At 65.8% G+C, this 172166-nt stretch carries 155 protein-coding genes and 3 pseudogenes; 71 read left to right on the forward strand and 87 right to left on the reverse strand.

Translation table 11 applies throughout. The annotated features are described in order from the left end of the window. Positions 1-84: 84 nt before the first annotated feature. Positions 85-495, forward strand: a pseudogene (locus ACTJLD_RS35530) (response regulator); the annotation flags it as partial. 48 nt (positions 496-543) lie between these two features. On the opposite strand, the gene ACTJLD_RS35535 reads toward ACTJLD_RS35530, so the two are convergent. Beyond that, positions 544-1182: a MarC family protein gene (locus tag ACTJLD_RS35535; protein WP_440661082.1), complete on the reverse strand. Its 639-nt coding sequence runs from the start codon at positions 1180-1182 to the stop codon at positions 544-546. Between the two features lie 131 nt (positions 1183-1313). Here ACTJLD_RS35535 and ACTJLD_RS35540 point away from each other — a divergent pair, with 131 nt between their 5' ends. Then, positions 1314-1532, forward strand: coding sequence for a DUF6566 family protein (locus tag ACTJLD_RS35540; RefSeq protein WP_034189953.1), 219 nt, complete (start codon positions 1314-1316; stop codon positions 1530-1532). 49 nt (positions 1533-1581) lie between these two features. On the opposite strand, the gene ACTJLD_RS35545 is transcribed toward ACTJLD_RS35540, so the two are convergent. Further along, on the reverse strand, positions 1582-1959 hold the full coding sequence (locus ACTJLD_RS35545; RefSeq protein WP_060173604.1) for a DUF5594 family protein: 378 nt from the start codon (positions 1957-1959) through the stop codon (positions 1582-1584). A 37-nt stretch (positions 1960-1996) separates the two neighbouring features. Next, positions 1997-3529 (reverse strand): FAD-dependent oxidoreductase, encoded by a 1533-nt coding sequence (locus ACTJLD_RS35550; RefSeq protein WP_440661084.1) that lies wholly within the window; start codon positions 3527-3529, stop codon positions 1997-1999. Between the two features lie 236 nt (positions 3530-3765). On the opposite strand from ACTJLD_RS35550, the gene ACTJLD_RS35555 reads away from it, so the two are divergent. After that, the gene (locus ACTJLD_RS35555) at positions 3766-4926 is read left to right on the forward strand and encodes an NAD-dependent formate dehydrogenase (RefSeq protein WP_119337953.1); all 1161 of its coding nucleotides are present in this window, start codon (positions 3766-3768) and stop codon (positions 4924-4926) included. A 34-nt stretch (positions 4927-4960) separates the two neighbouring features. On the opposite strand, the gene ACTJLD_RS35560 is transcribed toward ACTJLD_RS35555, so the two are convergent. The 5 genes from ACTJLD_RS35560 to ACTJLD_RS35580 form a co-directional block, all read right to left on the reverse strand. Continuing rightward, complete coding sequence (locus tag ACTJLD_RS35560) at positions 4961-6385, reverse strand: aminotransferase-like domain-containing protein (RefSeq protein WP_134319364.1); 1425 nt, start codon at positions 6383-6385, stop codon at positions 4961-4963. 381 nt (positions 6386-6766) lie between these two features. Next, entirely contained in the window at positions 6767-7021 is a 255-nt protein-coding gene (locus ACTJLD_RS35565; RefSeq protein WP_124673895.1) for a hypothetical protein, read from the reverse strand. Positions 7022-7055: 34 nt separating this feature from the next. Then, a complete protein-coding gene (locus ACTJLD_RS35570) occupies positions 7056-7511 on the reverse strand; it encodes a DUF1269 domain-containing protein (RefSeq protein WP_027792499.1) in 456 nt (151 codons plus the stop codon). A 94-nt stretch (positions 7512-7605) separates the two neighbouring features. Then, positions 7606-8055 (reverse strand): phosphate-starvation-inducible protein PsiE, encoded by a 450-nt coding sequence (locus ACTJLD_RS35575; protein WP_059682421.1) that lies wholly within the window; start codon positions 8053-8055, stop codon positions 7606-7608. Continuing rightward, positions 8052-8444 carry a LysR family transcriptional regulator gene (locus tag ACTJLD_RS35580; RefSeq protein ID WP_440661085.1) on the reverse strand — a complete coding sequence of 131 codons (393 nt, stop codon included), beginning with the start codon at positions 8442-8444 and terminating at the stop codon, positions 8052-8054. The genes ACTJLD_RS35575 and ACTJLD_RS35580 overlap by 4 nt, the downstream gene beginning before the upstream one ends. A gap of 368 nt (positions 8445-8812) precedes the next feature. Between ACTJLD_RS35580 and ACTJLD_RS35585 the strand changes: the two genes are divergently transcribed. Continuing rightward, positions 8813-9874, forward strand: a complete 1062-nt coding sequence (locus ACTJLD_RS35585; protein ID WP_440661086.1) for a Dyp-type peroxidase — start codon at positions 8813-8815, stop codon at positions 9872-9874. A gap of 174 nt (positions 9875-10048) precedes the next feature. On the opposite strand, the gene ACTJLD_RS35590 is transcribed toward ACTJLD_RS35585, so the two are convergent. Further along, positions 10049-10438 carry a GIY-YIG nuclease family protein gene (locus tag ACTJLD_RS35590; protein WP_021157953.1) on the reverse strand — a complete coding sequence of 130 codons (390 nt, stop codon included), beginning with the start codon at positions 10436-10438 and terminating at the stop codon, positions 10049-10051. Positions 10439-10877: 439 nt separating this feature from the next. Between ACTJLD_RS35590 and ACTJLD_RS35595 the strand changes: the two genes are divergently transcribed. The 4 genes from ACTJLD_RS35595 to ACTJLD_RS35610 all read left to right on the forward strand — a co-directional run bounded on the left by ACTJLD_RS35595 (position 10878) and on the right by ACTJLD_RS35610 (position 17923). Further along, entirely contained in the window at positions 10878-11693 is an 816-nt protein-coding gene (locus ACTJLD_RS35595; protein WP_021157952.1) for a family 1 encapsulin nanocompartment shell protein, read from the forward strand. A gap of 102 nt (positions 11694-11795) precedes the next feature. Then, positions 11796-12065: a hypothetical protein gene (locus ACTJLD_RS35600; protein WP_027792496.1), complete on the forward strand. Its 270-nt coding sequence runs from the start codon at positions 11796-11798 to the stop codon at positions 12063-12065. A gap of 628 nt (positions 12066-12693) precedes the next feature. Further along, entirely contained in the window at positions 12694-15519 is a 2826-nt protein-coding gene (locus tag ACTJLD_RS35605; RefSeq protein ID WP_440661087.1) for an ATP-dependent Clp protease ATP-binding subunit, read from the forward strand. Positions 15520-15643: 124 nt separating this feature from the next. Further along, positions 15644-17923 (forward strand): FdhF/YdeP family oxidoreductase, encoded by a 2280-nt coding sequence (locus ACTJLD_RS35610; protein WP_440661088.1) that lies wholly within the window; start codon positions 15644-15646, stop codon positions 17921-17923. A gap of 137 nt (positions 17924-18060) precedes the next feature. On the opposite strand, the gene ACTJLD_RS35615 is transcribed toward ACTJLD_RS35610, so the two are convergent. Next, the gene (locus ACTJLD_RS35615; protein WP_174393106.1) at positions 18061-19482 is read right to left on the reverse strand and encodes a purine-cytosine permease family protein; all 1422 of its coding nucleotides are present in this window, start codon (positions 19480-19482) and stop codon (positions 18061-18063) included. A 403-nt stretch (positions 19483-19885) separates the two neighbouring features. Between ACTJLD_RS35615 and ACTJLD_RS35620 the strand changes: the two genes are divergently transcribed. Continuing rightward, positions 19886-20809 (forward strand): LysR substrate-binding domain-containing protein, encoded by a 924-nt coding sequence (locus ACTJLD_RS35620; RefSeq protein WP_042973786.1) that lies wholly within the window; start codon positions 19886-19888, stop codon positions 20807-20809. 58 nt (positions 20810-20867) lie between these two features. Here ACTJLD_RS35620 and argE read toward each other — a convergent pair whose 3' ends face one another. From argE to ACTJLD_RS35660, 8 genes are all read right to left on the reverse strand, one after another. Then, positions 20868-22031, reverse strand: coding sequence for an acetylornithine deacetylase (gene argE, locus ACTJLD_RS35625; RefSeq protein ID WP_440661089.1), 1164 nt, complete (start codon positions 22029-22031; stop codon positions 20868-20870). Then, entirely contained in the window at positions 22024-22701 is a 678-nt protein-coding gene (locus ACTJLD_RS35630) for a DUF1028 domain-containing protein (protein ID WP_440661090.1), read from the reverse strand. The genes argE and ACTJLD_RS35630 overlap by 8 nt, the downstream gene beginning before the upstream one ends. Further along, a complete protein-coding gene (locus ACTJLD_RS35635; RefSeq protein ID WP_059682437.1) occupies positions 22698-23147 on the reverse strand; it encodes a RidA family protein in 450 nt (149 codons plus the stop codon). Before ACTJLD_RS35635 ends, ACTJLD_RS35630 begins: the two co-directional genes overlap by 4 nt. An 84-nt stretch (positions 23148-23231) precedes the next feature. Beyond that, positions 23232-24572, reverse strand: coding sequence for a flavin-containing monooxygenase (locus ACTJLD_RS35640; protein WP_440661091.1), 1341 nt, complete (start codon positions 24570-24572; stop codon positions 23232-23234). Positions 24573-24799: 227 nt separating this feature from the next. Continuing rightward, positions 24800-25246: a hypothetical protein gene (locus tag ACTJLD_RS35645; RefSeq protein WP_124536543.1), complete on the reverse strand. Its 447-nt coding sequence runs from the start codon at positions 25244-25246 to the stop codon at positions 24800-24802. 157 nt (positions 25247-25403) lie between these two features. Next, positions 25404-26009 (reverse strand): hypothetical protein, encoded by a 606-nt coding sequence (locus ACTJLD_RS35650; RefSeq protein WP_440661092.1) that lies wholly within the window; start codon positions 26007-26009, stop codon positions 25404-25406. Between the two features lie 29 nt (positions 26010-26038). Next, positions 26039-26332: a RebB family R body protein gene (locus ACTJLD_RS35655; protein WP_027792485.1), complete on the reverse strand. Its 294-nt coding sequence runs from the start codon at positions 26330-26332 to the stop codon at positions 26039-26041. Positions 26333-26437: 105 nt separating this feature from the next. Beyond that, on the reverse strand, positions 26438-26995 hold the full coding sequence (locus ACTJLD_RS35660) for an RNA polymerase sigma factor (RefSeq protein WP_048028512.1): 558 nt from the start codon (positions 26993-26995) through the stop codon (positions 26438-26440). 249 nt (positions 26996-27244) lie between these two features. On the opposite strand from ACTJLD_RS35660, the gene ACTJLD_RS35665 reads away from it, so the two are divergent. Then, a complete protein-coding gene (locus ACTJLD_RS35665; protein ID WP_226181997.1) occupies positions 27245-28075 on the forward strand; it encodes a Crp/Fnr family transcriptional regulator in 831 nt (276 codons plus the stop codon). A 76-nt stretch (positions 28076-28151) separates the two neighbouring features. Here the strand turns inward: ACTJLD_RS35665 and ACTJLD_RS35670 are convergent, their stop codons facing one another. From ACTJLD_RS35670 to ACTJLD_RS35700, 7 genes are all read right to left on the reverse strand, one after another. Beyond that, positions 28152-28475 carry a RebB family R body protein gene (locus ACTJLD_RS35670; RefSeq protein ID WP_027792482.1) on the reverse strand — a complete coding sequence of 108 codons (324 nt, stop codon included), beginning with the start codon at positions 28473-28475 and terminating at the stop codon, positions 28152-28154. Positions 28476-28670: 195 nt separating this feature from the next. Continuing rightward, positions 28671-29045 carry a RebB family R body protein gene (locus tag ACTJLD_RS35675; protein ID WP_021157935.1) on the reverse strand — a complete coding sequence of 125 codons (375 nt, stop codon included), beginning with the start codon at positions 29043-29045 and terminating at the stop codon, positions 28671-28673. Between the two features lie 198 nt (positions 29046-29243). Then, positions 29244-29576 (reverse strand): RebB family R body protein, encoded by a 333-nt coding sequence (locus ACTJLD_RS35680; RefSeq protein ID WP_021157934.1) that lies wholly within the window; start codon positions 29574-29576, stop codon positions 29244-29246. Between the two features lie 108 nt (positions 29577-29684). After that, positions 29685-30341, reverse strand: a complete 657-nt coding sequence (locus ACTJLD_RS35685) for a hypothetical protein (protein WP_440661093.1) — start codon at positions 30339-30341, stop codon at positions 29685-29687. Between the two features lie 385 nt (positions 30342-30726). Beyond that, positions 30727-31389 carry a hypothetical protein gene (locus ACTJLD_RS35690; RefSeq protein WP_440661094.1) on the reverse strand — a complete coding sequence of 221 codons (663 nt, stop codon included), beginning with the start codon at positions 31387-31389 and terminating at the stop codon, positions 30727-30729. 108 nt (positions 31390-31497) lie between these two features. Next, positions 31498-31929, reverse strand: a complete 432-nt coding sequence (locus tag ACTJLD_RS35695; protein ID WP_027792478.1) for a hypothetical protein — start codon at positions 31927-31929, stop codon at positions 31498-31500. A gap of 87 nt (positions 31930-32016) precedes the next feature. Further along, a complete protein-coding gene (locus ACTJLD_RS35700; RefSeq protein ID WP_027792477.1) occupies positions 32017-33645 on the reverse strand; it encodes a tyrosinase family protein in 1629 nt (542 codons plus the stop codon). Positions 33646-34574: 929 nt separating this feature from the next. Here ACTJLD_RS35700 and ACTJLD_RS35705 point away from each other — a divergent pair. Next, positions 34575-34730 carry a hypothetical protein gene (locus tag ACTJLD_RS35705; RefSeq protein ID WP_021157927.1) on the forward strand — a complete coding sequence of 52 codons (156 nt, stop codon included), beginning with the start codon at positions 34575-34577 and terminating at the stop codon, positions 34728-34730. 209 nt (positions 34731-34939) lie between these two features. Beyond that, positions 34940-35953, forward strand: coding sequence for a tryptophan--tRNA ligase (trpS, locus tag ACTJLD_RS35710; RefSeq protein WP_027792476.1), 1014 nt, complete (start codon positions 34940-34942; stop codon positions 35951-35953). A 120-nt stretch (positions 35954-36073) separates the two neighbouring features. On the opposite strand, the gene ACTJLD_RS35715 is transcribed toward trpS, so the two are convergent. Then, the gene (locus ACTJLD_RS35715; protein WP_059555818.1) at positions 36074-36484 is read right to left on the reverse strand and encodes a VOC family protein; all 411 of its coding nucleotides are present in this window, start codon (positions 36482-36484) and stop codon (positions 36074-36076) included. Positions 36485-36577: 93 nt separating this feature from the next. On the opposite strand from ACTJLD_RS35715, the pseudogene ACTJLD_RS35720 reads away from it, so the two are divergent. Together ACTJLD_RS35720 and ACTJLD_RS35725 are read left to right on the forward strand one after the other, a co-directional pair. After that, positions 36578-36756 (forward strand): annotated as a pseudogene (locus tag ACTJLD_RS35720) (STM2901 family protein); the annotation flags it as partial. After that, a complete protein-coding gene (locus tag ACTJLD_RS35725) occupies positions 36756-37106 on the forward strand; it encodes a DUF1493 family protein (RefSeq protein WP_440661095.1) in 351 nt (116 codons plus the stop codon). The pseudogene ACTJLD_RS35720 and the gene ACTJLD_RS35725, both read left to right, overlap by 1 nt. A 207-nt stretch (positions 37107-37313) precedes the next feature. Here ACTJLD_RS35725 and ACTJLD_RS35730 read toward each other — a convergent pair whose 3' ends face one another. The 5 genes from ACTJLD_RS35730 to ACTJLD_RS35750 all read right to left on the reverse strand — a co-directional run bounded on the left by ACTJLD_RS35730 (position 37314) and on the right by ACTJLD_RS35750 (position 41905). Then, positions 37314-37700 carry a VOC family protein gene (locus ACTJLD_RS35730; protein WP_136470614.1) on the reverse strand — a complete coding sequence of 129 codons (387 nt, stop codon included), beginning with the start codon at positions 37698-37700 and terminating at the stop codon, positions 37314-37316. Between the two features lie 35 nt (positions 37701-37735). Beyond that, entirely contained in the window at positions 37736-38329 is a 594-nt protein-coding gene (locus ACTJLD_RS35735) for an SMI1/KNR4 family protein (RefSeq protein WP_027792474.1), read from the reverse strand. Between the two features lie 80 nt (positions 38330-38409). Then, complete coding sequence (locus ACTJLD_RS35740; RefSeq protein ID WP_059682459.1) at positions 38410-39330, reverse strand: bestrophin family protein; 921 nt, start codon at positions 39328-39330, stop codon at positions 38410-38412. A 163-nt stretch (positions 39331-39493) separates the two neighbouring features. Then, on the reverse strand, positions 39494-40501 hold the full coding sequence (gene cydB, locus ACTJLD_RS35745) for a cytochrome d ubiquinol oxidase subunit II (RefSeq protein ID WP_136470612.1): 1008 nt from the start codon (positions 40499-40501) through the stop codon (positions 39494-39496). A gap of 3 nt (positions 40502-40504) precedes the next feature. After that, the gene (locus ACTJLD_RS35750) at positions 40505-41905 is read right to left on the reverse strand and encodes a cytochrome ubiquinol oxidase subunit I (RefSeq protein WP_059695798.1); all 1401 of its coding nucleotides are present in this window, start codon (positions 41903-41905) and stop codon (positions 40505-40507) included. Positions 41906-42330: 425 nt separating this feature from the next. Here ACTJLD_RS35750 and fdhD point away from each other — a divergent pair, with 425 nt between their 5' ends. The 5 genes from fdhD to moaD all read left to right on the forward strand — a co-directional run bounded on the left by fdhD (position 42331) and on the right by moaD (position 46667). Further along, positions 42331-43200 carry a formate dehydrogenase accessory sulfurtransferase FdhD gene (gene fdhD / locus ACTJLD_RS35755; protein WP_440661096.1) on the forward strand — a complete coding sequence of 290 codons (870 nt, stop codon included), beginning with the start codon at positions 42331-42333 and terminating at the stop codon, positions 43198-43200. Next, positions 43200-44414 (forward strand): molybdopterin molybdotransferase MoeA, encoded by a 1215-nt coding sequence (locus tag ACTJLD_RS35760; RefSeq protein ID WP_440661098.1) that lies wholly within the window; start codon positions 43200-43202, stop codon positions 44412-44414. The genes fdhD and ACTJLD_RS35760 overlap by 1 nt, the downstream gene beginning before the upstream one ends. A gap of 199 nt (positions 44415-44613) precedes the next feature. After that, the gene (moaA, locus tag ACTJLD_RS35765; RefSeq protein WP_226151335.1) at positions 44614-45738 is read left to right on the forward strand and encodes a GTP 3',8-cyclase MoaA; all 1125 of its coding nucleotides are present in this window, start codon (positions 44614-44616) and stop codon (positions 45736-45738) included. Between the two features lie 46 nt (positions 45739-45784). Further along, positions 45785-46357 (forward strand): molybdenum cofactor biosynthesis protein MoaE, encoded by a 573-nt coding sequence (locus ACTJLD_RS35770; protein ID WP_021157914.1) that lies wholly within the window; start codon positions 45785-45787, stop codon positions 46355-46357. Positions 46358-46409: 52 nt separating this feature from the next. Beyond that, the gene (gene moaD / locus ACTJLD_RS35775; RefSeq protein ID WP_059695806.1) at positions 46410-46667 is read left to right on the forward strand and encodes a molybdopterin converting factor subunit 1; all 258 of its coding nucleotides are present in this window, start codon (positions 46410-46412) and stop codon (positions 46665-46667) included. A 186-nt stretch (positions 46668-46853) separates the two neighbouring features. On the opposite strand, the gene ACTJLD_RS35780 is transcribed toward moaD, so the two are convergent. Continuing rightward, positions 46854-47252 (reverse strand): helix-turn-helix transcriptional regulator, encoded by a 399-nt coding sequence (locus tag ACTJLD_RS35780; protein WP_240440027.1) that lies wholly within the window; start codon positions 47250-47252, stop codon positions 46854-46856. Positions 47253-47256: 4 nt separating this feature from the next. Between ACTJLD_RS35780 and ACTJLD_RS35785 the strand changes: the two genes are divergently transcribed. After that, a complete protein-coding gene (locus tag ACTJLD_RS35785) occupies positions 47257-47610 on the forward strand; it encodes a fatty acid desaturase (protein WP_240440026.1) in 354 nt (117 codons plus the stop codon). A 469-nt stretch (positions 47611-48079) separates the two neighbouring features. Here ACTJLD_RS35785 and ACTJLD_RS35790 read toward each other — a convergent pair whose 3' ends face one another. The 5 genes from ACTJLD_RS35790 to ACTJLD_RS35810 all read right to left on the reverse strand — a co-directional run bounded on the left by ACTJLD_RS35790 (position 48080) and on the right by ACTJLD_RS35810 (position 52138). Beyond that, positions 48080-48589 carry a hypothetical protein gene (locus tag ACTJLD_RS35790; protein WP_124536744.1) on the reverse strand — a complete coding sequence of 170 codons (510 nt, stop codon included), beginning with the start codon at positions 48587-48589 and terminating at the stop codon, positions 48080-48082. A gap of 95 nt (positions 48590-48684) precedes the next feature. Continuing rightward, on the reverse strand, positions 48685-49035 hold the full coding sequence (locus tag ACTJLD_RS35795; RefSeq protein ID WP_049097964.1) for an H-NS histone family protein: 351 nt from the start codon (positions 49033-49035) through the stop codon (positions 48685-48687). A 367-nt stretch (positions 49036-49402) separates the two neighbouring features. Continuing rightward, on the reverse strand, positions 49403-50434 hold the full coding sequence (locus tag ACTJLD_RS35800) for an extracellular solute-binding protein (RefSeq protein ID WP_059695812.1): 1032 nt from the start codon (positions 50432-50434) through the stop codon (positions 49403-49405). Next, on the reverse strand, positions 50431-51282 hold the full coding sequence (locus ACTJLD_RS35805) for an ABC transporter permease (protein WP_027792462.1): 852 nt from the start codon (positions 51280-51282) through the stop codon (positions 50431-50433). The genes ACTJLD_RS35800 and ACTJLD_RS35805 overlap by 4 nt, the downstream gene beginning before the upstream one ends. Next, on the reverse strand, positions 51269-52138 hold the full coding sequence (locus ACTJLD_RS35810) for an ABC transporter permease (protein WP_124536740.1): 870 nt from the start codon (positions 52136-52138) through the stop codon (positions 51269-51271). The genes ACTJLD_RS35805 and ACTJLD_RS35810 overlap by 14 nt, the downstream gene beginning before the upstream one ends. Before the next feature lie 638 nt (positions 52139-52776). Between ACTJLD_RS35810 and ACTJLD_RS35815 the strand changes: the two genes are divergently transcribed. Both ACTJLD_RS35815 and ACTJLD_RS35820 read left to right on the forward strand, forming a co-directional pair. After that, positions 52777-53229, forward strand: coding sequence for a GNAT family N-acetyltransferase (locus ACTJLD_RS35815; RefSeq protein ID WP_059695816.1), 453 nt, complete (start codon positions 52777-52779; stop codon positions 53227-53229). Positions 53230-53244: 15 nt separating this feature from the next. Further along, positions 53245-54264 (forward strand): AraC family transcriptional regulator, encoded by a 1020-nt coding sequence (locus ACTJLD_RS35820; RefSeq protein ID WP_059695818.1) that lies wholly within the window; start codon positions 53245-53247, stop codon positions 54262-54264. A gap of 308 nt (positions 54265-54572) precedes the next feature. On the opposite strand, the gene ACTJLD_RS35825 is transcribed toward ACTJLD_RS35820, so the two are convergent. From ACTJLD_RS35825 to ACTJLD_RS35835, 3 genes are all read right to left on the reverse strand, one after another. Then, the gene (locus ACTJLD_RS35825; RefSeq protein WP_440661101.1) at positions 54573-55589 is read right to left on the reverse strand and encodes an AraC family transcriptional regulator; all 1017 of its coding nucleotides are present in this window, start codon (positions 55587-55589) and stop codon (positions 54573-54575) included. Positions 55590-55668: 79 nt separating this feature from the next. After that, positions 55669-56499 carry an oxidoreductase gene (locus ACTJLD_RS35830; protein ID WP_440661103.1) on the reverse strand — a complete coding sequence of 277 codons (831 nt, stop codon included), beginning with the start codon at positions 56497-56499 and terminating at the stop codon, positions 55669-55671. A 474-nt stretch (positions 56500-56973) separates the two neighbouring features. Further along, positions 56974-57375, reverse strand: a complete 402-nt coding sequence (locus ACTJLD_RS35835; protein ID WP_021157904.1) for a hypothetical protein — start codon at positions 57373-57375, stop codon at positions 56974-56976. Positions 57376-57750: 375 nt separating this feature from the next. Here ACTJLD_RS35835 and ACTJLD_RS35840 point away from each other — a divergent pair, with 375 nt between their 5' ends. After that, positions 57751-58674, forward strand: a complete 924-nt coding sequence (locus ACTJLD_RS35840; RefSeq protein ID WP_440661105.1) for a recombination-associated protein RdgC — start codon at positions 57751-57753, stop codon at positions 58672-58674. Between the two features lie 105 nt (positions 58675-58779). Here the strand turns inward: ACTJLD_RS35840 and ACTJLD_RS35845 are convergent, their stop codons facing one another. From ACTJLD_RS35845 to ACTJLD_RS35890, 10 genes are all read right to left on the reverse strand, one after another. After that, positions 58780-60450: an ABC transporter ATP-binding protein gene (locus ACTJLD_RS35845; RefSeq protein WP_440661106.1), complete on the reverse strand. Its 1671-nt coding sequence runs from the start codon at positions 60448-60450 to the stop codon at positions 58780-58782. Beyond that, positions 60450-61559, reverse strand: a complete 1110-nt coding sequence (locus ACTJLD_RS35850) for an ABC transporter permease (RefSeq protein WP_440661107.1) — start codon at positions 61557-61559, stop codon at positions 60450-60452. The genes ACTJLD_RS35845 and ACTJLD_RS35850 overlap by 1 nt, the downstream gene beginning before the upstream one ends. Beyond that, a complete protein-coding gene (locus ACTJLD_RS35855) occupies positions 61513-62565 on the reverse strand; it encodes a microcin C ABC transporter permease YejB (RefSeq protein WP_321883121.1) in 1053 nt (350 codons plus the stop codon). The genes ACTJLD_RS35850 and ACTJLD_RS35855 overlap by 47 nt, the downstream gene beginning before the upstream one ends. Positions 62566-62584: 19 nt before the next feature. Further along, positions 62585-64471 carry an extracellular solute-binding protein gene (locus ACTJLD_RS35860; protein ID WP_440661153.1) on the reverse strand — a complete coding sequence of 629 codons (1887 nt, stop codon included), beginning with the start codon at positions 64469-64471 and terminating at the stop codon, positions 62585-62587. A 114-nt stretch (positions 64472-64585) separates the two neighbouring features. After that, positions 64586-67360 (reverse strand): TonB-dependent receptor, encoded by a 2775-nt coding sequence (locus tag ACTJLD_RS35865; RefSeq protein ID WP_272544078.1) that lies wholly within the window; start codon positions 67358-67360, stop codon positions 64586-64588. 283 nt (positions 67361-67643) lie between these two features. Continuing rightward, on the reverse strand, positions 67644-68219 hold the full coding sequence (locus ACTJLD_RS35870; RefSeq protein ID WP_440661109.1) for a helix-turn-helix domain-containing protein: 576 nt from the start codon (positions 68217-68219) through the stop codon (positions 67644-67646). A gap of 270 nt (positions 68220-68489) precedes the next feature. Next, entirely contained in the window at positions 68490-68915 is a 426-nt protein-coding gene (locus ACTJLD_RS35875) for an ExbD/TolR family protein (RefSeq protein ID WP_027792450.1), read from the reverse strand. A 9-nt stretch (positions 68916-68924) separates the two neighbouring features. Then, a complete protein-coding gene (locus ACTJLD_RS35880) occupies positions 68925-69347 on the reverse strand; it encodes an ExbD/TolR family protein (protein ID WP_027792449.1) in 423 nt (140 codons plus the stop codon). Between the two features lie 18 nt (positions 69348-69365). Beyond that, complete coding sequence (locus tag ACTJLD_RS35885; RefSeq protein WP_059696035.1) at positions 69366-70259, reverse strand: MotA/TolQ/ExbB proton channel family protein; 894 nt, start codon at positions 70257-70259, stop codon at positions 69366-69368. Positions 70260-70330: 71 nt separating this feature from the next. Next, entirely contained in the window at positions 70331-71035 is a 705-nt protein-coding gene (locus ACTJLD_RS35890) for an energy transducer TonB (RefSeq protein WP_440661155.1), read from the reverse strand. 1123 nt (positions 71036-72158) lie between these two features. Between ACTJLD_RS35890 and ACTJLD_RS35895 the strand changes: the two genes are divergently transcribed. From ACTJLD_RS35895 to ACTJLD_RS35925, 7 genes are all read left to right on the forward strand, one after another. Then, positions 72159-74963, forward strand: a complete 2805-nt coding sequence (locus ACTJLD_RS35895) for a TonB-dependent receptor domain-containing protein (RefSeq protein ID WP_440661110.1) — start codon at positions 72159-72161, stop codon at positions 74961-74963. A gap of 325 nt (positions 74964-75288) precedes the next feature. Beyond that, on the forward strand, positions 75289-75801 hold the full coding sequence (locus ACTJLD_RS35900; protein WP_333997548.1) for a GlcG/HbpS family heme-binding protein: 513 nt from the start codon (positions 75289-75291) through the stop codon (positions 75799-75801). A 309-nt stretch (positions 75802-76110) separates the two neighbouring features. Further along, positions 76111-76872 carry a sugar dehydrogenase complex small subunit gene (locus tag ACTJLD_RS35905; protein WP_440661112.1) on the forward strand — a complete coding sequence of 254 codons (762 nt, stop codon included), beginning with the start codon at positions 76111-76113 and terminating at the stop codon, positions 76870-76872. Between the two features lie 5 nt (positions 76873-76877). Continuing rightward, on the forward strand, positions 76878-78530 hold the full coding sequence (locus ACTJLD_RS35910; RefSeq protein ID WP_060085601.1) for a GMC family oxidoreductase: 1653 nt from the start codon (positions 76878-76880) through the stop codon (positions 78528-78530). Positions 78531-78534: 4 nt separating this feature from the next. Beyond that, positions 78535-80040, forward strand: coding sequence for a c-type cytochrome (locus ACTJLD_RS35915; protein ID WP_440661113.1), 1506 nt, complete (start codon positions 78535-78537; stop codon positions 80038-80040). Positions 80041-80575: 535 nt separating this feature from the next. Then, positions 80576-81142 (forward strand): TetR/AcrR family transcriptional regulator, encoded by a 567-nt coding sequence (locus ACTJLD_RS35920; RefSeq protein ID WP_027792443.1) that lies wholly within the window; start codon positions 80576-80578, stop codon positions 81140-81142. 49 nt (positions 81143-81191) lie between these two features. Further along, on the forward strand, positions 81192-82160 hold the full coding sequence (locus ACTJLD_RS35925) for a quinone oxidoreductase family protein (RefSeq protein WP_060193689.1): 969 nt from the start codon (positions 81192-81194) through the stop codon (positions 82158-82160). A gap of 289 nt (positions 82161-82449) precedes the next feature. Here ACTJLD_RS35925 and ACTJLD_RS35930 read toward each other — a convergent pair whose 3' ends face one another. After that, positions 82450-83874, reverse strand: coding sequence for an aminotransferase-like domain-containing protein (locus ACTJLD_RS35930; RefSeq protein ID WP_027792441.1), 1425 nt, complete (start codon positions 83872-83874; stop codon positions 82450-82452). Between the two features lie 553 nt (positions 83875-84427). Here ACTJLD_RS35930 and ACTJLD_RS35935 point away from each other — a divergent pair. Beyond that, positions 84428-86605: a DUF4132 domain-containing protein gene (locus tag ACTJLD_RS35935; protein ID WP_440661114.1), complete on the forward strand. Its 2178-nt coding sequence runs from the start codon at positions 84428-84430 to the stop codon at positions 86603-86605. Between the two features lie 10 nt (positions 86606-86615). Here the strand turns inward: ACTJLD_RS35935 and ACTJLD_RS35940 are convergent, their stop codons facing one another. Beyond that, the gene (locus ACTJLD_RS35940; RefSeq protein ID WP_440661115.1) at positions 86616-88028 is read right to left on the reverse strand and encodes a PLP-dependent aminotransferase family protein; all 1413 of its coding nucleotides are present in this window, start codon (positions 88026-88028) and stop codon (positions 86616-86618) included. 231 nt (positions 88029-88259) lie between these two features. Between ACTJLD_RS35940 and ACTJLD_RS35945 the strand changes: the two genes are divergently transcribed. Further along, the gene (locus ACTJLD_RS35945; RefSeq protein ID WP_440661117.1) at positions 88260-89489 is read left to right on the forward strand and encodes an NAD(P)/FAD-dependent oxidoreductase; all 1230 of its coding nucleotides are present in this window, start codon (positions 88260-88262) and stop codon (positions 89487-89489) included. Between the two features lie 40 nt (positions 89490-89529). Further along, a complete protein-coding gene (locus tag ACTJLD_RS35950; RefSeq protein ID WP_440661118.1) occupies positions 89530-90681 on the forward strand; it encodes a branched-chain amino acid ABC transporter substrate-binding protein in 1152 nt (383 codons plus the stop codon). Between the two features lie 30 nt (positions 90682-90711). Here ACTJLD_RS35950 and ACTJLD_RS35955 read toward each other — a convergent pair whose 3' ends face one another. The 3 genes from ACTJLD_RS35955 to ACTJLD_RS35965 form a co-directional block, all read right to left on the reverse strand. Beyond that, a complete protein-coding gene (locus ACTJLD_RS35955) occupies positions 90712-91620 on the reverse strand; it encodes a hypothetical protein (protein WP_440661119.1) in 909 nt (302 codons plus the stop codon). A gap of 89 nt (positions 91621-91709) precedes the next feature. Next, the gene (locus tag ACTJLD_RS35960) at positions 91710-92033 is read right to left on the reverse strand and encodes a TfoX/Sxy family protein (RefSeq protein WP_021157895.1); all 324 of its coding nucleotides are present in this window, start codon (positions 92031-92033) and stop codon (positions 91710-91712) included. Positions 92034-92271: 238 nt separating this feature from the next. Beyond that, a complete protein-coding gene (locus ACTJLD_RS35965; protein WP_124818813.1) occupies positions 92272-93204 on the reverse strand; it encodes a GlxA family transcriptional regulator in 933 nt (310 codons plus the stop codon). Positions 93205-93287: 83 nt separating this feature from the next. Here ACTJLD_RS35965 and ACTJLD_RS35970 point away from each other — a divergent pair, with 83 nt between their 5' ends. Next, positions 93288-94004 (forward strand): DJ-1/PfpI family protein, encoded by a 717-nt coding sequence (locus tag ACTJLD_RS35970; protein ID WP_124818811.1) that lies wholly within the window; start codon positions 93288-93290, stop codon positions 94002-94004. Positions 94005-94040: 36 nt separating this feature from the next. On the opposite strand, the gene ACTJLD_RS35975 is transcribed toward ACTJLD_RS35970, so the two are convergent. The 3 genes from ACTJLD_RS35975 to ACTJLD_RS35985 form a co-directional block, all read right to left on the reverse strand. Next, positions 94041-95777, reverse strand: coding sequence for a site-specific integrase (locus ACTJLD_RS35975; RefSeq protein ID WP_334052382.1), 1737 nt, complete (start codon positions 95775-95777; stop codon positions 94041-94043). A 397-nt stretch (positions 95778-96174) separates the two neighbouring features. Continuing rightward, entirely contained in the window at positions 96175-96366 is a 192-nt protein-coding gene (locus ACTJLD_RS35980; RefSeq protein ID WP_021157890.1) for a DUF2964 family protein, read from the reverse strand. A gap of 15 nt (positions 96367-96381) precedes the next feature. After that, a complete protein-coding gene (locus ACTJLD_RS35985; RefSeq protein ID WP_060317380.1) occupies positions 96382-96855 on the reverse strand; it encodes a universal stress protein in 474 nt (157 codons plus the stop codon). Positions 96856-97219: 364 nt separating this feature from the next. On the opposite strand from ACTJLD_RS35985, the gene ACTJLD_RS35990 reads away from it, so the two are divergent. Further along, positions 97220-97981: a 2-keto-4-pentenoate hydratase gene (locus ACTJLD_RS35990; protein ID WP_060125431.1), complete on the forward strand. Its 762-nt coding sequence runs from the start codon at positions 97220-97222 to the stop codon at positions 97979-97981. A 106-nt stretch (positions 97982-98087) separates the two neighbouring features. Here the strand turns inward: ACTJLD_RS35990 and ACTJLD_RS35995 are convergent, their stop codons facing one another. Continuing rightward, positions 98088-98330: a hypothetical protein gene (locus ACTJLD_RS35995; RefSeq protein WP_440661121.1), complete on the reverse strand. Its 243-nt coding sequence runs from the start codon at positions 98328-98330 to the stop codon at positions 98088-98090. A gap of 222 nt (positions 98331-98552) precedes the next feature. Between ACTJLD_RS35995 and ACTJLD_RS36000 the strand changes: the two genes are divergently transcribed. Continuing rightward, positions 98553-99965, forward strand: a complete 1413-nt coding sequence (locus ACTJLD_RS36000; RefSeq protein ID WP_440661122.1) for a 3-deoxy-D-arabino-heptulosonate 7-phosphate synthase — start codon at positions 98553-98555, stop codon at positions 99963-99965. Between the two features lie 45 nt (positions 99966-100010). On the opposite strand, the gene ACTJLD_RS36005 is transcribed toward ACTJLD_RS36000, so the two are convergent. The 3 genes from ACTJLD_RS36005 to ACTJLD_RS36015 all read right to left on the reverse strand — a co-directional run bounded on the left by ACTJLD_RS36005 (position 100011) and on the right by ACTJLD_RS36015 (position 103118). Further along, on the reverse strand, positions 100011-101063 hold the full coding sequence (locus tag ACTJLD_RS36005; RefSeq protein ID WP_440661123.1) for an AraC family transcriptional regulator: 1053 nt from the start codon (positions 101061-101063) through the stop codon (positions 100011-100013). A gap of 148 nt (positions 101064-101211) precedes the next feature. Further along, positions 101212-101544, reverse strand: coding sequence for a hypothetical protein (locus ACTJLD_RS36010; protein ID WP_034196211.1), 333 nt, complete (start codon positions 101542-101544; stop codon positions 101212-101214). Positions 101545-101576: 32 nt separating this feature from the next. Continuing rightward, the gene (locus ACTJLD_RS36015; protein ID WP_440661125.1) at positions 101577-103118 is read right to left on the reverse strand and encodes a hypothetical protein; all 1542 of its coding nucleotides are present in this window, start codon (positions 103116-103118) and stop codon (positions 101577-101579) included. Positions 103119-103548: 430 nt separating this feature from the next. Between ACTJLD_RS36015 and ACTJLD_RS36020 the strand changes: the two genes are divergently transcribed. Beyond that, complete coding sequence (locus ACTJLD_RS36020) at positions 103549-105729, forward strand: hypothetical protein (protein WP_440661126.1); 2181 nt, start codon at positions 103549-103551, stop codon at positions 105727-105729. Positions 105730-105772: 43 nt separating this feature from the next. Beyond that, positions 105773-106462: a DUF3142 domain-containing protein gene (locus tag ACTJLD_RS36025; protein WP_060174754.1), complete on the forward strand. Its 690-nt coding sequence runs from the start codon at positions 105773-105775 to the stop codon at positions 106460-106462. A 42-nt stretch (positions 106463-106504) separates the two neighbouring features. Here ACTJLD_RS36025 and ACTJLD_RS36030 read toward each other — a convergent pair whose 3' ends face one another. Then, positions 106505-106879, reverse strand: a complete 375-nt coding sequence (locus tag ACTJLD_RS36030) for a gamma-glutamylcyclotransferase family protein (RefSeq protein ID WP_059697202.1) — start codon at positions 106877-106879, stop codon at positions 106505-106507. 56 nt (positions 106880-106935) lie between these two features. Then, on the reverse strand, positions 106936-107586 hold the full coding sequence (locus tag ACTJLD_RS36035; RefSeq protein WP_060084123.1) for a LysE family translocator: 651 nt from the start codon (positions 107584-107586) through the stop codon (positions 106936-106938). Positions 107587-107784: 198 nt separating this feature from the next. Here ACTJLD_RS36035 and ACTJLD_RS36040 point away from each other — a divergent pair, with 198 nt between their 5' ends. After that, positions 107785-108672, forward strand: a complete 888-nt coding sequence (locus tag ACTJLD_RS36040) for a LysR substrate-binding domain-containing protein (RefSeq protein ID WP_264164939.1) — start codon at positions 107785-107787, stop codon at positions 108670-108672. A 138-nt stretch (positions 108673-108810) separates the two neighbouring features. Here ACTJLD_RS36040 and ACTJLD_RS36045 read toward each other — a convergent pair whose 3' ends face one another. From ACTJLD_RS36045 to ACTJLD_RS36055, 3 genes are all read right to left on the reverse strand, one after another. Further along, positions 108811-109647 (reverse strand): alpha/beta fold hydrolase, encoded by an 837-nt coding sequence (locus tag ACTJLD_RS36045; protein WP_021157880.1) that lies wholly within the window; start codon positions 109645-109647, stop codon positions 108811-108813. Between the two features lie 351 nt (positions 109648-109998). After that, positions 109999-110706 (reverse strand): pirin family protein, encoded by a 708-nt coding sequence (locus ACTJLD_RS36050; protein WP_440661129.1) that lies wholly within the window; start codon positions 110704-110706, stop codon positions 109999-110001. Between the two features lie 83 nt (positions 110707-110789). Then, on the reverse strand, positions 110790-111554 hold the full coding sequence (locus ACTJLD_RS36055) for an SDR family NAD(P)-dependent oxidoreductase (RefSeq protein ID WP_059492642.1): 765 nt from the start codon (positions 111552-111554) through the stop codon (positions 110790-110792). A gap of 141 nt (positions 111555-111695) precedes the next feature. Between ACTJLD_RS36055 and ACTJLD_RS36060 the strand changes: the two genes are divergently transcribed. From ACTJLD_RS36060 to ACTJLD_RS36070, 3 genes and pseudogenes are all read left to right on the forward strand, one after another. Beyond that, positions 111696-112613 carry a LysR family transcriptional regulator gene (locus ACTJLD_RS36060; RefSeq protein WP_113046046.1) on the forward strand — a complete coding sequence of 306 codons (918 nt, stop codon included), beginning with the start codon at positions 111696-111698 and terminating at the stop codon, positions 112611-112613. A gap of 194 nt (positions 112614-112807) precedes the next feature. Next, positions 112808-113272 (forward strand): annotated as a pseudogene (locus ACTJLD_RS36065) (alpha/beta hydrolase fold domain-containing protein); the annotation flags it as partial. A gap of 33 nt (positions 113273-113305) precedes the next feature. Continuing rightward, positions 113306-113710 carry a nuclear transport factor 2 family protein gene (locus tag ACTJLD_RS36070; protein ID WP_440661130.1) on the forward strand — a complete coding sequence of 135 codons (405 nt, stop codon included), beginning with the start codon at positions 113306-113308 and terminating at the stop codon, positions 113708-113710. Between the two features lie 381 nt (positions 113711-114091). Here ACTJLD_RS36070 and ACTJLD_RS36075 read toward each other — a convergent pair whose 3' ends face one another. Further along, complete coding sequence (locus tag ACTJLD_RS36075) at positions 114092-115147, reverse strand: helix-turn-helix transcriptional regulator (RefSeq protein ID WP_226151387.1); 1056 nt, start codon at positions 115145-115147, stop codon at positions 114092-114094. Between the two features lie 206 nt (positions 115148-115353). Here ACTJLD_RS36075 and ACTJLD_RS36080 point away from each other — a divergent pair, with 206 nt between their 5' ends. The 3 genes from ACTJLD_RS36080 to ACTJLD_RS36090 all read left to right on the forward strand — a co-directional run bounded on the left by ACTJLD_RS36080 (position 115354) and on the right by ACTJLD_RS36090 (position 120366). Next, positions 115354-116769 (forward strand): hypothetical protein, encoded by a 1416-nt coding sequence (locus ACTJLD_RS36080; RefSeq protein ID WP_226151388.1) that lies wholly within the window; start codon positions 115354-115356, stop codon positions 116767-116769. A 9-nt stretch (positions 116770-116778) separates the two neighbouring features. Further along, on the forward strand, positions 116779-120045 hold the full coding sequence (locus ACTJLD_RS36085; RefSeq protein ID WP_440661132.1) for a hypothetical protein: 3267 nt from the start codon (positions 116779-116781) through the stop codon (positions 120043-120045). A gap of 177 nt (positions 120046-120222) precedes the next feature. Beyond that, positions 120223-120366, forward strand: a complete 144-nt coding sequence (locus ACTJLD_RS36090; protein WP_175925440.1) for a hypothetical protein — start codon at positions 120223-120225, stop codon at positions 120364-120366. Between the two features lie 408 nt (positions 120367-120774). On the opposite strand, the gene ACTJLD_RS36095 is transcribed toward ACTJLD_RS36090, so the two are convergent. Together ACTJLD_RS36095 and ACTJLD_RS36100 are read right to left on the reverse strand one after the other, a co-directional pair. Continuing rightward, a complete protein-coding gene (locus tag ACTJLD_RS36095; RefSeq protein WP_060194202.1) occupies positions 120775-121575 on the reverse strand; it encodes a phosphodiesterase in 801 nt (266 codons plus the stop codon). 282 nt (positions 121576-121857) lie between these two features. Then, on the reverse strand, positions 121858-122688 hold the full coding sequence (locus ACTJLD_RS36100) for an oxidoreductase (protein WP_060317329.1): 831 nt from the start codon (positions 122686-122688) through the stop codon (positions 121858-121860). 94 nt (positions 122689-122782) lie between these two features. On the opposite strand from ACTJLD_RS36100, the gene ACTJLD_RS36105 reads away from it, so the two are divergent. Then, a complete protein-coding gene (locus tag ACTJLD_RS36105; protein WP_124536185.1) occupies positions 122783-123754 on the forward strand; it encodes an AraC family transcriptional regulator in 972 nt (323 codons plus the stop codon). Positions 123755-123800: 46 nt separating this feature from the next. On the opposite strand, the gene ACTJLD_RS36110 is transcribed toward ACTJLD_RS36105, so the two are convergent. From ACTJLD_RS36110 to ACTJLD_RS36125, 4 genes are all read right to left on the reverse strand, one after another. Continuing rightward, entirely contained in the window at positions 123801-125192 is a 1392-nt protein-coding gene (locus ACTJLD_RS36110; protein ID WP_440661133.1) for an MFS transporter, read from the reverse strand. 36 nt (positions 125193-125228) lie between these two features. Beyond that, positions 125229-125918 (reverse strand): NUDIX hydrolase, encoded by a 690-nt coding sequence (locus tag ACTJLD_RS36115; protein WP_440661134.1) that lies wholly within the window; start codon positions 125916-125918, stop codon positions 125229-125231. Positions 125919-126199: 281 nt separating this feature from the next. Beyond that, positions 126200-127405 (reverse strand): MFS transporter, encoded by a 1206-nt coding sequence (locus tag ACTJLD_RS36120; protein WP_440661135.1) that lies wholly within the window; start codon positions 127403-127405, stop codon positions 126200-126202. Beyond that, positions 127402-127767, reverse strand: coding sequence for a RidA family protein (locus tag ACTJLD_RS36125; protein WP_027792402.1), 366 nt, complete (start codon positions 127765-127767; stop codon positions 127402-127404). Before ACTJLD_RS36125 ends, ACTJLD_RS36120 begins: the two co-directional genes overlap by 4 nt. Before the next feature lie 139 nt (positions 127768-127906). Here ACTJLD_RS36125 and ACTJLD_RS36130 point away from each other — a divergent pair, with 139 nt between their 5' ends. From ACTJLD_RS36130 to ACTJLD_RS36155, 6 genes are all read left to right on the forward strand, one after another. After that, complete coding sequence (locus ACTJLD_RS36130) at positions 127907-128725, forward strand: TrmB family transcriptional regulator (RefSeq protein ID WP_027792401.1); 819 nt, start codon at positions 127907-127909, stop codon at positions 128723-128725. Positions 128726-128812: 87 nt separating this feature from the next. Beyond that, on the forward strand, positions 128813-129670 hold the full coding sequence (locus tag ACTJLD_RS36135) for a PhzF family phenazine biosynthesis protein (protein WP_440661136.1): 858 nt from the start codon (positions 128813-128815) through the stop codon (positions 129668-129670). 253 nt (positions 129671-129923) lie between these two features. Further along, complete coding sequence (locus ACTJLD_RS36140; RefSeq protein ID WP_059697220.1) at positions 129924-130601, forward strand: hypothetical protein; 678 nt, start codon at positions 129924-129926, stop codon at positions 130599-130601. A 340-nt stretch (positions 130602-130941) separates the two neighbouring features. Continuing rightward, entirely contained in the window at positions 130942-131868 is a 927-nt protein-coding gene (gene rbsK / locus ACTJLD_RS36145) for a ribokinase (protein WP_440661138.1), read from the forward strand. 41 nt (positions 131869-131909) lie between these two features. Continuing rightward, the gene (gene fucP, locus ACTJLD_RS36150; protein ID WP_060194210.1) at positions 131910-133283 is read left to right on the forward strand and encodes an L-fucose:H+ symporter permease; all 1374 of its coding nucleotides are present in this window, start codon (positions 131910-131912) and stop codon (positions 133281-133283) included. A 2-nt stretch (positions 133284-133285) separates the two neighbouring features. Next, positions 133286-134338: an aldose 1-epimerase family protein gene (locus tag ACTJLD_RS36155; protein ID WP_091921580.1), complete on the forward strand. Its 1053-nt coding sequence runs from the start codon at positions 133286-133288 to the stop codon at positions 134336-134338. 34 nt (positions 134339-134372) lie between these two features. Here the strand turns inward: ACTJLD_RS36155 and deoR are convergent, their stop codons facing one another. Beyond that, positions 134373-135143: a DNA-binding transcriptional repressor DeoR gene (gene deoR, locus ACTJLD_RS36160; protein ID WP_060061397.1), complete on the reverse strand. Its 771-nt coding sequence runs from the start codon at positions 135141-135143 to the stop codon at positions 134373-134375. A gap of 146 nt (positions 135144-135289) precedes the next feature. Between deoR and deoC the strand changes: the two genes are divergently transcribed. The 4 genes from deoC to ACTJLD_RS36180 all read left to right on the forward strand — a co-directional run bounded on the left by deoC (position 135290) and on the right by ACTJLD_RS36180 (position 139564). Continuing rightward, positions 135290-135970 (forward strand): deoxyribose-phosphate aldolase, encoded by a 681-nt coding sequence (deoC, locus tag ACTJLD_RS36165; RefSeq protein ID WP_124918740.1) that lies wholly within the window; start codon positions 135290-135292, stop codon positions 135968-135970. A gap of 380 nt (positions 135971-136350) precedes the next feature. Continuing rightward, the gene (locus ACTJLD_RS36170; RefSeq protein ID WP_440661157.1) at positions 136351-137853 is read left to right on the forward strand and encodes a catalase; all 1503 of its coding nucleotides are present in this window, start codon (positions 136351-136353) and stop codon (positions 137851-137853) included. Between the two features lie 93 nt (positions 137854-137946). Then, positions 137947-138588, forward strand: a complete 642-nt coding sequence (locus ACTJLD_RS36175) for an ankyrin repeat domain-containing protein (RefSeq protein ID WP_440661139.1) — start codon at positions 137947-137949, stop codon at positions 138586-138588. Between the two features lie 109 nt (positions 138589-138697). Next, on the forward strand, positions 138698-139564 hold the full coding sequence (locus tag ACTJLD_RS36180; RefSeq protein WP_440661140.1) for a DUF2071 domain-containing protein: 867 nt from the start codon (positions 138698-138700) through the stop codon (positions 139562-139564). 8 nt (positions 139565-139572) lie between these two features. Here the strand turns inward: ACTJLD_RS36180 and ACTJLD_RS36185 are convergent, their stop codons facing one another. Both ACTJLD_RS36185 and ACTJLD_RS36190 read right to left on the reverse strand, forming a co-directional pair. Continuing rightward, on the reverse strand, positions 139573-140520 hold the full coding sequence (locus ACTJLD_RS36185; protein ID WP_060194224.1) for an ATP-binding protein: 948 nt from the start codon (positions 140518-140520) through the stop codon (positions 139573-139575). A 26-nt stretch (positions 140521-140546) separates the two neighbouring features. Beyond that, the gene (locus tag ACTJLD_RS36190) at positions 140547-141455 is read right to left on the reverse strand and encodes a DMT family transporter (RefSeq protein WP_440661141.1); all 909 of its coding nucleotides are present in this window, start codon (positions 141453-141455) and stop codon (positions 140547-140549) included. 90 nt (positions 141456-141545) lie between these two features. On the opposite strand from ACTJLD_RS36190, the gene ACTJLD_RS36195 reads away from it, so the two are divergent. Further along, the gene (locus ACTJLD_RS36195; RefSeq protein WP_060358671.1) at positions 141546-142346 is read left to right on the forward strand and encodes an AraC family transcriptional regulator; all 801 of its coding nucleotides are present in this window, start codon (positions 141546-141548) and stop codon (positions 142344-142346) included. Between the two features lie 33 nt (positions 142347-142379). Here ACTJLD_RS36195 and ACTJLD_RS36200 read toward each other — a convergent pair whose 3' ends face one another. Both ACTJLD_RS36200 and ACTJLD_RS36205 read right to left on the reverse strand, forming a co-directional pair. After that, the gene (locus ACTJLD_RS36200; protein ID WP_440661143.1) at positions 142380-142865 is read right to left on the reverse strand and encodes an anthrone oxygenase family protein; all 486 of its coding nucleotides are present in this window, start codon (positions 142863-142865) and stop codon (positions 142380-142382) included. Beyond that, positions 142862-143692, reverse strand: coding sequence for an NmrA family transcriptional regulator (locus ACTJLD_RS36205; protein ID WP_440661144.1), 831 nt, complete (start codon positions 143690-143692; stop codon positions 142862-142864). The genes ACTJLD_RS36200 and ACTJLD_RS36205 overlap by 4 nt, the downstream gene beginning before the upstream one ends. Positions 143693-143786: 94 nt before the next feature. On the opposite strand from ACTJLD_RS36205, the gene ACTJLD_RS36210 reads away from it, so the two are divergent. The 8 genes from ACTJLD_RS36210 (at position 143787) to ACTJLD_RS36245 (ending at position 156802) form a co-directional block, all read left to right on the forward strand. Further along, complete coding sequence (locus ACTJLD_RS36210) at positions 143787-144452, forward strand: TetR family transcriptional regulator (RefSeq protein ID WP_440661145.1); 666 nt, start codon at positions 143787-143789, stop codon at positions 144450-144452. Between the two features lie 725 nt (positions 144453-145177). Beyond that, the gene (locus ACTJLD_RS36215) at positions 145178-146842 is read left to right on the forward strand and encodes an AMP-binding protein (protein WP_440661146.1); all 1665 of its coding nucleotides are present in this window, start codon (positions 145178-145180) and stop codon (positions 146840-146842) included. After that, positions 146839-147726, forward strand: a complete 888-nt coding sequence (locus ACTJLD_RS36220) for a hypothetical protein (protein WP_440661147.1) — start codon at positions 146839-146841, stop codon at positions 147724-147726. Before ACTJLD_RS36215 ends, ACTJLD_RS36220 begins: the two co-directional genes overlap by 4 nt. After that, positions 147705-148835 (forward strand): 3-oxoacyl-ACP synthase III family protein, encoded by a 1131-nt coding sequence (locus ACTJLD_RS36225; RefSeq protein WP_185734089.1) that lies wholly within the window; start codon positions 147705-147707, stop codon positions 148833-148835. Before ACTJLD_RS36220 ends, ACTJLD_RS36225 begins: the two co-directional genes overlap by 22 nt. Further along, entirely contained in the window at positions 148832-149830 is a 999-nt protein-coding gene (locus ACTJLD_RS36230) for a ketoacyl-ACP synthase III (RefSeq protein WP_440661148.1), read from the forward strand. The genes ACTJLD_RS36225 and ACTJLD_RS36230 overlap by 4 nt, the downstream gene beginning before the upstream one ends. A 5-nt stretch (positions 149831-149835) precedes the next feature. Beyond that, entirely contained in the window at positions 149836-150732 is an 897-nt protein-coding gene (locus ACTJLD_RS36235) for an MBL fold metallo-hydrolase (protein WP_027792380.1), read from the forward strand. A gap of 89 nt (positions 150733-150821) precedes the next feature. Continuing rightward, complete coding sequence (locus ACTJLD_RS36240) at positions 150822-154658, forward strand: AMP-binding protein (protein WP_440661149.1); 3837 nt, start codon at positions 150822-150824, stop codon at positions 154656-154658. Positions 154659-154669: 11 nt separating this feature from the next. Next, positions 154670-156802 (forward strand): AprA-related methyltransferase, encoded by a 2133-nt coding sequence (locus tag ACTJLD_RS36245; protein WP_060084156.1) that lies wholly within the window; start codon positions 154670-154672, stop codon positions 156800-156802. Positions 156803-156982: 180 nt separating this feature from the next. Here ACTJLD_RS36245 and ACTJLD_RS36250 read toward each other — a convergent pair whose 3' ends face one another. The 6 genes from ACTJLD_RS36250 to ACTJLD_RS36275 form a co-directional block, all read right to left on the reverse strand. Beyond that, positions 156983-157837 (reverse strand): 3-hydroxybutyryl-CoA dehydrogenase, encoded by an 855-nt coding sequence (locus ACTJLD_RS36250; RefSeq protein ID WP_124840775.1) that lies wholly within the window; start codon positions 157835-157837, stop codon positions 156983-156985. Positions 157838-157875: 38 nt separating this feature from the next. Then, positions 157876-159069, reverse strand: coding sequence for a beta-ketothiolase BktB (bktB, locus tag ACTJLD_RS36255; RefSeq protein WP_042973147.1), 1194 nt, complete (start codon positions 159067-159069; stop codon positions 157876-157878). Between the two features lie 48 nt (positions 159070-159117). After that, entirely contained in the window at positions 159118-160746 is a 1629-nt protein-coding gene (locus ACTJLD_RS36260; protein WP_091921537.1) for an electron transfer flavoprotein-ubiquinone oxidoreductase, read from the reverse strand. An 81-nt stretch (positions 160747-160827) separates the two neighbouring features. Further along, the gene (locus ACTJLD_RS36265; protein ID WP_234743429.1) at positions 160828-162618 is read right to left on the reverse strand and encodes an acyl-CoA dehydrogenase; all 1791 of its coding nucleotides are present in this window, start codon (positions 162616-162618) and stop codon (positions 160828-160830) included. A gap of 427 nt (positions 162619-163045) precedes the next feature. After that, the gene (locus tag ACTJLD_RS36270; protein ID WP_196488338.1) at positions 163046-163687 is read right to left on the reverse strand and encodes an HAD family hydrolase; all 642 of its coding nucleotides are present in this window, start codon (positions 163685-163687) and stop codon (positions 163046-163048) included. Positions 163688-164300: 613 nt separating this feature from the next. Continuing rightward, the gene (locus ACTJLD_RS36275) at positions 164301-164474 is read right to left on the reverse strand and encodes a hypothetical protein (protein ID WP_155633618.1); all 174 of its coding nucleotides are present in this window, start codon (positions 164472-164474) and stop codon (positions 164301-164303) included. Positions 164475-164787: 313 nt separating this feature from the next. Here ACTJLD_RS36275 and ACTJLD_RS36280 point away from each other — a divergent pair, with 313 nt between their 5' ends. The 3 genes from ACTJLD_RS36280 (at position 164788) to ACTJLD_RS36290 (ending at position 167453) form a co-directional block, all read left to right on the forward strand. Continuing rightward, a complete protein-coding gene (locus ACTJLD_RS36280; RefSeq protein WP_027792371.1) occupies positions 164788-165174 on the forward strand; it encodes a hypothetical protein in 387 nt (128 codons plus the stop codon). A gap of 584 nt (positions 165175-165758) precedes the next feature. Then, a complete protein-coding gene (locus ACTJLD_RS36285; protein WP_027792370.1) occupies positions 165759-166691 on the forward strand; it encodes an MBL fold metallo-hydrolase in 933 nt (310 codons plus the stop codon). 189 nt (positions 166692-166880) lie between these two features. Beyond that, entirely contained in the window at positions 166881-167453 is a 573-nt protein-coding gene (locus ACTJLD_RS36290) for a YbhB/YbcL family Raf kinase inhibitor-like protein (protein ID WP_081066173.1), read from the forward strand. A gap of 18 nt (positions 167454-167471) precedes the next feature. Here the strand turns inward: ACTJLD_RS36290 and ACTJLD_RS36295 are convergent, their stop codons facing one another. Continuing rightward, complete coding sequence (locus tag ACTJLD_RS36295) at positions 167472-168221, reverse strand: SDR family NAD(P)-dependent oxidoreductase (protein ID WP_059696701.1); 750 nt, start codon at positions 168219-168221, stop codon at positions 167472-167474. Positions 168222-168329: 108 nt separating this feature from the next. On the opposite strand from ACTJLD_RS36295, the gene ACTJLD_RS36300 reads away from it, so the two are divergent. Further along, entirely contained in the window at positions 168330-169208 is an 879-nt protein-coding gene (locus ACTJLD_RS36300; RefSeq protein ID WP_060082613.1) for a LysR family transcriptional regulator, read from the forward strand. Between the two features lie 56 nt (positions 169209-169264). On the opposite strand, the gene ACTJLD_RS36305 is transcribed toward ACTJLD_RS36300, so the two are convergent. Then, positions 169265-169891: a hypothetical protein gene (locus tag ACTJLD_RS36305; RefSeq protein WP_155633619.1), complete on the reverse strand. Its 627-nt coding sequence runs from the start codon at positions 169889-169891 to the stop codon at positions 169265-169267. A gap of 839 nt (positions 169892-170730) precedes the next feature. On the opposite strand from ACTJLD_RS36305, the gene ACTJLD_RS36310 reads away from it, so the two are divergent. Next, complete coding sequence (locus tag ACTJLD_RS36310) at positions 170731-171468, forward strand: transporter substrate-binding domain-containing protein (RefSeq protein WP_027792366.1); 738 nt, start codon at positions 170731-170733, stop codon at positions 171466-171468. A 219-nt stretch (positions 171469-171687) separates the two neighbouring features. Then, positions 171688-171978 (forward strand): hypothetical protein, encoded by a 291-nt coding sequence (locus ACTJLD_RS36315; RefSeq protein WP_440661152.1) that lies wholly within the window; start codon positions 171688-171690, stop codon positions 171976-171978. Positions 171979-172166: the final 188 nt, after the last annotated feature.

The raw sequence follows: 172166 nt of genomic DNA on the forward strand, positions 1-172166 counted from the left end.
AGGCGATCGACACGGGCGGCGGCACGGAGCCGAGCTGCCACTTGATCGCGATCCAGGTGGTGCCCCAGATCAGCACGGTGACCGCCGGCGGCGCACGCGCCATCGGACACCACGCCGCTGCGCATCGTGATCGTCGACGACAACCGCGACTCGGCCGACACGCTCGCCGTGCTGCTCAAGGTGAAGGGGCATGCGCCGCGCGTCGCGTACAACGCAGGCGATGCGCTGGCGCTCGCCCGCGACTACGCGCCGCAACTGATGATCCTCGACCTGACGATGCCCGACGTCGACGGCTTCACGCTGCTGCACGAACTGCGCGCGATCGACGCGCTGCGCGACACGACCTGCGTCGCGCTGTCCGGCCACGCGCGCGCGTCCGACCTCGCACGCACCGAACGCGAGGGCTTCGACGCGCACCTCGTGAAACCCGTCGAGATCAACGTGCTCGACGCACTGCTGCAGCGTGTCGCACGCGGGATTCGGCGTCCGTCGTAACGCCCGTGCTCGAACTGCCGCACGGCTCGCCGTGGCGCGGCATTGCATTCAATGCGGCAACCCGAACGCGGCCTTCAGGCTCGCGACGATCATCTGCATCGCGATCGCCGCGAGGATCATCCCCATCAGGCGCTGGGTCACCGCCGTCACGCGCGGCGACAGGTAATGCCCGATCAGCGGCGCGGACAGCAACGAAACGGCCAGCAGCACGAGAAACGCGGCGAGCCCGAGCGCGAACGCGAGTTCCTGTCCGGTCGAGAACGCGCTGTGCCCGAGCACGATCATCGTCGCGATCGTGCCGGGGCCGACGAGCAGCGGGATCGTCAGCGGATAGATCGCGACGCTCTCGGCCGCCGCCGGGTCGGCGCCTTCGTCCTCGCCCGGCGAATGCTGGCGGCTCGGCGCGCCGTGCAGCATCGACAGCGCGATCAGCAGCACCAGCAACCCGCCCGCGAGGCGGAAATCGTCGATCGTCAGGCCGAATACGTGCAGGATCGCGCCGCCCGCGACGGCCGACACGATGCAGCCGACCGTCACGCCGATCGCGGCCGTCAGCGCGACCTTGCAGCGCACGCCGTCCGCCGCGCCTTCGGTCAGCGACAGGAACACCGGGATGTTCGCGATCGGGTTCATGATCGCGAACAGCGCCGCGAACACCTTGATCGAAAAGGTCAGGTCGAAGGCCACAGGTTCGCTCCCGTCTCACGCGTCGGTTCGCATGCCCAATCGCACGCAGGTTCCACTTCGTTTCCGGTGCACGGCGCGCGCCATGCTGCTACGATCGACGCACCGCGTTCACGCACGGAGGGCCCCGACCGATGCAAGCCACCGACACCTTCATGGATCACGAGATTCGCGTCGAGGCGACGCGCAACGCGAACGGCGCGTGGGTCGCGCAGGTGCGGATCTTCCGCGACGGCGCGCCGGTCGACCTGCCCGCGCCCGAACTCGTCACGCCCGAATGGCTCACGTGCGACGAAGCGCTGCGCGGCGGCATCGACCAGGGCCGCGTGATCGTCAAGACACGCGACCGCTAACGTCGCGCGGTTCGTCGCCGCATCGTCGGCGGGCAGCGCGCCGCGCGTTTCACGCATCGAAATCGAGATCGCCGATCAGGATTTCGCGGTCGCGCTGGGTCCGTGAGCTGAAGTCGACCGGCAATTCCATCTGCCAGCGTTCGATCGTGACCGGCAGCGCCGCGAGATAGCGGTCGAAGCGGCTGCGGTCGGGCTCGGCCAGCAACGCAGCGATCGCGTCGTCGTGCCACGCGAGCCGCGCGTTCAACCGGTTCGGCAGCCCGACCGTCGACGTGAGGCCGATCACGTCCACGCAGGTCGGACTCCCCTGCCCGTCGTGCGGCACGACTTCCACGCGCACTTCACCAGGCTGATACAGGCCGAGCACGCGCGCCGCGATGCGCGGCGCAAACTCGGTTTCGAAACGTGCACGGATTTCAGGACTCATCTTGCCTCCGGGTTCGAATCATGTCGTCACGCGGCTGTCATGCGGCTGCAATCTGCCGCTCGAATGCCGCTTCTGCCTTCAGGCTGTCGAGATCGCGGCCGATCGTCGCGACCGCGAGCCGCGTGTCGCCGCGCCAGTACGCGATCGCGCAGTCGTGTGCGCCGAGGTCGCCGTCGATCTCGACGCGATCCCATTGCTCCGCATGCCCGACGTAGTTGATCGTCAGGTCGTAATGCTGGCTCCAGAAGAACGGCACCGCGTCGAACGGGCGCTGCTGGCCAAGCATGTTGCGCGCCGCGACGATGCCCTGCCGCTCGGCGACGACCCAGTGCTCGACGCGAATGCGCTCGCCCGTCAGCGGATCGGGCCAGCGCGCGATGTCGCCGGCCGCGTAGATGCCGGGCACACTCGTCTGAAGGAAGCGGTCGACCGTCACGCCGCGCTCGACGGCCAGCCCCGCTTCCTGCGCGAGCGCGACGTTCGGGTGCACGCCGATGCCGACCACCACGACGTCGGCCGGCAGCACGTCGCCGGTCGACAGCGTCACGCTGTCCGGCGTGATCCGCGCCGGCGTCGCGCCGAGATGGAACACGACGCCGTGCGATTCGTGCAGGGCCTTGATCGTGTCGCCGAGCGCTTCGCCGAGCACGCGTGCCATCGGATGCGCATCGGGCGCGACGACCTGCACGTCGAGCCCGCGCGTGCGCAACGCGGCGGCCGCTTCGAGCCCGATGAAGCTCGCGCCGACCACCACGCAGCGGCGGGCCGTTTTCAGCTTGTCGATCAGCGCGTCGCAATCGGCACGCGAGCGCAGCACGCACACGTGCGGCAGATCCGCGCCCGGCACGCTCAGCCGGTTCGGCTCGGCGCCCGTTGCCAGCAGCAGCGCGCCGTACCCGACACGGCTGCCGTCGGCCAGTTCGACCGCCTGCCGCGCAGGGTCGATCCGCGCGACACGCGTGCCGCACCGCACGTCGATCCGGTGGTCGGTATAGAACGACGGCGCACGCAGCGGCAGCCAGTCGGCGTCGGCCGTGCCGGCGAGATAGTCTTTCGACAGGTTCGGCCGGTCGTACGGCGGATCGGCATCGGCGGTGAGCATCGTGACGGGATGCGGATAACCCGCCTGCCGCAGCGTCACGGCGGCCGCGATCGCAGCGGCGCCTCCGCCGACGATCACCACCGACGCAGGCAGCCCGGCCGCATTCAGCGTGGGAGGCGCGGCGGCCGGCCGCGCATCGAGCACGACGGCACGGCCGTCGCGGCGTTCGACGCGCCAGCACGGGAGCCCGTCGAGCGCCGGTGCGCGCAGCAGTGCGCCCGTGCGCAGGCAGAACGCCGCGTGATGCCATGGGCAGTGGATCGTGTCGCCCTCCAGCAGGCCGTCGGCCAATGGCGCGCCGTAGTGCGGGCACTGCGCGCCCACGGCAAACAGTTCGTCGGCGCGGCGCACGAGCAGCACCGCGGTATCGCCGACATGGCCCTCGATCATCGCGCCGTCGGCGAGATCGTCGAGCGCGATGCCCTGCGTGAGGTCGGGGCGTGACGACGAAGCGTCGCTTCCAGTCATGACGTGGCTCCCGGAAAGTCAGGTAACGATCCCATTATCGACATCCCATTTGAAAAGAACAGGTACAGACGCCTCCGCAGCGCACGCAAACACCGACTGTAGCTTGTACGCGAGCCATGACGGGCGTAGAACGTCATCAACGTTGCGGCGCAACACACCCGTTGCCTGTGAGGGCACGTCGCGCGTCCTGCGCAATCCGCGTGCCACATTCCCCCCTTCACCAGGAGTGCTACCCGATGGCCACCGTCCTGTGCGTGCTCTACCCCGATCCGGTCGACGGCTACCCGCCGCGCTACGTGCGCGATGCGATTCCGGTCATCACGCACTACGCGGACGGGCAAACCGCGCCGACGCCCGCCGGCCCGCTCGGCTTCCGGCCCGGCGAACTCGTCGGCTCGGTGTCCGGCGCGCTCGGGTTACGCGGCTATCTGGAGGCGCACGGCCACACGCTGATCGTCACGAGCGACAAGGACGGCCCCGATTCCGAATTCGAGCGCCGGCTGCCCGAAGCAGACGTGGTGATCTCGCAGCCGTTCTGGCCCGCGTACCTGACGGCCGAACGGATCGCCCGCGCGCCGAAGCTGAAGCTCGCGTTGACGGCCGGCATCGGCTCCGATCACGTCGATCTCGACGCCGCCGCGCGCGCGCATGTCACCGTCGCCGAAGTCACCGGCTCGAACAGCATCAGCGTGGCCGAGCACGTGGTGATGACGACGCTCGCGCTGGTGCGCAACTACTTGCCGTCGCATGCGATCGCGCAGCAAGGCGGCTGGAACATCGCCGATTGCGTGTCGCGCAGCTACGACGTCGAGGGCATGCATTTCGGCACGGTCGGCGCGGGGCGCATCGGGCTCGCCGTGCTGCGCCGGCTGAAGCCGTTCGGCCTGCAGCTGCACTACACGCAGCGCCACCGGCTCGACGCGTCGGTCGAGCAGGAACTCGCGCTCACGTATCACGCCGATGCCGCGTCGCTCGCGAGCGCCGTCGACATCGTCAACCTGCAGATTCCGCTTTACCCGTCGACGGAGCACCTGTTCGACGCGGCGATGATCGCGCGCATGAAGCGCGGCGCGTACCTGATCAACACCGCCCGCGCGAAGCTGGTCGACCGCGACGCGGTCGTGAATGCGGTCACGTCCGGGCATCTCGCGGGCTACGGCGGCGACGTGTGGTTTCCCCAGCCGGCGCCGGCCGATCACCCGTGGCGCGCGATGCCGTTCAACGGGATGACTCCGCACATCTCCGGCACGTCGCTGTCCGCGCAAGCACGCTATGCGGCCGGCACGCTGGAGATCCTGCAGTGCTGGTTCGACGGCAAGCCGATCCGCAACGAATACCTGATCGTCGACGGCGGCACGCTCGCGGGAACGGGCGCGCAGTCGTACCGGCTGACGTGACGCCACGCGCCGCGCCCGACGCGCGGCGGTACGGTCAGTCGACGCAGTAGGCGGCGAGCTTGCCGACGGTCACGACCGCCTGCTCGATCTCCGGCGACCACGGGCTGCTGTAGTTGAGGCGGATGAAATTCCGGTAGCTGTCCGCGATCGAGAACATGTAGCCGGGCCCGATCGTGATGCCCTGCTCCAGCGCGAGCTGGTACAGCCGCATCGCATCGACCTGCACGGGCAACTCGACCCACAGCACGTAACCACCCGCCGGGCTCGAGATGCGCGTGCCTTCCGGGAAGAACCGCGACACCATCGTGCGCATCAGGTTCGCCTGCTGCGCATACGCCTTGCGAATCCGCCGCAGGTGATGCTCGTAGCCGTCGCGTTCGAGAAACTCCGCGATCGCGAGCTGCGGCAGCGACGGCGTCGCGAGCGTGTTCAGAAATTTCAGCTTCTCGACCTGCTCGCGATAGCGGCCCGGCAGCGCCCAGCCGATCCGGTACGCGGCCGTCAGGCTCTTCGAGAACGACGAGCAATGCAGCACGATGTCGTGGCGGTCGAACGACTTCAGCGTGCTCGGATGCATGTTGCCGAAGTACAGTTCGTTGTACACGCCATTCTCGATGACAGGCAGGTCGGCTTTCGCGGCGAACTCGACCAGTTCGCGCTTGCGCTCGTCGGGCATCTGGAAGCCGAGCGGGTTCTGGAAGTTCGGCATCACCATGCACGCGGCAATCGGCTGCGACTTCGCGATCGCGGCCAGCGCCGCGATGTCGATTCCGTATTCCGGATGCGTCGCCACCTCGATCGCCTTCATCCCCATCCGCTCGATCGCGTGCAGCATCGCGTAGAACGTCGGTGACTCCACCGCGATCGTGTCGCCCGGCTTCGCCACCGCCTGCAGGCACAGGTTGATCGCCTCCGTCGCACCGACCGTCACGATGATCTCGTTCGGGTCCACCGACATCCCGTTTTCCAGGTAGCGCCGTGCGATCTGACGGATCAGCCGCGGATGCCCGGGCGGCAATCCGTCCGTCACGCCCCACAGCGACTTGTCGCGGCCGGCCGCATACGCATAGCGGTTCAGCTTCTCGAACGGGAACAGGCTCGGATCCGGGTACGGCGAGCCGAGCGGCACTGCGTCGTCGGTGCCGATCGAGCGCAGCGTCGACAGCACGAGCCGGCTCACGTCGACCGACGACGAGATCGCGATCGGCTTCGACGGCCGCAGCTCGCGCACCGGCGCATGGCCGTCGTCGCGCCGCAGGTTCACGAAATAGCCGGACTGCGGGCGGCTTTCGAGCAGCCCGCGGCTTTCCAGCAGCAGATACGCGTGCAGCACGGTCGTGATGCTGATCCGGTGCTGCTGGCTTGCCTGCCGCACCGACGGCACACGATCGCCGTGTCGATATACGCCTTGCCGGATGAGTCTCTCTACGTCGTTTGCAAACTTCTCGTAGAGCTTCATCCGCCTCGCCCCGCCAGCGATGAACCGGCCTGCGCTGCACGGGCGGCATGGCCGCGCCGGTGCACGAAGCCGGATAGCCGTGCCCGGGCGCGGGGGTCCCGGTTCGAACCTCGTCCGTTATCGAAATTGAAGGCGGATAGCAACGCGAATCTCATCTAGACAAGGTTCGGCATCCTACTGCGTCATTTCGACGAATGTAAGTGACAGTTTGGCGAGGAAACGCCAAATCCGGCCGGCGTGGTGAACAGATTCGAACGCGACGGCACGGCCCGGCGCGGGGCCATTCACCGGGCTCCATGCAGGAGCACGTGCTCGCGTATTGCCGCCGGCCGACGGGCGGCCATCACGCGAAGCCCGGTCATGCGCGGGCCTCGCGTGTGATCAAGCGTCGTCGACGTTGTCCGCGTAGTGGTCGATCGCGACCTTGCACTCGTCGAACACCACCGTCAGCCACGCGACGTCGTTCGACTCGACCCACTTGCGGATCTGCAGGAATTGCCCGGTGCCGAGATCGGCGACGCGGGCCGGATCGGCGGTCGTCACGTCGACGGTCGCGATCGCGCGCTTGCCGCTGCCGGGCAGCGGCGTCAACGTCGCCGCGATGTCGAAGCGCCGGTACGATTGATCGATGCGCATGCGGTTCTCCCGAAGCAGGCCGAAAGGAAGTGTCTCAATCGAGCGTCTGGCGGAACACCTTGCCGCCGAATCCCGTCACGACGTTGTCGACCGAGAACGGCGTGTCCTCCTTCGCTTCGAGGATGACCGCGACGCTGCCGGGCACGAGCCGCGCCGCAATCGTCTCGACGAACGTGCCGTCGAGCAGCGCGTTGCCGGCCGCTTCCGCGAGAATGCCGGCCCCCGCGCCGGCCGCCATGCCGGTGACCACGCCGAGCGGCCCGGCGAGCAGACCGAGCAACCCGCCTGCGATCGCGCCGATCACGCCACCCTTGAACGGACGCGATTCGGCATCGAGCACCGCGAGCTTGCCGGTCGCGTCCTTCTCGACGACGACACCGTTCTCGATGTGGAATCCCTCATGCTTGTCCGACAGCGCCTCGAAATCGCTCGCGGCCCGACGGGCCGTGTCGACGCTGCCGAACACGGCGACGATCAGTTGCCTGGTCATTCGATACCTCGCCCGGTTGGTTGGTTGGTTTGATCAGTTTGCCCGCTTTGGCCGGTTACAGCCGCCGCACCGCACGCGGCACGCCGCCCGCTCCTCACCTGCGCGCATGCACATCGTCCTCGACATCGTCGACGTCCGCCGGAAAGCGATGCTGGCCGAAACTCAGGATCAGCACGCCCACCGCGAGCAGCACGATTCCGAACGTCGTCATCAGCATCCGCTCGGGGCTGTCGGTCGCCCCGCGCAGGATCAGGTCGCGCGCGAGTGACGTCATCGCAATGAACAGCGGAAACCGCACGGGCAGCCGGCCGAGCCGCAGGTAGCGCACGTCCATCGCGAGCACTTCCAGGTACAGGAACATCAGCAGCAGGTCGGTCAGCGACACTTCGCCCGCCAGCACGACCTTCCACGCTTCCTGCGCCATCGCGAACGCGGTCGCGAGCCCGATCACGATCAGCCCGGCCAGCTCGGCCGCGTGAAGGAAATGGCCGAAGCGGCGGCGAATGCGCTCGGCCGGCGAGCTGGGAACAGTGGTCGTATTCAAGGTGACAGTCGCGTTGAGGAAACTTGAACGGCGCCGGGTGGCGGGAACGCCGCGTCGCGCGCGGCAGCATGCACGGCCCCGCTATCGGCCGCGTCGGGCGCGTCGGGCGCATCCGGCACCGCCGGCGCGTGCGGGCCGGCCGCGCCGATCGCCTGCTCGACCGCGGACAGCGTCCGGCGGCAGCACACGTGGAACGCGACGCCCGCATCGGAGCAGGCCACGTCGTCGTGCTCGCGGCACAGCAGCAGGCGACAGCCGAGATACCGTTCGAGGCAGTCGATCCGTTCGCTCACCTGCGCTTCGTCGAGCCGCAGTTCGGACGCCGCGCCGGACAGGCCGCCACGCTCGACCACCGCGACATACACACGCATCGCTTCCAGCAGGTTCATGATGACGCTCCTCGTCGGCGGGCGCAGCGGAACCTAATCTACTGCACGCGCCGCGCACGCTCAAGAGCACAGCGCCGCGCACGCCAGGAGTACAGCTGCGCGCGCGCCGCCCGAAAACCGGCCCTGTTTGACGCATTCGCATGACAGTTCGGCGATACGGGTTCCAAAGCCCCGCCGAAGCTGCTAGATTGCTTGCTCGACGACGTTACGCGGTGCGGGCCGGTCACGCGCCGCGCGGCCGGCCGCCACCGCCGCGGCCCGTTGCGCGAGGCACGCGCGACGTCCTTCATCCGCATGACACCAAGAGAACAGTCGCATGACACAGTTCAACCGTTCGCCTTCGCGCGCCACGGCCCGCCCGTCCCGACATGACTGACCGGCAGCCCACGATGCAGACACCTCCCCCGCTCTCCCAGGCCGTTCACAGCCCGATCACGCGCAGCGCGATCTTCCTCGTGGCGACGATCAATCCCGGCGCCGATCACGCCGACACGATCCGTTCGTGGTGCGGCGACATCGCCGCGCTCGTGCGCTCGGTCGGCAAGCGCGTGCCGGGCGGCAACCTCACCTGCGTGTGCGGCTTCGGCGCCGACGCATGGGACGCGCTGTTCGGCGACCCGCGCCCCGCCGCGCTGCATCCGTTCCGCGAGTTCGGCGCGGGGCAGCGCGCCGCGGTCGCGACGCCGGGCGACATCCTGCTGCACATCCGCGCGGAAGCGATGGACCTGTGCTTCGAACTCGCGACGCAGCTGCTCGGCGCGCTGGGCGATGCCGTCACGGTGGTCGACGAGGTGCACGGCTTCCGCAATTTCGACCAGCGCGCGATGATCGGCTTCGTCGACGGCACCGAGAACCCGGAAGGCCGCGAGGCGGTCGACTTCACGGTGATCGGCGACGAAGACGCGGAATTCGCTGGCGGCAGCTACGTGATCGTGCAGAAGTACCTGCACGACATGGCCGGCTGGAACGCGCTCGCGGTCGAGACGCAGGAGCGCATCATCGGCCGCACCAAATTGTCGGACATCGAACTCGCGCCGGACGTGAAGCCGTCCTGCTCGCACAGCTCGCTGACCACACTCGACGAGAACGGCCAGGAAGTGAAGATCCTGCGCGACAACATGCCGTTCGGGCGCCCGGGCGCGGGCGAATTCGGCACCTATTTCATCGGCTACGCGCGCTCGCCGGCGCCGATCGAGCAGATGCTCGAGAACATGTTCGTCGGCCGCCCGCCCGGCAACTACGACCGCCTGCTCGACTACAGCCGCGCGGTCACCGGCTCGCTGTTCTTCGTGCCGTCCGCCGACCTGCTCGAAGCGCTCGCCGATCGCGCGGCGCCGGCCGCCGACGCCGCGCAGCCGGAAGCGTCGCCGTCCGCGCCGCATCGCGACGGTTCGCTGAAAATCGGCTCGCTGAAAGGCATCCCGTCGTAACGCAGGGTACCGATGGCCGTCCGGCGCGCGACCGCGCGCCGGGCGTGTCGGGAACCGCCTCTGTTCAGTCGGCCGGAGCGCGCGTACAGCGCTGCGCAACAGCCCCCCACCGCGCCACCGCTTATGGGCAGTGACGCGCGCAGGCTTGCATTCCCGGCACGCCGGCCACGCGACTCAACCCACCAGAATATAGAGCCAGTTCTTCGGCAACGCCCCGCCCGGGCCGTTGCTGCATGCCAGCAGCCGTTCGCCGGATTGGGGGTGCGTGATGCCGGTACGGAACGTCTCGATGGCCTTGCGCTCCAGACGGTCGAACGCGTTCCCGACCAGGTTGTGCGCTTCGAGATAGATCGGGGCCATCAGCTTGAAGTCAGGCTTGGTGGCGCGATGTTTCGCCAGCCGGGTGTACAGGTCGCTGGTGATGCCGATATAGAACTTGCTGTACTCCGGCTTCGCGGCAAACGCGTTCAATACCTGCCGCAAATGCCCGATCACATCCTCGTGATTGATGACGCCCGTCTTCAGCATGTATTTGTCTTCGGGCGAGACGAGTTGCAATGCCATGAACGACCTCCACTTGTTGTGAAGCATCAATAGGCTGCGTCTATGATTCATCCGGGCCCGGCTCCGACGACCGCCCAACCCCTGCTGGCAGAAACCCGGCTGGATGAATGTTCGTAAGAATGCACGACTCGCGACAGGACGTCGACGGGAATTGATTCCGCACAGCGTCGAACGCGGCCCGGGCGACGGTGCCGCCGGCACGCCCCGGGTATCGCGGCAATCCAGTCGCGGCATTCCGTGTTCGCCCACACCCGCACCGCACGAATTGCATCACAGTTGCGCGACCGCACGGTGTCGTTTCGATTTGTGCTGCAGCGGTGTCGATCGAGCCTGCTAATATTCATTTTCGTCCGCGATCGGCAGGCTGGCATCACGCACAGCCCGTCAGCCGATCGGCCCGCCATCAAGTGTTTCCGCTGACGTGAGGCAATCCAAATCCATGAATAACCTGCACCGCGAACTCGCCCCGATCTCGTCTTCCGCCTGGGAACAAATCGAGGAGGAAGTGGCACGCACGTTCAAACGATCGGTGGCCGGCCGCCGCGTCGTCGATGTCGACGGCCCCGAAGGCCCCGAGCTGTCGGCCGTCGGCACCGGGCACCTGGTCGCCGTCGACGCGCCCCGCGAGCACGTGAACGCGCGGCTGCGCGAAGTCCGCACGATCGTCGAGCTGACGGTGCCGTTCGAGTTGAGCCGCGATGCGATCGACAGCGTCGAGCGCGGCGCGCGCGATGCCGACTGGCAACCGGCGAAGGACGCCGCGCAGCGGCTCGCGTTCGCCGAAGACAACGCGATCTTCGACGGCTACCGGGCCGCCGGCATCGTCGGCATCCGCGAAGGCACGTCGAACCGCAAGCTCACGCTGCCGGCGGACGTCAGCGCGTATCCCGACGCGATCAGCGATGCGCTCGAGGCGCTCCGCCTGGCCGGCGTCGACGGCCCGTATTCGGTGGTGCTCGGCTCGGATGCGTACACGGCGCTCAGCGAGGCGCGCGACCAGGGTTATCCGGTCCTCGGCCATATCAAACGGATCGTCAGCGGCGAGATCATCTGGGCGCCGGCGATCAGCGGCGGCTGCGTGCTGTCCACGCGCGGCGGCGATTACGAGCTGCATCTCGGGGAAGACGTATCGATCGGCTACACGAGCCATACCGACAAGGTCGTCCGCCTGTACCTGCGCGAAACGTTCACGTTCCTGATGCTGACGAGCGAAGCATCGGTGGCCGTCGCACCGCAGGGCAACCCAACGGCCTGACCTCGGCTGTCCGCGCGATGCCCGCCGGGCGTCGCGCGCGGCCGGCCGCACCGCCGGCCGCATGTTCGTCGCCGATCGAACCCACTTTGCATGGAGTGTGTGATGAGCGAGTCGAATGAGGCATTACAGGCGCTGCAGGCGTCGGTCGACCAGTTGAAGAAGGCGGTCGACGCGAACGCGAGCCGCCAGGCCGGCGACACCGCCGTGCTGTTCACCGTCCTGTCGCTGGTCCTGGCCGAGTTGCCGCCCGACACGCGCAACCTGATCGAGGATTCGTTCTCCGTCTGGGCCAATGGCCTGCCGGATGCAGCACTGTCAACGGACGTGAAGCAGATCGCCCGACAACGGCTCGCGATGACCCTCCCGGACTGACCGCGGCACGCCGCGGTTGCGCCCTGTCCGGTCCGGACCGTGCAACCCGCCTGCTCCTTCGGCCGCCACGCACGCATCGTCCGCGGTGCGCGCATGGTTGCATCCGGCCGCTCGCCGCACGTCCCCCGTGCGGCGCTTCCGTCGCGCCCGACCACCCGCGGCGCCCTCCATCCACCTGCCACCGGCGCCCTGCGCGCCCATGTCGCACCGCGCCCCGTTCGCGTGGCGCCCGCCCCGCTTTCCGGTCACCGCGCGTTACGCGTGCCGCGCACGCCCGCGCCGCCGTGCATCCGCCCGTCTGTGCTCCTCTTCGCCCGTGCGCGCCCGCATCCGAGGGTGCAATTCGCAGCCGGGCCGGCGCGGAACTGTGTCTTGGATGGCCTCCGCCGATTCGCTATTTTGAACGCAGTCGAAGCGATGCCGTGGGCTCCTCCCGGCACGCACGCCTGCCGTCCTGACCGCGACCGCGCACGACGCCGGCGCGCACTGCGCGACAGCCCGGGCACGGCCCGCGCGCCGCCGTGCCGCCCTGCTTCATGTCGTGCGTTCGCGGTCGGGCCGCGCAAGCGCCGCACCGCATCGGGACTTCACCCTTCGACCCACTTTCACCGACAGGAGCCAGACCACCATGCCCGCACTTTGCGATATCTGCCACGCCCGGCCGGCCGTCGCGCGCGCAACCGTGATGCAGGACGGCGAGCGCAAGACCATCTCGATCTGCGACTACCACTTCCGTCAGCTGATGCGGCATCAAAGCATGCTGAACCCGTTCGATTCGCTGCTGGGCGGCGGCTCGTCGTCGCTGTTCGGCGGGCTCGGTGACGAATCGCCGCTTGCCGCCGAAGTCCCGCGCGAATCGGTCGACCCGACCGACGCGTTCAGCGAGCAGACGCTGGAACTGCTGCAGCGCGCGGCCGAGAAGGCGCACGAGCTGCGCCGCAGCGAGCTCGATTCCGAACACCTGCTTTACGCGCTCGCGGACACCGATGTGTGCGCCGCGCTGCTGAAGGAACTGAAGCTGTCGCCGCAGGACATCCGGTCGTACATCGACGAGCACGCGCACACCGGCACGGCCGACCCCGATGCGCCGCTCGACAAGCTGTCGATCTCGCCGCGCGTGAAGAAGGCCGTGCAGTACGCGTTCCAGGCGTCGCGCGATCTCGGCCATTCGTACATCGGCCCCGAGCACCTGCTGATCGGGCTCGCGTCGGTGCCGGACAGCGTCGCCGGCACGCTGCTGAAGAAATACGGCGTGACGCCCGAGGCGTTGCGCCAGAAAGTCGTGAAGGTCGTCGGCAAGGGGGCCGAGGACGGCCGCGTCGATGCGCCGACCGGCACGCCGAACCTCGACAAGTTCGGCCGCGACCTCACCGCGATCGCGCGCCAGGGCAAGCTCGACCCGGTGCTCGGCCGCGCGCAGGAAATCGAGAGCACGATCGAGGTGCTCGCGCGCCGCAAGAAGAACAACCCGGTGCTGATCGGCGAGCCGGGCGTCGGCAAGACGGCGATCGTCGAAGGGCTCGCGCAGCGGATCGTCAACGGCGACGTGCCCGAGGTGCTGCGCGACAAGCGGCTCGTCGAAGTCAACATCAACTCGATGGTGGCAGGCGCCAAGTATCGCGGCGAGTTCGAGGAGCGCGCGAAGCAGTTGATCGACGAAGTCACGGCGAAGCAGGACGAACTGATCCTGTTCATCGACGAGCTGCATACGATCGTCGGCGCGGGCCAGGGCGGCGGCGAAGGCGGCCTCGACATCGCGAACGTGCTGAAGCCCGCGCTCGCGCGCGGCGAGCTGAGCCTGATCGGCGCGACGACGCTCAACGAATACCAGAAGTACATCGAGAAGGACGCCGCGCTCGAGCGGCGCTTCCAGCCGGTGTTCGTGCCGGAGCCGAGCGTCGAGCAGACGATCGTGATCCTGCGCGGGCTGCGCGACAGCCTCGAGGCGCATCACCAGGTGACGTTCGCCGACGACGCGTTCGTCGCGGCCGCGGAATTCGCCGACCGCTACATCACGTCGCGCTTCCTCCCCGACAAGGCGATCGACCTGATCGACCAGGCCGCCGCACGCGTGCGGATCGGCGCGACGTCGCGCCCGGTCGACATTCAGGAAGGCGAAGCGCAGATCGCGCAACTGAAGCGCGAGCAGGACTACGCAACCTCGCGCAAGCGCTTCGACGAAGCGAAGCAGTTCGAGGAGCAGATCAACGCGAAGCAGAAGGCCGTCGACGAGAAGATGGAGGCGTGGCAGCGCAAGACGGGCTCCGAGACGCTCGAGGTGACGGTCGAATCCGTGGCCGAGGTCGTGTCGCGCCTGACCGGCATCCCCGTGTCCGAACTCACGCAGGAAGAACGCCAGAAGCTGCTGAAGATGGAAGAGCAGCTGCGCGAGCGCGTGGTCGGCCAGAGCGACGCGGTAGTGGCCGTCAGCGATGCCGTGCGGCTGTCGCGCGCGGGGCTCGGCCAGACGCACCGGCCGATCGCGACGTTCCTGTTCCTCGGGCCGACGGGCGTCGGCAAGACCGAGCTCGCGAAGGCGCTCGCCGAGACCGTGTTCGGCGACGAGCAGGCGATCATCCGCATCGACATGTCCGAGTACATGGAGCGGCACGCGGTCGCGCGGCTGATCGGCGCGCCGCCCGGCTACGTCGGCTACGACGAAGGCGGCCAGCTCACCGAGCGCGTGCGGCGCCGCCCGTACAGCGTGATCCTGCTCGACGAGATCGAGAAGGCGCACCCGGACGTGTACAACGTGCTGCTGCAGGTGTTCGACGACGGCCGCCTGACCGACGGCAAGGGCCGCGTGGTCGACTTCAGCAACACGATCATCATCGCGACGAGCAACCTCGGCGCCGCGATCATCATGGACAACCTCACGCAGCCGGAAGCCGCGCGCAAGACCGACAAGGCGGTCCGCGAGGAACTGATGCAGGTGCTGAAGAGCCATTTCCGCCCCGAGTTCCTGAACCGCATCGACGAGGTGATCGTCTTCCACGCGCTGTCGAAGGAGAACATCCGCTCGATCGTGCAGATCCAGCTCGACCGCGTGATCCGCACGGCCGCCGCGCAGGACATCACGCTCGTGATGGGCGATTCGCTCGTCGAGCACCTGACCGAAGCCGGCTACCAGCCGGAGTTCGGCGCGCGCGAGCTGAAGCGCCAGATCCGCCAGACCATCGAGACGCGGCTCGCCAAGGAGATCCTCGCCGACCGGCTGAAGTCGGGCGACAAGTGCGAGGTCGACTACGACAAGGACAGCGACGAAGTGAAGTTCAACAAGCTCGCCGCACCTGAAGCGAAGGAAGCGAAGGACGCCGACGGCAAGGCCAAGCCCAACGGCCGGGCCGCCAAGGCGGCAACAGACGCGAAACCGGACGACACGCCCGCCGACGCCCCGCCGCCCGCGGCGAAACCCGGCAAGAAGTCGTCCGGCGCGAAGAAGGACGCACACTAAAACAACGCATGCCCTGCAACCCGGGGCACGCATGACCGGCTCCGTCCGCCGGACGGAGCCGCCCCACGCCGCGACACGGCGCAACCGAGCCACCCGCACCGGGCCCGGCTATTGGAGATTCACCATGACAAATCGACGCGAAGTGCCAGGCATCAGGAAGTACGACGGGCCCGCCGGCGGTTGGGGCGCGCTTCGCGCGACAGCCGACGCGGTGCGCACCCAGATGGAGACCATCGAGGCGCCGATCGTGCTGATGCGGACCAACCAACCCGACGGCTTCGACTGCCCCGGCTGTGCGTGGCCCGACAAGGAACACAAGTCGACGTTCCAGTTCTGCGAGAACGGCGCGAAGGCCGTCACGTGGGAAGCGACGACCAAGCGCGTGACGCCCGAGTTCTTCGCGGCGAACACCGTGTCGTCGCTGCTGCGCATGTCGGACTACGAACTGGAGAACATGGGCCGGCTCACGCATCCGCTCGTCTACGATCGCGCGACCGACACGTTCCGCGAGATCGCATGGGACGATGCGTTCGCCCGCATCGGCGAAGTGCTGCGCGCGCTGCCGCCGGAGCAGGTCGAGTTCTACACGTCGGGCCGCGCATCGAACGAAGCCGCGTACCTGTACCAGCTGTTCGCGCGCGAGCTCGGCACCAACAACTTCCCCGACTGCTCGAACATGTGCCACGAGCCGACCAGCGTCGGCCTGCCGCAGTCGATCGGCATCGGCAAGGGCACCGTGTCGCTGGAGGATTTCGACCACTGCGAGCTGATCATCTCGATCGGCCACAACCCCGGCACGAACCACCCGCGGATGATGGGCACGCTGCACGAGTGCTCGCGGCGCAACGTGCCGATCATCGTGTTCAACCCGCTGCGCGAGCGCGCGCTCGAACGCTTCGCGGACCCGCAGGACATGATCGAGATGGCGTCGTTCGGCTCGACGCGGATCGCGTCGACGTACTACCAGGTCGACGCCGGCGGCGACGCGGCCGCGCTGAAGGGCATCATGAAGGCGCTGCTGAAGCTCGAAGCCGAGCAAGGCAACGTGCTCGACCGCGATTTCATCGCGCAGCACACCGACGGCTTCGACGCGTTCTCGGCCGACCTCGAGGCCACGTCGTGGGACGACATCGAACGCGCGAGCGGCCTCAGCCAGGCGCAGCTCGAACAGGTCGCGCTCGCGTACGCGAAGTCGAACGCGACGATCGTCACGTACGGGATGGGCGTCACGCAGCACAACAAGGGCACCGCAACCGTGCGCCTGATCGCCGACCTGCTGCTGATGCGCGGCAACATCGGCAAGCCCGGCGCCGGCGTGTGCCCGCTGCGCGGCCATTCGAACGTGCAGGGCAACCGCACGGTCGGCATCACCGAGAAGCCGTCGGCCGAGTTCCTGAAGAAGATCGAGGACGCGTGCGGCTTCACGCCGCCCGCGCATCACGGGCACGACGCGGTGCAGGCGATGCAGGCGATGATCGACGGCACCGCGAAGGCGCTGCTGTGCCTCGGCGGCAACTTCGCGGTCGCGCTGCCCGATCCGGAACAGTCGTTCCCGGCGATGGCGAAGCTCGACCTGAGCGTGCATCTCGGCACGAAGCTGAACCGCTCGCACCTGCTGGTCGCGAAGGAAACCTTCATCCTGCCGGTGCTCGGCCGCACCGAACTCGACATGCAGGCCACCGGCCGCCAGTCGATCACCGTCGAGGATTCGATGTCGATGGTCCACGCGTCGGCCGGCAAGCTCAAGCCGGCGTCCGACCAGCTGCGCTCGGAGCCCGCGATCGTCGCGGGGATCGCGCATGCGACGCTGCCGAACAGCAAGGTCGCATGGCTCGACCTGATCGCCGACTACGACCGCATCCGCGACCTGATCGACCGCACCGTGGACGGCTTCGAGGCGTTCAACGAGCGCATCCGCACGCCGGGCGGCTTCCGGCTGCCGCTGCCGCCCACCGAGCGCGTGTGGCCGACGCCGACCGGCAAGGCGATGTTCTCGGTCTACAAGGGCGTGAAGGAGGATGCCGACGTGCTCGGCGGCGAGCAGGTGCTGCGGCTCATCACGCTGCGCAGCCACGACCAGTACAACACGACGATCTACGGGCTCGACGACCGTTATCGCGGCGTGTTCGGGCGTCGCGACGTGCTGTTCATGAACCCGGCCGATCTTGCGAAGTACGGGCTCGAACACGGCGACGTGGTCGACATCGAGACGATCACCGCATCGGGCCGCACGCTGCGTCTCGAGAAGATCACCGCGATCGAGTACGACATCGCGCCGGGCTCGGTCGGCGCGTACTACCCGGAAGCGAACGTGCTCGTGCCGCTCGACTACATCGACAAGGAAAGCGGCACGCCGTCGTACAAGTCGGTGCCGGTGCACGTCGTGCGCTCGGCGGTGGTCTGATTCGCGGGCAGGCGGGTTCGCGTCGCGGCACGCCGCGCGCCTGAACCCGCCTGCCGCCCCGCGCCCGCCTTTCCCGGCCGCCGCATCGCAACCGATGCGGCGGCCGTTTCATTTCATCGCGCCGAACGACGCCCGGTTTACCGCACCGCCGTCGGCGGCATCGTCGCGCCCGTCTGCCGGCGCCGATACGCGCTGTCGCGCGTCGCGAGCCAGTAGTACAGCGGCGACGTCAGCGCGAGCCCCACGAGCCACGACAGGTCCGCGCCGCCGAGATGCGCGGGAATCGGGCCCGCGTACATCGGCGTGTTCATGAACGGGATCTGCACGAGGATGCCGATCGCATACGCGAGCAGCGCCTGCGGGTTGAAGCGGCCGTAGATCCCGCCGTCGGCCATGAAGATCGACTGGATGTCGTACTTGCCCTTGTGGATCACGTAGAAGTCGATCAGGTTGATCGCCGTCCACGGCACCAGCACGACGAGCAGCGCGAGCACGAGATCGACGAGGTTGCCGACGAAGTTCGTCGACGCGCCGATCGCCGCGTAGCAGCACGCGACGAAGATCACGACCGACACCACCGCACGCGCCTTCGCGGTCGGAATCCATTTATACGCGAACGTCTGCACCGACGTGATGACCGCGAGCACCGCGCCGTACAGGTTCAGCGCGTTGTGGCTGATCACGCTCAGCAGGAACAGCACGAGCATCAGCGGGCCGAGCGGGCCGGTCGCCTGCTTGACCGCATCCATCGTGTCCGCGCCGGCCGGCACCGCGAGCACCGCGACCGCGCCGAAGATGAACGCGAGCGTCGAGCCGATCGTGCAGCCGAGGTAGGTCGCCCAGAACGTCGACGCCACGCCGACGTTTTCCGGCAGATAGCGCGAATAGTCCGACACGTACGGCGCGAACGCGATCTGCCACAACGCCGACAGCGATACCGTCGCGAGCCAGCCCGCGAAGTCGAAGCCGCCGCGCGTCAGGAAATCGTCGGTCGTCACGTGCGAGAGGATCATCCAGAAGCCGACGACGATGCCGATGCCGAGCACCCACGTACCGATCCGGTTCAGGATGTGGATGAACCGGTATCCGACGATCCCGATCAGCCCCGAACCCACCGCGCCGATCACGATGCCGACGGGCACCGGCACCGACGCAGCGATGCCGTGCACCGACTTGCCGGCGAGCACGATGTTCGACGCGAAGAAACCGACGTACATCACGGCCGCGATCACGGTGACGAGCAACGCGCCCCACGAGCCGAACTGCGCGCGGCTCTGGATCATCTGCGGGATGCCCATCTGCGGCCCCTGCGCCGAATGCAGCGCCATCAGCACGCCGCCCACCGCCTGGCCGACGACGATCGCGACGATGCCCCATAGCAGGTTCAGGTGGAACATCTGCACGCCGAGCGCGCCGGTCACGATCGGCAGCGGCGCGATGTTGCCGCCGAACCAGAGCGTGAACAGGTCGCGCACCTTGCCGTGGCGCTCGGCGGGCGGCACGTAGCCGATCGTGTGCTTCTCTATCATCGGGGACGCATTGCGTTCCGCGTTCGTCATGGTGAAGTCTCCTTTCCTGCGCGGCGATGCGCGCGTGCCGTGTCAGCCGGCGCGCGTCGGGGTGCGCGCCTGCAATCGGGTCCGGATACGCGAACGACGACGCACCGCGTGCACGCGCGGCGGAGTCGAACGCAGCGAACGAACCGCTCGCGGGGACGGATGACATGCTCCGCCGGCGCGTGCGCGGCCGCTTCGTGATCGTGGTGATCTTCGCGATCCAGGTTGGAGACGATGGTGCGCCACGGGTATCGCGACCGGAAAATACTAAAAATATTTCCGGGACATACGAAAAAGCTCTGCAGCGGAAATTCCGGCGCCTGGGCCTTTCAGGTAAGGTGCTACGCACAACCATGGACAGATTGCGCCCGCGGCGGCACGCCGGGGCCGTGCATCAGAGGTGCGTGTGGCTCACTACACTTTGCGGCAACTGAAATATTTCGTGACGACGGTGGAATCCGGCAGCGTGGCCGAGGCCTCGCGCCAGCTCTTCATCGCGCAGCCGTCGATCTCCAGCGCGATCAAGGGGCTGGAAGAGAGCTTCGGCGTGAAGCTGTTCATTCGTCATCATGCGCAGGGCGTATCGCTGACGCCGGGCGGCACGCGCTTCTACCGGAAAGCGCAGGAGCTGCTGCGCATCGCGCACGAATTCGAACAGAACGCGCTCGCCGACAACGACGTGATCACCGGGCAGATCGACATCGGCTGCTTCGAGACGGTCGCGCCGCTCTACCTGCCGCAACTGATCGCGGGCTTTCGCGAGCGCTACCCGGGCGTGAACATCCGGCTGCGCGACGGCGACCAGCAGGAACTCGTGCAGGGCCTGACGTCCGGCACGTTCGATCTCGCGCTCATGTACGACCACGATCTCGACGGCACGATCGAGACCGAACCGCTGATGCCGCCGCAGCAGCCGTACGTGCTGCTGCCGGAGAACCACCGGTTCGCGGGCCAGACGCACGTGTCGTTGCGCGACCTCTGCGTCGAGCCGATGATCCTGCTCGACGTGCAGCCGAGCCGCACCTATTTCGTCAGCCTCTTTCACGAACTCGGGCTGACGCCGAACATCGTGTTCGGGTCGCCGTCGATCGAGATGGTGCGCGGGATGGTCGGCCAGGGGTTCGGCTTCTCGCTGCTCGTCACGCGCCCGCATTCCGAATACACATATGACGGCCAGCGGGTCGTGACGATCGGCCTCAGCGAAACGGTGAGCCCGTCGGGGCTCGTGAGCGCGCGGCTGAAGCGCGGCCAGCTCACGAAGCAGGCGCAGTCGTTCGTCGACTTCTGCCGCGAGCGGCTCGCGCAGATCGTCGCGGAAACGGCGAGATAAGACGCGCAAACGCGCACGCACCGCGCGAGGCGGTGCGGGCGTGTTTGCAGTGACGATTTCAGGCGGCCGACGACAGATAGGCGGCCAGACGACTCAGCATCGCGTCGCATCCATGCAGCTGGTCGAGCGTGACGAACTCGTCGGGCTTGTGCCCCTGGTCCATGCTGCCGGGCCCGCATACGACGGCCGGAATCCCGGCCTGCCCGAACAGCCCGCCCTCGGTGCCGAATGCGACCGTGCCGAACGCATCGGAACCGCTCAGCATCGCGAGCAGGCGCGCGGGCTCGCTGTCCGGCGCCGTGGCCAGCCCCGGATACGCGCCCAGCGGCTGCAATCGAATGTCGGTATCGGGCTGCACCGCACGCATTCGCGGCAACAGTTCGGATTCCGCATAGTCCTGCAGCTTCCGCGGCACGTCGTGCGCATCGAAATCCGGCAGCGCACGCACCTCGAAGTCGAACTCGCATTCGGCCGGCACGATGTTCAGCGCGCGGCCGCCCTTGATCAGCCCCGTCTGCACGGTCGAGAACGGCGGATCGAAGCGGCCGTCGTGCCGTTCGGGCCGCGCGAGCGCCGCGCCGATCTCGCCGAGCCGGCCGATCAGCTTCGCCGCATAGTCGATCGCGTTGACGCCCGACGGCGCGTACGCCGAATGGCACGCGGCCCCCTTCACGTGGCAGCGCATCGCGAGCTTGCCCTTGTGGCCGAGCACCGGCTTCAGCTCGGTCGGCTCGCCGATCAGGCACAGGCGCGGCCGGTGCGCTCGCGCGGCCAGTGCGTCGAGCATCGGCCGCACGCCGAGGCAGCCGACTTCCTCGTCGTACGAGAACGCGAGATGCACGGGCACGCGCAGCGGCCGTGCGACGAACGCCGGCACGGCCGCGAGCGCCGACGCGATGAAGCCCTTCATGTCGGCCGTGCCGCGCCCGTACAGGCGGCCGTCGCGCTCGGTCAGCCGGAACGGCTCGACCGTCCACGCCTGCCCGTCGACCGGCACCACGTCGGTATGGCCCGACAGCGCGATGCCGCCGCGATCGCGCGGCCCGATCGTCGCGTACAGGCTCGCCTTCGTCCGTTCCGCGTTGTAGAACAGTTCGCTCTCGACGCCGAAGCCCGCGAGATAGTCGCGGATGAAACCGATCATCTCGAGATTCGAATCGCGGCTGACCGTCGCGAAACCGATCAGCCGCTCGAGCAACGCGCGGCTCGACGTGTCATTCATCGCCCGGCACTCCGTAGCTCGGCGCGGCGGTCGGGTTCAGCGCGCGCGTCTGGTAGTCCTGCATCTGCGGCCGATACGCCCGCCACAGCGCATCGAGCTGCCCGACCGGATCGGCATCGGCCCAGTCGACGCGCAGGTCGACGATCGGCCAGGTCACGTCGCCGGCCACCTTCAGCGCGGCCGAGTGCACCGGCCCCGCCTCGCCGCCGGCTGCCATCGCCGCGTGCATCGCGGCGAGCAGGCGATCGGCGAGCAGGCCGGGCGCCTGCTCGAAGGCGCGCGCCATCGCGTCGATCACGTCCTGCGAAGCCAGCAGGTTGCCGGCCGCCACGCACTGTTCGCCGCGCACCGCGTGATGCGTGCCGAGCGCTTCCTTGCCGGTGAAACACGCCGCCTGCCCCTGCCCGTCGATCACCGTGACCTGCCGGTACTGGCTCCAGCCGTTCGCGCTGAGCGCGCGGTCGAGCGCCGCGGCGGGCGTGAGCTGTTCGTGCTCGATCAGGTCGAGGATCTGCGGGCCGAGCGCCGGCAGCGTGATGTTCTGCGTCGCGACGGCGCCGACGCCCGCGCGCACCCACGGGCAGCGCGCGCCCACCGCGATGCTCGACGAGCTGATCGCGATGCCGAGCTGGCCCGTCTCCGGGCAGCGCCCGACGATGGAGAAAGTCATGTCGCCTCCCGGGCGCGGTTCGGCTGCCAGTTGTCCGGAATCACGGCGATCACGTCGATTTCCATCAGCCACTGCGGCTGGCCGAGCGCGGACACGACGAGCCCCGTCGAGATCGGATACACGCCCTTCAGCCACTTGCCGACTTCCTGGTACACCGGCTCGCGATAACGTGGGTCGATCAGGTAGGTCGTCGTCTTCACGATGTGCGTGAGGTCGCTGCCGGCTTCCTCCAGCAACTGCCTGACGTTCTTCATCGCCTGCTCGGCCTGCGCGCGCGGGTCGCCGAGGCCGACCAGGTTGCCGTCGAAGTCGGTGCCGACCTGGCCGCGCACGTAGACGGTGTTGCCGGCCCGCACGGCCTGGCACAGGTCGTTGTCGAGCGTCTGGTTCGGGTAGGTATCCTTCGTGTTGAACATGCGGATACGGGTATGGGTCGGTTGGCTCATCGAAATCCTTCAGTCGTCAGGGGCACGCCGCCGCACTGGGCGCGAACACGATCGCGGTGCGGCAGGCGGGCGGCATGGGTTCGGTCAGTTGACCGCGTCGGCGAGCGGCCGCGCGTCGGCGTGCGACGCGGCGCCGCCCGGCTCCGGGCGCGATGCCGAGCGGCGCTGCGATGCGTCGTGGTATTCGAGGTAGGTGCGCTGCGTCGCGATGTGATCGGCGATGTGCCGCGCGTCGTGCCACACGCCCCAGATGAAGCTGGAGCCGCGCCGCGACAGCCACGGCAGCCCGAGGAAATAGATGCCCGGCTCCTTCGACACGCCGCGCTGGTGCTGCGGCTTGCCGTTCGCGTCGAACGCATCGACCTTCAGCCAGCCGTAGTCGACCGCATACCCCGTCGCCCAGACGATCGACGTGACGCCCGCGCCGGCGAGATCGAGCGCGAGGATCGGGTGCGCGACGCAGTCGGGGTTCGGCAGGATGTGACGGGCGTCGGGTTCGGCCGGCAGGTCGAGGCCGTTGCGGGCCGCATAGGCGTCGGCCGCGTCGAGCAGCGACAGGTAGTTCTCGTCGCCGCGCGCGAGATTGATCGCGAGATCGCGCTCGAACGTGGCCACGCCGCCGTTGAACGACTTCGTCAGCCCGACGAGCGTCACGCCCTGGTTCGCGAGCTTGCGGAAATCGACCGTATGGCCGCCGCGCGCGCCGCTCACCGCGATCGTCACGTGTTCGCGGCCGGGCGTCGCGACTTCCTTGTCCCATTCGCCGAGCACGCCGAGCCACCAGCAGAAGTCGCGGCCGCGATACGCGCGCGGCGGGCGGTCGTGCGGGCCCACCGACAGGTAGACCCGGCGGCCCGCGCGCTGCAGCTCGTCGGCGATCTGCACACCCGACGAACCCGCGCCGACCACCAGCACCGCGCCGTCCGGGAGCTGGCCAGGGTTGCGGTAGTCGGCGGAATGGAGCTGCACGAGGCGCGCGTCGTCCGGCGCGATGGGCGGAATCACCGGACGCTGGAACGGCCCCGTCGCGACGACCACGCGGTTCGCCTCGATCGTGCCGTCGGACGTCTCGACGACGAAACCCGGCTTGCCCGTATTGCGCACGACCCGCTTCACCTCGACGCCGGTGCGGATCGGCGCGTCGAACTTGCGCGCGTACGCTTCGAAGTAGTCCGCGACCTGGTCTTTCGACGCGAACGCGTCGGGGTCGAGGCCGTCGAATTCGAGCCCCGGGAAGCGGTCGTGCCACGCGGGGCCGTTCGCGACCAGCGAATCCCAGCGCCCCGTGCGCCAGCGTTCGGCGATGCGGCTGCGCTCCAGCACGAGATGCGGCACGCCCAGCTTGCCCAGGTGCTCGCTCATGGCCACGCCGGCCTGACCGGCGCCGACGACGAGCGTATCGATTGAGGTTGTTTCGACTGCCACGGCTGTCTCCTTCTGAAGTGCGGCTCGGCGCGACGCGCGTGCTGTCGCTCGAGCTGGAATGGAGACATTCTGCTGACACGCCGCTTGCGGCGAAATGATGATTTTTGTTGGTGTTGATGAGCAAAAAGCTGGGGGGCGCGCGGGCGTCGAGCGGCACGGGACGACGCGTCCGTGTTGCACCGGCGCCCGCCCGGACGGCGGGCGCCGGCTTCAACCGGTCGCGCCGGCTACGCGTTCGTCCATGGGCCGGCGCCCTGCCGATACTGGATCACGCCGCCGTTGATCCGCACCCGCAGGTTGCCGTCCGGCAACTGCACCCAGTTCTGCATGTCGAGGCTCAGCATCAGCGCGGCGAAGAAATCCCGCAGTTGTTGCGACTCGCTGGCCTGCCAGAGATCGATGCGCCCGAGGCAGGTACGCAGGTCGCCGCTCTGCTGCATGATCGTCTCGACCTGCCCGGCCACGTTCGCCGACGGGTCGTACACCTTCGTACCGTCGTCGCTGACGATCGACAGATGGATCGCGCGCACCGACGCCGGCTGGCCCGGCGTCTGCTCGACGAGCGCGATGCAGCTCGTCATCGCGCCGAAATCGATTTCCGACGCATCTCCCCAGATGCGCTCGCCAACCACCAGCGGCGCGGGACCTTGTACGTTCTGAATGTCGTAGGGCATGGGTTCCTCACTTGACTCGATGGGACTGCCGGTGGCGGGAACGACGCGTGTCCGGGAAAGCGGACACGCGTCGTTCCCGCCGCTCACATCCCGCGGCGGGCCTGGCGGCCCGGCGGGTCGTGTCGATTGATTCCTGGTCGCCGCGCGCGGTCGCGCGCTACGCACCCTTCTTGTCCAGCAGCGCCTGATACCGCTGCAGGCTCTCGTCGATCTTGTCGAGCGCGACGCTCGCGGCCTCGCCTTCGATCGCCTCCGCGGCTCCCGCGACGACCGCCGCCGTCGCGACGAACAGGTCGGTCAACAGCAGGCCCACCGCATCCATCGCCATCCCGCGTACGTTCTCGTCGATGGTCTTCTGCGCCAGGTCCTTCATCAGCACGCTCTTGCCCGCGATCGCCAGCGACGTCGACGCCTCGAAGTAGTTGGCCGCCGCCTGCGCGACCATCCCGCCCGCCTGCGTGATCATCATGTTCGGGCCGACGGCGATCTGCGTCGTCGCGTAGGACGCCGCCTCCGCGTTGATCGCCTGCACGGTCTGCAGCGCCGAACCGCCGCCCCCGGCCGGATCGGCGACCTGGTTCGGCGCCTTCAGCGCATCGGTGAGCCTGCGCAGCCGGTTGACCGGCCATGCGCGCGCGCCTGCTTTCGGCGCCGCGACGGGCGGCGCGACATCGGCAGGCGTCGTTGCACCTGCTGCCGCGGACGCGCCATCGTGCGGCGCCTGCGGCGCACCGTCGCCGCGTCCGCCCAAAAGGCCTTTCATGTTCATGGTTCAGGTATCCCGAGAGTCGACTAATGCGTGGAACCCGTCTGCGGCCCGGCCGCCGGCGCTTGCGCCGCGCCGCCCGCTGCCGGCTTCGGCGACGCTTCGACGGACAGGATCATGGCCACCGCCTTCGACACGACGGCGTTCGAAATCTGGTTCAGCGCCGCCTGCTGCTGCGTCATGTTCTGCGCCGAGATGCCGACGGCCTGGCTGAACATCTGGTAAAGCATGCCCAGCGCCTGGGCCGGGGATCCCGCGACGACGTTGACATTGGTCTGCGTCAGCGCGTCGGTAACCTGCTCATTGACTTTGTCTGCCACGAGGCCTCCTCGGATCTCGGCTCCGGCATGCGATTGAAGGAACGGCAAGCCATCGACGCCGCGCATGCCGTTAGGAACGCTGCATGCCCGCGTTCGTGAACGCGCTCACGCGAGTTCCTCGCGCAATTTCCGGCGCAGCAGCTCGACACGCTTTCTGGCCAGCGGCTCGTTGATCCCGAGCGTCGCCGCGATGTGCAGATAGGGCCGGTCCTCCTCGAACTTCAGCGTGAACAGCATCTGCTGCTGCGACGGGAGCGTGGACAGCACCTGCTCGAGACGCAGCAGCTGTTGCCGGAGCAGCAGCTGCTGCTCCACCGACGGCGCGTGGCCGGCCAGCTCGACGGTGTGATCGTCGTCCCAGCCCGGGTCGAATTCGAGCATGCCGCTTTCGCGCACACGGCGGCGCGCGCCGTCGAGGAACGCGTGGTTCAGCGCCAGAAAGAGAAAGCCGGCCAGGTTCCGGACGCGCTCGGGCGAACGTTGCAGGTAGATGTGGACCTTGAGCGCGGTATCGGAGAGCAGTTCGTCGGCACGGTGGATATCGCCCTTGCACAACAGGCGCGCGCGGCGCCGCAATTTCCCCTGCATTTCCCGCCACGTGTGATCGAGCTGCTGCGCCGGTGACTCAGGCGTCGAAACAGCGTGCTGGTTCGAGGTTGTCATCCCGTGCCTTCCTTTTTTATGGAAAACACAGAATCGATTCGATGCCGGGAATGGCGCTGTTACCCGCGTAACACCGTTTTAAAGATAATCGCTTCGTGTAAATTTTCTTGATTATTGTGAACGGAAACTTTAATTCCCCGGCATCTCCTCATCCGTCGTTTCGGGCGCGCCGTCGAGCGTGAACAATGGCATTTCGATGAAAAATGGCGACTGCCGCCGCGACGTGATTACGCCGGCACGCTGCTGTCGATGTCGGTCGACCAAAGGTCCCTGGCGCCGAAGCAAAACCATATCGGGATCGCTTTCCCATTATCTGGTTATTTTCATCATTCATTTTTCACGCAATGCCAAAGGCAGCGTTTTTCGCTAGGTGGCCGCATCGTCAAACAACCTTGCACGGAAAACATGCCTGCCCTCGTCAACGGTCGAACGCTGTGCAATATCCCGATACTCGCCGATCTTCCGGAAAGCCTGCTCGCTCACATCGAGCGGCATCTCGCGCCCTGGCCCGAACACGGCAATCGCCTGTTGTTCTTCAAGGGCGATCCGGGCGATTTCGTCGCCTTCGTGCACTGCGGCCGCGTGTACAAGACGCTGCACGAACCCGGCGGACGCGAACTCATTCTCGGCCACTCGTTGCCGGGCGAACTCATCGGCGAAAACACGCTGGTTCGCGCCCACCGGCGCAGCTTCACCGCGCAGTTGAGCCCCGACTGCCGCGTGTCGCTGCTGCATCGCCAGTACTTCGCGCCGCTGCTGGCCAACGCGGATTTCATGGCGCGCATCCACGAGCAGCTGTGCCGGCACGTCCACCAGCTGAGCGACTTCGTCGAATCGACATGCCTGTACCGGCTCGAAGCCAGGCTCGCGCGCCATCTGCTGAACCGCATGCAAGGGAACGATCTCGAGGTGAGGCTGCCGGAGAGCCAGAGCATCCTCGCCGCGATGCTCAACGTCAGCCGGCCGCGACTGAACAGCAGCCTGCAGAAGATGCAGCGCGACGGCCTGATCCGGCTTCACGCGAACGGCGTGACGATCGAAAAACCGGAGCAGTTGCGGACCATCGTCAACGCCAATTGACGCGCCGGGCGCATGCGCCGCGACGCCGCGGCGGCAGGAAGTCGCGCGCGCCGGGTTGCGCGGCGCGCGGTGAAGATCAGCCGCGCCAGTGGCCGATGGCGTTCATCAACTGCGCGACGGCGGTCAGTTGCGACGCAAAGTTGTCGTTCGCGGAGCGCGCCGCGGCGGCCACCGCCACCGGCGAGCCGGCGTAGAGCTGCATGACACCGACGGTCGTGGCGGCGAGGTTGGACATCGCCTGGTTCGCCTGCATCTGCACCGCGTTGTGAAGCAGGATCGCGGACGCATGGCTGTTCGACTGCATGAGCGTGCCCAAGGCCACGGCGGGCGCTTCGCCCACCACCTTGACGTTGGCTTGCGTGACCGCATCGGTCACCGCGGCGGAAACCTGTTCCGGCATGTCGTTGCTCCTGGTTTGCCCGCCGCTGCGATGCAATCGCGGCGAACGCATGAATGGGTCGGTCGGCGACGTGCGCCGATCGATTGCATCGGTACGCGCGAACGCTCGCCGTCGCGAGCGTCGGGATGACGACAGGCGCCGGGCGGCAGCCGCGAAAATCGGGGCCGCCGCCCGGCGTCGACGCCGGGTTACGCGTCAGGCCAGCGCCTTGCCGAGCGCGAGCACATCGGCCAGCACGGACAGCACGCCGTTCGAGCCGATTTCCGTCGCGGCGGCGCCGGCGCTCGCCGGCCCGAGCGTGTAGAGCTGCATCGTGCCCACGTTCGTCGAGGTCGGCAGCTGTACCGCGGCCTGCGACTGCTGCTGCACGGCGTTCTCGAACAGCACGCTGAGCGAATGGCTCTGGGCCTGGTACAGCGAGCCCGTTGCCATCGCCGGCGCTTCACCCACCACCTTGACGTTGGTCTGCGTGACGGCGTCGGTGATCGCGGCATTGACCGCGCACGTCTTGCAGTTGCAGGGGTCTTTCGGATCCTTCGGATCCGTCGGGGCGCTTGTATCATTTGCCATCGAATTTCTCCTGGTTTGCGAACGGGCGCCGCATCGAATCGGCTCTACCCGTCCTGTCGTTTGCTCCGGAACACCGCGCGGCACCGCTGTTCAGGCGCCGGCGGACGTGCTGCGGTTCGGCGGTGCGGCGGTGCTGCGGCGGTATCGGCGGCCCGAGCCGCTTGCGCCGCCGCTCGCCCGCGGCGTGACGACCGCGCGTTACGGGCGCATCGCCTTCCCGATCGCGATCACGTCGGCCAGAATGGAAATGATCCCGTTCGCGCCGATTTCCGTGGCGGCCGCCCCCGCGCTTTCCGGCCCGATCGTGTAGAGCTGCATCGTCCCCACGTTCGTCGACGTCTGCGACTGGATCGCGGCCTGCGACTGCTGCTGCACCGCGTTCTCGAACAGGATGCTGAGCGAATGGCTCTGGGCCTGGTACAGCGAGCCCATCGCCATCGCCGGCGCCTCGGCGACCACCTTGACGTTGACCTGCGTGACGGCATCGGTAATCGCGGGATTGACCTGGCACACCTGACACGTATCACCCATTTTTTGCTCCTTGATTCACGTAGTTGAGAGGTCGCACATCGGGGCCGGCCGGTCTCGCGTCCAGCCGCCGGACTTCAGCCGCTCGACTTCAACCGCATGCCCGGTGTGCTACTCCATGGACGCTGGCCCGGGGGTATCGTGAACAGAAGCGGGGGCGGTGGCGGCAGCGGCCGGTTCGTGCAGGTCGGCCGGACGGGCGCCGATGCGTTGCAGCCGCTCGTCGATCGCGTCGAGCCGCACGACGAGCCGTTCGGCAAGCGAATCGACGTAGTGCCGGAAGCAGGCGTCGATTTCCTGCCGGATGAGGCCGGTCAGCTGTTCGCCGATCACCGCCAGCGCCTCGCGGGTGCTGTCCTGGATGTCGGCCGCGCCGGATGCCGGTGCGTCGTCCGGCGGCTCGTGCGCGTCGAGTACGCCGGACACCTTCTGCTGTTCCGACGCCAGCATGCCGAGGGTCGTCTCGTTCTGCGCGTCGATCGTCTGCAGGATGCCGCGCATCTTCTCGTACGCCTTCTGCTGGTTGAGCTGCAGGAAATGCTTGACCTGCTCGCGCGCCTCCTGCCGGGTTTTCAAGCGCGGCAATGGCGGGGGCGCGGCGCTCGCCTGCGTGGCCGCGCCGGCCGCGCCGGCCGCCGAGGCCGGCTGGGCCGCGTGACGACCCGGCAGCCGCTCGAGCAGCGCCCGTTCTTCAGCCGGCTCGAGGGGCCGTCCCAATCGTTTCTCCGCGAACTGCCGCAGCAACGGGTCGAGTGCGTCGTCGCTCATGGCTCACACCTCCTCGAGGTCGGCCCGCGCCGCCGGTGCGTGCGGTTCGGGGGCGGATGGACGCGGCGCAGGGGCGCCAGCGCCGGCGTACTGCAATGGATATCGCATGGTGTTCTCCGGGAAATGGACAGGCGGCAGCCCCGCCGGAAATTTCGGCAGGACCGCTGCAGGGACGAACCGTGCGACGGGTCTGTGAAATTGGTTGTCGCCGTGCGTCGCGCCTACGCCGGCGGGCCATGCGCAGGCAAGCAGCGCCGCCGCGCATGCCGGCCGATACCGTTGCGCCCCGTTCGCCCGCCGCCCGGTGCGTGGTCTCTTTTATTGAAATCGACCTACGCCGCGATCATGTTCCGCCGAATTCGATCTCCAGCCTGTTTTTGCGATCCTAAGTAATCTGACCGTTCTTGTTTCGCAAGCGGCCTATCAACGATTCCTCTGCGAGGGCGGCTCGATCGCTCAGGGCGTAGAACGCCAGCATGCTGACGAGCATCGCAAAGGCCACGCCGCTCGTATCCCAGCGCAGCCCCACGCTGAACGCCATTGCCCTGATCGCGGTCATGCCGAGCGCCATGACGAGCAACATCCCCGCGAATTCGAGCGCGACCCGCACCGGCGCCCGGACGAGCACGCGTACCGGGCCGCGTCGATGCCCGTCCTTGCGGTCGGCCTCGCGCCGAATCAACAGCGCCAGCATGGCCAGCATCGACATCGGGAACCACTGGAGATGGAGCACGAGCATGTTCCACATGGCACCGGTATCGAGCGTGCCGCCGCAGATGTCGAGAATGGCCTCGAGGGGCGCCCGCATCGCATCGAGCGTCAATCCCGCGCAGATGGCGGCCATGCACCAGAGCATCGACCGGCGCGCGCACCTGCCCGGCGATCCGCCTCTCGTCGAGTACCCCGCCAAGCCGCAGGCAAACGCACCGATGCCGTTCCATATCCAGCTGGAAGGGGCACCATGCAGCCGCGTCGGCAGGTCGCACGCCAGGTAGCCGAGGATCGCGAACGCCAGCGCGCCGCGCACGCGTTCGGGCATCGGGAGCATGGCCGTTCGTGCAGACCCGGCCGCCACGCATGCGCGGATCGCGCCCGTCACCGTCGCCGGACGCCTGGCCGGGCCGGCCGGCGGAGCACTCGGGGCAGTCATGGCCGTTCAGGCAGGATCTCGCATGACCGCGTACCACGAGCACACCACCCCGGCCGGCGCGACGCCGCCGTTGCCGCTCGCATGCGGAACCGTCCGGACGATCGAACCGGTCAGCGCCGGACGCTGGTTGATGCCGTTGGGCCAGGGCGCGCTCACGTACCCGACATAGTCGTAGACCCACTCCTCGCCGCTGACCACGCCGCGCCCCTGGAAGCGGACGGTGCCGGGATTCCCGTAGCTGATCCAGCCGTTGAGCTGCAGCTCCCATCCCGGGCCGAAAATGCGCCCCTTGAAGATGCCCGCCGGTGCCTGCGCGATCTCGATCGTGCCGAGGCCGAATTCCAGGTCGTTGAATGCGGTGGCCGGGTCGGGATCGTTCAGGAAACTGCGATAGGTCCACTGGCCCACCAGGCTGCCGGTTTCGGGTGTGTAGCTCATGCGCGCGTCTCCCCTTCATGTCCATGTCGTCGAAATACCGAAGTGAACCGGCGCCACGCGATGGCGCCGGTTCGTCACGCGCCGTCGTTACCGGACCTCGAGCCGGAACAGTTTCGGCGCGGCTTGCGGAGCCGCACCGGCGACGGCTTGCGAAACGGGCGGCGAAGCCGGTTGTGTCTGCAGGCGTACGCCTTCGCGCGTATGGATCTCGACGTCGTACTGGGCCCCCTCCACCGCACTCACCGAGAACTGGTCCAGCGGAAAGAACGCCTTCACTTCGAGGTGCGTCTGGCAGTTCGCGCAGTACTGCACGCTCCAGCGGCTCAGCACGGCCTCCGTGCCGAGCAGGTGCCGCTCGCCGTCCACGTTGACGTACGCGGAGACCAGGAACGACCCCGCGATCGGCGCGCGATTCAGCCCGGACACGCGCACGACCTTGCTGCTGTTGCCGGCCGGCACGGTCGTCGCCGCCAGCGAGAGCTTCGGCAGGTCTTCCAGCGAACCGGGGCCGTACGTGTAGCCGAGCTGCTCCTCGATGTTGATGCAGTCGAGCGACGTATAAGCGCGCTCCTTGCCGTTCTCGCTCTTCTTGAACGGATCGAGCGGCGACGAGAGCGTGAGCCACGAGTTGGGCACCGTGCCCGGCGTCGGCCCCTGCGCGTCGACCGAGTTGGTGCCCGGATACTCGGCGATGACGTCGAGATGCTGCGTGAAGCCATGCCGCTTCTGCCACAGCCAGAACACGCGATCGATGAAGCAGTGATGGAAATAGAAGATCGGGTCGAGGCCCGCCGTGTCGTTTTCGCCCATGTCGCCGTTGGCGCCCGGAATCGGCGAGAGGTCACCCTTGTTCGGGCCGTGCGGCACGTCGAACCCGCCGACCGCCAGGTGAATCTTGTTGTGCGGCGACTCGAGCGGGACGACGGGAATCGCGCCTTCCGGCAGATTCTCGTTCCACTGGGCCGCGGACGTCGTGTTGGAAAACACCGTGTAGTTCGGCGCGTCCAGGCACTGCTCGAACTTGCGCTTCACGTTGGTCGGCACCACCTTGCCCTTCACGACGATGTAGGACGTGAGCCAGTCCACGATGTTCCGGTTCAGCAACACCACGTTCTCCTTGGCATCCTTGAACTTGGCGTTGTGCTTCTCGGTCGCGGCCCGGTCCTTGTCGGTACCCACGAGCCCCGACAGCGGGTAGCGAACCGTGACGTAAGGCAGCGGCTTGCTGTAGTTCGGATCGTCGCCGTTGATGTTGTCGGTGATCGCCCGGTTGAACGTGAAGGAGGCCAGCGGATTCGGAATCTTTTCGCCGTCGAGCTCGAAATCCGGGTCGGTCAGGGCCCACGGGATGCCTTTCGTCAGCGACTCTTCGCTGGTTTCGTCCCAGAACGGCAGCATCACCTGCTCGCAACCGGGGATGCTCTGCAGCGCCTGTTCCAGCCGCAGCAGGTACGCACGGTGCCAGGTGGGGAACAGCACGTTTCCGTGGTTGCAATAGCCGCCCCAGTAAGACGCCGAGCCCCAGCCGGCGCCGCGGAACGGCTCGCCGTGGAAGCCGCCGATCATGAAGAACGAGTTCGGATCGTCGGGCGGCAATGCCTTGATGCCTTTCCACGCGCGCATCAGGTCTTCCAGCGGCTTTTTGTTGCCTTTCAGATATTCGACTTGCAACGATTCGATCGACGGACGAACTCTGACTCCAGATGCGTTATTCATGATATATCCAGCCTCCTTCGTGGGTAGCATTAGGGCTTGGCCGCCAGGTTTTGAACGTAAGCAGGTAGTTAATAAAACATTTAAACTCGCGCTCAATCGAATTCGTTTTATTCAAATATTGCGTGGCATTTTGAAAGCATTAATCGGCGGGCCATGGGCGGGCCCGCGTGGCCACCTGATCGCCTCCATGGGCGCGGACACGCGCAACAGGCGTAGCACGCCCGCTGGGAAGGGGCTGCGCCTTCAGATCGTAGGGATGCCGTGGTGAGTCGATGCCACTTCGTCAGGCACCAATACCTGACGAAGTGACTGTGATACCCCGATAGCGTTTTATCCTGATTTGGTATGAGTAAATAAAGCAGATGGAATTGGTTTTAGCAAGGACAAGGCGATCGGAATTTTCAAAAAAAAATCCGGAGGTAAAAGTAATGATTGGCCCGTTTAATTTTCTTAAATAATCACCCCCATTTACGACGCGAGAGTAAAAAACAGGCTCGGGATAATCACGGGAGCGCGACGGTGTTGACGAATGCAATCGACTGAAAGAAACCTTACGGTTGTCAGTTGCCACGTATGCGGCTGAAAGCTCGCGGAGAACGGGCAAGGTTGCATCGCGGCATCCGGACGACGCTATCCCGAGCCGGTAGCGTCACGGCCATTCGACGCGCCCCCTGCGGCCCTGTCCCCGACAATTCTTGACTGTGTCCGCGCCGCCGAACTGGTAGGATGCCGGTCGCCTCGGCATGGATGGCCGCCAAAGGGCGTTCAACCGTCCCTTTTTATGCCCGCCAGCGGCCAACCCGCCGTCCCGCCCGGGCGACACGGTGCCCGGCCGCACCCAGCCCCCGTCGAACCCCGCAACACCCCGGCGTCGCCTCACCCGACCCGTTGCAGCAACCGTTGGAGTGGCGCCTCGCGCGCCAGCAAGCATGAAGAACTCGAAGCCGCCCACCCGCCTCCCGCGCGAGAAAGACCGTACGCCGCTGGTACGCGCCGGCGCGCTGCTGCTGATGGCCGGCCTGCTGTACCTGCTGTGGCCGTCGGCCGAAACCGCCTACCTTGCGATGGAGTCCGTCATCCGCTGACGCGGCACGTCCGTCTCCGCTCTACGCTATACTCGCGCAATGGAAACCCAACCCGCCTCGCCGAACGTGCATTGCTGGTGGCGCGCCTGACCCAGGCGGCCCGTTTCCTTTTGCATGTCCCAAACGTGATGCCGCCAGCCATGGCGGCATTTGCGTTTCTGCGCAGACGACATGGCTGGCGGCTTCGATAACCCGGAGCAACGACCAACATGACCCACCCGACCCGACCGACCATCCTCACCGGCGACCGCACGACCGGCCCGCTGCACCTCGGCCACTACATCGGCTCGCTGCGCGCGCGCGTGCAGATGCAGCACGAAGCGAAGCAGTTCCTGCTGCTCGCCGACACGCAGGCGCTGACCGACAACATGGGCCGCCGCCAGCGCGTCACCGAGAACGTGATCGAAGTCGCGCTCGACTATCTCGCCGTCGGCATCGATCCGGCGATCTCGACGATCGTCGTGCAGTCGCAGGTGCCCGAGCTCGCCGAGCTGTCGCAATACCTGCTCAATCTCGTCACGGTCGCGCGCCTCGAACGCAACCCGACCATCAAGGAAGAGATCCGCCTGCGCGGTTTCGAGCGCGACATCCCGGCCGGCTTCCTGACCTACCCGGTGAGCCAGGCGGCCGACATCACCGCGTTCAAGGCGACGCACGTGCCGGTCGGCGACGACCAGTTGCCGATGATCGAGCAGACCAACGAACTCGTGCGCCGCTTCAACGCGACGGTCGACCGGCCCGTGCTGGTCGAATGCGAGGCTGTGCTGTCGGCGGTCACGCGGCTGCCGGGGATCGACGGCAAGGCGAAGATGAGCAAGTCGCTCGGCAACGCGATCACGCTCGGCTCGACGCCGGACGAGATCACACAGGCCGTGAAGGACATGTACACGGACCCGAACCACCTGCGCGTGAGCGATCCCGGCCAGGTCGAGGGCAATGTCGTGTTCACGTTCCTCGATGCGTTCGAGCCCGACGTGCAGAAGGTCGACGAGTTGAAGGCGCACTACCGCCGTGGCGGGCTCGGCGACAGCGTCGTCAAGCGCGTGCTGAACGAGCGGCTGCAGGCGCTGATCGAGCCGATCCGCGCGCGCCGCCGCGAATTCGAGGCCGACAAGGCCGAGGTGATGGCGATCCTGAAGCGCGGCACGATGCACGCGCGGGACGTGGCCGGCGCGACGCTCGCGGAGGTGAAGGGGGCGATGGGGTTGAACTACTTCGATTGAGCGGCGCAGGCCGCGCGTGCGTAAACGCGCGCCGCGCGCCGCGCGCCGGACAGTATCGGGCCGGCGCGCGGCGATCACCGCATCAGGTGCGCGTGCGTGCGCCGCTGCCACCGCCTCTCGTCACGATGCGTGCGCCGGCACGGACGCGTGGCACACCGCCTCTACCCGGTTGCCGGCCGGGTCGACGAGAAACGCCCCGTAGTAGTCGCCGTGATAATGCGGCCGCAAGCCGGGCTCACCGTCGGACTGCCCGCCCGTCGCGAGGCCGGCCTCGAAAAACGCATCCACCTGCGCGCGGCTCGCGGCCTTGAAGCACCAGTGCCGCTTGCTCACGCCGATTTCGGCGGGATCCAGGTAGATCGCGAGAAAGGTCGATGCGGTGTCGTTCGCATTGCAGCGTTCGCCGTAGCCGAGTGCGGTGCCCCGGTCATAGACCCGGGTCGCGCCCAGCGCGGCCATGATGGCATCGTAGAACGGGCGCGCCAGTTCGATATCCGGCACGCTGATTGACACGTGGTCTAGCAGTTGCATAGTGGTGTGCTCCCCGTTGGACGAGCATGAGTCTACACAAACCTGCCGTCCGTCGCTTACGAGCCGTCGTCACCGGGAAGGGTTCGGCTGCCCGTCACACTGCAGAGCATCAAGCGTCTGCGCGTCATCCTCACACATCGGCTTGCCGTGTTTGTCGGCCGAACCGTGCCTGGCATCGGCTGGGTATTGTTCGCAAAGGATGCTTTCCATATTGTCCGAACACCGTTTACCGGTACAACCGGATTGCGAAACCGGAGGACAGAATTCTGTAATGGACGACCGTCACATGTGGAAAACGCTGGAAGCGTTCGTGCGTCATGAAGCGGCGGTATCGAGCAACCGCCCGATTACCGAGGACACCACCCTGTCCGACGATCTCGGACAAACCGGAGACGATGCGGACATCTTCATGGAACGATTTTTCGCACGGTTCAACGTGGATCGCGGCGACTACGATTTCGGGCGCTACTTCCTGATGGAGGGCGAAGGTTTTCTGTATCACGTGATTCGCCGGTTTATCCTCGGGAAACCTCACACATTCAAGCGCGAAGCATTGACCGTCGGCATGCTGTACAAGGCTGTTTCGCTTGGAAAGTGGGACGCCGAGGCACTCAAAAAGTAATCTGCTCGACAAGACGGCGCCGCACAATCGGCGGACCAAGGCACTCTTTCCCCCCTTGGTCCACTCTGCCGATGCCGCGCCCGCCCCGCTATCGTAGCGGATGCGACATAGCCATCACCACGACCGGCACGCATCGAGCGCCGCCTCGCGGTCAATGTGACGCTCGAATACACGGCATTCGACGGGCCGGCCGACAACCGCGCGGCGTCACTTCATCTGCATCAGTTGAATCAGGTTCCCGCAGGTATCGTCGACGACCGCGACGCGCACGGGCCCCGCGTCCATCGGCTCCAGCGTGAAGTGGACGTCGAGATCCCTGAGCCGCGCGAATTCCGCGTCGAGATCGTCGACCTGGAACGATGCCGCCGGAATGCCGTCCTCGTACAGCGCCTGCTTGTAAGGCCCGACCGCGCGATGGTTGCTCGGCTCGAGCAGCAGCTCGGTGCCGTCCGGCTGGTCCTTCGACACCACGGTCAGCCAGCGGTACCCGCCCACGGGCACGTTGTTCTTCAGCTTGAAACCGAGCTTGTCGGTATAGAACGTCAACGCCTTGTCCTGGTCGTCGACAAAAATACTCGTCACGTAGATTCGCATTTCAACCTCTCCTGAAATAGCAGCCGTCGCCGCCGCTATTCTTCGTCGAAATCGATGACAAACGCATAACCGCCGTCGATCAGCTGGCGCAGGTAGCCGTCGAAGTCGTCGGCGATCACCGCGTAGCTGTCGGGATCGTGCAGGAAGCGCACGACCTGCCCGACCTTGCCGCCCGCCGCCGGCTCGAAGTCGATGTAGAGCTGCGACGTGCCACCGTTGTTCATGCAATGCGAGAAGCACAGCCGCCGGCCCATCGGCAGCGCGATGTCGATGCGTGGATCGACGAGTTCGCCGTCGTCGTTCGCGTCGTCGCCGTAGATCTCGGCGATGCTGTCGCGGTACTTCGCCCCTTCCTCGAGCATCTGCGCGGCCGACAGCAGGTAATACGGGTATTCGTAGACGTCGGAGCCCAGCACCAGCACGTTGACCGTCGTGCCGCCATAGTCGCGCCAGTAGGTGCCGTCGAGCGTGCCGAGCAGTTCGAGCAGGCTGGCCGGGCACTGCGGATACGCGGCACGCAGCGCGTCGAGCTGCGCGGGCGTCGCGCCCGTGGCGGCGGCGAGCGCCGCGTTGTCGGTGTCGGGCAGCACGGCACGCAGGCCGGCGAGATAGGTGTCGACGAGGGTCATCGCGTCAGATCCGAAGAACAGGCCAGCGCCATTCTAGCGCCCGACGCGACCCGCCCCTTCAGCTCCTTCCGCGCACCCGCCTACGTGATCTGGTACGTCGACGCCGGCACGAATTCCTCCGGCAGCGGGCGATCGCCCAGTTCGAGCACCGACCGTTCGATCGTGCGCGCCATCGCATCGAGCGCCAGCGCGTTCGGCGCGAGGCCGAACGGCTCGGCCACCTCGTTCGCGATCGCCTCGAGTGCGATCAGCGTGTACGCGATGAACACGCAGATCAGCGGCGTGAAGAACTCCGTCGAATCGACGAGGCCGAACGGCAGCAGCACGCAATACGCATACACGGTGCGATGCAGCAGCACGCTGTACGAGAACGGGATCGGCGTGGACAGGATGCGCTCGCAACCGCCGACCGATTTGCCGAGCTCGTCGAGTTGCGCCTCGAACATCCAGCAGGTCGCGTCGCTGCCCGGCGCGCGGCCCAGTGCGCGGACGATGCTGCCGCGCAGCTCGTCGAGGATCGCCACGGGCTTGAAACACTTGCCCGCGAGCGCGGCGGTACGCTCCGCGCCGAGGATCCGCTGCAGGTCCTGCGTCGGATCGGTATGGCGAAGCTGATGCTTCAGCGCATAGGTGAACGCGATCAGCAGGTCGGCAAGCCGGTTGCGCTCGGCGTCGCCGACGCTGTCGGGCAGGTAGCGATTCAGTTGCGACGTCAGCGCGCGCGCCGCGATCAGCAGGTTGCCCCACAGATGCCGCGCCTCCTTGAACCGCTCGAAGCTCGCGTTGTTGCGAAACGCGAGGAAAATCGCGAGCGCCAGCCCGAACAGCGTGAACGGCGCGGTATTGAGGGGGATCTTCTCGCCGAAGATGCGCCCGTTCGTGAAGACCGCCAGCGTGCTGACGATCGCCATGAACACGAGCTGCGGAATGATCGATTGCAGCACGGAGCCGTTCCAGACGAACAGCATCCTGAGCCAGTTTTGTCGTGGTCGGACGATCATGGTGTTTTCTCGACTGCCAGGGAAATACGCGATACGGCACGCCGGCGCCCGATGCGCAGCGGCCCGCGCGTGGCGGGCCGCTGTCGGGTGGATGCCGGGCCGGGCGCCGTGCTGCGCGAGATGATACGCCCGCGCGCGCCGCGCCCGTCACATCATGCGGCGCTCAGTGATAGCCGACGTCGCCCTCGCGCACCTTGCCGCGGAACACGCGGTACTGCATCGCGTTGTACACGAGGATGATCGGCAGCACGATCACGGTGCCGATCAGCGCGAACTTCTGGCTCGAATGGCTCGACGATGCATCCCAGATCGACAGCGACGGCGGCACGATGTTCGGCCAGATGCTGATCACGAGCCCCGTGTAGCCGAGGAACACGAGCGCGAGCGTCAGCAGGAACGGCGTGGCCTCGTGCGCGCGCTTCACCGAGTGGAAGATGCCCCACACGCACGCGATGACGAGGATCGGCACCGGCAGGAACCAGCCGAGGTTGCCGCTGCCGAACCAGCGGTGCGCGACGGCCGGCAGCCCGATCACGGTCCACAGGCTGACCACGCCCATCACGGCGAGCAGCACACCCGCGAGTGGCTTCATCAGCAGCCGCATCTTGCGCTGCAGCTCGCCGTCGACCTTCAGGATCAGCCAGCCGCAGCCGAGCGTCGCATACGTGACGAGCACGCCGATCCCGCACATCAGGCTGAACGGCGACAGCCAGTCGAACGGCCCGCCCGCGAACTGGTTGTTCACGATCTTGATCCCCTGCAGCAGCGAACCAAGCACGATCCCCTGGCAGAACGCCGCGAGCGCGGAGCCGCCGATGAACGCGAGATCCCACATGTGTTGCGTGCGGGTGGCCTTCGCGCGCAGCTCGAACGCCGCGCCGCGAAAGATCAGCCCGACCAGCATCAGGACCAGCGGCAGGTAGTTCGCGGGCAGCAGCGTCGAATAGACGACCGGGAACGCGCCGTAGAGCCCCGCGCCGCCGAGCACCAGGAACGTCTCGTTGCCGTCCCACACCGGCGCGACGGTGTCGAGCATCACCTGGCGCTCGGCCTTCGCATCGAAGAACGGAAACAGCAGGCCGATGCCGAGATCGAAGCCGTCCAGCATCACGTAGATGAATACACCGAGGCCGATGATCGCGGCCCACACGACAGGAAGATCGATTTGCATGGCTTACTCCGCTTCGGTCACGTTCAGCGGCGTGGACAGCGCGCTCTTGCGCAGCCCCGGATGCCGGTGCAGCTCGATATACCCGGCCTGGGCAGCCGGCCCGCGCTTCATCAGTTTCAGCATGTAGTAGACACCCGTTCCGAACACCAGGAAATACACGACCACGAAGATCAGGAGCGACACGCCGACCTGCTGCGCGCTGAGCGGCGCGACGGAATCGACGGTGCGCAGCACGCCGTACACGGTCCACGGCTGCCGCCCGACCTCGGTCGTGATCCAGCCGGCCAGCAGCGCGACGATGCCCGACGGCCCCATCGCCACCACGAACCACTGGAACCAGCGCGTTTCATAGAGGCGCCCGCCCTTTCTCAGCAGCAGCCCGAGCAGCGCGGTGAGCAGCATCAGCATCCCGAGGCCGGCCATGATCCGGAACGTCCAGAAGATGATCGGCGAATACGGGCGGTCCTGCGGCGGGAATTCCTTCAGCCCGCGAATCTCGCCGTCCCAGCTGTGCGTGAGGATCAGGCTGCCGAGGTGCGGCACCTGGATCGCATAGCGCGTGGTTTCGGCCTGCATGTCGGGCAGCCCGACGAGGTTCAGCGCGGTGCCGCCCTTCTCGGTTTCCCACAGCCCCTCGATCGCCGCGATCTTCGCCGGCTGGTATTCGCGCGTGTTCAGCCCGTGCGCGTCGCCGACGACGATCTGGATCGGCGCGAGCACCAGCAGCATCCACAGCGCCATCGAGAAGCTGCGCTTCACCGGCTCGTCGCGGCGCCCCTTCAGCAGGTGCCACGCGCCGCACGCGGCGACGATGAAGCCCGCGACGATGAACGCCGCGATCGTCATGTGCACGAGACGGTACGGGAACGACGGGTTGAACACGATCTTGAACCAGTCGACCGGCACGACGAGGCCGTTCTCGATCTTGTAGCCCTGCGGCGTCTGCATGAAGCTGTTCGACGCGAGGATCCAGAACGTCGAGATCAGCGTGCCGACCGCGACCATCAGCGTCGCGAAGAAGTGGGCGCGCGGGCTCACGCGCTGCCAGCCGAACAGCATCACGCCGAGGAAGCCGGCTTCGAGGAAGAACGCCGTCAGCACTTCATAGGTGAGCAGCGGGCCCGTGATGTTGCCCGCGACGCGCGAGAAGCCGGCCCAGTTCGTGCCGAATTCGTACGCCATCACGACGCCGGAGACCACGCCCATCCCGAAGCCGATCGCGAAGATCTTCGACCAGAACTGGAACATGGATTTGTAGGCGGCGTCGCCGGTGACGAGATAGCGCCATTCCAGCACCGCCAGGAAGCTCGCCATACCGATGCTGATCGCGGGAAACACGATGTGGAACGACACCGTGAATGCGAATTGCAATCGTGCGAGATGGAACGCATCGAAGATTTCCATGACCGTAATTTGCTCGTGTTTGTGAGGATGTCCGCCCGAAGCAGGAAATCGCGCGACGGCTTGCCGACGACACATGCGAATACAAAACGGTCACTCGCATGGCATCGAAGCGTGAATGACGATATCGCGTTTGCAACGATACTCGCAATCGTTCGAACGTGCGCTGAAACTGTGCTGCTTCCGTTGCAGAAGATGTGTGTACGGAAAACACATTTCGCGCCGGCGGGACGATCAGCTGTACTGCTTTCCGCACTGCAGCGCTGTACATCGGGTGCACTGTTCATCCCCGTTAACATCCGATGCAATGCCTGCCCGCGGCCACGGCGCGCCCCTCGGCCGCGCCCGCCCGGCAGCCCCGATTCCCCTGGTCCGGCGTACGCGCCCGACCCGGCCGGCCCACCGGCCGATCCGCCTGGAGAAACCGCATGGAGTCCTGCATCCGCCGCGACGAGCCGACCGGCAGTACCGCGTGTCATGTGACACGTCATCGTGCCGGCGAAGTGCGCGACACCGTCGACCGCGTCGTCGACGAAACGCCGGTTGCACTCGTGGTCAACGGTATTGCACACACGGTCATGATGGCGACCCCGATCGACCTCGACGCGTTCGGCCTCGGCTTCGTGCTCAGCGAAGGCATCGTCGAGCGTGCGTCGGACGTGTTCGACATCGAGAGCGAATGCCGGCCCGGCAGCGCCGAAGTGCGCCTGACCGTGTCGCAGCAGGCGTTCATGGCGCTGAAGGCGCACCGACGCGCGCTGGCCGGCCGCACGGGCTGCGGTGTCTGCGGGATCGAAAGCATCGCGCAGCTCGACCTGCACCCGCCGCGCATCGCCGCCGCCGGCGCGGCCGCCGGCATCGGCGCCGACGCGATCGCACGCGCCGCGCGCACGCTGCCGGCCCATCAGACGCTGATGCGCGAGACCGGCGGCGTCCACGCGGCCGCCTGGTGCGACCGGGACGGCGCCGTGCTCGACGTGTTCGAGGACGTCGGCCGCCACAACGCGCTCGACAAGCTGATCGGCCGGCTCGCCCGGCGCCGCGCCGACCTGCACGACGGCTTCGTGTTCCTGTCGAGCCGCGCGAGCTACGAACTGGTGCGCAAGGCCGCGCGGGTCGGCATCCCGATGATCGCGACGATCTCGGCGCCGACGTCGCTCGCGATCGACGTCGCCCGCGAAGCCGGCGTGCGGCTGCTCGGCTTCTGCCGCAACGACGGCTTCGTCGAGTACGTGTCACCCGACGCCGTTCACCCCGACCAACCGGCGCTTGCGCAAGCACACCCGGACTTCTCCTGATGAAACCACTGACCGATTTCGATACCGCTCAGCAGCATTTCGCGAGCGCGTTCGCGCCGCTCGGGGCCACCCTGTCCGTCCCGGTCGCCGAAGCGGCAGGCCGCGTGCTGGCCGCGCCGCTCACCGCCGTGCTCGACCAGCCGCCGGCCGACCAGAGTGCGATGGACGGCTACGCCGTGCGTCACGCGGATCTCGCACTCGGTGAGCTGCTGCACGTCGCGCAGCGCTGTTATGCGGGCGACATGCCGGCGCCGCTGGCCCCGCGCACGGCCGCGCGCCTCTTCACCGGCAGCCTGATTCCGCCCGGCGCGGACACCGTCGTGATGCAGGAGCATGCGCACGAGCAGGACGGCCGGGTCGCGTTCGACGCGCCGCAGCGCAGCGGCTCGCACATCCGCCGCCGGGGCGAGGAAGTGCGAGCCGGCGACCTGCTCGTGCCGGCCGGCGTGCGCATGGGCGCGATGCATGTCGGCGTGGCCGCCGCGCAAGGGTTCGCGCGTATCGACGTGCGTCCAGCGCTGCGCGTCGGCATCCTGACGACCGGCGACGAACTCGTCGCGTGCGGCCAGCCGCGCGCACCGCAACAGATTTACAACAGCAATGCACCGATGCTCGGCGCGCTGGTCTCGGGCACCGGCGCCGAGGTCGCGATGAGTCTGCATGCCGCCGACACCGCACCCGCCGTCGATCGCGCGCTGCGCGATCTGCACGCGGGCTGCGACCTGGTGATCTGCGTCGGCGGCGCGTCGGTCGGCGACAAGGATCTGCTGCGCCCCGCGCTGGACGCACTCGGCGCATCGTTCATCGTCGCCGGCGTGCGCATGAAGCCCGGCAAGCCGGTTGCACTCGCGCGGCTCGACACGCGGCCGGTGGTGCTGCTGCCCGGCAACCCCGGCGCGGCGATGACCGCGTTCGCGCTGTTCGTCGCGCCGCTGATCCGCCGCCTGCAGGGGCGCGACGCACGCCTGCCGACCGTGCCGTCGCTGCCGATCGACGGCGACTTCGAACCGGATGCGCAGCGCGAGCGCTTCGTGCGCGTGCACTGCACGGTCGGCCTCGACGGCATGCCCGTCCTCGATACGCTGCGCCAGCAAGGCGCCGGCACGCTGCAGTCGCTCGTGCAGGCGAGCGGGCTGGCCCGGCTGCCGGCCGGGCGACGCATCGCGAACGGCGACGCGGTACCGTATTACGAATTCGCGCCGTGGCTCGCATGAGCGCGACGCCCGACACGCGCCCGCTGCCGCGCATGCGCCGCGCGTCCCGCGCCGCGAACTGTATTCCTGCAATTCGGGCGCGATTGTGTCCCTGCCGGAAAAACCCGGCGGACTATCCTCACGAGGAGGCTCGTCACGCGCCGTGCGCCGCCATTTCGGCATGCGCACGGCCGACCGGCGCCGCCCCTTCGCTTACTTCATGCAGGCCGACGAACCGATCGTGAATGCCATCGTTTCCGCCGCGCCGGCCGCCGCCGCAGCTTCCGGCGGCGCATCGCCCGGCGCCTTCCCCCGCCCGACCGACACGCTCGGCCGCCCGCTGCGCGACCTGCGCCTGTCCGTCATCGACCAGTGCAATTTCCGCTGCGGCTACTGCATGCCGCGCGAAAGCTTCGGCACCGACTATGCGTTCATGCCGTCGTCCGAACGGCTGTCGTTCGCGCAACTGGAAAAGATCGCCCGCGCGTTCACGTCGCTCGGCGTCGAAAAGATCCGCATCACGGGCGGCGAGCCGCTGCTGCGCCGCAACCTCGAAGCGCTGATCGAACACCTCGCCGCGCTGACGACCGTCGACGGCAAGCCCGTCGAAATCGCGCTGACGACCAACGGCTCGCTGCTGGCCGCGAAGGCGCGTTCGCTGCGCGACGCGGGCCTGTCGCGCGTGACCGTCAGCCTCGATGCGCTCGACGACGCGATGTTCCGCCGGATGAGCGACGCCGACGTGCCCGTGTCGCGCGTGCTGGCCGGCATCGAGGCCGCGCAGGCGGCCGGGCTCGCGCCGGTCAAGGTCAACGCGGTGATCGAGCGCGGGGTGAACGACGACCAGATCCTGCCGCTCGTGCGGCACTTCCGGCATACGGGCGTGGCCGTGCGTTTCATCGAATACATGGATGTCGGCGGCGCGAGCTTCTGGTCGGGCGACAAGGTCGTGCCGGCCGCGCAGATGCGCGCGCTGATCGATGCGCACTATCCGCTCGTGCTCGTCGGCGAACCGGCGCACGATGCGACCGCGATCCGTTGCGCGCACATCGACGGTGCAGGCGAGGTCGGCTTCATCGCGAGCGTGTCGCATCCGTTCTGCGGCACCTGTTCGCGCGCCCGCGTGTCGGCCGACGGCACACTCTATACGTGCCTGTTCGCGACGCAAGGCACCGACCTGCGGCCGTGGCTCGACGAAGCAGCGTCGAGCGCCGACCTCGCCGCCGCCGTGCGCGATCGCTGGACGCACCGCGACGACCGCTATTCCGAGCGCCGGGCCGCGCGGCCGGCCCGCGTGCCGGGCAAGACCTATCCGACCGTGCGCATGTCGCTCGTCGGCGGCTGAGCGCCGCCGCGCGACACCGCACGCGCCGCCAAATGGAGAACCAGTCATGACGACCTTCACCGAATCCCCTGCCGGGCTGCCGGACGATCCGTTGCGTGCCGGCGGCCACCCGCCTCCCGTCGATGCGGCCGACCCGCACCACGAACCGCCGCCCGCGATCACCGCCGGCTTCGAAGTGCGCGTGCAGTACGCGCCGATCGACGCAGGCGCAGAGCTTGCGCCGATCGTTCGCAATCCGAATGTCGGCGCGGTCGTGAATTTTCTCGGCGTCGTGCGTAACGAAGGCGATGTCGACGATGTCGTCGCGCTCGAGGTCGAGCACTACCCGACGATGACCGAGCAGGCCCTGTGGAGCATCGTCGAGGAAGCCAGCGCGCGCTGGCAGCTCGAAGCGGTGAAGATCGTGCATCGCGTCGGGCGCATTCCGCTCGGCCAGGCCGTCGTGCTGGTCGTGGTGGCCGCCGCGCATCGCGCGTGTGCGTTCGATGCGTGCGAATTCCTGATGGACTTCCTGAAGACCCACGCGCCGTTCTGGAAGAAGGAGATCCGGCACGACGGCGAATCCGGCTGGGTCGAGGCGAAGGCGCACGACGACCAGGCGATGCGTCGCTGGGGCTGAGCCGGTCCGCCGCGCGCTTTTCGATTCCGCCGACTCCATTCAAGACATCGCAATGAAACTGACGATCAAATACTTCGCAAGCATTCGCGAACAACTCGAGCGCGACGAGGAAACCATCGAGGTCGACGCACGCGAACTCACCGTCGACGCGCTGCGCAGCACGCTGGCCGCGCGCGACGCACGCAGCGCTGACGCGCTGCGGATGGACCGGCCCGTGCGCGCGGCCGTGAACCTCGAGATGGTGACGGGTGAATTCGTCGTGCGGGAGGACAGCGAGGTCGCGTTTTTCCCGCCGGTGACGGGCGGGTGACGTCGCGACGGGTGGGATCCCTCCGGTGCCGGATACGGGCCGGCGCGTGTCGGCTGCTTGCCCTTCGCGATACAGATTCCGGGTGCCGTGAGCCCGATGCGTACGCGCACATGTCATCTGGTTCGGCAGGCAACGCGCACCACCGCGATCGGCCCTCACGAGGACAGGATCGTCGCTGGAGACGCTTCACGATCGGGTTTCGGCCCGACGAAATTCGGACGGCGACATGCCCTCCCAGCGGATGAATGCACGGCGGAAATTCCCGAGACTGTCGTAGCCGAGCAGGAACGCGATTTCCTGCAGGCTGAGCTTGCCCGACTTCACGCTCTCGACCGCCAGCGCGTGGCGCACGTTTTCGAGTATCTCGCGATACGACGTTCCGTCGTCGGCCAATCGCCGGAGCAAGGTGCGAGGCGTCATGTTCAGCAGTTGGGCGGTCGACTGTTGCGACGGGAACGCGCCCACCCGCTCGAGCATCAGCCGCCGGCCCCTGGGCGCAAGCGCATGGGGCATCGGCGGGCCGCGAACGGGCGTGTACTTCCTGCTCTGCGCGTTGTAGGGCAAGGCGCTGCTGGAAATCGTCAACTACATGGAGCACTACTGTATCGTTCGCGATCCAGGCACGCCGGTCCAGCCACGCCATTCATGGAATACCAATCGACGCATCAGTTCGTGGTCGATGTTCAACCTGACGCGCCATTCGCATCATCATGCTCAGGGCGAAGTACCCTATCAGGATCTCAAGCCGTTTGCCGACGCGCCGACGATGATCGGCGGCTACCTGACGACGATCGTCGTCGCGATGATTCCGCCGCTTTCGCACCGGCTGATGACCCCCAAGGTACTTGCATGGAATCGCATCCATGCGACGGAACCGGAACGACGCCTCGCGGCCGACGCCAATGCGCGCAGCGGTATGACGGGGTTCGTGGCCGCGACGTGAAACAAGCCTCGCGCGGGCACGACGCGTAACGTGTCGCTGCGTTTCGCGCGCGTGACGCGACACGTTGAAATTCTCATCGAATCGCGATACGGCTCCGTTGCGAGGCCGACCGCGGCCCGCGGCAGCGTTTCGGCCGGTACGCTGAATGTGCCGGCGTCGAAATCGATTCCGGCACATTCTGTCGTTCAGTGTTTGCGGGAAGCGAAGCGTGTTGTACGCGGGAACGTGCGATCGTCCATCATTCCGGCAATCACGCGTTGCCCATACCGCCCGGCAACGTGGCGCGCATCAATGCAGCCACTTCATCACGATCGTCGCGAACACGACCATCGCGGCGCAGCGGATATTGCCAGCACCGTTGTCGGTCCCGGCCAAGCTCACAGGCATTCCTTCGCGGGGTCGCTTCACGTAACGGAAAAGAACACGCTTACGCGCTTGACTCCGAGAGGCCGGACTTTGAAATGTGTCTTCATCGGCATCGCGGGGAACGAGATTTTTCCCTGCGCTCTAACGTGAGCGAAATTTCCAGGAGATCACTTGCGAGTACTTGCGCCTGTTTCGCTTGCTCCGCGTGGCGCTTGAGGTCTTCCAACGGCGAACCCAAGTGATCCTCCGTTCCGCCCATGAAAATCAAAACCGCAGCGTTGGCGTGGGCGCGGGCGCGCGCGGCGTGGAACTGAGCTTTCCGGACACGTGAGCCGATCAGGTCTACGTGAGCGCGAGTGCTCGGAAAATGCGCGGTCGGCAGCCTCGCGTGCCGAACTTCGAGACTTTCGAGTTCGGAGACACTCGCTTCCGCTCTGACGGCAGAAATGGTAGCGGCGAGGACCACATCGGCCCCGCTCGGATCCTCGACAAGAACGCTCGACGATTGAAGGCCGATTGGCTTGCGATTCGCCGCGGGAATGCAACTCGAAACCCGAGCACGAATGCGTCCCAACGCAACGCGAATTCGGTCGAGCGACATGGATATGGACATGGCAGGGCATAAGCCTATGCATGAACCGGACCGGCACTCAGTGGCCAACGACCGTATTCGGGATGATGCGTGACGACGGACGATGGCATGGCAAGTCAACTCAGTGCATCGGTTGCCGATGATGCCGCCGGCTCCGCGATCCAATTCGACCGGTGGATCAGGAACTGTTCCCTTGCCCGGCCAGCGATCCACCGAGGCTCTCGTCCCCGCCCACTCCATAAGGCGCCAGACTCCGGATCACGATACTTTACAGTGGCCGGGCCGCGACGCTTGCCGCGACGCAGCTTGAGCTTGCGTTCAGAGAACAGGTCCTCTGGCATCAGGTCGAATTCCTCGATCAATTTTTGTATTTCCTTAACCGCACTCGCCAATTCCTGAGTGCGGGCAAGCTCAGCCTGCTTTTGAAGTTCCTGAATCTGCTCTTTCAAATCACGGTAGCTTTGCATATCGTATTCTCGAAGAGAAGAGCGCCAAGCACTCACCTTGGTTCTCGGATGTTGCGATCATTAAATATAGGGATGCGAATTATATGAATCAGACGCACCACACCCGTATGAAAAAAAGCGCGATCGAGAGGGGGATCGCGAACCGCCTGCGCTGAGATCTCGCGAGTCGCCGAACACAGGCAGGGCCGGCGACAGATTACCGGCTCCGTGCCCTGGTGTTCGATCCCCGTTGGGGACGACAACCGCATTGGGTGATTCGGGCAGAGGCAGTGGCTGGCGCGCTTGCGCGGCGCGCCTCGTTCACGATCGACTTCACTTCTGCCAGAGCGGATCGGTCATCCGGGACGCCATCGACGTTCAGCGCGCTTCATTGATTTCCCTTCAGCTTCAGCCAGACCTTGTTACGCAGTTGAATCGCTGCAGGTGAACACATCTTGTAAGGCTTGAGTCGATCCTTATACTGCTCCGGCGTCTTGATTGCAGGATTGTCATGCAGCGCAGGATCAATGTAGCGCTCCGATCCGATAATCTCGTTGCTGTACCGTAGCGCGTTCGTCACCAGCGCGATGTTCTCGGGTCGCATCATCCAGTCGATGAACTTGTAAGCCGAGTCGACATTTCGCGCTTTTGCCGGAACAAGCAGGCTGTCCATGAACAGTCGGACGCCCTCTTTCGGATACACGAACCGGATAGTCGGCAAGCGATCCTGTGCTCGCGCAGCCGCACCGTTCCAGACGTGCTGCACGATGATTTGCCTGGACGCGAGACGATCGACCGTTCCGTCGTTGCTATAGGTCTTCACGAATGGTTTCTGCTTCTGCAGTACGTCGAGGACGCGTTTCGCATCATCGGGGCGCTCGGTGCATTCATCCTGTCCCAGATACCAGCTCGCTGCCATGTACAGTTCCTCCTCGACGTCCAGATCGCCGACCTCGCCGCGAAGTGCAACGGGGGGCTCGAAGAACGACTTCCAGCTATCGTCGAGGCGTCCACCCGGCACACGCGCGCTGTCGTATGCAAACCCGGTCAGGACGACCGTGAAGGGCATCGCGTAGTCCCGCTGGGGATCGAACGACGGATGACGGTACTCAGGCTTGATGTTTGCGACATTCGGCAACTTGCGCTTGTCGAGCTTGAGCAGAAGGCCGGACTTCACGAGCACCGGAACGTAGTAGTCTCCGGCGACCACAACGTCGTACCCCCCTCCTCCTGCCTGCAGTTTCTGGGTCAGCGCTGCATCGCTCGCATAGGTGTCGAGTGTCGTCTCGATGCCGGTATCAGCCTGGAACTTCTTGAGCAAATTGACAGGCAGGATGTTCGGCCAGCTTCCGATATGCAGCTCGGCGGCCTGGGTCGTGACAGCGGCAAGAAGCAACATCGCACCGATTGTTTTTTTCATGCTGTTCCTATTGCGTGGAGATTGGCGTGGTGTATCTCGGACTGCTCGGCCCTGGATCTTCTTTTACCTCGCGCACCGATGATCCAGACTACCGTCAGTTGTATTGTCGACAGGCCGATGACGACGGTTGACACGGCGCTGACCTTGGGTGTGATTCCGATCTTCAATGCACCGAAGATGTACATCGGCAATGTGGTCATGCCGGCGCCGGCGAGAAAGTAGCTGGTGACGTAATCATTCATCGACGCGACGAATGACAGCAAAGCCCCTGCGACGATGCCGGGCAGAGCCAAAGGCGCAGTAATTTGCCGAAATGCAGCCCATGGCGTGGCCGACAGGTCCGCGGCCGCCTCGAGCAGCGTGCGATCGATCGTCTTGAGTCTGGCTTTGATCGGCAGATAGGCCAGCGGCACACTGAACACCACATGAGCAAACAGAACGGCGCCGAATCCAAGCTCTGACTCGAACATCGAGAACAGCATCATGGTCGCGATCGCCAGCACGATTTCAGGTATCGCGAGCGGAAGCGCAATGACAAGTCCGACCGAATCGAAACCACGCCGGTCACTTCTCGACCACCAGGCGACCGCCGCGCTCGTCGCGAGCGTGGTGGAGAGCACCGTCGACGCCAGCGCCAGCAACAGTGAATTCTTCGCGGCGCGGACCAGTGTCGGATCGGACCAAGCCTCGACGTAACCTCGAATGCCAAACCCGTCCCATATGAGGGCCGACGGGCCGACGTTGAAGCTCATCGCCATCACGGTCAGCATCGGCAGATAGAGGAACACCAGCACCGCGCACGCGATCGTTGCGGTCAGCGGAAACCGGCGCAGTTCAGGCGAAATCATGAACGCGCTCCTGCCGTTGGAAGAGCGAACCTAGTCGAGACGCGAGCATCGCCAGAAGCACAGCGGCGAGCAACGCGAACGACATCGCGGCGCCCAAAGGCCAATCCCGTCCGCCGGCAAACTGGAAGTCGATCAGATTGCCGATCATGAAAGCGTGGTTACCGCCGAGCAGCCCCGGGATCGTATAGGAACCCAACGCCGGAACAAAGACGAGCCCGATTCCTGCCATGATGCCCGGACGGCAACACGGTACGACGACATGGACCAGTACCGCCGGCTTGTGTGCCCCCAGATCGTAGGCCGCTTCGGCCAACCGCCAGTCGAAGTCATCAAGCGCAGCGAAGATCGGCAGGACCATGAACGGCGTGAATGCATAGACGAGACCGATCAGCGTCGCAAGATCGGTGTAGAGCAATCCGAGCGGGCCATGCATCAGGCCGGCTCGGGACAACATCTGATTCAAGAGGCCGTCGTCCGCAATGACGATGATCAATCCGTACATCTGGACGACGACGCAGGTCCAAAACGGGATCGTGATCAGGATCAGCAACGTGGCCTTCCACTTCAGGGAGCGCGTCGCCATGAACAGCGCCGTCGGGAACGCGATCAGCAGACATCCCGCGGTGGTCAGTACGGCCATGGTCATCGACCTGATGAAAATGGCGAGATAACCCTGCTGAAGGACGCGTCCCCCATCCCAGTCCCGATCGAAGAGAATCCGCTCGTATGCCCCGGCAGTGAAGTCGCCCCACGAGACGCCACCGAAGTCGCGCGGTGCACTGAGCGAGACCACTGCCAGAACGATCATCGGAAGGACAACGCCCGCGATCATGACGAGCGCCGTCGGGCTGGTCATTGGCCGCCATGATTTCAGCAGATTGAGTATTGGGACTCGGCGCACTGCCAACTACCTCAAATCATTCAGTTCGATTGGCAAGAAGCGTACCAAATCGATGGCATCATTTATAGTCGGCATGTGTGCCGATCACGCCAATGTGTTACCCCTGTGTGCCATTTCCATTATAAATTTGAGGAAATGTATTTTATTGCGGATTATTGCATATTTAGAAATTTCCGCGCTCGAGTCTTACTGAGGGTGCCATCCATAATTTTCGGGGCTAACCGAACATTTCGTCTAAATGTTCGGTCACGGTGCACAGCGTCATGCGCCGACGCCAAACCGATAATTCGCGGGGTGTGCGACGACGTCACCGGCAGAATCGCTTGACTCCAGCCTCCGGAGCGAACACGTGGATACCACGGTTTCCATGCAGCGCCAACTGCGCCATCGCGAACAACAAGCGACACACTTCAAACGGATCAATAACACTCACAATAATTCTGTTGACGAATGTTCGTTATGGTGCTCAGTTGACCACCACGGCTATCTGACACCCGCGATCACGTTCGTTGGAGAATTTGCAAAAATCGTGAGATAGTTATCCGAGTTTCGCCACGTAAATTTCACATAACGAGAAGAGAGACGGTAAAAACATGGCCACTGCTGAGCAGCTAGAATACCGACCGATGACTGAGCGCGACGTCGGCGCTTTTTATGATGTGCGATTCTCCGTGAGCGAGAATAGAATCCATCCCCACCAGGTTCATCTTCTGAACCGCAACCTCCTGATCGAGAAAATCAGGCAGGGAGGCGGCTGGATCTGTGAATGTGGCGACGAGGTCGCCGGGGTCTGTCTGCCAGTCATCACCGAGACGCCGTTCATCTCGGCCTTGTTTGTGGCACCTCAGTTCCATGGTGTCGGCATCGGCCGCGAGCTGCTTGCCCGTGCGCTTACATGGCTGAAAGACAAGGGAGTGAATCATGTCACCCTTGTGACCGATCCAGGCTCGCGGGCCGATGGCTTTTACCAGCGTCTTGGGTGGAAGCGCGGCGAATTGGACGAGTACGGGTGTCAGGTCGTATTTACAAAGTTGCTTGTGGACTAGAACCCAAGGAGTCGAATGAAGCCGGTAGCCGACGCGATTCGCCGCACTGCTGCGCAATGTCCAGCGCCACTGCACACCATCTTCATCACGCTCGATTTGATGAAGCGCATGGGTGTTCCGGTCGACGTCTTGCTGAAAGGCACCGGCATTTCTCCTGCAGACATCGAGCGACCCGGTGCAATGGTGACGCATGCACAGGAAATGGTCCTGTTTGCGAATGCGCTGGAAGCGACCGGCAACAGCGCGATCGGACTGCATATCGGATATGCGATCCCGGTGACGTCGTACGGCCTGCGCGGCCACGCAATGCTGGTGAGCCCGACGTTGGGCGATGCGCTGCGCATGGGCTTCGAGCATCCGTTGCTCGGGATCAGTTATTTCAGAATCCGGATAACCACAATAGGCGAGACCGCGAGAATTATAGTTGGCGGCTATACCTATCGTACCGACCTGCTTGTCGTAAATACCGATATGGTATTTACCGCCTTACGTCGACAGATACGCGATTTGATCGGACACAATCCCGATTTTTCCAGAATAGGGTTTGTTTTTCCCGAGCCGCCACACGCGAGTTCTTACGCCGAATATTTTGACTGTCCCATCGAATTCGAGGCCGACGAAAATTACCTCGAATTCAGCTCATCGGTGCTTGATATTGCCCTTCCGCTCGCCCATCCGATCGAATTCGAAGTAGCAAGGAAAGCATGCGCCAAGCGCGAATTTGAACTGGCGCACTGGGTTCCGTCCGACCTCATCGGGCGGCTGCTCGGTCTTATGTATGATGACCCTACGTGCCAGGATATCGCAGAGCAATCCAGAAAGCTTGGAATGTCAATGCGGAGTTTGCAGCGGAAGCTTCAGGAAATGGGGACATCGTTTAGCGACCTGTATGATATTGTCCGACAAGATCTGACGTCGCGGTATATTGCGGAAAAGGAATATACAATCAAGGAGATAGCCGCCAGATTGGGGTATAAGAATTCCTCCGCATTCAGTCGGGCAATGAAACGATGGTCAAAATTTTCACCTGAATGATCGCGACATTTCATTACCACCCCTGCCTCGATTCCACATGCGAGAAGAAGTTTGACAACTTTTTGACTGTATGGAAAAGGACATGGCAGCGTGCAGGCCGACACGACGCGCAATATGGGTAAATCCTGGCGCTTCCTCGCCAACCCGGCCGATAGTTCCGCCGTTCTGACCTGGTTCGGCGCGCTGAGCAATTTTTCGTCCGGGGCACGTCACCGTCATACAAGGTGACGCGCTTTGGGCGCCTGCTTCTGCGTAGCCGTCGACCAGTCGCGGCTACGGAGGGAAGTTCGGGGCAGTATGTCCGCGCGTCAGACCGGTTCGGTCGCAACGCCCGGCGAATTCAGTTCACGCCACCGGTTCGGGGTGATGCCCTCCCAGTCGCGGAACGCGCGATAGAACGAGCTCGTGTCCTGGTAACCCAGCAGGCAGGACACCTCATCGATTCCCGCGGCCGGGTCCGCAAGCAACCGGCGCCAGAGCTCCTGTCGCGCTTCGGCAAGCAGATCCCGGAATGTCGTGCCTTCGTCCGTGATGCGCCGTTGCAGCGTCCGCTCGCTCATTCCGAGGTCGCGCGCGACGCCCGACAGTTCCGGCCGGCCGCTTGCGAGGCATCGCTTGAGTACGACTTTCACCTGCTCGCGGATCGGGCTGCGCGCGTCGATTTCCCCCAGCGCCGCCGTCAGTGCGGGGGTCAGCATGTCGAGCAATTCAGGATTGTGACCGGGAAACGGACGGCCCAGATCGGTCGGTTTCAGGACGAGCGCATTGCGCGAAGCACCGTAGCGAATCGGACAGCCGAAATACGCGCGGTAGACCTCGTCCCTCGGGCCGGTACGAACGAACTCCACCCGACGCGGCGTCACGTGTTGCCCGGTGCCGCGCCTGCCGAGTTCGAGCAGCATCGCGAACGTGACGTCGGTCGCAACGGCGGGTTCCGGTTCAGTTGCGTACGGCCAGGCCGAGGCAAGGATGCATTCGCCGCCCTCTTCGACGATATGCAACTGCTCCGGCGTGCAGAGCCGCTTGAAGCGGGCAACCCGCTCGAGGCCGTCGCGATAGTCTCGCGCATGGAACGCAGCCACGATGAAAGGGGGATGCGTTGCGGCTTCGCTCCCGGTCACCAGCGCGATGCCCAAACCGGGCTCGGGCGCCAGCTGCCCGATCGCTTTCCATAGCGCGAAGTACTGGTCGGTGCTCACGAGCGCTTGCGGATTCAGGTGCAGCGTGGCGGGTAACCGGGCCTGACGCAGTACCGCGGCCGGCGCCAAGCCGGCGTGCGCCATCGAGCGCCAGAATGCCCGCGGTATCTTGCATCTGTCTGCCATGACTGCGCCCATCGTTACCCCTGCGTGGAAAAGCCCCTGCCGCTCGTGCGCCCGGCTCGTGACGGGCGCGCGGATCATCCTAGCGCATCTGGCTCATGATGATGCGGTCGAACGCGCGGTCGCCCAACCAGGCGCGGATCAGGATCATCGGTTTCGCGTACTTGCCGGCGACGTATCGCGTGCGCGGTTTTCTCGCGCGCACTGCCTGCGATACGACGTTGGCGATGACATCCGGGTCGGTGCCGCGCCCGTTGCCGTAGGCTTGCTGCGTCGCCTTCGCGACAGCCTGGATCAGCTTCGCATAGGCGCCGCTGCCGGAGCGGGTCAGCAGGCTGCGCGAAACCACGTCGCCGAACCCCGTCTCGATCAGGCCCGGCTCCACGATCACGACGCGGATGCCGAACGGCGCGAGTTCGAGCCGCAGGCAATCCGACCAGCCTTCGAGGGCATGCTTCGTCGCGTGATACCACGCACCGAGCAGCGTATAGATCTTGCCGCCCATCGACGTGATGTTGACGATCGTGCCGCTGCCCTTCTCGCGCATGGCGGGCAGGAGCAACTGCGTGAGACGGGCCGTGCCGAACACGTTGACCTCGAACTGGTATCGCGCCTCCTCGATGCCGATGTCCTCCACCGGCCCGTACAGCCCAAACCCGGCGTTGTTCACGAGCACATCCACGCCCCCGGTTTCCTTGAGAATCGTCTCGACGGCCGCCACGATCTCCGCTTCGCGGGAAATGTCCATGCGCAGCAGCCTCGCGCCGAGGCGTTCGAGGTCGATCATCTTGTCCAGGTTCCGTGCAGCCACGTAGACCTGGAAGCCGTCCTGGATCAGTTGCCGGGCGATTTCCTTGCCCATGCCCGAGGAGGCGCCCGTCACGAGGGCCGTCTTCTTGCTTCTATCAAACATCGTGGTCTCTCACCGAGTTCTGACTGGCGTGAACGTTACGCGCCGCACGGCGCCGACGCACTAACGAAAGGCGCCACTCTGGTCGCAATTCGCGCCATGGCGAGCGCGGCGGCCGGGAAGCAATCCGTAGCGCAGCCCCTGTTCCGCGAGGAATGGCGCCGTTCGCAACGGGGAGCGGCGCCATCCGTCGCTGTGCGATCCAGCCTCGGCCCTTACGATCCGGTTGTCTTTCGCAAACGGATTGGCGGCTCCCTCTACGACGGCTCATCCGGACGCACGTCCGCCTGCAAGGCGACCATCAAGGACGGGAAGATGCTTCTACACGGCTACCTCGGCATTTCCGCGCTGGGACAGACCGGGGTGTTCCATCGCGTGAACGGGTAGCGAAATACAGGTTGAATGACACCAAGAACGCCCCGACGCCGTGGGCATTCGTCAGTGGATTTCCTGGAGTGCTCCGATGAAACGGACAAACTATCCGAATACCCGAGCCCATACCGCCCGAAGGCGTCGCGCGCGGTCTTCGAGGAGATAGGAGGCCGCCAGCGTCAGGAGACCTGAAATTGCGCCCGTCACGATGTGCTCGAGATAGGGGATGCGGTAGTGACTCGTGTGCGAGTAGGCGTCACCCAATGTCGTCAGGCAGCCGACGATCAGCGCATTGCCGTATCGATGCGCATAGAGTTTCGCCACGGGCGTGAACGTCAAAAGGACAGCCAGGAGTCCGGTAAGCAGACCTGTATGAAATGCGATAGTCCAGTGGGCAACGCTCATGATGTTGCCCCAGCTCCCCGGCATGCAGGTCATGCACGCACTGGTCGGCTGCCAGAAACGCTGGATAAACAGTCTGACGCGATGTTTCCACTCGGTTGACATGATGCATTCCCGTCGATGCCGTTGTCATGGCCAACGCCGCCACACGTATCGTCGAAGCAGTTTCCACACCCTTCAACGAGCTTGCCGCCCCCGTCATGGACGGGCCGGCCGTAGACCAGAGAGGCAGAACAATAACCCGGACATGGGGGGAATACTACTCCACGATCGGAAAGCCGCTGCTTCGACCGAGACCGACATTCGACGCTCGCGTCTGTCGGCGCGATCCTGTCCATGACTGGCATCGGGCGTTGGGCTTTCGCGCGAAGTCGACGTCCGGCGTCGACGGTAAATTCAGCCGGTGTATCGACGTTCGAGGCCCCGCCTGGCCGGCAAACGTCGCCGTCATATAGAATGATGCGCTTTGCCCGTACGCCCATGTGGTTCAAGAATCTTCAGCTTCATCGTCTTCCGGCCCCCTGGGCCGTTACCCCCGACCAGATGGAAGCCTGGCTGGCGCCCTACGCGTTTCAGCCGTGCAACAGCATCGAGATGCAGCGCTTCGGATGGGCGTCGCCGCGTGACGACGGCGCGCTTGTGTATTCGAACAACCGGCAGATGCTGCTGGTGTTTCGTTCGGAAAAGAAGCTGCTCCCAGCGTCGGTCATCAATCAGGTGACCAAGGCCCGGGCGCTCGAGGTCGAGGAGCAACAGGGCTTCAAGGTCGGACGAAAGCAGCTGCGCGAACTCAAGGAGCAGATCACCGACGAACTGCTGCCGCGCGCGTTCAGCATTCGCCGCGATACTCGCGTGTGGATCGATACGGTGAACGGCTGGCTCATCATCGATGCGGCTTCACAGGCGCTCGCCGACGAGATTCGAGGCCTGCTCGTCAAATCGATCGACCAGTTGCCGCTCGCCGGCGTTCAAGTGACGCATTCGCCGGTTGTCGCGATGACGGACTGGCTGCTGTCCGGCGAGGCGCCGGGCGGATTCACCGTGGACCAGGACGCCGAGTTGCGTTCGAGCGGCGAAGGCGGCGCCACGGTGCGATACGTCGGCCACGCGCTGGAAGCGAACGACATGCGCCGACACATCGAGGCCGGCAAGCAATGCATGCGCCTCGCGATGACCTGGAACGACCGGATCTCGTTCGTGCTGACGCCGTCGCTGACGATCAAGCGCGTGGCGCCGCTCGACGTGATCAAGGAGGCGGCGGATCCCACCGCGCAGAACGACGATGAACGCTTCGATTCGGACGTCACGCTGATGACGGGTGAATTGGCGCGGATGCTCGCCGATCTCGTCGAAAGCCTCGGGGGTGAACAGCAGCACGACTCGATTCAAAAGGCAGCAGCCTGACCGCCGTCGGTTGTCGCGGATCATGGCTGCTTTGCCGCAATCGCTCCGCCACGCATTCGTCTGCCGATTCGCCTGCCGGCCCCATGCGCGCGTCCGGCTGATGGCTCAGGGGATGAGCCGGGCCGAACGGTCCGTCGATCCGGCACACGCTTGCACGATCTGCGCCCCGGCAGCGTCGTCGAGCATCGACGACGCCAGCAGCGCGCGCGTGTAAGGGTGTGACGGCGAATTGAGCACCTGCAGCGTGTCGCCTTCTTCGACGATGCGCCCCGCCTGCATCACGATCACGCGGTGCGCCATCGCGCGCATCACGGCCAGATCGTGCGTGATGAACAGGTAGCTGAGCCGATACCGGGCCTGCAGGCTCGTCAGCAACGCCAGCACCTGCTTCTGGATCGACACGTCGAGCGCGCTGGTCGGCTCGTCGAGCACGAGCAGTTCGGGCTCTACCGCCAGCGCCCGCGCGATTGCGATCCGCTGTCGCTGCCCGCCGGAGAACTCGTGCGGATAGCGCAGCATCGTGTCGGCCGGCAGCCCGACTTCCTCCAGCAACGCCGCGACGCGCGCGCGGCGCGCGGCCCCCGCCAGTTCCGGCCGATGCAGCGCGAGCCCTTCGCCGACGATCTGCTCGATCGTCATGCGCGGCGCCAGCGAACCGAACGGATCCTGAAACACCACCTGCAGCCGCCCGTATAGCGCGCGGCGCTCCGCTTTCGCGCGCAGCGCCGCAAGCGGCAGCCCGTCGATCTCGATCTCGCCCGACGCAGGCCGCTGCAAGCCGAGCACCGCCGACGCGAGCGTCGATTTCCCCGAACCCGACTCGCCGACGATCCCGACCGTCTCGCCACGACGCAAGCTCAGCTGCGCGTCGTGCACCGCACGGAATGCGGTCTGCCCGAATACCGCGCGCCAGCCTTTCGCGGTGGTCCGGTAGTCGACCGCGAGCGCACGCACGTCAAGGATCGTTCGCGCGTCGGCCGCGACCGGCTCGATCGCGCGGCGCGGCGCACTGTCGAGCAGCCGGCGCGTATAGGGATGCCGCGGCGCGTCGAACAGCGCCCCGGTTTCGTTTGCCTCGACGAGCACGCCGTGCTCCATCACCGCCACGCGCTGCGCGAAGCGCCGCACGAGGTTCAGGTCGTGCGTGATCAGCAGCACGGCCATCCCGCGCTCGGCAGCCTCCTGCTCCTGCAGGTCGAGCAACAGTTCGACGATCTGCTGGCGCACGGTCACGTCGAGCGCGGTGGTCGGCTCGTCCGCGAGCAGCAGCCGCGGCCGACACGCGAGTGCCATCGCGATCATCGCGCGCTGCCGCTGGCCGCCCGACAACTGGTGCGGAAAGCTGTCGATACGCCGCTCCGGCTCCGGAATCCCGGTGCGCCGCAGCAGCTCAATACCACGCGTCCGCGCCGCACCCGACCTCAACCCTTCGTGCAGCCGCAGGCTCTCGGCGATCTGCCGGCCGATCGTATACAGCGGATTGAGCGCCGTCATCGGCTCCTGGAACACCATCGCGATGTCCGCGCCGCGGATGCCGCGCATCTGCCGCTCGCTCTTCGTCAGCAGATCTTCACCGTCGAACAGCACGCGCCCCGACAAGCTTGCCTGCCGCACCAACCGCATGATCGACAGCGCGGTCACGCTCTTGCCCGAGCCCGATTCACCGACGAGCGCGACCCGCTCACCGCGTTCGACCGACAGGCTCAGCTCGCGCACGACCGCCCGGTCGCCGAATCGGGCGGAGAAGCCATCCATTTCCAGCAACGGGTTCGTCATCATCGGCCTCCGCCAAATGCCGAGCCACGCGTGCGTGCATCGAGCGCGTTGCGCAGCGCATCGCCGATGAAGGTCAGCAGCAGCAGCGTGACGACCAGCGCCGCGAAAGCCGATACCGAAATCCACCACGCGTCGAGATTGTTCTTGCCTTGCTTGAGCAGCTCGCCGAGGCTCGGCGTTGGCGGCGGCACGCCGAGCCCCAGGAAGTCGAGGCTCGTCAGCGACAGGATCGCCGCGCTCATCCGGAACGGCAGGAACGTGATCACGGGCGTCAGGCTGTTCGGCAGCACGTGCCTCCAGATGATCTGTGCATTCGTCAGTCCCATCGTGCGTGCCGCTTTCACGTAGTCGAGCGCGCGGTTGCGCAGGAATTCGGCGCGGACGTAGTCGGACAGCACGAGCCAGCCGAACATCGATAGCAGCACGAACAGCAGCCACAGCGACGGCGTGAAGATCGACGCGAAGATGATCAGCAGGTACAGGTCGGGGAGCGCGCTCCAGATCTCGATCAGGCGCTGGCCGATCAGGTCGGTGCGCCCGCCGTAGAAGCCCTGCACCGCCCCCGCGAGCACGCCGATCAGCATGCCCGACGCGGTCAGCGCGAACGCCATCAGCACCGACAGCCGGAACCCGTACAGCAGCCGCGCGAGCACGTCGCGCCCGAACTGGTCGGTGCCGAGCCAGTTGCTGGCCGACGGCGGCGCCGGATACGGGCGCGACGCGAAATAGTCGATCGTGTCGTAGCGGTATCGGTTCGGCGGGAAGATCGCGAAGTTGCCGCGCGCGTCGAGGTTCGCGCGAATGGCAGGGTCGAGATAGTTCGTCTTCGCGGGAAAATCGCCGCCAAAGCGCGTTTCCGGATAGTCCTTCACGATCGGGAACGCGTAGTGCCCGTCATACCGCAGCACGAGCGGACGGTCGTTCGACAGCACGTCGGCGAACAGGCTGATCGCGAACAGCGCGACGAAGATCACGAAACTCCAATAGCCGAGCGGCTGCGCGCGAAAACGCAACCACGTGCGCCGCCACGGCGACGGCGATTGGCCGGCGCGGCGGTCGCGCTCAGTGGTCCAGGCTGTTGAACTGGATACGGGGGTCGACGAGGACATAGCAGATATCCGCGATGAGTTTGGTCAGAAGACCGATGAGCGTGAACAGGAACAGCGAGCCGAGCACGACCGGATAGTCGCGGCGGATCACCGAGTCATAAGACAGTTGCCCCATGCCGTCGAGCGAGAACAGTGTCTCGATCAGCAGGTTGCCGTTCAGGAAGGCGCCGACGAACGCGGCCGGCAGCCCGGTCAGCAGCGGGATCGCCGCATTGCGCAGCACGTGCTTCCACAGCACGTCGCGCTCGGGCACGCCTTTCGCGCGGGCGGTCAGCACGTACTGCCGGCCGATTTCATCGAGGAACGTGTTCTTGGTCAGGATCGTGACGATCGCGAAGTTGCCGACGACCGACGCCGTCACCGGCATCACGATGTGCCACAGATAGTCGAGCGCCTTTCCGATCAGCGTCAGATCGTCGAAGTTGTCGGACGTGAGCCCGCGCATCGGGAACACCTGCCAGAACGTGCCGCCGCCGAACAGCATCAACAGCAGCACGCCGAGCACGAAGCCCGGCACCGCGTAGCCGGCCAGCACCAGCACGCTCGTCACGGTGTCGAACCGCGACCCGTTGCGCACCGCCTTCGCGATGCCGAGCGGCACCGACACCAGGTACGTGAGGATCACCGTCCACATCCCGAGCGTGATCGACACCGGCAGCTTCGAGCGGATCACGTCCCACACGCGCGCATGGACGAAGTACGAGTCGCCGAGGTCGAATCGCGCGTATGCCTTCAGCATCATCCAGTAGCGCTCGAGCGGCGGCTTGTCGAAGCCGAACTGCCTGCGGATCTGCTCGACCTGCTGCGGATCGACGCCCTGGCTGCCGTGGTAGCCCCCGCCTCCGCCGCCCGCCTCGCCGCCGTGCGCGCTGCCGTGGCGCAACTGCGTGAGGACCTGTTCGACCGGGCCGCCCGGCACGAACTGCGTGACCGCGAACGTGATCGTCACGACGCCGATCAGCGTCGGGACCATCAGCAGCAGCCGCCGGAATATGTAGCCAATCATCGTGGTGCTCTCCGTTCCGTCATGTACCGGAAACCCGCGCGGCGCCCGCCGGTTTCTTCCGGTACCAGTAGCTGATGATCCAGTCCTCGTACTGGTAGGAATCCGGAACGATGGCCGGATGTCCGTAGCTCGCCTTGTACGCGATCCGTGCGTTCGGCAGGTAGTAATGCGGCACGAGGATGTACAGGTTGATCAGCACGCGGTCGAGCGCGTGCGTGGCCGTCTCGAGATCGTCGAGCGTGTCGGCCGCGAGCGCCGCGCGGATCAGTGCGTCGACCGCCTTCGACTTCACGCCCGGATAGTTCTCGGAGCCGACCTGGGACGCCGCCGCGCTGCCGAAACGGCGTGCGAGCTCCGCCCCCGGGATCGTGACGGGCGAATAGATGAAGGTCGTCATGTCGTACTGGAAGTTGTCCAGGCGCCGCTGGTAAAGCGCGCTGTCGAGCTCGTGCAGCGACGCGCGGATGCCGAGCGTGCCGAGCGCCTGGATGTACGGCAGGATCAACCGGTCCATGCCCGGCTGGTCGTCGATGATCTCGATCGTCATCGGCGTGCCGTTCGCGTCGCGCAGCGCACCGTCCCGGAAATGCCAGCCGGCCTGTGCGAGCAGGTCGCGCGCCTGCTTCAGGTTCGCGCGCAACGAGCCAGGCGGCAGCGTCGACGGCGGCCGGATCATCGGTCCGAACACCTCGGCCGGCAGTTCGGCGCGATACGGTGCGAGCAGCGCCAGCTCGCGCTCGCTCGGCATGCCCTTCGCGCCGAACGGGCTCGCCGCCCAGAAGCTGTCCGTGCGGCGGTACTGCCCGTAGAACATCATCCGGTTCATCCAGTCGTAGTCGAATGCGAGCGTCAATGCATGACGCACGCGTACGTCGGCGAACTGCGGTTTACGCAGGTTGATCAGAAAACCCTGCATCTGTGCGGGACCGTCCGGGAATTCCCCCTGCTTCAGCATCCCGTTGCGGAAATTGCGGCCGACGTAACGACGTGCCCATTGCGTCGCGCTGTATTCCATGCGCGCATCGATGTCGCCGGCCTTGAATGCCTCCAGCATCGTGTACTGGTCGAGATACAGCTTGAACGACACGCGCGCGAAGCGGTACATGCCGCGTCGCGACGGCAGGTTCGCCGCCCAGTAGTGCGGGTTACGCACATAGACGATCTGCTTGTCGTTCTTGCGCTGCTCGATCAGGTAAGGGCCGCTCGCGATCGGCGGCACCGTTGCGATCTGGTCGAACGGCGGCCGCGTGCCGTCGGCCCGCATGCCCCACTTCGGCGAGAACACCGGCAGGTCGCCCGCGATCAGCGCGGCGTCGCGCTCCGCATGCTTGAACTCGAAGCGCACCGTGTGGCCGTCGACGACCACTGCGCGCCGGATCACCGAAAACTGCGCGTTGAAGAGCGGCGACGCCTGCGGGCCCGCCAGCGTGTCGAACGAGTATTTGACGTCGTCCGCCGTGATCGGGTCGCCGTTGGAAAAACGTGCGGCCGGATCGATGTGGAACGTGGCCGAGAGTCCGTCGGGCGCGACCTGAACGTCGTCGGCGATCAATGCATACTCGGATGCAAGCTCGTCCCAGCTGCGCTGCATCAGCGTGTCGAACATCAGGTTCTTGATGTCTGGTGCGGGCGAGCCGCGCACGAGGAACGGGTTCAGCGAATCGTAGCTCTGCGCTTCGTTGTAGTTCTGAAAGGCCAAAGTGCCGTCGTCCGGCGCGTCGGGGTCCGCATACGCGAAATGCGTGAATCCCGCCGGATACTTCGGCGCGCCGAACTGCGCGATCACCGGCGCAGCCACCGCGCCCGCGATCGCGACGCCGTACGCGAGCACGGCTGCGCACACGGCGATCGCGCCCCGGGCCGCGATCGCCTGCGCGCGCCGCGCATGCAACATCGATACTGTCATCATCGGTCTTCGTGTGATCGCACCGGCGCGCGGCCGGTGCCATGTCGATTCGAAATGCGGGAACGCATGCCGCCGGCGACCGCAACGGCCGACCGCATGCGCGGGCACGCGCCGTCAGAACCGGTAGGTCGCACCGGCCTGCGCAAAGCGGCCGACGTACGTGTACAGCGACGTGTCGTAGCCGGTCTGGTAGGCCGCGTTCATGTACACGGGATCGAACGGCGGCTTGCGGTTGAAGATGTTGTTGATGCCCGCGTACAGCGTCCAGTGCTTGAACCCGGTATAGCTGACGGTCATGTTGAACTGGCTGTACGACGCGACGCTGTCCTGCATGTTCGGGTAGTTCCCGGCCGGCAGGATCGCCTGGCTGTACGGGCCCACGTAGATCCACGTCAGCGTCGTGTTCCACTTCCGGTAGTTCCAGTTCAGGTCCGTATTGCCCTTCCAGCGCGGGAAGCTGCCGCCGAACGGCTGGTTCACCGAACCGTTGTTGCCCGCGAAGTCGGTATCGACGCCGCCCACCGGCATCTTGAAGTGCCACACGTACGCCCAGTCGCCCGACAGCGTGAACGTGCCGATCGCCGTCTTCATCGACTGGCGGAACGTCGTCTCGAAGCCGTCCGTGTCGAGATGCGACAGGTTCTTGTACGGCATCACCACGTACGCGATCGAACCGTTCGGGTTGCGTATCACGCGAGACGGATCGTTCGCGTCGACCACGCTCTGCACGTCGTCGGTACCGATCACGTTGTCGACGTGGATCTTGTACCAGTCGAAGCCGATGTCGGTCGTGCGCGTCGGCGACAGCTGGAAGCCGATGTTGTAGTTCTTCGTACGCTCGGGCTGCAGGTTCTGGTTGCCCGCCTGGATTTCTTCCGTCAGGTTGTACGAGCCGGGCGCGTTCCGATCGTGCGCGTCGATCACGCCTTGCGTGGAGAAGGTACGTGACGCCGTATTCTCGATCAGCGTCGGTGCACGGAAGCCGCGCGTGTACGACGCGTAGGTCGTGAACTCGCGCACCGGCTGGAAACGCAGCGCGAAGCGCGGCGAAAACGCCCCGCCGAAATCGCTGTAGTGATCGTAGCGGCCCGACTGGCTGAAGGTGAGGTTTTTCAGGATCGGTACGTCGAGCTGGTAGTAGACCGCCGCGACATTGCGCTGGCCGTTGACCGACTGCATCGCCGGCCGGATGAGCGTGCCGTCCGCCCAGCCCGACCCAGTGCCGATGTACTGGGTTTCATGCAGGAATTGCGTACCCAGGCCGAGGCCGACGTTGCCGGTGGGCAGCGCGAACAGGTTCGGCGTCGCAATCGTTGCATCGACCGAGTCGAGTTTCGTGATCGCCTGCGTGCTGGTGCTGCCATAGGCGCCATCGAGGCCATGCGGCGTCGCGGCCGGATTCGCGAAGTCGAACCCGCCGTTCTGAACGATGTTCTCCAGCGCGGATGCCCGCATCCGGTTCGAGAAGTCGTTCGACACCTCGCTCTGCGAGTGCGAGTACGCCACCGACCAATCCCAGTCGCCCACCTTGGGTGTGGAGAAGGTACCCTTGACGCCCGTCGCCGCCCGCCAGAAATTCGCGCTCGTGCGAACAGACTGCGTGTCTCCGAACGTGTAGCGAAGCTGCGTCGGCGTGCCGAACGGATTGTACGGATTGCTGCCCGGCACGACGTTCGGCACCAGCTTGACGCCCCCCGTCGCGGGATCGTACGTCTGCGTATTCGAACGCAGGCGCTCGACGCCGGTGTTCGTGACCGTCGTATTGTTGCTTTCCCACAGGTCGGCGAATGCCTGCATCGCGTCGTTGATCTTGAAGTCGGCATGCACCTTCGCGCTCAAGCGTTCGGTCCACGGCGAGATCGACGATGCGTATGCGGTATTGTTGCCGCACACGCTGCCGCTTTCGCCGAATGCCTGCGCGGTCGAGCCGGCCGGAATCGCCTTGCCGCCGCGCGGGCATGGCGACAGCGGCACGTCGGTGCCATTGCGCCGCCAGTACGACAGCGATTCGTTGTTCAGGCCGCCGGGGAAATTCGAGAAATTCTGGTTCTGCGACATGTCGCGATCGGACGCCAGAATCCCGTTGGACTTGTAGTAGCTGAGTGCCGCGGTCACGTTGAAGCGATCCGAATTCAGGTCGCCGATGCCGCCCAGGATGCTGAACTGGGTCGTGCCCGCGCCGCCGCCGCCCTGCGTCGCGCCGCCGTAGCTGCCGCCAAGCTCGAGCCCCTGGAAGTTCTTCTTGGTGATGATGTTCACGACGCCCGCGATGGCATCCGAGCCGTACTGCGACACAGCGCCGGTCTTGACGATCTCGATGCGGTCGATGATGTTGATCGGCAGCGTGTTCAGGTCGAAGAACTGGTCGGTGCCGTTCACGGCGAACGCGTAGGGTGCCACGCGCTGCCCGTCCACCAGCACCAGCGTGTACTTTTCGCTGAGGCCGCGCAATGCGATGCCCGCACCGCCCGGCGCGAAACTGCCCTGCGCGCCCGATCCTTCGCCCCAGCTGCTTGACGAGTTCGCCGACACGCCGCGCAGGAAATCCGATACCGTCGTATAGCCGCTGTTCTCGATGTCCTTGGCCGTGACGGTCTGCACCTGGTTGAAGCCGACCTTGTCCGCACTGCGGATCAGCGAGCCCGTCACCTCGAAGCGCTTGATCTGCGCGACCTTGCCCTGCGCCGCCGCGCCACCGGCCGGCACGCCGGCTCCCGGGCCCGGCTCACCGGTCGGCACAGGCGCATCCTGCGCGACCGCCGTCGCAATCTCTGCCCCCCCGGGCGACGGCTGACTCTGCGCGAATGCCGGCGCCGCCAGCGTGGCCGTCAGCGCCATTTCCGCCCAGATCATCCTCTTGATAGCCAACGCCAAAACTTTCTGCTTCATCTTGGTCCACTCGTTCATCAATAAGAACCCACCGGTTTTGCCCGGGATCTTGTGAATCCCCGCCCGCTTCCGGGCCCTGCGCACCGGCCCCGTGATTTCCGACCTGCCACCTGCACTGCCTCGAGCCCGCCGGCAACGCGACCTGCGTGGCACTTGCGCCCCGTGTTGCCGGCTCCTTCGTTCGGCGTGGCCATCCCGACCGCACGCCTCACACGTTCCATCCAAAAACATTCAGTAATACTTATGTAAGCACCCGGTGAAACGGATGCCTTTTCGTGTTCTCTCAGGCTCCGGCCGGCGCCCCGACCCAGACGATCACCGCTTCCTCGTTGGTGGCGTTGCTCCAGACCTGGGTCGGGGTCGACTCGTAGTGCGCGGCATCGCCCGCTTTCAGCACGACGGTGCGGTCGTCCAGCGTCAGCTCGAGCTCGCCGTTCATCACGTAGACGAATGCCTCGCCGGCGTAAGGTGCCGCTTCAGGCGTGGCCCGGCCGCGTGGAATCCGGAACAGCCTCGCATCCAGCTTCGTTCCGCTCGCCAGATGCGAAAGCTGTGCGAACGTACTGGCGAGCGACTCGACGCCGCAGTGCTGCAGCGATTCGCACTGGCACGCCGGCGGCATGTCGCGCGACGCGCCGACGAAATGGTCGATCGTCACGCCCAGCGCCTTCGCGATGCCGACGAGCGTCGCGATCGACGGCATCGCGCGTCCGCGTTCGATCTGCGACAGGAACGGCTTGGAAATGCCGGCCGCAGCGGCGGTCACATCCAGCGTGAGCTTGAGCTGCCGGCGCAGCGTGCGAATCTTGTTTCCCATCGAGGTGGCGACAAGCATCGATTCATCGGAAGACGAAACCATAGTGAGACACGAACCCATAGTCGAAACTGTTTGATGAATACGCTCCCCCGGTCGACGCGATCGCAGTGCGCATTCAGCGCGACTGCGTACCGACGGAAACCGTGATCGCGCGGCGGACATTCGATGTTACGGCTTTCCCGGTTTTCACATCGCATCGCTACATTTGCACTACTGATCGATATGGATTCCCGGTGGTCGTGTCGCATCGTCCGCTCCGTCAAGGGTTCGTCGGGCCTCGCAAGGTGCCGGTCTCCTGCCCTGCCGCCAGCTTCACGGCATGTACTGCTCGTTGCCGATGAGGCCGATCTTCGTCGCGCCGACACGCTGCGCGCTTGCCAGCACGCCGGCGACGGCCCGGTACGGCGCGAGCTTGTCCGGACGCAGGCGGATCTCCGCCTGCACGGGCTCCGCGGCGACGTGCGCGAGCTTCTGCTCGAGTGCCGCGCGATCCGGCACTCGCGCGCCGTTCCAGGTCGTTGCGCCATCGGCGGCGATGTCGATCTGCACGGCCTCCGGCGGCTTCGACGGTGGCGGCGGATTGCCGACCGGCAGGTCCATCCGGACCGAGTGCATCTGAATCGGGATCGTGATGATCAACATGATCAGCAGCACCAGCATCACGTCGATCAGCGGCGTGGTGTTGATGTCGACCATCACGTCCGGCTCGCCGCCGCCCGAAGATACGTTCATGCCCATCGTCGACTCCTACCCGCCGCGCGCCGGCGGCTCGGTGATGAAAGAAACCTTGGCGATGCCCGACCGTTCGCACGCGGTGATCACGCGCCCGATGAATTCGTAGCGCGTGTTCTCGTCGCCGCGTACGTGCACGTCGGGCTGCGGAGACATCTGCGAGATGCCCTTCAGCTTCGCGAGCAGCGTCGGGCCGTCCACGTGCGTTTCGCCCCAGAAGAATTGCCCGTCGCGATTCACCGCGATTTCGACGCTTTTCGGCGTCGTCTCCAATGGCTGCACCGTTTCCTTCGGCAGCTCCAGCGGAATCGTGTGAGTCACGACCGGAATCGTGATCAGGAAAATGATCAGCAACACCAGCATCACGTCGACGAGCGGCGTCGTGTTGATGTTGGCGATCACGTCGTCGTTGTCGTCCTGCCCGACGTTCATGGCCATCGTGCACTCCCGCCTGCGTCAGTGCACGAGCGACGCGGCCGGCGTACCGGCGGCCCGCACCGTACGCTTGCCGCCCGCGAGCAGTACCGTATGCAGCTGTGCGCCGAAGTTGCGCACCCGCTCCATCAGCGACTTGTTGCGACGGACCAGGAAGTTGTAGCCGAGCACGGCCGGCACCGCGACAGCGAGCCCGATCGCCGTCATGATCAGCGCCTCGCCGACCGGGCCCGCGACCTTGTCGATCGACGCCTGCCCGGCGATGCCGATGGCCGTCAGCGCGTGATAGATGCCCCACACCGTGCCGAACAGGCCGACGAACGGCGCGGTCGATCCGACTGTCGCGAGGAATGCGAGACCATCCTGCAGCCGGTTCGACACGTTGGTGATCGCGCGCTCGACCGAGACGTCGATCCACGTGTTGCGATCGACCGCCTCGAGCAACGCCGCGTCGTGATGCTCGCCGGCCTCGATCGCGGTCTCGGCGATGAAACGGAACGGCGACGCCTCGTCGAGCAGGCTCGCGCCGGCCGATAGCGACGGCGCGGACCAGAGCTGCTCGTCCGCGAGCTTCGCACGTCGGTTCGCGCGGAATTGCTCGAGGAACTTCGCGATCATGATGTACCAGCTGCCCATCGACATGATCACGAGCAGAATCAGCACGAATCGTGCGACGAAATCGCCGTTCTTCCACAGCGCGCCGAGCCCGTACGGATTCTCGACGGCCTGCGTCGCCGCCGGTGCAGGCGGCGGCAATGGCTCGTCCGCCGCCGCCTGCGGCGCGGACGCCGTCGCGGCCACGGCCACCGGCGCGCTCGCCTCGGCAAACGCCGGCTGCGGCGCAACCAGCGCCTCGAGCGCGACGGAGGATATCAACATGCAGGCCGCGAGTGCAGCCAGTGAACGCTTTGCCATACCTACTCCACTTATTTCGTTTAACTGATCGATTGAAATTCCCGTCCTGCCGCCCCAAGGCCCCGCACGGGTCAGTTCAGGTTGAACGAGAACGGAACCTGGACGCGCACCGGCTGCCCCTGCGCCATGCACTTGAATCGCTTGACCGTGTTGTAGGCAGCGCGATCCAGGACTGGATCGGCCGACTGCGACACCCGTACGTTGGTGACGTTGCCGTCCGCATCGACGACGAATTCGATCGTGACGTCGCCCGTGATGTTGTTTTCCTGCGCTTCCTTCGGATACTGCATCGATGCACGCATCTGGTCGGAATTCGGGCAGACCACGCCGACTTCATGGCTGACCGGCTTCGCCGCCGGCGCCGGCGGCGCGACGACGGGTGCCTGCACGGCCGGCGCGGACGGCACGGGCGCGGCCTGATGCGTGATCGCTGCCGGCGGAGGCGCCTGCACCGGTACCTCCGCCGGCGGCACGAATGGCGGCGGCGGCAACATCGCCTTCGGCGGCGGCAGCTTGACCACCGGCAAAGGCGGCGGGGGCGGCGGCGGCTTCACCGGTTCGATGATGCGGGTTTCGATCGGATGCTGGATAACCTGCACGACCTTGGTCGCGAGGCCGTTGAGGAGCGCGTAGACCAGCAACACATGCAGCAGCAGAACGGCCGCGATACCGCCGAAGCGGCGCACCGGGTTCCGCTGTTTCCCGCCGAACTGCCGCTGACGTCCGGGCCTCGCCGGTCCGCCTCCGGACGCGAGCACGCCATCCTCGATCTTGATACCCACCTTCAGTCCCCCAACGCGAATGTCGCCGATGCACGATGCCCCACGGCCCGGATAGCGGCAGTGTCTGATTCGAAACCCGGAAAGCCCGATTTACTTATTTTCGAAAATACGATTCCTGCCCGTCGATCGCTCGATACGGGGAAAATACCTGCCCATCGAAATTGATTAGATTCCGGAGAATGAAACGGATGCCCGTCCGCTCGAGCAGAGACCGACGGAGTGCTACCCAGACGCAATCATGCGAATGGAAGGCAAAGATATTCGATAAGGAATTAATCCATCAAAATACGCCACCCGTTGATTACAGAAGATATCAAGAAAAAATTTTGACCGTCAAACTTTTTTTGATGGAAAGGCAAAAGTTTGATCACATCAAACTTTTCGAATTGACGACGACGAATGCGCGAGTTTAATTGCATCAAACATTCCCCATTTCAGTGCGCACGATAATCCGAAAAAGTTTAACCACATCAAACTTCCACATAAATTTACTCGTCGGAAGCGATGCTTCCCGAAGCAGGAGTCGACTCGAACGGGATCGGCATCTGGCGCCGTGCATCGCCGCCGAACTGCCAGTGCACACATCATCCGCTGCCCCCAACACCGCGCACGTCGTACATTCCGGCGGATTGTAGGCCCAGTGGTCGAGGCAAACGCGGCCAATACGAGCGTGGTCGCGCCGGTTCCATGCACGACGATCGACCGTTGCGACACGCAGCCCGGCGGAGTGAACCCGCGGCGAACGAACAGCCGCAACCTCACACACCGCCTTAATCCGGATGTCTTTCCCCGTTTTCAAAAAACAAATCCAATTCCAGCGTGATTTCAATTTACCCCACCCTATCCATATCAATACAAGCATCGATCATTTGCCCGACCAAAAATCGATCGATAAAGTCTCTCGCCACGTGCGCCGACCATTAATCTCGAATTCGGCACCCGATGGAAAAATTGAGCCACCCGTCACATTTCGGATTACATCCGTTATTCCGGGTGCTCGATCCGAATACAGGAATTGCGCGAACGACAGGGGGTTGCGAGTCGACATGCCATCGCAAACGGCATGGATACCCGGCAACTGCTAACCATTGAACTTGCTCGTCAACACAACTTGAAGATGCAAAACACGTCGCTCCATATCAAGAGCGTGGGCGCAATCGCGCTCTGCCTGTCCGGCCTCGCGACACCCTGGATGCCCGTCGCGGCACAGGAAGCCGCGTCGGGAGCCGCCGCCGCCGCGCCGCCGAATGCGGCCAGCCCCTCCGCGCCGGCCCGTGGCGAGGCTGCCACGCAAAAACCGGCCACCGCATCGCTGAAGGCGTTTGTCGTGACGGGATCGCGCATTCCGCGCTCCGAGAAGGAAGGGGCGACGCCCGTCACCGTCATTACCGGTCAGGAGCTCGAATCGAAAGGGTACCGAAACGTCTTCGACGCGCTCCAGTCGCAAACCCAGAATACCGGCTTCACGCAAGGCGCCGACTACGGCAACACGTTCACGCCGGCCGCGAATGCACTCAGCCTGCGCGGCCTCGGCCCGAACCACACGCTCGTGCTCGTCGACGGCCGGCGCGTGGCGGACTACCCGATCGCGTACGACGGCAACGTCAACTTCGTGAACCTGGCCAACATTCCGTCGGCGATGATCGACCGCATCGAAATCCTGAACGGCGCGGCCTCCGCCGTGTACGGCTCGGACGCGATTGCTGGCGTCGTCAACATCATCATGAAGAAGCACATCGACGGCATCGAGATCAACGTCAAGGGCGGCCGCACCTGGGACGGCGGCGGCGGCAACGGGCGGCTGCAGGTGTCGGGCGGCAAGGAATTCGGCGCGCTGAGCACGGTGTTCGGTCTCGAGATCAGCAAGACCAACCCGATCTGGTCGGGGCAGCGCGACTTCATGGCGTCGTCGACGCTCGAAGGCGAACCGCCGACCAAGACCTGGGCGCGCCAGAACCTCGACACGGGCCGCTACGTCGGCGCCGCCGGCGCGTGCGGCCCGCTCGCCGGCATCGGCGCATTCGGCGGCACCTCGACCGTCGGCACCCGCAATGGCGCGTACTGCGGCAGCGGCGGCGCGCAGCCGTCGTACTGGACAACACAAACGAACAATGTCAGCGAGAACCTGTACGGCGGCGTCGAATACCGGCTGAGCGATCTCGTCACGCTGTTCGGCTCCGTATCGACCGCCTGGAACCAGACCGAGAACAACACGCGCGGCCCGAGCTGGACGTCGGCCGCGGCGACGACCGGCTATTTCTTCAACCAGGAAACCGGCGCGAACGAGGCGTGGACCAAGCGCATCTCGCCCCAGGAGATCGGCGGTGCGTCGGTATGGAACAAGCACTGGAACGACGTCGCGGGCAACCTGATCACCGGCCTGCGCGGCAAAGTGCCCGACAGCAGCTGGAACTACGAGTTCACGTACAGCGCGTCCGGCTATCAGAGCCGCGCGACCGTGCCGCGCCTGCTGTCGAACGTCGACGGCTATTACCTCGGCCCGCAGCTCGGTACCGCCGCCGACGGTGCGCCGATCTACGCGCCCAACGCCGCACGCTTCGCGACCCCGCTCACACCGAACCAGTTCGCGTCGATGTACGGTGAATCGACCAGCAGGAACAACACGTGGACGCAGACCTTCAGCCTTGCCGCCAACGGCAACCTGTTCTCGCTGCCGGCCGGCCCCGTGCGCGCGGCCGGCGTGATCGAATACGGCACGCAAGGCTTCAGCAATTCGATCGACCCTGCCCTGAACCAGGGCGTCTACTACAACGCCGCCGGCGCGACCGGTGCGAGCGGCAACCGCAAGCGCTACGCAGCCGCGGTCGAGCTGCGCGTCCCGATCCTGAGCCAGCTGACCGCGAACGTCGCAACGCGCTATGACGACTACTCGTTCGCGGGCACCCGCAACAACAAGCTGACCTACGACCTGGGGCTCGAATACCGGCCGCTGCGCGAGCTGTTGCTGCGCGGCAATTACGGCACGAGCTTTCGCGCGCCGGACATGAATTACATCTTCATGAGCCAGTCGAAGGGCTATTTCGAATCGACCACCGACTACTTCCGCTGCAACCAGTCGGGGAAATCGCTCGCCTCATGCGAATACGCGAACGTGTCGCCGGGCTCGAACTTCATTCAGAAGGGCAATGCGAACCTGAAGCCGGAAAACGGGAAATCATGGGGCGCCGGCTTCGTGCTCGCGCCCACGCCGGACATCGACCTGTCGGCCGACTACTACAACATTCGCATCGACAATCTGGTGACGACCATCGATCCGGACAACCTGCTGAGAACCGAGGCCGCGTGCCGAGCGGGGCAACTGAGCGCCAGCTCGCCCAACTGCGTGGACGCGCTGAGCCGCGTGATCCGCAACCCGCTGACGGCCGTGCTCGACCCCGGCGCGATCAACACGATCCTCGTGAACCCGATCAACGCCGCGATGGAAAAGACGACGGGCTTCGACCTCGGCGGCAAATGGCGTTTTCGCCTCGGCCGCGCCGGCACCTTCCTGCTGAGCGCCAACTTCACCAAGGTCCTGAGCCACAAATACCAGCAGTACACGAACGGCCCGGTACAGGATCTCCTGCATTCGCTCGCCAACCCGACCGGCAACCCCGAATGGCCGGACAAGCTCATGCTGAGCCTGACCTGGTCGATCCCGAAGTGGACGTCGACGGTGCAGCTCGAGCGCTACGGCAAGGTACCGAACGCCGCCCAGACCGCGTATCTGACGCCGACCACACTCGCGAACCTGAGCATCTCGCACCAGTTCTCGCGGGATACGTCACTGACCTTCGTGATGAACAACGTGTTCAATACGATCAAGCACGACGATTCCTCCGGCTGGCCGTACTACACCGTGGGCTACTACATGCCGTACGGCCGCACGCTGTGGCTCGAGTTCAGCCATCACTTCAGTTGATCCGGACGACACATGCCCGCCGCGGTATCGCTGGCCGGACCGGCCAGCGTTCTGCTACCCGCATGTGCGCGCAATGCCCCTGCCGGAGATGATCGATCTCGGGGCGGACCTGTCCGCGCAGGTTCGTCTGCTGGCCGCCGGAACCCTCGTGGCGACACGCACCACCCCGCTTCACTGCACGCTAACCCAGGATGCAATATATTTTCCCCGCGATCGCGACATGCCCCGGCAATCGAGCCGGGAAATGCATCATCGCGGAATCGCATCGTGTTCTTTCTCATTCACCGGCACCTGAAATAATCAGGGGCATCCGTATCGGCACTCCATGTTTTCGAATAAATTCCCGATTCTCATCGCAGCCAGCGCAATATTCGCGGCCCATGCATCAGCACAAACCACCGCGTCCGCGCCCGTCCCCGAACAACTGCCATACGACATCCCTTACGGCCCGCCCATCACGCTGACGCAGGCGCGTACCGCCATGGCCGCCGCCGAAACGGAGGCGCGACGCCGAAACTGGAAATACGCGGTTGCCGTGGTCGACAGCGGCGGGAACCTGGTTTCGTGCGACAAAATGGACGGGACGCAACTCGCATCGGTTGAAATCGCGGAGGCCAAGGCGCGCGCGTCGGCTCGATTCCGCAGACAGACCCGGGATCTGCAAAACGCCATCAACAACGGCGCGACCGCCAATCTCAGCATCCCGGGGATTCTCGCGGGCGAAGGCGGCATCCCGATCGTGATCGACGGGCACCTGATCGGCGCGATCGGGGCCAGCGGTGGCGCAGGTGTGCAGGATAGTGTCATCGCGGCAGCCGGTGCCGCGGCAATCAAGTAAGTCGCACTCCATCGAGCCTGTCGCAAAACCGTATCGTCGACGACGCTCGCGCTGCCGTCGCACTGCTCACTTCGGCAATACAGCAGTCGAATCCCGACGTTTTAATTACTTCAAGCTTTCGATTTTGTTCTAAATCGGTCGCAGCAGGCCGATACCGTGTTGAAAATACGCGATTCGACCGATATCGATACACTCCGCCGTTGAGATGAAATTTGAACGAGACACTGGACGCGCGAATGGAACCGGTTCCATAATCTCGTGCCCGAACGCTGTCTCGCGTGAACAGATAAAAATCTCCGTATGCGGCGCGTGCAATACCTCGTCCAGCCGGCAATGGTCGTTTGCCGATGCGCTCGGACAGGTAACGCAGCGCCGCGGGGGACGTATTCGGGTCGTTTCGGCCCGGTGCGGCTCCCGACGCGGAATATTCGGAAGAAAGAAAACATGCGAGCAACGACTCGCGAAAAAGACGAAAACGACATGGCCCCACACAAAAATGAATCGCGCATTTATGCGCGCGCCGGCATGACCCGTAGAGCGGTGCTGAAAATGATGGCGGCGGCGCTGACGCAAGTCGGATTGCTCACCGCCGCACCCGGACATGCATTCGCGCAGCAGCCGTCGCTCGACACCCGGACCTTTCTCGCGCTGTCGAAAGCGCTCACCGGCCACGCGAATCTCGACCCGACGACGGCTGCTCGCCTCGTCGACGCATTCCGTCGCACGGACCCCGGCTTTGCCACGCGTGCAGCCGCGCTGGCGCAACGCGTCCGCGCCGGCCAGACACCCGCGCAACTGCTGGCCGATGCCGACGGCGCAGGCCTGCACGACACGGCGCTCGCGATCGTCGCCGCGTGGTACACGGGCACCGTCGGCCACGGCCAGAAGGCCGTGATGGTCGCCTATGCCGATGCGCTGATGTACGACACCGTCCACGACGGCATGAGCGCACCGACCTATTGTTCGAACGGCCCGCTATGGTGGACCGCCGAACCGCCACCGGCCGATGTCGCGCCGCCCCGTAAAACGGTTGCGTCAGCAACTACCCAGCACCCGCAAACGCACGCCTGAACCTCATGAGAACTCCTGTATTTGAATCGAACGGCGACGTATCGGCCGATGTCGTGATCGTGGGGTCCGGCGTGGTTGGCGGCCTGATCGCCGACCAGTTGGTCAGCCAGGGGCATTCGGTGCTGGTCATCGAATCCGGCCTGCGCATCGAGCGTGGTCAGGCGGTCGAGAACTGGCGCAACATGCCCTTCGACAATCGCGTGGGCTCCGACTTCCAGGGCCTCTACCCGCAGGCGCCGAATGCGCCCGCCCCGCTGTATTTTCCGAAGAACAACTACGTCGGACTGAGCGGGCGGGATGGCCAGAGTTTCCAGCAGGGCTATCTGCGCACCGTCGGCGGCACGACGTGGCACTGGGCCGCGTCGAGCTGGCGACACCTGCCGGTCGATTTCCGGATGAAGTCGACTTACGGTGTCGGCCGCGACTGGCCGATCTCCTATGACGACCTCGAGCCGTACTATTGCCGCGCGGAAGAGGAAATGGGCGTCGCCGGGCCGAGCGATCCGGCGATGCAGTCGCCGGCGCAGCGCAGCCGCCCGTATCCGATGGACATGGTGCCGTGGGGCCATGGCGACCGGCGCTTCGCCGAAATCGTCAATGCGCATGGCTACCGGTCGATCCCCATTCCGCAGGCGCGCAGCACGCGGCCTTGGCACGGCCGTCCGGTCTGCTGCGGCAACAACAATTGCCAGCCGATCTGCCCGATCGGCGCGATGTACAGCGGTATCCACCACATCGAGCGCGCGGAGCGCAAGGGTGCGAAAGTGCTCGCCGAATCGGTCGTCTACAAGATCGACACCGATGCGAACAATCGCGTGACGGCCGTGCACTGGTACGACGCGTCGCACAAGTCGCACAAGGCCAGCGGCAAGATGTTCGTGCTCGCGTGCAACGGCATCGAGACGCCGCGCCTGCTGCTGCTGGCCGCGAACGAACGCAATCCGCACGGCATCGCGAACGGCTCGGACCAGGTCGGGCGCAACATGATGGATCACTCGGGCTTCCACTGCACGTTCCTCGCGAACGAGCCGATGTGGCTCGGCCGTGGCCCCGCGCAGAGCAGTTGTATCGTCGGCCCGCGCGACGGCGATTTCCGCGGGCAGTATTCGGCGAACAAGATGATCCTGAACAACATCTCGCGCGTCGGGCCGGCCACGCAGCAAGCGCTGAAGCTCGGCCTGGTCGGCAAGGCGCTCGACGAGGAAATCCGGCGCCGCGCGATCTACGGCGTCGACCTGTCGATCAGCCTCGAACCGCTGCCGGATCCGAACAACCGCCTGACGCTCAGCAAGACACGCTTCGATCCGCTCGGCCTCGCGTGCCCCGACATCCACTACGACGTCGGCGACTATGTGCGGCGTGGCTACGACGCGGCATGCAAGCAGCTCACGCATATCGGCAGCCTGTTCGACGCGGTCGAGTTCAACATCACGAAGACGCTGAACGCGAACAATCACATCATGGGCGGCACCATCATGGGCTCCGATCCGAAGAACTCGGTCGTCGACGGCGACTGCCGCACGCACGATCACGCGAACCTGTGGTTGCCGGGCGGCGGCGCGATGCCGTCGGCGTCCGTCGTCAATACGACGCTGTCGATGGCGGCCCTCGGCCTGAAGGCTGCGGATTCGATTTCCGCGAGCCTCGCGAAGGGTTGATTCGATGACACACACGATCCAACGACAACTTCGCACGCTGCGCGGCGCCGGCTACCGCGCGGCCATCGCGCTCGCGCTGCTCGGCAGCGTCGGCAGCACGCCCGCGTTCGCGCAGGAAACAGCGACCGGCGCGGCGTCGACGTCGGCCGACGCCGCGCTGATCGAAAAAGGCCATCAACTCGCGATCGCGGCGGACTGCATGGCGTGCCATACGGCGCTCGACGGCGGCAAGCCGTTCGCGGGCGGATACGGTATCGCGTCGCCGATGGGGCAGATCTATTCGAGCAACATCACGCCGTCGAAAACGGCCGGCATCGGCAACTACACCGAGGTGCAGTTCGCACGCGCGCTGCGCGGAGGCGTGCGCGCGGACGGCGCGCGCCTGTATCCGGCCATGCCGTATACGTCGTACAGCGGCCTCAGCGACAACGACGTGCACGCGCTCTACAGCTACTTCATGCACGCCGTGAAGCCGGTCGACGAGCCCGCACCCGCGACGAACCTGCCGTTCCCGTTCGGCATGCGCGTCGCGATGACGGGCTGGAACATGCTGTTCCTGTCGGACAAGCGTTTCGAAGCCGATCCGGCGCACGACGCACAGTGGAATCGCGGCGCGTATCTGACCAATGTGCTCGCGCACTGCAGTGCGTGCCATACGCCGCGCAATGCGCTGATGGCCGAAGACTTCAGCCGCAACCTGGGCGGTGCACAGCTCGGCGCGTGGTATGCGCCGAACATCACGTCGGATCCGGTAAGCGGCATCGGCGCATGGACCGACGACGAGCTGGTGTCGTACCTGAAGACCGGCCGCGCACCCGGCAAGAACCAGGCGGCCGGACCGATGGCGGAGGCCGTGCAGAACAGCCTGCAGTATCTGTCGGACGCGGACCTGAAATCGATCGTCACGTATCTGCGCAGCACGAAGCCGATCCGCGACGAGCACGAGTCCGAACCGGCATTCGCGCACGGCCGCGCGGTCAGCAGCGAAGCGACGTTGCGCGGCACGACCGCGTTGAATGCGAACGGTACGCTGACGACGGGTGAAGCGCTGTTCAGCGGTTACTGCGCGAGCTGTCACCAGGCCAACGGCAAGGGCAGCCCGAGTCAGGCCTATCCGTCGCTGTCGAACAATACCGCCACGGGCTCGCGCAATCCGTCGAACCTGATTGCGGCGATCCTGTACGGTGTCGATCGCGACGCGGGCGGCCAGCACGTGCTGATGCCGTCGTTCGGTGAGGATTCCTACGTTCAGCCGTTGAAGGACGATCAGGTCGCCGCGATCGCGAACTACGTGCTCGCGCAGTATGGCAACGCGAACGTGACCGTGACGCCCGACGACGTGGCCGTCGCGCGCAGCGGCGGCCCGGTTCCGCTGCTCGTGCGAGCCCGGCCGCTGATGCTCGCGGCGCCGGTGGTTGTCGTGCTGCTCGGTGTCTTCGCATTCGTGCTCCGCCGACGGCGGGCACGTCGTACGGTACGCTCGGCGATGACGTCCGGTGAGGTCGGATGATTGAGGATGTCAGCCATGCCGTTGCCGGACTGGCGGTCTTCTGACTTTCGGAAGAGACGTTGGTCGTTCAGTCAACGGACATGGATGCAGGCGAGGCGCTCGCGCGAAGTACGGCGCTCGCGTTCTCGCCGCCATCCGATACATGCAGGCAGTATCTGCACCGGTCCCCTTCATCGGTTATGAGTCTGGCGGTTCGGCGGTCTGTCCGGTTCGCACTGAGCCTGCACGAGATCGAAGAATTTGTACAAGGATGGACTAGATCAAACAGACGGCGCCAGATCGGCTGACTCAGTTCGGCGAATAGTTGCCATTCACGCAACACAGAAAGACGCCATTCCGATGGTCAGTTTACTTCGGAACCTGCCGGATGCGGGATGGAGGGACGTCGGCCAACGCCAGCATTCGGTGATGTGGGACTGTGGAGCAGATGCACCTCCCATTGCCGACATTCGCGAACCTGCGTAGTTGAATCTATGGCCAGCCCGGAACATCACCTTATTTTGACTGTTTGTTCCAGTATCGATAGAATGGCCTCATGGCTAGAAACAAAGAGTTCGATATTGACCAGGTCCTAGACGCCGCAATCGACGTCTTTCGCTCGCATGGCTATGCAGGCACCTCGGCCGGCATGCTGGTCGAAGCAATGCGGATCGGTCGACAAAGCTTGTACGACACATTTGGCGACAAGTGGGGGCTCTATTGCGCAGCAGTAAAGCGATACGGTGACACCGAACGTCAGGCGCACCTTGACGCGCTGAATCAAGGTCACAAGGCCATCGACGGTTTGCGCGCGATGATGAATCGCGTCGTGCATGAGGCCCGTCGGCCCTGTTTGGGTGTGGGTTCAATCAGCGAGTTCGGAGACTCGGAGCCGGAACTGACGAAATTGCGCGAAGGGATCGGTAAATTCTTGCTCAAGGCGCTGACAAAAAGGGTGCAGGAGGCCCAGGCACAAGGTGACGTTTCACGGGAAGTTGACGCCGAACAGGCTGCAAGCTTTCTGGTTGCAAATATTGCTGCTATTCGGTTGTCGGCACGCGGAGGTGCCAGCGATCCGGAATTGGCATCCCTAGGCCGGTTGGCGATGCGAGTCTTGATGTGAAAATTTTTTGCCTTTTAATGGAACAATCATTCCAGTATTGGAGGGTGTGATGAGAGCAGTGGTGATGAACGGCGTTGGCGATGTAGACATGCTTGAGTATGTCGAGCGAAATGATCCGGTTCCTGGTCCGGATGAAGTGCTGGTCGGCATCGCTGTGGCTGGCGTGAATTTCATGGATATTGGAGTTCGCCAAGGAATGGCCTGGACCAACATGCCCAATCCTAAAATAATTGGCGTGGAGGGTGCGGGACGTGTGCTGGCACTGGGTGAGGGCGTGTCCGATCTTGAGGTCGGTCAGCGTGTGGCTTGGGCATATGCGCCAGGCAGCTATGCGGAAAAGGTCGTGCTGCCGGCGGCTGCGCTAGCGCAGGTGCCAGACGACATTGACGACCGTGTCGCGGCGTCGCTCATGATGAATGGCTTCACTGCCAGTCATTTCGCCACCGACTTCTATCCGATCCAGCAGGGCGATATCGCACTGGTGCATGCCGCCGCCGGGGGCGTAGGTTCGTTGTTGGCTCAAATCATCAAGTTGCGTGGCGGTACAGTCATTGGCCGTGTTTCGTCGGAATCTAAGGCTGCGTTAGCTAAAGCCGCCGGTGTGGATCATGTAATTGTGGATCGCGAGGGCAATTTCGTTGATGCCGTGATGGACATGACGGGAGGAGACGGCGTGCATGTGGTGTACGACGGCTCGGGACCGACGACATTCCAGGCGTCGCTTGATGTGTTGCGTTATTCAGGTACCTTTTGCTGGTACGGACCGGTTCTAGGAGCAGATGCGACGATAGAGCTGTTCCGGCTACCCAGGAGCATCAAGATCGGTTATGCCTCTTTCGCGAACCATATTCGGACCCCGGAGTTGCTGCGCTCGCATGCAGCGCAGCTGTTCAGTTGGGTGCGTGAAGGGGTTCTCAAGGTACACAATGGCGGCGTATACGCGTTGGCAGATGCGGCAAAAGCTCAAGCCGATATGTGGAGCCGTAAGACTTCTGGCAAGTTGCTGCTTATTCCATGATTTGACCGGCAGGAGACACCGAGCAGCGAGCATACTGACCGGGGTCTGAGTTTGCTGTTTCGTTATGCAAAACGTGCAACTCGTTCACTCGCAACGGTGTCTGACACTCGAGGCTTCACCGGTATTACCCCGAATCCGTGCGGCAACGCCTGCATGACAGCTTCAACAATGTGGCGTTGTCCTGCCAACGCCAACGTGGCAAAGCTCATCGCACTCCCCCCGCCGAACCAAAAACAAAGCCGGCCCCAAGCCGGCTTCGTCATGCCCTTCAAGCAACAACACGCCCCCGTCACTTCATGCAAGCCGAGGCGAGCTTCCCCACCGCAATCACCGCCTGCTCGATCTCCGGCGACCAAGGGCTGCTGTAGTTCAGCCGGATGAAGTTCCGGTAGTTGTCCGTGATCGAGAACATGTAGCCGGGCCCGATCGTGATGCCCTGCTCCAGCGCGAGCTGGTACAGCCGCATCGCATCGACCTGCGCGGGCAACTCGACCCACAGCACATACCCCCCCGCCGGGCTCGAGATGCGCGTGCCTTCCGGGAAAAACCGCGACACCATCGCCCGCATCAGGTTCGCCTGCTGCGCATACGCCTTGCGCAAGCGCCGCAGGTGATGCTCGTAACCGTCGCGTTCGAGAAACTCCGCGATTGCAAGCTGCGGCAACGACGGCGTCGCAAGCGTGTTCAGGAATTTCAGCTTCTCGACCTGATCGCGATAACGGCCCGGTAATGCCCAGCCGATCCGGTACGCGGCCGTCAGGCTCTTCGAGAACGACGAGCAATGCAGCACGATCCCGTTGCGGTCATACGACTTCAACGAACTCGGATGTGCATCGCCGAAATACAGTTCGTTATACACACCGTTCTCGATCAGCGGCATTCCGGCCTTCGTCGCGAACTCGACCAGTTCGCGCTTGCGTTCGTCGGGCATCTGGAAGCCGAGCGGGTTCTGGAAGTTCGGCATCACCATGCACGCGGCGATCGGCTGCGACTTCGCGATCGCGGCCAGCGCGGCGATGTCGATCCCGTATTCCGGATGCGTGGCCACCTCGATCGCCTTCATCCCCATCCGCTCGATCGCGTGCAGCATCGCGTAGAACGTCGGCGATTCCACCGCGATCGTGTCGCCCGGCTTCGCCACCGCCTGCAGGCACAGGTTGATCGCCTCCGTCGCACCGACCGTCACGATGATCTCGTTCGGGTCCACCGACATCCCGTTTTCCAGGTAGCGGCGTGCAATCTGACGGATCAGCCGCGGATGCCCGGGCGGCAATCCGTCCGTCACGCCCCACAACGACTTGTCGCGGCCGGCCGCGTACGCATAGCGGTTCAGCTTCTCGAACGGGAACAGGCTCGGGTCCGGGTACGGCGAGCCGAGCGGCACTGCGTCGTCGGTGCCGATCGAGCGCAGCGTCGACAGCACGAGCCGGCTCACGTCGACCGACGACGAGATCGCGATCGGCTTCGACGGCCGCAGCTCGCGCACCGGCGCATGGCCGTCGTCGCGCCGCAGGTTCACGAAATAGCCGGACTGCGGGCGGCTTTCGAGCAGCCCGCGGCTTTCCAGCAGCAGATACGCGTGCAGCACGGTCGTGATGCTGATCCGGTGCTGCTGGCTTGCCTGCCGCACCGACGGAATCCGGTCACCGTGCCGGTACACGCCCTGGCGGATCAGGCGCTCGATGTCGTCCGCGAGCTTTTCATAGAGTTTCATCGCGTGCCTCCCGCCGGCCTGCGCAGCCGCCCCGCCCCGCTGCGCGCATCCGATACGCACGTGTTCCGCCCGTCGACCGGGCCATCGTGGTTCCTGATCTTTCCCTCCGGTTTTGCCTTTTCCATCGCACTGGCTCGCTCTTGAAGATGCGCCAACAGGGTTCCGGTACGACTGGATCTGCGGCACTGTGCCCTTGATGATGGAATCTTAAGAGCAGAACAGTTGGCGACGAGTACACACATCGTCCACGCGAACAAGAGTACAGTTCGGCGCGAATCGCGCATCGCGGGAGAACTGTACGTCTTATGAAATGGCCGGGCCGCCGGAAGCGGCACACAGCGTGGCCGGATCGGCCCGGAACGCCCGCCGCATGGCCTTCCGCCCGACCGCATCAATTGGGGTGCAATACTGTGCGTCCGCTCGGTTTTCATTCCCGGAGTCAGACCATGCAGTACACGATCGAACAGGCATCCGACCTCGGCGGCGTGATCCGCACCGCCCGGAACGTACAGAATTGGCGCAGGAACGACGCGGCCGGCACCGAGGCCCGCGGATGACTGATCGCGCCCTCGTCGACGAGCTCGTCGCGCGGCTGACCGGCCGCACCGACCATCCGCACTTCACCGGCGCGCCGATCGACCTGTCGACGCTCGACGCGCACGCACTCGGCGCGGTCTGGCCGGCCCTGCGCCGTGTCGAGTACGAGATCATGCTGCACGACCAGGCATTCGAGGATCCGCGCGCCGATTTCGCGCGCTGGCTGCACCGGCAGATCGATGCGCTCGGACTCGTGCCGCTCGTCGACGCCGATGCCGCGCTCGAACTGTTCCGCGACATCCCGGCCGGCGGCTGGAAACGTGCACTGGAGGAATTGCCCTGCCTCGACGCGCCGCCGTCGCCCGCGCTGCAGGCCGAACTCGCGCGCATCGCGGGCGAGCCGGAGGAAGGCGACGTGCGCACCGAGTCCAGCACGTATGGCGTGTATACGCTCGACCGGTTCGCCGGCCGCCGCGACTTCTCGGCGCGACGCGACGCGTATGCGCAGGCGCTGGCGGATTCGCCGTTTCGCGTGCGCGAACTCGACGTGCTGCCCGAACTCGGGCTGGCCGGGCTGCTCGCGCTGGCCGCGACGAACAACGGTTATTTCGCGCCGAGGCGGTTGTGGCTCGACTTGAGCGATCCGGCCGTCACGCTCGCGGAAGACGCCGCGTATGTCGCGTTCGCGCGCGATGCGCTGACGGAAGCCGCGCAACACGTGGCGGCGCTCCATGCGGGCGCCGTCCCGTACGAGGCCGATCGTGCATTCACGACCGACGACGCGCAGGTCGTCGCCCGCGCCGCCCGCGTGGCCGCCTATCGCGACGAAGCGTGGCTGCGCCCGCTGATCGGGCCGCTGCTGACCGGCGTGTGCGTCGCGCCGACGGCCGCGAAGACCGCGCCGTCCCAGTCGCTCGCGATCGCGCTCGGCCACGCGGTCGAGACGATCCCGACCCCCGAGGGCGTGCGCGCGTTGCGCGACGCACTCGCCGCCGTGCGTCACGCCGGCGTGCAGAAGAAGCTGGCACGCAACCTGAAGCCGGCCGAACGCGCGCTCGGCGAGCGGCCGCACACCGCGCTGCGCATGACGCTCGACGCAAAGCCCGACAAGAAGCAGCTCGCGATGCTCGCGACCTGCATGGAAGCCGGCTTCTGGCAGTCGATGACGCTCGGCCACGCCGAATGGCGCGAGCGCCTCGTCGATGCGCCGGCCGGCGCCGCGTTCGCGGCACGCACGATCTGGCACGCGCGAGGCCGCGATGGGTCGACGCAGTCGTTCATGCCCGAGATCGCAAAGGGCAAGGTCGTGCTGCGCGACGCGGCCGGGCACGCGATCGACATCGCCGGCGACAGCGACATCCGGTTATGGCATCCGCTGCTGGCCGATGCGGACGAGCGGCTCGCGTGGCAACGCGCGATCGTCGGCCGCACGCTGCGGCAGCCGGTCAGGCAGGCCTTCCGCGAATACTACGTACCGGCCAACGGCGACGCGTCCGCCAGCGATTCCGCGATGTTCGAAGGCCACGTGCTGTCGAGCCGGCAGTTGATCGGCGTCGCGCGTCGCGAAGGTTGGTCGATCCGCGCGTACGACGACGGGCTCGTCCGCGAATTCGGCGACGTGCGCGCGACCTTCTTCGTCGATGCAAGGCTCTATCCGGGCTCGGAAAGCCACGGCACGTCGCGCCGGCTGCACTTCGAACGCCGGCACGACCGGCACTGGATACCGCTGCCGATCGGCGAAATCGATCGTGTGGTGTTCTCGGAAGTGGCGCGCGCGGTCGATCTGCTCGTCAGCGTTGCCGCGTTCGCGCTCGACGACGACACAACACGCGCGGCGACGGCCGCGCTCACGGTCGATCCGGTGCGCCAACGCGAGCTCGAAGCACAACGCTGGCAGCGCCTGAACCGGTTGTCGGACGTGCCGCTGGGCACGATGGCACGGCATCGCCGGCACGTGCTGTCGCTCGTGTTCGCCGGGCCGGTGGCGCAAGGGAAGATGACGATCGATGAACGGCATGTGCGCGTCGGCGCGTGGTCGGTGCATTGCGCGACCGGGCGTGTGATGCGCGACGGCGAACCCGTCGATGCCGCGATCGAGCCGCCGCCGTCGCCGCTGCACGCGGTGCCGTGGCTGCCTTACGACGAAGCGCTGCTGCAGCGGATCGTCGACGTCGTCGCGGGGTTGCTCGATTGAGCGGACGCCGTCAGATCGAACCGAACAGCGCGCGCGGCCGGTCCTTCAGCGTGCCGGCGAGAATCCGCAGCCCGTTGACGAGTTCGTCGCGCGAGGCCGGGCACGCGAGGTTGATGCGCACGCCGTGCTCAATCTCCGCGCGATCGACCGCGAACGTCGACGACGGCATCACGATCACGCCGCGCGCCTTCGCGTTCGCGGCGAAGTCGTCGGCGCGCCACGGCGGCGGCAGGCGCAGCCACACGAACATGCACGCCGGGTCGGATTTCAGCTGCCCGGCCGGCAGCAGCTCCCGCGCGAGATCGACGCGCGCGCGGATCTCCGCGAGTTGCGCGCCCATGATCCGCTCGGCGGTGCCGTCCTCGATCCACACGGTCGCGATCAGCATCGACGCGGGGGCCGGCATCCATGCGGTCGTGCGCACCGCCTCCGCGCACAGTGCGACGCTGTCGCGCGGGCAGCTCAGGTAACCGAGGCGCAGCCCCGGCGCGAGGATCTTCGACGTCGCGCCGATATGAAACGTCAGCTCGGGGCACAGCCCCGCGATCGCCGGCAGCCGGTCGCGCACGAGCGGGCCGTACACGTCGTCCTCGATGATCGTCACGTGATGGCGGCGCGCGATGTCGACGAGCGCCATCCGGCGCGCGAGGCTCATCGTCGTGACGGTCGGGTTCTGCAGGTTCGGCACGACGAAGATCGCCTTGACCGGCATGCGCTGGCAGATCCGCTCGATCTCGTCGGGCAGCAGGCCGTCGTCGTCGGCGGGCGCGCTGACGATCTCGAACTGGAACACCGGCGCGAGCGCCTTGAGCCCGTAATACGTGAGGCGGTCGGCCACGATCACGCCGTCGGTGCCGATCAGGCTGTTCAGCACCGCGTACAGCCCGTGCTGCGCGCCGCTCGTGACGACCACCTGGTCGCGCGACGGCGCGAAGCCCGGCGCGGCGAGCCACTGCGCGCCGGCGGCACGCGCCCAGTCGGGGCCCTGCGGCGGCTGGTATTCCTGGAGGGCGGCGAAACGCGGGTCGTTCGGCAGCGTGCCGAACGTCTGCGCGAGGCTCGCGAGAAACTCGCCGGTGGCCGGGCGGTTCACCGTCAGGTCGATCACGCCGTTGCCCGCCGCGAGCGACGCGCGGGCCGGCTCAATGCTCGGCATCGCACCGCCGGTGACGAGCGAGCCGCGCCGTTTGCTGCCGATCACGAGGCCGCGCAGCTGCAATTCCTTGTACGCCCGGGACACGGTCGACACGTTGATGCCGAGCTCGGTCGCGAGCTGGCGCTGCGGCGGCAGGCGGCTGCCCGGCGGATACATGCCGCTGCGGATTTCCTCCTCGATCGAGCTCGATACCTCGACGTAGGTCGGCCGCTTCGCCTGCGCCGGCGCGCCGCCGTCGCGCTCGCCGGAAAGTTTGTCTGATGCCATTTATCGCCCGTGACCACACAAAAAGCGTTTGTCTGCCATTTTGACCTGCCCAGCGATTGTATCCGACATCCCCCTCCCGTCAAACGTCAGTTGAAAAGTCTGTCGAATCAGCCAGTTGGAATCGGGTAAACACTAGCGCCACACAATCTCATTTTGATTGCACACAAAAAATTACTGTGTGATTCTTGATCGCAACTTTGTGTGAATCATGTGGACCGGAGGGAACGCGTCATGGCGAATGTCGCCATCGTGGGTGCAGGCTTCATCGGGCTCGGCGCGGCGGCATGGCTGCAGCGCGACGGGCATCGCGTGACGCTGTTCGACCCGGCCGGCATCGGCCAGGGCGCGTCGTTCGGCAATGCCGCGACGTTCGCGCCGTACGGCTGCGTGCCGGTGAACGGCCCGTCGGTGTTCCGCGACATGCCGCATTTCCTGTTCGCCGCCGACAGCCCGCTGCGCATCCGCTGGCCGTACCTGCTGCATGGTGCGCCGTGGCTCGCGCGGTTCCTGCTCGCATCGACGCCCGCGCGCCACGCACGCAGCGCCGCCGCGCTGGCCGCGCTGCTGTCGCGCGCCGCCGACGGTTATGCGCCGCTGCTTGCACCGTCGCGGCTCGCCGCGTTCGTGCGGCCGCGCGAATGCCTGTACCTGTATGCGCGGCAGGCGTCGTTCGACGCCGCGCAGCCGTCGCTCGCGCTGCGGCGCCGGCTCGGCGTGCCGTTCGAGACGCTCGACGCGAGCGCGATCCGCCGGCTCGAGCCCGCACTCGCGCCGATCTTCACGCGCGGCGTGCTGTTCGTCGGAAGCTGGCACTTCTCCGATCCATGCGGATTCCTCGGCGCCCTGTTCGCGCACCTCGCCACCGGCGGCGCCGCGCTCGAACGCGCGCGTGTCGAACGGATCGAGCCCGCCGGCGACAGCGTGAACGTGCATGCGGGCGGCGCCATGCGCACGTTCGATCACGTCGTCATTGCCGCCGGCGCCCGCTCGCGCGCACTCGCGGCCGCGTGCGGCGATACGGTGCCGCTCGATACCGAGCGCGGCTATCACGTGCAGTTCGGCGCGCACGAGCCGATCGTCTCGCGGCCGGTCGGCTGGGCCGAGCGCGGCTTCTACATGACGCCGCTCGACGAAGGGCTGCGCGCGGCCGGCACCGTCGAACTCGGCGGCTTCGACGCGCCGATGAATCCGTCGCTCGTCGCGCTGCTCACGCGTTCCGCGCGCGAAGCCGTGCCGTCGCTCGGCGCACCGACGCGCAGCTGGCTCGGCTTCCGGCCGACGCTGCCGGACGGCGTGCCCGTGATCGGCCGCGCGCGGCGCAGCGCGCGCGTGATCCACGCATTCGGCCATCAGCATCTCGGCGTGACGCTCGCCGGCATCACCGGGCAAATCGTCGCCGACCTCGTCGCCCAGCGCGCACCGCCGCTGGACCTCGCACCGTACCGGGCCGCGCGATTCTGACGCGCGCCGCGACTTTCACCACTGCAAGGAGGCATCCATCATGAATCGTCGTAACTGGCTGGCTTGGCTGGCCGTCTGCTCGATCGGCACGGTCGGCGCATCCGCGCAGGCCGCGGACCCGGAGACCGTCAAGATCGGCTTCGCCGGCCCGCTGACGGGGCCCGTCGCGCGCGTCGGCAAGGATCTGCAATACGGCGCGCAACTCGCGCTCGACGAAGAGAACGCGAAACATCCGACCGTGGGCGGCAAGCCCGTGCGCTTCGTGCTCGACGTGCAGGACGACCAGGCCGATCCGCGCATCGCGATCCAGGTCGCGCAGAAGCTCGTCGACGACGGCGTGGTCGGCGTGATCGGCCACTACAACTCGGGCTGCAGCATTCCCGCGTCGGCCGTCTACAAGCAGGCGAACGTCGCGATGATCACGCCCGGCTCGACCAATCCGCAGCTGACGATGCAAGGTTTCAAGAACGTGTTCCGCACGATGGGGCACGACGGCGTCGGCGGCGTGGTGGCCGGCCGTTTCGCGGTCGAGCATCTGAAGGCGAAACGGATCGGCATCATCGACGATCGCACCGCGTTCGGCCAGGGTCTCGCCGACGCGTTCGAGAAGGGCGTGAAGGATGCGCACGGCAGCATCGTGTCGCGCGAATACACGAACGACAAGGCCGTCGATTTCCGCGCGATCCTGACGACGATGAAGAGCAACAACGTCGACCTGCTGTTCTTCGGCGGCCTCGACGAACAGGGCGCGATGCTCGTCAAGCAGATGCGCTCGCTCGGCATCCGCGCGCAGCTGTTCGGCGCCGGCGCATTGAAAAGTAATGCATTCCTGAAGATCGCCGGCACCTCGGGCGAAGGCACGCAGGATCTCGAACCGGGGCCGGCGCTCGACAAGCTGCCGTCCGCCGTCGCGTTCGCGCAGCGGTACAAGGCACGCTTCAACCAGGATGTCGAGCTCTATGCGCCGTTCTCGTACGACGCGGCGCTCGCGATTATCGCGGCGGTACGCAAGGCCGATTCGCTCGATCGCGGCAAGATCGTCGCGAGCCTGCCCGGCGTATCGGTCACCGGCGTGACCGGAAAGATCTCGTTCGACGAGCGCGGCGACCTGATCAAGCCGCCGTACACGCTGTTCCGCGTCGAACAGGGGCAGTGGCACAGCATCCGCACGGTCGGCGGCGCGTCGAACTGACGCGCGGCGGTGCGACCGGGAACCACACCGTCATCGCGCCGCCTGCTGCCGCTGCACCTCCTGCGCTTTCATCTGCAGATACGCGCCACGCTCGACCTCGTGCAGTTGCTGCGGATACTGCTCGGTCGCGTCGAACCAGCGCGCGAGGCGCTGGTCGAGCGGCTTGTCGAGCGTCGCGAGATACGCATCGATCGCGAGGTAGTAGCGCATCGTGTTGCGCTCCAGCAGCCCGCGCACGCCGCCGACGTACTGCGGCTGCGCGGCCGATCCGCCGACGTTCGTGAAGCCGACCTTGTCGCTGCCGACGGTCGCGAGGTAGGTCTTCATCGCCATGCGGCCGACCGTGCCGAAACCATACGAATACGTGAGATGCAGGAACGTGCGCGACGCGCCGACCGGCACGGCCTCCAGCGCGATCCGGTAATCCTTCGTGCCCATCGGGCCGCTGTCGGCGGTCAGGTCGACCTGGAAATAGTCGGGCGATGCGGCCGCCACGTGATAGCGGAACTGCACGCGATAGGTGTCGGACAGCTTCTGCTGGATCTTGCGGCCGAGGTTCACGTCGAGCACCGGGCCGTTGCCACCGCCCGATGCATGACAGTATTTCGTGTTCAGGTGCAGGATCAGCACCGCGCACCAGTTCGCGGGGCCCTGCGCGGGATCGTCGAGCTGCCCGCTCACGACCGCGAACGGATAGTCGACCACCGCGTAGATGTCGCCCTTCAGCGACGACGACGCTTCCGTCGATTCGAGCACCAGCGGCCGGTGAAACGCGTTGTCCTTCAGTTGCGCGCCGAGGCTGCGGTAACGGTCGAGCAGCGCCGCCGCATCGTCCGCGCCGAACGACAGCGCGCTCCAGCCCGTACACAGGGCCGCGACGAGCGCGTACCAGGCGCGGCGGGCGAGCCACGTGCCGCGCGGATGTCCGGATGTCTTCATTCTTGTGCTCCCGCCTGGCGCGCGATGGTCGCGCGCATGTGTCACAGAATACGCCTGGCCGCAGCGCAACATTGCACGCGAAAAGGCCGTTATCGACGCCGCTTCACCGGCACCGGCAACTGCGCGGCGGTGATCCGGATCAGCGCCGACAGCCATTCGCGATCGTCCCAGCGCTCGCCCGAGATGACGAGGTGCGGCTTCGCGCCCGGGTACGGCGAACCTTCCTCGCACGTGCCGAGAAACGCGCGGCCTTCGGGCGTCGGCTTGACGAACAGCCGATCGTCGCAGACGAGCGCCGCCATCTTGCCGTCGCAATAGATACCGTACTCGCCGAACATCTTGCGCGCCGATACCGTGCCGGCCGCCGCCATCTGCTCGACGATGAAATCGACTGTCCCCTGGCTCGATGCCATCCCTGCTCCTTGCAAAAGGTGTATGACCGCTGCGTGTGCCCGACCGTTCCGCCTGATCGGCGGATGCGCTGCGGTGCGTCATCCATTCGTCGGCGGAACGCGCATTCGGACGCATTCGGGCACGTGCAGGCATTCGCGGCCCGCAACACGCTGCGTGTCGTGTCGTGACAGTCACATGACGGCGCTCGGCCGAGCGAGACTATCGCGATCGACGACGTAACAATGCGACAACGCCCGCCTACGAACGCAATACCGACGGCGCGACGCCCAGCCAGCGATGAAAGCTGCGCCGCATGTTTTCGGTATCGCCGAAACCGCACTCGTTCGCCACGCGCTGCAGCGACGCCGCCCCGCTTTCGAGCGCCGCACGAGCGGCTTCCACGCGCAGTTTCTCGACGGCCTTGGCCGGCGTGAGGCCGGTTTCCGTCTGGAACGCACGCGCGAACTGACGCGGGCTCATGCACGCCTGCTCGGCCAGGTCGCTCACGCGCAAGCGTGCGCCGAGATTGCGGCGGATGTGGTCGAGCAACGGCTTGAAGCGCCCTTGCGCGCTGTCGAGTTCGATCAGCGCCGAGAACTGCGACTGTCCGCCGGGGCGCCGGTAGTACACGACCAGACGTTTCGCGACGGCGCGCGCCAGCCGCTCGCCGCGATCCTCGCCGATCAACGCGAGCGTCAGGTCGATGCCGGCCGTGATGCCGGCGCTCGTCCAGAACGGCCCGTCGTTCACATAGATGCGGTCGAGCGCGAGCCGCACCTGCGGAAACGCCCGGGCAAACCGCTCGCCGCAGCCCCAGTGCGTGGTCGCCAGCCGGCCGTCCAGCACACCGGCGGCGGCCAGCAGCAGGCTGCCCGAACAGACACTCGCCACCCGGATGCCGCGCGCCGCGCAGCGCCGCACGAACGCGCACGTCGCTGCGTCGGCCATCGCGGCATCGACGCCGTCGCCGCCCGCGACCAGCAACGTATCGAGGTCCGCCGCATCCGGCAACGGCTCGGCGTGCCAGCTCACGCCCGACGAACTGCGCACCAGCCCCGGCTGCGCCGCGACGATGCGAACCGCGTAATACGGCGCGCGCGCGTAGTCGGCCATCTCGAACGCGGAAACGGGCCCGGCGGCATCCAGCACCTGGAAACCGGGATACACGAGCATGGCGACGCGATGGGTCATGGCAGAAAGTGCGGGAGAAATGACATTGCGACGGACAGCGCGCGGCGCGATGCTACACGCCGCTCATACCTCGGGAGATCGTGATGGCCACCACGCCGTTCATCGTCGTATTCGCATTGTTCGATCATGTCACGCAGCTCGATTTCACCGGGCCGGACGAAGTGTTCTGGCGTCTGCCGGGCGCGCGGATCCGGCGGGCCTCGGTGCGCGGCGGACCGATTCGCGCGGACAGCGGCCTGACCGTTGCCGAGGTCGAGCGGCTCGCCGACATCGCGCACGCCGATCTCGTCTGCGTGCCGGGCGGGCTCGGCGTGATCGACGCGATCGCGGACGATGCATTCGTCCGCGAGGTGCGCCGGCTCGCGCTCGGCGCCCGCTATGTTACCTCCGTGTGCAGCGGGTCGCTGGTGCTCGGCGCGGCCGGGTTGCTGCAAGGCCGGCGGGCCGCCTGCCACTGGGCGTGGCGCGACCTGCTGCCGCCGTTCGGCGCGATCGTCGACGAAGGCCGCGTGGTGCGCGACGGCCCGGTCGTCACGGGCGGCGGCGTCACCGCCGGCATCGACATGGCGCTCTCGGTGATGGCCGACCTGGCCGGCCCGGCCTACGCGCAAGCGGTGCAGCTCGGCATCGAATATGCGCCCGAGCCGCCGTTCGACTGCGGACGTCCCGAGCAGGCCGCGCCGGACATTCTCGCGTCGGTGTCCGCGCTGTTCGAGCGCGTGCGGCCCGATCGTCATGCGGTCGTGGCGCGTGCGGCGCAGCACCTTGCGCTGCCCGACGCGAGCCGACAACCGGCATGACGCGCGCGCGGCCCGTGCCGGATCGACGCGACGCCGTTACTTGTCTGCCGCAAACGCGCTCGACATCTGCCGCGCCCGCTTCACGTCGTCGCCGTGCAGGTAGATCGACGTCGTCGAGATCGACGCATGCCGCAGGTTGTCGCGCACGGTCGTCAGCTCCGCGCCGCGCGCCAACGCATGCGTCGCATGCGTATGACGCATCCAGTGCGGGCTCGCCTGCCGCAGCTTCTGCGCGAGCGCGGGGTTGTCGGCCTCGACCTGATCGGCCGTCTGCGTGAAGAAACGCTGCATCACCTTCCACAGCCGCACGCTCGTGATCGCGGCCGCGCCGTCTTCCGCGAGGCTCGCGATCAGCGGCGTATCGGGCCGCCAGCGCACCGGCGTGACCGGCAGCCGGCGTGCGACCAGGTAACGGTCGAGCGCCGTGCGCGCGAGCGGCGGCAGCGCGACGCGTGCGGCCTTGCCGCCCTTGCCGACCACCTTCAGCCACGTGTCGCCGTGCGCATCCGTCTCGATGCCGCCGAGCGTCGCGCCGACCAGCTCGCTCGCGCGCAGCCCGGTCGCATAGCCGAAATCGAGAATGAAGCGTAGCCGTTGCGCGGCGGCCGGCGTCCAGCCCGACTGCGGCGCACCGGCCGCCGTGCCGGTGCGGAACTCGAGCCCGTCGGCGATCGTGCGCACGAGCAGCCATTCGCCTTCGGTGAACGCGTGCGACGTGTCGAGTGCGTTCGCGCCGCGCGTGTCGCGCACCTTGACGCCCGCGAACGGATTCGCCAGCAGGTAGCGCTGCTCGATCAGCCAGCGAAACAACGCACCGAGCACCGACAGCGTGTACGCCGCCGAACGCGCGGACAGCGCGCCCGAGAACGGCCGCCAGTCGGGCGCACCGCGCGGCCGCACGGGCCCGACCCAGCGTTCGTGCGGGCTCGGGCGCCGCACGAATGCGCGATACGCGACCGCGTCCTCGGTCGTCAGCGACGACAGCGCGCGGCCGCGCTCGACGATCGCCCACAGGATCAACCGCTCCGCCTCCTTCCGGTACGCACGCCGCGTCGCGGCCGATTCGTGCAGTGACAGCCACGCGTGCACGGCCGCGTAATCGTTGTCCGCATCGAGCGTGCTGGTCGCACGCGGCGCGCGGAACGTGCCGGCCGAGCCGTCGACCTCGTGCGGCAGCTTCAACTGCTCCCACGGCACGATGCTGCCGCGCGGCGTCGCCGCGATCAGCGCGCGCGCCCGTTCGGTCAGGTCCGGATGCGCGGCGAAAAACGCCTCGATGTGCCGCGCACCGGCCACGCCGAGGCCCGCGATCGCACGCCACCACTGGCGCCGGCGCGGAATCCGCACCGTGAGATCGGCGAGCGTCGCGATCCCGTGCGCCCGCAGCGCGGCGACTGCACGCGCGGGCAGCCACAGGCCGACGTCGTCGCTGATCTGCGGGACCGGCGCGCGCGCATGACGCAGCAGGCCGATCGCTTCGGCAGCCGCCTTCGCCTCCCGAATACGCTCACCGTCGGGATGACCGAGACGCTCCGCGAGATCTGGCCGGCCGACCTGCCGTGCAACGTGCACGAGGCGGCGGCGAATCCCGCCGATCACGCCGCGCGCCGAGCGCCCTTCGCCGAGACGATCGGGCAGGTAGCGTTCGACGGCCTGGCGCACGGTCATGCCCGCGTACCATGCGCGCAGCGCGGCCAGTTCGTCGGCGTCGGGATAGCCTGCGGGCGCAGGCGCGGAATCGGAGGAAGGCAGTGAGGCGAGGCGCGGTTTCATGGGCGCCAGTTTGACAGAAGCGCGCGCAGCCGGATACGTCGCGCGCGGCGTTCCGGGGGCGGCCGGCACCCCGGCCGGGCACTCCGGGAACAGATCGCGGCCAAGATGATCGCGCTGGCGATTGCCGAGCGGAACGAAGGCCGCATCGACACCGCGCTCGACGCAGGCAATTTCTCGGTCGACCTGTTGAACGGTATCGGTTAAGACCTCGTCAACGCCGGCCTGACGATCGATCGTGCGATGGCGCTGATCGATGCGCGCCTCGCGCAGTCACCCGATGCCCCGTATGCGCTCGACAGCAAGGGCTGAGCGCTCCATCGCCTCGGTCGCGACGACGAAGCGCTGGCGTGGTTCGACCGGTCGATTCAGGATTCAGGGAGCGACGCCGCGTAACGCGTCACTCCTCGCCTTTCGCGCCCGGATTGAGCATCACGACGAAACCGGCCACGCCGACGACCAGCGCGACCGCGCCGCCGCGCAGCGCCATCGCGTTGTCGAACAATAGCCCCGTCACGACGGCCATCATCCCCACGAGCGAGACGAACACGGCGATCGCCGCGACGACGATCCGGGATTGGCGGCGTATCATTGCGCCCCCTCCGGGTTACGCGGCCGCAGCCGCTACGTCGGCATCGTCGCCGCGAATCAGCAGCACCGGGCACTTCGAGCCGCGCACGAAGCGCTCGGCGACGCTGCCGAGCAGCACGCGCCGGATGCCGCGCCGCCCGTGCGTGCCGACCACCGCGAGATCGATCCCGCGTTCCTTCACGTAGCGCTGCAGGCGTTCCGAGATGTCCTCGCCGATGCTCTCCGTCTCGACGAGTTCGGCCTCGCCTTTCGCACCGGCGAGCGCGATGACCTGTTCGGCTTCGCGCAGTACCTTGCGCCCGTCGTCGCGCATTTCCTCGACGAGCGCGTGCGGATCGAAACGGCCCGCGTAAGTGAACAGCACCGACTTGTCGACCACATACACGGCACTGACTTGCGCGTCGCCTGCCAGCGCGACCTTTACGGCCTCGGCAAGCGCCAGTTTCGACGAAGCGCTGCCGTCGACGGCCACCATGATCTTCTTGTACATGCAAACCTCGCTGGGGTAAATTGCCGCGCGGCTGGGTGCGCGCGGCCCTGTCACCATCATCGGCGGACGGCGGGTTCGAATGTTGACGGCGATCAAGCGAGCGACCATGCCGGCTGCGACCGGCCGACGCAGGGCGCGGCACGCGCACCGGAGCCCGCACCCTTGTGCGTCCTCGCGTATGCGGCGCGCGATACGTGTGCTTGTCGAACCCGCCGGCGCGCGACGGAATCCGCCGGGCCCGCGGCGGCCGCGCCCCCCGTGCGCACCGGAATCGGGCGGTCACCATGCCGAAGGCGCTATCATCGGATGTGCGACTTTCGTCCGGCCCTTATTTGCCGGCCCACTTTCAACTCGCTCAACCGACATGACAACGACTACCGAACGCGTGGACGGCGCCGCCCAGCATCTCGTCGCCGCCCGCCATGCCGGCTCGCCCGGCCCGCTGCTGCCCGATGCACTGCGCCCCGACGACATCGACACCGCGCTCGCGATCCAGCAGCGCGTGGCCGACCTGCTCGGCGAATCCGTCGGCGGATGGAAATGCGCGCTGCCGCCGCCCGACCGCGTGATCCTCGCACCGATCTTCGCGTCGACGATCCGCGAGGCCGATGCGCCGTACCGCGTCGTCGGCGGCCCGATCGTGCGGATCGAACCGGAAATCGCGTTCGTGCTCGATCGCGACCTGCCCGCGCGCGAACAGCCGTACGACGAACAGGACGTGCGCGACGCGATCCGCGAGGTGCGCATCGTGCTCGAGGTGCTCGGCTGCCGCTATGCGGAGCCCGCGCGCGCGTCGAAGTTCGAGCTGCTGGCCGACGGACAATTCAACCAGGGGCTATGCGTCGGCCCGGTCGTGCCCGACGGGCTGAACGTGCCGCTCGAGACGCTGGCGCTGTCGTTCGAAGGCGCGCTGAACCGCACGATCGACGGCCGCCATCCGGACGGCGATCCGCTGAAGCCGCTGGTGTGGCTCGTCAACTTCCTCGCCTCGCGCGGCGACCCGGTGCGCGCCGGGCAGATCGTGACGACCGGATCGTATGCGGGCGCGATCGACGTGCCGCTCGGCGATGCGCTGACGGTTCGCTTCGGCGAGCTCGGCAGTTTGTCGGTGACGTTGACGGCCTGATGCACGCGTGCGCGCGGGCACGGCTGACCGGGCTGGTCACTGATCGCTGATCGCTGGCCGCAGCGCGACGGCCGCGATCGTTGCGCGGCCGGGTTCGTGACCAGTGTCAGGCGCGCGGCTGCGCGCACTGTCGTGACGGCAACGTCATCGCGGCCACGCCGGCAACGGCGCACACGAGCCCGAGCCACGCCGATGCCGACAGCAACTCCCCCGAGCAGCACCATGCCGATGCCGAACAGCTTACGCAAACAGGCCTGCGCCCCGTCGTGCCGACCGAACCGAGCGTCTGCACGAGCCGGAAGTAGATGATGAACGCGATCGCCGCCCGTGCCGGCAGCGAGCGCGACAACGGGTGAAGCGTCCACGGACGGTCGGCGGCGAGGCTGGCAGGCAGGCACCAGCACGATCGCCCCGACGATCAGCGAGCCGGCGGGCGACATCCCCTTGAACGACCGCCCGTAGCGCGCTGCGCCCGCCTGCATCTTCCGTACGACGTGATAACGTTGCACATCCCCGCGCGCACCGCGCCCTACCCCTTGGCATGCGCACCGCTTTCACGCCGATATCGAACATGTCGCTGACACCGCTTCCCGCCCTGCTCGACGAAACCCTGCGCACCGTCGTGCGACGCTACCGGCTGCCGCCGCTCGACAGCGCGTCGTCGCCGGCCGACGCCGCGAACCCGGCCGCCGCGCTTGCGATCGTGATCGAGGAAGCGCGCAGGATGCGAAGCGACGGGCACACGCCCAACGCGGCGCTGCGGCAGCGCTTCATCGACGCCCTCGCGCAGATGATCCGCGATGCGATGGATACGCATTCCGGCGATCCCGCGTTTCAGGCCGCGGTGCTGCGGCACGATGCGCCGAGCGTGCGCGAATACGCGTCGTTGTCGGCACACGCGGAGCAGGACCGTCGCGCGCTGCACTCGGCCGTCAACGCGATCGCGCATCCGGCCAAGCTCGAGCGCAGCGCCCGGCCGTGGCAACGCGACGGGCTCGCGCGGCTGCATGCGGCCGCCACCGGCGCGTCGTGGGCCGATCTGCACGACACGCTGCGGCACCTGCTCGCACTGCCCGACATGAAGACCGACCTGGCCTTCGAACAGGACATCGTCAAGCTGAAAGACAGCCCCGCGCTCGAACGCCTGCTGCGCGTCGACGCCCTGGCATCGGACGAGCACGTGCGCCGCTATCGTGCGCTGTGGGTCCGCCAGGGTCCGCTCGAAGGCAGCTCGGTCGCCGTTGCACAGGGCGTCGCATCGCAGCAGCGCGGCGCAGCCGTCGAAGCGCTGGCCGCGCAGGCGCTCGACGCGCTGGCCCGCAGGCTCGACGCCGTCGACGCACGCCGCACGTACCGGGTGGTGACGTCGATGCGCGTGCCGTCGTCGATACCGGGCCGGCACGATCGCGCGAAAACCGAATGGGACGCGATCCTGCTCGAACGCCCTCGCGGCGACGACCCGGCGCCCGCGTGGAACGTGCGCTTCCTCGTCGAAGCGAAAGCGTCCGCGGATGCCGCGACGACCGATCTGCCGCGGCTGCTGCGCGGCCTGACCCTGCTCGCGCAGGCCGACCCGGACACGATCTATTCGTTCGAGACGCACCAGGGCACGGTGCGCGTGCACGGCGCGTCGCTGCGGGCGCTGACGACCGACGACGCCGCGCTGCAACGGGAAGTGCTCTATTGCTGCGATGCGTCCGCCGACGCGACGCCGCGCCTGCTGGGCGCCGCGAGCCGCATGCAGTTGCTGTCGGCGCAAGCCAGCCTCGAGTACGCGAGCGCGCTCGCGCAACAGCCGCACACCGTTCCTGACGGCCTCGGCGTCGTCTGGCACGCGCTGCTGACGATGCCGCAATGGCATGCGGTGCTGCACCAGTACCCGTCGTTGCGGCAGGTGCGCGAGCTGATGGTGGCGATCGACGACTTGCGAGCCGCGATCGACGAGGTCGATGAAGGCGGTGCGGCCAGCAGCGTGTACGCGTGACGCACGAAACGCGCCGCCGCGCGGCGGCCGGAACGCGCGGCCCGCTCAGTTGGTGAGCACGCCGAACGGCAGCGTCCATCCCGCCAGCCGGCCGCCATCCGCCCATCGATCGCCGGCCGCATCGCACGGCAGCAGAATCGGCGCGGCCGCGCATTCGAGCGTTTCCTTCGGCGTATGGCCGAACTCCGCCTTGAACAGCCGGTGGAAATACTTCTCGTCGGGAAAACCGTGCGCCCACGCGATCTCCGCGATGCGCTGATGCCGGCGCTGCGGGTCGCCGAGCACGTGGTACGCGTGACGCAGCCGCCGCCGCGTGATCTGCCGCATCACGCCGCCGTCTTCCTTGAACAGCTGGTAGAGCCGCGCTCTCGACACGCCGATGTCGCGGCAGATCCGGTCGGGATCGAGGTCGGGCTCCAGCAGATGGACGTCGATGTAGCGGCGGACCCGCTCGGCCAGCGCCCCGTCGATCGGGCCGCGTGCGTCGTGCAGCGCCTGCGCGGTCGGGGCAACCGCCGCGGCGAGCAGCAGCAGCATCGACTGGACGATGCTCGGGATCTCGTGCGTGCGCAGATTCGGCAGATTGCGGAACAGCGACAGCATGTGGTCGCCGAGCAGCCGCCCGACGCCGCTCGTCAGCGTCTGGCCGTGCGCCTGCGCCGCATGGCTCGGCAGCAGGTACCTGGGCACGACCAGGCTGATCACGTCGCCGGCCTCGACCCTGCAGTCGTTGATCTGCGCGACGTCGTACACGAACACGTCGCCGGCGCCCTTGACCAGTTCGGGCCCGCCGGTGTGGCTGGCCAGCCGGCCACCGAGCAGCAGCGTGAAGCGGATCGAATCCTGTCCGTCGAGGCGGATCCGCCGCGTGGTCCGATGAACCCGGTAGGCCGGCGCGCGCGATCGCCAGTGGCGGCCCGACAGGATCAGCGGGCCGAGTGCCGCACCGCTCGCTTCCGCGTCGAACACGCCGTGGCCGCCGTCGTCTTCCAGGCGGCAGTCGCACAGCATGTCCTTGACCCAGACGTGGAACCTGTCCCGCTCGGGGTAGTCGATGGTGCGAAACTTGAAAACGGGGACGAATGCCGCTTGATCCATGACAGTGTTTTTATCGAGCCGACACGAGAGGATAGATCGGTTCGCAGATTATCGGACCAAATTGCGCCGGCGCAAGGCCGGCGCGGCACATCGTCCACCCAGGCGGTCGACGGGCGCCCCGTGACGGGTGCCGTCGTCGTCGCGGCCATCAGCGTTGCGGATGGCATTCCCAGTTGTTGTACGTCGGCCGATCGATCGGCGTGAGCCCCGGAATCATGAACACCGTACAGCCGAAGCGCCGCCCCTTGCCGGTCGTCGCGTCGTAACTCACCTTCTGGCCGCCGAGCCCGTCCTTCTTCCCGTACTGCACGTTGGCGATCGTGATCTCGTCCGACGACGCGAGCCCGAGCGTCTTCGCGGTCGACGTCTGCACGTCGACCATGTTCATCTGCGTCGAACCGCACGCGGACAGCACGAGGCCGGCGGCCGCCGCGCCCAGCGCCGTCCGCAAGGTGACGGCGCATTGCAGGATCTGCTTCATGGTTTCTCCTTCGAATTCCCGGTGGGGCACGATTACGAGCCCGGCGTAAAAAAGCTGGACTGGATCTGGCTGCCGACGTTCGCGACGAACGATTGCCAGACGAGCGCCATCGCCCCCGCGGCATTGACGGCCAGCGCCGGCCATGACCCGTCCTGCGGATCCAGCGTCGACGTGCTCCACGCCCCGTTCCGATAGCCGGCCACGAGGAGGAGCGACGCGTTCGGCGTGCCCGTGTCCTGCCAGGCGACGGTCACGTTGCCGGCCGCGTCGATCACCAGCGGCGGGTACTGGAGCGCCGCCCCGTTCAGGTGTTCCGTCAGCCGCTGCAGCGTCCCCCAGTTTCCGCCGGCATCGGACACGCTCGCCTGCAGGACCGCGCCCCCTTCCGCCCACATCGCGGCGGCCACGCCGTTTTCGTTGACGGCGAGCATCGGCGTCGCGATGAAACCCGTCGGCTCGACGATCGCCGGCGCCACCGGCTGCGAGGGCTGCCATCCGGTTCCGGCGACGTAGCGCTGCGACATCGTGGCGGTGTAGATCTTCCCGCCCGTCACGTCGAGTTGCCCCCAGAGCAGCGTGATGTTGCCCTTCGCGTCCATGCCGGCGACCGGCGAGATGATCGTCGTGAACAGGCTCGTATTCGATACGGCCTGGTTGACGTTGGTCCAGCCGTTGGTCGCGTCGTACGTGGCCGTCCACAGCGCCGACTTCGTATGGTTGGTCTGCCGCCATGCAAGCACCGCGCGGCCGGACGACAGGACCGACAGCATCGGCCTCACGTTGTCCGTATCGCCGGTCACCGCGCCCGGCCCGGTCTGCACCGGCATCTGGACCAGCGCCGTCGGCGACCACTGTCCGGCCTGCGTATAGCGCGTCCACGCGATGCGCGTGTCGAGCAGGCTGATCGACTGTGTCCATGTGACGAGCGCGTTGCCCTGGCTGTCCATGCCGGCCGAATAGGACGAACCGGCCATGTCCGGCACCAGTGCGACCGGGGTGCCCCAACCGCCATTCGGGGTGTACGGGCGCGCCCACAGGGCGTACGTGTTGGGGCCCGGCGTCCACTCGGTCCAGAATGCGACCGCCTGCCCGCTCGCGTTGCCGACCAGTTGCGGCTGCACCCCGGTCAGCGAATTCATCGCATGCGAACCGTCGCTCGTGTCGAGCCGCGTCGCGCTTCCCCAACCCGAGCCCGGCACATAGCGCGCGCCCCACATCTCGTTGCCGGTCGTGCCGGCCGTGCCGTTGGTCATCCAGGTGGCGAGCGCGTTGCCGCTCGCGTCGATGGTCACGCTCGGCTCGCCTTCCGGCCCCTTGCCGTCCACCGCGGCGGCCTTCGACCAGCCGGCCTGCGGCTGCGTGGTCCCGCCGCCCGTCGGCCCGCCATTCGAGCCGCCGTTCGAGCCGCCGTTTGAACCGCCGTTCGAACCGCCGCCGGGCGAGGTCGGACCGGACGGTGAACCGGGATTGTTCGGCGACGACAACGATGCGCCGCCGTTCGTGGCAACGTCGTCACCGCCGCATGCGGACAGCGCGAGCGCGGCTGCCATGACCATCCATGCAATGGGTTTCATCGGAATCCTCTTTTTCTCTTTCCGGCGTACTCTCGTCTGCCGTTCGCCGACACGCTGTACCGCACCGATCGGCTTCTTGATAAGCAATGCTATTGAACAGGCACGAAAACCGGCGTCCGTTCGCCCCCGTCATGCTCGGCTCCGTCGTGCGGATCGATGCGAACACCGCCTTCGGCAGACCGCCCCCTTCGGGCAGCGAGGACGACGGCCGACGTCTATCGTCGAAGGTCCGTCGCTGCCGGCTGCATCTTAATTCAGGCGGTCCGGATTCAAGGTGGCGATGCGTCCACACTGAGTGGACTTCCATTTCGCGAGCCCGCCTGCGCGCGCTCGCGGCCGGGGCCGCGGGTGCGGTACGATACGCGCCGGGGCGAAACGCCTCACCTGAGAGACCCGGCCGCTGCGGCCCCACACCCGGCACAAGAAAAAAATGCCCAGAAACCCATTGCTGCACCGACACCTGTTCGCCGCGCTGGCGGCCGGCCTGTTCTGGATTCCGGCTGCCCATGCCAGCGGCGACGATGGCTGCTACGCGCCCACCACGCTCCGGCAGACCGCCTACTCGTGCGCCAACCTGCCGATGCTGAGCCCCGCGAACGACACGCGCATCAACGCGATGCTGATGATGGTCGACAGCGCCAAGGTCGCGCAGGCGTTTCCGGACCCGAAGACGATCCCCGCGAAAGACCGGATCAACCAGATCATCGTGCCGTTTCCGATGGACTTCTCCGGGTGGATCTACATCGGGCAGAAGGAGCCTGACACGACCGCCAAGGCCGACAACGCGGCGGATGGCGACGCGTCGTCGAACCGCTACGCCGACGGCGAAGGCAGCATCTGCCGCAGCATGAACTCGGGCGCCGACGCGTTCAACGACGCACTGGGCGATGCCGGCGGCCTCCCCGCCGACGAAGCCGCACGCCTGCGCGCGGCCCGTGCCGACATCGCGCAGAAGACCTGCGCCGCCGGCACCGCGAGCGCCGCGTGGACGAAACCGCCGGTCAAGTCGCCGCTCGGCCAGCAGTTCGCCGCGTATCTCGACGGCACGAACGCGTTCTACCGCGCCGACTTCCTCACCGCGACCCGGGCCTTCGCGAACGCGTCGCACAGCGCGAACCCGTGGCTGAAGGAAACCGGGCTCTACATGGCCGGGCGCGCGCAGCTGAACGCCGCGCAGGCCAACGTGTTCGACAACGACAACCCGACGCCGTCGCTCGGCCGCGTGACGAAGGTGTCGCTCGACGCCGCGAATACGGTGTTTCGCACCTACCTGAAGATCTATCCGCAGGGACGCTATGCGACCTCCGCGAACGGGCTGTTGCGGCGGGTCGCGTGGCTCGGCGGCAACGTCACGCAGCAGGCCGACCTGTACGGCCACGCGCTCGCGCGCTGGTCGCCGGCGACGTCGAACGTGCCGCTGATCCAGCTGGCGAACGAACTCGACAGCAAGCTGCTGTTCGGCTCGGAATTCGACGCGCGCCAGATCCAGTCGCCGACCGTGCTCGCGACCGTCGACCTGCTGCGCATGCGCACGTCGGACAACAGCGATTCGAGCCGCAGCAAGCCGCTGACCCTGGACGAGCTGCAGGCGCAGAAGCCGCGCTTCGCGAACGCGCCCGCGCTCTACGACTACCTGCTCGCGACCTGGTATGTCCAGATCGGGCACAAGCCGGACGCCGCGCTCGCCTTGCTGCCGCAGGCGCCCGCCGAGCCGCTCGACTACTTCGGCCTGAGCCAGCAGGCGCTGCGCGGGTTCGCGCTGGAGGATAGCGGCCAGGCCGACAAGGCGCGCCAGCTGTGGCGCGACCTGATCCCGCTCGCGAAATTCCGCTTCCAGCGCGAGGCGCTGGAACTCGCGCTCGCGATCAACCTGGAACAGGCCGGGCTCGTCAACGACGCGTTCGCCGACGATTCGCCCGTGCAGAACGCCGCGATCCGCGCCGTGCTGCTGCGGCGCGCCGCCAACGCGGACCTGCTGCGCGCGCAGGCACAAAACCCGGCGGCCGGCGGCGCGCTGCGCGACACCGCGCTGTACACGCTGCTGTACAAGGAACTCACGCGTTCGCACTACGCCGAGTTCATCGCCGATGCCGCGCTGGTGTCCGGCACGCCTGCCGATCCGTTGAAGCCGTTCGTCGCGTCCGGTGCGAAAACCGAAGACGGCTACACGTGCCCGTCCGCGCGCGACATCGCGGCGACGCTCCAGCAGAATCCGGCCGACGCGAAAGGGTTGAACTGCCTCGCCGAGTTCGTGCGCGTCAACCCGCTCACGGCCAACCTCGAAGGCGATGTGGTGCCTCCGTGGATGCGCAACGCGTCGGCGGCGAACGCCGCGCGCGTGCCGCCGACGCTCGGCGCGGCGCCGTCGCAGTTCGCGGGCAAGCCGTACGAGCGGATGTCGAGCTACGTGACGGTGATGGCCGATGCGCAGGCGAACCCGAACGACCGCGCGTATGCGTACTACCGCGCGATCAGGTGCTATGCGCCGGCAGGCTCCAACGAATGCGGCGGCAAGGACGTGCCGAAGAACGTGCGCAAGCGCTGGTTCGATACGCTGAAGGCCAGCTACGCGGGCAGCGTGTGGGCGCAGAAACTCCGCTACTACTGGTAAGCGCCGCGTGAAGCGTGTCGCGTATGTCGCGTTTATCACGTGTATGGCGCTGCTGCTGGCCGGACGCGTCGCACTGGCCGGCACCGTCGATGCCGCGCAGTACGACACGTTCTGGCTGTGGGCGGGCGTGAAGCCGCAGGCGGTCGTGCGCGGCGCCCGCGCCGTCTACGTGCTGCAAGGGCAGATCGAGGCATCGCCGCGGGACGAGTCGCAAGTACGCGTGATCGCGCAGGGCGTCGCGCTGCCACCCGCGCCGCATGCGCGCGTGTGGCTCGTCTATCGTGCGCATACGCTGCGCTGGACGCCGCGCGTCACGCAGATCATGCTCGCGCAACTCGAACGCTGGCGCGCGTCGGGTCGCACGATCACCGGTATCCAGATCGACTTCGATGCACGCACGCGCCACCTGCAGGACTACCTCGAATTCCTGCGGACGCTGCGCGAGACGCTGCCTGCCGATTGCCGGCTGAGCATCACGGGGCTGCTCGACTGGAGCAGCCGCATCGATACCGACCAGGTCAACCAGCTCAGGGGGATCGTCGACGAAGTCGTCGTGCAGACCTACCAGGGCCGCCGCACGATCCCCGACTATGCGGACTACCTGCCGCGCGTCGCGCGGCTGCAGCTGCCGTTTCGCATCGGCATCATCCAGGGCGGCGAATGGGATGCGCCGCCCTACCTCGCGGCAAACCCGTGGTTCCGCGGTTATGTCGTGTTCCTGCGCAACGAGTAGCGGGAAACACGCGACGACGTCGATCGTTCCCGTGCCCCGGATTCATTCCGGGCGCGGCGAACCCGCATCCACGTACACCCACGCGCTGACGCCCGATTCCAGCACCACGCGATCGCGGCGATACGCGTCGACTTCGTAGTCGTCCGCGTGCTGCAGTTCCTCGCGCGTGATCGCGAACACGGTGCCCGTGACGCGGTCGCCCGGTCGGCCGGTATAAGCCACCACCGGATGATGCGTCTTCCCGCTCGTCGCGACCACCTCCGGATCGTCGATCTTCAGCATCGTCATCGCGTAACCGGGCATCGCATCCTCGCGACCGTCGAGCTTGCGGCCGAAGGTGGCGAGCTGCACCGGTTCGAGTTGCAGCGTGCCATAGGAAAAGAGGTGCTCGGAGAAAGTCGGGGCGGTGCCGGACATGATTGAACTCGACAAAAAACAGGACAAACGAAACGTAACGCAGATCGCCCGCAGGCTTACGCGCCACCCGCGATCGCGCCGCCGAGCCCGGCAAGCGCAATCACGAGCAGCGCACCCGCCGACGAGGCCGTGATCCATCGTTGCTTGCGGTGAATCAGCGGATGGTTGATCGCGGCCATGTAGCCGGTCATGATCGTGAAATCGACCGCGATCCACAGCGCGGCCAGGATGGCCAGGCTCACGCGGGAATCCGGCGTGATGCCGACGAACTGCGGAAAGAACGCGACGAAGAACAGCAGGTCCTTCGGGTTCGCGATGCCGACGAGAAAGCCGCGCACCACCCCCGGCAAGCGCCACGCCTGCGACGCCGGTTCGCCTGGTGCGGCACCGTTGCCGTCGCGCGTACGGCCGGCGCGCCATTCGCCGAGCAGCGTCCGGACGGCCAGCACCGCGATGAAGACGCAACCCGCCACGTGCAACCCCGTGAGCAGGCGATCGCTGACGAGCACGACGCCGAACACCATCAGCATCGCCCCCGCGATCATCACGAGGCTCGCGGCATTCGCGCCCACCGCGGTCAGCATGCCCTGGCGGAACCCGCGCCGCGCGACGGTGCCGACCACGAGCATGACGACGGGGCCGGGCGTCGCGATGAGCAACACGATCGCGGCGAGATAGGCGAACAGCAGCGGGTAATGGAGTGCCATGACAAAAAGTTGTTGGATGGATCGACGCGCGTGCGCGCTACGATGGCATCATCTGGATTCAGCGCGGCGGATTGCACGGTTTTTTGCAGTATGGCGCGCCCGGCCTGCTGCTGAAAAACGGAAAATCCTGTCGATTGACATGAGTTTTATTCATATTCAAACCCCGTGAAGGCCAAACCGCTCCCCCCTGTCTACGCCTTGCGCGCATTCGAAAGCGCCGCGCGCACCGGCTCGTTTACGCTTGCCGCCGAGGAACTGAGCCTCACGCAGAGCGCGGTGAGCAAGCACGTCAGGACGCTCGAGGCCTACTTCGGCCGGAAACTGTTCGTCCGGCGCGGGCCCAGGATGACCGTGACGGCGGAAGCGCAGATCTTCGCGTCGGGCCTGCGGCGCGGCTTCCGGCAGATCGAGGAAGCCTGCATGCTGTTCCAGTCGCAACGCGACGTGCTGCGACTCAAGGCGCCGTCCACGCTCACGATGCGCTGGCTGCTCGACGCGCTGGCCGCCTTTCGCGACACGCGGCCCGCATTCGAGGTGCAGATCGCGAGCGTGTGGATGGATGTCGACACCGTCGATTTCTTCAGCGAATCCTACGATTGCGCGATCCTGCTCGGCACGGGCAAGTTCGGCGAGGCCACGCAGTGCGTGAAGCTGTTCGACGAATGGCTGATTCCGGTGTGCTCGCGTGCGACCGCGACGGTCGCACGCACGAATCCGGCGGCGTGCGAGCTGATCCACCCGTCGCCCGACCGGCGCGACTGGCGCCGCTGGCTCAAGGGCAGCGGGCACGACCTGGACGTCGACATCACGCGCGGGCAGGTGTTCGACATGCTCGAACAGGGCATCGCGGCGGCCATCGCCGGCCACGGCATCTCGATCGGCGATCTCGCGCTGTGCGCGACGGCAATCGACGAGAAGCAGCTCGTGCTGCCGTTCAAGACGGCCGTCAATACCGGCGACGCGTACTACCTCGTCTGGCCGGAAGACTCCGGCAAAGCCGCGCAGGTGCGCGAACTCCTCACGTTCCTGGAAGGCCGGATGCCGCGCCTGACGTTTCCGGGCATCCGCTTCAACGGGCCGGGCTGAACCCTGCGGCCGGCGAACCGGCCGCCTGGGCGACGGCGCGACGGGGCTGACGGGCGCTACCGGCCACGGTTACCCGGTGCCGCCAGCCGTCCAAAAACGGCGCAGCCCGCCGAAGCGGGCCTGCGCCGAGCGTCACGGTTACGCCTGCACGAAAGCCAGCAGATCGGCGTTGAGGACGTCCGCGTTGACCGTCAGCATCCCGTGCGAATAGCCCGGATAGGTTTTCAGCGTGCCGTTCTTCAGCAGCTTGATCGACTTCAGCGCGGCATCCGCGATCGGCACGATCTGGTCGTCCTCGCCATGCAGCACGAGCGTCGGGACGGAGATCGACTTCAGGTCTTCGGTCTGGTCCGTTTCCGAAAACGCCTTGATGCCTTCGTAATGCGCCTTGGCGCTACCTTCCATCCCCTGCCGCCACCAGTTCCGGATGACGCCTTGATGCACGGTTGCACCTTCGCGGTTGAACCCGTAGAACGGGCCGCTCGGTACATCGAGGAAGAACTGCGCGCGATTGTCGGCGAGCGCTTTCCGGAAACCGTCGAACACCTCGAGCGGCAAGCCTTCGGGGTTCGAATCGGTTTTCAGCATCAGCGGCGGCACCGCGCTGACCAGGACCGCCTTCGCGACGCGGCCGGCCGGCTCGCCGTGCTTCGCGACGTAGCGTGCCACTTCGCCGCCGCCGGTCGAGTGGCCGATATGCACCGCATTGCGCAGGTCGAGCGCTTCGACGACCGCGAACGCATCGGCCGCGTAGTGATCCATGTCGTGGCCGTCCGACACCTGCGCCGACCGGCCGTGGCCGCGCCGGTCGTGCGCGATCACGCGATAGCCCTTCTGGACGAAGAAGAGCATCTGCGCATCCCAGTCGTCGCTCGACAGCGGCCAGCCATGGTGGAACATGATGGGCTGCGCGTCCTTCGGGCCCCAGTCCTTATAGAAAATCTCGACGTGATCCTTCGTTGTGACGTATGGCATCGCGATGCTCCTGTGACGTGGATGAACATGGCACACTGGCCGGGAGCCATTATCGGACAGTATTGTTAAATGATGACGCCACGATGCAAGCGAGCGTCGGCAATCCGGTCAACGTGGGCGCTGCCACGAAGGGCGAACGATGGGGCTGCGTCAGCTGTATAAGGCTGGAATGGGCCGAACAGACGGCGTCAGGTCGGCTGAGTCAGTTCGACCCATCTCTGCCACTGGCAACGTCAGTATCAACGTCTGCGGTTCACCCCAAAACAGCCACCCAACTCTCACAGGCGCGTTTTCCCGAACGCAGAAACAGCAATGAATGGGGCGGCGGCACGCCCTAATGGCGCCCTTGTCCTAGCGTAAGAGCTCGACAATCACGACATCAGTGTCGTCTCGCGCCCTCAACACGAGCCGCGTTTCATCGCGAACGGCAATGCCATCGCGTTGCGCCAGCCTGATCGGCCCTACGTCCAGTCGCCCATGATCCGTAACCAGGTAAGCAGAACCGGGCGTCGGCAAAACGTGCTGCATTGCCGTGCCTTCGCGCAACGTCGCGATACGCAAACGTGCGTCGGCGTGAATGGGCAACGCGCCGGCGCGGACATCCTCCGGATCGCCGCTCGCCAGCGTAACGAATCGGCCCTCGCGACATCCGGGCGAACAGACGCGCGTCGCGCAGCGCGGCGTACTGGCAGGTGTGTGCGGACGGAGCCAGATCTGGAACTGCCGCGCGGGTATGTTTTCCTCGTTGCGCTCGGCGTGATGGATCGCCGTGCCGGCACTCATCACGTGGACGGAATTGGCAACCAGGCGCGCGCGATTGCCCGCATCGTCTTCGTGGGTGATGGCCCCCGAACGTACCCACGTGACGATCTCGACGTCGCGGTGAGCACGAAGCCCGAGGCCCGCGTGCTGCGCGAATTCGATGTCGTTCCACATATGGAGCGGACCGAGCGGCGCATGGTCGGCGTGCCCGACGTCGCCCGCGCGGAAATGTTGGCGGACATCAACGCCGTCGCGCCAGATTGCGTCAAGCGAAGGAAAAGGCCGATGTTCAATCATGACGATGCTCGATTCGAGTGCGCCGGGCGTAGATCGCGATCGTCGAAGACCGCGACCACCACACCCCGCGTGCTCAACCTGGCTCAGATCTGCTGCTGGCCGCCGTCGACGAACAATTCGATACCGTTCACGAAGCTCGCGTCGTCCGAGGCCAGGAACAGCGCCGCGCCAGCGATCTCTTCCGGTTCACCGAGGCGCCCCATCGGAATCAGGGAAGCCAGGTAATCGGCAAGCCCTTGCCGTTGCGTGGCGTCGTCACCGGCGAGGTCGAGCAGGCCGGGCGTGCGAGTCGCGCCCGGGCTGATCGTGTTCACGCGGACGCGGCGCTCCTTGAGGTCGAGAATCCAGCTGCGTGCAAAGGCACGCACCGCAGCTTTCGAAGCCGAATACACGCTGAACGCCGCGGTGCCTGCGCTACCCGCCGTCGAGCCGGTGAGAATCACCGATGCGCCCTCGGCAAGCAGCGGCAGCGCTTTTTGCACCGTGAACAGCACGCCCTTCACGTTTCGGTCGAAGGTGTCGTCGTAGTGCGCTTCGGTGATGCTGCCGAGCGGCAGCATCGAGCCGCCGCCGGCGTTCACGAACAGCACGTCGAGGTGCCCCTGTTCTTCCTTGATTTGTGCATACAGCGCGTCGAGCTCATCCAGCCTGGTGGAATCCGAACGTACGCCGGTCGCCTTGCCGCCGGCTTCGCGAATGCCCTGCACGGCGGCATCGAGTTCGGCCTGGCGGCGGCCCGTGAGATAGACGTGAGCGCCTTCCGCCGCGAAGCGTTGAGCGGTGGCGAGACCGATACCGCTGGTTGCGCCGGTGACGAGTGCGATCTTGTTGTCGAGTTTGCGTGCCATGGTGATTCTCCTTGCGGTTGGTAAGTGGGTAACTGCGTTCGGTGTTGCGTGCTGCGATGTGAGGAGAATATCGACGGCCTGATCTTTTCGAAATAGAATTAATCGCAATCAAACGTTGCATAAATGAAATGATGAGGGGAAATGGCTCAACTACCTGATTTCGAAGGGCTCGCGATGTTTGCGAAGGTGGCCGAGCATGGGTCGTTTGCGGCTGCGGCGCGTGCGACGGGGGTGTCGGTCGCCACGGTCTCGCGCGGTGTCGCCCGCCTGGAAGAGCGGTTGGGCGCACGGCTTTTCAATCGCACGTCGCGCCAGCTCTCGCTCACCGAGTTCGGCCGGACAATCAGCGAGAAAGCCGGCGAGATCTATCGACAGGCCGAGGAAGCGGAAAGCTCGGCACGCGAAATGTCGGTGCAGCCACGCGGGCTGGTGCGTCTGGCCGTGCCGATGTCGTACGGGCTGCGCTGGGTTGCGCCGCTGCTGCCGGGCTTCTTTCGCGCTTATCCGGAGGTGTCGATCGACCTGCATCTGTCGGATGCGTCGGTCGATCTGGTCGCCGATGGATTCGACGCCGCGCTGCGTATCGCCGCGCTTCCGGATTCATCCCTGGTCGCGCGGCGGTTGTGCGCAGTGACGCAATTCGTGGTGGCGTCGCCGGAATATCTGAGGCGTGAAGGACGGCCTACGCATCCGCGCGAACTGGCGGATCGTCCTTGTCTCTCGTACGCGTACCGCGCGCGTAGCGCTGTATGGCGCTTTACGAACGACCGCGGCGAGGAGGAACCGGTGATGCCGACGGGCCCGCTGCGCGTGACCAATTCCGATGCGCTGCTGCCGACGCTGCTCGATGGCCTGGCGATCGCCGAGCTGCCTGAATTCATCGCGGGCGAATACCTGGCCGATGGCCGCCTCGAGGCGATCCTGACCGACTGGTCGCTGACGAAGGGCGGTCTTTATTTCGTTACGCCATCGGCGCGCGCGCGGCCCGCGAAGGTGGCGGCGCTGTCGGATTATTTTGCCGAGCACCTTACCGAGCCAACATGGCGGTGGCCGAAATGATCCATCGGCGCAGTTGATCAGCCGGCGTCCATCGTTGCATTCATGCAATGATGGATTTCACACGATTCTATTTCGACAATAACGTCCGATCCGTATTCTCCTTTCCACCGGCTGCACGACATCACGTCGCAAGCCACTCAACCAGGCAAAGGAGAATCACGATGAACACGCAAGTCTCACCGAACACGCCCGATACCGCGGCGGTTGCCTTCCTCGACGCGCTGAACAGCGCCACCGGCCCGGCAATCCGCTTCCAGGGCCTCATGTGGCCGGTGGCCGACCACTCGTTCGACAATGCCTCGTACGACGCCTTCGCCAATGGCTACTTCCTGAGCCGCGACTTGATGAAGTGGTTCTGGAATACCTACACGATCGACGAAGCCGAGCGCAACGAACGCTATGCGTCGCCGCTGCGCGCCTCGCTCGACGAATTGAAGGGCTTGCCGCCCGCGCTCATCCAGACGGCGCAGTTCGGCGTGCTGCGCGACGAAGGCGAGGCATATGGATATCGACTCGACCAGGCGGGCAACGACGTGACGACGACCCGGTACAAAGGCACGATCCACGACTTTGGCCTGCTCAACGTGCTTGCTGCCGACGCACCGACGCGCGCTGCCGTGCAGCAGATGGCGACTGCGTGGAAGACGCGTCTGCAATGAATCGCATCCTTTCACGCCTTTATCGAGCCGATCATGAACAACGCCAAACAACTGCTTTTCGCTTACCTCGATTCGATTCGCGACCCACACGCAGCCGGCGCACTGTTTGCCGACGACGGCGTGCTGGAACTCCCTTATCTGAAGTCGCTTGGCATCGACGGGCAAGCACAAGGGCCAAAAGCGATCGAAGGCTTCATCGCCTCGCTTCTCTCGAAAGTGCCGGATTTTGCGTTCCGAAACGTGCGGCTGCTGATCGAAACGCCTGAGCAGGTATTCGCCGAATATGAAGTCGAAGCGCTCGTTCCATCGACGGGGAAAACCTATCGCCAGTTGTACGCAGGGCGGCTGGTGGCACGCGACGGCAAAATCCTGCTGTTGCGCGAAGCACTGGATACGATGGCTGCGGCACACGCATTCTCGACGGCGCAGCCCAATTGAAGAGATGACGATGAAAGGCCGCTCGATCAATCGAAGCGGCCTGCCGATGTTTCATCCCGGCTGGCCGAACGCAGCCGGTCGCCGCACTACAACGCGCGACCGGCGCAGTTCGGCCCACTGCCGCCGGTCGAGTCGTCCGGGCTCAACGGTGGGTATCCGAGTGGCCCGGTCATCCGCACCGACTTCTGCGGGACAACGGTTCGGCCATAGCAGCCATTCCCATTGACTCCGCCGATGGCCGCAATGGACCGCAAAGCGGGTGTCGACCTCGTCATCGTCCACAACGGGAATCGCCTGATCACGAGGATCTGTCTACCGACCTGCCTCTACCTCGCCATGCCGAACGCATCGCCCAACTGAAGCACCGCGCGCCCGGCGGCCTTATTCGGCCGCCTGCGCCGGCATCATGGCCGCGCCTTCGTATCGCCGCGCCGCTGCGCTCAACTCTGCGGCGATCTCCGCGCGCAAATGATCGGGCGCCAGCAGTTCCACCGTCGCGACATGTCCGAGCAGCAAGTTGCGCAGGGCCAGCGAAGGCGTCAGCGTCGCGCTCAGCACGAAGCCGCCGGGCTCTTCTGTAATGCGCTGATCGTCAGCCAGCCGGGCGGCGCGAAACGGGCTGCGCACGCCGTTCGGCTCAGTCACACGCAGGACCACCGACTCGGGCGGCTCCGGAAACCATTCGAAGATTTTTTCGCCGCGAATGAAAGCGGCCAGATCGAAGCCGGCGTCACGCTGCATGATGAACCCGCGCGACTGCACCGTGGAGATGCGGTCCATGCGCAGCAGGAACGGGGCACCCTGCGCGCCGCTCGAACGGCGTAGGCTCACCACCAGATACCAGAACGGCGCTTTTTCCACGATCGCGTAAGGCAGCACCAGGTAGTCGCGCAGCCCGCCCTCCGGCACGTCGGCGGCGCGATAGGCGATGGCCAGCGATTCGTCGCGATACAACGCCGCGCACACCGCATCGAACACCGCGTCGTCGACCTCGGGCGCCAGCATCGGATAGCCGGGCTCGACCCGCGCGGTCTTGCCGATCCAGGCCTGCGCGCTGCGAATGCGCGAATCCGACGGCGACATGCCCAATACGCGATTGGCACCCTCAAGATATTCCTGAAAATCGCCGATAACGCCGGGGGGAACATGGTGTCTTGCCAATTGGCGCAATTTCAGCAGGGCCAGTGAAAGATCGACCGGCGGGCGGATGGAATCACGCGGACCGCGCGCCAACAGCGTCCATTGGGTATTGCGGCCCTCGCCATTGCGTTGAATCAAACGGGCGTCCTGCAATTTCACGAACAGGCGCCGCACGGTTTTTTCACCCAATTGCGGCAAACGCGCCAGCACCGCGCTTTTGAGTTCGCCCGAGGGCCAGGCGCGTTGCGATTGCGACGCCATGACGTCGAGTACGATTTTTTCTTCGAGTGTGAGCATGAGTGGAGCGGATGTCTTGGTTCGAACACGCGTGAATACCGAGCATGCTGCCATATTGGGCCGCGACCCGGACATGCCATGTCCAGATCCCAAATCATAATGACCCGACTCGAACGCGAGACACTCGCCGGCGCGAAACCGCCGCCCTCCTTCGATTATCGCAGCGCCTAATATCGACTCAGCCACGACTTCAGTCAGGATCGGTGATGAATAACGAATACCAGAAAACCCTAGTCAAGTCGGTCAGCGTCTGTCCGATCTGGCCGGCCGAGGCCACCCGGAAAATCGGCCAGATGATCAGCGAGATCAATCAGGCCAACACCATCATGGGCAATATTTCGGCCACCGCGCAAAACGCTGCGATCAAAGGGGGGTTCGCGGCCGAAACCTTTCACGCCGAATCCTTCAATCTCGATGCGATCCTGAAGGACAAGGACGTGCGCGCCTTCACCGACGGCTTCAAGCAAACCCCGCTGACGCGCAACGATCCGACGCACGACATCGTAGTGATGAAGGACGGCGAGCAGGTGCTGGGCGCGCAACTGAAGTATTTCAAGGACGCCGACGCCACTCAGAAGGCCTTCCGTTCGACCCGCGATGGCGTTCACCATTACGAGCGGGCCGACCGTTTCATCGGCCCGTCCGATCAGATTGAGGGCGTCCAGGCGTCCGCGCACAAGACCGTGCTGAAGAATCAGCAGACCCGCCCCGAGGTGGCGCGCGCGGCCGAGAAGGTACGCGACAACACAGCCGGCCAGATCGAGCTGGATGGCGTGCAATCCGCCCCGCTCAGCAAGACCGAGGCCGAGCAGCTCGGCGCCGGCACGCAGCAAGGCAAGGATATGCACCAACGCATGCAGGACGGCTATCTGAACAGAGCCACGGTCCAACAGAGCCTGCGCGCGGCCGGTTCGGCGGCCGTCATCACTGCGGTGACGGCCGGCTGCATCAACACCTTCCAGAGCATCAAACTGTTGCGCGACGGCGAACTGAGCACCGAGCAAGCGGCGCTGCGCATCCTGCGCGACACCGCGATCGCGGCCGGCGACAGCGCCCTGAAGGCCGGCGCGGCCACCGCCAGCGTCAGCCTCGCAGCGCGCTCGCTGCCGTCGCTGTTCTCGGGTTCGGCGTTCCAGACCAGCCTGGCCAGCGGCGCGATTGCCGGCGCGACGGTCTGCGCCGTGGATCTTGTGCAATGTCTGGTGCTGTTCGCGGCTGGCAAGATGACGCGCGACGAGCTGGAAACGCGCACCGGCAAGAACATCTTCCAGACCGGCGCCGCCGTGGTGGGCGCCTCAGTGGGCGGCTCGATCGGCGCGCTGGGCGGCCCGGTGGGCATACTGATCGGCAACCTGGTGGGCGGCATGATCACCTCGCTGGCGATGAATATCGCGCTCGACAATCACATCGAGAAGTCGTTCCAGCTGACCCTGGCGGCCACCGAACAGGTGGTAGCGAACGGTTTGGACGCGCATGGCGCCTTGCAGTACCTGCAACAATCGCAGACGTATTTCGCGGGATTTCATCAGGGGCTCATGTTGTCCGAGCGCCATTTCGATCAGCAAATCAAGACCATGCAGGCGCAGGGAACGCGCCTGAAAAATAAGATCAACAATCTCTGAGATATCACGATGAATCAAGCCAGCCTGAGCGAACCCGCGGAAATTTTCGGGGCACCGCTCGACAGTTCGGAACTCGCGGCAATCACCGCGCTCGTCGAAAAGCACCGAGCCAATGCCACCGTCACGCAGCAATTGGCGATGGACGCATCGAGGCTCGTCACGGCCAGCCAGGAGCGCTTGGCGCGCCAAGCGGAAGCCGGTTTCTTCAAGCGCTTGACCCATGCGGTTAGCGGCAAGACCACCGAAAACCAGGCGCTGAACCAGGCCGACATGCTGCAAATGCAGCGCTTTGCGTGGCATTACCTGCAGCAATTGCAGCAGCAGAACCTGATCACGGCGCAAAGCATCGCGGTCATCCGCAACAACCTCGGGACGATGAACGAAGTGATCATCGAAACCCGGGATTTTCTCGAACAGGCGGTTGACCGGATCGATCAGCGCCTGCGCCATGTCGAGAACAACACGAATTTCAGCAGTTGGGCGCTAAGTATCGAGGCCAACAAGCGGCGCTTCGCGCCGATCCCCAAGAACCTGCTGGTTCTGCGGCTTGCCTACGATTTCCTTCGCCAGCATCCGGGCGCGATGCTGACCGGCCGCGAAGTCGGCAATTACCTCATCACCACGCTGGAAAAGCTCGGCGTGAATTGCGACAAAACCGTGCGCCTGCTCGATTTCATCAATGATTTGATCGATCAGATCGGCGTGGTGGGCCTCGATCAATACCGCGCCACCGTCGCGCTGTCGACCGATGCGCACGACATCGACTCGGCCTATATCCAGAAGTCGATTTCCGGCGTCGGCTTCAACGCGCTGTATTTCCTGGCCGATCACTACGAGAGGGTCGCCGACCTGATTGGCGACCCTGAACTGTGCGCCAGCGACGCGGCGCGCGAGAAAATCATCGCCAAATTCTTCGGCCAGGAGCTGAACGGCCTAGCCGCGACCTACAGCATTCGCGATCTGACCTGCGAAATCATCGGCGGAGGCCAGTTGGCGATCGCTGTGTATCGCGATCAGCACGGACTCGACGTGCCGCCCGAGGAGCCCGCTCTGGACGCGGAAGCCGCGCCGGGGCAGATCGCGCTGGTGTCGTCGCTGCCGGACATCACCGCGCACAGCTTCCTCGACGCCTGCGGCAGCCAACAAGCCAAGCGCGATTACCTGTTGCTGCTGGCCTTGTGCGTGGACAACGCCGCGGCGCTCAACGGCCCGGCGCGCGAATTCATCGCGCTGCTGGCCGACCATGCTGGCGTGCCTGAGTTGCGCCAAGACGTGCTCGCGCTAGCCGACGATCCGCGCAAAGCACTGCGCTGCCAGCCGATCATGCAGGCCCTGCTCGACGACGAGAACAAGAAAGCGACCTGGCTGCTCGACGCCTTCTTCCTGTTGACGCTCGCGCAAAAGCCGATCGAAAGCCCGGCGATCAAGATCGTGCTTGGCCTGCTCAAACCGGCGAACCTGAAGGACAGCCTGCCGAACCTGCTGCTGATGGTGAACGGCGAGGACCCCGCCGCCGTGCTCGACGCGGCCCAGCAGTTGAACGCGAGCACGCAGGGCTGGAAGAACCCGGTGCGCTACCGCGCGCTGCGTTTCGAGGCCTGCTATTCCGAGGTGCTCAAGCAGTTGAGCGTGGCCAACTGGGCCAATCTGCGCATCACGCTGGAAATGGGCAGTGTGTCCATGAAGGCCATGGAATATACGTACTACATGCCGCCGTCCGACGGCGGTTTCCTGGGCGGCCTGGTGGACAAGGCCGGCTCCGCCGCCTACAGCCTCGGGCGGCGTTCGGCGCTGTCGAGCCTCAACGAACTCCGGAAGAAGGCACGCGATTTCTTGTCGGAGCACCGATCGGCGCTGTACGCGGCGAACAGCCGGATTGCGCGCTGGGACCTGCCCGAATTCGAGTTCTCGGACGACATCGTCTATTCCGATTACGTGCTGGACGACTCCACCGACAACGAAGACTGGGGCGACCAGTTCCAGCGCTACTACAACCAGCTCGATCACACGCTCAATGCGTTTTCCAGCGCGTGCACCGAAGCCGCCGAGCAACTCGAGTTTTTCGTCAAGGGCGATTTCGATTCCTCGGTCATCGCGATCAAGGAACGCAAACGCGCGGAATGGCAGCAGAAGCAGGCATTGGAACAGTTGGAGAAGCGGTCGGTGCCGATCGTGAAGGACGGCGAGCGCTACCGGCTCGGTCTCGAATGGCAGCAAGTAACGCAGCCGCCGTGCGAAGCGGAGAAGATCACTCACATCCGCACCGACGGCAAGATCTGGCTGGTAGTGGCCAGCATCGATTCGAAGGACCGCTTCTATCGAAGCGAAGACGGTTTGCAGTGGCAGGAGGTGTGGCTTGATGCGCCCGAATACAAGGTCAGCCTGAACAAGCTCGAGATCGTCAACGGCGTGTGGATCGCATGGAACCGCTCGTGGGCGCGCGGTCCGCGCCCCGAGGGCCTTTATTACTCGCACGATGCATTGAACTGGCAACACAGTGCCGGCCCCGCGCCCGCGAACAACAACAATCTGTCGCTCAATGACGGGCACTTGTCCTATCGGGACATCGTGTATTTCAACGGCATGTGGCTGTGGACCGCGACGAAATACCAGCGTTACAGCTATGTCGAAAAAGGCTTCTTTTCCAACACCACCAAGTCGGGCTCGTATGCGCAAACCCTCGTGTTCCGCGCGACCGATCTCGCCGGCCCTTGGGAGCTCTGGGATCAGACGCCGCGCACCGACGAGGGCGTGGAGATCGAAAGGATCTGCGCGCTGCCCGGCCGCAATGGCTTGCTGGCGTTCTGCAAATACGACTCGTCGTACATACGCGACAAGAAGAAGCCCGAGGAGCCGCCATTCGTCATGTATTACGGCGCGGCCAAAGCGTGGCAAAAATGCGACTGGGACAGCAGCTCGCGCTACACCGTGTCCAGCACGACATCGGTTCACCTCGGCTCGGGCGGCAGCCTGATGTGCGTCGCGTCGGAACTGTTCACCTCCGACAAGGGCTATGCGTGGACGCATCGCAGCACACCGATCCACATCGGCCAATGCTTCGCGCTGCGAGACCTGAGCCTGATTACCTCGAGCAGCGGCGGAGCAATGCTGGTGAGCCAGGACGACGGGCTCAGCTTCGAGGAACTACGCATGGAGGATGGCCACTGGAACCACCTGACCGCCAACGACACGAACCTGCTGGCCGTGTACTACGAGAATCGGCACGAGGAAACCGTGCTGCGCATCGGACACTATCGCTACCTGCCGCAGTCCTGATCCGCGCTGAACCCTGCTGAACCACGCGGCCGCCACGAGCGGCCGCGTTTCATTTCATCGGCGTGATTTCAGCGGATTCGCAGCGCATCCGGACACGGCGCGTCCAGCTGCGCACCTAGCATGAAGTCAGTCACGCACTCTGGCGCTGACGCCATCCCCTCACAGGAGTCGAACACCATGCCTTACAACAACTCGGCACTCGAAACGCTCGCCGCCTTTGCCATCACGTTCGCGGCAGGCCTGCTCTCCAGCATCGCGTTCGGGAAATACGTCGACAAGGTGCGCCGCGATGCGATCGATTCGGTGTCGCGCCCGGCCTGAACGCGGCACGCTCAACGCGATGCAGACGCCATGCGCTGGATCGATCTAGGCTTCCCTCGGGCTCACTCCCGCCGACGTCCGCTTTGCAGTCCATTGCAGCCAACGGCAGAATCGATGGTGAACGTCGGCTAAGGCCGATAAAGGAGCATTCGTCTTTTACAAACGGATGGCCGGTTACGGGGCGGAGCCGACGCCTGGACGTCCTACCGACGACTCATGTGAACGGCCGTTTGTGGCCGGAAGTCGCCGGTTGGCGCTCGGTGCGGCTCGACCGGCGGTAGGCAACCCGTTGCGGAGCTTGACGTCGAAAGTCGAGATGTCTGATCAGTGGTAACAAGCGGTCGCTGCCTGCCTATAGCATGCGAATGCCTCGTACGTCATCGACCGCTGTGTACTCGACGAGGGCGCTTACGCGAAGGGGAACGGGCCTTCGAAATGCCCCACGTAACACAAGTGGGAGACCGCTGACTGACCGCGACCTGTCCAGCGATGGAGCATGTATGCGGGTGGTTCGAGAAAAGAAGCGGGCTGCGCGTCCGCTTCAACGCACAGCGCAATCTGGGTGGTCGTGCTCGGGCAGGTGATTACCGGAACGCTCCCAAGACGCGTCTGCATTGACCGGTGGACGTGCCCGGCAAGAATGCGATCTACATTGCTATGCCGCGCAAGAACCCTGGCAAATGCATCCGCATTTCGCAACCCGTAGATGTCCAGATAAGGAATGCCGGTCATGAACGGTGGATGGTGCATGACGATAACCACGGTTCGACTGCGATGCTCGGTAAGTTCACTGTCGAGCCACGCCAAGGTTTCGGCGTCCAGTTCGCCGTGATGTAGTCCAGGAACGGAGGTGTCCAACGCCACGAGGCGTAGTTCGCCCAAGTCTAGCGCGAACGAGAGTGCACCCTCGTTCGGAAGCCACGCGTGATCCGAGAACGCGGCTCGCAAATTGCCACGGTCGTCATGATTACCCGGCAGAACCACGAACGGTCGCCTCAACTCGACAAGCAATTCGCGAAGTTTTTGATACTCGTCTTCGGTGCCCTCGTCCGTAAGGTCGCCTGAGATGACAATCAGGTCTGGCTCAGGTCGAATGCGGTTCAGCGAATCGACAGCTGCCGAAAACATGACATTTGAGTCCACAGCGTCTTGATATAGGACACCGTGAGGCCGGACATGAATATCCGAAAGTTGTGCGATGACCGTCATTCAGCGCTCCGTTGAATTTGACCTGCCGGTACTTGGATCACAGAGATTCTGGGCCGGACAAAATTCGCCCATCGACAGAGCCTTTCTGTGGCAACGATCTTGCTCCACGCGCTCCCAATTGTGCGTCCGGGTGGCTGATTCGGGATGACAAGCAGGCGCTGGGTGGTGGAGCACGAAAGACCGCTTCTGGCCGATCCCGCCCCCTGACGAAGCAACAACGAAGCAATCCCAGCCCCGACCTGACGCTGACTGCCTGAAAGCTCACATCTCGACTTACGCCCCTCAACCATCCGTCGATACCGTCACCGCCTCCCACGCCCGGATTTCCTCGTCCAGCGCCGCGAGTTTGCCGCGCACGAGCCGCAGCGCATCGCTGCCGAGCAGCAGATGGGCTGGCGGATGTTGTGCCGCAACGACGGCGAGTATCGCCCGCGCCGCTTTCACCGGATCACCCGGTTGCTTGCCGCTCCTCTCCTCGCGCGCCTGGCGAATCGGGTCGAAGATCGCGTCGTAATCGGCGATCGAGCGCGGCGTGCGCATCATCGACCGGCCGGCCCAGTCGGTGCGGAACGAACCCGGCGCCACGGCCGTCACCGCGATGCCGAACGGCTCGAGTTCCTTGCCGGCGGCTTCGGAAATGCCTTCCAGCGCGAACTTGCTGCCGCAGTAGTAAGCGATGCCCGGCATCGTGATGTGGCCGCCCATCGACGTGATGTTGAGGATGCGCCCGCGCCGCCGCTCGCGCATGAACGGGACGACCGCCTTCATCATCGCCACCGCGCCGAATACGTTCACGTCGAACTGCCGGCGCATCTCCGCGAGCGGCGCTTCTTCCATGATCCCTTCGTGCCCGTAGCCGGCGTTGTTCACGAGCACGTCGACGGGCCCGACGTTCGCCTCGATTTCGGCCACGACACCGTCGATGCGATCGAAGTCGGTCACGTCGAGCACGCGCGCGAATGCCCGCGCGGACAGCGCTTCGAAAGCCTGCGCCGCCTGTGCGCTTCTCACGGTGCCGACCACCGTGTGGCCTGCGGCAAGCGCCTCCTGCGCGAGCGCGCGGCCGAAGCCGCTGCTGACGCCGGTAATGAGCATGAGGTTTGCGGATGCCATGTGAGCTTCTCCCGTATGTCGATTGGAGCGTGCATACTAGTCTGACGAACCCCGTCGAATAAGCCCGATTCCGCTGATTTTCTTGCACAAAACTATGAGCCCCGAGCCAGCCTCCACCCGATCCCCATCGCTGCCGCCGCGCGACCGGAAGCGTCTGGTGACGCTGCTGCGCGCGCTGGCACCCGACGAAGGCTACAACCTGACGGCATTGCCGAGCGTGCGCATCCTGCGGTCGAACCGCGCGCTGTCGCGCACGCCGGTGCTGTACGACCCGGGCATCGTGATCGTGTGCCAGGGCTGCAAGCGCGGCTACTTCGGCGGCGAGCGCTATCTGTACGACGAGCATCACTACCTGGCGGTGTCCGTACCCGTGCCGTTCAGCATGGAAACCGACGCCACGCCCGAGCGCCCGCTGCTCGCGCTGTATCTGCACCTCGATTTCACGATGGCCGCCGAACTCGCGGCACAGATCGACCGCGAAGGCATCGCGGAGCCCGTGCAGGCGCCCAGGAGCATGATGTCGACGCCGATGGATGCAACGATGCACGCGTCGGTGCTGCGTTTCGTCGAGGCGATGGGCCGGCCGCTCGATGCCGCGGTGCTGGGCCCGGCGCTGCTGCGCGAGTTGTATTTCCGCGTGCTCACCGGCGCGCAGGGCAGCGCGATGCGCAGCGCGCTGGCGATGCGCGGGCAGTTCGGCCGGATCGGCCGGTCGCTGCGCGTGATTCACGCCGATTACGCGCAACCGCTCGACGTGCCGCAACTGGCCGACGCAGCCGGCATGAGCGTGCCGAGCTTTCACAGCCACTTCAAGGCAATCACGCAGGTATCGCCGATGCAGTACCTGAAGTCGACACGCCTGCATCAGGCGCGGTTGCTGATGGTGCGCGAGGACCTGACGGCGGAGGCGGCCGGCTACGCGGTCGGTTATACGAGCCCGTCGCAGTTCAGCCGCGAATTCAAACGCCTGTTCGGCCTGACACCGGCGAAGGAAACGCAGCGCATGCGCGAGAGCTTCGCCATTCCGGCGGCATTCGACGATGCGGTGTTCGTGTCGTCGCATTGAATCGGGTACCGCGCCAGGCCAGCGCGCCAATTTCCGTCGACCGCGTCTAGCCCCGCTGCCGATAGATGCGCGCGACGCTCGCGAAGAACGACAGCGCGGCGATCGCGCAGGCCAATGCGAACACGTAGACGGGAAATTGCCGCTCGCCCTCGCCTCCGCCCGCGCCGCTGACGAGCGCGATCACCACGGCAACCAGCGCGGCGCCGATGGACTGACCTGTCGTTCTCGCGGTCGACAGCACGCCGGAAGCGGTGGCCGTGCGGTTCTTCGCCGCGTTGGCGAACATCTCCTTGTTGTTCGGCGGCAGGAAGAAGCCGTACCCCACGCCGCACAGTGCGACGCGCCACAGGAAATCCACGACGGATGGTTGCGCGGGCAACAGGATCAGCGAACCGATCCCGAGACAAAACATCAGCACGCCGACACTCGACAGCTGCGTCGCATTGAAACGATTCGCCAGTCGCCCGGCAAACAGCGCGCACAGCGCGACCGCGATCGGCCAGGGCGTAAAGACCAGCGCCGATTTCAGCACGCTGTACGCATACGTGTGCTGCAGCACGAACGGCAACGCGACCAGCGCCATGCCCTGCGACACGAACATCGTCACGGACGTCAGCACCGCGAACGTGTATCGGCGCGACCGGAAAATGTCCAGCGGCAACAGCGGATGCCGCGCCCTGGCCTGCCCGACGCAGAATGCCAGCATCAGCACGGCCGCAGCGCCGGCAAGCACGAGCACGGTACGGTTGCTCCACCGCCCGATCTGGTCGACGGCGAGCGCAAGGAGGCCGAATGCCGCGGCGGAAGTCACCGCGCCCGGCACGTCGAAGCCGCGCTCCCGATGCGTGTCTTTTCCCAGCGCGACGAACGAGAACGCGATCGCGGCGATCCCGAACGGGAGGTTGATGAAGAACAGCCAGGGCCACGATGCCCACGAGACGATCAAGCCGCCCAATGCAGGGCCGACGGCGGTCCCCACCGCAAATACCAGCGCATTGACACCGAAGATCGTCCCGAGCGAGGCGGGCGGGAAAATCACCCGGTAGAGACCGTAGCCGACGCTGATCAGGATCGCGTAGCTGATGCCCTGCAGGACCCGCATCGCCACCAGCGCGCCGAAGGTGGACGCCAGCCCGCAGCCGAGCGACGCGAACGTAAACAACACCAGCCCGATCGTGTAAAAGCGTCGCTCGCCGATTCTCGAGCCGAGCGACGCGCACGTCAGCATCGTCGCCGCACTCGCCACCTGATAGCCATTCGCGACCCAGATGACCGACGCCGCGCTCACGCGCAGGTCGGTCGAGATCGTCGGCAGCGCGATATTGACGATCGCGCTGTCGAGCGCGGACATGAATACGCCGACCAGAATCGCGACGGCCGCAAAATAGCGGCGAGGGATGTCGAATCCTTCGTCGCCGAACGTTTCCGCGATCTCCATGAATCACCCTTGCCGGACGCAGGCCCGGTGCATGAACTAGTCGCCGCGCGCCGGCTCGCCGTGCGCGGCATCGCGTGCCAGGCCCGCGAGCGAATTCAGGATGAAGGCCGTCACGCCCCAGATGTCCTGCGCCTGCTCCGCCCAATACCACGCGCCCATGCGTTCGCCGTCCGTGTACTGACGCGGCAGATCCGGATTCAGCAGCGCGGCGAACGGAAACTCGAAGATTTCCGCGACTTCCGCGGGCGCCGCCTCCCATGTCGCCGTTTCCGGCACGAGGCCGATCACGGGAAAGATCGCGTGGTGACGCTTTCTGGTTTTATGGATCGGCAAGCTGCCGACCACGCGGACCGCGCCGGGCGCGAGGCGGATCTCTTCGAACGCCTCGCGCAACGCGGTCGCGCCGATATCGCGGTCGGCCTCCGCCGGGCGGCCGCCCGGAAAGCTCACGTGCGACGAGTATTCGCTGAGATTCGACGCGCGCCGGGTCAACAGGATCGTCGGTTCGCGCCGCGCGACGATCGCGACCAGCACCGCTGAGAATTTCCACTGTCCGTCGTTGTCCGCGAGGAATTGCTTCGCCGTCGGCCAGTCGGTGCCGGCAGGAATGCCGTGACCTTCGACACCACGGACGATCGCTTCCAACGCGGCCTGCGGCGAGCCGGCTTCCGCGTGCGCGCCTGCCAACCCGGCGCCGGCGTTCACGACGCCTCTGTCTGGTTCCATGTCTGCCTCCTGCGTGCGGCACCTGCACACGCTGCACGACACTGAACCCGACACGGGTTGCATGGGCGCGGCGTCGTTGTGGTCAATCCGATGAACCGGTGTTCGCATGCGATCGCAAATGACACGCGCGGGTGCGCGACTGTCTGCTCCGGCGTAAAAATATCCGCCAGCGTTGCGGATGATTGAATGCCGAAACCCGATCGCCGTCGATCAACGGAGAAACCGATCATGCACGAAAAAGCGAGACTCCGTTCGACCGCGCGCGCACGTCGCGTCCTCGCTCAAGCGACGGATGTCGGCTCGCTCCGCGCATCGATGCGCGCCGATGCGGTACCGATCCACCCGGCCGCCGCGATGGCCGCTGCCGTCACGATCATCATCGCGCCCCACCCGACCCGCGCGTTGAGCAGCCCGGCCGCGACGGCACCGCCGGCACCGGCCGCGTAGTACAGCGTCAGGTACGCTGCGCTCAAGGCCCCGGCGCGGGCCGGCTGAATCGCAACGACGCGCGTCTGGTTCGCGACCTGCGCGGCAAAGCAACCGGCATCGAACAACGCCAGCCCGACAGCCAGCCATCCGGGTCGACCGAGCGTAACGGCAAGGAGCAAGGTCGACACGGCCGCCACGACAAGGCCGCCCCGGATGACCGCGCGATCGCCGAATCGATCGGCGAGTTTTCCGGCAACGCGCGTCACGCCGAGGCCCAGCACGCCCGCGAGACTGTATGCACCGATCGCGGCGGCACCCAGGTTATACGGCGGCCCGGCCAGACGAAGCGCGAGCCCCACCCAGACCAGGTTGAACGCGAAGAACCAGAGCATGCCGGCGCAGGTACGACGCCTCAACGGCGCACTGTCGCGCAGCAACCGCGGAATCGCGGCGATCGGGTTTGCACGGCCGGGCAGCCCCTCCGGCCGGCCGCCCGGCAACAGCACCGCACCGCCGACGGCGGCCAGCGCAACGCATCCGGCCAGCACGAGCAATGCGCCGCGCCATCCGCACCATTGCGACAACACGCCGCCCGCGAAACGGCTCAGCAGGATCCCGGCGGAAATGCCCGCCGACACGGCCCCCATCGCCACGCCGCGCCGTTGCGGATCCGCGTGTTTTCCGGCGACGGCGCTGCATTGCGCCGCGACCGTGGTTGCCGCGCCCACCAGAAAAAACGCGGCATCGAGCACGAGCGGCCCGGGCGACAGCGACGCGCACGCGAGCAACAACGCGAGCGCGCCCATCTGCATCGAGACGAGCACGCGCGGGCTGAAGCGGTCGACCAGCGGCACCAGCACGGCGAGGCCGACCAGATAACCGAGCATCGTCACGGAGGCGAGCGCCGCCATGCGCGACGCCGCCACCCCGAACTCGCTCGCGATCGCCGACAGCGACGGCTGCAACGCATAGCCGTTGGCGATCGCCACGCCGGCCGCCAGCGCAAGCACGGCCGTCGCGGTGCGGGACAGCGGCCCGCGGTTGCCGGCGACGGTCATGCCGCGGGCCTGACCGCGATCGCCTCGACTTCGACCAGGATCTCCGGATCGACGAACGGAAGCGCATGCACCAGCGAAAACGCCGGCCGGATATCGCCGTAGATCTCCCCGTGCGCGCGTGCGGCGGCTTCCCAGTTGTCGAAGTCCGCGACCACCAGGCGGCTCTGGACGACGTCGGACAACGAGAACCCGCTGTCCGCCAGCACCCGGTCGATCGTCGCCAGCGCATCGCGTGTCTGCGCATACACGTCCGCGCCTTTGCCGGCCGTCCCCGAAATGTAGATGGTGTTGTCGACGACCACCGCGCGCGAGTAGCCGACCTTGGGCTCCCACGGGGAGCCGGTGCTGATCCGTTTTCGCATGTTGAAGATCTCTCCAGTCAGGTTGAGAAGCATCGCCTACTACTTGGGTAGTAAGTTCGAGCGATTGTATACTACTCAAGTAGTTAATCAAGCAGGCCCATGCAAGTCGCCGTGGGCGCAAGAGCCGGAGCCGATACACATGAGCGAAAACACGGAGCTGATCACGTCGTTGATCCGGCTTGGATTCACCCAGTACGAAGCGCAGGCCTACGCAGCCCTCGTCGGGCAGGCCGCGCTGACGGGGGCGGAAGTCGGCCGGCGCGCCGGCATGCCGCCTTCGAAGATCTATGAAACGCTGGGGCGTCTGGAGGCGCGCGGTGCGGTGCTCGTCAACCGTTCCGAGCCCGTCCGCTATGCGGCCGTGCCCCACCGATCGTTGCTCGAGGATTTGCGCAAGCGCTTCAATGCGGATCTCGAAACGGCCGCGGGCGCGCTCGACCGGCTGCCGGTTCAACAGGAGCCGGGGCTCGTCTGGTCGCTGAGCGGGCGGGAAGCGATCGCCAGCGCCTTCGCGCGCGTCATCGTCAACGCGAAAACGCAGATCTTCGCGGGCGTCTGGGACGAAGAGATCGACGACCTCGGGCCGCTGCTCGAGGCCGCCGCGGCACGCGGCGTCGACACGCACGTGGCGATTTACGGCAATCGCACGCTCAACGGGCCGCGCCACTACGACATGGCCAAATGCGGCGCCAGCGCGCGGCTCAGGCTGTCCGGCCGCCGGCTCGCCGTCGCCGTGGCGGACAACACCGAGGCCGTGGTGGCGGAATTCGGCGATCATTCACCCGATCACGCCACCTTGACGACCAACCCGGTCATTGCGCTGCTCGCGGTCGAGTACATCAAGGCGGACGTGAGCGGGCGCGTGTTGATCGACGCAATGAGCCCGGCGGAGTACCGGAAAGTCCTGAAGCATCCCGACATGCAGGCGATGCTTGCGCCGCTCGACAAGGCGAGCTGACCCATGCGACCCTGCACGGCTGCCCGCGCATCGCGCCGCGCGCACTCCACCCAGGTACGTGAATCACCACACTGACGCGAGCGTCCAATGACCGCCTATGCCTTCCGCCTGCTGAACGTATTCGCCGAATCGACGTTCGGCGGCAACCCGCTTTGCGTATTCGAGGATGCGCGCGGCATGGACGACGCGACCATGCAGGCGCTCGCCGTGCAGTTCAACCTGTCCGAAACGACCTTCGTGCTGCCGTCGGAGCGCGCGCATGCGCGGGTTCGCATCTTCACGCCGGGCTACGAGATGGCCTTTGCCGGCCATCCGACGCTCGGCACCGCGCATGTCGTGCGCGACCTTCTGGGCGCGGGCAACGAACTCGCGCTCGAGTTCAAGGCCGGCGTGGTCGACGTCGGCGCGCACGACGATGTGTGGACGTTTACCGCGCCGCATGCCGGCATGCCGAAGACGGCGGCTTGCGAGTTGTCCGATGCCCGGACGGCGGCCCTGCTGGGGCTGACGGAAGACGACCTGCTCGCCCCGCCGGTCTGGATCGATACCGGCGCCGACCAGTTGCTCGTCGCGCTGAAGGACCCCGCCACCGTGCGCCGCGCGCAGCCCGACAGCGCGGGCATCGGCATCTGGCCGACCAGCAGCCTCGGCCGCAAGACCGCGTATGTATTCGCGTTCGACGCCGAGCGGCCGGGCACGGTGGTGTCGCGTTACTTCTTCGTGAAACAAGGCAGCGTGTCGGAAGACCCGGGGACGGGATCGGCCTGCGCGAACCTGGGCGGGTGGCTGCTGGCGATGAACCGCGACCTGCCCGCCGCGTTTCATGTCGAGCAGGGGGAAGCCGTCGGTCGGCCTTGCCTGCTGCGATTGTCGGTCAGTGCAAACGGCAAGATCGGTGTCGGCGGGCGCGTGATCGAACTCGGGCGCGGCGTCGTCAACGTGTAGACGCGCCGGGCGGAAATATCGCCGCGATCGTCAGCATCGCGCTGCGCGCGGGCAACCCGTTGCGATGACGAACCGGCCGCCACCGTCCGGCCACCGCCAGATCGGAAATGCGGTGCGGCCGCCCCGCCCGCCACGCCGCGATATGCCGTCGACAAGATCCGCGGCTATCGCCGGATCGAAACGCAGCAAGCACTGCACACGCCGCCGCGTTTGTTATGCTGCGCACATCGCCAGCCCGAGCCGATCGCCGCTCATGAACGCCCTCGCCCCCGACCTCGTCCGCACGCTGCACGCCTCCTGCGATGCCTGCTTCGGCACGGCCGCCGTCTGGCCGCTCGTCGAGCACGCGTATGGCGAGCCGCAACGCCACTACCACACGCTCGCGCACCTGGCCGAGCTGTTCGCGCATCTCGCACCGTATCGCGCGGAACCGCTGTGGCCGGTGATCGAGCTTGCGGTATGGGCGCACGACTTCGTGTATGCGACGACCCTGCCGGATCATGCGGACAACGAAGCACGCAGCGCGCAATGGCTCGTGCAGGTCACGAACGCACACTGCAGCGCATCCTGGTTGCGTGCGCACGCATCGCATGTGTCCGTTGCGCACGATCTCGTACTCGCGACGAAGTCGCACCGGCTGCCCGATGCGTTCGCGTCCGCCCCGGACGTGCAGCGTGCCGGGCGGATTTTTCTCGACGCGGATCTCGCGATCCTCGCGGCCGCGCCCGATCGACTGCGCGAATACGATCGCGCAATCGCATGCGAGTGGGCGCAGGATCCCGATGCGCCGTCGGCTGCATTCCGCGAGGGCCGCAAGCAGGCGCTCGAACATCTGCGCGCGCAGGTTCCGCTGTTTCAATCGGCGGAATTCGCGCCGCTCACACCGCTCGCGCAGCGCAATCTCGATACGCTGATCGCCGAGTACGCGTAAGCGCCGGGCAAGAACACGCGAAAGCGCCCGCCTCGCCGCCGCCGGATCGGTCGAGCCGGCCCGTCACGCCCGGCGACCCTCCCCACACCCGAACGGCATTCCTGCTGCGGTGCTCCGCGGCGCGGGGCCCTGCCGCGTCGAATTCATCCGACATCCGACGGCAAAACCGGCCAACACGTCGATTTCCCCGGGAAGCCACCCCATCCACATCGCGCGTCGGGCGTAACCCTTCGAACATCATGTGATTGCATTTTCACAATCAATGTGATTTTATTATCACATCGTGCATGCCGCCGCCCACCACCCGCGCGGCGCACCCCATACCAAGGAAGAGACGCAGATGGAGACAATCGCCGTTATCGGCAGCAACATGGTCGACCTCGTGACCTACGTCGCACGCATGCCCGCCCGGGGCGAAACGCTCGAGGCGCCGAATTTCGAACTGGGCTGCGGCGGCAAGGGCGCGAACCAGGCGGTCGCGGCCGCCCGCCTCGGCGCGCGCGTCGTGATGGTCACGAAGGTCGGCGACGACGTGTTCGCCGACAACACGATCCGCAACTTCACGCGCGAAGGCATCGACACCACGCACGTGCGCAAGGTCGCCGGCGCGCCGAGCGGCGTCGCGCCGATCTTCGTCGAGCCCGATTCGAGCAACAGCATCCTGATCGTCAAGGGCGCCAACCGCCACCTGACGCCGGCCGACATCGACGCGGCCGCGCCGCAGCTCGCCGAATGCGCACTGATCGTGCTGCAACTCGAGATCGAGCTCGACACCGTCTATCACGCGATCGAATTCGGCGCACGCCACGGCATTCCGGTGCTGCTGAACCCCGCGCCCGCGGTCGCCGATCTCGATTTCGAGCGGATCCGCACCGTCGAATTCTTCGTGCCGAACGAAACCGAGCTCGCGATCGTGTCGGGCATGCCGGTCGATTCGCGCGACACCGCGGCACGCGCCGCCGAAGCGCTGGTCGCGCGCGGGCTGAAGCACGTGCTCGTCACGCTCGGCAGCGACGGTTCGCTGCTGGTCTCGCGCGACGGCGTGCGGCACGTGCCCGGCGTGCCGGTCGACGCGCGCGACACGACGGGCGCCGGCGACGCATACATCGGCTGCTTCGCGCGCTGCTACGCCGCATCGCGCAACGCGCTCGACGCGATGCGTTACGCGTCCGCGTACGCCGCGCATTCGGTCACGGGCCTCGGCACGCAGAAGTCGTACGCCGACACCGCGACGTTCGAACGCTTCCTCCGCGTCGCCGGCATCTGAACGGCGCCTTTATCGACGAGACAACCAGGAAGGAGACACCCATGGGCCGAGCCAGAATCGAACACACACCCGACGGCTATTACCTGAACCGCACGCCGCTCTTCGCCTTCACGCTGCTGTGCTGCCTGTTCGCGCTGTGGGGCACCGCCGCGAACCTGAACGACGTGCTGATCGCGCAGTTCAAGAAGTCGTTCTTCCTGTCCGATTTCGAATCGGCGTTCGTGCAGTCCGCGTTTTATCTCGGCTACTTCTTCCTTGCCATTCCGGCCGCGACCGTCGTGAAGAAGTTCAGCTACAAGACGACGATCCTGGTCGGCCTGCTGCTCTACACGACCGGCTGCCTGCTGTTCTTCCCGGCCGCGTCGATGGCGAAGTACGGGATGTTCCTCGTCGCGCTGTTCGTGATCGCGGCGGGCCTGTCGTTCCTCGAAACCGCGTCGAACTCGTATTCGACGCTGATGGGCCCGCGCGAAACCAGCACGCGGCGGCTGAACATCTCGCAGACGTTCTATCCGTTCGGCGCGATGGCCGGCGTCTACATGGGCAGCTTCCTGATCTTCAAGGAAGGCGATGCGTCGCACGCGCAGCTTGCCGCGATGTCGGCGGCCGAAGCCCACGTGCACCAGCTCGCGATGATCCAGGCCACGCTCGAGCCGTACAAGTGGCTGATCGTCGTGCTCGTCGCCGTGTTCATCGTGTTCGCGCTCACGCCGTACCCGGCCTGCAAGGGCAACGGCCCCGGCGCAGCCACGCACCGGATCGACGCGCGCGGCACGCTCGCACGCCTGTTCGGCAACCGGCGCTTCGTCGCGGGCGTCGTCGCGCAGTTCCTGTACGTCGGCGCGCAGGTGGGCGTGTGGAGCTTCACGATCCGGCTCGCGATGCAGATCGGCGGCCTCACCGAGCGCGGCGCGTCGCACTACCTGCTCGCGACGTTCTTCGCGTTCTTTGTCGGCAAGCTGGTCGCCACGCTCGTGATGAAGCGCGTCGGTCCGGCCAAGGTGCTGATCGTCTACGGCATCCTGTGCATCGCGCTGCTCGCGTATACGATCAGCGTGCACAACATCACGGCCGTCTATGCGGCCGTGGGCGTGAGCGTGTTCCTCGGCCCGTGCTGGCCGACCATCTATGGCCTCACGATCGACGGGCTCGGCAAGGACACCGAATACGGCGGCTCGATCCTCGTGATGAGCATCGTCGGCGGCGCGGTCGTGCCGCTGATCCAGGGGCTGATCTCCGACCACACGGGCGGCAACATGCAGCTCGCGTTCGTCGTGCCGCTCGCCTGCTTCGTCGTGATCGTCTACTACGGCTTCTACTGCCTGCGCCACCTGCCGGCCGCGACGCCCGACGCAACCGCCGACGGCCACGCAGCCGCGCGCTACGCCGCGACGCGCAACACGTCGGGAGCATGAGCATGCGAGGCGAGATCGAACTGCGGCGCGACGACTTCCGCGACACGCCGCGCACGCTGTACCGCACCGACGGCCTGACCGTCACCGCGTTCGCGTATCCGTCCGGCGTCGAGGCGCTGAAGCTCGAGAACCGGCGCGGCCATCTCGTCGTGCTGCCGTATCTCGGCCAGATGATCTGGGCCGCCGCGTTCGACGGCCGCGACCTGACGATGAAGCACATGTTCCGGCAACCGAAACGCGCGGCTTCGATCATCGATACCTACGGCTGCTTCATGTTCCACAGCGGGCTGCTGCGCAACGGCTGCCCGGGGCCGGACGACACGCACGCGCTGCACGGCGAGATGCCGTGCGCGCCGATGGACCGCGCGAGCCTGGTCGTCGGCGCGGACGCGCGCGGTGCGTTCGTCGAAGTGACCGGCGAGTACGAATACGTGCAGGGTTTCGGCAGCCACTACATGGCGCGTCCGTCGGTGCGGCTCATGGAGCACGACGCACAGATGACGATCTCGATGGACGTGACGAATCTCGGCGGCGCGCCGATGGACCTGATGTACATGGCGCACCTGAACTACGCGTACGTGCCCGGCGGCCGTTTCGTGCAGTCGCTGCCGCACAACGGGCTGCGGCTGCGCGACAGCGTGCCCGCGCACGTGAAGCCGACCGCCGCATGGCGCGACTACACGGCCACGCTCGCGCGCGAACCGCAACGGCTTCACACGCTCGATGCGCCCGCGCTGTACGACCCGGAGATCGTGTTCTTCATGAACGAGGCGGAAACGGATGCCGGCGGCGTCGCGCATTTCCGGCTCGCGCATCCGGACGGCGGCGCATTCCACACCGCGTACCGCCCCGAGCAATTCCCGCACGCGACGCGGTGGATCCTGCACAACGCGGACCAGCAGGTCGCCGCATTCGCGCTGCCGTCGACCTGCGAGCCGGAGGGTTATCAGGCCGAACGCCGCAAGGGCCATGTCGCGACACTCGCGCCGGGCGCGACGCGCCGCTTCGAGGTCGTCACCGGCTACCTGAGCGCGGCGGAAGCCCGCCATGCCTGAGGCGATGCAAAGCGCGATGCCCGCCCGCGCGGCGTCAGGTCACGAGCGCGATCCCGTGTTCGCGGATCGTCGTTTCGTAGCGGCCGCTCAGTTGCCCGTCCGAGATCACGTAGTTGAAGTCGGTCAGCTCGGCGAAATAGGCCGCGCGCACTTCGTCGAACTTCGTGTGGTCGACGAGCAGGAAGCGGTTCTGCGCGCGTTCCATCACCTTCTTTTTCGCGTCGACTTCGTGGAAGTTGAAGCAGGTCACGCCGCAGCGGTCGCTCACGCCGGCCGCCGAGATGAACGCCTTCGACACGCGCACCGTATCGAGAATGCCCGTCTCGGCCACCGACTCGAACACCATGTTCTTGCGATGGTACGCACCGCCGCACAGGATCACGCTGCAATGCGGCTTCTGCTGCAGCTTCGCGAACACGTTCAGCGAATTGCAGACGGCGGTGAATTCGAGGTCGTCCGGAATGAAGTCGACGACGAACGGCGTGGTCGAGCCGCAGTCGACGAAGATCGTGTCGCCGGTCGTCACGAACTGCGCGGCCAGCTTGCCGATGCGGCGCTTCTCCTCGGTCTGCCGGTTGTTCTCGGCACTGACCACGTACTCGCCGATGTCGCTGCGCTGCGCGGCGAAGTGGCGGGTCACGTAGCCGCCGATCAGGCTGAGGCCGTGCGGGTTGTCCGCGAGATCGCGGCGGATCGTCATTTCCGATACGCCGAACAGCTCGGCGACTTCCTTCAGATGAATCGCGTTCTGCCCTTGCAGCACGTTCATCAGCGTCTTGATTCGTTCGCCCTTCTTCGTTTCCATGCCAGTATCCTGCGTGCGCGCCGCGTCCGTCGCTTGTCGTGCCGGGCGCGCGGGCCCGGCCGGAATGTCGTATTTGTAACAAACCGATGTGAAAACATCAACTTTCCGTGTGCCCTTCCGGCACACGATCCGTGGAGTCCTGAAACATGCCGCTTTCCAACGCCCAACTCGCTCAAACCATCGATCACACGCTGCTCGCGCCCGACGCGAGCGACGCGCAGATCCGCGACCTCTGCCGCCAGGCGGCCGAGCATCGCTTTTACTCGGTCTGCGTGAATTCGGCGAACGTGCCGCTCGCCGCGCGCGAGCTGGCCGATACCGGCGTGCTCGTCTGCGCCGTGGTGGGTTTTCCGCTCGGCGCGGGGCTGTCGGCCGCCAAGGCATTCGAAGCCACCGCCGCGATCGCGGCGGGCGCCGGCGAGATCGACATGGTGATCAACATCGGCGCGCTGAAGAGCGGCCGCGCCGACGACGTGAAGGCCGACATCGAAGCCGTGCACCGTGCCTGCGGTGCGGTGCCGCTCAAGGTGATCCTCGAAACGGGGCTGCTGACCGACGACGAGAAGGTGCGCGTGTGCGAGATGTGCCGCGACCTCGGCGTCGCGTTCGTGAAGACGTCGACCGGGTTCGGCCACGGCGGCGCGACGCTCGCGGATGTCGCGCTGATGCGCCGCACGGTCGGCCCCGTGCTCGGCGTGAAGGCATCGGGCGGCGTGCGCGACCGCGCGGCCGCGCTGGCGATGATCGAGGCCGGCGCGACGCGGCTCGGCACGAGTTCGGGGGTGGCGATCGTCACCGATCAGGGCGGCGTCGAATCGGCGTATTGACGACGCGGGCTACCGACGGCTGCGGTGGTGCACCTCGCGCCGCCGCTGCTACCGCGCGCGTTGTCGATCCTCTTCAGCGGCTTTGCAGTCGGCATGGTCGTCGCGTCGTCGATCCGGTTCCATGCATGTACCGAACGGCTTCAGATCGATAGAGCATCCGTGGCCCGTATCGCGTTGTCCAGCTGCCCGGCGGCCGGCCATAAAATAACTTAGTTAGCCGAATCATCTGCGACAAACAACGATCACCTATCACTCAATTAGAGAGATTCAATTGGCATCGCGCATGTCGACGAGACTACAGTTCGGCGGGGTCTTCCCCCGAATTTCATCCAAGGAACCTCATCGATATGTCAAACACCGCGAATCGCTTCTTGCAGAGCATGATTGCCGCGGCCTGCGTCGCATTGGCCTCTTCCTCACACGCTGCCGAACTGACGCGCGACAACGGCTCGCCCGTCGGCGACAACCAGAATTCGCAGACAGCCGGGCCGAACGGGCCGGTGCTCCTGCAAGACTCGCATCTCATCGAAAAACTCCAGCGCTTCGATCGCGAACGCATCCCCGAGCGTGTCGTGCATGCCCGCGGCACCGGTGCGTTCGGCGAATTCGTGCCGAGCGCCGACATCAGCGACCTGACGACGGCCAAGGTCTTCACGCCCGGCACGAAAACGCCCGTATTCGTCCGCTTCTCGACCGTGATGGGTTATCGCGGCTCGCCCGAGCAGGCGCGCGATCCGCGCGGGTTCGCCGTGAAGTTCTATACGGAACAGGGCAACTGGGATCTGGTCGGGATCAACCTGCCGATCTTCTTCATCCGCGACGCGATCAAGTTCCCTGACTTCGTCCACGCGAACAAGCCGAGCGCGGTCACCGGTGTGCAGGATGCGAACCTCGCGTTCGATTTCTTCGCGCACGCGCCCGAAGCAACCAGCATGCTGACCCGGCTGTACTCGATCGAGGGCATGCCCGATTCGTACCGGAACATGGACGGATACGGCGTGCACGCATTCAAGTTCGTCAACGCCGACGGCAAATACACGTACGTGAAGTTCCACTGGAAAAGCGCGCAAGGGATGCACGGGCTGCGCCCGAAGGACATTCCGGGCTCGATCGGCGCCGACTGGAACCTGATGACGAACGACCTGTACGGCGCGCTGAAGGCGGGCAACGCACCGAAGTGGGACCTCTACATCCAGGTGCTGAAGCCGTCCGAGCTCGACGCGTTCGACTTCAACCCGCTCGACGACACCAAGGTATGGACCGGCGTGCCGGAGCGCAAGATCGGCACGCTGACGCTGAACCGCGTGCCGGACAACTACTTCGAGTCGACCGAGGAATCCGCCTTTGCCCCGTCGCGGATGGTGCCGGGCATCGAGCCGTCGGAAGACCGGATGCTGCAGGGCCGGATGTTCTCGTACGCCGATACGCAGATGTACCGCCTCGGCGCGAACTTCAACCAGTTGCCGATCAACCGTCCGCGCGTGCCCGTCACGAACAACAACCAGGACGGCGCGATGAACTTCGGCGACCGCAAGGGCGAAGTGAACTACGAGCCGTCGGCGCTGAACGAACTCGCGCAGGACCCGCGGTACAAGTCGGTCCAGACGCCGCTTGCCGGCACGACGCAACAAGCCGCGATCCGCAAGACGCTGAACTTCCGGCAGGCGGGCGAGTACTACCGCATGCTGCCCGCGCAGGAGCGGCAGGATCTGGTGACCGCGTTGTCGGGTGACCTGAACCACGTGACGAACGACGCGAACAAGTACGCGATGCTGTCGTACTTCTACAAGGCCGATGCGGACTACGGGACACGCCTGGCGCGTGCCACGCACGCCGACCTGACCCGCGTGAAATCGCTCGCCGACAAACTCGTCGAGAACTGATCGGGCAATCCCGCGAAGGCTGCCGGTGCGGTCTTCGCGTCCCGACCCATCGATCCGATTGCGCCGCGCGGCCACGCGCGGCGCGCATTGCTGATGAAGAATCGACTCCGAACCGCCCTCTCCCGCGCGCTCGCGATCGCCGGAGCCGCCGTGCTCGCGGCCTGCGCACAAACCGCGCCGCCCGCGGCCGTGCCGCACCCCGATGCGCACGCCGACCTGCGCCGCTACGACGACGCATGGTTTGCCGCCGCGCGCCTCGGTCGCATCGACATCCTGCAGGCACTCGTCGACGCGCGCTACCCGATCGACGCGACGACACGCGAAGGTTATACGGCGGTCATCCTGGCCGCCTATCGCGACCAGCCTGCAACGCTCGACTATCTGCTGCGCAACGGCGCGAACCCGTGTCTCGGCGATCGTCACGGCAACACGGCCCTGATGGGCGCGCTGTTCAAGGGCGAGACCGCGATCGCGAAACGGCTGGCCGATGCGCACTGCCCAATCGACCAGACCAATCACGCCGGCGAAACGGCGCTGTCGTTCGCCGCGCTGTTCGGCCGCCTCGACATGCTGCCGGTACTCGTCGCACATGGCGCGAACCCCGATCACGTCGATGCGCTCGGCCGCACCGCACTGCAGAACGCGATCCTGCAAGGCAACGACGCCGCGGTTGCCGCACTGGAAAAGGTTGGCGCGACACCGAATGCCGACGTGACGTTGCGCTCGAGGCCGTGACCGCTCGACCTTGAACCGGCCGTCGAGGGCATGATCTCCGATCGGCGAAGGCTGGCACCGACAGTTTCGACGAAGGCGCCTCTTCCGCCCGCTCCGCGACATCGGCACAATGCCGGTCATGCGCCAAGACAACGCCTTCGTTTACCCGTCCGCCGGCCCCGTCGGCCGCCTCGCCAACCGGCTCGTCGCGAGCCGCCCGCTGCTGCGCGCACGCCGCGCGCTGCTGTCGCGGCTGCCGTTCCTGCAACTCGCGAGCGAAGTCGAGAACGTCGTGTACTTCACCTGGCTCGTCGATGTCGCCGCCGTCGCGCACCTGGTGCCGCGCGGCGTCACGCTCGCGAGCCGCGACGGCCGCACGCCGTTCACGATCCTCACCTATGCGCACCGCCATTTCGGCCCGCGTATCGCGGGCCCGCTGCGACGCGTGTTCCCGTCGCCGCTGCAAAGCAACTGGCGGCTTTACGTCGATGCGCTGCCGGGTGGCGTGCCGGCCGATCGCACGGTGCTGTTCGTGAAGAACGTGTTCGATCATCCGCTCTATGCGCTCGGCAGCCGGCTCTTCAGCGACGCGCTGCCGTCGCATCTCGCCGCGCGCTTCACCCATGCCGTGCAGGACGGACGTTATCGAACGCTGCTGTCAGGCGGGGCCGGGAGCGCGCCCGATTTCCACTGCTCGGCGGCCGTGTCGAACGACGACACGCTACCCGCCGCGTTCGCGCCGTTCTTCGGAAGCTGGCGCGACGCCGTCGCCTACCTGTCGCTGCAGCACGCGGCCGTCGCGCATGTCGCGGACTGCGACGGCCTCGCCCATGCGTCGATCGACCTGCCGATCGACATCGATGCGGTCCGGCCGCTGAAACCGGTCGAACCGGTCGGCGGCGGCGCCTTCCTCGCGCGGATCGGCGCGACCGGCGAACCGCTGTGCTTCGTCGTGCCGGATGTTGCGTTCCGCGTGTTGTCGGAGCGGGTGCTGTAACGCCCCGCTCAACCCGCGCGCCGCGCGTGCGCGGGTTCGTCCGCGTCGCGTTCGTCCGCCAGCCGCCCGAGGTAATCCCGCACGAACTGCCCGGCAATCCGCCCCGACCGCGCACCGCGTTCCAGCGCCCACTGCAGCGCCGGTTCGCGCGCCGCGCGGATCTGCTCCGCATCGAACCCGGCTTCGCCGAGCCGGCTTTCGACGACGGCCAGGTACGCATCCTGCGTGAACCCGTAGAACGTCACCCAGATCCCGAAGCGCTCGGACAACGAAATCCGCTCCTCGACCGCGTCGCCCGGATGCAGCTCGCCGTTCTCCGCGCGCGACACGTTCGCGTTGTCGCTCGCCTGCTCGGGCATCAGGTGGCGGCGATTCGACGTCGCGTACACGAGCACGTTCGACAGGTCGCTCGCGACCGAGCCGTCGAGCACTGTCTTGAGCTCCTTGTAACCGGTCTCGCCGGCCTCGAACGACAGGTCGTCGCAGAACACGATGTACCGCTCGGGCCGCGCACGCACCAGCTCGACGATCGCCGGCAGGTCGCTCAGCCGCTCCTTGCCGACCTCGATCAGCCGCAGCCCGTGCGGCGCGAACGCGTGCAGGCACGCTTTCACGATCGACGACTTCCCGGTGCCGCGCGCGCCGGTCAACAGCACGTGATTGGCCGCGAACCCGCGCACGAACTGCCGCGTGTTCCGTTCGACGATCGCCACCTGACGCTCGACGTTGCGCAGCGCATCGAACGTTATCAGCGCGGGCGCCGCGACCGGTTCGAGCGGCGCCGTGCGCGGCCCGCCGTCGAAACCGCGCCAGCGGAACGCGACGGCCGCGTCGAAATCGACGGCCGCCGGCCGGCCGGTGCCCGCGAGTGCCTCGAGCGCGGTCGCGATCCGTTCGAGCTGATGCGCGAGCGCCGGACCGTCGACGGATGCGCGCGCGTCCGGCAGCGCCGCCATCAGGTTCTGCATGTCGCGGTCGCCGCTCATTGCCGTACTCCCTGCGACGCACTCGCGTGGAACGGGAACCGCTGCGCGATCGCCACGCCGACGAGCGCGACGCCGCCGCCGATCAGGTGATACAGCCGCAACGATTCGCCGAGCAGCACGATCGCGCCGCCGGCCGTCATCACCGGCAGCAGGTTCATGAACATCGCGCAGCGGCTCGGGCCGAGCAGCCGCACGCCCTGCATCCACAGGTACGGCAGCACGACCGACGCCAGCACACCGGCATACAGGATCAGCGGCACGCTCGCGCGGGTCGGCCACGCCGCCTGCGGGGGCAAGCGCAGCAGCATCGGCACCATGAAGACGAGCGCGGCGAGCGCCTGCACGTAGGTCGACTGCCACGCCGGCAGCACGCCGATGCGCCAGCGCTTGAGCAGCACGCCGTACAGCGCATACGCGGCCGACGCGGCCAGCATCAGCAGGTCGCCCGCATGCACGCCGCGCGCGGCGATCGTCGTCGGGTGCCCCTCGGCGATCAGGTAGACGACGCCCGCGAGCGACAGCACCCCGCCGCCGATCATGCCGGCCCCCGGCGGATCGCCGAGCAGCAGCGAGCTGAGCGCCATCGTCATCAGCGGCACGAGCGCCGTGATGATCGCCATGTTGGTCGCGCTCGTCGTTTTCGCGGCCTCGTAGGACAGGCTCTGGAACAGCGCCATCGCGAGAAAACCGAGCACCGCGAGCTTCGGCAGGTGCGCGACGAGCGCCGCGCGGTTGCGCCACGCGGGGCGCAGCGTGAACACGCTCATCAGCGCGACGGCGAGCAGCAGCCGGTAGAACGTGATCGCCGACGGGTCGATCGTCGATGCCGACAGCTTCGACACGACCACGTTGCCGGCCCACAGCGCGATCGCGCAGAAGGGAAACAGAAAAGGAGGCTTGTTCATCGCGTTTGACGGATTAATATCGTGGCAGGGTGCGGGCGTGAATCGGAACGCCATCGTGCCCGCCCGCCCAACTGCCTGTCTCACGCCAAAATGTCAGGACTTGTCGCCAATCGGACACTCGAGCCCACCCCGCCGCTTGCGCACCTGCGCTACGAATCGACGCCGATGCCCGTGTCGGCGATGGCGGCGGCGTACCCGCACGGCACGTCGATACCGACGCACTGCCATCGCCGCGCACAACTGCTCTATGCGATCGAGGGCGTGATGCACGTGCAGTCCGAGGGCGCATCGTGGGTCGTGCCGCCCACGCGCGGCGTGTGGCTCGAAGCCGGCCTCGACCACACGGTGCAGATGAGCGGCGACGTGCAGATGCGCACCGTGTTCGTCGAACCGGGCACGGTCGAGCACCTGCCCGCGCGCAGTTGCGTGGTGGAAGTGCATCCGCTGCTGCGCGAGCTGATCCTCGCCGCGGTCGACGTGCCGCTCGACTACGCGCCGGGCTCGCGCCACGATCACCTGATGCACCTGCTGCTCGCCGAGGTGACGGTCGCGCCGCTGCTGCCGCTGTACCTGCCGTGGCCGCACGACGCACGGCTGCGGACGATCTGCGACTCGCTCATCGCCGCGCCTGACGATCCGCGCACGATCGCCGAATGGGCAGACCGGCTCGGCCTGTCGGTCCGTACGCTGCATCGCGCGTTCCGGCGCGAGACGGGGCTCAGCTTCCGCCGCTGGCGGGAGCAGGCGCGGCTGCTGCTCGCGCTCAAGCGCCTCGCGCACGGCGAGAAGGTGCTGACCGTCGCGATGGATCACGGCTACAGCAGCCAGAGCGCGTTCTCGGCGATGTTCAAGCGGCATTTCGGCGTGTCGCCGTCGGCGTTTTACGCGTAGCGCGTAGCGCGCGGCCGTGCGCGACGGGGGGCGCTACCGCGCCGCGATCCCCACGATGAAGAACACGCACGCGGCGGCCGACGCGACCGTGCGCACGTGATTCCACCTCGTCCAGTCGTGCATGTAACGCGTCCACAGCGCGGCGCCGTGCGCGGTCGACGGATCGGCCGCGGCGAGCGCATCGTTGAGCGGCACGTTGACGGCCATCGTCACCGCGAACATGCCGAACACGTACAGCACGCCGCCCGCGAGCGCCGCCATCGCCCCCGGCTGGCCGCGATCGAGCAGCGCGATCACGACCAGGGCCAGCGCCATCAGCGTCGTGACGAGGAACAGCGGCATGAACGGCGAACGCACGATGTCGACGTTGATCGCGTTCATCGCGGCCACGCCGGCATGCGGCGCGATCCGCCCGAGCGACGTCATCACGAACGTCGAAAACGCGAAATACACGCCGGCCATCAGCCCGCAGCCGATGGCCGAGCCCCACAGCAAGACGGGCGTCACGAACGCGATCATGATCGTGCGCTCCACACGCCGGTCGCGGCCGTCGCGCGCGCATAGTCGGCGAAGTCGCGTGCCGGCCGCCCGAGCGTCGCTTCGATGCCGTGCGTCACCGCGCTGTTGCGCCCGTCGAGCACCACGCCGAACAGATCGTCGAGCAGCGCGACGACCGGCTCCGGTACGCCGGCCTCGCGCAATCCGGCCGCGAACGCATCGGCCGGAATCTCGCGATAGACGACCGGCCGGCCGGCGGCCCGCGCGATTTCGCCGACCGCTTCGGCGAACGTCAGCGCGCGCGGGCCCGTGACCTCGATCACGCGGTTCGCGAAGCGCGCATCGGTGAGCGCGGCCACCGCCACGTCCGCGATGTCGTCCGCATCGACAAACGGCTCGCGCACCGCGCCGGCCGGCAGCGCGACTTCGCCGGCCAGCACGCCGTCGATCAGGTAGCCCTCGGAGAAGTTCTGGTTGAACCAGCTCGCGCGCACCACGCCCCAGCCCACGCCCGACGCCTGCAGCGCAGCCTCCGCCGCCTGCGCGCGCGGCTCGCCGCGCCCGGACAGCAGCACGACGCGCTCGAGACCGCTTTCCCGCGCCAGCCGCGCGAACGCGGCGATCGCCTCCACCGCGCCCACGACCGCCAGATCGGGCTGGTAGGTCACGTACGCGGCCGACACGCCCGCGAGCGCGGCGGGCCACGTCTCGGGCGCCATCCAGTCGAAGCGGACGGCCGACGTGCGCGACACGGGTCGCGTCGCGATGCCGCGCGCGCGCAGCCGTGCATCGACGCGGGCGCCCGTCTTGCCCGAACCGCCGACGATGAGGGTGGGAAGTGCCGACATGACCGTCTCCTTTGACAAAAATGCGAGAATATCTCGCGTTTTGAAAACACGATAGACTCTCGCATTAGCAACGTCAAGTTTTTCTGGAGGCGGCATGGGCCGACAAAAATCGGGGCAAAACGACGAGCCCGACGCGGCGGCATCGGATACCCCGGCGCGCGCGCGGCTGGTACCAACGCAGCAACGCAGCCGTGAGCGGTTCGAGCGCATTCTCGCGAGCGCGTCGGAGGTGATGATCGAGAAAGGCTGCGACGCGTTCCGGATGAGCGACATCGTCGAGCGCACGGGCATCTCGTTCGGTTCGCTGTACCAGTACTTCCCGGACAAGGCGGCCGTGATCGGCACGCTCGCGGAGCGCTACAACGAAGCCGGACACGACTGCGTGCGGCGCGATCTCGCCGCGATGAAGTCGCTCGACGACCTGCACGCCACGCTCGCCCGCATCACGGACAGCTATTACCGGATGTTCGTCGACGAGCCGCTGATGCGCGACATCTGGCGGGCCACGCAGGCCGACCGCGCACTGCAGGCGCTCGACCGGGCGGACGGCGAGTTTCTGGCGGGGCTGTTGGCGGATGCGCTGCGGGAACTCGCACCGGCGGTGCCCGACGTGCAGTTGGCGGCGTTCTCGGAATTGACGATGGTGTTGATCGCCGCGGCGGTGCGACATGCGATCGAGTTGCCGCCGAAGGCGGCGCGCAGGATTCTCGCAATGTTCAAGCAAACATTGCCGGAAAATCTTTCCGTGCTCGACAGCTAGGCCGCGCACGAATTTCATAATCGGGAAATTCTCATTCCCCGTTCATTATTGAATATTCGCCAATATAATTACAAAAACCAAGGGCGCAACGCGAGACCGCGGCGCCCGCATCCCTGATTCCCCGTTAAAACCGATTCAAAGCTCCGCGACGCTCGAAAGCGCGGAGCTTTCTCCTTTTCGCGCAATGCAATCCGCTTCGTGAAACGACGCGCGTTTCGCGCCGGTGAACTCCGCGACGCTTTATTCAGCGTTGCGGCAGCCAGACTCCGCCGGAGTCAACAAATCGCGAGATGATTTACCGGAATAGATTAATTAAAAAATTACAATGATCAATGGAATCGATTTCAATCAATAATCACAATCATCCATCGATTCTTCCATTTACTTTTCAATATTGCTTCCGCTAAGCTTGCGCCAGGATTTTTTTGACGCCGACCAGATTGATCGACGAATTTCAGATTCAGGCGAATTTGAATTAAACCGATCGATTATTGTTTATTTTGAAAATCAAATGAGACGATATCACTCCACCGAAACCGGCCAGCCTTCATCCGGTTGACCGGGCACGCCGTGCGTCGCTCGGCGGCAGATGCCTGCCGCCCCGACCACATCTCTTTGGCATCGCGACTCAGGCTGCGCGGGCTGCGTCCGGTCATGGCGCACGGCCCACGCGGCACCGCACCGCTATCGCGAACTTCGAACTCACACTCTTGCGAGCGCTGACGATGGACGACTTTTGCCGCGCGAATTTGCCCCCTGCCGAGGATTGGCCGACGTTCGTCTTCGAATTGCCGGGGCTGCAGTTTCCGCCGTTTCTCAATTGCGCCGCCGCGCTGCTGGATACCGCCGTCGACGAGCGCGGCTGGGGCGATCGCGCGGCGATCACGACCGGGTCGGGCATCACGTGGTCGTATCGCGAATTGCGCGATACCGCCAACCGGATCGCCAACCTGCTCGTCCATGACGGGGGCCTCGTGGCCGGCAATCGGGTGCTGCTGCACGGCGCGAATCACCCGATGCTGGCCGCCGCGTGGTTCGGCGTGGTCAAGGCCGGCGGCATCGCCGTCGCAACGATGCCGAAGCTGCGCGCGGGGGAACTGTCGACCATCATCGGGCGGGCCCGGGTCACGCACGTCATCTGCGAAGCCGGGCTGTCCACCGAACTCGACGCGGCGATGGCGAGCCTGCAGTGGCGCGGCGACGTTCGACGCTACGACACGGACGACACGCATCCGCACGCGCGCTGGCTCGACGGCCATTCGGCGGCATTCGCGGCCGCCGAAACGCGCGCGGACGATCCCTGCCTGATCGCGTTCACGTCGGGAACGACCGGGGAACCGAAGGCAACCGTCCATTTTCATCGCGACGTGATGGCGGCCTGCCACTGCTTTCCGCAGCACGTGCTCCGGCCCACGGCCGACGACGTCTTCTGCGGATCGCCGCCGCTCGCGTTCACGTTCGGCCTCGGCGCGCTGCTGCTGTTTCCGGTCAGCGTCGGCGCGAGCGTCGTGCTGTTGCCGAAAGCGGGCCCGGAACAGCTGCTGGCCGCCGTCGAGCGGCATCGGGTCAGCATCCTGTTTACAGCGCCGGCGGCCTATCGGGCCATGCTCGACCATCTCGACCAGCGTGACCCGTGCGACATCTCGTCCCTGCGCAAATGCGTGTCGGCGGGCGAAGCGCTGCCGCCATGGACGCGCGATGCGTGGCAGATCCGCACCGGCCTGCACCTGATCGACGGCATCGGGTCGACCGAGATGCTGCACATCTTCGCGTCGACGGGCGACACCGGCACGAAGGACGGCGCGATCGGCAAGGCGGTGCCCGGTTACCGCGTTGCCGTCGTGGACGAGCACGGCCAGTGCCTGCCGCCCTACGAGATCGGCTACCTGGCCGTGCAGGGGCCGACCGGATGCCGCTACCTGAACGACACGCGGCAACGCGACTACGTCAAGCACGGCTGGAACCTGACGGGCGACAGTGCCTACCTGGACGAGGACGGCTATCTGTTCTACCAGGCACGCGCGGACGACATGATCATCACCTCCGGCTACACGGTGTCGCCCGGCGAAGTGGAGCAGGCGCTGCTGCGCCATCCGGATATCGCCGAATGCGGCGTCGTCGGGCAAGTCGACGAACGGGGCGGCACGCTCATCTGCGCGCACGTGGTGCTGCGCCCGGGCGTCGACGGCTCGGATGCGTTGACGACGCAGCTTCAGCAGCACGTGAAAAGCGTGATTGCGCCATACAAGTGCCCGCATCGCGTGGCCTATCACCCCGCCGGTTTGCCGCGCAACGAATCGGGCAAATTGCGACGTGCTGTGCTCCGGCAGGCGGGTCATGGCGCGGCGCGTTCCCTGAATCAAGCAGTCCAAAGCGAAGAAATCCTATGAAAATTCTCGGCGCCGCGGCGGCCGTTCCGGCCCCCGCGACCACCGCGCAATCCTGCGCGAACGACTACGCGATCAAGGCGGCCAGGCAGGCGCTGCAACAAGCCGGTTGCCTGCCGTCGGAACTGGATCTGATCGTCAGCCTGTCGATCTCCCCCAGCCGGATGGCGGACGCCCCGTCGATCGCGGGCCCGCGCCTGGCGCACCCCGTGCAGCGCGACCTGCGTGCGCGACATGCGGCCGTGTTCGATCTGCTCGATGCGGACTGGACGCTCGCACTCGATCTCGCGCAAAGCCATTGCCGGCAGCTCGGCTATCGGCGCGCGCTCGTCGTTCGCGCGGAAGCGCTCGCGGACGTCGAGCAGGTGACCGAGAGCGGCTTCGCCGACGGTGCGGGTGCGATCGTGCTGACGCCGTCCGGCCATGACCGCGCTTATGCGAGCCGCTACGCGGATCTCGATTCCCCGCCGTTCGCGACGCTCGACGCGCTTGCGCCCCGGCGCGTGAACGGCAGCCTGTCGCTGGCCCGCTTCGAAAGCCTGTTCGATCGCGCCACCGGCCGGTTCGACGCCGAACCGGCCAATGCGAGCGCCGCGGTCAACGCAATGCTCGACGCGACGCAAAGCCGCATCGACCGGCGTGCCGCCACGCTGTTCTGCGAATCGTGGCTGGGCGGATGGCCGTCGATCGCCACCGGCGCGCGGGATGCTTTCCGCGTCGACGTCGTCACCGGTCCGGCGGAGATTCCGAACCCGTTCCAGCTGCCCGCGTGGCTCGCGTCGCGCGTCGCAGATTCGATTTCGTTGTGCGACGATGAACGGACGGTGATCGCCATGACACTGGATCCGTTCCGGCCGCGCATCGCCTGCAGCACGATGGAGGTCTGACGGTGCACAACGTCCGAATCGCAAGTCTCGCCTGCCGCCTGCCGGCACGCCAGGTACCCAACGACGATCCCGTCTTCGCGGGCGTCGAGCCCATTCCGGCGGAATGGTGGCAATTCTGGGGCATCGAATCGCGCCACATGATCGACCCCGATGCCGGCGAATCCGAGCTGGCGCTGGCCGAGCGCACGGCCCGCGACGCCCTCGCGCGTGCCGGCGTGGAACCCGCCGAACTCGACCTGGTGCTGTTCAACATGACGTCGCCGTTCGTGTCGCTCGCCGACGGCCGGCGCCGGTTCGCGCCGCGGCTCTCGCGCGCGCTGCGCGACCGGCTCGGCGCCACGCGCGCGCTCGATGCCGATATCGAGATGGAATGCGCGAGCTTCGTGCTGCAACTGCAGCTCGCCGCCAACCTCATCAAGCAGGGGCGCGTGAAACGGGCGCTGGTGTGCTCGTCGGAGCGCATGTCGGCGGTGGTCGACTACACGAGCAAGTCGTCGACGAACTTCGGCGACGGCGCGGCCGCGGCCGTGCTCGTCGCGGAGCCGGCCGACCCCGACGGCGCCGACTGGCTGGATGCCGCATATCACAGCGACGCCACCCGCTACGACCTCGTGACGATGCAGTGGCGCAATGCGCAGGCCGCGGCCGACGACGACGCGGAAACCGGCGCCGACAACCCGTTCGGCGTGTATTTCACGCTCAAGCCCGAAGCGCAGGAGGCGATCTCGCGTTTCATGCCGGTGGCCATTCCCGATATCGTCGAGCGGCTGCTGCACCGGAGCGGCACCGGCATCGCCGACATCGATGCAATGGTGTTCCACCAGCCGTCCGCGCTGCTCGTGCGCTCGTGGGCGCAGCGGCTCGGGCTCAGGTCCGATCAGTACGTGATTCGCGTGGCCGATTGCGCGTGCCTCGTGTCGGCCGCCGTGCCGTTCGCGCTGGCCGAGTCGATCCGGCAGGGCGTGATCCGGCCGGGATCGAAGGTCGTGATTGCCGGCGCGGGCGCTGGCTGGGGCTTCGGTGCGCAATTGTGGCGCTGGGGCGAAACCGTCGTGTCCGATGCGGGCGGCACGGTCGCCGCCGTGACGGAACAGGAGGGTCAGGCATGAGCGCCCGTCTCGTCATCGCCGGGTTCGGCCATGCGCTGCCCGAGCGGATCGTCGGCAACGACGAAGTCGCCGGCATGATCGACACCAGCGACGCGTTCATTCGCGAACGCACCGGCGTCGTCGCGCGACGTTATCTCGGCCCCGATCAGCATCTGGCGGATCTCGCCTGCCCGGCCGCGGAACGCGCCATGGCCGACGCGGGCGTCACGGCGCACGACGTCGACCTGCTGATCGTCAATACGCTGTCGCCCGATCATCACGATCCGTCGCAGGCGTGCTACATCCAGCCCCGGCTCGGCTTGCGGGAGGTGCCGTGCTTCGACATCCGCGCGCAATGCAGCGGCGGGCTCTACGGGATCGAGATCGCGCGTCACTTCCTCGCGAGCGGCCTGTATCGCAACGTGCTGCTGGTCTGCGCCGAGGCGCTGTCGCGGCGCATCGACACGAGCAACGCCGGGCGCAACCTGTCGATCCTGCTGAGCGACGGCGCCGCCGCGCTGCTGCTGCAGGCGACGGACGAGCCGGCGCGCGGGCTGATCGACCTGACGCTCGGCGCCGACGGCACCCAGTTCGACCTGCTCGCCACCGAGGCGCCCGGCGCGCGGCGCCCGCGCTTCATCGACGCGGACGACATCGCGGCCGGCCGCCACCACTTCCGGATGAAAGGCGCGCCGATGTTCGAAGACGCGACGCGCCGCATCGTCGACGCATGCCGGCAGATGCTCGACAAGCACCGGCTGACGATCGGCGATATCGGCCTGGTCGTGCCGCACCAGCCGAACCTGCGCATCCTCGACGCGGTCATCGAGCGGCTCGGGCTGCCCCGCGAGCGCTGCATGATCTCCGTCGATCAACTGGGCAACATGGCGAGCGCGGCGTTTCCGGTCGCGCTCGCCCTCGCCCGCGAGCAAGGCCGCATGCCGGCCGGCCAGCTCAACCTCCTCGTGACCTACGGCGCGGGCGCGACATGGGCCTGTGCGCTCTATCGGAGCTGAACGACATGCTGAACGCATCCCCCGGGTGGATCGAGCCGCGGCTGGCGCTGATCGGCACCGCCGACGTGCCGCTGTACGTGATCGTCAACGACGAGGCCGCGACGCTGATCGAAGGCGGCCTGAGCGGCATGACGGCGCTCGTATGGCAGCAGCTTCACGACCTGCTGCGGGACTTCGGCGGCATCCGGCATTTGCGCTACTGGCTGATCACCCACTCGCACTATGACCATTGCAGCCTGCTGATGACGCTCAAGTCGCGCATGCCGTGGCTGCATGTGTCCGGTTCGCCCGACGCGTTCGATGCGTTCCAGAGCCCGTCGGCCTGCCGCACCATCCGCCAGCTCGACGAGCACGCGTCACGGTCGTGGGAACCCGCCGCCGGCGCCGATTTCACCGAGTTGTCCGACCTGCCGTTCTACCCGGTCAATCCGGGCGCGCAGCTCGATATCGGCGACGGGATGCAGATTCGCACGATCGCGCTGCCGGGCCACAGCCGCTGCCAGTTCGGCTACTACTGCCCGCAGCTGGACATCGGTTTCGTGTCGGATGCGCTGGGCGAGTTTCAGGACGCCACCCACTGGCTGCCGCTGGTCTTTCAGGACCTGTTTGCGTACCGGCACTCGCTGGACGTCATCGAACAGCTGCATGCACCGCGGCTTGCCCTGGGGCACCACGGCATCCTCACCGGCGAGCTCGCCCGGTCGGCCGCACGGCATGCGCGCGCGTGCCTCGATGCACGCGAGGCCGACGCACGCGCGGTTCGCGGCAACGCCGCCGCCACGCAGGCACTGGCCCACCAGTGGACGGCCCGTTACGCGGCAAGAAGCGAAAAGGTCGTGCCGCGTTTCCTGCATCTCAAAAGCATGACGCACATGATCGACCTGTTCCATCGCGCCGAATAGCCGTATCCGGATGTCCGCCGCGGCAACGCACGGGCGCCGGCCGGTGCGAGGCCCCTGCTCGCTGTTTTCATTCCTCTTCCGACGACATCATGACCACTGCGACCTTGCCGACTACGCTTGGCGAATTGCTTCAGAACCGCGCCGCCACACGCGGCGACCACACCGCCTACGTGTTCCTGAGCGGGCCGCCCGAGCAGGAACGGGCCGAATCGATGACCTTCTCCGAGCTCGACGCGCGCGCCCGCCGGGTCGCCGCGCTGCTGCGGCAGAACGCGGTCGACGTCGGCGACCGGGTGCTGCTGCTGTGCCGGCCGGGGCTCGATTACGTCGGCGCCTTCATGGGGTGCCTGTATGCGGGCGCGATCGCGGTGCCGGCCTACCCGCCGCGCAACAGGCAGCATATGGTGCGGATCGCCGGCATCGTCGAAAACGCGGGCGCCGACACGATCCTCTGCTCGGCCGAGGACCACGCGCGCTGCTCGACCTGGCTCGCCGATACCGACGCGTCCGGCAGCACGCTGCTCGACGTCGGCGGCGCGCAGGCGCTGGCTCCCGTGGATTCGCCCGCCGGCGTGCAGCCGTCCCACATCGCGTTTCTGCAATACACGTCGGGGACGACGGGCACACCGAAAGGCGTGATGGTGAGTCACGCGAACCTGATCCACAACCTGGGGCTGATACGCGAATGGCTTGCGTATGACGAGTCGAGCACGATCGTCAGCTGGCTGCCGCCGTATCACGACATGGGCCTGATCGGCGTGATCCTGACGTCGCTCTACGGCGGCTTCCGCAGCGTGCTGATGGCCCCGGAACGGTTTATCCAGCATCCGTACCTGTGGCTGCGCGCGATCAGCCAGTACCGCGCGGACCTGACGGGCGCGCCCGATTTCGCGTACCGGATGTGCTGCCGGCGGATCTCCGACGAACAACTGGCGACGCTCGACCTGTCGTGCCTGCGGGCCGCGTACAACGGCGCCGAGTCGGTGCGCGCCAGCACCCTGACGGATTTCTCGCAGCGCTTCGCGGCAGCCGGCTTCGCCGCCGACGGGTTCCTGCCGTGCTACGGGCTCGCGGAGGGCACGCTGTACGTCGCCGGCCGCACGGAACGGCACCCGGTCCGCACGCTGTGTGTCGACCAGGCTGCGCTCCAGCGGCAATCGGTGGTGTTGCGCAACGAGACCCTCGGCGTGTCGCCGCAGCCGCTGGACCGCCCGGGCGAGCGGGTTCTGGTCGGCGTGGGCCGCACCGACGGCGAGCAGCAGGTGATCGTGCGCGACCTGGAGACCAACGCGCGATGCGACGACCGGACCATCGGCGAAATCTGCGTGGCCGGCCCGAGCGTCGCCGCCGGCTACTGGCGGCTGGACGAGCAGACGCATTCGACCTTCCGTCACACGCTGGCCGGCGACCGCGACCAGGCATTCATGCGCACCGGCGATCTCGGCTTCATTCTGGATGACGAACTGTATGTCACCGGCCGGCTCAAGGACATGGTGATCCTCGCCGGCCGCAACTACTACTCGGAAGACATCGAGTACGCGCTGATCGTCGGCGTGCCGGAACTGGTGCCGAACGGCTGCGCGGCCTTCATGGACGACCAGGCCGACGCGGAGCGCCTGATCGTCGTGGCCGAAGTCGAGCGCACGCAGCGCAAGGGCAATCTCGACAGCTTCATCGACGCGATTCGCCAGGCGATCTGGAACCGCCTCGACATCGGGCCGAGCAGGATCGTGCTGGTGTCGCCCGGCAGCGTGCCGAAGACATCGAGCGGCAAGGTGCGCCGCAGCACGTGCCGCACGCAGCTGCACGACGGCGCGCTGACGATCCTCGCGCAGTGGGACGTCGACGCCGGCACGCAGACGCCGGCCCCCGATCGCGGGCAGCCCGCGCGCCCGGCCGCCGGTGCCGACAAGCCGGCGGCCAACGATCGCGGGCGCGACGACGCCGCCACCGTCGACGAACTGAACGACTGGCTCAGGCACTACGCCGGCACGCGGATCGATTCGCGAACCATCGACGAGCGACGCACCATTCCGCCGCACATCGTGCTCGACTTCGGCAACCGGGGCCTGCTCGGCATGCCGGTCGACCGTTCGCATGGCGGGCTCGGGCTCGGCCACCGCGACATGGCGCGCGTGTTTGCGCAACTGGCCGCGATCGATTCGACGCTGGCTTTTTTCGTCGCCCTGAACAATACGCTCGGCATCGTGCCGATCATGCAGCACGCGCAGCCGGCGTTGCGCGACGAACTGCTGCCGAGCCTCGCGAGCGGCCGGATGCTCGCCGCATTCGCGATCACGGAGCCGGCCGCGGGCTCGCATGTCCGCGCGATCGCCTCCCGCGCGCAGCGCACCGCGTCCGGCGACTGGCTGGTCACCGGCACCAAGCGCTGGAGCGGCTCGTCCGCGTGGGCGGGAATCATCAACGTGTTCGCGAAGCAGGCCGACGGCACGGGAATGGTCGGCCTGGCGGTACGCCCCGGCACGCCGGGCGTGCGGATCGGCGCCGAGGAGCTGACGATGGGCGTGCGCGGCATGATCCAGAATTCGCTGCATCTGGATCGGGCGCGGATCAGCGACGCATGCCGGCTCGGCGACATCGGCCAGGGCATGTCCGTGGCGCAGCACGCGATGAACATTGCGCGCCTCGGCATCGCCGCCGTCAGCGTGGGCGGCATGAAGCGCTGTGCGCAGCTGATGCATCGCTACGGGGCGCGGCGCGAGGTCGCCACCGGGCTCCTGCTGGACAATCCGCTGAGCCGCCTGCGCCTGGGCGAGCTGCGCGACCGCATCGACGGGCTCGACGCGCTGGTCGAGCATCTGGCCACCGAACTGGACCTCGGCGTCACGTTGCCTGAAGACTGCCTGCTGATCGCGAAGATTCTCGGCTCCGAGCTGCTGTCGCAATCCGCCGACGAGCTGATGCAGTTCCTGGGCGGCCGCGGTTACATCGAGACCAACTTCGCGCCGCAGATCTTCCGCGACGCGCGCCTGACCCGCATCTTCGAGGGGCCGACCGAGACGCTGCTGGTTCACCTCGGCAGCCGTCTGCTGAACGGAAGCGACGAGCTTCCGCGCTATCTGGAAAGCGCGCTGGGCGCCGGCGTGCTGGCCACGGAGCTGCGCGAGCTTGGCGCCCAACTGTCGCAGGACGGGCTCGCCAATGCGGCGAAACTCGGCGGCGCCGCGCATGCCGCCGTCTGGGTCAATTACTGGCTCGGCACGGTCGCGCAATGGGGATTGCTGCTCGCGGTGACCGAACGTGCGGCTGCGCAGCAGCGCATCGGTGACGGCGCGCTGCGCTGGGCGCAGCGCCGGTACGAACTCGCGATCGAGGCAGCGCAGCGGCAGGTCGGCCTGCGATCCGCACTGACCACGTCGGCGCAATTGCACGACTGGGCCGCGCGGATCGGGCTCGAGATCGGCGCGATCGAGCAAACGGTCCCGGGTGCAAGCCAGCTCGTCGATCCGTTGCTGGACGCCAATCCCGGCGAGCACCCGGCCGCCGGCATGCCCGACACACCCGACACACCCGACACGCCGGCCGACGAAGACGCCGGTTCGGCACCGGCCCCGATCGCGAGCGAGCCGGCGAGCCTGCTCGATCGCCAGCAGGTTCATGCCGTCGAACAATGGCTCATCGCGTGGCTGGGCGAGCGCCTCAAGCACCGCAAGCTTCGATTGACGCGCGAGTCGACGTTCGCCGAGATCGGCTTCGACTCGATCCTCGCCGTCGAAATGACGATCGTATTCAGCGAGGCGTTCAGCGTGAGCGTCGATCCATCGGCGGTCTGGGACTACCCGTCCATTCGCGCGCTGGCCGCCCATCTCGCGCCCCGTACTCGCGGCGCCGCGCCGGCGGCGGTCGTGGCGCACGCCGATCCGGATGCCCCTTCAACCTTTGCAGCCCAACCTTCGATCCTGTGAGACCGTCCAACATGCACGCCCGATTCGATCTTGGTGATTCCACCACCGCGCTGGCCCGGCAGCTCGAACACTATCTCGACGCCTATCCCGACGAAACGCGCACGTTGCTCGGCCTGCCGGCCGGCGCCGCGATTGGCGTCGAGGTGCTCGACGAGGAACTGCCCGTCAGGCTCGAACAACACACGCATGCGGCCACGCTGCGCATCGGCCGGCACGACGCACAACGCGTGATGGCCTACACGCGCAGTTGCAACTGGGCCAACGGCATCGTGCTGGTGCCGACGCTGGCGCGCCTGGTGTTTGCCGGTGCGTTCGACGGCCTGCGGGCCGGAGCGCCCCGCGCGATGCGCGCGTTCGCGGCGTCCCGCCAGCCCGACCCGACCCGTAACCTCGGGATTCTGTGGGGCGCCTTCAACCTGCTGAGCCTGGCCGGCTGGCTGACCCTCGATCGCGGCGACGAAGACGCCGAATATGCGCTCACTCCCGCCGGCGAATATGTCGTCGCGTGCGTCGAGCACGCCCGGCCGCTGTTCGAGCAACTGGCGAATGCAACGTCGGTGCTCCAGCATCTGCACGCACTGTGTCATCGAACGCGCGTGGCGGCTGAAGACAGCCTGCTGTATGCGCGGCTCGCACGGGCCTGCGTGGCGGGCTGGCCGGAGCTTGCGCCCCCGGCCACCGACCTGGAGCGCCAGGTGAACGGACAGCTGCGCACGGCGATGGACGGCCTGCTGCTGGGCCCGACCTGGGTCGCGCTCGACATGCCGGTGTTCGACAGGCAGCCGGATGGCCAGTACGTGCAGTCGGCGCCCGGCATCCTCGGCAAGCTCGACGAGCAGCCCGGCGGGGTCGCGGTGGGCGCCTGGACACAGGCGGACCCTGTCGTCCTGGACGCGGCATGGGCGCTGATGGGCAAGTTCGGCATGGTGGAAATCGACCAGGGAAAGGTGCGGCTCACCGAGTCGGGCCGGATTCACCGTCCGATCGCCGCGCCTTATGCGGGGCTGCCCGCGTCGTATCTGCGTTCGTATGCGCTGCTCGACGAGCTCCTGTTCGGCAACCCCGATCCGCTCGATATCGACAGCGACGGCCACATCGATCGCGTGATGAACGTGTATGCGTCGAGCGGCGCCGGATCGGGGCCGGCGTCGCAGGAAATCACGACGAAGATCCTGCGCGAGCTGTTCGACGACACGCCGCTGGATCGCCAGCCCGCCGGCATCGCCGACATGGGCTGCGGCGACGGCAGCGCGGTGAAGCGCCTGGCGGAATACGTCATCACGTCGACGCGGCGCGGCCGGCACCTCGCCGACTATCCGCTGCTCGTGATCGGCGCCGACTACAACGCATCCGCGCGCGGCCGCGCCGCCGCCACGCTATCCGCGCTGAAGGACATCCCCGGCGTGCAGGTACGCGTGATCGCCGCCGACATCTCCCAGCCCGACCGCTACGACGAAGCCGTGGCCGACAGCGGCCTGACCGTCACGCAACCGGACGGCAGCGTGCGCCCGGCGCGGTTGAGCGACCTGCTGCACACCTTCATGTTCCTGGTCCACAACCGCCGGCTGGGCATCCGGCGCAAGGACGCCGCCGAAGCGATCCTCGAGCGCCATCTCCGCACCGTCGATCGGGCACGCCTGCGCGCGGTGATCGACCAGCACTATGCGGGGGCCCTGACGGTATCGGATCAGGAAGCGTTGCCGATCGGGCTTGAACAGATCAAGCGCGCGTTCAAGGTCGCGTACAGCGACGCGGAAGGGCTCGTTCCCGGTTACGTGGCGGCTGCGGATCTGATCGATTTCCTGACCCGCTGGAAACGCCACGCGAAGCATGGCTTTCTCATCGTGGAAGGACATAGCCCGTGGGCGGAGAACCTGTGCGCGCGGGCGCCGGGCGGCCCGGACACGTGGTTGCGCACCGAGCAGCTTCCGTCGGTGTTCAACTGGGGCATGCACTTCGTGTCGCGCCAGTTCATGGCGCCGTTCAACGAATTCACGCTCGCGCTGACCCTGGCCGGCCTGCGCCCCGACAGCCCGATTTACGGGCGGATTCATCCGGAGGGATTCCCGGCGCCCGATCTGCTGAGCGACTATCGGTTCTTCAGTATCGCGAACTACGTCGACGATACCGCCGTTGCCGATTGACGGTCCGTTCGGTGCCACGCGGTACGCGGCGACGGCCGCGAATCGCATCAAGAAAACACCCCGGAAGCTGGATCGGTGCCCAGTCTCCGGGGTGCGGGTGCGCGCCGTACTGCTCGCCGGTTTCATGAATGCCCCGGATTCACACAGGGGCCTCCACGCAACCGGCGCCCGGCTCGCGCATCAGGCGCTGTAGTCGTACACCCCGCGCCCCGTCTTGCGGCCGAGCCGCCCGGCGGTCACCATCTCGCGCAGCAGCGGGCACGCGCGATACTTCGGGTCGCCGAAGTCCTTCACGAACACGTCCATCACCGCGAGGCACACGTCGAGGCCGACGAGGTCGGCCAGCGCGAGCGGCCCGATCGGGTGGTTCGCGCCGAGCTTCATCCCCGCGTCGATCTCCTCGGCCGACGCGATGCCTTCAGCCAGCACGAAAAACGCCTCGTTGATCATCGGCACGAGAATCCGGTTCACGACGAAGCCCGGCGAGTTACGCACGCCGATCGGCGACTTGTCGAAACGCTCGGTCAGCTCGCGCACCGCCGACGCGGTCGCTTCGCTCGTCTGCAGCCCGCGGATGATCTCGACGAGCGGCATCAGCGGCACCGGGTTGAAGAAGTGCATGCCGACGAAGCGCGCCGGATCGGCGAGCGGCGCCGCGAGCGCGGTGATCGAGATCGACGACGTGTTGGTCGCGATGATCGCGTCGGGCCGTGCGACGGCCTCGATCTGCTTCAGGATGCGGCCCTTCAGCTCGACGTTCTCGGTCGCGGCTTCGATCACGATATCGACCGACGCGAGCTGCGCGTAGTCGGTCGACGTCGTGATGCGCGCCAGCGCCGCATCGCGTGCGGCCGCGTCGAGCTTGCCCTTCGACACGAGCCGCTCGAGGCTGCCCTTCAGCGTCGCGACGCCCTTCTCGAGCGCGGCGTCGCTGACGTCGATCATCACGACGTTGAGTCCCGCAACGGCGGCGGTCTGCGCAATGCCGTTGCCCATGGTTCCGGCGCCCACGACGCCGACAATTTCGATGGCCATGAAATTTCCTGTGTGTTCGGGTGCTGAGCGGTCGATTATCAGATGTTCTCGAAGATCGCCGCAATCCCCTGGCCGCCGCCGATACACATCGTCACGAGCGCGTAACGCCCGCCGATGCGCTTCAGTTCGTACAGCGCCTTGACCGTGATCAGCGCACCGGTCGCGCCGATCGGGTGACCGAGCGAGATGCCCGACCCGTTCGGGTTGACCTTCGCCGGATCGAGGCCGAGCTCCTGCGTGACCGCGCATGCCTGGGCGGCGAACGCCTCGTTCGCCTCGATCACGTCGAGATCGGTGATCTTCAGGCCCGCGCGTTCGAGCGCCTTCTGCGTGGCCGGCACGGGGCCGATGCCCATGTATGCCGGATCGACACCCGCGTGCGCATACGCGACGAGCCGGGCGAGCGGCTTCACGCCCTGCGCGCGCGCGGCGTCCGCGCTCATCATCAGCACGGCCGCGGCCGCATCGTTGATGCCCGATGCGTTGCCGGCCGTCACCGTGCCGTCCTCCTTCTTGAACACCGGGCGCAGCTTCGTGAAATCGTCCGCGCTCGCGTCGTGACGCACGTGTTCGTCGGTGTCGAACGCGACCTCGCCCTTCTTCGTGCGGATCGAGATCGGCAGGATCTGGTCCTTGAAGCGCCCTTCCGCGATCGCGCGCGCCGCGCGACGATGCGATTCGAGCGCCAGCGCGTCCTGCGCATCGCGCGAGATGCCGTACTTCGCCGCGACGTTCTCGGCGGTCACGCCCATGTGGATCGTCTGGAACGGGTCGTGCAGTGCGCCGAGCATCATGTCGACGAGCTTGCCGTCACCCATGCGCTGGCCGAAACGCGCGGCCGGCACCGTGTACGGCGCGCGGCTCATGTTTTCCGAGCCGCCGCCGATCGCGACGTCGGCGTCGCCGAGCATGATCGTCTGCGCGGCCGACACGATCGCCTGCAGGCCCGAACCGCACAGGCGGTTCACGGTCAGCGCGGGCGTGTGCTGCGCGACGCCGCCGTCGATCGCCGCGACGCGCGCGATATACATGTCCCTTGGTTCGGTGTTCACGACGTGGCCGAACACGACGTGCCCGACCGCATCGCCCGACACGTTCGCGCGCGACAGCACCTCGCGCACGACTTTCGCCCCGAGGTCGGTCGGCGAGAAATCCTTCAGGCTGCCGCCGAAATCACCGATCGCGGTACGGACACCGCTCACCACCACGACTTCTTTCGCTGCATTGCTCATCGTCTCACTCCGGTTCGTTCGCGCCCGCAGGCGCGGGGATACGTTGCGTTACATGTTCGGGTAATTCGGCCCGCCACCGCCTTCCGGCGTGACCCACACGATGTTCTGCGTCGGGTCCTTGATGTCGCAGGTCTTGCAGTGCACGCAGTTCTGCGCGTTGATCACCAGTCGATCGCTGCCGTCGTCGTTCTTCACGAACTCGTACACCGCTGCCGGGCAGAAACGTCCTTCCGGCCCCGCATACGTGCGCAGGTTCACGTTCACCGGCACGTTCGCATCCTTCAAGGTCAGGTGCGCCGGCTGGTTCTCTTCATGGTTCGTGTTCGAGATGAACACCGACGACAGCCGGTCGAACGTCAGCTTGCCGTCCGGCTTCGGGTACTCGATCGGCTCGCACTGCGACGCCGGCTTCAGCATCTCGTGGTCCGCGTGCTTGTGATGCAGCGTCCACGGCACGTTGCCGCCCATCACCTTCTGCTCGAGCCCGACCATCAGCGTACCGAGGTACAGGCCCTTGGCCATCCACTGCTTGAAGTTGCGCGCGCGGTACAGCTCCGTGTACAGCCACGATTGCTTGAAGGCATCCGGGTACGCGTTGAGCTCGTCCGACTGGCGGCCCGCCTGCACCGCGTCGAACGCGGCGTCGGCGGCCAGCATGCCGGTCTTGATCGCCGCGTGGCTGCCCTTGATCCGCGATGCGTTCAAGAAACCCGCGTCGTCGCCGATCAGCGCGCCGCCCGGGAACACCGTCTTCGGCAGCGACAGCAGCCCGCCCGCCGTGATCGCGCGCGCGCCGTACGACACGCGCTTGCCGCCTTCGAGGAACGCACGGATCGACGGGTGCGTCTTGTAGCGCTGGAATTCCTCGAACGGCGACAGGTACGGGTTCGTGTAGCCCAGGCCGACCACGAATCCGACCACGACCTGGTTGTTGTCCATGTGGTACAGGAACGAGCCGCCGTAGGTGTCCGACTTCAGCGGCCAGCCGGCCGTGTGGATCACGAGGCCCGGCTTGTGCTTGGCGGGATCGATTTCCCACAGCTCCTTGATGCCGATCCCGTAAGCCTGCGGATCGGCGTTCGCGTCGAGCTTGAACTTCGCGATCAGCTGGCGGCCGAGATGGCCGCGGCAGCCTTCGGCGAACAGCGTGTACTTCGCGTGCAGTTCCATGCCGAGCTGGAAGTTCTCGGTCGGCTCGCCGTCCTTGCCCACGCCCATGTTGCCGGTCGCGACGCCTTTCACGGAGCCGTCGTCGTTGTAGAGAATCTCGGCGGCGGGGAAGCCGGGGAAGATCTCGACGCCCAGCGCTTCGGCCTGCTGGCCGAGCCAGCGCGTGACATTACCCAGCGAAATCACGTAGTTGCCGTGGTTCTGGAAGTTGGCGGGCAGCGCCCAGTTCGGCGTGGTGACCGCGCTTTTCTCGGACAGGAACAGGAAGCGGTCTTCCGTCACCTCGACGTCGAGCGGCGCGCCGCGTTCCTTCCAGTCGGGGAACAGTTCGGTGATCGCGCGCGGGTCCATCACCGCACCCGACAGGATGTGCGCGCCGATCTCGGAACCTTTCTCGAGCACGCACACGCCGATTTCGGTGCCTTTCTCGGCGGCCAGCTGCTTGAGCCGGATCGCCGCCGACAGCCCGGCGGGGCCGCCGCCGACGATCACGACGTCGTATTCCATCGATTCGCGCGGGCCGTACTGCGCGAGCAAGTCCTGTGTGGTCAAAATCCTGTCTCCTCCTGCGTCCCGACCGTCAGCCGGTCAGAACTGGTCTTCCGTCAACGCGAGCACGCCCTCGTTGCCCTTCGTGCCGACAATCGACGCCTCGAGCGCGCCTGCCTGCACCAGCACCTGCTCCGCATAGAACTGCGCGATCGCGATCTTCGCACCGAAGAACGCCGGGTCGCTCGCGCGGTTCGCCTGCGCGGCCACCAGCGCACGCGCCATCTGCCATCCGCACAGCACCACGCCCGCCAGCTTCAGGTACGGCACGCTGCCCGCGAACACCGCGTTCGGATCCTGCTTCGCGTTCGCCAGCACGTAATCCACCACCGACGACAGCGCCTTCGCGCCCTTCTCCAGCTGCACCTTCATCGATGCGGCCGCCGCACCGTCCAGCTTGCCCAGCGCCGCGACAGTCTCGCCGATTTCGGCGATCAGCGCCTTCGCCACCGCGCCGCCGTCGCGCAACGTCTTGCGGCCGACGAGGTCGTTCGCCTGGATCGCCGTCGTGCCTTCGTAGATCGCCAGGATCCGCGCATCGCGGTAATACTGCGCCGCGCCGGTTTCCTCGATGAAACCCATCCCGCCGTGCACCTGCACGCCCAGGCTCGCCACGTCGTTCACCATCTCCGTGCTCCAGCCCTTCACGACCGGCACCAGATATTCGTAGATTGCCTGATGACGCGCCCGCGTCGCCTCGTCCGAATGGCGGTGGGCAATGTCGCTGTGCGCCGCGGCCACGTACGCCAGCGAGCGCGCACCTTCGGTCAGCGCGCGCATCGTGCCGAGCATCCGGCGCACGTCCGGGTGATGGATGATCGTCACCGACTGCTTGGCCGACCCGTCCACCGGGCGGCTCTGCACGCGTTCCTTCGCGAATTCCGCGGCCTTCTGGTACGCGCGGTCGGCCACGCCGATCCCCTGCATCCCGACGCCGAAGCGCGCCGCGTTCATCATGATGAACATGTATTCGAGGCCGCGGTTTTCTTCGCCGATCAGATAGCCGATCGCGCCACCGTTATCGCCATATTGCAGCACCGCCGTCGGGCTCGCCTTGATCCCGAGCTTGTGCTCGATCGACACGCAATGCACGTCATTGCGTTCGCCGAGCGAGCCGTCCTCGTTGACCAGGAACTTCGGCACGATGAACAGCGAGATGCCCTTCACGCCTTCCGGCGCGTTCGGCGTGCGTGCCAGCACCAGGTGGACGATATTGTCCGCCATGTCGTGCTCGCCCCACGTGATGAAGATCTTCGTGCCGAACACCTTGTACGTGCCGTCGCCCTGCGGTTCGGCGCGCGAGCGTACCAGCGCAAGATCCGAGCCCGCCTGCGGCTCGGTCAGGTTCATCGTGCCGGTCCATTCGCCCGAGATCAGCTTCGGCACGTAGCGCTGCTTCTGCTCGTCGGTGCCGGCCGTCAGCAGCGCCTCGATCGCGCCGTCGGTCAGCAGCGGGCACAGCGCGAACGACAGGTTCGCCGCGTTCAGCATCTCGATGCACGGCGTCGCGATCAGCTTCGGCAGCCCCTGGCCGTCGTATTCGGACGGGTGCTGCAGCCCCTGCCAGCCGCCTTCGACGAACTGGCGGAACGCTTCGCCGAAGCCCGGCGTCGCGGTCACGACACCGTCCTTCCAGCTGCTCGGATTGCGGTCGCCTTCGACGTTCAGCGGCGCCAGCACCTCGCCGCAGAATTTCGCGGACTCGTCGAGCACGGCCTGCGCCGTGTCGTAACCGGCGTCCTCGAAACCCGGCAGTTGCGCAACGGCGTCGATGCCCGCGAGTTCCTTCAGCACGAACAGCATGTCCTTGACGGGGGCGTTATAGCTCATGGTCGATGTTCCAATCAGGCGGTGAATGAGGCGCGCCACGGGGCCGATACGGCAAAACCGGCCAGCTCCGGGCGGCGAGGTGACCCATCCTAATGCCGTGCGAGCCGGTTTCCATTGTCATATTCGGCCCACCTGGTGACAAAATCGGCCACGGGATGAGGTGGCGGGGGCGGAAGCGGCAGGCTGGGTGCGGGTTTGGCCGGAGTCGGGTTTGGGCGGGAATGACCAGCTGGCGGCTGGTTGGACGGTGTGATCGGGGGGCCGGATTCGGATTCGGATTCGGGCAGCGGGAATATCGAAGCTGAGCACGTCAGCACGGCAGCCAGGGCAGAAAGATGCCGAAATACATCGAGCACATCTGGCACGAACCCACGCTGACCGGTTGCGACGCGTCGATGTCATTCAGCCCTCGCGTCCTTGATCAAGGTTATGTCCCCAAACTTCCGGACAGTAACGCCGGAAGCGCGGAAAGGCTGTCGATCGCGTGCACGGGAGACGCGAAGCGCCCGGAACCGGACTGAATGATTGCCCATGGGCCGCGCCGCAAGAACACCGGAACCATGCCGGCCCGCCGCGCCGGTTCGACATCGTTGTCGAGCCGGTCGCCGACGTAGGCAATCCTGGACGGCTCGATTCCGTTCGTCTCGGCGACGATGCGTTCGAAAAAGCGGGCATCCGGCTTGTCGACGCCCCACGACGCCGACGACGCAACGATGTCCGCCGGCACGCCGAGCGCACGGAGTGCACGTTCGGTCGCGACGGGTTGATTTCCCGCGATGCCGACCAGCACGCCGGCTTCGCGCAGTCGTTTCAGGCACGGCACGACGTCGGGGTAGAGATCTTCCGCGGTCACCGTATAAGTGCTCCCGGTCGCCTCGCGCTCCCGGCACAATGCAACGAAGTCGACACCCGGCCGCACGAGATCGAACACGCGCCGATGATGCTGACCACGCGCGATGACCGCGCCGAGCAACGCATGAAACACCCGTCGCGGCATCTTGAGATGGTCGGCCCACTCGTTCCAGTCACGACTTTCATCGATCAGCGTTTCGCCGACGTCGAAGAACACGGCTTTTATCATCATCGGGTGGATCGGGTTCCGCAAAAACGGATCTTCAGGGTTTGGCGATGCCGGGATGGGTGGGCAATGACGGGAGTCGGCGCCAACAACGGCCTTTCGCCATCCGTTCCTGGATCATCGACAATCTCGAAGAAAAACTTTGGTGGTTAGCCGGATGCGAGCGATATCCTAGCGCGTGGGCCTAGCGGTGCTGGCACAACCCGCAACGTAGTGCAAACCCCGACAAGCCAGTTGCGGTCGACAGTCTAGATTGTGACTGTATGGGTTCGTTGATCGAATTTCGGACGTTCTGCCTATTTCCTCGCTATGTCGACCTGAGACAGCTACGTGAACGAATCGACCTACCGCGTCATTTTCGGCTTTGTCGTGATCGCTTACGGCGCCGCGATATCCGCAATCATGGCATTTCGTCCAGAGCGAATATTGGCCTTCTATTGCAGATCAAGGGCTTGGAGATGGTGGTACAAATTCTGGCTCAACATGTCTGCAGAAGATATTGTGTCGGCCAAAATGGTACGGCGAACCAGAATCCAAGGGGGACGGCGCTGGCGTTCTTCACTGCCATTATTTTTGCAGCTTTGTTTCAGCTCGGTTCTCACGGCTAGCGGCTGATCTTGGCGGGGGATATATGACGCACGCCTTGTACGAATTGCTTAGTGACCTCGACGATCGCCACCTCTTTTATACATTGGGCCGGCATCGCCCAGACACCATTCTGATCTCGATAACTGTGCCAGGTGAGCGTATCGAGATCGACGTATTCGACGATGGACATATGGAGATATCCCGCTTTTCCGGAGATGAGAGTGTAATTGACGACCAACAAATGATTCTGAAGGCTATCGACGAGGCGTCCGAGTGAAAGGGGTTGGTCATGAGGCGCAACGCGCGCACTTCCCGTCGGCCGACGTCGCTGCGCGCGGCCGCTTTCAGGAATTGCATCTGTCTCTTATGGGTCGATTTCGGGTAACTGCGCTGGCCTACGGCAAGCAACTGCGGAAGGCAGCAGCCGGCCAGAAGCGGTCAGTCGACGCAACGACTTGAATCGACGACAATCGAACGTCAGCAACGGATTAATATGGTGGTGTATGAGCGCCAGGAGTTCACGCTTCTTTATCGCCGGAAATATTGAGGAGCCTGTCTTCGTTCTGGATGGAATTGCTTCGGAATGGCTGTTCGTGTCAGGGTTCTGGTGCAGAGTTAACGCATCGCTCGGAACGATATACGATCAGTTCGAGGAAGATGAGGCCGAACCAGCTGCACTTAGCCAGATCGCGTGCGAGCTGGCGCATCAAATCTGCGAACTTGAGGGGCGCGAGGAAGAGATGATCAGCTTCATCTACAGATGGACGCCACAAGGAGAGACATACACTCTGGAAATGCAGCGAGCGGATCTGATTTCTAAGTTGGTAGAAATGCGTGATTTCTTTAATTCGGCTGCTGCAAGTGGTGAAATTCTCGAGTTAAGCCTATAGGTAGTTCAAAAAATCTGGAAATTTTTTCGACCAATTCGCCTTCGGAAGCTGCCATTCGACCTTACAGCAATCGAGGCGTGCATTGCAGGGTTTGAGCGCAGAACCGTCCGTGTCTGTCCGAGAAGGCTTTTTGACACTGAATTATGCGGTCCGCACACATCACGCATGATGCGAACCATGGCCACCTTTCCCGGACCCTGCGCTAGCGTGCATGATTCGTCCACGTGTCGGATGGCAAGATCGAGCAGCCCGCTACGCGTCATCGAGTTTGCCGTCAAGCACCATTTTGGGCCCGTTCGATCACTTGCTTCTCGCGACGCATCTGGCAGATAGAAACCCGAATTAAGTCAGATGTTCTGTCGCTGGCATTGCATTTCGCCGGCTGTATGACCTGGATTGTTGCCGTCCAGACAACATGGCATACGCACTCGCGATCCTACCGGCGCTCTCCCGTCCCTCACTACAATGCGTCACACGCTCGCTTGAATTGCGAGCAAAGCGATACGCGCAAAACCCGTGGTCGCTCAGGTGAACCGCGCCGCGTGTACCGGATCCCCCCAACTGAAGCAATAGGACAATGGATCATGAGCAAGACAACTCGCAATGTGCAGCCCGTTACTTCCAACCTGGGCAAACAGGGTTCAGCTGAACTCGTACCTTCCCGTTACGCGGTGCGCGTGGGTGACATCGATGTCGTATTGATCAGCGATGGCGTTCTACCGCTGCCCACCTCCACCATGTCCACCAATGTGAGCGAAGCGGATCGCAACGAATGGTTCGATGGTCGTTTCCTGCAACGAGACATGTTCGACTGGGCGCTGAATATTGCGCTCGTGCGCAGCGGCGGGCAGCTCATTCTGATCGACTCGGGCGTGGGTGATGGTTTCGAATACTTCACGCGAGCCGGACAGTCAGTAGTGCGACTGGAGTCGGCAGGTATCGACCTTACTGCAATCACTGACATCGTCATTACGCACATGCATATGGATCACGTTGGCGGCTTGAACGTCGATGGCGTCAAGGCCAGGCTACGCCCGGACGTGCGCATCCACGTGTCGGCCTCGGAAGTAGAGTTCTGGAAAAACCCGGACTTCAGCAAGACGGTGATGCCGGAGACGGTTCCGCCTGCGCTACGCAAGGCTGCTGCGAAGTTCGTGGAACTCTACCGCGAGAATATCGTGCAGTTCGATCAGGCAGTCGAAGTCGCACCGGGCGTGTCGGCGCGCGTGACGGGCGGGCACACACCGGGGCACTGCGTCGTGGACGTCACATCAAACGGCGAGAAGCTAACGTTCGTAGGAGATGCGATTTTCGAAGTCAACTTCGACAATCCGGATTGGCAGAATGGCTTCGAGCATGATCCTGAAGGTGCAGTGGACGTGCGTCTCGCGCTGTTCAACGAAGCCGCGGAAACGGGCGCTTTGCTTGCCGCAGCGCACGTCTCGTTCCCATCCATCGGACACATTGCAAGGAACGGCGACAGCTTTCGCTTTGTTCCTGTTACGTGGGATTACTAATCGATATCGGATAATTTATAATCACCCACCGCGATCTGGACTCACTTTCCGTATCCGGAAGCGACTGGTGCGCATCCCGTGCATGACACTGTCGTTAAGCGTTACCTGCACCTGAATTTCTTCGAGCATGACTGCTATCTCCATGTGCGCACGCGGCGCGTGGAGCCCTTCAATCCACAGGAGCCTGCCATGCGATCCCTTCCCATGCCACGAAAAGCTGTTTGCGCTTGCGCGCTATTCGCAATGCTGCCCGGCGTCGCGATCGCCGCAACGTTTGCGCTGAAAGTTGCCGATCTGGATCACGGCCGTTTCAGGAATGAACAAGTGTTCAGCGGATTCGGCTGCCACGGCGAGAATGTGTCACCGCACGTGACATGGTCAAACGCGCCAGCCGGTACTCGCAGCATCGTCGTGACGATTCATGACCCCGACGCGCCGACGGGCGGTCTCGGCTGGACCCATTGGGCTGTTGTCAACATACCGCCCTCGCAGACCTCTCTGCAAAAGGGCGCCTCCGGCAACGTGAATCTGCTGCCGCCCGGGGTCACCGAAACGCTGACCGACTTCGGCCAATCGAAGTATGGCGGACCGTGTCCACCACAAGGCAAGCCACATCGTTATATCGTCACCGCGTACGCACTCGATATCCCGCATATCGACGTGAGCCCGGCATCTAGCCCTGCACTCGTTGCGTTTCAAATGCACGGGAAGATCATCGCTCGGGCTCGCTATGTCGCGACCTACCAAAGCGCGGCGAACTGAGCCGCGCCACGGGTACTATCAACTGAGCGACATGCCACCGTCGACACGCAAGTTGACGCCGTTGACGAAGCTGCCCTCGTCACTCACGAGAAAGAGCGCCGCGCGTGCGAGTTCTTCAGGAAGTCCGAGGCGGCCTAGCGGAATACGCCCTGCGACGGCAGCCTCGAACGCAGGCCGCTCGTCATACGCGATACCCAGCTTCGTCAGAATTGGCGTGTCGACCGGCCCGGGACTCAGTACATTCACACGAATGCCACGTGTCTGAAGCTCCAAAGCCCAACTCCGCGCGAAGGCCTCGATTGCGGCCTTCGTACCCGCGTAGACTGCATGTCCTTCGAACACTTTCGAACTCGCGATCGAACTCGTCAATAGAATGGCACCACGCTCTCTCATGAGTGGCGTTATCTTCTGTACCCCGAAGAAAATTGCTTTGGTGTTTGTGGCGAAGTGACGATCATAGGAGTCTTCGCTCACTTCGTTCGATGCTTCGATAGTATTCACTCCCGCATTCGCGAAATATATGTCAATTCCTCCAAAGCGCCTCGACACTAGCGCGGCCACTTCGTCGTGCGTTTTCGGGTTCGCGAGATCTCCCGTCAGTCCGATCGCCCGGTCGCCTAGTTCGGCCACGGCCGCATCGACGGCATCCGGACGTCGGCCCACCATAATGACATTCGCGCCCTCTTCAATCAGCAGCCTGGCGGTGGCCAATCCGATTCCACTATTTGCGCCAGTAACAACAGCAACCTTGTTTGCGAGTCGATTCATGTTTTCTCCGTCATATTCCACCTGTCCGGCGTAGAGCCAGAATTTAGCAACGGCTTCTGGTGGGTTGAAGTCACTCGTAGGTCATTTCACCCTTTCCACTTTGTCATCATGTCCGTGGATAAATTTAGCGGCTTTCCCGCGTTCGTTCGCTCCGTCGAGACGGGCTCGTTCACGGCTGCGGCGCAATCTTTGGGTACGACGACGTCGGCCGTGTCAAAGAGCGTGGCAAGGCTCGAAAAGCGCCTGGGCGTCACGTTATTCCAGCGCTCGACCAGGGCCTCCGTTCTGACGATTGAAGGTCAGGCGTTTTATGAGCGCATTGCCCCGCTGATGCGCGGCCTGGAGGGCGCCGAAGAAGTATTGCGATCGCCGGCCGCCGCCGCAGGAAGACTGCGTGTAAGCCTGCCTGGCGAACTGGGTCGCTTTTTGCTCGATCCCGTCACGCGGGAACTCCTGCCAAACCACCCGGAACTCGCACTCGACGTGAGCGTCAGCGACCATCATGCCGACCTGATCCGCGATCGCATCGATATCGCGATCAGGGCGGGATGGCTGGAAGACAGCGGCCTGTATGCGCTGCCGATCACCAGTCTTCGGCTGGTGTTAGTTGCGGCGCCTGCATATCTGCGCGAGCGGGGATCACCGCGTGTTGCTGCGGATCTCGCTGCACATCGGCATGTGCGCTACCGGCTCAATGGCCGACCGTACCCCTTGAACTTCGCCGATGGAACGTCCAGCTCCATCGAAGGCAGGTTCGACGCTGATAACGGTGAGGCAATGCGCGTAGCGGCATTGAACGGACTGGGTATCGCCCAAATACTGGAAATTGCCGTACGGGACGATCTCGCCGCCGGGAGGCTGCAGGCTGTACTACCCGATCAGGCGCTCGCGTGCGTCCCCGTCCACGCTATTCACGCTTTCGGAAAAAACATGCCGACGCGCGCGCGCGTATTCGTCGATTTCGTTACGGCGCAACTTTCGAAATGAAGTGTCCCGTCGCCCCGGCGCTCAGCGCCATCGGCTGCCGTCGCGCTGCATTCGAATCACGCCAGGGAGGCGTCGTGCAGCAAATCGATCAGTGCGTCGGCTCCGGTGTGGTCGGCCGTGAATGCCGTGGCCACCGGATCGTAGGTTGCGGGCAAGCCGACCGCACCAAGCAGATTGGCGAGGTAGGTATCGAGCGTGCTGGTCGCATTCGACACGCTTGCCGCGGTCACCGTATTGGCAAGCGTGACCGGCGCCCCGGACGTGACGAAATCCATCGGATGGCCATCGGGCGTCAACAACGCGACCAGTGCCGTGGTCAGCGTGGTGACGTTCGCAACCGCGGTCTGTCCACTCGCGGGTAGCTGGGCGAGCGCCGTGACGAGCGGGCTGACCTGGCCGGACGGATCAGTCGCGACGAGCGCGATTGGCTGCGACAGTCCGGCAACATTCAACGTATACGCTCCATTCGACCCGGCCTGGGTCGTTGCGGTCTTCCCGTTAACGTCGGTGGCGGTGATCGTCGCATTGGCCACCGGATTACCCCCGGCAACCGTTCCCGAGACCGCTGCGTTTTGACTGCCGGATGATGCGCCACTGTCGCTGCCGCCGCCACATCCGCCGAGTAGCGCAACTGCGATTCCTGTTGCGACGACAATCGGTGTCGCCAGATTTCCCTGTCCCATGATCCACTCCATTATTCGCAGTCGATTGATACCGGATGAGGCTGAGCAGCGCACATGATGTCCGCGCCGATCAAACAGGCGCAAAGTCTGGTCTTCGCCCTGCGTCAGTGAATTTATCGTCGACGACGCGCAAGACGTACATAGTCAAGCGACTGGGCAACTTGTCGCCAGGAACACCCACCTTCGAAATATTCGTCAGGCGCAATATCATTTGGAAGTCGTATGGCTTGCACTCGTGGGACCGCGACGCGTTTCCGGTATTGAAGGACCTGGACAGCCGCCGTGTATCCTCGGACGTCGAGTAGCGTTGGCGTTCGCGCAGGTCAGGATCACGGCGAGGAATGTGCCGTTGGCATCGGACAGGGTGTGATGCGCCCCCCCAGGCGTCGCAAACAGAGGTGGCCTCACTCGTTCGGACAGTTTTCTGAGATTTTCGTAGAGCAAAATAATTCCGTCACTCCAGAATTCTCATGGATCAAGGCCTCCGTCCCGCGAATTGACGACTTTATTGACGGTCCCATTAAAGTAATGTCGTCAACTCGCCTACGTCCGCATTAAATTTGTCGATTCGCATAGTGGAGCAAGGGTTCCGGCGGTAACGTCCTGATTTCTGGACCGATTCCCGGCCCACCGCGCGGCGCGGTCGAAGCGCTGAGTTCAGACAGGACGCTCTCTGTCTCAAGCTCGGTCACCTATGCTGGAAAAGCGGTGTTGCGGGACATTCGGGGCCAACTGCGTCCGCTTGCTCCCGGCCAAAAAGCGACATCTGCGCACGTAGGTAGAATCGTCAACAATCAGCTCCAGGTTTGATGGCCATTCCCATTTCGCGAGGCGCAGCGATGAAGGTAACGATTGCATACATCGAAGAACCACCGTTCGGTTGGACGGAAGCGGATGGTACTGCTACGGGTGCTGACGTTGATCTGGCCGATACGGTTCTTCGGGCGATCGGTGTTACCCGGATCGAGCATCGCCTGACGACATTTAGTGAACTGCTACCCGGCGTTGAAGCAGGTCACTGGGATATGAACGTTCCGCTCTTCGTTACCCCTGAACGCGCCAATATCGTCGCGTTCAGCGTACCCGTATGGGGGATCGGAGACGGCTTTCTGGTTCGGACTGGAAATCCGAAGGCGCTCAACAGCTACGTGTCACTCGCCAAACGTCCCGAGGCGCGCCTTGGCGTCATTGCCGGACAGGTGCAACACGAGTCGGCGAGAACGTCAGGCGTAAGTGAGGACCAGATAGTCATCTTCGAGCAACAGGCCGACGCGATCGAAGCGGTTCTCTCGGGCGCGATCGACGCGTATGCAAGCACAGCCTTGGGAAATCGCATAGTTGCGTATCGGATCGGAGGCTCAATGCTTGAGGCAGTGGAGCACGAGCCGCAAACGAATGGCACGCAGCAGAAGCTCCCGCTCGGCGCATTCTCGTTTAGCAGACGAAACAGCGCTCTGCTCAATGCGGTAAACGGGCAACTTCGTTCATATCTGGGCTCAGAAGAGCATCGCGCTCGTATGGCGAGATTCGGCTTGACAAACAATGAAATCGATTCCGCTCTCGCGCATGGGGTGTGAGACGGGCTTCGGCCACATTGAGACGTTCGACAGAGCGGCTTGAATCGCTGACAATTGACGCGTTGAAGCCGGAAGCCGCGATGCTAGGACGTAATATGCCAAACGATCTGAACCAGGCAGCCTATTGGGTTTCGTTTATCCTTGAGCACTGCCCGTTTCCAAATCGAGACGCGCTTGCGGCGCAGTTCGCGAATGCAGAGATACTCAGAATCTGTAAATGTGGATGCAACAGTTTTGGCCCTGTCGCTGGCCACGCCCGATAAAGTTCCTCCCATAGCCGTCGCTTCGAGTGGACAGCCTTATCGCATGGTGTTTGAAGCGGATTTCCGGGATCGGAGGGAACCGGAAGGTTGGGGGTCGATTGAGATTCTGCTCTTTGCCGACGAGTCAGGTCATCTAGCCGATGTCGAAATCGACTATTGCGGAAACGGCATACCCATCCCTGAAAGTCTGAATCTGGAAATCACGCCTTATAACGTCTTCGTCAGCGAATCGCTCATTGAGAATTAAGCGGGAATTGCGCATGCCGGTCGGGACGGTGAATGACCGCTATTGAGCAGATCGAGTGGCTGCAATGGGTGGTGGATTCAACCGGTCGATGCAACAGCTTGATGGAATCGTTCAGCCGGTGTATCGAAGTTTAGTGTCTTGCGTGGACGTTCGTTGAGCCGTCGGGCAATGGCGTTGAGCTTGGCTTG

Origin of the sequence: Burkholderia sp. 22088, assembly GCF_052045915.1 — a bacterium.
GTDB classification, from domain to species: domain Bacteria; phylum Pseudomonadota; class Gammaproteobacteria; order Burkholderiales; family Burkholderiaceae; genus Burkholderia; species Burkholderia cepacia.

Coding starts and splice junctions, on each gene's coding strand:
- ACTJLD_RS35580 (WP_440661085.1), bottom strand. CDS start 8,444: ATGAACCTGCTGGAAGCGATGCGTGTGTATGTCGCGGTGGTCGAGCGT.
- ACTJLD_RS35845 (WP_440661106.1), bottom strand. CDS start 60,450: ATGACGAACCCGTTGCTGGAAATGGATGGCTTCTCCGCCCGATTCGGC.
- ACTJLD_RS36075 (WP_226151387.1), bottom strand. CDS start 115,147: ATGCTCACACTCGAAGAAAAAATCGTACTCGACGTCATGGCGTCGCAA.
- trpS (WP_027792476.1), top strand. CDS start 34,940: ATGACCCACCCGACCCGACCGACCATCCTCACCGGCGACCGCACGACC.
- rbsK (WP_440661138.1), top strand. CDS start 130,942: ATGGAGACAATCGCCGTTATCGGCAGCAACATGGTCGACCTCGTGACC.
- ACTJLD_RS36005 (WP_440661123.1), bottom strand. CDS start 101,063: ATGGATCAAGCGGCATTCGTCCCCGTTTTCAAGTTTCGCACCATCGAC.
- moaD (WP_059695806.1), top strand. CDS start 46,410: ATGAAACTGACGATCAAATACTTCGCAAGCATTCGCGAACAACTCGAG.
- ACTJLD_RS35965 (WP_124818813.1), bottom strand. CDS start 93,204: ATGACCCATCGCGTCGCCATGCTCGTGTATCCCGGTTTCCAGGTGCTG.
- ACTJLD_RS35910 (WP_060085601.1), top strand. CDS start 76,878: ATGAGAACTCCTGTATTTGAATCGAACGGCGACGTATCGGCCGATGTC.
- bktB (WP_042973147.1), bottom strand. CDS start 159,069: ATGAGCAATGCAGCGAAAGAAGTCGTGGTGGTGAGCGGTGTCCGTACC.
- ACTJLD_RS36240 (WP_440661149.1), top strand. CDS start 150,822: ATGACCACTGCGACCTTGCCGACTACGCTTGGCGAATTGCTTCAGAAC.
- ACTJLD_RS35550 (WP_440661084.1), bottom strand. CDS start 3,529: ATGACTGGAAGCGACGCTTCGTCGTCACGCCCCGACCTCACGCAGGGC.
- ACTJLD_RS36195 (WP_060358671.1), top strand. CDS start 141,546: ATGTCAGGACTTGTCGCCAATCGGACACTCGAGCCCACCCCGCCGCTT.
- ACTJLD_RS35990 (WP_060125431.1), top strand. CDS start 97,220: ATGACAACGACTACCGAACGCGTGGACGGCGCCGCCCAGCATCTCGTC.
- ACTJLD_RS36185 (WP_060194224.1), bottom strand. CDS start 140,520: ATGGCGGCGCTGCCGGACGCGCGCGCATCCGTCGACGGTCCGGCGCTC.
- ACTJLD_RS36060 (WP_113046046.1), top strand. CDS start 111,696: ATGGCTCAACTACCTGATTTCGAAGGGCTCGCGATGTTTGCGAAGGTG.
- cydB (WP_136470612.1), bottom strand. CDS start 40,501: ATGCAAATCGATCTTCCTGTCGTGTGGGCCGCGATCATCGGCCTCGGT.
- ACTJLD_RS36090 (WP_175925440.1), top strand. CDS start 120,223: ATGCCTTACAACAACTCGGCACTCGAAACGCTCGCCGCCTTTGCCATC.
- ACTJLD_RS35715 (WP_059555818.1), bottom strand. CDS start 36,484: ATGCAACTGCTAGACCACGTGTCAATCAGCGTGCCGGATATCGAACTG.
- ACTJLD_RS35610 (WP_440661088.1), top strand. CDS start 15,644: ATGACAAATCGACGCGAAGTGCCAGGCATCAGGAAGTACGACGGGCCC.
- ACTJLD_RS35970 (WP_124818811.1), top strand. CDS start 93,288: ATGGCCACCACGCCGTTCATCGTCGTATTCGCATTGTTCGATCATGTC.
- ACTJLD_RS36285 (WP_027792370.1), top strand. CDS start 165,759: ATGAGCAAGACAACTCGCAATGTGCAGCCCGTTACTTCCAACCTGGGC.
- ACTJLD_RS36070 (WP_440661130.1), top strand. CDS start 113,306: ATGAACAACGCCAAACAACTGCTTTTCGCTTACCTCGATTCGATTCGC.
- ACTJLD_RS35540 (WP_034189953.1), top strand. CDS start 1,314: ATGCAAGCCACCGACACCTTCATGGATCACGAGATTCGCGTCGAGGCG.
- ACTJLD_RS35630 (WP_440661090.1), bottom strand. CDS start 22,701: ATGACTTTCTCCATCGTCGGGCGCTGCCCGGAGACGGGCCAGCTCGGC.
- ACTJLD_RS35930 (WP_027792441.1), bottom strand. CDS start 83,874: ATGAAACTCTATGAAAAGCTCGCGGACGACATCGAGCGCCTGATCCGC.
- ACTJLD_RS35840 (WP_440661105.1), top strand. CDS start 57,751: ATGTGGTTCAAGAATCTTCAGCTTCATCGTCTTCCGGCCCCCTGGGCC.
- deoR (WP_060061397.1), bottom strand. CDS start 135,143: ATGGAAACGAAGAAGGGCGAACGAATCAAGACGCTGATGAACGTGCTG.
- ACTJLD_RS35830 (WP_440661103.1), bottom strand. CDS start 56,499: ATGTTTGATAGAAGCAAGAAGACGGCCCTCGTGACGGGCGCCTCCTCG.
- ACTJLD_RS35865 (WP_272544078.1), bottom strand. CDS start 67,360: ATGAAGCAGAAAGTTTTGGCGTTGGCTATCAAGAGGATGATCTGGGCG.
- ACTJLD_RS36305 (WP_155633619.1), bottom strand. CDS start 169,891: ATGGGACAGGGAAATCTGGCGACACCGATTGTCGTCGCAACAGGAATC.
- fucP (WP_060194210.1), top strand. CDS start 131,910: ATGGGCCGAGCCAGAATCGAACACACACCCGACGGCTATTACCTGAAC.
- ACTJLD_RS35935 (WP_440661114.1), top strand. CDS start 84,428: ATGACTGATCGCGCCCTCGTCGACGAGCTCGTCGCGCGGCTGACCGGC.
- ACTJLD_RS35585 (WP_440661086.1), top strand. CDS start 8,813: ATGACTGACCGGCAGCCCACGATGCAGACACCTCCCCCGCTCTCCCAG.
- ACTJLD_RS35635 (WP_059682437.1), bottom strand. CDS start 23,147: ATGAGCCAACCGACCCATACCCGTATCCGCATGTTCAACACGAAGGAT.
- ACTJLD_RS36170 (WP_440661157.1), top strand. CDS start 136,351: ATGATTGCCGCGGCCTGCGTCGCATTGGCCTCTTCCTCACACGCTGCC.
- ACTJLD_RS35750 (WP_059695798.1), bottom strand. CDS start 41,905: ATGGAAATCTTCGATGCGTTCCATCTCGCACGATTGCAATTCGCATTC.
- ACTJLD_RS35960 (WP_021157895.1), bottom strand. CDS start 92,033: ATGGCATCGAGCCAGGGGACAGTCGATTTCATCGTCGAGCAGATGGCG.
- ACTJLD_RS36000 (WP_440661122.1), top strand. CDS start 98,553: ATGTCGCTGACACCGCTTCCCGCCCTGCTCGACGAAACCCTGCGCACC.
- ACTJLD_RS36110 (WP_440661133.1), bottom strand. CDS start 125,192: ATGGAGATCGCGGAAACGTTCGGCGACGAAGGATTCGACATCCCTCGC.
- ACTJLD_RS36260 (WP_091921537.1), bottom strand. CDS start 160,746: ATGGAATACGACGTCGTGATCGTCGGCGGCGGCCCCGCCGGGCTGTCG.
- ACTJLD_RS36300 (WP_060082613.1), top strand. CDS start 168,330: ATGTCCGTGGATAAATTTAGCGGCTTTCCCGCGTTCGTTCGCTCCGTC.
- ACTJLD_RS35685 (WP_440661093.1), bottom strand. CDS start 30,341: ATGAGCGACGACGCACTCGACCCGTTGCTGCGGCAGTTCGCGGAGAAA.
- ACTJLD_RS35920 (WP_027792443.1), top strand. CDS start 80,576: ATGGCTAGAAACAAAGAGTTCGATATTGACCAGGTCCTAGACGCCGCA.
- ACTJLD_RS35925 (WP_060193689.1), top strand. CDS start 81,192: ATGAGAGCAGTGGTGATGAACGGCGTTGGCGATGTAGACATGCTTGAG.
- deoC (WP_124918740.1), top strand. CDS start 135,290: ATGCCGCTTTCCAACGCCCAACTCGCTCAAACCATCGATCACACGCTG.
- ACTJLD_RS35770 (WP_021157914.1), top strand. CDS start 45,785: ATGACGACCTTCACCGAATCCCCTGCCGGGCTGCCGGACGATCCGTTG.
- ACTJLD_RS35870 (WP_440661109.1), bottom strand. CDS start 68,219: ATGGTTTCGTCTTCCGATGAATCGATGCTTGTCGCCACCTCGATGGGA.
- ACTJLD_RS35900 (WP_333997548.1), top strand. CDS start 75,289: ATGTTTTCGAATAAATTCCCGATTCTCATCGCAGCCAGCGCAATATTC.
- ACTJLD_RS35950 (WP_440661118.1), top strand. CDS start 89,530: ATGAATCGTCGTAACTGGCTGGCTTGGCTGGCCGTCTGCTCGATCGGC.
- ACTJLD_RS35940 (WP_440661115.1), bottom strand. CDS start 88,028: ATGGCATCAGACAAACTTTCCGGCGAGCGCGACGGCGGCGCGCCGGCG.
- fdhD (WP_440661096.1), top strand. CDS start 42,331: ATGGAGTCCTGCATCCGCCGCGACGAGCCGACCGGCAGTACCGCGTGT.
- ACTJLD_RS36155 (WP_091921580.1), top strand. CDS start 133,286: ATGCGAGGCGAGATCGAACTGCGGCGCGACGACTTCCGCGACACGCCG.
- ACTJLD_RS35545 (WP_060173604.1), bottom strand. CDS start 1,959: ATGAGTCCTGAAATCCGTGCACGTTTCGAAACCGAGTTTGCGCCGCGC.
- ACTJLD_RS35705 (WP_021157927.1), top strand. CDS start 34,575: ATGAAGAACTCGAAGCCGCCCACCCGCCTCCCGCGCGAGAAAGACCGT.
- ACTJLD_RS36290 (WP_081066173.1), top strand. CDS start 166,881: ATGCGATCCCTTCCCATGCCACGAAAAGCTGTTTGCGCTTGCGCGCTA.
- ACTJLD_RS36245 (WP_060084156.1), top strand. CDS start 154,670: ATGCACGCCCGATTCGATCTTGGTGATTCCACCACCGCGCTGGCCCGG.
- ACTJLD_RS36295 (WP_059696701.1), bottom strand. CDS start 168,221: ATGAATCGACTCGCAAACAAGGTTGCTGTTGTTACTGGCGCAAATAGT.
- ACTJLD_RS36205 (WP_440661144.1), bottom strand. CDS start 143,692: ATGTCGGCACTTCCCACCCTCATCGTCGGCGGTTCGGGCAAGACGGGC.
- ACTJLD_RS36025 (WP_060174754.1), top strand. CDS start 105,773: ATGGCGCTGCTGCTGGCCGGACGCGTCGCACTGGCCGGCACCGTCGAT.
- ACTJLD_RS36175 (WP_440661139.1), top strand. CDS start 137,947: ATGAAGAATCGACTCCGAACCGCCCTCTCCCGCGCGCTCGCGATCGCC.
- ACTJLD_RS36200 (WP_440661143.1), bottom strand. CDS start 142,865: ATGATCGCGTTCGTGACGCCCGTCTTGCTGTGGGGCTCGGCCATCGGC.
- ACTJLD_RS35725 (WP_440661095.1), top strand. CDS start 36,756: ATGGACGACCGTCACATGTGGAAAACGCTGGAAGCGTTCGTGCGTCAT.
- ACTJLD_RS35785 (WP_240440026.1), top strand. CDS start 47,257: ATGGAGCACTACTGTATCGTTCGCGATCCAGGCACGCCGGTCCAGCCA.
- ACTJLD_RS36050 (WP_440661129.1), bottom strand. CDS start 110,706: ATGATTGAACATCGGCCTTTTCCTTCGCTTGACGCAATCTGGCGCGAC.
- ACTJLD_RS36030 (WP_059697202.1), bottom strand. CDS start 106,879: ATGTCCGGCACCGCCCCGACTTTCTCCGAGCACCTCTTTTCCTATGGC.
- ACTJLD_RS35700 (WP_027792477.1), bottom strand. CDS start 33,645: ATGAATAACGCATCTGGAGTCAGAGTTCGTCCGTCGATCGAATCGTTG.
- ACTJLD_RS35820 (WP_059695818.1), top strand. CDS start 53,245: ATGAAGCCGGTAGCCGACGCGATTCGCCGCACTGCTGCGCAATGTCCA.
- ACTJLD_RS35795 (WP_049097964.1), bottom strand. CDS start 49,035: ATGCAAAGCTACCGTGATTTGAAAGAGCAGATTCAGGAACTTCAAAAG.
- ACTJLD_RS36135 (WP_440661136.1), top strand. CDS start 128,813: ATGACCGCCTATGCCTTCCGCCTGCTGAACGTATTCGCCGAATCGACG.
- ACTJLD_RS35670 (WP_027792482.1), bottom strand. CDS start 28,475: ATGCCGGAACAGGTTTCCGCCGCGGTGACCGATGCGGTCACGCAAGCC.
- ACTJLD_RS36100 (WP_060317329.1), bottom strand. CDS start 122,688: ATGGCATCCGCAAACCTCATGCTCATTACCGGCGTCAGCAGCGGCTTC.
- ACTJLD_RS35570 (WP_027792499.1), bottom strand. CDS start 7,511: ATGACCAGGCAACTGATCGTCGCCGTGTTCGGCAGCGTCGACACGGCC.
- ACTJLD_RS35805 (WP_027792462.1), bottom strand. CDS start 51,282: ATGATTTCGCCTGAACTGCGCCGGTTTCCGCTGACCGCAACGATCGCG.
- ACTJLD_RS36010 (WP_034196211.1), bottom strand. CDS start 101,544: ATGAAGCAGATCCTGCAATGCGCCGTCACCTTGCGGACGGCGCTGGGC.
- ACTJLD_RS35915 (WP_440661113.1), top strand. CDS start 78,535: ATGACACACACGATCCAACGACAACTTCGCACGCTGCGCGGCGCCGGC.
- ACTJLD_RS36230 (WP_440661148.1), top strand. CDS start 148,832: ATGAGCGCCCGTCTCGTCATCGCCGGGTTCGGCCATGCGCTGCCCGAG.
- ACTJLD_RS36055 (WP_059492642.1), bottom strand. CDS start 111,554: ATGGCACGCAAACTCGACAACAAGATCGCACTCGTCACCGGCGCAACC.
- ACTJLD_RS36265 (WP_234743429.1), bottom strand. CDS start 162,618: ATGAGCTATAACGCCCCCGTCAAGGACATGCTGTTCGTGCTGAAGGAA.
- ACTJLD_RS35605 (WP_440661087.1), top strand. CDS start 12,694: ATGCCCGCACTTTGCGATATCTGCCACGCCCGGCCGGCCGTCGCGCGC.
- ACTJLD_RS36250 (WP_124840775.1), bottom strand. CDS start 157,837: ATGGCCATCGAAATTGTCGGCGTCGTGGGCGCCGGAACCATGGGCAAC.
- ACTJLD_RS35855 (WP_321883121.1), bottom strand. CDS start 62,565: ATGATTGGCTACATATTCCGGCGGCTGCTGCTGATGGTCCCGACGCTG.
- ACTJLD_RS35895 (WP_440661110.1), top strand. CDS start 72,159: ATGCAAAACACGTCGCTCCATATCAAGAGCGTGGGCGCAATCGCGCTC.
- ACTJLD_RS35740 (WP_059682459.1), bottom strand. CDS start 39,330: ATGATCGTCCGACCACGACAAAACTGGCTCAGGATGCTGTTCGTCTGG.
- ACTJLD_RS35880 (WP_027792449.1), bottom strand. CDS start 69,347: ATGGCCATGAACGTCGGGCAGGACGACAACGACGACGTGATCGCCAAC.
- ACTJLD_RS35650 (WP_440661092.1), bottom strand. CDS start 26,009: ATGAAAGGCCTTTTGGGCGGACGCGGCGACGGTGCGCCGCAGGCGCCG.
- ACTJLD_RS35615 (WP_174393106.1), bottom strand. CDS start 19,482: ATGACGAACGCGGAACGCAATGCGTCCCCGATGATAGAGAAGCACACG.
- ACTJLD_RS35600 (WP_027792496.1), top strand. CDS start 11,796: ATGAGCGAGTCGAATGAGGCATTACAGGCGCTGCAGGCGTCGGTCGAC.
- ACTJLD_RS36220 (WP_440661147.1), top strand. CDS start 146,839: ATGAAAATTCTCGGCGCCGCGGCGGCCGTTCCGGCCCCCGCGACCACC.
- ACTJLD_RS36180 (WP_440661140.1), top strand. CDS start 138,698: ATGCCGGTCATGCGCCAAGACAACGCCTTCGTTTACCCGTCCGCCGGC.
- ACTJLD_RS35800 (WP_059695812.1), bottom strand. CDS start 50,434: ATGAAAAAAACAATCGGTGCGATGTTGCTTCTTGCCGCTGTCACGACC.
- ACTJLD_RS35555 (WP_119337953.1), top strand. CDS start 3,766: ATGGCCACCGTCCTGTGCGTGCTCTACCCCGATCCGGTCGACGGCTAC.
- ACTJLD_RS35735 (WP_027792474.1), bottom strand. CDS start 38,329: ATGACCCTCGTCGACACCTATCTCGCCGGCCTGCGTGCCGTGCTGCCC.
- ACTJLD_RS36235 (WP_027792380.1), top strand. CDS start 149,836: ATGCTGAACGCATCCCCCGGGTGGATCGAGCCGCGGCTGGCGCTGATC.
- ACTJLD_RS35980 (WP_021157890.1), bottom strand. CDS start 96,366: ATGATACGCCGCCAATCCCGGATCGTCGTCGCGGCGATCGCCGTGTTC.
- ACTJLD_RS36020 (WP_440661126.1), top strand. CDS start 103,549: ATGCCCAGAAACCCATTGCTGCACCGACACCTGTTCGCCGCGCTGGCG.
- ACTJLD_RS35595 (WP_021157952.1), top strand. CDS start 10,878: ATGAATAACCTGCACCGCGAACTCGCCCCGATCTCGTCTTCCGCCTGG.
- ACTJLD_RS36085 (WP_440661132.1), top strand. CDS start 116,779: ATGAATCAAGCCAGCCTGAGCGAACCCGCGGAAATTTTCGGGGCACCG.
- ACTJLD_RS35885 (WP_059696035.1), bottom strand. CDS start 70,259: ATGGCAAAGCGTTCACTGGCTGCACTCGCGGCCTGCATGTTGATATCC.
- ACTJLD_RS35975 (WP_334052382.1), bottom strand. CDS start 95,777: ATGAAACCGCGCCTCGCCTCACTGCCTTCCTCCGATTCCGCGCCTGCG.
- ACTJLD_RS36080 (WP_226151388.1), top strand. CDS start 115,354: ATGAATAACGAATACCAGAAAACCCTAGTCAAGTCGGTCAGCGTCTGT.
- ACTJLD_RS35955 (WP_440661119.1), bottom strand. CDS start 91,620: ATGAAGACATCCGGACATCCGCGCGGCACGTGGCTCGCCCGCCGCGCC.
- ACTJLD_RS35835 (WP_021157904.1), bottom strand. CDS start 57,375: ATGTCAACCGAGTGGAAACATCGCGTCAGACTGTTTATCCAGCGTTTC.
- ACTJLD_RS36190 (WP_440661141.1), bottom strand. CDS start 141,455: ATGAACAAGCCTCCTTTTCTGTTTCCCTTCTGCGCGATCGCGCTGTGG.
- ACTJLD_RS36280 (WP_027792371.1), top strand. CDS start 164,788: ATGAGCGCCAGGAGTTCACGCTTCTTTATCGCCGGAAATATTGAGGAG.
- ACTJLD_RS35985 (WP_060317380.1), bottom strand. CDS start 96,855: ATGTACAAGAAGATCATGGTGGCCGTCGACGGCAGCGCTTCGTCGAAA.
- ACTJLD_RS36105 (WP_124536185.1), top strand. CDS start 122,783: ATGAGCCCCGAGCCAGCCTCCACCCGATCCCCATCGCTGCCGCCGCGC.
- ACTJLD_RS35590 (WP_021157953.1), bottom strand. CDS start 10,438: ATGGCATTGCAACTCGTCTCGCCCGAAGACAAATACATGCTGAAGACG.
- ACTJLD_RS36215 (WP_440661146.1), top strand. CDS start 145,178: ATGGACGACTTTTGCCGCGCGAATTTGCCCCCTGCCGAGGATTGGCCG.
- ACTJLD_RS35560 (WP_134319364.1), bottom strand. CDS start 6,385: ATGAAGCTCTACGAGAAGTTTGCAAACGACGTAGAGAGACTCATCCGG.
- ACTJLD_RS36130 (WP_027792401.1), top strand. CDS start 127,907: ATGAGCGAAAACACGGAGCTGATCACGTCGTTGATCCGGCTTGGATTC.
- ACTJLD_RS35665 (WP_226181997.1), top strand. CDS start 27,245: ATGTCGGTCGACCAAAGGTCCCTGGCGCCGAAGCAAAACCATATCGGG.
- ACTJLD_RS35810 (WP_124536740.1), bottom strand. CDS start 52,138: ATGACCAGCCCGACGGCGCTCGTCATGATCGCGGGCGTTGTCCTTCCG.
- ACTJLD_RS36095 (WP_060194202.1), bottom strand. CDS start 121,575: ATGACGGTCATCGCACAACTTTCGGATATTCATGTCCGGCCTCACGGT.
- ACTJLD_RS36140 (WP_059697220.1), top strand. CDS start 129,924: ATGAACGCCCTCGCCCCCGACCTCGTCCGCACGCTGCACGCCTCCTGC.
- ACTJLD_RS35945 (WP_440661117.1), top strand. CDS start 88,260: ATGGCGAATGTCGCCATCGTGGGTGCAGGCTTCATCGGGCTCGGCGCG.
- ACTJLD_RS36210 (WP_440661145.1), top strand. CDS start 143,787: ATGGGCCGACAAAAATCGGGGCAAAACGACGAGCCCGACGCGGCGGCA.
- ACTJLD_RS35730 (WP_136470614.1), bottom strand. CDS start 37,700: ATGCGAATCTACGTGACGAGTATTTTTGTCGACGACCAGGACAAGGCG.
- ACTJLD_RS35760 (WP_440661098.1), top strand. CDS start 43,200: ATGAAACCACTGACCGATTTCGATACCGCTCAGCAGCATTTCGCGAGC.
- ACTJLD_RS35860 (WP_440661153.1), bottom strand. CDS start 64,471: ATGACAGTATCGATGTTGCATGCGCGGCGCGCGCAGGCGATCGCGGCC.
- ACTJLD_RS36125 (WP_027792402.1), bottom strand. CDS start 127,767: ATGCGAAAACGGATCAGCACCGGCTCCCCGTGGGAGCCCAAGGTCGGC.
- ACTJLD_RS36120 (WP_440661135.1), bottom strand. CDS start 127,405: ATGACCGTCGCCGGCAACCGCGGGCCGCTGTCCCGCACCGCGACGGCC.
- ACTJLD_RS35825 (WP_440661101.1), bottom strand. CDS start 55,589: ATGGCAGACAGATGCAAGATACCGCGGGCATTCTGGCGCTCGATGGCG.
- ACTJLD_RS35875 (WP_027792450.1), bottom strand. CDS start 68,915: ATGGGCATGAACGTATCTTCGGGCGGCGGCGAGCCGGACGTGATGGTC.
- ACTJLD_RS35675 (WP_021157935.1), bottom strand. CDS start 29,045: ATGGCAAATGATACAAGCGCCCCGACGGATCCGAAGGATCCGAAAGAC.
- ACTJLD_RS35850 (WP_440661107.1), bottom strand. CDS start 61,559: ATGTCCTCGTCGACCCCCGTATCCAGTTCAACAGCCTGGACCACTGAG.
- ACTJLD_RS35695 (WP_027792478.1), bottom strand. CDS start 31,929: ATGAGCTACACACCCGAAACCGGCAGCCTGGTGGGCCAGTGGACCTAT.
- ACTJLD_RS35645 (WP_124536543.1), bottom strand. CDS start 25,246: ATGCCCTACGACATTCAGAACGTACAAGGTCCCGCGCCGCTGGTGGTT.
- moaA (WP_226151335.1), top strand. CDS start 44,614: ATGCAGGCCGACGAACCGATCGTGAATGCCATCGTTTCCGCCGCGCCG.
- ACTJLD_RS36035 (WP_060084123.1), bottom strand. CDS start 107,586: ATGGCACTCCATTACCCGCTGCTGTTCGCCTATCTCGCCGCGATCGTG.
- ACTJLD_RS35680 (WP_021157934.1), bottom strand. CDS start 29,576: ATGGGTGATACGTGTCAGGTGTGCCAGGTCAATCCCGCGATTACCGAT.
- ACTJLD_RS36115 (WP_440661134.1), bottom strand. CDS start 125,918: ATGGAACCAGACAGAGGCGTCGTGAACGCCGGCGCCGGGTTGGCAGGC.
- ACTJLD_RS35690 (WP_440661094.1), bottom strand. CDS start 31,389: ATGCTCCCGATGCCCGAACGCGTGCGCGGCGCGCTGGCGTTCGCGATC.
- ACTJLD_RS35660 (WP_048028512.1), bottom strand. CDS start 26,995: ATGACAACCTCGAACCAGCACGCTGTTTCGACGCCTGAGTCACCGGCG.
- ACTJLD_RS36275 (WP_155633618.1), bottom strand. CDS start 164,474: ATGTCCATCGTCGAATACGTCGATCTCGATACGCTCACCTGGCACAGT.
- argE (WP_440661089.1), bottom strand. CDS start 22,031: ATGAATGACACGTCGAGCCGCGCGTTGCTCGAGCGGCTGATCGGTTTC.
- ACTJLD_RS35790 (WP_124536744.1), bottom strand. CDS start 48,589: ATGTCCATATCCATGTCGCTCGACCGAATTCGCGTTGCGTTGGGACGC.
- ACTJLD_RS35815 (WP_059695816.1), top strand. CDS start 52,777: ATGGCCACTGCTGAGCAGCTAGAATACCGACCGATGACTGAGCGCGAC.
- ACTJLD_RS36310 (WP_027792366.1), top strand. CDS start 170,731: ATGAAGGTAACGATTGCATACATCGAAGAACCACCGTTCGGTTGGACG.
- ACTJLD_RS36045 (WP_021157880.1), bottom strand. CDS start 109,647: ATGCCATACGTCACAACGAAGGATCACGTCGAGATTTTCTATAAGGAC.
- ACTJLD_RS36015 (WP_440661125.1), bottom strand. CDS start 103,118: ATGAAACCCATTGCATGGATGGTCATGGCAGCCGCGCTCGCGCTGTCC.
- ACTJLD_RS35565 (WP_124673895.1), bottom strand. CDS start 7,021: ATGCGCATCGATCAATCGTACCGGCGCTTCGACATCGCGGCGACGTTG.